The sequence below is a fragment of the Pandoraea sputorum genome (assembly GCF_000814845.2).
In the GTDB taxonomy this organism is placed as follows: Bacteria; Pseudomonadota; Gammaproteobacteria; order Burkholderiales; family Burkholderiaceae; genus Pandoraea; species Pandoraea sputorum.
Map to the genome: position 1 here is coordinate 4,029,756 of NZ_CP010431.2, position 227,762 is coordinate 4,257,517.

The 227,762-nt window shown below is 62.7% G+C and carries 206 protein-coding genes, 1 tRNA gene, 1 other RNA gene, 2 pseudogenes and 1 riboswitch (2 of these 211 cut by a window edge); of the genes and pseudogenes, 86 read left to right on the forward strand and 124 right to left on the reverse strand.

Features of this window, described 5'->3' with window-relative positions; translation table 11 throughout:
* Nucleotides 1-278: the 3' end of a cobalamin-binding protein gene (locus tag NA29_RS17680; RefSeq protein WP_039403927.1), read on the forward strand. Its footprint begins 649 nt before the window's first position; only the last 278 of its 927 coding nucleotides appear in the window; its start codon lies off the left edge, out of view; its stop codon occupies nucleotides 276-278.
* A gap of 39 nt (nucleotides 279-317) precedes the next feature.
* On the opposite strand, the gene cobC is transcribed toward NA29_RS17680, so the two are convergent.
* The 7 genes from cobC to NA29_RS17715 all read right to left on the reverse strand — a co-directional run bounded on the left by cobC (nucleotide 318) and on the right by NA29_RS17715 (nucleotide 7,355).
* Nucleotides 318-920, reverse strand: coding sequence for an alpha-ribazole phosphatase family protein (gene cobC, locus NA29_RS17685; RefSeq protein WP_039400027.1), 603 nt, complete (start codon nucleotides 918-920; stop codon nucleotides 318-320).
* The gene (locus NA29_RS17690) at nucleotides 911-1,762 is read right to left on the reverse strand and encodes an adenosylcobinamide-GDP ribazoletransferase (RefSeq protein WP_084103895.1); all 852 of its coding nucleotides are present in this window, start codon (nucleotides 1,760-1,762) and stop codon (nucleotides 911-913) included. Before NA29_RS17690 ends, cobC begins: the two co-directional genes overlap by 10 nt.
* Before the next feature lie 48 nt (nucleotides 1,763-1,810).
* Nucleotides 1,811-2,881 carry a nicotinate-nucleotide--dimethylbenzimidazole phosphoribosyltransferase gene (gene cobT, locus NA29_RS17695; protein ID WP_039400029.1) on the reverse strand — a complete coding sequence of 357 codons (1,071 nt, stop codon included), beginning with the start codon at nucleotides 2,879-2,881 and terminating at the stop codon, nucleotides 1,811-1,813.
* A gap of 38 nt (nucleotides 2,882-2,919) precedes the next feature.
* The gene (gene cobO, locus NA29_RS17700; protein WP_231965188.1) at nucleotides 2,920-3,489 is read right to left on the reverse strand and encodes a cob(I)yrinic acid a,c-diamide adenosyltransferase; all 570 of its coding nucleotides are present in this window, start codon (nucleotides 3,487-3,489) and stop codon (nucleotides 2,920-2,922) included.
* Nucleotides 3,490-3,645: 156 nt separating this feature from the next.
* On the reverse strand, nucleotides 3,646-4,458 hold the full coding sequence (locus tag NA29_RS17705; RefSeq protein ID WP_039403930.1) for an ABC transporter ATP-binding protein: 813 nt from the start codon (nucleotides 4,456-4,458) through the stop codon (nucleotides 3,646-3,648).
* A gap of 50 nt (nucleotides 4,459-4,508) precedes the next feature.
* Nucleotides 4,509-5,504 (reverse strand): FecCD family ABC transporter permease, encoded by a 996-nt coding sequence (locus NA29_RS17710; RefSeq protein ID WP_039400031.1) that lies wholly within the window; start codon nucleotides 5,502-5,504, stop codon nucleotides 4,509-4,511.
* A 27-nt stretch (nucleotides 5,505-5,531) separates the two neighbouring features.
* Complete coding sequence (locus NA29_RS17715) at nucleotides 5,532-7,355, reverse strand: TonB-dependent receptor plug domain-containing protein (RefSeq protein ID WP_052253296.1); 1,824 nt, start codon at nucleotides 7,353-7,355, stop codon at nucleotides 5,532-5,534.
* Between the two features lie 268 nt (nucleotides 7,356-7,623).
* A riboswitch (cobalamin riboswitch) is annotated at nucleotides 7,624-7,874 on the reverse strand.
* An 89-nt stretch (nucleotides 7,875-7,963) separates the two neighbouring features.
* Here NA29_RS17715 and NA29_RS17720 point away from each other — a divergent pair.
* From NA29_RS17720 to ssrS, 3 genes are all read left to right on the forward strand, one after another.
* Nucleotides 7,964-8,275, forward strand: a complete 312-nt coding sequence (locus tag NA29_RS17720; protein WP_039400036.1) for a hypothetical protein — start codon at nucleotides 7,964-7,966, stop codon at nucleotides 8,273-8,275.
* Nucleotides 8,272-8,583, forward strand: coding sequence for a cell division protein ZapA (locus NA29_RS17725; RefSeq protein WP_039400039.1), 312 nt, complete (start codon nucleotides 8,272-8,274; stop codon nucleotides 8,581-8,583). The genes NA29_RS17720 and NA29_RS17725 overlap by 4 nt, the downstream gene beginning before the upstream one ends.
* A gap of 34 nt (nucleotides 8,584-8,617) precedes the next feature.
* Nucleotides 8,618-8,798, forward strand: a non-coding RNA gene (ssrS, locus tag NA29_RS17730) — 6S RNA.
* 113 nt (nucleotides 8,799-8,911) lie between these two features.
* Here the strand turns inward: ssrS and NA29_RS17735 are convergent.
* The 3 genes from NA29_RS17735 to NA29_RS17745 all read right to left on the reverse strand — a co-directional run bounded on the left by NA29_RS17735 (nucleotide 8,912) and on the right by NA29_RS17745 (nucleotide 12,589).
* The gene (locus NA29_RS17735; RefSeq protein ID WP_039400043.1) at nucleotides 8,912-10,693 is read right to left on the reverse strand and encodes an acyl-CoA dehydrogenase; all 1,782 of its coding nucleotides are present in this window, start codon (nucleotides 10,691-10,693) and stop codon (nucleotides 8,912-8,914) included.
* 200 nt (nucleotides 10,694-10,893) lie between these two features.
* Nucleotides 10,894-11,826, reverse strand: a complete 933-nt coding sequence (locus tag NA29_RS17740) for an electron transfer flavoprotein subunit alpha/FixB family protein (protein ID WP_039400045.1) — start codon at nucleotides 11,824-11,826, stop codon at nucleotides 10,894-10,896.
* A 13-nt stretch (nucleotides 11,827-11,839) separates the two neighbouring features.
* Entirely contained in the window at nucleotides 11,840-12,589 is a 750-nt protein-coding gene (locus tag NA29_RS17745) for an electron transfer flavoprotein subunit beta/FixA family protein (protein ID WP_039399700.1), read from the reverse strand.
* A gap of 368 nt (nucleotides 12,590-12,957) precedes the next feature.
* On the opposite strand from NA29_RS17745, the gene NA29_RS17750 reads away from it, so the two are divergent.
* Nucleotides 12,958-13,923 carry an alpha/beta hydrolase gene (locus NA29_RS17750; protein WP_072633319.1) on the forward strand — a complete coding sequence of 322 codons (966 nt, stop codon included), beginning with the start codon at nucleotides 12,958-12,960 and terminating at the stop codon, nucleotides 13,921-13,923.
* Nucleotides 13,924-14,035: 112 nt separating this feature from the next.
* A complete protein-coding gene (locus NA29_RS17755) occupies nucleotides 14,036-14,818 on the forward strand; it encodes a ferredoxin--NADP reductase (RefSeq protein WP_039400048.1) in 783 nt (260 codons plus the stop codon).
* Nucleotides 14,819-14,859: 41 nt separating this feature from the next.
* Here NA29_RS17755 and NA29_RS17760 read toward each other — a convergent pair whose 3' ends face one another.
* On the reverse strand, nucleotides 14,860-15,681 hold the full coding sequence (locus NA29_RS17760; RefSeq protein WP_039400050.1) for an enoyl-CoA hydratase: 822 nt from the start codon (nucleotides 15,679-15,681) through the stop codon (nucleotides 14,860-14,862).
* A gap of 107 nt (nucleotides 15,682-15,788) precedes the next feature.
* On the reverse strand, nucleotides 15,789-16,712 hold the full coding sequence (locus tag NA29_RS17765; protein WP_039400053.1) for a histone deacetylase family protein: 924 nt from the start codon (nucleotides 16,710-16,712) through the stop codon (nucleotides 15,789-15,791).
* Between the two features lie 603 nt (nucleotides 16,713-17,315).
* On the opposite strand from NA29_RS17765, the gene mltB reads away from it, so the two are divergent.
* Nucleotides 17,316-18,446 carry a lytic murein transglycosylase B gene (mltB, locus tag NA29_RS17770; protein ID WP_371328941.1) on the forward strand — a complete coding sequence of 377 codons (1,131 nt, stop codon included), beginning with the start codon at nucleotides 17,316-17,318 and terminating at the stop codon, nucleotides 18,444-18,446.
* Nucleotides 18,447-18,553: 107 nt separating this feature from the next.
* Here mltB and cysM read toward each other — a convergent pair whose 3' ends face one another.
* From cysM to cmk, 10 genes are all read right to left on the reverse strand, one after another.
* Nucleotides 18,554-19,456, reverse strand: coding sequence for a cysteine synthase CysM (cysM, locus tag NA29_RS17775; protein WP_039400055.1), 903 nt, complete (start codon nucleotides 19,454-19,456; stop codon nucleotides 18,554-18,556).
* Nucleotides 19,457-19,573: 117 nt separating this feature from the next.
* Complete coding sequence (locus NA29_RS17780) at nucleotides 19,574-20,380, reverse strand: ComEA family DNA-binding protein (protein ID WP_039400058.1); 807 nt, start codon at nucleotides 20,378-20,380, stop codon at nucleotides 19,574-19,576.
* 191 nt (nucleotides 20,381-20,571) lie between these two features.
* Nucleotides 20,572-21,576, reverse strand: a complete 1,005-nt coding sequence (rfaD, locus tag NA29_RS17785) for an ADP-glyceromanno-heptose 6-epimerase (protein ID WP_039400061.1) — start codon at nucleotides 21,574-21,576, stop codon at nucleotides 20,572-20,574.
* On the reverse strand, nucleotides 21,573-22,562 hold the full coding sequence (gene rfaE1 / locus NA29_RS17790) for a D-glycero-beta-D-manno-heptose-7-phosphate kinase (RefSeq protein WP_072633320.1): 990 nt from the start codon (nucleotides 22,560-22,562) through the stop codon (nucleotides 21,573-21,575). The genes rfaD and rfaE1 overlap by 4 nt, the downstream gene beginning before the upstream one ends.
* 11 nt (nucleotides 22,563-22,573) lie before the next feature.
* Nucleotides 22,574-23,953, reverse strand: coding sequence for a UDP-glucose dehydrogenase family protein (locus tag NA29_RS17795; RefSeq protein ID WP_039400063.1), 1,380 nt, complete (start codon nucleotides 23,951-23,953; stop codon nucleotides 22,574-22,576).
* Between the two features lie 21 nt (nucleotides 23,954-23,974).
* Nucleotides 23,975-25,150: a lipopolysaccharide assembly protein LapB gene (lapB, locus tag NA29_RS17800; RefSeq protein ID WP_039400066.1), complete on the reverse strand. Its 1,176-nt coding sequence runs from the start codon at nucleotides 25,148-25,150 to the stop codon at nucleotides 23,975-23,977.
* A gap of 63 nt (nucleotides 25,151-25,213) precedes the next feature.
* A complete protein-coding gene (locus NA29_RS17805) occupies nucleotides 25,214-25,507 on the reverse strand; it encodes a LapA family protein (RefSeq protein WP_039400068.1) in 294 nt (97 codons plus the stop codon).
* Between the two features lie 269 nt (nucleotides 25,508-25,776).
* The gene (locus tag NA29_RS17810) at nucleotides 25,777-26,070 is read right to left on the reverse strand and encodes an integration host factor subunit beta (RefSeq protein WP_017232087.1); all 294 of its coding nucleotides are present in this window, start codon (nucleotides 26,068-26,070) and stop codon (nucleotides 25,777-25,779) included.
* A gap of 12 nt (nucleotides 26,071-26,082) precedes the next feature.
* Nucleotides 26,083-27,786 carry a 30S ribosomal protein S1 gene (gene rpsA / locus NA29_RS17815; protein WP_039400075.1) on the reverse strand — a complete coding sequence of 568 codons (1,704 nt, stop codon included), beginning with the start codon at nucleotides 27,784-27,786 and terminating at the stop codon, nucleotides 26,083-26,085.
* Nucleotides 27,787-27,898: 112 nt separating this feature from the next.
* On the reverse strand, nucleotides 27,899-28,594 hold the full coding sequence (cmk, locus tag NA29_RS17820) for a (d)CMP kinase (protein ID WP_218919675.1): 696 nt from the start codon (nucleotides 28,592-28,594) through the stop codon (nucleotides 27,899-27,901).
* A gap of 112 nt (nucleotides 28,595-28,706) precedes the next feature.
* Here cmk and NA29_RS17825 point away from each other — a divergent pair, with 112 nt between their 5' ends.
* Nucleotides 28,707-30,032 carry an Nramp family divalent metal transporter gene (locus NA29_RS17825; protein ID WP_052253032.1) on the forward strand — a complete coding sequence of 442 codons (1,326 nt, stop codon included), beginning with the start codon at nucleotides 28,707-28,709 and terminating at the stop codon, nucleotides 30,030-30,032.
* 86 nt (nucleotides 30,033-30,118) lie between these two features.
* Here the strand turns inward: NA29_RS17825 and aroA are convergent, their stop codons facing one another.
* The 6 genes from aroA to gyrA all read right to left on the reverse strand — a co-directional run bounded on the left by aroA (nucleotide 30,119) and on the right by gyrA (nucleotide 38,270).
* Nucleotides 30,119-31,441 (reverse strand): 3-phosphoshikimate 1-carboxyvinyltransferase, encoded by a 1,323-nt coding sequence (gene aroA / locus NA29_RS17830; RefSeq protein ID WP_039400078.1) that lies wholly within the window; start codon nucleotides 31,439-31,441, stop codon nucleotides 30,119-30,121.
* The gene (locus NA29_RS17835; RefSeq protein ID WP_039403936.1) at nucleotides 31,441-32,313 is read right to left on the reverse strand and encodes a prephenate dehydrogenase; all 873 of its coding nucleotides are present in this window, start codon (nucleotides 32,311-32,313) and stop codon (nucleotides 31,441-31,443) included. Before NA29_RS17835 ends, aroA begins: the two co-directional genes overlap by 1 nt.
* 17 nt (nucleotides 32,314-32,330) lie before the next feature.
* Nucleotides 32,331-33,413 carry a prephenate dehydratase gene (gene pheA, locus NA29_RS17840; protein ID WP_039400082.1) on the reverse strand — a complete coding sequence of 361 codons (1,083 nt, stop codon included), beginning with the start codon at nucleotides 33,411-33,413 and terminating at the stop codon, nucleotides 32,331-32,333.
* Between the two features lie 102 nt (nucleotides 33,414-33,515).
* The gene (gene serC, locus NA29_RS17845) at nucleotides 33,516-34,628 is read right to left on the reverse strand and encodes a 3-phosphoserine/phosphohydroxythreonine transaminase (protein WP_039400085.1); all 1,113 of its coding nucleotides are present in this window, start codon (nucleotides 34,626-34,628) and stop codon (nucleotides 33,516-33,518) included.
* A 291-nt stretch (nucleotides 34,629-34,919) separates the two neighbouring features.
* Entirely contained in the window at nucleotides 34,920-35,507 is a 588-nt protein-coding gene (locus tag NA29_RS17850; RefSeq protein WP_039400087.1) for a DUF2059 domain-containing protein, read from the reverse strand.
* Between the two features lie 141 nt (nucleotides 35,508-35,648).
* A complete protein-coding gene (gene gyrA / locus NA29_RS17855; protein WP_039400090.1) occupies nucleotides 35,649-38,270 on the reverse strand; it encodes a DNA gyrase subunit A in 2,622 nt (873 codons plus the stop codon).
* Between the two features lie 411 nt (nucleotides 38,271-38,681).
* Between gyrA and ompA the strand changes: the two genes are divergently transcribed.
* A complete protein-coding gene (gene ompA / locus NA29_RS17860) occupies nucleotides 38,682-39,350 on the forward strand; it encodes an outer membrane protein OmpA (RefSeq protein WP_039400094.1) in 669 nt (222 codons plus the stop codon).
* Between the two features lie 113 nt (nucleotides 39,351-39,463).
* Here ompA and NA29_RS17865 read toward each other — a convergent pair whose 3' ends face one another.
* Complete coding sequence (locus NA29_RS17865) at nucleotides 39,464-40,252, reverse strand: hypothetical protein (RefSeq protein WP_052253033.1); 789 nt, start codon at nucleotides 40,250-40,252, stop codon at nucleotides 39,464-39,466.
* A gap of 188 nt (nucleotides 40,253-40,440) precedes the next feature.
* Between NA29_RS17865 and NA29_RS17870 the strand changes: the two genes are divergently transcribed.
* On the forward strand, nucleotides 40,441-40,911 hold the full coding sequence (locus NA29_RS17870; RefSeq protein WP_039400097.1) for an EVE domain-containing protein: 471 nt from the start codon (nucleotides 40,441-40,443) through the stop codon (nucleotides 40,909-40,911).
* 161 nt (nucleotides 40,912-41,072) lie between these two features.
* On the forward strand, nucleotides 41,073-41,780 hold the full coding sequence (locus NA29_RS17875; protein WP_039400099.1) for an SIMPL domain-containing protein: 708 nt from the start codon (nucleotides 41,073-41,075) through the stop codon (nucleotides 41,778-41,780).
* A gap of 110 nt (nucleotides 41,781-41,890) precedes the next feature.
* Here the strand turns inward: NA29_RS17875 and NA29_RS17880 are convergent, their stop codons facing one another.
* The 3 genes from NA29_RS17880 to NA29_RS17890 all read right to left on the reverse strand — a co-directional run bounded on the left by NA29_RS17880 (nucleotide 41,891) and on the right by NA29_RS17890 (nucleotide 45,833).
* Nucleotides 41,891-43,423, reverse strand: coding sequence for a malonate--CoA ligase (locus tag NA29_RS17880; protein ID WP_039400101.1), 1,533 nt, complete (start codon nucleotides 43,421-43,423; stop codon nucleotides 41,891-41,893).
* A gap of 86 nt (nucleotides 43,424-43,509) precedes the next feature.
* Nucleotides 43,510-44,310 carry an enoyl-CoA hydratase/isomerase family protein gene (locus tag NA29_RS17885; protein ID WP_231965080.1) on the reverse strand — a complete coding sequence of 267 codons (801 nt, stop codon included), beginning with the start codon at nucleotides 44,308-44,310 and terminating at the stop codon, nucleotides 43,510-43,512.
* A gap of 26 nt (nucleotides 44,311-44,336) precedes the next feature.
* Nucleotides 44,337-45,833 carry a malonyl-CoA decarboxylase domain-containing protein gene (locus tag NA29_RS17890; protein WP_039400104.1) on the reverse strand — a complete coding sequence of 499 codons (1,497 nt, stop codon included), beginning with the start codon at nucleotides 45,831-45,833 and terminating at the stop codon, nucleotides 44,337-44,339.
* Here NA29_RS17890 and NA29_RS26375 point away from each other — a divergent pair.
* Nucleotides 45,808-46,041 (forward strand): hypothetical protein, encoded by a 234-nt coding sequence (locus NA29_RS26375; RefSeq protein WP_224786885.1) that lies wholly within the window; start codon nucleotides 45,808-45,810, stop codon nucleotides 46,039-46,041. The two genes, NA29_RS17890 and NA29_RS26375, sit on opposite strands and share 26 nt — an antisense overlap.
* Before the next feature lie 27 nt (nucleotides 46,042-46,068).
* On the opposite strand, the gene NA29_RS17895 is transcribed toward NA29_RS26375, so the two are convergent.
* The 3 genes and pseudogenes from NA29_RS17895 to dctP all read right to left on the reverse strand — a co-directional run bounded on the left by NA29_RS17895 (nucleotide 46,069) and on the right by dctP (nucleotide 48,984).
* Nucleotides 46,069-47,412 carry a TRAP transporter large permease gene (locus NA29_RS17895; RefSeq protein ID WP_039400107.1) on the reverse strand — a complete coding sequence of 448 codons (1,344 nt, stop codon included), beginning with the start codon at nucleotides 47,410-47,412 and terminating at the stop codon, nucleotides 46,069-46,071.
* Nucleotides 47,409-47,978 carry a TRAP transporter small permease gene (locus tag NA29_RS17900; protein WP_052253034.1) on the reverse strand — a complete coding sequence of 190 codons (570 nt, stop codon included), beginning with the start codon at nucleotides 47,976-47,978 and terminating at the stop codon, nucleotides 47,409-47,411. The genes NA29_RS17895 and NA29_RS17900 overlap by 4 nt, the downstream gene beginning before the upstream one ends.
* Nucleotides 47,975-48,984 (reverse strand): annotated as a pseudogene (gene dctP / locus NA29_RS17905) (TRAP transporter substrate-binding protein DctP). Before dctP ends, NA29_RS17900 begins: the two are co-directional and overlap by 4 nt.
* A 386-nt stretch (nucleotides 48,985-49,370) precedes the next feature.
* On the opposite strand from dctP, the gene NA29_RS17910 reads away from it, so the two are divergent.
* A complete protein-coding gene (locus tag NA29_RS17910) occupies nucleotides 49,371-50,042 on the forward strand; it encodes a GntR family transcriptional regulator (RefSeq protein WP_039400112.1) in 672 nt (223 codons plus the stop codon).
* A gap of 155 nt (nucleotides 50,043-50,197) precedes the next feature.
* Here the strand turns inward: NA29_RS17910 and lgt are convergent, their stop codons facing one another.
* The gene (gene lgt, locus NA29_RS17915) at nucleotides 50,198-51,088 is read right to left on the reverse strand and encodes a prolipoprotein diacylglyceryl transferase (protein WP_039400114.1); all 891 of its coding nucleotides are present in this window, start codon (nucleotides 51,086-51,088) and stop codon (nucleotides 50,198-50,200) included.
* Nucleotides 51,089-51,334: 246 nt separating this feature from the next.
* Entirely contained in the window at nucleotides 51,335-52,315 is a 981-nt protein-coding gene (locus NA29_RS17920) for a LysR family transcriptional regulator (protein ID WP_039400116.1), read from the reverse strand.
* A 113-nt stretch (nucleotides 52,316-52,428) separates the two neighbouring features.
* On the opposite strand from NA29_RS17920, the gene ilvD (NA29_RS17925) reads away from it, so the two are divergent.
* From ilvD (NA29_RS17925) to NA29_RS17935, 3 genes are all read left to right on the forward strand, one after another.
* Nucleotides 52,429-54,297 (forward strand): dihydroxy-acid dehydratase, encoded by a 1,869-nt coding sequence (ilvD, locus tag NA29_RS17925; RefSeq protein ID WP_039400118.1) that lies wholly within the window; start codon nucleotides 52,429-52,431, stop codon nucleotides 54,295-54,297.
* A 203-nt stretch (nucleotides 54,298-54,500) separates the two neighbouring features.
* Nucleotides 54,501-56,174 (forward strand): dihydroxy-acid dehydratase, encoded by a 1,674-nt coding sequence (ilvD, locus tag NA29_RS17930; RefSeq protein WP_039400121.1) that lies wholly within the window; start codon nucleotides 54,501-54,503, stop codon nucleotides 56,172-56,174.
* A 230-nt stretch (nucleotides 56,175-56,404) separates the two neighbouring features.
* Complete coding sequence (locus tag NA29_RS17935) at nucleotides 56,405-56,791, forward strand: c-type cytochrome (protein ID WP_224786886.1); 387 nt, start codon at nucleotides 56,405-56,407, stop codon at nucleotides 56,789-56,791.
* A gap of 37 nt (nucleotides 56,792-56,828) precedes the next feature.
* Here the strand turns inward: NA29_RS17935 and NA29_RS17940 are convergent, their stop codons facing one another.
* The 3 genes from NA29_RS17940 to NA29_RS17950 are packed head-to-tail and all read right to left on the reverse strand — an operon-like array spanning nucleotide 56,829 to nucleotide 59,133.
* Nucleotides 56,829-57,206: a DUF2486 family protein gene (locus NA29_RS17940; protein ID WP_157744783.1), complete on the reverse strand. Its 378-nt coding sequence runs from the start codon at nucleotides 57,204-57,206 to the stop codon at nucleotides 56,829-56,831.
* Between the two features lie 2 nt (nucleotides 57,207-57,208).
* A complete protein-coding gene (locus tag NA29_RS17945; RefSeq protein ID WP_039400124.1) occupies nucleotides 57,209-57,625 on the reverse strand; it encodes a DNA polymerase III subunit chi in 417 nt (138 codons plus the stop codon).
* The gene (locus NA29_RS17950; protein WP_039400126.1) at nucleotides 57,622-59,133 is read right to left on the reverse strand and encodes a leucyl aminopeptidase; all 1,512 of its coding nucleotides are present in this window, start codon (nucleotides 59,131-59,133) and stop codon (nucleotides 57,622-57,624) included. Before NA29_RS17950 ends, NA29_RS17945 begins: the two co-directional genes overlap by 4 nt.
* Nucleotides 59,134-59,223: 90 nt before the next feature.
* Here NA29_RS17950 and lptF point away from each other — a divergent pair, with 90 nt between their 5' ends.
* From lptF to NA29_RS17970, 4 genes are all read left to right on the forward strand, one after another.
* Nucleotides 59,224-60,351, forward strand: a complete 1,128-nt coding sequence (lptF, locus tag NA29_RS17955) for an LPS export ABC transporter permease LptF (RefSeq protein WP_039400129.1) — start codon at nucleotides 59,224-59,226, stop codon at nucleotides 60,349-60,351.
* Nucleotides 60,351-61,490 (forward strand): LPS export ABC transporter permease LptG, encoded by a 1,140-nt coding sequence (gene lptG, locus NA29_RS17960; protein ID WP_039400132.1) that lies wholly within the window; start codon nucleotides 60,351-60,353, stop codon nucleotides 61,488-61,490. Before lptF ends, lptG begins: the two co-directional genes overlap by 1 nt.
* Nucleotides 61,491-61,501: 11 nt before the next feature.
* Nucleotides 61,502-61,882: a sirohydrochlorin chelatase gene (locus NA29_RS17965; protein WP_039400134.1), complete on the forward strand. Its 381-nt coding sequence runs from the start codon at nucleotides 61,502-61,504 to the stop codon at nucleotides 61,880-61,882.
* Between the two features lie 242 nt (nucleotides 61,883-62,124).
* Nucleotides 62,125-66,630 (forward strand): dermonecrotic toxin domain-containing protein, encoded by a 4,506-nt coding sequence (locus tag NA29_RS17970; RefSeq protein WP_150777551.1) that lies wholly within the window; start codon nucleotides 62,125-62,127, stop codon nucleotides 66,628-66,630.
* Between the two features lie 331 nt (nucleotides 66,631-66,961).
* Here the strand turns inward: NA29_RS17970 and NA29_RS25840 are convergent, their stop codons facing one another.
* Nucleotides 66,962-67,378, reverse strand: a complete 417-nt coding sequence (locus NA29_RS25840; protein WP_150777552.1) for a hypothetical protein — start codon at nucleotides 67,376-67,378, stop codon at nucleotides 66,962-66,964.
* A gap of 105 nt (nucleotides 67,379-67,483) precedes the next feature.
* Between NA29_RS25840 and NA29_RS17980 the strand changes: the two genes are divergently transcribed.
* The 3 genes from NA29_RS17980 (at nucleotide 67,484) to NA29_RS17990 (ending at nucleotide 72,123) form a co-directional block, all read left to right on the forward strand.
* Nucleotides 67,484-69,334: a hypothetical protein gene (locus NA29_RS17980; protein ID WP_150777553.1), complete on the forward strand. Its 1,851-nt coding sequence runs from the start codon at nucleotides 67,484-67,486 to the stop codon at nucleotides 69,332-69,334.
* A 210-nt stretch (nucleotides 69,335-69,544) separates the two neighbouring features.
* Nucleotides 69,545-70,078: a hypothetical protein gene (locus NA29_RS17985; RefSeq protein ID WP_157127423.1), complete on the forward strand. Its 534-nt coding sequence runs from the start codon at nucleotides 69,545-69,547 to the stop codon at nucleotides 70,076-70,078.
* Nucleotides 70,075-72,123, forward strand: coding sequence for a dermonecrotic toxin domain-containing protein (locus NA29_RS17990; protein WP_072633322.1), 2,049 nt, complete (start codon nucleotides 70,075-70,077; stop codon nucleotides 72,121-72,123). Before NA29_RS17985 ends, NA29_RS17990 begins: the two co-directional genes overlap by 4 nt.
* Before the next feature lie 30 nt (nucleotides 72,124-72,153).
* On the opposite strand, the gene cobA is transcribed toward NA29_RS17990, so the two are convergent.
* From cobA to NA29_RS18015, 5 genes are all read right to left on the reverse strand, one after another.
* Nucleotides 72,154-72,960, reverse strand: coding sequence for a uroporphyrinogen-III C-methyltransferase (gene cobA, locus NA29_RS17995; RefSeq protein ID WP_052253300.1), 807 nt, complete (start codon nucleotides 72,958-72,960; stop codon nucleotides 72,154-72,156).
* A 104-nt stretch (nucleotides 72,961-73,064) separates the two neighbouring features.
* Nucleotides 73,065-74,366, reverse strand: a complete 1,302-nt coding sequence (locus tag NA29_RS18000; protein WP_039400148.1) for a sulfate adenylyltransferase subunit 1 — start codon at nucleotides 74,364-74,366, stop codon at nucleotides 73,065-73,067.
* Nucleotides 74,367-74,490: 124 nt separating this feature from the next.
* Nucleotides 74,491-75,438, reverse strand: a complete 948-nt coding sequence (gene cysD / locus NA29_RS18005; protein ID WP_052253036.1) for a sulfate adenylyltransferase subunit CysD — start codon at nucleotides 75,436-75,438, stop codon at nucleotides 74,491-74,493.
* A 130-nt stretch (nucleotides 75,439-75,568) separates the two neighbouring features.
* The gene (locus NA29_RS18010; RefSeq protein WP_052253301.1) at nucleotides 75,569-76,285 is read right to left on the reverse strand and encodes a phosphoadenylyl-sulfate reductase; all 717 of its coding nucleotides are present in this window, start codon (nucleotides 76,283-76,285) and stop codon (nucleotides 75,569-75,571) included.
* 104 nt (nucleotides 76,286-76,389) lie between these two features.
* Nucleotides 76,390-77,166 (reverse strand): sulfite exporter TauE/SafE family protein, encoded by a 777-nt coding sequence (locus tag NA29_RS18015; protein ID WP_039400152.1) that lies wholly within the window; start codon nucleotides 77,164-77,166, stop codon nucleotides 76,390-76,392.
* A 133-nt stretch (nucleotides 77,167-77,299) separates the two neighbouring features.
* On the opposite strand from NA29_RS18015, the gene NA29_RS18020 reads away from it, so the two are divergent.
* From NA29_RS18020 to NA29_RS18030, 3 genes are all read left to right on the forward strand, one after another.
* Entirely contained in the window at nucleotides 77,300-78,241 is a 942-nt protein-coding gene (locus NA29_RS18020; RefSeq protein WP_039400154.1) for a CysB family HTH-type transcriptional regulator, read from the forward strand.
* A gap of 140 nt (nucleotides 78,242-78,381) precedes the next feature.
* Nucleotides 78,382-79,551, forward strand: a complete 1,170-nt coding sequence (locus NA29_RS18025; RefSeq protein WP_039400156.1) for an ABC transporter substrate-binding protein — start codon at nucleotides 78,382-78,384, stop codon at nucleotides 79,549-79,551.
* Between the two features lie 183 nt (nucleotides 79,552-79,734).
* Nucleotides 79,735-79,819 (forward strand) — tRNA-Leu (locus tag NA29_RS18030).
* A 66-nt stretch (nucleotides 79,820-79,885) separates the two neighbouring features.
* On the opposite strand, the gene NA29_RS18035 is transcribed toward NA29_RS18030, so the two are convergent.
* The 11 genes from NA29_RS18035 to NA29_RS25845 all read right to left on the reverse strand — a co-directional run bounded on the left by NA29_RS18035 (nucleotide 79,886) and on the right by NA29_RS25845 (nucleotide 91,722).
* Nucleotides 79,886-80,965, reverse strand: a complete 1,080-nt coding sequence (locus NA29_RS18035) for a tyrosine-type recombinase/integrase (RefSeq protein ID WP_039400159.1) — start codon at nucleotides 80,963-80,965, stop codon at nucleotides 79,886-79,888.
* Nucleotides 80,966-81,172, reverse strand: a complete 207-nt coding sequence (locus tag NA29_RS18040; RefSeq protein ID WP_039403944.1) for a DUF4224 domain-containing protein — start codon at nucleotides 81,170-81,172, stop codon at nucleotides 80,966-80,968.
* A 2-nt stretch (nucleotides 81,173-81,174) separates the two neighbouring features.
* The gene (locus NA29_RS18045; protein ID WP_039400161.1) at nucleotides 81,175-81,951 is read right to left on the reverse strand and encodes a rolling circle replication-associated protein; all 777 of its coding nucleotides are present in this window, start codon (nucleotides 81,949-81,951) and stop codon (nucleotides 81,175-81,177) included.
* 126 nt (nucleotides 81,952-82,077) lie between these two features.
* A complete protein-coding gene (locus NA29_RS18050) occupies nucleotides 82,078-83,772 on the reverse strand; it encodes a type II secretion system protein GspD (protein WP_072633324.1) in 1,695 nt (564 codons plus the stop codon).
* Complete coding sequence (locus tag NA29_RS18055) at nucleotides 83,769-84,818, reverse strand: zonular occludens toxin domain-containing protein (protein WP_039400164.1); 1,050 nt, start codon at nucleotides 84,816-84,818, stop codon at nucleotides 83,769-83,771. Before NA29_RS18055 ends, NA29_RS18050 begins: the two co-directional genes overlap by 4 nt.
* A gap of 3 nt (nucleotides 84,819-84,821) precedes the next feature.
* Complete coding sequence (locus NA29_RS18060) at nucleotides 84,822-85,124, reverse strand: DUF2523 family protein (RefSeq protein ID WP_095178469.1); 303 nt, start codon at nucleotides 85,122-85,124, stop codon at nucleotides 84,822-84,824.
* A gap of 7 nt (nucleotides 85,125-85,131) precedes the next feature.
* Complete coding sequence (locus NA29_RS18065; RefSeq protein ID WP_157127425.1) at nucleotides 85,132-86,877, reverse strand: hypothetical protein; 1,746 nt, start codon at nucleotides 86,875-86,877, stop codon at nucleotides 85,132-85,134.
* Between the two features lie 568 nt (nucleotides 86,878-87,445).
* Nucleotides 87,446-87,697 carry a major capsid protein gene (locus NA29_RS18070; RefSeq protein WP_039400169.1) on the reverse strand — a complete coding sequence of 84 codons (252 nt, stop codon included), beginning with the start codon at nucleotides 87,695-87,697 and terminating at the stop codon, nucleotides 87,446-87,448.
* 310 nt (nucleotides 87,698-88,007) lie between these two features.
* Nucleotides 88,008-88,271 carry a hypothetical protein gene (locus tag NA29_RS18080; protein ID WP_039400175.1) on the reverse strand — a complete coding sequence of 88 codons (264 nt, stop codon included), beginning with the start codon at nucleotides 88,269-88,271 and terminating at the stop codon, nucleotides 88,008-88,010.
* Between the two features lie 438 nt (nucleotides 88,272-88,709).
* The gene (locus NA29_RS26510) at nucleotides 88,710-89,318 is read right to left on the reverse strand and encodes a hypothetical protein (protein WP_306592130.1); all 609 of its coding nucleotides are present in this window, start codon (nucleotides 89,316-89,318) and stop codon (nucleotides 88,710-88,712) included.
* 568 nt (nucleotides 89,319-89,886) lie between these two features.
* Nucleotides 89,887-91,722: a hypothetical protein gene (locus NA29_RS25845; RefSeq protein WP_157127427.1), complete on the reverse strand. Its 1,836-nt coding sequence runs from the start codon at nucleotides 91,720-91,722 to the stop codon at nucleotides 89,887-89,889.
* Between the two features lie 717 nt (nucleotides 91,723-92,439).
* Between NA29_RS25845 and NA29_RS18105 the strand changes: the two genes are divergently transcribed.
* Together NA29_RS18105 and NA29_RS18110 are read left to right on the forward strand one after the other, a co-directional pair.
* On the forward strand, nucleotides 92,440-92,697 hold the full coding sequence (locus NA29_RS18105) for a type II toxin-antitoxin system ParD family antitoxin (protein ID WP_039400181.1): 258 nt from the start codon (nucleotides 92,440-92,442) through the stop codon (nucleotides 92,695-92,697).
* Entirely contained in the window at nucleotides 92,694-92,993 is a 300-nt protein-coding gene (locus tag NA29_RS18110) for a type II toxin-antitoxin system RelE/ParE family toxin (protein ID WP_039400184.1), read from the forward strand. The genes NA29_RS18105 and NA29_RS18110 overlap by 4 nt, the downstream gene beginning before the upstream one ends.
* A 502-nt stretch (nucleotides 92,994-93,495) precedes the next feature.
* On the opposite strand, the gene NA29_RS18115 is transcribed toward NA29_RS18110, so the two are convergent.
* Nucleotides 93,496-95,241, reverse strand: coding sequence for a glutaminase (locus tag NA29_RS18115; protein WP_084103897.1), 1,746 nt, complete (start codon nucleotides 95,239-95,241; stop codon nucleotides 93,496-93,498).
* Between the two features lie 365 nt (nucleotides 95,242-95,606).
* Between NA29_RS18115 and NA29_RS26105 the strand changes: the two genes are divergently transcribed.
* Complete coding sequence (locus NA29_RS26105) at nucleotides 95,607-95,999, forward strand: hypothetical protein (protein ID WP_174555912.1); 393 nt, start codon at nucleotides 95,607-95,609, stop codon at nucleotides 95,997-95,999.
* Between the two features lie 144 nt (nucleotides 96,000-96,143).
* On the opposite strand, the gene NA29_RS18125 is transcribed toward NA29_RS26105, so the two are convergent.
* The 3 genes from NA29_RS18125 to NA29_RS18135 all read right to left on the reverse strand — a co-directional run bounded on the left by NA29_RS18125 (nucleotide 96,144) and on the right by NA29_RS18135 (nucleotide 98,914).
* Nucleotides 96,144-96,713 (reverse strand): hypothetical protein, encoded by a 570-nt coding sequence (locus NA29_RS18125; RefSeq protein WP_150777557.1) that lies wholly within the window; start codon nucleotides 96,711-96,713, stop codon nucleotides 96,144-96,146.
* A 180-nt stretch (nucleotides 96,714-96,893) separates the two neighbouring features.
* Complete coding sequence (locus NA29_RS18130) at nucleotides 96,894-98,021, reverse strand: ArsO family NAD(P)H-dependent flavin-containing monooxygenase (protein WP_084103899.1); 1,128 nt, start codon at nucleotides 98,019-98,021, stop codon at nucleotides 96,894-96,896.
* Nucleotides 98,018-98,914 (reverse strand): AraC family transcriptional regulator, encoded by an 897-nt coding sequence (locus NA29_RS18135; RefSeq protein WP_084103901.1) that lies wholly within the window; start codon nucleotides 98,912-98,914, stop codon nucleotides 98,018-98,020. The genes NA29_RS18130 and NA29_RS18135 overlap by 4 nt, the downstream gene beginning before the upstream one ends.
* A 116-nt stretch (nucleotides 98,915-99,030) precedes the next feature.
* On the opposite strand from NA29_RS18135, the gene NA29_RS18140 reads away from it, so the two are divergent.
* Both NA29_RS18140 and NA29_RS18145 read left to right on the forward strand, forming a co-directional pair.
* Nucleotides 99,031-100,386 (forward strand): FAD-dependent oxidoreductase, encoded by a 1,356-nt coding sequence (locus NA29_RS18140; protein WP_052253037.1) that lies wholly within the window; start codon nucleotides 99,031-99,033, stop codon nucleotides 100,384-100,386.
* Nucleotides 100,387-100,443: 57 nt separating this feature from the next.
* Nucleotides 100,444-101,307, forward strand: a complete 864-nt coding sequence (locus NA29_RS18145; RefSeq protein ID WP_039400196.1) for an NmrA family NAD(P)-binding protein — start codon at nucleotides 100,444-100,446, stop codon at nucleotides 101,305-101,307.
* A 55-nt stretch (nucleotides 101,308-101,362) separates the two neighbouring features.
* On the opposite strand, the gene NA29_RS18150 is transcribed toward NA29_RS18145, so the two are convergent.
* From NA29_RS18150 to NA29_RS18165, 5 genes and pseudogenes are all read right to left on the reverse strand, one after another.
* On the reverse strand, nucleotides 101,363-102,208 hold the full coding sequence (locus NA29_RS18150; protein ID WP_039400199.1) for an esterase: 846 nt from the start codon (nucleotides 102,206-102,208) through the stop codon (nucleotides 101,363-101,365).
* Nucleotides 102,198-103,397: a glycosyl transferase family 8 gene (locus NA29_RS26590; protein ID WP_371328978.1), complete on the reverse strand. Its 1,200-nt coding sequence runs from the start codon at nucleotides 103,395-103,397 to the stop codon at nucleotides 102,198-102,200. The genes NA29_RS18150 and NA29_RS26590 overlap by 11 nt, the downstream gene beginning before the upstream one ends.
* Before the next feature lie 246 nt (nucleotides 103,398-103,643).
* Nucleotides 103,644-104,372 (reverse strand): annotated as a pseudogene (locus NA29_RS26595) (tetratricopeptide repeat protein); the annotation flags it as partial.
* 278 nt (nucleotides 104,373-104,650) lie between these two features.
* Nucleotides 104,651-105,550, reverse strand: a complete 900-nt coding sequence (locus NA29_RS18160) for an ABC transporter substrate-binding protein (RefSeq protein ID WP_167370904.1) — start codon at nucleotides 105,548-105,550, stop codon at nucleotides 104,651-104,653.
* Nucleotides 105,551-105,803: 253 nt separating this feature from the next.
* Complete coding sequence (locus NA29_RS18165) at nucleotides 105,804-107,111, reverse strand: aromatic ring-hydroxylating oxygenase subunit alpha (RefSeq protein WP_039400202.1); 1,308 nt, start codon at nucleotides 107,109-107,111, stop codon at nucleotides 105,804-105,806.
* Between the two features lie 165 nt (nucleotides 107,112-107,276).
* Here NA29_RS18165 and NA29_RS18170 point away from each other — a divergent pair, with 165 nt between their 5' ends.
* Both NA29_RS18170 and NA29_RS18175 read left to right on the forward strand, forming a co-directional pair.
* Nucleotides 107,277-108,233 (forward strand): AraC family transcriptional regulator, encoded by a 957-nt coding sequence (locus NA29_RS18170; protein ID WP_039400205.1) that lies wholly within the window; start codon nucleotides 107,277-107,279, stop codon nucleotides 108,231-108,233.
* 109 nt (nucleotides 108,234-108,342) lie between these two features.
* The gene (locus tag NA29_RS18175; RefSeq protein ID WP_039400208.1) at nucleotides 108,343-108,888 is read left to right on the forward strand and encodes a glutathione peroxidase; all 546 of its coding nucleotides are present in this window, start codon (nucleotides 108,343-108,345) and stop codon (nucleotides 108,886-108,888) included.
* 108 nt (nucleotides 108,889-108,996) lie between these two features.
* Here the strand turns inward: NA29_RS18175 and NA29_RS18180 are convergent, their stop codons facing one another.
* The 18 genes from NA29_RS18180 to NA29_RS18265 all read right to left on the reverse strand — a co-directional run bounded on the left by NA29_RS18180 (nucleotide 108,997) and on the right by NA29_RS18265 (nucleotide 125,529).
* On the reverse strand, nucleotides 108,997-109,968 hold the full coding sequence (locus tag NA29_RS18180; protein ID WP_039400212.1) for a VOC family protein: 972 nt from the start codon (nucleotides 109,966-109,968) through the stop codon (nucleotides 108,997-108,999).
* Nucleotides 109,969-110,008: 40 nt separating this feature from the next.
* Nucleotides 110,009-110,974, reverse strand: coding sequence for a PDR/VanB family oxidoreductase (locus NA29_RS18185; protein WP_039400215.1), 966 nt, complete (start codon nucleotides 110,972-110,974; stop codon nucleotides 110,009-110,011).
* Nucleotides 110,975-111,018: 44 nt separating this feature from the next.
* Complete coding sequence (locus tag NA29_RS18190) at nucleotides 111,019-111,465, reverse strand: RidA family protein (RefSeq protein WP_039400217.1); 447 nt, start codon at nucleotides 111,463-111,465, stop codon at nucleotides 111,019-111,021.
* Between the two features lie 22 nt (nucleotides 111,466-111,487).
* Complete coding sequence (locus tag NA29_RS18195) at nucleotides 111,488-112,519, reverse strand: Rieske 2Fe-2S domain-containing protein (RefSeq protein ID WP_039400220.1); 1,032 nt, start codon at nucleotides 112,517-112,519, stop codon at nucleotides 111,488-111,490.
* A 54-nt stretch (nucleotides 112,520-112,573) separates the two neighbouring features.
* Complete coding sequence (locus NA29_RS18200) at nucleotides 112,574-112,792, reverse strand: recombinase-like helix-turn-helix domain-containing protein (protein ID WP_039400222.1); 219 nt, start codon at nucleotides 112,790-112,792, stop codon at nucleotides 112,574-112,576.
* Nucleotides 112,792-113,136, reverse strand: a complete 345-nt coding sequence (locus tag NA29_RS18205) for a hypothetical protein (protein ID WP_039403955.1) — start codon at nucleotides 113,134-113,136, stop codon at nucleotides 112,792-112,794. The genes NA29_RS18200 and NA29_RS18205 overlap by 1 nt, the downstream gene beginning before the upstream one ends.
* Nucleotides 113,137-113,159: 23 nt before the next feature.
* Entirely contained in the window at nucleotides 113,160-114,173 is a 1,014-nt protein-coding gene (locus NA29_RS18210; protein ID WP_052253039.1) for an ABC transporter substrate-binding protein, read from the reverse strand.
* A 100-nt stretch (nucleotides 114,174-114,273) separates the two neighbouring features.
* The gene (locus tag NA29_RS18215; RefSeq protein ID WP_039400225.1) at nucleotides 114,274-115,770 is read right to left on the reverse strand and encodes an aldehyde dehydrogenase; all 1,497 of its coding nucleotides are present in this window, start codon (nucleotides 115,768-115,770) and stop codon (nucleotides 114,274-114,276) included.
* A gap of 13 nt (nucleotides 115,771-115,783) precedes the next feature.
* On the reverse strand, nucleotides 115,784-116,602 hold the full coding sequence (locus tag NA29_RS18220) for an aspartate dehydrogenase (protein WP_039400228.1): 819 nt from the start codon (nucleotides 116,600-116,602) through the stop codon (nucleotides 115,784-115,786).
* A complete protein-coding gene (locus tag NA29_RS18225; protein WP_039400230.1) occupies nucleotides 116,595-118,247 on the reverse strand; it encodes a thiamine pyrophosphate-binding protein in 1,653 nt (550 codons plus the stop codon). Before NA29_RS18225 ends, NA29_RS18220 begins: the two co-directional genes overlap by 8 nt.
* Entirely contained in the window at nucleotides 118,240-119,055 is an 816-nt protein-coding gene (locus tag NA29_RS18230) for an SDR family oxidoreductase (protein ID WP_039400233.1), read from the reverse strand. Before NA29_RS18230 ends, NA29_RS18225 begins: the two co-directional genes overlap by 8 nt.
* Nucleotides 119,052-119,930: an IclR family transcriptional regulator gene (locus tag NA29_RS18235; RefSeq protein ID WP_052253304.1), complete on the reverse strand. Its 879-nt coding sequence runs from the start codon at nucleotides 119,928-119,930 to the stop codon at nucleotides 119,052-119,054. Before NA29_RS18235 ends, NA29_RS18230 begins: the two co-directional genes overlap by 4 nt.
* Nucleotides 119,931-119,979: 49 nt before the next feature.
* Nucleotides 119,980-120,888 carry an alpha/beta fold hydrolase gene (locus NA29_RS18240; protein WP_084103905.1) on the reverse strand — a complete coding sequence of 303 codons (909 nt, stop codon included), beginning with the start codon at nucleotides 120,886-120,888 and terminating at the stop codon, nucleotides 119,980-119,982.
* A 111-nt stretch (nucleotides 120,889-120,999) separates the two neighbouring features.
* Nucleotides 121,000-121,557: a cupin domain-containing protein gene (locus NA29_RS18245; protein ID WP_039400236.1), complete on the reverse strand. Its 558-nt coding sequence runs from the start codon at nucleotides 121,555-121,557 to the stop codon at nucleotides 121,000-121,002.
* A gap of 40 nt (nucleotides 121,558-121,597) precedes the next feature.
* Nucleotides 121,598-122,371, reverse strand: coding sequence for an SDR family oxidoreductase (locus NA29_RS18250; protein ID WP_039403959.1), 774 nt, complete (start codon nucleotides 122,369-122,371; stop codon nucleotides 121,598-121,600).
* A 54-nt stretch (nucleotides 122,372-122,425) separates the two neighbouring features.
* Nucleotides 122,426-123,208: an ABC transporter permease gene (locus NA29_RS18255; RefSeq protein WP_039400238.1), complete on the reverse strand. Its 783-nt coding sequence runs from the start codon at nucleotides 123,206-123,208 to the stop codon at nucleotides 122,426-122,428.
* A 63-nt stretch (nucleotides 123,209-123,271) separates the two neighbouring features.
* Complete coding sequence (locus NA29_RS18260) at nucleotides 123,272-124,141, reverse strand: ABC transporter ATP-binding protein (protein WP_095178470.1); 870 nt, start codon at nucleotides 124,139-124,141, stop codon at nucleotides 123,272-123,274.
* A 311-nt stretch (nucleotides 124,142-124,452) separates the two neighbouring features.
* A complete protein-coding gene (locus tag NA29_RS18265; protein WP_039403961.1) occupies nucleotides 124,453-125,529 on the reverse strand; it encodes a porin in 1,077 nt (358 codons plus the stop codon).
* Nucleotides 125,530-126,026: 497 nt separating this feature from the next.
* Here NA29_RS18265 and NA29_RS18270 point away from each other — a divergent pair, with 497 nt between their 5' ends.
* From NA29_RS18270 to NA29_RS18280, 3 genes are all read left to right on the forward strand, one after another.
* A complete protein-coding gene (locus NA29_RS18270) occupies nucleotides 126,027-127,184 on the forward strand; it encodes an FAD-dependent monooxygenase (RefSeq protein ID WP_039400241.1) in 1,158 nt (385 codons plus the stop codon).
* A gap of 55 nt (nucleotides 127,185-127,239) precedes the next feature.
* Complete coding sequence (locus NA29_RS18275) at nucleotides 127,240-128,100, forward strand: IclR family transcriptional regulator (protein WP_052253305.1); 861 nt, start codon at nucleotides 127,240-127,242, stop codon at nucleotides 128,098-128,100.
* Between the two features lie 369 nt (nucleotides 128,101-128,469).
* On the forward strand, nucleotides 128,470-128,772 hold the full coding sequence (locus NA29_RS18280) for a DUF4148 domain-containing protein (RefSeq protein ID WP_084103907.1): 303 nt from the start codon (nucleotides 128,470-128,472) through the stop codon (nucleotides 128,770-128,772).
* A 125-nt stretch (nucleotides 128,773-128,897) separates the two neighbouring features.
* On the opposite strand, the gene NA29_RS18285 is transcribed toward NA29_RS18280, so the two are convergent.
* Nucleotides 128,898-129,599: an ArsR/SmtB family transcription factor gene (locus NA29_RS18285; RefSeq protein ID WP_039400246.1), complete on the reverse strand. Its 702-nt coding sequence runs from the start codon at nucleotides 129,597-129,599 to the stop codon at nucleotides 128,898-128,900.
* A 75-nt stretch (nucleotides 129,600-129,674) separates the two neighbouring features.
* Between NA29_RS18285 and NA29_RS18290 the strand changes: the two genes are divergently transcribed.
* From NA29_RS18290 to NA29_RS18300, 3 genes are all read left to right on the forward strand, one after another.
* Nucleotides 129,675-130,943 (forward strand): cytochrome P450 family protein, encoded by a 1,269-nt coding sequence (locus NA29_RS18290; protein WP_052253040.1) that lies wholly within the window; start codon nucleotides 129,675-129,677, stop codon nucleotides 130,941-130,943.
* A 257-nt stretch (nucleotides 130,944-131,200) separates the two neighbouring features.
* Nucleotides 131,201-132,577 (forward strand): MFS transporter, encoded by a 1,377-nt coding sequence (locus tag NA29_RS18295; protein WP_039400249.1) that lies wholly within the window; start codon nucleotides 131,201-131,203, stop codon nucleotides 132,575-132,577.
* A gap of 124 nt (nucleotides 132,578-132,701) precedes the next feature.
* Nucleotides 132,702-133,955: an Hsp70 family protein gene (locus tag NA29_RS18300; protein ID WP_039400252.1), complete on the forward strand. Its 1,254-nt coding sequence runs from the start codon at nucleotides 132,702-132,704 to the stop codon at nucleotides 133,953-133,955.
* Between the two features lie 95 nt (nucleotides 133,956-134,050).
* Here NA29_RS18300 and NA29_RS18305 read toward each other — a convergent pair whose 3' ends face one another.
* The 7 genes from NA29_RS18305 to zwf form a co-directional block, all read right to left on the reverse strand.
* Nucleotides 134,051-135,427 carry a GntT/GntP/DsdX family permease gene (locus NA29_RS18305; protein WP_039400254.1) on the reverse strand — a complete coding sequence of 459 codons (1,377 nt, stop codon included), beginning with the start codon at nucleotides 135,425-135,427 and terminating at the stop codon, nucleotides 134,051-134,053.
* A gap of 178 nt (nucleotides 135,428-135,605) precedes the next feature.
* Entirely contained in the window at nucleotides 135,606-137,105 is a 1,500-nt protein-coding gene (locus NA29_RS18310; RefSeq protein ID WP_052253041.1) for an AMP nucleosidase, read from the reverse strand.
* A 250-nt stretch (nucleotides 137,106-137,355) separates the two neighbouring features.
* Nucleotides 137,356-137,565, reverse strand: coding sequence for a dodecin (locus NA29_RS18315; protein WP_039400259.1), 210 nt, complete (start codon nucleotides 137,563-137,565; stop codon nucleotides 137,356-137,358).
* Nucleotides 137,566-137,610: 45 nt separating this feature from the next.
* Nucleotides 137,611-138,198 carry a MarR family winged helix-turn-helix transcriptional regulator gene (locus NA29_RS18320; protein ID WP_052253042.1) on the reverse strand — a complete coding sequence of 196 codons (588 nt, stop codon included), beginning with the start codon at nucleotides 138,196-138,198 and terminating at the stop codon, nucleotides 137,611-137,613.
* A gap of 133 nt (nucleotides 138,199-138,331) precedes the next feature.
* Nucleotides 138,332-140,203 (reverse strand): bifunctional transcriptional regulator/glucokinase, encoded by a 1,872-nt coding sequence (locus tag NA29_RS18325; RefSeq protein ID WP_039400262.1) that lies wholly within the window; start codon nucleotides 140,201-140,203, stop codon nucleotides 138,332-138,334.
* Nucleotides 140,181-140,858: a 6-phosphogluconolactonase gene (pgl, locus tag NA29_RS18330; protein ID WP_039400264.1), complete on the reverse strand. Its 678-nt coding sequence runs from the start codon at nucleotides 140,856-140,858 to the stop codon at nucleotides 140,181-140,183. Before pgl ends, NA29_RS18325 begins: the two co-directional genes overlap by 23 nt.
* 11 nt (nucleotides 140,859-140,869) lie before the next feature.
* Nucleotides 140,870-142,366 carry a glucose-6-phosphate dehydrogenase gene (zwf, locus tag NA29_RS18335; protein WP_039400267.1) on the reverse strand — a complete coding sequence of 499 codons (1,497 nt, stop codon included), beginning with the start codon at nucleotides 142,364-142,366 and terminating at the stop codon, nucleotides 140,870-140,872.
* Nucleotides 142,367-142,545: 179 nt separating this feature from the next.
* Between zwf and edd the strand changes: the two genes are divergently transcribed.
* The 5 genes from edd (at nucleotide 142,546) to NA29_RS18360 (ending at nucleotide 147,096) form a co-directional block, all read left to right on the forward strand.
* On the forward strand, nucleotides 142,546-144,393 hold the full coding sequence (gene edd / locus NA29_RS18340; protein WP_174555913.1) for a phosphogluconate dehydratase: 1,848 nt from the start codon (nucleotides 142,546-142,548) through the stop codon (nucleotides 144,391-144,393).
* A 123-nt stretch (nucleotides 144,394-144,516) separates the two neighbouring features.
* Nucleotides 144,517-145,005, forward strand: coding sequence for a hypothetical protein (locus tag NA29_RS18345; RefSeq protein WP_039400270.1), 489 nt, complete (start codon nucleotides 144,517-144,519; stop codon nucleotides 145,003-145,005).
* Nucleotides 145,006-145,046: 41 nt separating this feature from the next.
* Nucleotides 145,047-145,928 carry a 4-hydroxy-tetrahydrodipicolinate synthase gene (gene dapA, locus NA29_RS18350; protein ID WP_039400272.1) on the forward strand — a complete coding sequence of 294 codons (882 nt, stop codon included), beginning with the start codon at nucleotides 145,047-145,049 and terminating at the stop codon, nucleotides 145,926-145,928.
* Between the two features lie 58 nt (nucleotides 145,929-145,986).
* A complete protein-coding gene (locus tag NA29_RS18355; RefSeq protein WP_039400275.1) occupies nucleotides 145,987-146,514 on the forward strand; it encodes a helix-turn-helix domain-containing protein in 528 nt (175 codons plus the stop codon).
* A gap of 78 nt (nucleotides 146,515-146,592) precedes the next feature.
* The gene (locus tag NA29_RS18360) at nucleotides 146,593-147,096 is read left to right on the forward strand and encodes a hypothetical protein (RefSeq protein ID WP_039400278.1); all 504 of its coding nucleotides are present in this window, start codon (nucleotides 146,593-146,595) and stop codon (nucleotides 147,094-147,096) included.
* 107 nt (nucleotides 147,097-147,203) lie between these two features.
* Here NA29_RS18360 and mgtA read toward each other — a convergent pair whose 3' ends face one another.
* Together mgtA and NA29_RS18370 are read right to left on the reverse strand one after the other, a co-directional pair.
* Nucleotides 147,204-149,963 carry a magnesium-translocating P-type ATPase gene (gene mgtA, locus NA29_RS18365; RefSeq protein WP_039400281.1) on the reverse strand — a complete coding sequence of 920 codons (2,760 nt, stop codon included), beginning with the start codon at nucleotides 149,961-149,963 and terminating at the stop codon, nucleotides 147,204-147,206.
* A gap of 76 nt (nucleotides 149,964-150,039) precedes the next feature.
* Nucleotides 150,040-150,246, reverse strand: a complete 207-nt coding sequence (locus NA29_RS18370) for a hypothetical protein (RefSeq protein ID WP_150777565.1) — start codon at nucleotides 150,244-150,246, stop codon at nucleotides 150,040-150,042.
* Between the two features lie 581 nt (nucleotides 150,247-150,827).
* Here NA29_RS18370 and NA29_RS18375 point away from each other — a divergent pair.
* Entirely contained in the window at nucleotides 150,828-151,430 is a 603-nt protein-coding gene (locus NA29_RS18375) for a phosphatase PAP2 family protein (RefSeq protein ID WP_039400285.1), read from the forward strand.
* A gap of 92 nt (nucleotides 151,431-151,522) precedes the next feature.
* Here NA29_RS18375 and rnk read toward each other — a convergent pair whose 3' ends face one another.
* Nucleotides 151,523-151,948 carry a nucleoside diphosphate kinase regulator gene (rnk, locus tag NA29_RS18380; RefSeq protein ID WP_039400288.1) on the reverse strand — a complete coding sequence of 142 codons (426 nt, stop codon included), beginning with the start codon at nucleotides 151,946-151,948 and terminating at the stop codon, nucleotides 151,523-151,525.
* 148 nt (nucleotides 151,949-152,096) lie between these two features.
* Here rnk and hemL point away from each other — a divergent pair, with 148 nt between their 5' ends.
* The 5 genes from hemL to ribD all read left to right on the forward strand — a co-directional run bounded on the left by hemL (nucleotide 152,097) and on the right by ribD (nucleotide 156,695).
* Nucleotides 152,097-153,401 (forward strand): glutamate-1-semialdehyde 2,1-aminomutase, encoded by a 1,305-nt coding sequence (hemL, locus tag NA29_RS18385; protein WP_039403966.1) that lies wholly within the window; start codon nucleotides 152,097-152,099, stop codon nucleotides 153,399-153,401.
* A gap of 98 nt (nucleotides 153,402-153,499) precedes the next feature.
* Nucleotides 153,500-154,114, forward strand: coding sequence for a LemA family protein (locus NA29_RS18390; protein ID WP_039400290.1), 615 nt, complete (start codon nucleotides 153,500-153,502; stop codon nucleotides 154,112-154,114).
* A gap of 10 nt (nucleotides 154,115-154,124) precedes the next feature.
* Nucleotides 154,125-155,207, forward strand: a complete 1,083-nt coding sequence (locus tag NA29_RS18395; RefSeq protein WP_257125704.1) for a TPM domain-containing protein — start codon at nucleotides 154,125-154,127, stop codon at nucleotides 155,205-155,207.
* Nucleotides 155,098-155,583 (forward strand): TPM domain-containing protein, encoded by a 486-nt coding sequence (locus NA29_RS18400; RefSeq protein ID WP_257125727.1) that lies wholly within the window; start codon nucleotides 155,098-155,100, stop codon nucleotides 155,581-155,583. The genes NA29_RS18395 and NA29_RS18400 overlap by 110 nt, the downstream gene beginning before the upstream one ends.
* A 14-nt stretch (nucleotides 155,584-155,597) precedes the next feature.
* Entirely contained in the window at nucleotides 155,598-156,695 is a 1,098-nt protein-coding gene (gene ribD / locus NA29_RS18405; RefSeq protein WP_039400293.1) for a bifunctional diaminohydroxyphosphoribosylaminopyrimidine deaminase/5-amino-6-(5-phosphoribosylamino)uracil reductase RibD, read from the forward strand.
* Nucleotides 156,696-156,814: 119 nt separating this feature from the next.
* On the opposite strand, the gene NA29_RS18410 is transcribed toward ribD, so the two are convergent.
* Genes NA29_RS18410 through NA29_RS18420 form a run of 3 tightly spaced genes read right to left on the reverse strand, consistent with a single transcriptional unit; the run spans nucleotide 156,815 to nucleotide 158,612 of the window.
* The gene (locus NA29_RS18410; RefSeq protein WP_039400294.1) at nucleotides 156,815-157,576 is read right to left on the reverse strand and encodes a 2-keto-4-pentenoate hydratase; all 762 of its coding nucleotides are present in this window, start codon (nucleotides 157,574-157,576) and stop codon (nucleotides 156,815-156,817) included.
* Nucleotides 157,573-158,403 carry a 2-keto-4-pentenoate hydratase gene (locus NA29_RS18415; RefSeq protein WP_052253044.1) on the reverse strand — a complete coding sequence of 277 codons (831 nt, stop codon included), beginning with the start codon at nucleotides 158,401-158,403 and terminating at the stop codon, nucleotides 157,573-157,575. The genes NA29_RS18410 and NA29_RS18415 overlap by 4 nt, the downstream gene beginning before the upstream one ends.
* Nucleotides 158,403-158,612, reverse strand: a complete 210-nt coding sequence (locus NA29_RS18420; protein ID WP_039400297.1) for a tautomerase family protein — start codon at nucleotides 158,610-158,612, stop codon at nucleotides 158,403-158,405. The genes NA29_RS18415 and NA29_RS18420 overlap by 1 nt, the downstream gene beginning before the upstream one ends.
* Before the next feature lie 128 nt (nucleotides 158,613-158,740).
* On the opposite strand from NA29_RS18420, the gene NA29_RS18425 reads away from it, so the two are divergent.
* From NA29_RS18425 to NA29_RS18450, 6 genes are all read left to right on the forward strand, one after another.
* The gene (locus NA29_RS18425) at nucleotides 158,741-159,646 is read left to right on the forward strand and encodes a LysR family transcriptional regulator (protein WP_039400300.1); all 906 of its coding nucleotides are present in this window, start codon (nucleotides 158,741-158,743) and stop codon (nucleotides 159,644-159,646) included.
* A gap of 470 nt (nucleotides 159,647-160,116) precedes the next feature.
* Nucleotides 160,117-161,229 carry a branched-chain amino acid ABC transporter substrate-binding protein gene (locus tag NA29_RS18430; RefSeq protein ID WP_095178473.1) on the forward strand — a complete coding sequence of 371 codons (1,113 nt, stop codon included), beginning with the start codon at nucleotides 160,117-160,119 and terminating at the stop codon, nucleotides 161,227-161,229.
* Nucleotides 161,230-161,333: 104 nt separating this feature from the next.
* Entirely contained in the window at nucleotides 161,334-162,257 is a 924-nt protein-coding gene (gene livH / locus NA29_RS18435) for a high-affinity branched-chain amino acid ABC transporter permease LivH (RefSeq protein ID WP_039400307.1), read from the forward strand.
* A gap of 8 nt (nucleotides 162,258-162,265) precedes the next feature.
* Nucleotides 162,266-163,540 carry a high-affinity branched-chain amino acid ABC transporter permease LivM gene (locus NA29_RS18440; RefSeq protein ID WP_039400309.1) on the forward strand — a complete coding sequence of 425 codons (1,275 nt, stop codon included), beginning with the start codon at nucleotides 162,266-162,268 and terminating at the stop codon, nucleotides 163,538-163,540.
* Nucleotides 163,537-164,304 (forward strand): high-affinity branched-chain amino acid ABC transporter ATP-binding protein LivG, encoded by a 768-nt coding sequence (livG, locus tag NA29_RS18445; protein WP_039400312.1) that lies wholly within the window; start codon nucleotides 163,537-163,539, stop codon nucleotides 164,302-164,304. The genes NA29_RS18440 and livG overlap by 4 nt, the downstream gene beginning before the upstream one ends.
* Entirely contained in the window at nucleotides 164,304-165,005 is a 702-nt protein-coding gene (locus NA29_RS18450) for an ABC transporter ATP-binding protein (protein WP_039400315.1), read from the forward strand. The genes livG and NA29_RS18450 overlap by 1 nt, the downstream gene beginning before the upstream one ends.
* A gap of 114 nt (nucleotides 165,006-165,119) precedes the next feature.
* Here NA29_RS18450 and NA29_RS18455 read toward each other — a convergent pair whose 3' ends face one another.
* Nucleotides 165,120-165,617, reverse strand: coding sequence for an SRPBCC family protein (locus tag NA29_RS18455; RefSeq protein WP_039400318.1), 498 nt, complete (start codon nucleotides 165,615-165,617; stop codon nucleotides 165,120-165,122).
* Nucleotides 165,618-165,619: 2 nt separating this feature from the next.
* On the reverse strand, nucleotides 165,620-165,952 hold the full coding sequence (locus NA29_RS18460; protein WP_039400320.1) for an ArsR/SmtB family transcription factor: 333 nt from the start codon (nucleotides 165,950-165,952) through the stop codon (nucleotides 165,620-165,622).
* Between the two features lie 145 nt (nucleotides 165,953-166,097).
* Between NA29_RS18460 and ribBA the strand changes: the two genes are divergently transcribed.
* The 4 genes from ribBA to NA29_RS18480 all read left to right on the forward strand — a co-directional run bounded on the left by ribBA (nucleotide 166,098) and on the right by NA29_RS18480 (nucleotide 169,551).
* A complete protein-coding gene (gene ribBA, locus NA29_RS18465; protein WP_039400322.1) occupies nucleotides 166,098-167,219 on the forward strand; it encodes a bifunctional 3,4-dihydroxy-2-butanone-4-phosphate synthase/GTP cyclohydrolase II in 1,122 nt (373 codons plus the stop codon).
* A 123-nt stretch (nucleotides 167,220-167,342) separates the two neighbouring features.
* Nucleotides 167,343-167,858, forward strand: a complete 516-nt coding sequence (gene ribH, locus NA29_RS18470; protein ID WP_039400325.1) for a 6,7-dimethyl-8-ribityllumazine synthase — start codon at nucleotides 167,343-167,345, stop codon at nucleotides 167,856-167,858.
* Nucleotides 167,858-168,310 carry a transcription antitermination factor NusB gene (gene nusB, locus NA29_RS18475; protein WP_039400328.1) on the forward strand — a complete coding sequence of 151 codons (453 nt, stop codon included), beginning with the start codon at nucleotides 167,858-167,860 and terminating at the stop codon, nucleotides 168,308-168,310. The genes ribH and nusB overlap by 1 nt, the downstream gene beginning before the upstream one ends.
* Before the next feature lie 38 nt (nucleotides 168,311-168,348).
* Nucleotides 168,349-169,551 carry a pyridoxal phosphate-dependent aminotransferase gene (locus NA29_RS18480; protein ID WP_174555914.1) on the forward strand — a complete coding sequence of 401 codons (1,203 nt, stop codon included), beginning with the start codon at nucleotides 168,349-168,351 and terminating at the stop codon, nucleotides 169,549-169,551.
* 152 nt (nucleotides 169,552-169,703) lie between these two features.
* Here NA29_RS18480 and NA29_RS18485 read toward each other — a convergent pair whose 3' ends face one another.
* On the reverse strand, nucleotides 169,704-170,759 hold the full coding sequence (locus NA29_RS18485) for a lytic transglycosylase domain-containing protein (RefSeq protein ID WP_084103913.1): 1,056 nt from the start codon (nucleotides 170,757-170,759) through the stop codon (nucleotides 169,704-169,706).
* Nucleotides 170,760-171,327: 568 nt separating this feature from the next.
* On the opposite strand from NA29_RS18485, the gene NA29_RS18490 reads away from it, so the two are divergent.
* The 3 genes from NA29_RS18490 (at nucleotide 171,328) to NA29_RS18500 (ending at nucleotide 176,626) form a co-directional block, all read left to right on the forward strand.
* Nucleotides 171,328-172,878 (forward strand): UbiD family decarboxylase, encoded by a 1,551-nt coding sequence (locus NA29_RS18490; protein WP_039400330.1) that lies wholly within the window; start codon nucleotides 171,328-171,330, stop codon nucleotides 172,876-172,878.
* Nucleotides 172,879-173,091: 213 nt separating this feature from the next.
* Nucleotides 173,092-174,600, forward strand: coding sequence for an NAD-dependent succinate-semialdehyde dehydrogenase (locus NA29_RS18495; RefSeq protein ID WP_039400331.1), 1,509 nt, complete (start codon nucleotides 173,092-173,094; stop codon nucleotides 174,598-174,600).
* Between the two features lie 409 nt (nucleotides 174,601-175,009).
* Complete coding sequence (locus NA29_RS18500) at nucleotides 175,010-176,626, forward strand: APC family permease (protein WP_039400333.1); 1,617 nt, start codon at nucleotides 175,010-175,012, stop codon at nucleotides 176,624-176,626.
* A 74-nt stretch (nucleotides 176,627-176,700) separates the two neighbouring features.
* Here NA29_RS18500 and NA29_RS18505 read toward each other — a convergent pair whose 3' ends face one another.
* The 9 genes from NA29_RS18505 to NA29_RS18545 form a co-directional block, all read right to left on the reverse strand.
* Nucleotides 176,701-178,617 (reverse strand): GGDEF domain-containing protein, encoded by a 1,917-nt coding sequence (locus NA29_RS18505; protein WP_039400335.1) that lies wholly within the window; start codon nucleotides 178,615-178,617, stop codon nucleotides 176,701-176,703.
* 434 nt (nucleotides 178,618-179,051) lie between these two features.
* On the reverse strand, nucleotides 179,052-179,864 hold the full coding sequence (locus NA29_RS18510) for a MetQ/NlpA family ABC transporter substrate-binding protein (protein ID WP_039400338.1): 813 nt from the start codon (nucleotides 179,862-179,864) through the stop codon (nucleotides 179,052-179,054).
* Between the two features lie 61 nt (nucleotides 179,865-179,925).
* On the reverse strand, nucleotides 179,926-180,579 hold the full coding sequence (locus tag NA29_RS18515) for a methionine ABC transporter permease (RefSeq protein ID WP_039400341.1): 654 nt from the start codon (nucleotides 180,577-180,579) through the stop codon (nucleotides 179,926-179,928).
* Entirely contained in the window at nucleotides 180,569-181,603 is a 1,035-nt protein-coding gene (locus tag NA29_RS18520) for a methionine ABC transporter ATP-binding protein (RefSeq protein WP_039400344.1), read from the reverse strand. The genes NA29_RS18515 and NA29_RS18520 overlap by 11 nt, the downstream gene beginning before the upstream one ends.
* 160 nt (nucleotides 181,604-181,763) lie before the next feature.
* Complete coding sequence (locus tag NA29_RS18525; protein WP_039400346.1) at nucleotides 181,764-182,186, reverse strand: response regulator; 423 nt, start codon at nucleotides 182,184-182,186, stop codon at nucleotides 181,764-181,766.
* A 12-nt stretch (nucleotides 182,187-182,198) separates the two neighbouring features.
* The gene (locus NA29_RS18530; RefSeq protein ID WP_039400349.1) at nucleotides 182,199-182,840 is read right to left on the reverse strand and encodes a response regulator; all 642 of its coding nucleotides are present in this window, start codon (nucleotides 182,838-182,840) and stop codon (nucleotides 182,199-182,201) included.
* A 72-nt stretch (nucleotides 182,841-182,912) separates the two neighbouring features.
* Nucleotides 182,913-183,470, reverse strand: coding sequence for a ferritin-like domain-containing protein (locus NA29_RS18535; RefSeq protein WP_039403973.1), 558 nt, complete (start codon nucleotides 183,468-183,470; stop codon nucleotides 182,913-182,915).
* 177 nt (nucleotides 183,471-183,647) lie between these two features.
* Complete coding sequence (locus NA29_RS18540) at nucleotides 183,648-183,809, reverse strand: DUF1328 domain-containing protein (RefSeq protein WP_039374862.1); 162 nt, start codon at nucleotides 183,807-183,809, stop codon at nucleotides 183,648-183,650.
* Nucleotides 183,810-183,922: 113 nt separating this feature from the next.
* Entirely contained in the window at nucleotides 183,923-184,099 is a 177-nt protein-coding gene (locus NA29_RS18545; protein WP_039400351.1) for a DUF1328 family protein, read from the reverse strand.
* Between the two features lie 437 nt (nucleotides 184,100-184,536).
* Here NA29_RS18545 and NA29_RS18550 point away from each other — a divergent pair, with 437 nt between their 5' ends.
* The 5 genes from NA29_RS18550 (at nucleotide 184,537) to NA29_RS18570 (ending at nucleotide 188,264) form a co-directional block, all read left to right on the forward strand.
* Nucleotides 184,537-186,042 carry a sensor histidine kinase gene (locus tag NA29_RS18550; RefSeq protein WP_072633326.1) on the forward strand — a complete coding sequence of 502 codons (1,506 nt, stop codon included), beginning with the start codon at nucleotides 184,537-184,539 and terminating at the stop codon, nucleotides 186,040-186,042.
* A 219-nt stretch (nucleotides 186,043-186,261) separates the two neighbouring features.
* Nucleotides 186,262-186,468 (forward strand): CsbD family protein, encoded by a 207-nt coding sequence (locus tag NA29_RS18555; RefSeq protein ID WP_039400354.1) that lies wholly within the window; start codon nucleotides 186,262-186,264, stop codon nucleotides 186,466-186,468.
* Nucleotides 186,469-186,577: 109 nt separating this feature from the next.
* Nucleotides 186,578-186,715, forward strand: a complete 138-nt coding sequence (locus tag NA29_RS18560) for an entericidin A/B family lipoprotein (protein WP_039374867.1) — start codon at nucleotides 186,578-186,580, stop codon at nucleotides 186,713-186,715.
* Between the two features lie 158 nt (nucleotides 186,716-186,873).
* Nucleotides 186,874-187,458, forward strand: coding sequence for a hypothetical protein (locus NA29_RS18565; protein WP_224786889.1), 585 nt, complete (start codon nucleotides 186,874-186,876; stop codon nucleotides 187,456-187,458).
* Nucleotides 187,459-187,955: 497 nt separating this feature from the next.
* Complete coding sequence (locus NA29_RS18570) at nucleotides 187,956-188,264, forward strand: hypothetical protein (RefSeq protein ID WP_039400360.1); 309 nt, start codon at nucleotides 187,956-187,958, stop codon at nucleotides 188,262-188,264.
* 99 nt (nucleotides 188,265-188,363) lie between these two features.
* Here NA29_RS18570 and NA29_RS18575 read toward each other — a convergent pair whose 3' ends face one another.
* Both NA29_RS18575 and NA29_RS18580 read right to left on the reverse strand, forming a co-directional pair.
* A complete protein-coding gene (locus NA29_RS18575; protein WP_039400363.1) occupies nucleotides 188,364-189,776 on the reverse strand; it encodes a methyl-accepting chemotaxis protein in 1,413 nt (470 codons plus the stop codon).
* A gap of 328 nt (nucleotides 189,777-190,104) precedes the next feature.
* Nucleotides 190,105-191,001: a LysR substrate-binding domain-containing protein gene (locus NA29_RS18580; protein ID WP_039400365.1), complete on the reverse strand. Its 897-nt coding sequence runs from the start codon at nucleotides 190,999-191,001 to the stop codon at nucleotides 190,105-190,107.
* Nucleotides 191,002-191,141: 140 nt separating this feature from the next.
* Between NA29_RS18580 and NA29_RS18585 the strand changes: the two genes are divergently transcribed.
* From NA29_RS18585 to NA29_RS18595, 3 genes are all read left to right on the forward strand, one after another.
* Nucleotides 191,142-191,933, forward strand: coding sequence for a sulfite exporter TauE/SafE family protein (locus NA29_RS18585; protein WP_084103917.1), 792 nt, complete (start codon nucleotides 191,142-191,144; stop codon nucleotides 191,931-191,933).
* 55 nt (nucleotides 191,934-191,988) lie between these two features.
* Entirely contained in the window at nucleotides 191,989-192,906 is a 918-nt protein-coding gene (locus tag NA29_RS18590) for a carbohydrate kinase family protein (protein WP_039400368.1), read from the forward strand.
* A gap of 84 nt (nucleotides 192,907-192,990) precedes the next feature.
* Complete coding sequence (locus NA29_RS18595) at nucleotides 192,991-193,899, forward strand: LysR family transcriptional regulator (RefSeq protein WP_039400370.1); 909 nt, start codon at nucleotides 192,991-192,993, stop codon at nucleotides 193,897-193,899.
* A gap of 79 nt (nucleotides 193,900-193,978) precedes the next feature.
* Here the strand turns inward: NA29_RS18595 and NA29_RS18600 are convergent, their stop codons facing one another.
* Complete coding sequence (locus tag NA29_RS18600) at nucleotides 193,979-195,085, reverse strand: SDR family oxidoreductase (protein ID WP_052253047.1); 1,107 nt, start codon at nucleotides 195,083-195,085, stop codon at nucleotides 193,979-193,981.
* 52 nt (nucleotides 195,086-195,137) lie between these two features.
* The gene (locus tag NA29_RS25555; RefSeq protein ID WP_157744787.1) at nucleotides 195,138-196,043 is read right to left on the reverse strand and encodes a MipA/OmpV family protein; all 906 of its coding nucleotides are present in this window, start codon (nucleotides 196,041-196,043) and stop codon (nucleotides 195,138-195,140) included.
* A gap of 289 nt (nucleotides 196,044-196,332) precedes the next feature.
* Between NA29_RS25555 and NA29_RS18610 the strand changes: the two genes are divergently transcribed.
* The 6 genes from NA29_RS18610 to NA29_RS18635 all read left to right on the forward strand — a co-directional run bounded on the left by NA29_RS18610 (nucleotide 196,333) and on the right by NA29_RS18635 (nucleotide 203,039).
* On the forward strand, nucleotides 196,333-197,055 hold the full coding sequence (locus NA29_RS18610) for a response regulator (protein ID WP_371328942.1): 723 nt from the start codon (nucleotides 196,333-196,335) through the stop codon (nucleotides 197,053-197,055).
* Nucleotides 197,056-197,110: 55 nt separating this feature from the next.
* Nucleotides 197,111-198,409, forward strand: coding sequence for an ATP-binding protein (locus NA29_RS18615; protein ID WP_039400378.1), 1,299 nt, complete (start codon nucleotides 197,111-197,113; stop codon nucleotides 198,407-198,409).
* Nucleotides 198,410-198,562: 153 nt separating this feature from the next.
* Nucleotides 198,563-199,699, forward strand: coding sequence for a porin (locus tag NA29_RS18620; protein WP_039400381.1), 1,137 nt, complete (start codon nucleotides 198,563-198,565; stop codon nucleotides 199,697-199,699).
* Complete coding sequence (locus NA29_RS18625) at nucleotides 199,699-200,397, forward strand: ABC transporter ATP-binding protein (RefSeq protein WP_039400385.1); 699 nt, start codon at nucleotides 199,699-199,701, stop codon at nucleotides 200,395-200,397. Before NA29_RS18620 ends, NA29_RS18625 begins: the two co-directional genes overlap by 1 nt.
* A gap of 39 nt (nucleotides 200,398-200,436) precedes the next feature.
* A complete protein-coding gene (locus NA29_RS18630) occupies nucleotides 200,437-201,375 on the forward strand; it encodes an ABC transporter substrate-binding protein (protein WP_224786890.1) in 939 nt (312 codons plus the stop codon).
* A 2-nt stretch (nucleotides 201,376-201,377) separates the two neighbouring features.
* On the forward strand, nucleotides 201,378-203,039 hold the full coding sequence (locus NA29_RS18635; RefSeq protein WP_039400390.1) for an ABC transporter permease: 1,662 nt from the start codon (nucleotides 201,378-201,380) through the stop codon (nucleotides 203,037-203,039).
* A gap of 86 nt (nucleotides 203,040-203,125) precedes the next feature.
* Here the strand turns inward: NA29_RS18635 and NA29_RS18640 are convergent, their stop codons facing one another.
* From NA29_RS18640 to sauS, 3 genes are all read right to left on the reverse strand, one after another.
* The gene (locus NA29_RS18640; protein ID WP_039400393.1) at nucleotides 203,126-204,520 is read right to left on the reverse strand and encodes an MFS transporter; all 1,395 of its coding nucleotides are present in this window, start codon (nucleotides 204,518-204,520) and stop codon (nucleotides 203,126-203,128) included.
* An 83-nt stretch (nucleotides 204,521-204,603) separates the two neighbouring features.
* Nucleotides 204,604-206,217, reverse strand: coding sequence for an AMP-binding protein (locus NA29_RS18645; RefSeq protein WP_039403980.1), 1,614 nt, complete (start codon nucleotides 206,215-206,217; stop codon nucleotides 204,604-204,606).
* A gap of 8 nt (nucleotides 206,218-206,225) precedes the next feature.
* A complete protein-coding gene (gene sauS, locus NA29_RS18650; RefSeq protein ID WP_039400394.1) occupies nucleotides 206,226-207,701 on the reverse strand; it encodes an acylating sulfoacetaldehyde dehydrogenase in 1,476 nt (491 codons plus the stop codon).
* 268 nt (nucleotides 207,702-207,969) lie between these two features.
* On the opposite strand from sauS, the gene NA29_RS18655 reads away from it, so the two are divergent.
* The 6 genes from NA29_RS18655 to NA29_RS18680 all read left to right on the forward strand — a co-directional run bounded on the left by NA29_RS18655 (nucleotide 207,970) and on the right by NA29_RS18680 (nucleotide 216,547).
* The gene (locus NA29_RS18655; RefSeq protein ID WP_039400397.1) at nucleotides 207,970-208,734 is read left to right on the forward strand and encodes an IclR family transcriptional regulator; all 765 of its coding nucleotides are present in this window, start codon (nucleotides 207,970-207,972) and stop codon (nucleotides 208,732-208,734) included.
* Nucleotides 208,735-209,034: 300 nt separating this feature from the next.
* Nucleotides 209,035-209,820, forward strand: coding sequence for a DUF3050 domain-containing protein (locus tag NA29_RS18660; RefSeq protein WP_039403981.1), 786 nt, complete (start codon nucleotides 209,035-209,037; stop codon nucleotides 209,818-209,820).
* A gap of 233 nt (nucleotides 209,821-210,053) precedes the next feature.
* Nucleotides 210,054-210,977 carry a diiron oxygenase gene (locus NA29_RS18665; RefSeq protein WP_039400399.1) on the forward strand — a complete coding sequence of 308 codons (924 nt, stop codon included), beginning with the start codon at nucleotides 210,054-210,056 and terminating at the stop codon, nucleotides 210,975-210,977.
* 10 nt (nucleotides 210,978-210,987) lie between these two features.
* Complete coding sequence (locus NA29_RS18670; RefSeq protein WP_039400402.1) at nucleotides 210,988-214,641, forward strand: amino acid adenylation domain-containing protein; 3,654 nt, start codon at nucleotides 210,988-210,990, stop codon at nucleotides 214,639-214,641.
* 75 nt (nucleotides 214,642-214,716) lie between these two features.
* Nucleotides 214,717-215,208 carry an SRPBCC family protein gene (locus NA29_RS18675; RefSeq protein ID WP_039400405.1) on the forward strand — a complete coding sequence of 164 codons (492 nt, stop codon included), beginning with the start codon at nucleotides 214,717-214,719 and terminating at the stop codon, nucleotides 215,206-215,208.
* Nucleotides 215,209-215,311: 103 nt separating this feature from the next.
* Complete coding sequence (locus NA29_RS18680) at nucleotides 215,312-216,547, forward strand: aminotransferase-like domain-containing protein (RefSeq protein WP_052253049.1); 1,236 nt, start codon at nucleotides 215,312-215,314, stop codon at nucleotides 216,545-216,547.
* 25 nt (nucleotides 216,548-216,572) lie between these two features.
* Here the strand turns inward: NA29_RS18680 and NA29_RS18685 are convergent, their stop codons facing one another.
* Nucleotides 216,573-217,487 (reverse strand): LysR family transcriptional regulator, encoded by a 915-nt coding sequence (locus NA29_RS18685; RefSeq protein ID WP_039400407.1) that lies wholly within the window; start codon nucleotides 217,485-217,487, stop codon nucleotides 216,573-216,575.
* 301 nt (nucleotides 217,488-217,788) lie between these two features.
* On the opposite strand from NA29_RS18685, the gene NA29_RS18690 reads away from it, so the two are divergent.
* Nucleotides 217,789-218,805, forward strand: a complete 1,017-nt coding sequence (locus NA29_RS18690; protein WP_231965082.1) for a sigma-54-dependent Fis family transcriptional regulator — start codon at nucleotides 217,789-217,791, stop codon at nucleotides 218,803-218,805.
* Between the two features lie 114 nt (nucleotides 218,806-218,919).
* On the opposite strand, the gene NA29_RS18695 is transcribed toward NA29_RS18690, so the two are convergent.
* A complete protein-coding gene (locus NA29_RS18695; protein WP_039400412.1) occupies nucleotides 218,920-219,918 on the reverse strand; it encodes an aldo/keto reductase in 999 nt (332 codons plus the stop codon).
* Between the two features lie 416 nt (nucleotides 219,919-220,334).
* Between NA29_RS18695 and NA29_RS18700 the strand changes: the two genes are divergently transcribed.
* Entirely contained in the window at nucleotides 220,335-221,090 is a 756-nt protein-coding gene (locus tag NA29_RS18700; protein WP_052253050.1) for a 4'-phosphopantetheinyl transferase family protein, read from the forward strand.
* Between the two features lie 82 nt (nucleotides 221,091-221,172).
* Here the strand turns inward: NA29_RS18700 and ahpF are convergent, their stop codons facing one another.
* The 4 genes from ahpF to NA29_RS18720 form a co-directional block, all read right to left on the reverse strand.
* Complete coding sequence (ahpF, locus tag NA29_RS18705; RefSeq protein WP_039400414.1) at nucleotides 221,173-222,765, reverse strand: alkyl hydroperoxide reductase subunit F; 1,593 nt, start codon at nucleotides 222,763-222,765, stop codon at nucleotides 221,173-221,175.
* A 194-nt stretch (nucleotides 222,766-222,959) separates the two neighbouring features.
* Nucleotides 222,960-223,523, reverse strand: coding sequence for an alkyl hydroperoxide reductase subunit C (gene ahpC / locus NA29_RS18710; protein WP_039400416.1), 564 nt, complete (start codon nucleotides 223,521-223,523; stop codon nucleotides 222,960-222,962).
* A 166-nt stretch (nucleotides 223,524-223,689) separates the two neighbouring features.
* The gene (locus NA29_RS18715; protein WP_052253051.1) at nucleotides 223,690-224,370 is read right to left on the reverse strand and encodes a Vgb family protein; all 681 of its coding nucleotides are present in this window, start codon (nucleotides 224,368-224,370) and stop codon (nucleotides 223,690-223,692) included.
* Between the two features lie 44 nt (nucleotides 224,371-224,414).
* The gene (locus NA29_RS18720; RefSeq protein WP_039400418.1) at nucleotides 224,415-225,695 is read right to left on the reverse strand and encodes a hypothetical protein; all 1,281 of its coding nucleotides are present in this window, start codon (nucleotides 225,693-225,695) and stop codon (nucleotides 224,415-224,417) included.
* A gap of 124 nt (nucleotides 225,696-225,819) precedes the next feature.
* Here NA29_RS18720 and NA29_RS18725 point away from each other — a divergent pair, with 124 nt between their 5' ends.
* Entirely contained in the window at nucleotides 225,820-227,268 is a 1,449-nt protein-coding gene (locus tag NA29_RS18725) for a DEAD/DEAH box helicase (RefSeq protein WP_039400422.1), read from the forward strand.
* On the opposite strand, the gene NA29_RS18730 is transcribed toward NA29_RS18725, so the two are convergent.
* Nucleotides 227,225-227,762, reverse strand: partial view of a hypothetical protein gene (locus tag NA29_RS18730; RefSeq protein WP_167370905.1) — the 3' portion only. 125 nt of this gene lie beyond the right edge of the window; the window shows 538 of its 663 coding nt (coding positions 126-663); its start codon lies off the right edge, out of view; the stop codon is at nucleotides 227,225-227,227. The two genes, NA29_RS18725 and NA29_RS18730, sit on opposite strands and share 44 nt — an antisense overlap.

A 227,762-nucleotide genomic window follows, 5' to 3' on the forward strand; every position in this document is an offset into this window, starting at 1 on the left:
CGGCGCTGGTGCCGCGCGTGTCCATCGAAGCGGTGTTGGCCAAAGCGCCGGAAGCGATGTTCACCGCGACGCCCGGGGCAACGAAGTCCGACAAGCCGCTGGCTACGCTGGATAACTGGCGCAAGTGGCCGCAACTCCCCGCCGTCGCGCGCAACAATCTATTCGGTATCGACGGCGACCTCATCAACCGTCCCAGCCCGCGCATTCTCGATGGCGCACGCACTATGTGCGAAGACCTCGATATCGCACGCTCGCGTCGCACGGCAGTTGCGAAGTAAAGGGAGCAGCGGTGAAGTAATGCGAGCAGCAGCGTGCGGTTACACGTTCGTTTGCACGTTCCAGTGAATCAGGCGCGCGTTGCCGTCGTCTGCAATATGCAGATGACAGATGCCGCCGAAGTCGAGTGCCCAGGATAGACATGTGGCCGTCGGCAGACGCAATGCCGTGGCGATGTGCAGACGGATCGGCCCGGCGTGGCCGATCACAACGTGCACCTCGTCTTTGTCCGATGCTTGCGAGCGCAACTCGCGCGCCCACGCGTCCACGCGCAGCACAACGTCGCGGGCCGACTCACCGCCGGGCGGCGCAAAGCCACCGACGTTTTGTGCCCATGCATCGAGCACACTGCGATCGATCTCGTCCCACGCACGCATTTCCCACTCGCCGAAGTGCATTTCGGCGAGGCGGGTGTCCACGTAATGCGGCGCATGGAACATCGACGACAACCAACGTGCCGGGATTCGCGCGCGCGCCAGATGACTGCTGTGCACTGCGCTCAGCGGCCGGTCGCCGATGGCACTGCGAATTCGCGCGACCAGCGTCCCATGCTGGATGGGTTCGATCAGCGGCACATCCGTCTGACCGTAGCAGACACCAGACGCCACATCCGGCTGCGGATGACGCACCAGAATCAAATCCATGCGCACACCGTGAGATAGAGCGCCAGCTCGCCGAGTTGCTGTGCGAAGCCGAGCGTGTCGCCGGTGTAGCCACCGAGGCGGCGGCGCAGATAGCGGATGAACGCCGCGCGCAATGCGATCAGGACCACCACGCCCGTCACACCGGCGCGCCAGTCCGGCCACACCCACCAAGGCGCGCTGCAAAGTACGCCGAACATCAGTCCTGAGAGACTCAGCCGTTGCGCCACCGGCTTCGCCTTGCCTTCGGGACGCACGTAGTCGAGTGCCCGCAACAGACTGATCGCCATGCTGCGACTCGCCGCATGCGCGCCGATCAGCACCACGGCAAAGCCACTCCATCCGTGCGACGCCTGAATGTCGACGAGCGCCTGCCACTTGAGCGCCAGCGCCAGCCACAACGCCACAGCACCGTAAGTCCCGATGCGCGAATCGTGCATGATCTCCAGCAAGCGCTCGCGCTCGAACGCCCCGCCGAAAGCGTCGACGGAATCGGCCAGACCGTCTTCGTGAAATGCGCCCGTGAGCAGTACGCTCACGCCAAGCCCCAGCGCAATGGCGAGATGCGGTGACCAGACGTGTCCCATCGCCACCGTCAGCGTTGCCACCAGCGCGCCGACGAACACGCCGACGAGCGGGAAATAACGCGTCGCGGCGTTCAGTTGCTCAGGCGAGTAACCGACCCACTGTGGGATCGGCACACGCGTGAAGAATCCGAGCGCGGTCAGGAACAGACGCAACTGCCCCTGGAATCCGCCGAACGACACCCGTGCGGGATCCTGCACCACAGGCACATGCGTGCGCGGTACGGTGTCGTCGGAGGGATCAGGGGCGGAGGTCGTCATTCGTTGGTTGTCTCGTACTCAATCGATGTCAATTGCGATCGCTCGCGATCACTCACGATCACTCACGCCCGCGCCTTCGAACGTCGCCATCTCGCGCAGGAACGCCGCAGCCGCCTGAATCAACGGCATCGCGAGCGCCGCGCCCGTGCCTTCTCCGAGACGCAGCCCCAATTGCAGCAGTGGCTCAGCACCCAGTGCGTCGAGCATGGCGCGATGCCCGGTTTCGTCCGACGCGTGCGCGAACACGCAGTAATCGAGCACCGCAGGTGCAACGCGCGCGGCGACCAGCAGTGCCGATGTGCTGATGAAGCCGTCCACCACGATCACAAGGCCGAGCTTCGCGGCAGCGAGATACGCGCCGGTCATCATCGCAATTTCGAAGCCGCCGAAGGTCGCAAGCGTGTCGAGCGGGTCAGGCGTGTCACCGGTTGCCGGATGCGTCGCCAGCGCGCGCTCGAGCACGGCCGTCTTGCGGGCGAGCCCAGCGTCGTCGACACCTGTGCCACGACCGACGCAGTCCGCGAGCGGCAACCCCGTCAGACGCTGCATCAGACAGGCTGCGGCCGACGTGTTACCAATGCCCATCTCGCCGAAGCCGATCATGCGCGTGCCGCGCGACGCATGCGCCACCACACGCGCGGCCCCGGCGGCAAGCGCCGTCTCCAGTTGCTCGCGCGTCATCGCGGGCATGTCGACGAAGTTCTGCGTGCCGCGCGCGACGGGAATGTCCACGAGCGACGCATGGGCCGGAAAGTCCGCCGCCACGCCCGCATTGATCACTTCCATCTCGATGCCGCCAGCGCGGCAGAAGACATTGATGGCTGCGCCGCCGCGCAGGAAGTTGAGCACCATCTGCGCCGTCACGGCCTGCGGATAGGGGCTCACGCCAGCGGCCACAACGCCGTGATCGCCTGCGAACACCAGCATGGCGGGACGCGTGAGTTCCGGCGTCGCGCTCTGCTGAATGCGACCGATCCGGTGCGCCACGCGCTCCAGTGCGCCGAGACTGCCGGGCGGCTTCGTCTTGATGTCGATGGCATGCTGGAGCGCGGCATCCATGGCCGTGGATGACGCAGCGATGTCGAAGAGTTCTGCCAGCAAGGGGCTGAATGCGGTCATACGGGAACGTCCTGAAACGATGAGCAGTGAGACTGGAATTACATTTCGACGCCAGGCTGCGCGCGGATGCCGTCGGCAAACGCATGCTTTACGGGCGTCATGTCGGTCACGGTGTTGGCCGCATCGATGAGCGCCTGCGGCGCGCCACGCCCGGTGATCACCACGTGCTGCATGTCGGGACGCGCCTGCAAGTCCGCGATCACAGTGTTCACGTCGAGATAGCCGAGTTTGAGGGCGATGTTCAACTCGTCGAACAACACCAGACCGAAGGACGCATCCTGCAACATGCGGCGCGCCTGCTCCCACGCCGCTTCGGCCTTGGCGATATCGCGCGCGCGATCCTGCGTCTCCCACGTGTAGCCTTCGCCCATCACGTGAAACTCGCATTCTTCGGGGAAGCGACGCAGGAATTTCTCCTCGCCCGTGGGGATAGCGCCCTTGATGAACTGCACGACGCCGGTCTTCATGCCGTGCCCCATCGCCCGCACGACCATGCCGAAGCCCGAACTGGATTTACCCTTCCCGTTGCCGGTCGTAATGACGATCACGCCGCAGTCGCGCTGCGCTTTCTCGATCTTCTCGTCGATGACCGCTTTCTTGCGCACCATGCGCGTGCGATGGCGTTCATTGCGGCCATCGTCGGCATTTGCATCGACGCCGGTGTCAGCGCAAAGCGCGTCGGATTTCGGAGTTTCCTGGGTCATGGACAGCACCTGTCAATCAAGTCGAATACGGAAATGAGGGGACGTGCCCCACTACGTCAATCATGTGCGCCGCACCGGCACGAGCGCCTCGTCGTCGCCATCGCGAATCAAACGCAGCGCATAGCCGAACGCGTCGCTGCAATACTCAGCCGATAGCACTTCCTGCACCGGACCGGCACGCCAGCCGCCACGGCCGTCGAGCAAGAGAGCATGCGTGGCAAAGCGACGCGCGAGGTTGAGATCGTGACACGAAAAAACCACGGCGCAATCGTCACGCTGCGCATGGCGAGCGAGCAGTTCGAGCGCGTCGATCTGATGATGCAGATCGAGATGCGATACGGGTTCGTCGAGCAACAGCAACGGCGTGGCCTGCGCAATCACCGCAGCGAGCGAGACACGCTGACGCTCGCCGCCCGAGAGCGTCGTGACGTCGCGCGACGCGAAGTCTTCCAGCCCAACCTGCGCGAGTGCTTCGATGGCCAGCGCGACGTCGTCGTCGGACTCCCATGCGCCCCAGCGGCCCTGTGCGAGATACGGATGACGGCCCGCCAGCACGACCTCCAGCGCGGTCGCGCCGAACGCGTCGCGACTCTGCTGAGGCATGAGCGCGCGCACTTTCGCCAGCGGCGCCGGACGCCATTGCGCGAGCGACTTGCCTGCGATGTCCACACGTCCGCTGGCGGTGATGGTGGCGTCACGCTGTGGCTTGTCGTCAATGGGACGCAGCCCCGCCAGCGTGCCGAGCAGCGTCGTCTTGCCCGCGCCGTTCGGTCCGGCCAGACACCAGCACTCGCCCGGCGCAATCGCCAGATCCAGCCAGTCGACGAGCACGCGCTCGCCCGCACGCAGCGTCAGCGCGTGCGTTTGCAACATCGCTGCGTTCGCCGTTGGGTTCGTTATCGGGTTCGCTGTCGGCATGGATGTCATCGAATCACCCGTCGCGAGAGCAGCCACAGGAACACGGGCACGCCGATCATCGCCGTGATGACGCCGACCGGGAGTTGCGTCGGTGCGATTACGGTGCGTGCGACCAGATCGGCGAGCATCAGCAACGCGCCGCCGCCGAGCGCGGCCGCCGGAATCAACATGCGCTGATCGTTGCCGAAGCGCAGTCGCAGAATGTGCGGCACCACAAGCCCGACAAAGCCGATGCTGCCTGCGGTCGTCACAGCGACAGCCGTCGCAAGCGACGCTGCCAGATAGATGCGTGCGCGCAACGGGCCGACGGCGACACCGACGGCCTGAGCCACGGCCTCGCCGCGCAGCAGCACGTTCAGCCGATGGGCGACCGGGCACACGATGAGCAAGGTCACGGCCAGTGCGATTAGCGGCAGCGACGCGCGATCCACGCCATTCAGATCGCCCGTCAGCCAGAACAGCATGCCGCGCAGACTCGCGTCGGGCGCGAGCGTGAGAATCAGGGTGGAAAGTGCGCCGAAACCGGCGGCCATCATCACGCCGGTGAGCAACAGTTTGGTACTGCTGTCCTGATCGCCAGGGTGCAAAAAACTGCGGTGCGAGAGGCCCATCACAATCGCGATGGCGGCGAGTGCACCGAGGAACGCGCTCGTCTGCACCCAGAAAAACGGCAGCATGAGCGCCAGCGACGCCAGCGCCGCGACACCTGCGCCACCGGAGATACCGAGCACGTACGGGTCGGCGAGCGGGTTGCGCAGCAGCGTTTGCATGAGCGTGCCAGCCACCGCCAGCGAGCCACCGCAGGCGAATGCGGCGAGCGCGCGCGGCAGACGCAGCCGCCAGACCACGTCGCCAGCGAGACCGGCGTCGTGGCCGAGCGCGAGCGCACCGATCTCACGCAACGAAACCGGCACGCTCCCGAGCATGAGCGACGCAACGAGCGCGGCCAGCGCGATGCCCGCCAGTCCCGTCCAGATGGCGAGGGCGCGACGCAGCGTCATGCGGCGTCACGTCCCGCCGGGACGTCGTCAGAACTGCTTCCAGCCAAGCGAGACGTAAATTGCGCGTCCGAGGGTGTTGTAGCCATAGACCGTCTGGTAGTTCTTGTTGAAAACGTTGTCCAGATGCGCCGAGACGTACCAGGATTTGTCGATATCGTAGCGTGCCTGCAAGTTCACGAGCGTGTATGCGCCGAGATGCTGGCCGCCCGTATCGTAACGCTCGCCACTGTAATAGACATCGCCACCGACCGAGTACTTGCCGAGGAATTTCTGCGTCACACCGAACGACGCGTATTGCCTTGCGCGGCGGGCAAGCACCTTGTTGGCATCGAGATCGGTCGGGTTCTGACGCGTGAACGATGCGCGAACGTCGGTGCCCGTCCACTGAATCTTGCCCTGATAGGTCAGCTCAAGCCCTTCGACGCGCGCGTTCGCCACGTTCGCAGCCGTGTACGGGAATACGGACAGCGACTGGATCAGGTTCGTGTAGCTCGTGCGGAACAGCGCCAGTTTCGCGAGACCGAAGGCCGGGTCGTAGAACTGGACGGCGAGTTCCTTCGAGATCGAACGCTCCGGTTGCAGGTTCGGATTGCCGTAGCCCGGGTAGAACAGTTCGTTGAAGGTCGGCGCACGGAAACCGTCCGACGCGTTGGCCATCAGCCTCCACTGCTCGGTCAGCTTGTAGCCGTAACCGACCCAGTAGCTGTTCGCCCCGCCGAAGTCCGAATAGATGTCGCGGCGCACGGTGGCCTGCACTTCGTGCTTCTGCGCGAAGACCCCTTCATAACCGACGTAGAACGAGTCGAGATGGCGATTGTTGTGGTTGTAGGTCGTGCTGCCTTCGACCGTCTGTTCCTGACGCGTATAACCGGCGATCAGCTTGTGATCCGGCATGAAGGCATATTCGTTGGCCCAGTCGATCTGGTTGTTCGACGTATGGAAGTTGCCGTTGCCCTTGCCGTTCAGGTAGTTGTAGCTGTAGTCGTCGCCCTGCGTGACGGTGAAACGCGTGTTCCACTTGTCCGTGATGTTGCCCTTGGCATACGCCGAGATCTGACGCACGCGTGCGTCGGTGTCGTTCAGATCGGAGGGCTTGCCGAAGGCGTTGTCGTAGCTGCTGCTGCCGTCGCTCTGGAACAGGCGCGCACCGACTTCCCATGTGTCGCCGAACTTGCGCGAGAGCGAGGCCGTCACGCTGGTGTTGTCGTCGCCGTTGCGGTTCGGGTTGACCTTCGGTGCGAAGCGCGGATCCTGTGCCGAGATGCCGTTGGTGTGAAAACGGGACACATCCAGCGAGAAGCGCGTCTTGCCGTCTTCGAACGACCCGGCGATACCGGCGTTGGCCTGTGTGGTGTTATTCGTGCCGTAGCCGACTTCGGCGTAAGCCTTGGGCTGGCCGCCGTCGCCCTTACGGGTGAAGATCTGGATCACGCCGCCAACGGCTTGCGAGCCGTACAGGGCCGACACGTTGCCGCGCACGATTTCGATGTGGTCGATTTGCGACACCGGAATCTGGGCGATGTTGGTCACACCGGTCGTGGCTGAGTTGACGGGCACGCCGTCGATCAGCACCAGCGACGAGTTCGAGTTCGCACCACGCATGAAGATGCTGGCCGACGTGCCGAAGCCGCCGTTCTGCGTAATTTCCACGCCTGCCTGACCGCGCAGCAGCGACGGGAGGTCCTGCGCCTGGCTTTGCTCGATCTGCTCGCGCGTGATGACCGAGGTGGAGGCGAGCGTGTCCGCCAGCTTTTGCTCGGTGCGCGAAGCCGTCACGACGGTCGTGTTGAGCGACGCATCGCTCGACTGCGCGTGTGCACCAAGGCTTGCGGCCAGCAAGGCGGCAGCCATGGCGAGACGATGTGGAGCGGGAATGCTAGTGGAAATGCGGGCGGCGGGCGCCGAAGCGAGACGTGCAAAAGCAGGCGCGTGCGGCGCCATCGCGCGAACGTGGGTGCGCATGGTCGGGTGTGACTTCCGTAGTTTTCTTATAGCCTAGACCCGTTCCCCCGCGGGCCGCCGGCGCAAGGGGAGCGCCGGTGACACGTCACGGATGCGAAGCATCGACACATGAAAACGACGTCAGGCCGCTTGCGGCTCGAGGCCGGGCGGCATGGATGATTCCCCACTCACTTGGGCCGGTATCCGGGCTGGTCATCATGGCGCCTGACCGGCCTTCCCGCATGCGGATAGCACACAGTGGCAATGGAGGCGAGGCGCGTTTTCGGAAACCTTTCGGGCCGAAAGAATGACTTACCGTTGCGGGGGCAGCACAGGTTGGCCAGCCCGTGTGGGGACGCGGCTCCCTGTTTCCCGTTTAACTGCGCATGCCGGGGGGCGTGCGCGAGCACCGAAGTGCCGCAAGTGTAGGGGCCATTGGAACGAGCGTCAATGCTCGTTCGTCGGGCACTGGCCGCCGATTCCGTTAGAATGTAGGGCAATCAAGAGGACGCAGCCCGATGCTCACCGATCTCGACAATCTCACCGACAAAATGGAACAGCTGGTTGTTATCAGCCAGCGTTTTCACCAACACAATCAAGCGCTGCTCGCGGAACTCGACCGCGCGCGTGCCGAATGCGACGAAACCCGCGCTGCCATTGAGCAATTGCGCACGGAGCGCGACGCCTTGCGTCTGCAACGCGATCAGCTTGCCGCCAAGATCGACGAGGCACAGGTTCGCCTGAACGCCATCCTTGAAAAGCTTCCCACGCAGAACCCCGCTGAGGGTCAGATGGATCTGCTCGGTGCCCCCGGTGGAGAAAACGCATGACGATCAAGCAGCTCGAAGTTCATATCCTGGAACAGTCGTACCGGCTCGCCTGCCCGCCGGAACACGAAGCCGACCTGCTCGCTTCGGTGTCGCGCGTCGATGCCGAAATGAGCAAAGTCCGCGCGCAAAGCAGCGTGCGCGGAACCGACCGGATTGCCGTCATGGCAGCGTTGAGCCTGGCATCCGAATTGCTTGCACTGGAAAAAAGTATTGCTGCTGGACAAGCATTCCCCGCCGAAGAAATTCAGCGTAGAATGCAGCTCATGGACGAACGACTGAGCGCAGTGATCGATCAGTATCAGAACTGAAAGACACCCGCAAACGTCCGGTCCGAAAGGTTAGTTTTCCCTGCCTGGTTCGCGAAAGTCATAGATTCCTTGAACCAATGATCTGTTGCAGGTTGCGGAAGTTTGTAGTGCTGGCGTGAGCGTCACTCTGTCTGATGAACCCAAAGCGCTACTAACCGCGACCACCTTGAACCTTCGGTTCAGGATGCCGGCTTAGCGGCTGAGGCGGGGACCCAATGCAAGGCACTGCGTGATTCACGCAGTGCCTTTTTTTTCGTCCAACGATGTTTGTGCACAAAAGAAAAGGCGACCCGCAGGCCGCCTTTTCTTTTGTGCACGACGCTGCGCGTCAGAACTGCGCGTCGCTCAGTGACAAGGCCGAGTCAGCCCCTTCAGTGATCGACTGCGCCAGACCTGGCGCCTGCGTCAGAATGTGATCCGCGAAGAAGCGTGCGGTGCCGATCTTGGCATCGAAGAACGACGGATCCTGATCGCGCAGCTTCTGCGCTGCCAGCAACGCACGTCCCATCTGCCAGCCGCCCAGCACGATGCCCGCAAGCTTCAGATACGGCACGCTGCCAGCGAACACGGCGTTGGCGTTGTCTTGCGTGTTCGCCACGATATAGTCGATCACGATCGACAGCGCTTCACGTCCCTTGGCGAGTCGCTCCGCCACCGATGCCGCCACACCGCCCGCTGCGCGCAGCTCGTTCTCAGTTGCTTCGACCATCTCGCACAGCGTGCGCGCCACCGCACCGCCGTCGCGCAGCGTCTTGCGACCGATCAGATCGTTCGCCTGAATCGCGGTCGTGCCTTCGTAGATCGGGAGAATGCGTGCGTCGCGATAGTACTGCGCAGCACCGGTTTCTTCGATGAAGCCCATGCCGCCGTGCACCTGTACGCCAAGGCTCGTGACCTCCAGCGACATCTCCGTGCTCCAGCCCTTCACGATCGGCACGAGGAATTCGTAGATCGCCTGCGCGCGCTTGCGCTCGGCAGCGTCTGCGGCGTGATGGCCGATATCGGCCTGCGCCGCCGCCACGTAGGCGAGCGTGCGAGCGCCTTCGGTCAGCGCGCGCATCGTCATCAGCATGCGCTTGACGTCGGGGTGATGAATGATCGTGACGGCGTCGCGCGACGAGCCATCCACCGGACGGCTTTGCAGACGATCGCGCGCATACGCCACCGCGTGCTGATAGGCACGCTCGGCGACGGCCACGCCCTGCATGCCGACGGCGAAACGCGCGGCGTTCATCATGATGAACATGTACTCGAGACCGCGGTTTTCTTCGCCGACGAGATACCCCGTCGCACCACCGTTGTCACCGAATTGCAGCACGGCCGTCGGGCTCGCTTTGATGCCGAGCTTGTGCTCGATGGACACGCAGTGCACATCGTTACGCGCGCCGAGCTTGCCCTCGGCGTCGACGTTGAACTTCGGCACGATGAACAGCGAGATGCCCTTCACGCCCGGGGGCGCATCGGGTGTGCGCGCGAGCACGAGGTGGACGATGTTCTGCGCCATGTCGTGTTCGCCGAACGTGATGAAAATCTTGGTGCCGAAAATGCGATAGGTACCGTCCCCTTCCCGCTCTGCGCGCGTGCGCACCATCGCGAGATCGGAACCCGCTTGCGGCTCGGTCAGATTCATCGTGCCGGTCCACTCGCCCGAGAGCAACTTCGGGACGTAGAGGGCACGCTGTGCATCGGTACCCGCCGTAAGCAACGCTTCGACGGCGCCATCGGTCAGCAGCGGGCACAGAGCGAACGACAGGTTCGCTGCATTGAGCATTTCCGTGCACGGCGTGGCGACGAGTTTGGGCAACCCCTGACCGCCGAACTCCTGCGGATGCACCACGCCCTGCCAGCCCGCTTCGGAAAACTGACGGAACGCTTCCTTGAAGCCGGGCGTGGTCGTGACAACGCCATCCTTCCACGTGCTCGGCTGTTGATCGCCGATCACGTTTAGCGGTGCGAGCACTTCCTGATTGAAGCGGGCCGCTTCTTCGAGCACGGCCTGTGCGAGTTCGGGCGAGGCGTCCTCATAACCCGGCAGCGCAGCGATGCGGTTCAGGTCCGCCAGTTCGTTCATCACGAACTGCATGTCCTTGATCGGGGCCTGATAACTCATGTCGTTCCTCCAAGGGATTCCGATTGCCTTCGGTTGGTGGCGATTACCGGGATGCTTATTGTTTTGTTCGTTCTGTTTTCACTGCAGATGATGCTCGACCGATTCGCATGAAGACGCACTTGCACGCCTCCCCATGCGAATCGGCTGCGAGAGATGAATCTCGCAGCCGCACAACTTCACTTCGATGCTACGTCAGACGCTTACAGCGCGCCCGTCAGTTCCGGTACGACGGTGAACAGATCGCCCACCAGACCGTAGTCCGCCACCGAGAAGATCGGTGCTTCCGGATCCTTGTTGATCGCCACGATCACCTTCGAATCCTTCATGCCCGCCAAGTGCTGGATCGCACCCGAGATACCCACAGCCACATACAGCTGGGGCGCGACGATCTTGCCCGTCTGACCGACCTGATAGTCGTTCGGCACGTAACCGGCATCGACCGCTGCGCGCGATGCGCCCAGCGCTGCACCCAGCTTGTCCGCCAGCGGCTCCAGCACCTTCGTGTAGTTCTCGCCGCTACCCAGGCCCCGACCACCCGAGACGATGATCTTCGCCGAGGTCAGTTCCGGACGGTCCAGCTTCGTCACTTCACGGCCCACAAACTGCGACACACCGGCGTCCGGCGTGGCTGCCACGCTTTCCACTGCGGCGCTGCCACCGGTCGCGGCCGCCGGATCGAAGCCCGTCGAGCGCACCGTGATCACCTTCACCTTATCGGCGCTTTGCACCGTCGCAATCGCATTACCTGCGTAGATCGGGCGCTCGAACGTGTCCGCGCTGTCGACCTTCGTGATGTCCGAGATCTGCGCCACGTCGAGCAACGCCGCGACGCGCGGGGCGATGTTCTTGCCGTACGCCGTGGCCGGGGCCAGGATGTGCGAGTAGTTGCCCGCAATCGACACCACTTCGTCGGCGATGTTCTCAGCCAGACCGTCGCCGAAGTACGCCGCGTCGGCGAGCAGCACCTTCTTCACGCCAGCGATCTGCGCAGCCGCGTCAGCCGCTGCCTTCGCGTTGCTGCCTGCGACCAGCACGTGCACGTCGTCGCCGCATTGCAGCGCTGCCGTCACCGTATTGAGGGTGGCCGATTTGATGGTTTGGTTGTCGTGTTCTGCAATGACCAGAATGCTCATCTCGTCGTCTCCCTTAGATAACCTTGGCTTCGGTCTTGAGCTTGTCGACGAGCGCTGCTACGTCCGCCACCTTCACCCCTGCGCTGCGCTTGGGCGGCTCCGCCACCTTCAGCGTCTTCAGACGCGGGCTCACATCCACGCCCAGATCCGCAGGCTTCACGGTCTCCAGCGGCTTCTTCTTCGCCTTCATGATGTTGGGCAGCGTCACGTAACGCGGCTCGTTCAGGCGCAGGTCCGTCGTGATCACCGCCGGCAGCGACAGCGATACGGTCTCAAGACCCCCGTCCACTTCGCGCGTCACTTGTGCACGGTTATCCGCCACCGACACCTTCGAGGCGAACGTCGCCTGCGGCAACTTGGCGAGTGCCGCGAGCATCTGACCCGTTTGGTTGGAATCGTCGTCGATCGCTTGCTTGCCGAGGATCACCAGTTGCGGTTGCTCCTTGTCCACCAGCGCCTTGAGCAGCTTGGCCACAGCCAGCGGCTGCAACTCTTCGTCAGACTCGATCAGGATCGCGCGATCCGCACCGATCGCCAGCGCCGTGCGCAGCGTCTCCTGCGACTGGGCCACGCCCGCCGACACCGCGATCACTTCCGTCGCCACGCCCGCTTCCTTCAGACGCACCGCCTCTTCCACTGCGATTTCGTCGAACGGATTCATCGACATCTTCACGTTCGCAATGTCGACGCCACTGCCGTCGCTCTTCACGCGAACCTTTACGTTGTAATCCACTACCCGTTTGACCGGTACCAGGATCTTCATGAACTCGCTCCAAAGTTACGTTTACGTCAATCCGCTGCCATTATAACCACTCGGCCAATGACGCATTATGTGCATATTTGCGGCATTTTGTTGCGATCGTTCATGTGTCGCTTTCAATAAGCCACGGATACACGATCCTTACGATCACGGCGTCGGAGGCAGGCCGGGCGCGCTTACCCAGCGTCCCGCCAGCCCGAACGATCGTGCTATTTTTATGCAAATCGTGACGCACAGCCAGTTTCCTCGTGGTGCGTTTCCTCTAGAGAATTCCCCCCGGCGCAGGACGGCCTATGATCGAATGGCGCACCCGATCATCAATGTGCCGTCGCACGTACGACGGTCACCCGGCCAACGCGCCAGGAGGAGACATGACAACGCATTCGGAATCGCGCCTGCAAGCCAGTGACGGACTGATGCTCCACGTCCATAGCTGGTACCCGGACACCGACGGCGACACGGACACTCCGCTGCGCGCCGTGGTCGCCATCGTGCACGGTATGGGGGAACACGGCGGACGGTACGCGCGTCTGGCGGCGCATTTCGCGTCGCTCGGTATCGCGACCGTCACCTACGATCTGCGCGGTCATGGACGCTCGGAAGGCTCGCGTGTCTACGTCAATCATTTCGACGAATACCTTAACGACACCGAGATCTTCCTCACACACGTGCGCACGACCTTTGGGCCGACGCCGCTCTTTCTGCTCGGGCATAGCATGGGGGGCGCCATCGCGGCGCTCTACACGATCACGCGCGCGCCCGCGAACGTGAGCGGCCTGATGCTCAGCAGCCCCGCCCTCGCCCCGGGCGAACCGGTCGCGCCGTGGATGGTGAAGGCCGGTCGCTGGGTATCGCGCTGGCTACCTAAGGTGCCGGTCTTCAAGATCGATCCCGCTGCCATCGCCCGCGACAAGACCGTGGTCGATGCAGCGAAGAAAGACCCGCTTAACGCGTATCGCGGCACCCCGGCACGCACCGCCGCCGAATTGCTCGACGCCATGGCGCGCATTCACGCCAACGCCGACGCGCTGCATTTACCGCTCTACATCTTCCACGGCACCGCCGACCGGCTCACCGCGCCGTGGGCGAGCGAGCAGTTTCACGGCAACGCCGGGTCGCAGGACAAGACGCTTCGGCTGTATCCCGGTCACTTTCATGAAACGCTCAACGACCTCGACCGCGAGAAGGTTATCGACGAGTTGACTTATTGGTTGCTGGCGCACGTGCCGGAGACTGCCGCCGCCAAGCGCAAGCGCCCCCAGCCCATGACGCATGAAACGCTCATGGGCGAGAAATCGCCGGTCAAGCCCGTGCTCGGGACGCACCACAGCCACTGACAAACGCCTTCGCGCGGCGGCCCCGGAACCCGCCTCGCGAACAGGGTCTCGTCACGCAATACCTCGCTGCGCGTTACACTGAAGCTGTGTGGAATTGCGAGGAGCCTCCGGCATGCAAGCGCAGACGACGCATACGAAATACTCGCCGCAAACGGTCACCGGCATGCATTTCTGGACGCCGACGATCTTCAGCATCAAGACCACGCGCCCGCCTGGCCTGCAATTCACCGCCGGGCAGTTCGTGCGTCTCGGATTACCGGGCGACGATGGCGAACTCATCTGGCGCGCCTATTCCTTCGTAAACTCGCCCGCCGAAGATACATTGGAGTTCTACGTAATTACGATCCCCGAGGGCCAGCTCACGCCCCGGCTGTCGGAACTCAAAGTCGGCGACGAACTATTCGTCGATCACACCGCGTACGGCTTCCTCACGCTCGACCGTTTCACAGGCGGCGACGACCTGTGGCTGCTCGCCACCGGCACCGGCTTAGCACCCTTTGTATCGATTCTCCGAGACCCGGAAGTCTGGCACCGCTTCAAACGCATCTTCGTCGTGCACAGTGTGCGATGGGAGCGCGACCTCGCTTATTACGAGCAACTCCGTCACTTCTCGCATCCGGACATCGATCCGGCGCTCGTCGACAAGCTGCACTTCGCGGTGAGCGTCACGCGCGAGCAAACTCCCGGCGCGCTCTATGGACGCATCACGTCGTTGCTGGCTTCAGGGGAACTGGAAAAGGCGGTCGGCGCGACGCTCGATCCCGCCACGTCGCGCATCATGGTCTGCGGCAATCCTGACATGATCAAGGAACTGCGCGCCTGGTTCACCGGCAATGGTTATGCGGTGAGCCGCACGGCGACACCCGGGCCGCTCGTGCTGGAAAAGCAGTGGTGACGATTGCTGGCATGCGCAGGTCTATCGACGGCTGAGCTCGCTCAGTCCTTCGGATTCGTCCACTCCGGCGGACGCTTCTCGATGAATGCCTGCACGCCTTCGAGCGCGCACGCGTCCATCATGTTGCAAGCCATCGTCTGCCCCGCCATCTGATAAGCCGCTTCGATACCCGTCTCCGCCTGACGGTAGAACAGCCCTTTGCCCGCCGCCACGGCAGCCGCAGGCTTGGCAAGAATCGAGCGGCACAGCGCCGCCACTTCGCCGTCGAGACGCTCCATCGGCGCGACACGATTGACGAGACCGCGCTCGCAAGCCGTCTGCGCATCGATGAAATCGCCCGTCAGCAACATCTCCATCGCCTGCTTGCGCGTGAGATTGCGCGAGAGTGCCACACCCGGCGTTGCGCAAAACAGACCGACGTTGATGCCCGACACCGCGAAGCGTGCCGCCGACGCCGCGACCGCGAGATCGCACATCGCCACCAACTGACACCCTGCCGCCGTCGCGATACCGTGCACGCGAGCGATGACCGGCTGCGGCATGCGCTGGATCGTCAGCATCACACGCGTGCATTGGTTGAACAGCGTGCGGTAGTAGTCAAGCGACGGCTCGGCGCGCATCTCCTTGAGATCGTGACCGGCGCAAAATGCCGCCCCCGCAGCGCCGAGCACCACGACGCGCGCCGTGGCGTCGCGTGCGACGTCGTCCAGCGCATGTTGCAGCGCATCGAGCATCGCTTCGGAGAGGGCATTGAACTGACGCGGGCGATTCAGCGTGAGCGTGACCACACCAGCCAGATCGCCTTCCCCACGCGTGACGAGTACCAGCGGCCCGTTGGCCACAGTCGCTTCTGATGACGTCATGTCGTCTCCTGTGCCGCCTCTAGGCCGCCGCTAACCCTTAGCCCGATAGATCGGGAGACGGGCGGCATCTCGCATTCGTCGCACACGTGCCTCGCACCGCCCTGCCGTCAGACGTCGGCAAGCACCTTCAGATGGGCCACAACGCTGCGCCCGAGCGCCGAGAGGTTGTAGCCGCCTTCGAGACAGCTCACGATGCGTCCCTTTGCGTGACGATCGGCAATGGCCTTGACCTCCTTCGTGATCCACGCGAAGTCCGCTTCGGTCAGCCCGAGGCCGCCGAGATCGTCTTCGCGATGCGCGTCGAAGCCTGCCGAGAAGAAGATCATTTCCGGGCGGAACGCATTGAGGCGTCCCAACCAGCCGTACTCGATGGCTTCGCGTGCGGCCATGCCGGACGTGCGCGCTTCGAGCGGAATGTTGAGCATGTTCGGCGCAGGATCGTTCGCCCCGGAGAACGGATAGAACGGGTGCTGGAAGATGCCGCACATCAACACGCGCTCGTCGTTGCCGAACGCGGCTTCGGTGCCGTTGCCGTGGTGCACGTCGAAGTCGACGATCGCCACACGCGACAGCCCATGCACTTCGAGCGCGTGTGCCGCCGCAATCGCCACGCTGTTAAACAGGCAGAAGCCCATCGCACGTGTGGGCGTGGCGTGGTGACCAGGCGGGCGCACGCTGCAAAAGGCGTTGTCGAGTTCGCCACGAATGACCGCATCCGTCGCCGCAATCGCCGCGCCCGCCGCGCGCGTTGCCGCGCGCCACGAGTACGGGTTGAGCAGCGTATCGGGATCGATGGGGAAGTACCCGGATTCGGGAATGTTGTCGCGAATGAAGTCGATATGGTCTTGCGTGTGCACGAGCCGCAGACTGGCTTCGTCGGCCGCCGGGGCTTCACGGCGTTCGAGCAGGCCGTCGATGCGTCCCGCGATCAACTGGTCTTCGATGGCGCGCAGTCGTTCGGGGCATTCCGGATGCCACTCGCCCATTTCGTGACGCACGCAATCGGGGTGCGTATAAAACCCGGTAGCCATTCGTTGTGTCGCCTATCGCTTCGAATCGTTATATTGGGACGGGCGGGGGATGCCCGCCTCGCCGTGGTCTCCACGTCCGGTAGCGGCCGGGCGCAAAGCCTGGCTCGCGTCGCGAAAATGTGCCGCAACATCACACGACATCACCTGCAAACGCGTGCCGATAGCCGGCATCCCCCATGAACACTGTCACGGACAGTGCACAGGCCTTAAGGTATCACAGGTGCACTCGGTTATACTGCCAAGCAGTCTCCCAGCAGACCCGTGTCAGCCGGTAAGGGCCGATCTCCCGAAATTCGGGACGGCAGGAACTGGCATGAATGGTTGACGCTCTAGATGGCATCTCGCTTTGAGTGAGCACTTTGCGTCACTCGAAAGTGCGCCCATCGGCATCGATCGCTATCGATGAGAGCGCCAACGCGACTAACGTGATTGCGGCCCAACCGTCGCATCGCATTCGGACTTCATACAGGCCTGACAGACAGCATGACATCACCGGTACGGATGTACGATTCTCTCCCGTTGGCGCAAGTGCGCCACGCTCGACCGGACACTGCGCGCCCTCTCACTGCGGCGTCGCTCCGGCAATTTTCCCGTTCGTCTCGCGTGGCTCGCTCATTCGGCTCGCTCGGCATCGCGCTGTGCCTGAGTGCATCGTTCGCGATGACGGCGCTCACGAGTGTCGACGCACATGCGCAGGCACGCCCCAAAGCGCTCGCGCAGTCGTCGCAGTCGTCGCAGACGGAGTTCGAGGAAGAAGTGGTACCGCAACGCTACGCGGCGAACCCGGAAGTCGACGCGTTCATCAACGACCTCGTCGCGCGCAACGGCTTCAATCGTGGCGAGCTTCAGAAGATCTTCTCGCGCGTCGTGTTCTCGCAGACGGCCGCCCGCCTTGTCGCGCCGCCCGCCACACCGGGCCAGAAGAACTGGACGAAGTACGAAAAGAACTTCCTCGACAACACCCGCATCAACGGCGGCGTGCGCTTCTGGAATCAGAATGCTGCAGCACTCTCCCGCGCTGCACGCGAGTATGGTGTGCCTGAAGAGATCATCGTCTCCATCATCGGCGTCGAGACGATCTACGGGCGCAACATGGGCAACTTCCGCACCATCGACGCACTCACCACGCTGGCGTTCGATTACCCGCCCGCCCGCAACCGTTCCGAGCGCATGGCGCTGTTCCGCAAGGAGCTCGAGAACCTGCTGCTGTACGCACGCGAGCGCAGCGTCGATCCGTTCAGCATCTACGGATCGTATGCCGGCGCCATCGGCATTCCGCAATTCATGCCGTCGTCGATCCGCAACTACGCAGTGGATTACAGCGGCGACGGCAAGATCAATCTGACGACCGACGTGGCGGACGCCATCGGTAGCGTCGCCAACTTCCTCAAGCAGCACGGATGGCAGGCGGGTCAGCCAGTGGTCTGGAACATTGCCGGGGATCGCGGCAGTCAGGGGCTCGCCGAAGCCGGTGCCGACGGACAACCCGAACCGCATTGGAAGCTCGGCGACTTCATCAAGGCTGGCATGCTGATGAACGAGCCGAAGCTCGATGTGGGCGGGGCGCTGGACACGCCGGTGCTGATCGTCGATCTGCCGACACCGGGGCAAGCCACCCAGTACCGCATGGGCCTCACGAATTTCTACGTGCTCACGCGCTACAACCGAAGCTTCTTCTACGCCATGGCGGTGTACGATCTGGCCGACGCGATCAAGGCGGCGCGCGCGCCGTAATCTCGGCCACGTCGCAGGTTGCGGCGACTTGGCGTCAGCACGAAAAACGGGACCCTCGGGTCCCGTTTTCGTTGGCTGTGCCGCGGTTCGACGGCGGCCGCGACGACTCAAGCCGGGAACACGCCCGTCGACAGGTAGCGGTCGCCCCGGTCGCAGACGACGAACACGATGGTCGCATTCTCGACCTCATGCGCGAGATTCAGCGCGATCTGGCAAGCGCCCGCTGCCGAGATGCCGCAGAAGATGCCCTCCTCCGCCGCGAGACGGCGCGCCATGATTTCGGCTTCGGCTTGCGTCACGGAGACGGTACGGTCCACACGCGCGCGGTCGAATATCTTCGGCAGATACGCTTCCGGCCACTTACGAATGCCCGGAATGCGCGACCCTTCAGCCGGCTCGGCACCGATGATCTGCACAGCCTCGCTCTGCTCTTTCAGATATTGCGAGACGCCCATGATGGTGCCCGTCGTCCCCATCGCGGAGACGAAGTGCGTGATGCGTCCTTCGGTGTCGCGCCAGATTTCCGGACCGGTGGTTTCGTAATGCGCCAGCGGGTTGTCCGGATTAGCGAACTGATCGAGGATGATGCCGCGTCCGTCGCGTTGCATCTGTTCGGCGAGGTCGCGCGCGTATTCCATGCCGCCCTTGACCGGCGTCAGGATGATCTCGGCACCGTAGGCGCCCATGCTCTGACGACGCTCGATGGAGAGATCTTCCGGCATGATCAGTACCATCTTGTAGCCACGGATGGCGGCAGCCATGGCCAGCGCGATACCGGTGTTGCCCGACGTGGCTTCGATCAGCGTATCGCCCGGCTTGATGCGCCCGCGCAGTTCCGCGTGTTTGATCATCGACAGCGCCGGACGATCCTTCACCGATCCCGCCGGGTTGTTGCCCTCGAGCTTGCCGAGAATCACGTTGTTGCGGCGGCGGATTTCGTCGTCGGGCAAACGCACCAGTTGCACCAGCGGTGTATTGCCGATGGTGTCTTCGATAGTCTTGTAGGCCATTGCGCTAAGCTTTTTCGGTCGGGAATCGAAACATTCTAATCCACCGGCCATGACCGCGCTCAGGGTAAGGTCTCGCGGCCGGGTGACGCGTCAACGCGCACCCGGCCATTGGCAACGTCAGAGCTTTGGTGCGCTTGCCGGTGCCGGTGCCTTGGCCTTCTTCGACTTGGACGGCTTGGCCGTGCTGGCGTCACCGCTTGCAGCGGCCGAGCCCGATGCCGGGGACGGTGCGGTGGCCGCCGTGCCCTTGGCGCTGTCAGCCTTCGCATCCTTCGATTTCTTCGACTTGCTGGCCTTGGTGTCCGCCTTGATGTCCGCCTTGGAGCCGGATGCGCCCGTAGTCCCCGCCGCGGCTGCCGCACCGGTTGCTGCCGGAAGCGGTGCCCCCGGCGACGCAGGCTTCATCGTCGTACCGGCGGCCGGGGTCGGCGTCGGTGTCTTTTGCGTGGCGGTGGCAGGCACCGGCGTTGCAGGGGTCACGGGCTTGGCGGGCGTGGCCGGTGCCGGGGCAGCAGGCTGAGCGGCGGACGGAGCGGGTTTGGCAGGCGGCTGTGCTACGGACGGTGCAGGCTTTGCCGGTGTGGGCGTCGGTGCAGCGGTCGCAGGGGCTTGCGCGACCGGCTTGGCCGGTGCGGCTGCCGGTGCAGCACCACCACCGCCCTGTCCGTTGATCGTCATACCCTCGGATTGCAGCGATGTCACCGACTTGGTGCCGAGGCCCTTGACCCGCTTGGCCACATCAGCCGCATCCTTGTAGGGCCCGTGGGCGTTGCGCTCGTCAATGATCGCCTTGGACTTGACCGGTCCGATGCCCTTGAGCGTCTCAAGCTGCGATTGGTCGGCGGTGTTGATGTCGACGGCCGCCATTGCCAGGCCGCACAGGGTGAAGAAGGTAACAACCGCCAGCAAGAGTTTGCGAAGCATGATCTGTTCCTTGTAAGGTCACTCGGGCCAATGCCGTGGCGCACCAACACATCGGACATCCCAGGCATCCCCGATACCCAATTAACGCCTCAGCGCCCGCGCGGATGACACGGGAGCATCAAACGACAACGGGGAGCCGTCTGGCTCCCCGTCGGTGCTGCTTAATTACCTGTCGGCGCTTAGGTTGGCACTTACTGCGCCAGCAACCACCGCACGTAGCGCGAAACACCTTCACCCACCGTATAGAACGGCTGCTGATAGCCACCAGCCTGACGCAGATGGTCGATGTTCGCCTGCGTGAAGCACTGATACTTGCCGCGCAGGGCATCCGGGAACGGGATGTACTCCACGAGGCCCTGCTTGACCATGTCCTCAAGCGACAGCGCCGCTTCGCCGGTTTCCGCGCGCAGCGTGTTGATCACGGCGACCGCAATGTCGTTGAACGGCTGCGCCCGGCCCGTGCCGAGGTTGAAGATACCGCTGCGCTCCGGGTGATCGAAGAAGTGCAGGTTGACCTTCACGACGTCCTCGACCGAGACGAAGTCGCGGCTTTGCGTACCGGCGGCATAGCCGTTGTACTCGCCGAAGAGCTTCACACGGCCGTTTGCGCGGAATTCGTTGAAGTTGTGGAACGCCACCGAGGCCATGCGCCCCTTGTGCGCTTCACGTGCCCCGTAGACGTTGAAGTACCGGAAGCCCGCCACCTGGCTCGGCAGCTTGCCACCCGCATCGCGCATGGCACGGCGCACGATCTGGTCGAACAGGAACTTCGAATAGCCGTAGACGTTGAGCGGCTTCTCGTACTCGCGCGTCTCCACGAAGGTTTCGGACGCACCGTACGTTGCCGCCGACGAGGCGTAAAGGAACGGCACGGTCTGCGCCTGGCACGCCTCGAACAGCGCCCGCGTATAGCGGAAGTTGTTCTCCATCATGTAGCGGCCGTCCGACTCCATCGTGTCGGAACAGGCCCCTTCATGGAAGATCGCGCGCACACGGCCGAATTCGCGGCGCTGAAAGCGCGCGACGAAATCCGTCTTATCGAGGTAATCGCTGATTTCGCAATCGACCAGATTACGGAATTTGTCGGCACGCGTGAGATTGTCGACCGCCACGATGTCGGTCTCTCCGCGCTCATTGAGGGCTTTGACAATGTTGGCGCCGATGAAGCCCGCGGCGCCCGTCACGATGATGGTCATGTCAGTTCGGAAAAAAGTTCGTTGTAATCGACGGTCGCCGTCCCCAGCTTGCCGACGACGATGCTGCCCGCACGGTTTGCGAGCACCACCGCCTGCGGCAGCGGCAGCCCGGCCGACAGCGACGTGGCCAGCGTGGCGATCACGGTGTCGCCCGCGCCCGAGACGTCGTACACCTCGCGCGCCTGCGCCGGCACGTGGAGCGCACCGCTTTCGGTAAAGAGCGTCATGCCCTCTTCCGAGCGCGTGAGCAGCAGCGCTTCGAGGCCGAGCGATTCGCGCAGATTCTGAGCGCGCGACGTCAGATCGTCCTCCGAATGCCAGACGCCGACAACCTGCTGCAATTCGGCGCGGTTCGGCGTGAGGATCGTCGCACCGCGATAGCGTTCGTAATCGCTGCCCTTCGGGTCGACGAGCACCGCCTTGCCAGCCGCACGCGCGGCTTCGATCATCGGCTGTACATGCGTCAGACCGCCCTTGGCGTAGTCCGAGAGCAGCACGACATCGTAGCTGGCGAGCAGTTGACGATACTGATCGAGCACCGCCAGCAACACTTCGTGCGCGGGCTGATTCTCGAAGTCGATGCGCAGCAGTTGTTGCTGACGTGAGACGATGCGCAGCTTGATGGTCGTAGCGAGATCGGCGTCGCGCGTGACGAATGCCGTCACGCCGCTGGCGTCCAGCATATCGACGATGCGCTCGGCAGGTTCGTCCTCACCGAGCACGCACAGCAGCCCGGCTTGTGCGCCAAGTGACGTTGCACCCAGCGCCACGTTCGCTGCGCCACCCAGGCGCTCTTCGTTGCGCTTGACATGCACCACCGGCACTGGTGCTTCCGGCGAAATGCGATTGACGTCGCCGAACCAGTAGCGATCGAGCATCACGTCACCCACGATCAGCACGCGTGCGCGACTGAAGGCCTCGCGTGGCACGTTGGGTGCACCCGGCGCCTGAATCGTGCGCGTGAGCAAAGTTGCCGTCGAAGTCATCCTTTGTTCCTTCAAATTGAGGCCGACTGGCCCAGGCCACGACCGATGGCGTGGTACTCAATGCCCAGCTCTTCCATCGCCTCCGGCGCGTACAGATTACGACCGTCGAAGATCAGTGGCAGCGAGAGTGCTGTCTTCACCTTCGTGAAGTCCGGGCTGCGGAACGCCTTCCACTCGGTGACGATCACGAGCGCGTCCGAACCGGTCAGCGCGTCGTTTTGCGTCGCACAGAATTCGATGCGGGCATGCGCGTCGGCATCGTCGGCAAAATCCAGCGCAATCACACGGCGTGCCTCATCGAGCGCCACCGGGTCGTACGCCCGCACCCGTGCGCCTCGACGCACCAGCTCGGAAATCACGCGACGGCTCGGGGCCTCGCGCATATCGTCCGTGTTCGGCTTGAACGCCAGGCCCCACAGCGCGAACGTCTTGTCCTTCAGATCGTCGCCGAAGCGGGTCACGATCTTGTCGATCAGCACCGTCTTCTGCGTTTCGTTGACGGCTTCCACCGCGTTCAGAATGCGCAGCGGCAGACCGTAGTCTTCGGCGGTGCGCACGAGCGCCTGCACGTCCTTCGGGAAGCAAGAACCGCCGTAGCCGCAGCCGGCGTAGAGGAAGTGATAACCGATACGCGGGTCGGAGCCGATACCCTGACGCACGTCTTCGATATCCACACCGACGCGATCGGCCAGATTGGCCAGCTCGTTCATGAACGAGATGCGTGTGGCCAGCATGGCGTTGGCGGCGTACTTGGTGAACTCGGCGGAGCGCACATCCATGTACAGCGTGCGTTCGTGGTTGCGATTGAACGGCGAATACAGGCGCTTCATCATCGCACGCGCCTGCTGGCCGTCGGCATCGTCGTCCACACCGATCACGATACGGTCCGGACGCATGAAATCGTCCACTGCCGCGCCTTCTTTCAGGAATTCCGGATTCGAGACGACGGAGAACTTCACGTCGGCGTTGCGCTTGGCAAGTTCTTCCGCGACCGCCGCGCGCACCTTGTCCGCCGTGCCGACGGGCACCGTCGATTTGTCGACGATCACCTTGAAGCTCTTGGCGTAGCGGCCGATGTTGCGCGCTGCTGCCACGACGTATTGCAGGTCGGCCGAGCCGTCTTCATCGGGGGGCGTACCCACGGCGATGAATTGCACGTCGCCGTGCGCGACGGACGCCTCGACGTCCGTTGAAAACTGCAGACGACCGGCTTCGCGGTTACGCGCGATGACTTCTTGCAAGCCCGGCTCGTGAATCGGTACGCCGCCGTTGTTCAGGATCTCGATCTTGCGGGGATCGACATCGAGACAGAACACGTCATTGCCGACGTCAGCCAGACAAGCACCCGTGACTAAGCCGACGTAGCCGGAACCGATGATGGTGATCTTCATGATATTGGGGTGTGATAAATCTTACGAAGCCGCCGGCACGTCGGCGCGGCGCGGCGTATAGGTCTCCCAGCCGTTACAGCCGGGGCATTGCCAATAGAAAAGGCGTGCACGGAATCCACACTGGTCGCAGACGTAGCGTGGCAACGACTTGGTGCGTTGCGTGATGAGCTTGCCCATCAGTTGCAGGTCGGACTGCGTGTCGCCATGCGCAGTGGCGGCGTGCGCTTCGAGCAGGCGTGCCATGCCAGGTGCGCTCGGGGCGCGATGCATTTGCTCGCGCATCAGGGTGAGCGCGGCCTCCGGACCTTCTAGCGAAACCGTCTTTTCATAGACGATTTCCAGCAGGTCGTCCGACGGATTCTTGCGCAGCGCCTCGCGCAACATGGCCAACCCTTCTGGGGCGCGTCCCAGCGCTTCATACGCCTTCATCACGCGCTTGGCGGCCAGACCGAGATACATCGGGTTCTGTTCTTCGATGGTGCGCAGCACGCGCAACGCGCCTTCTGCGTCACCGGCGGCGAGCAACATGTCGCCGCGCAACAACGGGGCACGCACATTCGCCGGGTTGACCGCCAGCGCGGCGTCCAGCTCGTGGCCGACGGCGTCGACATCCTTGCGTTGCAGCGCTTCTTGCGCCAATTCGCAATGGAATTGCGCAATTTCCTTGCGATACGAGACGGCCGGATCGAGATCGCTCAGCGTCTCGGCCTCCGCCAGCGCTTTGCGCCACTCCTTCTCGATCTGATAGATCGTCAGCTTCGCGTGTTGTGCCGCTTTCGCGTATGCGCCGGTGTGCAGACGGCTGAACGCGTCTTCGGCGCGGTCGAGCAGACCGGCCTTGAGGAAGTCGTGACCGAGCTCGTAAAGCGCGTGCTCCTGATCGGCTTGCGGCAGATCGTCTCGCGAAAGCAAATTCTGATGCACGCGAATGGCGCGCTCCGTCTCACCGCGACGGCGGAACAGACTACCCAGCGCGAAGTGCAGTTCGGTCGTCTCGGGATCGAGCTTGGCGACTTCGATGAAAGCGTCGATCGCCTTGTCCGGCTGTTCGTTCAGCAGAAAATTCAGACCGCGGAAATAGGATGCCGGGAGATTGCGGCTTTCCGAGAGCAGGCTGCGCAAATCCAGTCGCGCGGCGACCCAGCCACAGCCGAAGATCACGGGGATGGCAAGTAGCCACCAGACCTCGAATTCCATGAATACGTGTTGTCGTTGAAACAGTCGATGAGGATGGCGAGCGTCGCCTGCCGCGGCTTCGCCTTAGACAGGCGGCAGCATTGGCGGCTGATCGCTCGCTTCGGGTTCCCGCTGAGCACGGGCCAGATCGCGTCGCGTGCGGCGTAACTCGAGGCGCTGACGCATCAGACTCGGCAACGTGGCGAGCACACCGATCACGCCACCGACCACGAAAAACGCCAGGCCGATCATGATGAGCGGCGCCGTCCACGTATGACCCAGGAACAGGTTCAACGTGACCTCGCCCGTGTTGGCGAGCGCGAGACACAGCAACACCACGAATACGATCAGGCGAACGATCCAAACAATCAGCTTCATGCCGAAAGGCTCCTGCGGCAGGATTGCCGTATGTTTTGCGACTTGGGCCGGCCAAACGTAACAAGGCGAAACGACGACAGCGTCGAGCCTCTCCTCGCGTACCGGGCCGGCACGTGGGCGTATTGTACCGGATGTGCCCTGTGAGGCGTCGTTCCTGCAAATGCCTTCACATTTCCGGCGCTTGTCCGCACTCGCGGAGCATCGCCGAACGCCGGAGACAAAAAAAGCGCCCGAAGGCGCTTTTTTTGCGTAGTAGATCCCAAAGGGCCTTATTGGTCCGACGCCTTGTGATCAACCCGCTCTCGCAACTCCTTGCCCGGCTTGAAGTGCGGCACGAATTTCTCCGGCACCATCACCTTCTCGCCCGACTTCGGGTTGCGGCCGACGCGCGGTGGCCGACGGTTGAGCCCAAAACTACCAAATCCGCGGATTTCGATTCGATGACCGCGCGCTAGCGCATCGGCCATCGCGTCGAGAATCGTCTTCACCGCGAAATCGGCATCCTTGAGCACCAACTGGGGAAACCGCGCCGCCAACTGGTTGACCAATTCAGACTTGGTCATAGGCCTTGGACCTTACTGATTCTGGCTGTCCAGCTTGGCCTTGAGCAGGGCACCGAGATTCGTGGTGCCGCTCGCTGCCGAGCTATCCGACGACATCTTGCTGATCGCTTCTTGCTGCTCGGCCGAATCCTTGGCCTTGATCGACAGGTTGATGTTGCGCGACTTGCGATCGATGTTGACGATCATTGCGTTGACGGCTTCGCCTTCCTTCAGCACGTTACGGGCATCTTCCACACGGTCGTGCGAGATTTCCGATGCGCGCAGGTAGCCTTCGACGTCGTCGCCCAGCGAAACGACAGCACCCTTCGGATCGACAGCCTTGATGGTGCCGTCAACGATCGAGCCCTTGTCGTGGATCGCCACGAACGTGTTGAACGGGTCGCCTTCGAGCTGCTTGATACCCAGCGAGATGCGTTCCTTCTCGACGTCGATGCCCAGAACCACGGCTTCGACTTCGTCGCCCTTCTTGTACTTGCGAACGGCTTCTTCGCCGGCTTCGCTCCACGACAGATCCGAAAGGTGGACCAGGCCGTCGATGCCGCCAGGCAGACCGATGAACACGCCGAAGTCGGTGATCGACTTGATTGCGCCCTTGATCTTGTCGCCCTTCTTGAAGTTGCGCGAGAAGTCATCCCACGGGTTCGGCTTGCACTGCTTCATGCCGAGGCTGATACGACGACGGTCTTCGTCGATCTCGAGCACCATGACTTCGACTTCGTCGCCCAGCTGGACAACCTTGGTCGGCGCAACGTTCTTGTTGGTCCAGTCCATTTCCGACACGTGAACCAGGCCTTCGATGCCCGATTCCACTTCGACGAATGCGCCGTAGTCGGTGATGTTGGTGACCTTGCCGAACAGGCGGGTGCCTTGCGGGTAACGGCGAGCAATGCCTTCCCACGGATCTTCGCCGAGCTGCTTAACGCCCAGCGAGACGCGGCCCTTCTCTTGATCGAACTTGAGGATCTTGGCGGTGACTTCCTGGCCAACCGACAGAACTTCGCTCGGGTGACGCACACGACGCCATGCGATGTCGGTGATGTGCAGCAGGCCATCGATGCCGCCGAGGTCGACGAATGCGCCGTAGTCGGTGATGTTCTTGACCACGCCCTTGACGATCGCGCCTTCCTTGAGCGTTTCGAGCAGCTTGGCGCGCTCTTCACCCTGGGTGGCTTCGATCACGGCGCGGCGCGACAGCACGACGTTGTTACGCTTGCGGTCGAGCTTGATAACCTTGAATTCGAGGGTCTTGCCTTCGTACGGGGTCGTGTCCTTGACCGGACGCGTGTCAACCAGCGAACCCGGCAGGAATGCACGGATGCCGTTGACCATCACGGTCAGGCCGCCCTTGACCTTGCCGGTAATCGTACCGGTCACGAGGTCGCCCGATTCGAGGGCCTTTTCCAGTTGCAGCCACGAGGCCAGACGCTTGGCCTTGTCGCGCGACAGCACGGTGTCGCCGTAGCCGTTTTCCAGGGCGTCGATCGCCACGGAAACGAAATCGCCGGCCTGAACTTCGACCTCGCCCTGATCATTCAGGAATTCTTCGATGGGGATGTACGCTTCGGACTTGAGGCCGGCGTTGACGACCACGAAGTTGTGGTCAACCCGAACGACTTCTGCGCTGATGACTTCACCAGCACGCATGTCTTGACGGGAGAGCGACTCTTCGAAAAGCGCCGCGAAAGATTCGTTGGTCGAGGTTTGCAGGTCGGACATAAAAGTGGATTACGCCGCTGACGTCCGTCTACCGAGGGGGTTGACGCTAACGTACAACGGTTGGGTTAAAGGTTAGACAAAGCCAGGCCAGATGACTGCATGAAACATCCGGTCAGGCGCCTTGCGGGTACTGCACTTGCGCGAACCATTCGAGCACCTGAGCCACCGCCTGATCGACGTTGAGCCCCGATGTGTCGAGTACCCGCGCACCCTCTGCCGGCCTTAGTGGCGCTTCCGCACGGGTACGATCCCGCGCATCACGCGCCTCAAGATCCAGCATGAGACTGTCTATGTTAGCAGAAAATCCTTTTTCTATCAATTGCTTATACCGCCTCTCGGCACGAGCCTGTGACGTTGCGGTCAAAAACACCTTCAGATCGGCTTCCGGGAAGATCACCGTGCCCATGTCGCGGCCGTCTGCCACAAGACCCGGCGCGGTCTTGAAGCCCCGCTGGAGCGCCATGAGCGCCTGGCGCACCGCCTTGTGCACCGCAATACTCGACGCCCGATTGCCGATCGCCTCCGCACGAATCGCGTCGGTCACGTCCTCGCCGGCCAGCCAGATCCGCTGATCGCGAAAACGCACGTCGAGTGTCTCGGCGAGCACCGCCAACGCGCTGACGTCGTCCGGATCGATCCCGTGGCGCGCGCTCGCCAGCGCAGTCAGCCGGTAAAGCGCCCCACTGTCGAGGTAATGAAAGCCCAGCTCGTCGGCCACACGGTGTGCCACCGTGCCCTTGCCGGATGCCGTCGGGCCATCCACCGTAATGACCGGAATCGAGTCGTCCACCACCGTCAAATCAGGCATCCCTTCGTCTCTATCTATTCAACACATTAAAAAATAATACTTCCCATCCAAATAATAATGATTATCATTTAGATATAGGCGCTATTTTGCGCCGCCGGAAGACGTCACTGCCATGCAAAGCCGCGATTATCCCTTAGCTGGACCCGAATGGGTGCCGCCGCCCGATCAGCAAAATCGTACGCCGCGTCGCGCGCAGCGGTGGATGGGGTTTGCCGGGGCGGGAACACTGATCGCCGTCGGCTATATGGATCCGGGTAACTGGGCCACGGCCATCGCCGGTGGCGCTCGCTATGGCTACACGCTGCTGAGCGTAGTGTTGCTCTCGAGCGTCATGGCATTGTTGTTGCAGTGGCTGGCCGCGCGCGTCGGTCTGGTGACCGGACGCGATCTCGCGCAACTCTCACGTAGCCAGTATAGCCGTCGCACCTCGCTGGCGTTATGGGGGCTTTGCGAGATCGCGATCATCGCCTGCGATCTTGCCGAGATCATCGGCAGCGCGGTGGCGCTGCAACTGCTGTTCGGCCTGTCGCTGCCGGTGGGCGTAGTGCTCGCCGGGGCTCTCGCTTTCGCGATGCTCGGGTTGCAAGGCTTTGGGCAGCGACGCCTCGAAGGCGTCGTCGCCGCATTGATTCTGCTGACGGCGGGTTGTTTCGCTGCGCAACTCGCCCTCGCGAATCCCGACTGGGGCGCGGCCGCTGCGGGCCTGCGTCCGCGCAGCGAGATCGTGGCGCAGGCTGGCATGCTCTGGCTCGCCACCGGCATTCTCGGCGCGACCGTCATGCCCCACAACCTCTACCTGCACTCGGCGCTGCTTCGCATGCGAGGCGAGGCCATGCCAGAACGCACGCCTGCGGCCATGCAGCGTGCGCTACGGACGACTCAATGGGACACCACACTCTCGCTCGGTTTCGCGTTCCTGATTAACGCCGCGCTGCTGATCCTGGCCGCAGCCGTCTTTCATGCTAGCGGGAACACGTCGGTGGAGTCCCTCGGTGACGCGCACAAGTTGCTCGCGCCGCTGCTCGGCAACCAATGGGCCGGAGTGATGTTCGCGGTCGCGTTGCTCGCCTGCGGCCTGAATTCGACCGTGACGGCAACGCTCGCCGGTCAGGTCACGATGGAGGGCTTTCTGAATCTGCGCATGAAGCCGTGGCAACGCGCGCTCATCACGCGGGCGCTGGCCCTTGTTCCTGCCCTGTTGATCGTCGGCCAAGGCGGAGACGCGCAGACGACGAACCTGCTGATCTTCAGTCAGGTCGTTCTGAGTCTGCAATTGCCGTTCGCCGTCATCCCACTTGTGCGGTTCGCAGGGAACCCAAAGCTCATGGGGCAATGGCGAGTGCGCGGGGCGCTACTTGCGACGGCCTGGCTGATCGCCGGCGCGATCGTCGCCCTCAATGGCGTACTGCTCTGGCAGACGGTGACGGGTCAAGGGTGAGGGAACGAATGAAGCAAACATCGCTGAAGCGATCACATCTCAGCGATGATTCAACGCTCGACCGTCGTTGACGCCCCACACGACTTTCAGGACGCGACTCGTGCAAACTCGGCGAAATACGTCGGGAATGTCTTGGCGACGCATTTCGGATCGTTGATGGTGACCGGCACACCCCCCAGGCTCACAAGCGAGAAGCACATCGCCATCCGGTGATCGTCGTAGGTGTCGATCGCGGCATTAGCAATGAGCGTAGCTGGTGGCGTTACGCGCAGATAATCGGCCCCTTCTTCCACCGTCGCACCGACTTTGCGAAGCTCGATCGCCATCGCTGCCAGCCGATCCGTTTCCTTCACTCGCCAACTCGCCACATTGCGCAGCGTCGTCGTACCGTCGGCGAACAAGGCCGCGACGGCAATCGTCATGGCGGCATCGGGAATGTGGTTGAAGTCCATGTCCACGGCGCGCAGCTTGCCGGAGGGTGTATCGATGCCGTGCACCTCAATGGCGTCGTCGAACATCTTGACGCGTGCGCCCATTGCCGCCAGCGCGTCGACGAAACGCACGTCGCCCTGCATGCTGTCGCGCCCCACACCTTCGACGCGCAACGGCCCGCCACCGATAGCGCCGGCGGCGAGGAAGTACGACGCCGACGACGCATCGCCCTCAACTCGCACCTCCCCCGGACTCCGATACTTCGCACCATCGGCATCCGCAGCAGGCAGCGTGAATCGCGACCAGCCATCCTGACGCACGTCAATACCGAATCGACGCAGCAGACGCAACGTGATGTCGATATACGGTTTCGAAATCAGCTCGCCCTCGACCTCCACAACGATCTCCCCCGTCGCGGACGGCAACAGTGGCAACGTCAGCAGCAGCGCCGTCAGAAACTGGCTGGACACGTCGCCGCGCACGCGAATCGGTGCGGCAGGCGCAATCACCTCACCCGGCTTGATATGCAGCGGCGGGTACCCGGCATTACCGAGGTAATCGATCTGCGCGCCCAGCTGACGCAACCCGTCCACCAGATCGCCAATGGGACGCTCGTGCATCCGCGCCACCCCCGAGACATCATAGTCGCCGTGGCTCAGCGACAACGCAGCCGTCAACGGACGAATCGCCGTACCCGCATTCCCCATGAAGAGCTTTGCGGCCTTCACCGGGAACACGCCGCCGCAACCCTCGACGATGAAATCTCGCGAGTCGCCAACCTGCGTCCACTTGACGCCCAGCGCGGCCAGCGCGTCGAGCATGACCTGCGTGTCGTCCGACGCCAACAGCTCACGCACGTGCGTCGTACCGCGCGAGAGCGCCGCGAGCAGCAGTACGCGGTTCGAGATACTTTTCGAGCCGGGCAAGCGAAGCGTGCCTTCGGCATGGCCGTAAGGGCCGAGATCGAGCGTTTCCATTACTTTTCCTGTTGCTTGGCCCAATCCGTTCGCGCCTGACTGGTGCGAGCGAACACGGCCTCGAGACCGGCACCGTCCCCGGCATCGATCAATTGACGCAATGAGCCGAGCGTGGCGAGATACCCGTCCAGTTCGGCGAGCAGCGCGTCGCGGTTGGCGACACAGATGTCGCGCCACATTTCCGGGTTCGACGCCGCAATACGCGTGAAATCCCGAAAACCACCGCCGGCGAATCCGAACTTCAGCGCAGCATCCGGCGCGTCGAGAATCTGCGCGATCAACGCGTACGACAGCACGTGCGGCAAATGGCTGACCGACGCGAACACGCGATCGTGCTGTCGCTCCGTCATCTCCGAGACACGCGCTCCGGTCGCTTCCCACATCCCCCGCACGCGTGCGACATCTTCGGCACGATTGGCCGGTTGCGGGCACAACACGACCCGACGGTCGCGGTAGAGATCGACCTTCGCAGCGTCGACACCGGACAGTTCCGCGCCGGCAATCGGATGCCCGGGCACGAAACGCCAGGCTTCGTCGCCCAGCGCTTCGTGCGCAGCAGCGACGGCATCCGTCTTGGTGCTGCCAGCATCGGTCACGATTGTCTCGCCGCTCAAATGCGGACGAATGGTCGCCAGCAGCGCGGGCGTCTGCGCGACGGGTGCGGCGAGCAGCACAATGTCCGCCCCCGAGACCGCGTCTGCAATCGACGTAGCAGCCCGATCGATCACACCAAGTTCGCAAGCCCGGGCGAGCGAGGCTTCGGTCCGGCCAACGCCCACGACTTCGTTCACCGCGCCAGCGGCTTTAAGCGCACGTGCCAGCGAACCGCCGATCAATCCGACGCCGCAGATAACGAGTTTATTAAGACGCATGGTGGCCCGCCCGTCGTTCACGCGGAACGCGGGTACGACCCGAGCACCTTGCAGTAAGCCGCATTCTGGCGAAGCGCTTCGAGCGCCTTCGCCACGTTCTCGTCGTCGCGATGCCCTTCGAAGTCGACGTAGAAGTAATACTCCCACGTACCACTTTTCGCGGGACGCGATTCGAAACGCGTCATCGACACGCCGTTGTTCGCCAGCGGTTCGAGCAACGCCACCACTGCGCCCGCACGATTTGGCACGGAGAGAATCAGCGACGTCTGATCGCGACCGCTCGGTGCGGGGTCCTGCGTACCGACGACGACGAAGCGCGTGCGATTATGCGGGTCGTCCTGCACGTGCGAGAAAGCGATTTGCAGTCCGTACTGCGTCGCCGCCGACTCGCCGGCAATCGCCGCGATAGTCGGGTCGGCTGCGGCCATGCGGGCGGCTTCGGCATTGCTCGACACGGCCTGACGCTCAAGCTGAGGAAAGTGCGCCGTGAGCCAATGCTGGCATTGCGCCAGCGACTGCGCATGCGAGCAAATACGCGTCACGCCGTCGAGCGTGCCGGTGCGCGACATCAGGTTGTGATGAATTGGCAGCGCCACTTCACCCCCGATGGTGAGGGGACTTTGCAGCAGCAGGTCCAGCGTGCGCGACACGACGCCTTCGGTCGAGTTCTCGACGGGGACGACACCGAAATCGGCACTGCCCGCCTCGACAGCACGGAACACCTCGTCGAGCGACGGGCACGGCAGGCCCTTCACGCTCTGGCCGAAATAGGACAAGGCCGCTTGCTCACTGTAGGTTCCCGCCGGGCCGAGATAGGCCACGGTCATCACCTTTTCCAGCGCACGGCTGGCCGACATGATTTCGCGCCAGATAGACGCGAGATTGTCGCCATAAAGCGGGCCGTCGTTAGCTTGTTGCAGACGCGAAATCACCTGCAGTTCGCGCTCGGGCCGAAACACCGCTGCGCCGAAACGCTTTTTGACCTCACCCACTTCCAGGGCGACGGCCGCACGTTGATTCAACAGCTTGAGCAGCTGCGCGTCGATAGCATCGATTTTCTCGCGCAAGGGGCGCAGCGATGCGTTCAGATCGTCTTCCATGGAGCGTATTGTCTTCTTGCTATGTGACATGGTCAGGCAACTCCCAGCGCGACACTCCCAATCAAGTTGAGGAACACGCGTCGCACTGGCGATGTGCCCTCGTCAGCCGTGGCTGCGCTCGAATTCGCGCAGGTAGTCGACCAGTGCCTCGACGCCGGCAAGCGGCATTGCGTTATAGATCGAGGCGCGCATGCCTCCCACGGACTTGTGGCCCTTGAGCTGCAGCAGGCCGCGCTCGCGAGCGCCGGCCAGGAAAGTTTCGTTCAGTGCGTCGTCGTTCAGGAAGAACGGCACGTTCATACGCGAGCGGCAATCCGGCGCGACCGACGTGCGATAGAAGCCGCTGCCGTCGAGATACCCATACAGCAATTCGGCTTTCGCCTTGTTCGCCGCCTCCATTGCCGCCAGACCGCCCTGACGCTTGAGCCACTGGAACACCAGACCAGCGATATAGATGGCATACGTCGGAGGCGTGTTGAACATCGAATCGTTCTCGGCCACGATCTTCCAGTCGAAAGCGCTCGGTGTGAACGGCAGCGCGCGGCCCAGCAGATCGTCACGAACGATGACGACCGTCAGCCCCGACGGGCCGATATTCTTCTGGGCACCGCCGTACATCACACCAAACTTCGACACGTCCATCGGACGCGAAAGAATGTGCGAGGAAACATCGGCAACCAGCGGCACGTCCGGCAAACCGGCAGCCGCCAGATCGGGCGTCCAGAAATACTCGACGCCGTGAATGGTCTCATTCGTACAGATGTGCACATACGTCGGATCTTTCGAAAGCTTCCACTCGTCGACTTTCGGCAAGCGAGTGAACTTCTCGGCCTCGGTACTCACGGCAATGTTGACGTCGCAATACTTGCGCGCTTCCTTCTCCGATTTGACGGACCATGAGCCGGTCACCACGTAATCGGCTGTGCGGCGCTCATTGGCACGCGCACCGCCCAGCAAATTCATCGGGACGATGGCGTTCTCGGCGAGCGCGCCACCCTGCATGAACAGAATGCGGTAATTGTCCGGGACGGCCAGCAGCTCGCGCAGATCGGCTTGCGCCTGCGCCAGAATGCTCATGAACTCACGACCGCGATGGCTCATCTCCATCACGCCCATACCGGCACCGTGCCAGTCGAGCATCTCCTCGGCCGCCTGGGTGAGGACCTCGGCCGGCAATGCAGCCGGGCCGGCGGAAAAATTGAAAGCGCGCGTCATATTGAATTTGCTGCTGTAAAAGTGAAACGCAAGCCGGCGGAATTTGACCCGTGCGGCTTGCGTTTCACGTCTTGATTCGTTTAGCGGCTGCGGCAAAGACTCACTATACCGCCAGTTAGCCATTAGGTGCGGGCACCCGCCCCAATTCAGACGCCAACCGACCGCCTTTCGGAATGATCCGATCAGACGTCTGCGTTGGCCGCGGCATTGCATCCTCCAACGCAAAATGGCCGTTTGCGATCTCTCGCAAACGGCCATTATCCGGCAATCCCCGAGGGGACTCGCCGAAATTTACTTCTTGGCCGGAGCCTTCGGTGCCGACTTGGCAGCCGCTGCGATTTCGGCGTCAGCTTGCTTGCTGGTCGCGTCGATCGATTGCGGCATGTACTTCTGCATCAGACCGCCAACGACTTCCTGGCCAACCTGATCCTGCACCTTGATGTACTTCTGGCCGACTGCGCTCTTGTAGAAAGCGGTCAGACCCTTGATTTCGTCGGTGGTGTAGAACTTGCCGTAAGCGTTGTACTGCGCTTGCACAGCGTCGTTCTTGAAGGCGTCGGTCGTGAAGACCTTACCAGCGCCGTCAACCAGCTTTTGCACCGAGTTTTGTTGCAGCGTCGGCACGATGGCCTGCTTCTGCGCGTCGCTCAACGTCTTGTTCTCGACCAGTTGGCGCTCGAGCACTTGCGGGGCCAGTTGCTTGGCTTGACCTTGTGCACCTTCGCCGATAGCGCTGACGAGCTTGTTCGAGTCGATGGCCTCAAGCAGTTCCTTGATGGCTGCCTTCTTGTCCGCGTCAAGCGGAGCGCTCTGCTGAGCCATTGCCATTGCCGGTGCTGCGAGCAGCAGCCACATCCACTTCTTGACGTTGTGTTGCATAGTAATAGTCACTCCAAAGTTCGTCCGCCTTCGCTGACGATAAATAGATGCATCCTCGCCTGGGCACTTCACTGCATCGGGCCAGATTTTACTGACTTTTCGGGGCAATGCACCCCTAAATTACATCGAGTTACGCCGGAATTACTCCGTGACATCCGCTTCGGGCGCCTCGTCGTCGCCTTGCGCGTCGCCATTTTCGGCAACTTCAGCGTCGGTCTCAACGATGCGTTGCAGACCAGAGAGCGTCGTACCTTCGTCCAGGCTGATCAGCGTCACCCCTTGCGTCGCACGACCCATTTCGCGAATCTCCGAGACGCGCGTACGGATCAGCACCCCGCCGGTCGTGATCAGCATGATCTCGTCATCCGGCTCGACCAGCGTCGCCGCAACCACACGGCCGTTTCGCTCGCTCGTCTGGATCGCAATCATACCCTTAGTGCCACGGCCATGGCGGGTATATTCCGTGATCGACGTGCGCTTGCCGTACCCGTTCACAGTAGCCGTCAGCACCGACTGCTGCTCGTTCTCGGCGACCAGCAGCGCAATGACAGTCTGACCGTCTTCGAGCTGCATCCCGCGAACGCCACGCGCCTCGCGCCCCATCGGACGCACATCGTTCTCGTCAAAGCGCACGGCCTTGCCTGCGTCGGAGAACAACATGACGTCGTGGGCGCCGTCGGTAATCGCTGCGCCGATCAGCACGTCGCCGTCGTCAAGATTCACGGCGATGATGCCCTTCTTGAGCGGACGGCTGAAGGCCGCGAGCGGCGTCTTCTTGACCGTGCCCAAGCTCGTTGCCATGAACACGAAGCGATCTTCCGTGTACTCCTTGACCGGCAGCACCACGTTGATCTTCTCGCCATCCTGCAACGGGAACATATTGACGATCGGACGGCCACGAGAGTTCCGCGAACCCTGCGGCACTTCATAAACCTTGATCCAGTAGACACGGCCACGGTTCGAGAAGCACAGGATCGTGTCGTGCGTGTTCGCAATGAACAGCGTGTCGATCCAGTCGTCGTCCTTCGTGGCTGCCGCCTGCTTGCCGCGACCACCCCGCTTCTGCGCACGATATTCGGACAGCGGCATCGACTTGATGTAACCCGAATGCGACAGTGTCACGACCATGTCCTGCGGCGTGATGAGGTCTTCGGTATCGAGTTCGGTCGCGTTGTGTTCGATGGTCGAGCGGCGTGCGTCGCCAAACTCGGCGCGCACGGCCGTCAGCTCTTCGCTGATGATGGCCGTCACACGCGGCGGGCTGGCCAGAATGTCGAGCAGGTCGGCGATCTGCGCCATCACTTCCTTGTACTCGGAAACGATCTTGTCCTGTTCCAGACCGGTCAGGCGTTGCAGACGCATCTGCAGAATTTCCTGCGCCTGCGTTTCCGACAAACGGTACAACCCGTCCGGCTGCACCCCCACGGCAACGTCGAGCCCTTCCGGACGGTAGGCCGCCAGGCCACCCTGCGTCTCGGTCTCGGCCCGCGCCAGCATCTCGCGCACGACCGACGAATCCCACGACTTCTCCATCAACGCCGCCTTCGCAATCGGCGGCGTCGGCGCTGCCTTGATGATCGCGATGAAGTCGTCGATGTTAGCGAGTGCTACCGCCAGACCTTCGAGCACGTGGCCGCGCTCGCGGGCACGACGCAGCTCATAGACAGTGCGGCGAGTAATCACTTCGCGGCGGTGCGCCAGGAAGTGCACCAGCATTTCGCGCAGATTGAGCAGCTTAGGCTGGCCGTCGACCAGCGCCACCATGTTCATGCCGAACGTGTCTTGCAGCTGCGTGTGCTTATACAGGTTGTTCAGGACAACCTCAGGCACTTCGCCGCGCTTGAGTTCGATCACGACACGCATGCCGCTCTTGTCCGACTCGTCGCGAATGTCGGAAATACCTTCCAGACGCTTTTCGTTGACGAGTTCGGCAATCCGCTCGAGCAGTGAGCGCTTGTTAACCTGGTAGGGCAGTTCGTCGACGATGATCGCTACGCGCTGGCCGCGATCGATGTCTTCGAAGTGCGTCTTCGCACGCATCACTACACGGCCACGGCCGGTGCGATAACCTTCGCGCACGCCGGAGATGCCATAGATGATGCCGGCGGTCGGGAAGTCCGGCGCAGGAATGATCTCGATCAGTTCGTCGACGGTCGCTTCCGGGTTCTTCAATACATACAGGCAACCCTCGACGACTTCGTTGAGGTTGTGCGGCGGGATATTGGTCGCCATGCCCACGGCGATGCCCGACGAACCGTTGAGCAGCAGGTTCGGGATACGCGCGGGCAGGATCAGCGGTTCCTTTTCGCTGCCGTCGTAGTTCGGTCCGAAGTCGACGGTTTCCTTGTCGATGTCGGCAAGCAGCTCGTGGCCGATCTTGGCCATGCGAACTTCGGTGTACCGCATGGCGGCGGCGTTGTCGCCGTCGACCGAACCGAAGTTGCCCTGGCCGTCGACCAGCATGTAGCGCAGCGAGAACGGCTGCGCCATGCGAACGATGGTGTCGTATACGGAGGCGTCGCCGTGCGGGTGGTACTTACCGATGACGTCACCGACGATACGCGCGGACTTCTTGTAAGCGCGGTTCCAGTCGTTGTTCAGTTCGTGCATGGCGAACAACGCGCGGCGGTGAACTGGCTTCAGGCCGTCACGCACATCCGGCAAAGCGCGGCCGACGATTACGCTCATGGCGTAATCGAGGTACGACCGCCGCATTTCTTCTTCGAGCGAAATCGGGAGAGTTTCTTTGGCGAACTGATCCATTATCCGTGTCTATCAAGCCCTAATCGCGATAGGCGGCTGCCGGCGATATGATCGTACGATTCTAACATGCCCGTCATAGGCATCCGAAACGAGCGTGATGCGATGCACAAGAGACGTCTGGCACGCCAAAACGTCAAACAAGGGAAAGAAATGAAACGGTTGGCGAGGGGCCTCAAAAGGTGTTGCGCTCAAACCACAACTGCGCCACGACGGGCGGCAAAGCTGGGGTTTTTCTCGCGAGCGTCCGAATCGCTATGGCAAAATGCCGTGGCATAAGTTAGACATTATTCGAAGTGCATGGGCCATGCTTTCGCGCATTTGCCGATGTTATACTTCGAGCGATGTAAGACTTTGGTTCCGTCGTCTAGGCTCGCAGTAAACCTGCGGTAATCTCATTTCGAGAGGAGAAATATGAATAAATTCGCTAAGCTCGCGATCGTTGCAGCTACCGCAGTGATGGCTGCTTCGGCTATGGCCCAAAACTACGTCCAGACCGCTCCGGGCCCGATCGCGGCCTCGAAGCAAGCCGTCAACGACAACTGGGTGAACGGCAGCGGCGAGTGGGTTTGGAAGAACGGCTCGGACGAACTGTGCTGGCGCGATGCGTACTGGACCCCGGCCACGGCCAACGCCAAGTGCGACGGTTCGATCATCGCTCAAGTCGCAGCTCCGGCACCGACCCCGGTCGCTCCGGTCGCTCCGGTTTCGCAAAAGGTCACGTACCAGGCTGACGCACTGTTCGACTTCGACAAGGCTGTCCTGAAGCCGGCCGGCAAGCAGAAGCTGGACGACCTGGCTGGCAAGGTTCAGGCTCTGAACCTGGAAGTCGTGGTTGCTACGGGCTACACGGACCGCATCGGTTCGGACAAGTACAACGACCGTCTGTCGCTGCGCCGTGCTCAAGCTGTGAAGGCTTACCTGGTCAGCAAGGGCGTCGAAGCCAACCGCGTGTACACGGAAGGCAAGGGCAAGCGTAACCCGGTTACGACCGATTGCAAGGGCCCGGTTAACGCCAAGCTCAAGGCTTGCCTCGCCCCGGATCGTCGCGTGGAAGTCGAAGTCGTCGGCACGAGCAAGTAATACGCTCTACCGGCAACGAAAAAACCCCGCCTCGGCGGGGTTTTTTTTCGTCCATCGACAATGATCAGGTGGCCGGATCAAACGATTCGCCGCGCGCCGGTGCGCCAACGACATCAGGCCTCGCTTCCCAACTGTGGGTATTGGCGCCTGACCATGAAAGCCATCAGCGCCTTGACCGGACGGTCGCGCCACCACGATCCGGTCTCCAGCGGCTTGAACATCATGCGCGTGGCGGCCTCCACCGGCATGTATTGCTTCATGACGTCGCCCGACATCTCCAGGAAGGCATCCCATGTCATCGTCTCGAACGGCGGCGGCGTGCGCCAGAATCGGTTGAGCGGCTCGAAGGCAAACGCGATGTCTTCGTCGCGCACCAGTTCGCTGCGCGCTACCATCGTGCGCAAACGGCTGATGACCCCGTGCTGCTCCACCGCGTTGTACCGGTCGAAGGTCTTGCGGAAATAGCGGTAATGGCCGACTTCTTCACTGCTCAGCTTATGCATCATCTGCTTGAGCTCGTCGACCGGCATATATGATTCGAGGCAGCGGTAGATCATGGCCGTCTGCGTCTCAGTGACGCACCGCGACAGCGCTTCGAGTGCCAGCGACGGACGCATGTACTGCACGTCGCAGCGTGGCTTGTAACGCGCCAGAAACGCCTCGTAAGCCTCGGACCAGTCGAATTCCGGCCACACACGGGCGATATAGTCTTTGGCGAGCCGCCCGTGCTCGACTTCCTCGGGTAGCCAGGTATCTTGCAGCCATGTGCGCATCTCGTCGTCGTCGCCATACATCTGGTTGAGCGTGGAGACAAACTCGGGGACACTGGTCTCGATGAACGACACCGTGGCAAGGGAATAGAAGATGAACGCGTTGCTACGAACAGACGGCTCTGCTGCCATGACTCACGCTCCTATCGGCATAGGCGGTTGAACATGTACATGAAACGTCACGCAAAGGTCACAAAAGCATAGTATAGGAATTGGCCCAATATCGCAGTGCGGCAAACATTCGATGACAGATGCATCGTCTTCGTGCGCGATGTCCTCACAATGCCCACCGTACCGCACCACCCCAACACCGACACCTCATGACCCAACGCTACTGGTTGATGAAGTCAGAACCCGAAGAGGCGAGCATCGACGATCTCGCCAACGCCCGGCAGCAGACCCTTCCTTGGACCGGTGTACGCAACTATCAGGCGCGCAACTTCATGCGCGACGACATGCAAGTGGGCGACGGCGTGCTCTTCTACCATTCGAGCTGCGCAGTACCTGGCATTGCCGGACTCGCCACGGTCGCCTCGAAAGCGTATCCCGATCCCACGCAATTCGACCCAAAGAGCCCCTACTTCGATCCCAAATCACAGCCCGACGCACCGCGCTGGCTACTTGTCGACGTCAAGCTCGATCGCAAGACACGGCTCGTGCCGCTGACGGAAATGCGTGAGACGCCTGAACTCGACGGCATGCTCGTGCTCGCACGCGGCAACCGTCTCTCGATCACCCCCGTGTCACCCGAGCATTGGAAATACATTAGCAAGCACTTACTTAGAGCATGATTTGGGAAAAGTATCCCAAGGGAACCAAAATTGTTGCGATAGCGTCTGTATAACGTTGCCGCCACACGCATAGTGCGTACCCACTTGCTAGCGTTGTGGCATCAACCGGTCAAACGTTCGCCGCCAAGATGCGAACTCACATTCGAAAAAGGACAACAACTATGCGCAAGTCTCTCGCTGCCGCTCTTCTGATTGCGACTGCCGCCAACGCCGCGTATGCCCAGTCGGGCGACGAATCCGCGCGTCAGGTTTCCGGCGTGCTGGGTCTGGAAGCGAACGCCACGAAGGAAGTCGAACAGGACACCGTGCACATCACCATGTCGGCGCAGGAGCAAGGTCCCGACGCGGCCACCGTCTCGCGCAACCTCACTCAGAAGGCAAACAAGGCGATGTCCGTCGCCAAGAGCCAGAGCGCTGTCGACGTGCAAACCGGCAACGTCTCGTTGTATCCGACGACCAACCGCGACGGCAAGATCACGGCCTGGCGCGGTCGCACCGAACTGCAAATGACGTCGAAGGATTTCGGCGCGGCGTCGCGTCTCGCGAGCCAGATTTCGGACCAGATGCAGATGGACGGCGTATCGTTCTCGCTCTCGCGAGAAGCGCAGGAGAAGACGCAGGCTGAGCTGACGAATCAGGCGATTCAGGCGTTCCGTAATCAGGCGCAGAACAACGTGAAGGCGTTCGGTTACAGCGGCTACACGATCCGTCAGGTGCAGGTCGGCTCGAACGCGCCGATGATGCCGCGCCCGTACGCGATGAAGGCGATGGCCGTGAGCGCCAGCGCCGACGCGGCCCCGCCGATGCAATTCGAAGGCGGTAAGACGCAAGTGACCGTCACGGTCTCGGGTACGGTGCAGATGAAGTAAGTGCGCCGTCCCGCAGACCTGCGGACAGTGCAAAAGACAATGCCGCCTCTGAAGATCAGAGGCGGCATTTTTTTCTACGAATGTGTCCGTTCACAACGTCACATCGCAACTCACTTGAAGCGCTCGCGCAGCAGATTCTTTTGCACCTTGCCCATCGTATTGCGCGGCAACTCCGCGACGACGTGCACGCGTTTGGGCACCTTGAAGTTGGCAATACGCTGCTTGAGGGCATCGATCACAGCGCGCTCATCGGGTGCCTGCGCGCCGGCGCGCGGCACGATCACCGCGACCACCGCCTCACCGAAATCCGGGTGCGGCACGCCGATCACGGCCGACTCGGCCACCCCATCCATCTCGTCGATGAAACCCTCGATTTCCTTCGGGTAGACGTTGTATCCGCCGGAGATGATGAGATCCTTCGAGCGACCGACGATGTGCACGTAGCCGTCCTCATCGAACTTACCCACATCGCCTGTCTTGAAGAAGCCGTCACCGGTGAATTCCTCGGCCGTCTTCTCCGGCATGCGCCAGTAGCCAGCGAAGACGTTCGGCCCCTTCACCTGAATATGCCCGATGTCGCCCTGCGCACTGGGCTGGCCGTCGTCGCCGACCACACGCACACTCACGTCCGGCAGCGGCACGCCGACGGTGCCTGCACGGCGCACCTTCGCAGCGTCGCCGTGATACGGATTCGAGACGAGCATTACTGTCTCCGACATGCCGTAACGCTCCAGAATCGTGTGCCCCGTGCGCTCGCTGAACGCATCGAACGTCTCACGCAGCAGCGGCGCCGAGCCCGAGACGAACAAGCGCATATGGCGACACACTTCCCGATTCAGTCCCGGCTCGGCAAGCAGACGCACGTAATACGTCGGCACGCCCATGAACACAGTGGCCCTCGGCAGTTGATGCAACACTTCGCGCGCGTCGAACTTCGACAGCCAGATCATCTTGCTGCCGGAATAGAGCGCCGCGTGACTGGCGACGAACAATCCGTGCACGTGGAAGATCGGTAACGCGTGCAACAGAACGTCTCCACCTTCGCGCTCCCCCCAACCCCAGAACGCATGCAGCACCCGCGTGTTGCTCGCGAGGTTGCCGTGCGAGAGCATCGCGCCCTTGCTGCGCCCTGTTGTCCCCGAGGTATAGAGAATGGCGGCCAGATCATCCGGTGCACGCGGCACCGTCTCGAACGTGTCGCCAAACCAGGCCGCGCGCTCAAGCAGCGAGCCGGTCCGGTCGTCACCCAGCGTGAAGACGTGTTTCGCGCCGTTCGTGAAGGCAATCTTCGAAACCCAGCCAAAGTTCGACGGACTGCACACCACCACATCCGGCTCGGCATTCTCGACGAAATAGGCGATCTCACCCTCGCGATAGGCCGTATTGAGCGGCAGATAGACGTACCCGGCACGCAGCGTGGCGAGATACAGCAACAGCGCTTCGGGAGACTTCTCGACCTGCACGGCAACGCGCGCCCCCGGCGTCAGATCCAGACTCGCGAGCAGGTTCGCGATACGTGCGCTGGCGTGCTCAAGGTCGCCCCAACTGTAGTAAAGCCCTTCGGGAGTCTCGATGGCGCACGCCGATTTGTCCGCAGGGAAGCGTTCGGCGAAGAGTCGATAGAGGTTGGCGTCTTGCGTCATAAACAGAACCGGAAATCAATCAGAACGGGAAATGCGTCGATAAACATTGCACAAAGAAGGCGAAGCGCAAACGGCACACAAGGCGCTCAACGGCCTCGGAAATCGGGCGGTCGCTTTTCGAGAAACGCGGCCACGCCTTCGCGGTGATCGTGAGAGTCCCAGTAGGAGAATGCCCGTTGCCACTCCGCTTCGGACAGCGGCGGCACGGGCGGCGCGAGCCGGGCGATCAGCCACTTATTCAACTGCGCGGCGAGGGGCGCGCCGGCCGCGATGCGCCGAGCGCAAGTGTAGCCTGCCTCCTCGAGCGCCTCGTCGTCGACTACGCGGGTCAGCAGGCCTTTCTCGCGCGCCTCACTCGCGCCGAACACCCGCCCTTCGAGCAGGATTTCGAGCGTCGCCGCACGACCGGCCAATGCCAGCACGCCGCGCAACTCGCCCGGCGCCATCGGGAACCCAAGTTTGTTGATGGGCACGCCGAATCGCGCGCCCTGCGCCGCAATGCGCAAATCGCAGTGCGTGGCGATCTCCATACCGCCGCCCACACAAACGCCCTCGATCAAAGCGACGCTCGGGTGACGGCAACGCGCCAGCGCATCGAGCGTCGGCCCGATGATCTCGCCGTGATAGCGACGCAACGTGTCATAGCTGCCGCGCTCGACCGGAAACTCCTCGATATCCGCCCCGGCGGCAAAGTTACCCTGCGCCCCGCGAACGACGATGGCACGCACGCGCGAGTCCTCGTCGAGCGCCTGCACATGCCCGCGCAGCGCGCGCCACATCGCCACCGAGATGGCGTTGAGTTTGGTGGGATTGGAGAGCGTAAGCGTCACCAATCCTTCGTCGAGCAGACTGTCGTCGCGCAGCACTTCGCCCACTACTTCGTTCACACGAGTCTCCATGAGGTTATCCGTCGTCACAGAAGACGCGACACCGCGCGCCCCAGCGCAGGCTCGCCATCGATGAGCCGTTGCAGGTTCGCGTCGAGTTCATCGGGTTCGTAAAGATAATTCACCATCATCCCGCATGACTGCTTCGCGCCTTTCTTCGAGAGATCGGCATGCCAGTTGATACGCTCCACACGCGCGCCATTCCCGAGATGGAACCGCGCGACAGGGTCTCGCGGCTGCCCGTGCACGGTCTCTCTAGCGAGATAGTGCGCCGCCAGCGCTTCGCCCAGCGCGCGCTGCAACGCCTGCCCGCTCTTGCGATCGGGAGACGCCTGCAACCACGCCATCATTTGCGTCCCCGACGCTTGCTTCGCCAGCGACGGCTCCTGCGCAAGCAACTTCACGCGCTTAGGCCCGAGGGCCTCGGCAAGCGCTTGCGCCGAGAGCTGCCGCAGCCAGTCGTTGAAGCCGGGAATCGGTGAGAGCGTTGCGAAGTTGCGCAGCTTCGGGAAGTCGACATGCAACTCGTCGATCACACGCTTGAGCAGGAAGTTGCCGAAGCTCACGCCGCGAAGGCCCGGCTGCGTGTTCGAGATCGAATAGAAGATGGCCCATCGCACGCGTCGCAGGTCTTCGAGCGGTGCTTTTTCGTCGAGCAGCGAATGGACGTCCGCCGCCATCTCCGGCACGAATGCCACTTCGACGAAGATCAACGGCTCGCGCGACATACGGGGATGGAAGAACGCGTAGCAGCGGCGGTCGGAATCGAGCCGGTTGCGCAAATCGGCCCACGACGAAATCTCGTGCACGGCCTCGTAGCGCATGAGCTTTTCGAGCAGCGACGCAGGCGAATCCCACGTGATCGGATGCAGCTCCAGCAGACCCACGTCGAACCAGGTCGAGAACAGGCTGCCCAGATCTTCTTCGAGCGCCGCCAATCCGGGCAGCGCCGCGCGATGACGCAGCATGTCGGCGCGCCAGCCGACGAGGAACGGGAGACCGTCCGGCAGCGCGTTGAAGCGCTTGAGGAACCGCACGCGCGCGCTCCCCAACGCCCCGGCAAGACCGGTCGCCGCGTTGACAGCGCGACGAGCGTCCTTCGCAGCGTCCTTCGCAGCGTCCTTAGCGGCGTCCTTAGCGGCGTCCTTGCTGCTGTCCTTGATCGCGCCCTTGCCTTCGCCCCCAACCTCGCCATCGCTCGCGCAGATGTCAGCCACAACGGTGAGCAACGCCAGTTGTTCTTCGGCGGACGCCGCGCCGTAGCGCGCCATGAACTCACGCGCAGCCTCGTTGGCGGAAGAGTCCGTCAGACGCGCCGAAAAGCACTGGGCCAACTGTCGGCGCAACGCGTTCTCCGCCCGCGCCGACAGCGGTGCGGCAACGACCTTGCCGTCGCCCTTACCGTCCCTGCCGTCCTTGCCGTCTTTCGGCGCACCGCCCTGCCCGCCCGATTTACCGCGCCCGAACCACTGCCCGAGCCGCTCCCCGAGCGTCGGCTTGGGCGACGGCACCGGTGCGCTCACTTCCGGCGCACTCTCCGACGCACCGCGACCAGGCCCGGATGACGAGGCCAGCGAAGACGAAGACGACGAAGACGATGAGGGCGATGAGGGCGATGAGGGCGATGAAGACGCCGCCGCCATCGACGGACTCAGCGCTACGGGCACAGACATTGCGGACATGATCGGCTCATCCTTCATGGTTTCCTCTCAAGGCACGGGGCTCGGTTAGGCTGCCGCCATTTCACGTGATCTCACGTCATCCCATCAGCCGGTCCGGCAGCCACAACGACAGACCGGGCATCAGACAGATGAGCACGACAGCCACCACCATCAACACGACGAAAGGCATCACACCCCAGACGATGTCGCGCAGTGCGATATCGGGCGCGGTGTTCTTGATCACAAAGATGTTGAGTCCGACCGGCGGGTGAATCAATCCCAGTTCCATGACAATTGTCATGACCACCCCGAACCACACCAGATCGAACCCGGCTGCGCGCAGCGGCGGCAAAATGATCGGCGCGGTCATGAGGATGATGCTCACCGGCGGCAGAAAAAAGCCTAGCACGACCACCATCACCAGAATGGCGGCGAGCAGTACCCAGCGCGACAGTTGCAGCCCCACGATCCATTGCGCGGCCGACTGGCTGATGTGCAGATAGCTCATGACGTACGAGTAGAGCAGCGACATGCCGATGATGAACATGAGCATGGTCGACTCGCGCAACGTCCCTGTGAGAATCGGTGCGAGCTGACGCGGCTTCCACATCCGGTAGATCACGGCGATAAGCGCGAGCGCCAGCAGCCCGCCCAGCCCAGCCGTCTCCGATGGCGTTGCGTACCCGCCGTAGAGCGCCGCCATCACACCGATGAGCAGCGTGACGAACGGCAGCACGCGCGGCAGCAGCGCCAGCTTCTCGCGCATCGTGGCGGGCGGCTCGCTCGGGAACGGCGACGGCGTGCCGTCGCGTGCGAGCGCCAACTGCGCGTTGGCGTATTCCTTTCGATAGCGCCATGCCGCGTAGCACGAGAACAGCCCCACGAGCAGCAGCGCAGGCACGATGCCCGCGAGGAACAGACGTCCGAGCGATTGCTCGGCGGCTACGGCATAGAGAATCATCGTGATCGACGGCGGCAGCAGAATCCCCAGCGTGCCGCCCGCCGCGATGATGCCCGCCGCAAACCCCGGCGAGTAACCGCGCTGACGCATCTCCGGAATCCCTGCGCTGCCGATGGCAGAACACGTCGCCGGACTCGACCCTGCCATGGCGGCAAATAACCCGCACGCAAAGACGTTAGCGATGCCGAGTCCGCCCGGAATGCGTCGCATCCATGCGTGCAGCGCAAGGTACAGATCCTGCCCCGCGCGCGACTTGCCGATGGCCGCGCCCTTGAGGATGAACAACGGAATCGACAGCAACGTGATGCTCGCCATCTCCTCGTAGACGTTCTGCGTCACCGTATCGAGCGACGACGCTGGCATGAAGCCGAACATGAACGCCACCGCGACAGCCCCCAGCGCGAACGCGATGGGCATCCCCGAAAACATGACGACGAGCGTTGTGCCGCCATAAAGCAATCCGATCGTGAGCTCGCTCATGCGTGCCCTCCCGTGCCGTGCTGCGTAGTGCCTCTCATCTCACACGCCCCGATGGCCACTTGCAACAGCAACTGAACGGTGAGCAACGTCATGCCGAACGCCATCAGGCCGTAGGGAATCGCCAGCGGGGGCCCCCATGTCGAGCTGCTGGTCTGGCCGTCGACGTAAGCCTCCCAGAAAAGCGTCCACGACTTCCACGCGAAGAAGGCGCAGAACAGGAGCGTCAGGATGTCGACGAACCAACGTCGCACGCGATTCACGCGCGGCGAGAGCAGCGTCGTGATCGCCTCGATGCCGATGTGCCCGCGCAGATGCTGGACGTGCGCGGCCGACACGAAGGTCGCGCCGACCAGCAGGAACACAGCGGCCTCGTCCTGCCAGTCGGTCGCGAGCTTGAGCACGTGCCGCGCGAACACGCTGTAGCTGAGCACCAGCGCGGCCCCCACGAGCGCGAACATGCACACGACCATGAGCAGACGGCTCACGCCCTGCAAGAGGGCGTCGAGCCGTCGCAACGCACGCGAACGGGCGACTGCCGGCTCCGCGCTCGCGACGGCCCCGCTCATGCAGGCACCTTCTCGGCCAGCGCGAGCAGCTTCGCGCACGTATCCGACTTGCTCGCGTAATCCTTCCACGCGGTGCGCCGGGCAATGTCGCGCCACTTCATCACGGTCGCCTCGTCGAGGTCATAGACCTTCGCGCCCGCCTTCGTGTAGACGCTCGCGATCTGCGCGTCGTCGGCCTTCGCCGCTTCCGTGCCGAACGCTTCAAGATCGGCCCCGACTTGCAGAATGACCTGTTGCTGATCTTTGGGCAGCTTGTCGAAGACCTGCTTCGACATGAGCAGCGGTTCCAGCATGAACCAGTACGACTTGTTGCGCCCGGTGGTCAGATGCTTCGAGACTTCTTCAAGACGGAACGACATCAGGCTGGTCGAGGACGTCATCGCGGCATCCATCGCGCCGGTCTGCATGGCCGCATACAACTCGTTCGACGGCAGCGAGATGACCGCAGCCCCCGCCTCCTTGAGCATCATGTCCATCTCGCGGCTGCCGCCGCGCATCTTCAGGCCCTTGGCATCCTCAGGCGCAACAAGCGGCTTAGACCGGCTGGCCACCCCCCGGCCTGCCAGACCCAACTCACGATCACGATGTCTTTCGCGGCGAGCACGTCGGTCAGCACCTTGCCGATCTCGCCGTTGCGCCAGGCGTTGCCCTGCGCGTACGAGGTCACGAGACCCGGCATCAACCCGATGTTCAGTTCCCGGACTTCGCCGCCCGCGTACGGCAGCGGATACAGAGAGAGGTCGAGCGCCCCGCGACGCAACGCCGAGAACTGCGCGTTAGTCTTCATGAGCGAGCTGCCCGGATAGATCTGGAACTTCAGCGCGCCGTTGGTCCGCTTTTCGACTTCCTGAGCGAACTTGCGGCACAAACGGTCGCGAAAATCGCCTTCGGTCAGCGTGCCGCCGGGGAATTGATGGGAAATCTTGAGTGGGCCGGTCTGCGCGAATGCGCCGCCCCAAGGGCTGGCCAGACCACCGGTGACCAGCGCCGATGCGGCACCGAGCATGAGTTGCCGCCGCAGCGGGGAAGGTGTTGTCTCCATGGCGTCTCCTGTCACTTTTGTCAGCGATGAACCTGCGAAGTCCGGTGCGTGACATCGCCCGAAGCCCGCTTCGCCAACCGCCGAAGACGGACGCCGGGTGCACCACCGGATCGCCGGCACTGCATGTACGGATGACTGCTTTGTTTTTGAAGTTTCGAGTGCGCGAGTTGCCGCTCTCGGAATGAAATCGTATAGTTAAACAATCACGGTGTATACAAATCGACCCATTAAAAAATACACTTTTGGCGTTTACCCCGATCTTCAATGGGGAATTCGCGCGCTACTTTGGTAACCATGAATCCCCTACGACCCCCGATCACGGGATCGAAACCCGACCGAGCGAGAGCGTCATGACCGTAAAACCGAAACGATCGGAAGCGCTGCGACAGGCCATCGAGGAAAAGATTGCTGTGGGCGAGTACCCGCCCGGCATGCGACTCGACGAGGTCGAGCTGGCCACTGCGTTCGGTGTGTCGCGCACGCCATTGCGTGAAGCGCTGATTCAGTTGGCGTCGTCAGGTGTGATCGAGATCCGGCCGCGCCGGGGCGCGGTCGTCGCGCAAATCGACCCGCAGCGGCTGTGCGAGATGTTCGAAGTGATGGCGGAGCTGGAGTCGATGTGCGGACGGCTGGCGGCGCGCCGCATTACCGAAGATGAACTGGCCGAGCTGCGGCAGACGCACGAAGCCAGCCGCGCGGCGGCCGAGGCCCGCGACATCGACACATATTACGAAGTCAACGCGCACTTCCACGCGCTCATCTATCAGGCGAGTCACAACGCCTATCTTCAGGAGACGGCGCTGCAACTACACCGGCGTTTGCGTGTGTACCGCCGTTTGCAACTGCGCGTGCGCGACCGGCCGCATCAGTCGTTCTCGGAACACGACGCCGTTTTTCGTGCGATCGAGGCAGGCGACGCGGACGCCGCGTCGGAGCATCTGCGCGGCCACGTCACGGTGCAAGGCGAGCGATTTGCAGACCTGATGGCGTCGCTGCATGCGCTGTCGCGCAAGGCAGGCTGAGTGCGGCGTACGTGGAGATTGTGGAAATCGACCGAGGCTAAGCCGGACCTTCACTGCCTCGACAGACGAAAAAACGGGCCGCCGACGCAATGTCCGGTGGCCCGTTTTGATTCGAAAAACCGATGGGCGCGAGCGCGCCGCAAGTCACTACGCGCTTACGCCGCCGACGTCACCTGCGCCCGACGATACGACCACACCAGCATGATCACGCCAGCGACGATCATCGGCAGCGACAGCCACTGCCCCATCGACAGACCGAACGACAGCAAGCCCAGGAAAGCATCCGGTTCGCGCGTGAATTCGGCGAGGAAGCGGAACAGCCCGTAGCCCACGAGGAACATACCCGACACCGCCCCTACCGGACGCGCACGCCGCGCGAAGAACCACAGCAGCAGGAACAGCGCCACGCCTTCCAGCGCAAATTCGAACAACTGCGACGGGTAACGCGGCAGGCCGTGGAACTGCGCGAACACCGTCGCCAGCGCCTGATCGGCCATCGCTTGCGGATGCGAGAGCATCCACTGCGCGTCTTCCCCGGCCGCTTGCGGGAACAGCATCGCGAAGCGCGAATCGGGCGACGTCACACGGCCCCACAACTCACCGTTGATGAAGTTGCCCAGACGCCCGGCAGCCAGCCCCAACGGGATCATCGGTGCGATGAGATCGGTGCCTTCGAGCAGCGAATGTCCGCGACGGCGCGTGAACAACCACATCGCCACCAGCACTCCGAGGAAGCCACCGTGGAACGACATACCGCCTTCCCACACCTTGAAGATGTCGAGCGGATTGGCCAGATAGAACGACAGCTTGTAGAAGATCACATAGCCCAGACGTCCGCCAAAAATCACGCCGAGCACGCCGTAAAACAGCATGTCGTCGAGATCCTGCGCCTTCCAGCCTTGCGCCGCGATGGACGGCTGGCGCACGCGCAAGCGTCCTACCAGCAGGAAGAGAATGAAGCCGACCAGATACATCAGGCCGTACCAGCGGATAGCGAGCGGGCCGAGATGAATCGCGACCGGGTCGAATTGAGGATGAATCAGCATGGATCAGAAGAATCGATTCGTGAACAAAAGTTCCGCAAGGGGGCGCGGGGACTGCCTTCGCAAAGCGGCTGCCGTCTCCTGCGTCTCCTTGTTAGCACCATGCGCTGTGCCGCTCGGTGAAACGGCCCACCGGCACGCCGCAGGATGGGCTGCACGATACCACGAGCGCACGGCTGCGCGACACGTGCGCGCGCCCGCACGTGCCACTTCCATGGTCCAGAGAACCCGAAAGACGGGAAAGACGGCTCAGGTCGAGAGCGTCGCACCCGGCGGGGTATGCGCCACGCCGCGCGCCGTCTCCAGAAACCCTTCGAGCACAGGCGTGACTTCGGCCGTGCGCCACAGCAGTCCGGTCTCGATCAGCGCACTTGTCTCGCGCAGCGCCCGGTAGGTCACGCCTGTGCGTCGCAAGTGGCACAGCGATTGCGGCACTAGCGCCACGCCCATGCCCGCCGACACCAGACTGACAATCGTCTGCATCTGAATCGCTTCCTGTCCCACGCGCGGCGTGAGGCCGAGCGCGGCGTAGCATCCCATGATGATGTCGTAGAACGCCGGGGCCACGCGGCGGGGGAAGATGACGAGCGGCTCATCGGCGAAATCCGCCAGACTCACCGGCGCGCCGGGCTGGCCGTCGTTGCGCGACGCTGGCGCATTGTCGGCATCGTCCACACCGTCCACATTGCCTGCGCCGCCGTGGCGTCCCGCAGGCAGCGCCAGCATCAGCGGCTCTCGCACGATGGGCAGATAGGACAGTTCGTTGGCATAGCGCGCAGGTACCGGCGGAATGAAGAGACCGGCGTCGATACGCCCGTCCATCAGCGCCTCGACCTGCACGTCGCTGGTCGCTTCGAGTAATTGCAGTCGCACGCGCGGATAGCGCTCGCCGAACTCGCGCAACAGCGGGGGCAGGATGCCGTAGTCCGCCGTCGACACGAAGCCCAGCGAGAGCGTGCCGACCTCGCCATGCGCCAGCCCTTGCGCGAGGGCAGGCAGCGCGTCGGCATCGGCAAGAATGCGGCGCACTTCCGGCAGCAGTTGCCGCCCCACCGCCGTCAGCTCGACGGAGCGGTTGGTGCGCACAAACAGCGGTGCGCCCAGCGACGCCTCCAGCGCCCGGATTTGCTGCGAAAGCGGTGGCTGGGTCATCGAGAGCCGCTGTGCGGCGCGGCCGAAATGCCGTTCTTCGGCTACGGCGACGAAGTATCGAAACTGACGCAGATCCATGATATGTTTTTCGACTCAATCCGAGTCAAATAATATATTTGACAAGCATCCAAGGAAAGACGAATCTTGACGTCCTCCCCATAAGACAAGCTGTAGTTTCACGGAAGACGACCATGCCTCATTACCGTTCCCGCACCTCCACGCACGGCCGCAACATGGCCGGCGCCCGCGCCCTGTGGCGCGCCACAGGCATGACCGACAACGACTTCGGCAAGCCGATCATCGCCGTGGTGAACTCCTTCACGCAGTTCGTGCCGGGTCACGTGCACCTGCGCGATCTGGGCGCCATCGTCGCCAAGGAAATCGAGGCGGCGGGCGGTGTGGCCAAGGAATTCAACACCATCGCCGTGGACGACGGCATCGCCATGGGTCACGGCGGCATGCTGTACTCGTTGCCGTCGCGCGAACTGATCGCCGACTCCGTGGAATACATGGTCAACGCGCACTGCGCCGACGCCATGGTCTGCATCTCCAACTGCGACAAGATCACCCCGGGCATGCTCATGGCCGCTATGCGCCTGAACATTCCGGTCGTGTTCGTCTCGGGTGGCCCGATGGAAGCGGGCAAGGTCAAGTCGGGCGACGGCCAGGTCATCGCCAAGATCGACCTGATCGACGCCATGATCAAGGCAGCCGACCCGAAGATCAGCGACGCCGAAGTCGCCGAAGTCGAGCGCAGCGCCTGCCCGACGTGCGGTTCGTGCTCGGGCATGTTCACCGCGAATTCGATGAACTGTCTGACGGAAGCCATCGGCCTTGCCCTGCCGGGTAACGGCACCATCGTGGCCACGCACGCCTGGCGTCGCGGGCTGTTCGAGCAGGCCGGCCGTCTCGTGGTCGATCTGTGCCGCCGCTACTATCAGGAAGAGGACGCCTCGGTCCTGCCGCGCAACATCGCCACCAAGGCCGCGTTCGAAAACGCCATGACGCTCGACGTCGCCATGGGCGGCTCGACCAACACCGTGCTGCACTTGCTCGCCGCAGCACAAGAAGCGGGCGTCGACTTCAAGATGGCCGACATCGACCGCATTTCGCGCAACGTGCCGTGCCTGTGCAAGGCCGCCCCGGCGACTGACAAGTACCACATCGAAGACGTGCACCGTGCTGGCGGCATTATCGGCATTCTGGGCGAACTCGCCCGTGGCGGCCTGCTCGACACGTCGTGCGGCAATGTCCACAGCGGCACGCTTGGCAACGCAATTGCACAGTGGGACGTGACGAACAGCGCCAACGACAAGGCGCAAACGTTCTACAGCGCCGCCCCGGGTGGCGTGCCCACGACCATCGCCTTCAGCCAGTCGTCGACGTATCCGTCGCTCGACCTGAACCGCGAAGTGGGCTGCATCCGCGACAAGGAACACGCTTACACGAAGGATGGCGGTCTGGCTGTGCTGTACGGCAACCTCGCCGACAAGGGCTGCATCGTGAAGACGGCTGGCGTCGACGAATCGCAATGGGTCTTCACCGGCCGCGCACGCGTGTTCGAAAGCCAGGACGACGCCGTGGATGCGATTCTCGGCGACAAGGTGCAGGCGGGCGACGTGGTCGTGATTCGCTACGAAGGTCCGAAGGGCGGCCCGGGCATGCAGGAAATGCTGTACCCGACGTCGTACCTGAAGTCCAAGGGTCTGGGCAAGACTTGCGCCCTGTTCACGGACGGTCGTTTCTCGGGCGGCTCGTCGGGTCTCGTGATCGGCCACGCCTCGCCGGAAGCGGCCGAAGGCGGCACCATCGGTCTGGTGGAAGACGGTGACGTGATCGAGATCGACATCACCCAGCGCAAGATGCATCTGGCCGTGTCGGACGAAGAACTCGCCCGCCGTCGCGCCGCGATGGAAGCGCGTGGCGACGACGCATGGCAACCGGTCGGCCGTGAGCGTGTCGTCTCGCAAGCCCTGCAAGCCTATGCAGCACTCGCCACCTCCGCCGACCGTGGCGCAGTGCGCGATCTGTCGCAATTGAAGCTGGCAAAGCGCGGCTAATCGCGTGAACGGTTGAAACGTGAGCGGCGGCGGCCTCGGTGGACAAAGGCGCCCCGCTCACGCGCAGTAGCACAGCAACATCGCATCAAGTGGCGTTCCGTACCTAACGGGATGCCATCGTCAGCACAGCGTGATACAACAACGCCTATGTGCGACGCTGCGACGGCTCGTGGCGTGGCGCATCCCCTCAGGAGAGAGACGTCATGGCATTCAACCGTCGTTCGCGCAATGTCACGCAAGGCGTGGCACGCTCGCCTAACCGCTCGATGTACTACGCGCTGGGCTACAAGGAAGAAGACTTCGACAATCCGATGATCGGCGTGGCCAACGGCCATTCGACGATCACCCCGTGCAACGCGGGGTTGCAGCGTCTGACGGACGCTGCAGTGGAAGCGATCAAAACCCATCAGGCCAACCCCCAGACCTTCGGCACCCCCACCATCTCCGACGGCATGTCGATGGGCACCGAGGGCATGAAGTATTCGCTCGTCTCGCGTGAAGTCATCGCCGATTGTATCGAGACAGCCGTGCAGGGCCAGTGGATGGACGGCGTGGTCGTCATCGGCGGCTGCGACAAGAACATGCCGGGCGGCATGATCGCGCTCGCACGCATCAATGTGCCCGGCATTTACGTCTATGGCGGCACGATCAAGCCGGGCAACTGGAAGGGCAAGGATCTCACCATCGTCTCCTCGTTCGAAGCCGTGGGCGAATTCACCGCCGGGCGCATGACCGAGGCCGATTTCAAGGGCATCGAAAAGAACGCATGTCCGACGACCGGCTCCTGTGGCGGCATGTACACCGCCAATACGATGAGCTCGTCGTTCGAAGCGCTGGGTATGTCGTTGCTCTACTCCTCGACGATGGCCAACCCCGATCAGGAGAAGGTCGACTCGGCCGCTGAATCGGCACGGGTTCTGATCGAAGCGGTCAAGCAAGACCTCAAGCCGCGCGACATCATCACGCGCAAATCCATCGAGAATGCCGTTGCGCTGATCATGGCCACGGGCGGCTCGACCAACGCCGTGCTGCACTATCTGGCGATTGCCCACGCCGCGGATGTCGAGTGGAGCATCGAGGACTTCGAACGCATTCGTGCACGCGTGCCGGTCATCTGCGATTTGAAGCCGTCGGGCAAGTACGTGGCAACCGATCTGCACAAAGCCGGCGGCATTCCGCAAGTCCTCAAGATTCTGCTCGACGCCGGCCTGCTGCACGGCGACTGCATGACGATCACCGGCCGCACTATTGCGGAAGAACTGAAGGACGTGCCGTCGGTGCCGCGCGCCGATCAGCATGTGATCTTCCCCGTCGATCAGGCACTTTACAAAGAGGGGCACCTCGCCATCCTCAAGGGCAATCTGGCCGAAGACGGCGCCGTCGCCAAGATCACCGGCCTGAAGAACCCGGTAATCACCGGCCCGGCGCGCGTGTTCGACGACGAACAGAGCGCCATGGAGGCGATACTGAGCGACAAGATTCAGGCGGGCGACATTCTGGTGCTGCGCTATCTCGGACCGAAGGGCGGACCGGGGATGCCGGAGATGCTGGCACCGACTTCGGCGATCATCGGCAAGGGGCTCGGCGAGTCGGTCGGCTTCATCACCGACGGCCGGTTCTCGGGCGGCACCTGGGGCATGGTGGTCGGACACGTGGCACCGGAGGCGTTCGTGGGCGGCACCATCGCGCTCGTGCAGGAAGGCGATTCGATCACCATCGACGCACACAAACTGCTCCTCCAGTTGAACGTGACCGACGAAGAACTCGCCAAGCGCCGCGCCGTGTGGAAAGCCCCTGCCCCGCGCTACACACGCGGTGTGCTCGCCAAGTACGCCGCGCTGGCACAACCGGCGAACAAGGGCGGTGCGACGGGCTGATCCGCAGGGATTGCGCGTCGCAGTTGCGACGAAGCACATCGGCCTGAAGCAACGGCACGTTCCGCTACATGGCGGGCGTGCCGTTTTTCATGCGTCGTCGTGCCGCGCAGGATGGCGCGATTGCCGCCGTATAATGGCGCGTCGATGCATCTGCCCAAAGTCGTCGCCCACAGACGTCCCTGGCATGCAGCCTCGCATCGGATTCCGTCAACACGGTCGGGGAGTATCGAATGAAGGGATTTGCCGGCGCTCGCGCCGGGACGATGATGAGCTTGTGGCTGATGGCCGCCGCTACCGCCTATGCACAGTCAGGCGCGAGCGCTGCACCGCAGTCCGATGTGCCCGACCACCGCGCCATGGAGAAACTGGCCAGGGCACGGAACTGTATGACGTGTCACGCCACCGACCGCACGCTGCTCGCGCCGTCCTATCGCGACATCGCAAAACGTTATGCCGGGCAACCCGGTGCCACGGACGAACTGACGCGCTCCATCGCGGACGGGAGTCAGGGGAAGTGGGGCAAAATTCCGATGCCCGCGGGCTTGCAACTCGCGCCGGGCGAGGCGAACGATCTCGCACGCTGGATTCTCGGGATGACGCCGGGGTATCGCCCCTGATCGAAACGCAGGCCTCCCGCGTCACCCGTCTATTCGATCATCCCTGCGAGCGCACCTGCTTCGCCACCTCTTCGATGACGGCCTGCCGGATACGATCCGGCAGTTGCGCCTGCAAGGCGTCCGCCACCTGTTTGCCGATCAGTTGCACCAGCCAGGACGTCTGATCGATCAGCGCGTCGTGACAGCGCCGCTCCACCATCGTCGTGATCTCGTCGGCCAGTTGCAGCGTGAGCCGCGCGCTCACACGCTCGGCAAACACCGCGACATCGGCCGGGACGCCCTGCTCCGCCACCGGCGCGGCAGCCAACGCGTCGCCCGCAGCGCCTGCAGCGCCCGAAGGCACCGTTTCACCCTCAGCAAGCACTTCGGTCAGCGTGGGAATGCCGGGGTCGTTGCGCTCGGGCTCGTTCGTCACGGTCAACCTCGCTGGTCGTAGTTGTTCAGGGTGTAGCCACGATCACGGTAGAAGCGATAGCGCTCGCGCGCACCGGACAGGTCGTCGGGCGTGTCGCCGATGATTTCCACCACCCGTTCGAAGCGCGCGAAGTGCGTAGGCACGCGATTCGCCAGATTGAGCATGACCTGATGATGCTGCGCTTGCTCGTCAGGTCCGGCCAGCACGACCGGCGTCTGGGCCGCGACGGGGTCGGCCGTGAAGCAATGCGGGACGAACTCCAGCGGCGAGAACGTCCACAAGGTCTGATCGAACGCCCGCAGCACGTCGGGCTCACCGACGACCACGAGCGTCTGCCCGGCCCCGTAGACCTTGCGCGCGAACCGGCACGCGTATTCGAGCCGGTCCGCCACGTGCGTGTGAAAGTCGACGCGGGTCACCGGGCTTCGCGATCGAGCAGGAACTGCGTGAGCAACGGCACCGGACGGCCCGTCGCCCCCTTCGCCGCGCCGCTCTTCCAGGCCGTACCGGCGATGTCCAGGTGCGCCCACTCGTACTTTTCAGTGAAGCGCGCCAGGAAGCAGGCCGCCGTCACGCTACCGGCCGGACGCCCGCCGATGTTCGCCACGTCGGCGAAGTTCGACTTGAGCTGCTCCTGATATTCGTCTTCGACCGGCAGACGCCAGGCCGTGTCGCCCGTCGTGCGGCCAGCGGCCAGCAGTTCGTCGGCGAGCGCGTCGCTCTTCGAGAAGAGGCCCGAATTCACATGGCCCAGCGCAATGATGCAGGCGCCCGTGAGCGTGGCGACGTCGATCACCGCCGCCGGGTTGAAGCGTTCCGCGTAGGTGAGTGCATCGCACAGAATCAGACGGCCTTCGGCGTCGGTATTGAGCACTTCGATGGTCTGACCGGACATGCTGGTGACCACGTCGCCCGGCTTCGTCGCCTGACCGCTCGGCATATTCTCCGTGGCGGGCACGATGGCGATGACGTTGAGCTTGAGGCCCATCTCGGCGACCGCGCGGATCGTACCGAGCACGGAACCCGCGCCACACATGTCGTACTTCATCTCGTCCATGCTCTCACCCGGCTTGAGCGAGATGCCACCCGTGTCGAACGTCACGCCCTTGCCGACCAGAACGATCGGGGCCTGCTTGGCGCTACCGCCTTCATATTTAAGGACGATGAACTGCGGCGGTTCGACCGAACCACGGGCGACCGACAGGAACGACCCCATCTTGAGCGCCTCGATCTGCTTCGGTCCGAGGATTTCCGACTTGAGCTTGAACTCGCGCGCGAGCTTGCGGGCGGTATCGGCCAAATACGTCGGCGTGCACACATTGCCCGGCAGATTGCCGAGGTCCTTGGTGAGCGCCATGCCGTTGGCGATGGCCTCGCCTTGCTTGGCGGCCAGCTTGGCGGCCTTCAGATCGTCCGGGGCGACCGAGAACACAACCTTGCGCAGCACGGTGTTGGCGGCTTCGACCTTGCTCTTCATGCGCGTGAAGCGATAGGTCGCCTCGCGCAGGGCGAGCACCGAGGCGCGCACGGCCCAGGCGGTATCCTGACCCACGACCTTGGCCTGCGGCAACGTCCAGAGGGCGTCCGTGGCGCGCGAGGCGAGCACGGCACGCACGGCGGCACGCGTGGCTTCGTTGAAACCTTTCTGCGAGAGCTGGTCTTCGCGGCCCAGACCGACGAACAGCACACGCGCCGGGCTCCAGCCGGCGACTTCGTGCAGCATCAGCGTGCTGCCGAGCTTGCCGTCGATTTCGGCACGCTTGACCATGCGGGCGAGCAAACCTTTGCTCGCGGCGTCGAGCGCCTTGGCCAGCCCTGCGAGCGGCTGCTGCTCGAACACGCCAACCACCAGACATTCGGTCTTTGCATTGGCGAGACCGGCTTGGCCCGCCTTGGTCGAATCGAAGGCTTTTGTGCTAAAGTCCATCGCGCTTTCCTCGGGTAAAATTCGTACGAGCCGCAATTATCCGCTTTTTTCCGCGCTCGCCCAACCGCGAGAGCACCCAACCGTCATCACATGATTTTTCAGCGTTCCCTGCAGCGCGAGCTGAACTACACCGCCGGGGCCGTCTTCATGGTGCTGATCACCGTCATGCTAACGACGATGATGATCCGCATCCTGGGCTTCGCCGCGTCCGGGAAAGCCGATCCGCGCGACGTTCTCGTGCTTATCGGTCTGGCCGTCATCGGCTACCTCGCCGTCATTCTGATCGTGACGCTCTTCGTCTCGATCCTGTTCGTCCTGACCCGGTGGTACCGCGACTCCGAAATGGTCGTGTGGTTTGCTTCCGGATTGTCCATCACCGACTTCATCAAGCCGGTGCTGCGCTTTGCCACGCCCTATCTGGCCGTCATCACCTTCTGCGCGCTGGTTGCCTGGCCCTGGGCAAACCAGCAGATCTCTGCGCTCGAAGCCCGCTTCGCCCAGCGCGACGATGTCTCCATGATCTCGCCGGGCCAGTTCCGCGAGAGCGCAGCGAGCCATCGCGTGTTCTTCGTCGAGACGGTCTCGCCGGACGCCACCAAAGTCCACAACGTCTTCGTCTCGGGCACGGAAAACGGCAAGGTGAACGTCGTGGTGTCGAAAGACGGTCACATCGAGACGGCCAAGGACGGCAATCGCTACATCGTGCTGGAAAAGGGCCGTCGCTACGACGGCGTGCCCGGTCAGCCCGACTACCGCGTGATGGAGTTCGAGCGCTACGGCGTGAAGATCGACAACCCGGCAAGCGCGAGCACCGACAACACGCCGACCAAGGGCGTGCCGACCGCGCGCCTGTTCCGTGAAATCCAGAATCCGATCTTCCGTGGCGAAATCGTCTGGCGCGTGGGTTTGCCGTTGCTCGCACTGGCGCTCGTGCTGCTCGCCGTGCCGCTGGCCTATCAGAACCCGCGTCACGGGCGCACCGTCAACCTCGTCATGGCCGTGCTGATCTATCTGGGCTATACCAACCTGCTGAGCCTGTCGCAGGCGTGGGTCGCGCAGGAACGTCTGCCGCTGGCCATCGGCGTGTGGCTGCTGCATGTCCTGGCATTGGGTGTCATCGTGCTGCTTTACGTGCGACGCGTGCGTTTTCGCGGGCTGTTGGGCCGACGCCGTAACAACGGCGCCAGCGCAGTGCGTGCATCGGGAGGGGCTCGCTGATGCGCGTCTATGAGAAATATTTCGCGCGCCAGATCTATCTGGCGTTCCTGTTCGTGCTGCTCGCGTTCGTCGGCCTGTTCGTCTTCTTCGATCTGGTGAGCGAACTGGGCGACGTGGGCCGGGGCGGCTATCGCTTCCAGCACGCGCTGGCCTACGTGCTGCTGTTCGCGCCGCAGCGCATGTACGAAATCATTCCGGTCGCGTCGCTGATCGCGGCCATTTACGTGTGCGCCCAACTGGCCGGGAACTCGGAGTTCACGATCTTCCGTGTCTCGGGTCTGTCCACGGGACAGGCGCTGCGCTCGCTGCTGAAGATCGGTTTCCCGATTGTGCTGATCACGTTCGTCATCGGCGAGTACATCGCCCCGAGCGCCGAACAGCTTGCGCAGAAGATCCGCCTCGAAGCCCTCGGCAGTTCGGTCTCGGCAGGCTTTCGATCTGGCGTATGGGTGAAGGACACCGTCGATCAGGACGGCAACCGCGTCACCCGCTTCATCAACGTCGGCACGCTCAACCCGGATAACACCATTGCCGACGTTCGCATCTACGAGTTCGACGCGAAGCTGCACCTCGACAGCGTACGGCTGGCCAAGCTCGGAGAGTTCGCGGCTCCCAACTTCTGGAAGCTCACGGACGTGTCGGAAACGGTCTTTAGCGCCGTCGGCGACACCCCGGGCGACAACGATCCGTTGCGTGCGCTGGTGCAGAGCAAGCAGGTGCACATCGACTCGGTGCAGATGCGCTCGGAACTCACCCCGCAAATTCTGTCCGTGCTGATGGTCTCGCCCGACAACATGGCGATCGGCAGCCTGTACAAGTACATCGGCCACCTGAAGGAAAACCAGCAGAACACCGACCGCTACAACCTCGCGCTCTGGCAAAAGCTGCTGTATCCGTTCGCCGTCTTCGTGATGATGGCCCTGGCCCTGCCGTTCGCCTATCTGCACGCCCGCGCCGGGGCCATCGGCCTGAAAGTGTTCGGCGGCATCATGCTCGGCATGAGCTTCCAGTTGCTCAACAATCTGTTCTCGCATCTGGGCCTGCTCAACACCTGGCCGGCGTGGTTCACGGCGGCGTTACCGTCCCTGCTCTATCTGGTGCTCGCCATCGGGGCGTTGCGCTGGGTGGACAAGCACTGAGGACGTAATCGATGTACGGCAAACCCGGTGTCGTTCTCTTTGCTCACGGCTCGCGCGACCCGCGCTGGGCCGAACCGTTCGAGCGTCTGCGCGACAAGTTGGTCGCGCAGCGCCCGGACGCCAGCGTCCGGCTCGCGTTTCTCGAGTTGATGACGCCGAACCTGGCCGACGCCGTCGCCGATCTCGTCTCGCAAGGCTGTCAGGATGTCACCGTCGTTCCGGTGTTTCTGGGCCAGGGCGGTCACGTCCGGCGCGATCTCCCGGTGCTCGCCGACGCCTGTCGCAGCGCGCACCCCGGTGTCGCTTTACGTCTGAGCGCCGCCGTGGGCGAAGACGATGCGGTGCTTCAGGCACTCGCCGCGTACTGCGCCAACGAAGTGCCGCACGCCTGAGCGTCAGCCTCGCCTTCCCCCCGCCTCACCTCCCCCGCACGCCGTTCCGGCTGCTTCCGACTTCGGGGCTTTGAACGCAATCTGCAAGCCGTTGCAGGCGCTGTGCCGCCAAACTGATGTCTCGTGACTGGTGCGCCGCGTCAATCTGATTTCAGTCTCATTTCGATCTCACCCTAAGCTTTCACGCCTGGCGCCGGTTCCCTATCACTGCACGGTAGTCCCTATTCGACGGGAGTCCTGGCATGTATTCAAGAGCCGCCGACACATCGGGCGCATCGGTTGTCCTTCCCTGTCGGGACCACGCGATAGTCGGCGCTGCGCATGCCAACGTCCTGAGAAGCGTCACCCACTTCGACAGTCTGGCGACCGGCGCCCGGACAATTCTCGACGAATCCCCGGAGGCACAACCGGCGCTCGGTTTTATGCTCCGGCTTGCGCAAGAAGCTGTCTGCCGGGCCGATCTGGCGGCACTGACGGACGGCCTCCTCGACCGCTTTGCGCACGCGTTCGACACGCGTCCGTGGCTCACGACCTACCTGCTGGACACGTTGCCGGGTCGACTTGCACGGCGCGCCCCGTGGGAAAGTGTCGAAGACGTCTGCCATTCGCTCCTCGGTGCGCCTGCCTTACGCGACCTCGAACGGTCGGTGGCGCGCTCGGAGGGTGACGGGGCATTACCTGAGACGTGTCGTTACGGCAGTGCATGGCACCGACACTTTTGCCAGTGGCGTCAGTCGATTGTCGACGCATGGCAGGACTTCCTGTTACTCGGCAGCGGCGCGCGTGCGCCGGACGACAGCGTTCGGATGACGCTCACCTCGCCACCACCCGCCGGCGTGCTCACATTGGATTTCGGCTGCGCCGGGGCAACCGGATACGCGTTGGGAATTCTCTATGCCTCGTCGGTTTGCCATGCCATCTGTCCCGACTTGCCGCCCTCGCTACCCTTTCAGCGCCGATATCGTTCGCCGACGCTCGATATCGACGTTGCACACCCGGCAGCGAGGACATGCGCGTTTGAACCCAACGTTTGCGTCGCGCAACCGCCGCAGCCAATCCTCAGTCGGTTGGAAGACATCGTCGGCAAGGTCGAACACTTCGTCATGGAGACGGCCGTCCCCGTCATCGGGCATCTTCCCTACGCGCTTGATCGGCTCCTGTTCCCGCCTCCGCTGATGTTCCCGACGGCCGCTGCCGACTTGCCCGCGACGTCCGTACCGAATCGAGTGAGAAGCGCGGCACTCACGCCGCCATCGGCGTTCCCCGCCATGTCGGCCTCCCCCGAATTGGAACGCCTGATCAACACAGCGCAATTCTGGCGACATCGCACAGCGACACACCACGCGCTTTACGACGTATTTTCTCCGTTGTTGATGTTTTCACCCTCGCCAAGCGAAGCAGAATTGCTGCGCAGGCAACTTGCCAACGTCACGGAGTTCGTCGGCTTCGAGCTGAATGACCTTCGGCTAAGACGCCACGCACCGGCGGATCACTGGCGAATCAAGCAGGTGACATATTGGTCGCTCCATGACGGCGCCGAGCGCGTTCGCGATCGCCGACTGAACATCGGGCAGCCGCCTGAGGGGGTGAGTTTCGACATCAGCCCGCAGACCCGCCCGGGTGCGGTGTACGAATCTCCCACAGTCATGACGGCAGACCGGTTCGAGCGCATCGTTGCACTTTGGGACTCGGCATGCCGCGCACGGGCCGCCCGGACATGGCAACCACCTGCCGATTTCGAAACGATCGCGACGTCTCACCTCACTAACGTCACAGTCACCACGCTTGCCCTCAGCGATCTGGCGCTGACCTACATCAACGGGCAGATCTCGAACGAGGCGTTTTATCTCGCGCACGCGGCGCTCTCCAACACAACGCTCTCGAAAGATCCGTCGGCGCCGACATTTCTGGCGCGCCGACTCGAATTGACGATTCGCAGGGACGGTCGGGAATACGTCGCCGCCCCCGCCGGGACGTGCGTGATCGGCAAGCCGTCCGAAAACGACATCACATTGCTGTACCTCCAGGGCGACGCACCGGCATGGCGCGCTTACTCGTCGCATAAGGCCTTTATCGACGCTATCGACAGCGACACGCTGGCGTTGCGCACCACGCTCAGCGAAAGACTGCCGATGCCGTTGCGCGAACAGGCGGCGAAAGGCGTAGCACGGGTGACGTTGCGCGAAACGAAAATCGAACAGCCACTTCAGATCGCAACCCAGGCGACCCTCGACACCATCAAAGCAGACGGTGCACTCCAGGCCATAAGCCCTGACACCGCGCCCCGCATTGCGCAATACGACAAATGGTTGTCCGGGGCGAGCTCGGACGGCATGGAACAGGGACTGCACACATTTCGACACGACTGTCACCAAGCCGGTATCGCGCTACCGGGCCGTCCGATCGACATCACGCTCGACGATGTCAGGAGAATTGCGCGTTTGGAGGCATTGCGATTCAACCTGTCGATGGCCGTCCCGCAGATGAAGCGGATCACGCGGCGCCATCTTATGGACCGACTCGGGCGAGCAGGCTTCCAGCCCGACGATCCCGATCAGATCTACGTCAAACTGGCCCATCGCGAAGCCGTGCCCCTCACCGATGCTGTATTGCGCTCGACTTCGTTCGACGCGCTCTGGTGGGAATTGCCACTGCTCGTGCGCGATGCCGGAGGACGATACAGAACGATCGTCCCGCTGAACTCGCCGCAGGCTTCGCCGACCATGGCGAGCGACGTGATCGACAACACACTGACAGAAGGTCTGCACCGCTCGTTCAACGACGCCGCCGCCCAGTTCTGGGAGACATCGCGCGCCAACGTGCGCAAGGTGCTCAAGTCGGAGTTCATTGCGCAGGTGTGGCTATTGCGTGCGCTGCGCAAGATGCCCGTCGATCAGGTACATATCGCAGCGCGAGTCGCGGGGCCGATTGAACTCGCTCGTCTCGATGGCGATGAACTTGCACATGAGATCGTCGACCCGAAAGTCGAGCGGGAATGGCTGAGCATCAACGGCATGACGACGAGCCTGATGCGAGTCTCCATCGCCGGTCGCTCTCCATGCCTGCTGATCGCGCCCTTCGAAGAGGGCTTGCGTGTCTACGGCTTCGACGATCGCGGTCGAATGGCGTCCTGGGTTCGCGAGCAATTGCGCAACGAGACCTCGCGTGCGCGCTTCGTTGGCACGTTCGTCGGTCAACGCCCGGTCTCCTCCTCATGGCATGAGAAGGTCGAGCTCGGCGCGCAGCGCGTGAGCGATGCGCGGTCCGTCGACACGTTCACCGTCGTGGCGTCGGCCTACGAGGCGCGCCAACAACAAGCCAACGCAACACCCGGCGCCCCCCCTACCCCACACCCCTTGTTAGCCTTCATGGACACGTTCTCGAAAGTCGATATCGCTTTCGGTCTGGGTACGTGGTTTCTCCCGTTTGCTCGCCCGGCAAGCACGGTCTACTCCATGACGGACGCCGGTTTCGGCCTCATCGGCATCGGTGTCGGCGCAGTCCTCCACGACAAGGACCTTTTCTGGCAGGGGTGGCAGTGCATTTTGTCTGCGATCGGTGCACAGGGTCTGTCCGCCGCGAATTTCAGGGCCAAGCTGCTGATCACCGGAGACCAGCGCTACAAGTACTTCGTCTCGGACGCACCGGTCGCGGCGCAAGCGACGATTGCCGGACTGCATCGGGTGGGCGACAGATTCTATGCCGCCATCGACACGGAGACCCGGGCCTATGTCGGGTTCGATGAGGCAACGGGCTTCTTCCGCATGACGCGGGGTGCATCGTCGGACGTCGAGGATGCAGATGCTCCACTGATGCGCATGTCTGCGTCGGGGAAATGGCACCTCGTCTCGCCATCCGAATCTGCCGCGCCTGTTCTCGACGATCCGCATACCGCCTGGCGGATCGACCAGGCGTTTCGCTCGCGCTACGCCAGGTTGCGCGACGCCCGCACCGCGGACTTCGACATCGCCCGTCGCTCGGTGACTGTCGTGGACACGTCGAAGACCACCATGCCGTTGTCGTGGCAATTGCGCTTGCTCAAGCTCGACTTTCTGAACCCTGCGCAGTCCAACCCCGAGGTGCTGGGCAGGCTCGCCGGGCGCATCGCCTATTTGCAAAACGCCGTGGACGCGGCAGAGACGGTCGCGCTTAGCCCAATGGCCGAGGACGCACGTCGCCTGGGTGCCACCTACCTCGGCGTCACACAAAGTCCCCGCATGTACGTGGGACATGTTCGCATGGGCCTGCTACGCGCCTGTGCGCTCGTTCCCTACCGATATTCGATCGAGTCGATGGTGATGCTGTTCAATCAGCAGGCACGACTGGTTCCGGAGATGTCGGCGTGGCTGGTGGCTGATCTGAGCCAATTGGGACGACTCGAAATCCAATATCTGGATCCGCCACCGACGGGCCCAGACGTCTGGACGCTCGACACCGTCTTTGCGGAGCAGCAGGACACCTCACGTGCTTTCGAAGTGAGGGCGGACGCACGAACGCTATTGCTGGGCCGCCATATTGGCCGTGGAGGTGTCGCCGCCTACTACTTTTTCGATCCGGCGAGTGCCATCGTGATACACCCCGATCCTGCCGTGGTGCTTGGCCTGATGCGCGACCACCTGAGCGCCATCTTCGAAGGTGTCACGCCTGCCGTCTCCCTCCGGGAAATCGATCTGGAATGGCTGGCCGACGTTCGCGTAGTCCGCCCATTCACCGGCCCCGTTCCCATCCGCATCGCACTTCACATTTGAGGGGTGCATTTTCATAGGAGTCGCTTGCATGTTGTCCACAGCATTGACTGTCCCGACGTCCGCCAATATGTGCAGCCCCATCGATCAACTGCCGCCGCACCCAATGTGTCCGATGCGCACGGAAATGTCGCAGGATTTCTCAGCACTTCAACAAACCGTGAGCAGCGCACTGCAACCTTGGGAACCGACTCAATCGATTTGTACGTGCGCGTGGTTCACCGACCGCATTACGCAAATGCGGAAGAACGAGGCCGCATTTCACGCCGCAACCAGTGAGCTGACGCGCAAAGACGACGCCAGGGCGCTCAGGGCGCGTGATTTGCGGGAATTCTTACTGGTGCATCTCGTCTCGATGCCCACCGATGCCGAAGTCGACCGCGCACTTCGCGGACTCATTCACGACATCAATCACCGCTCCTCCGCGGCATCGGTCGATGACGTTTGCGAACGTCATTTCGGCCGATCGCTGATGCGGGACATCCAGCAGTGGCTCGCGCGCAACGAACAGATCTGCGAGGAACGACGTCAGCGCGAAACGACGAGGCAATTTGTGGCGGGCCTGGTCGCCGTGGTCGTCCTTGGGCGCGAACGCGTCGCCGCAGCGATCCGATTCACCGTGGGGGCACTCCAGGCCTTCCGGTGGGCTGGCACCGGTCGCGATCCGCAAAACGCGATTGCACGGCACGACCCGGGCGCGCCACGTCCGGGGGCTGGCGACTGAGTGCCCTGAACACTCGACGTATGCCATTGCGCGGTCGCCTGAACCGGTGGCTGCGCTCTCTTCCCCCTTCGTCCCCCTTCGCCCACAGGCCCCACTGGCCGCACTGACGTTACGCGCGGGAGTGCCCGACACATGTATTCGATCTCTGCTAGCCCCTCTTCAGTGCCGGGCGCGGCTGCGCAACCCGAGTTGCCTGCCGCGTCGGACCTCCCACCGGACACCTTCGTACGCCTCTCGGAATTCCAGCAAATCGCCGATGTCACGCCCGACTGGCTAGGCGAATCGCCGGAATCCGCACCGGCGCTCGGCCTGCTTTTCTCGCTCGCCAATCAGCGTGTGTCGTTCGACGATCTGAGCGCGCTTGACGACGACATCGTCAACCGGTTCGCCCACCTCTTCGACGACCACCCCCTGCTCGGCAGTTGCATGCTGGCCTGTCTGCCCAAGCAAATCCGGGACCGTCCCCCCTGGGAGTCCGTGGAAGCGGTCGCCGAACGCGCGCTGAGCGAATCGTCGCTGCGCAGCCTGTCCCGATCGCTGAATCGCGCAGACGTCGGAACCCCGGAGCATGCGCGACACGGCAGCGCATGGGGCAAGTACTTCACCCTATGGCGCGACCAGATCATCGGCTGGGCACATGCGTTCCGCTGGGCAGGCTCGGGACATACCTGCGCAGCACCGGGTGCCCGAACGGAGGTGCGAGCGATGCAAGCGTACGCAACGGCGCCCTCCCCCCGAACGCTCGACATGAACTTTGGGCGAAGCGGCTGGACCGGCTACGCAATCGCGATGCTTTATGGCTCGGCCATTGGCCACTCGCTCAGTGGCATCCCGCCTATCGGACCGAGGTCCATTCGCGACATGCCGATCATGCCCTTCGTTCCGGCAGCACGCATCGGTTCGTGCGCGAGTCGGGCCCCAAATGCTGCCGCGGCGTGCAACAACCTCGACATCTCTGCCTCGGATGCCTTCGGTGTCAACGGCCTGAGCCGCGCCGTTCAAGAGATATGGCAATGGCTGTCGCTCACGACGATGGACGTGACCGAGCGTTCGTTCAACGCATTCAACACGCTCGAGGCACGGATGCCCCGCGATCCGCTCCGCTTTACCGGTGCCCTCGCAGCGCCACTCGATCCGCCCGAACTATTAGTCACGACAGATCCTCCGGCGCCAGCCGATCGCTTAGCGGAGTTTTCCATTGCGACGTGGCGCGCACCGCAGCCTGCCGCTTCGACTCAACACCGCGATTTATTTTCCACGTCACCGGGACTCGACCAGCTCACCATTGCGGCCAATAGCTGGCACACCCGCGGTTCGGAGCATCGGGCGTTACACGTCAAGTTCGATCGATTGATGCGCTTCTCTGCGCCGCCGACCGAGGCTGAATTGTTCAACGCCACAATGTCGGCCGAACCGGATTTCGCGAGCCTCGATCAGCCCGATATCGTGCTCAGACGCCACAAGCCGGTACCGGGAAGTACTCGCTTTCTGGATGTGACTTACTGGAAGCTTTTCGATGCTGCGCGAAGCATACGTGCGGGATTACTCGACATCGTTAACCCGCCCGAGGGCGTGTATTTCGATGTGTGCCGGCGAACCCCGCACGGCGCGATACAAGGAAATCCCACGCTCGTGAGCGCGCAACGCTTTCGGGCGGTCGTCACCCGCTGGATCGAGAAATGCGATACACAGGCAAAGCAGACCTGGTCGATTCCCGAAGCCTTGCCGGGTCAGCTCTACGCCACAACGACGGTCGAGTCGCAAGGCGCACTGGCGTTGAGCGATCTGACACTCGGCTATCGACAAGGGCTGATTTCGTATCGCGCGCTTGCTCTGGCGCAAGACGTTATTTCCCATCCGGACGCATTCCACCTCGTCGGGTCGCAGCCGACATCACACCGGCTTGTCGTCAAACTCACGCACGGCGGCCGCGAACAGACATGGGTCCCCGCCGGAACTTTCGTCATTTTCGAGCGGCCATAGAGCGGCCTGGCCCTGCTCTATCTGATGGGCGACGCTCAAGCATGGCGTGCCTTTGCATCGCCGGAGAAGTTGACGGAGGCCATCGAAGAAAACGCGGGAGGGCTGCGAGACATGCTTCTCGAACGGCTGCCACAATCCGTCGTCGGAGCGGGACCGGCAGACGCCCCTCCCGTGGTGTTAAGCCCCATCGGTGACGACAATCCTATTCGGATGGCAAACCTCGCCACGCTTGACGTCATGCGCGCCGATAGCCTGCTGATAGCCGAGGTTGACGAAACCACCCACAGGGTGAGGCAGTACACAAACTGGTTGAGTGGTGCTTCGGCCTCGGCCGTGGAAGAGGCACTCGAAACGGCGAGACGCGAGCGTGTCGACGCAGGCCTGTCGGCGTCGCGGCACAGTGCCGTGATCTCACTGACCCAGATCGACAGCATCCGCCACATTCAGACGCTTCGCGCGCAACTGTCGACGGCCATGCCCGACGTCCATCGCATGGCGCAGGATTTCGCAAGAAGCGTGCTGGCTCGCTCCGGTCTCAGCAACACCGATCCCGACACGTTGTACGTGCGCATGGAAGACTCACCCGCCCCGATTCCACTGACGGACGCCATGCTCTACAAAATGCGGGTGCCCGACGCCGTCGCTACAGGCCCACTGCTACGACGCTCCCCGAAGGGACACTGCGCCCCGAAACGCAGGACTGGACTTCGCACAGACAATTTCCCAACGCTGCAGCCATCGTGAACGAACTCGCCGATGGCCCCCCGGAGAAGACCATTCACGATGTCCTTAGCCAATTCTGGTCGACATCGCGCAACACGGTGCGTCAAGTGCTCAAAAGTGAGTTCATCGCGCAGATCTGGCTGCAACACTCAAGCGGCGCGCTCTCGGTCGACGTGCGGCATTTGGCCTCGCGCATCGCGGGCCCGATCGACCTGAATCGCTTCTACGAAACACAGCTGTCTCATGAAATCGTTTCTCCGAAAGTCAAACGAGAATGGCTGCTGGTGAAGGGCCACAATTCCACGCTGATGGCCGTCACCGCCGAAGGTCATTCATCGGTACTGCTGATTGCCGCTTACCCCGACGGACCGCGCGTTCACGGTTTTGAAAGCCGGGCGAAGCTTGAGGACTGGTTTGAGCGCCAAACCACCGACGACGGGGCACGTCGCCAGCTTGCCAGCGGCTTCAGTCCGCCGTCGCTCGACGACGAATGGCTTGTTGGCGCGAAGCTCGCCCCGATAGGACTCGCGGTGCCGAGCGAGCCCGACACCTTCACCGTGCTCACCTCCGCGTACGAGGCGCAATCGCCGCATGGGGCGTGGACGCCCGAGAGTGCCTCCCGTCATCGGACATTTCTCAAGATGATGGACTACCTGTCGAAACTGGATCTGGCGGTGGGCTTTGCATCGTGGGCATTTCCACGCACTCAACCGGTCGGCGCCGCGATTTCCATGGTCGACTTGAGTGTCGGCGTCGTCGGCGAGGGCGTAGCACTTCTGACAGGAGATCGAAAGCTGCACTCGCAGGCCTGGCAATCCATGGTCTCCGCAGTCGTGGCACAAGGCGCGGTGGCTTCACGTTTTCCGGCGCTCGCCTTCATCACGGGCTCACCCCGATTCAACTACTACGTGTCGCAGGCGCCCGTCGTCGGTGAAGAACTTATCCTGGGGTTGCATCGCACCAACGGACGTCTGTACGCGGCCATCGATTCGGCCACGCGCGCTTACGTCGAGTTCGACACCACGGTCGGACACTTTCGCCTGATTCCGTCCGGCGGCTCGTCTGCTGCTGCGTCAGCCGCCACGTCTGACGCTCCCATTATGCGGCTGGGATCCGAGGGACGGTGGCACGTGGCGACATCGGCCGACTTGCTGCAACCGGCGCTGGAGGAGCCGACAGTTGCATGGCGTATCGATCAAAATTTTCTCGAGCGTTACGACGTCTGGCGCAATCAAAACGACCCTCTGTTCGAGAACGCGCTACGTGCGTATTCGGACGCCGCGCTGCAGCGTAAAAGCCCCATTGAGGCTACCGTTTCGGACCTCCGTCTGCTCAAGCTCCAATTCATCGATCGCGCGACACGAACGCCAGAAGCGTTGGGCACACTTGCCGGTCGGATCAACGAACTGCAGAATGCCGTCGATGCCGCGACGACGATCACCCTCGCCCGGCTGCCGGCACAGGCAAGAGAGTTCGGCGCTCTCTATGTACCGATCACACAGCGCTTTCGCCACTATCTCAGCCATCTGCGCACCGGTCTGCTGCGAGCATCCGCAGTTGCGTCCTATTACGGTCGCGCCGAATACGTCACCGATCAATTCAATGCGTATGCGCAACTGTCCCCGGCGGCTTCCGAAGTCTTCGCCGAGGATCTCGCCGTCCTGGGTATGGGCGAGATTCCATACCTTCCCGGGCCACGCTATCCCGTCAGGGGTGCAGGCATCGAGACCCTGCTCGAAGGGGCACAGGACACCACGCGCCTGTTCGAGATCACGGCGGGGACCCGCACGCTTTTGCTTGGCCGGAGACTGCCATCTGCCGACAATCCCGAGTACCTATTTATGGATCCGGCCGCAGGACTGGTGAGCCACTCGAACCGTGAAGAAATCACAAGTCTGGTGAACGCCCACCTGCGTGATGTGGCGTCGGAATACGGAATACCGCTGGAGGACACCGGCCACTACGCGATAGACGTCGCTGAGATCGATGCCCGGACGTTAGGCGACATGCCGTTGTTCCGAGACATCGATCACTATGTCACAGTGCGCCAGGCGTTCAGGATCTAGCCACAACACCCGGCCGTTGCTCGCGTGGACTCAGGCGGCTTCGCGCGAAGCGACCGCCGACGGCGACAGATGAATTGGTGCGGTAAGGGATTCGGCATTGGCATCGGCAAACACCTCGCCGACGAGCAGCACACTGGGTTGGGAAGCGTCGAACCACGCCGCAGCAAGGCCCTGCGCCAACGCATCGAGACGGAGTACCACACGACGCTCGCGCACCGTGGTTGCGGCTTCGACGATGGCCACAGGCGTAGTGGCGGGTTTGCCTGCTGCGATCAGCTCCGCTGCGATGCGTTGTGCGGCGTCGCGGCCCATGTAATACACGAGCGAATCGGCCGACGCCTGTGTCGCAATCTCGGCCGAATCGGGCGCACGGCTTTGCGTGACGAACGCCACACTGCGCGAGACACCGCGCAACGTGAGCGAGCGGCCGAGCGTCGCGGCACTCGCAAGCGCCGCCGTAATACCCGGCACCACTTCCACGTCGATCCCCGCCGCTTCAAGCGCGCGCAGTTCTTCGTCCGCGCGACCGAACAGCATCGGGTCGCCGCCCTTCAGGCGGACAACCAGCCCATGCGCACGTGCGTGATCGATCAGCTGCTTGTTGATGAATTGCTGGGCGCTGGAGAGTTTTCCGCAGCGTTTGCCCACCGCGACGAGCTTCGCCTGCGGGCACAGCGCGAGCATGTCCGGCTCGACCAGCGCGTCGTGAAGCACCACATCTGCCTGAGCCAGCAGACGAGCACCGCGCACGGTGATCAGGTCCGCAGCGCCAGGACCGGCACCGACCAGATACACCTTGCCCGGGCGCTGGGCGGATTTCGATTGCGTCGTCGTCATGATGCTGCCGTTGTTCAGTGGGCCGGCACCGGCGCGGTCTGCGCGCGCCATGTGCCTGCAATGCGAGAAAGAGTGTGAGACGTGTGTTGTCGAGCGTCTGCGCGTCAGGCCGCCAGTGCGCGAATCATGCCTGCCGCAACGGTGTGATGCGTCGCCTCGTCGATCAGCACGAACGCGCCCGTCGCCGGGTTAGCGTCGTATGTGTCGGCAGCCACCGGCTTTTGCAGACTCAGTTGCACGCGCCCGATGTCGTTCATGGCAAGCGTCGTCTTGTCCGTGCCGTGCGAGAGTGTGCTCACGTCGAGCACTGTGTCCACGCTACCGACCTTCACATACACCGTGCTGGTCGCTTGCTTGAGCAGATACTTGCGCTGCGGCGCGAGTGCGTCTTCGTCGAACCAGCAGATGTCGGCCGCCAGCTTGCGCGACGGTTCCAGCGCCGAATCCGCGCTCACAAACGTATCGCCACGCGACACGTCCACGTCTTCCGTCAGACGAATCGTGACGCACTGACCGGCAAATGCTTCTTCGAGCAGCCCACGCGGGCCGACGATCTCGGCAACCGTCGCACTACGACCTGTGGGCAACACGCGCAGCGTCTGCCCCAGACGCACCACGCCCGATTCCACGCGGCCCATATAGCCACGGAAGTCGTCGGCATGCGAGCCGTCCTGACGCGCCACCAGTTGCACCGGGAAGCGCAGTTCGCCCCCCGTTTGTGCGACCGGCAGCGATTCGAGCACGTCGAGCAGCGGCTCGTCCTGATACCACGGCATGCGCTCGCTCGCGTAGACGATGTTGTCGCCCTTGAGCGCCGATACCGGCACGAAGCGCACGTCCTGCAACCCGAGACGCTGCGCCAGTTCCAGATAGGCCGCGCGAATCGCGTTGAACGCCGTTTCGCTGTAGTCGATCAGATCCATCTTGTTGATGGCGACGATCACATGCTGCAAACCCAGCAGCTTCACGATGGCGCTGTGACGCTTGGTTTGCGCGAGCAGTTCGGTCTTGCCGTCGACCTCGCTCACACGCGTGGCGTCGACCAGAATGATGGCGGCGTGCGCCGTCGATGCGCCCGTGACCATGTTGCGGGTGTACTGCTCGTGGCCCGGCGTGTCGGCGATGATGAATTTGCGGCGCGCGGTCGTGAAATAGCGATAGGCGACGTCGATGGTGATGCCCTGCTCACGTTCGGCTTCGAGGCCGTCAGTCAACAGCGAGAAATCGATGTCTTCGCCTGCGGTGCGCTTGTGCTTGGCGCGGGCGAGCGCGGAGAGCTGGTCGGTCAGCACCGATTTGCTGTCGTACAGCAGGCGGCCAATCAGCGTGCTCTTGCCGTCGTCGACGCTGCCCGCGGTGATGAAACGCAGCACGCCGAGGTCTTCCTGATGCGGGGTGAGGCTCATGATCTCTTCAACTCGATTGCTTGGCCCCTGAGCGACACGTAGGTCGAGGTTCGCTCAGGTGGGCCGGTGTTCTTTCGATAGGGTCTGATAAGGTCTGACGGTCGCGACAACCAATGCGTGCGCCTTAGAAATAACCCTGCTTCTTGCGTTGCTCCATGGCCGCTTCCGATGCCTGATCGTCCATGCGCGTGGCGCCACGCTCGGTGATGTCGGTCACGGCCGTCTCGGCGATGATCTCCACCGGGCTCGACGCGACGCTCGCCACCGGGCACGTGCAGCTGATGTCGCCGACCGTGCGGAAGCGCACCGACGCCAGTTCGCTCGACTCGCCGTCCTGCTTCGGCGTGAGCGGCGTGACTGGCACGAGCAGGCCGTTGCGGCGCACGATCTCGCGCTCGTGCGAGTAGTAGATCGACGGCAGATCGAGGTTTTCGCGGGCGATGTATTGCCACACGTCCAGTTCCGTCCAGTTCGAAATCGGGAACACGCGCAGATGTTCGCCCTTGTGCAGACGGGCATTGAACAGGTGCCACAGTTCCGGACGCTGAGCCTTCGGGTCCCACTGACCGAACTCGTCGCGGAACGAGAAGATGCGCTCCTTCGCACGGGCCTTCTCTTCGTCACGGCGCGCACCACCAATCATGGCGTCGTAACCGTACTCGTCGATGGTCTCGAGCAGCGTGACCGCCTGGGCGGCGTTGCGCGAATCCGTTTCGCGACGCAGACGCACCGTGCCACGCGCAATCGAATCTTCCACATGACCGACGACCAGCTCAGCGCCGAGCGCCTTGGCGTGGCGATCGCGGAATTCGATCACTTCCGGAAAGTTGTGGCCGGTGTCGATGTGCACGAGCGGGAACGGCAGTTGCGTCTTGCGTCCCGGGCCGAGGCCGAAGGCCTTGAGCGCGAGATGCAGCACCACGACCGAATCCTTGCCGCCCGAGAACAGCAGCGCGGGCTTGCGGCACTCCGCCACGACCTCACGCAGGATGTACATCGATTCGGCTTCGAGCCAGTCCAGATGATCCATTCGCGAGCCATTGGCCTGCGCGACTTCGTGCATCGCACCCATAGTGTTTCCTTCCTTGACGATTCCGAGTTTTCCGAGATTCGGTCTATTCCAGTGTTCCGCTGCGCCCGTTGGCGTTTTTACTTGATCGCGTCGCACCGTCTTCATTCTTGCTGTCTGATGGCCCTGCCGATCAGTTCGACTGCACCGACACCGGGATCTTGCTCAGGTTGCCCGCATGCAGCCCGCATTCCTTGCTGTCGCGCGACTCCCACCACCAGCGCCCTGCCCGGCTGTCTTCGCCCGGGCGGATGGCGCGCGTACACGGCTCGCAACCGATGCTCGGGTAACCGCGTGCGTGCAGCGGGTTGACCGGCACGTCGCGCGCGGTGAGGTAGGCCCACACCTGCGCTTCCGTCCAGTCGAACAACGGGTTGTACTTGGCGATGCCGCGAGCGTCGTCCTGTTCCGCGAAGGCCAGTTCGCCACGCGTCACCGACTGTTCGCGACGCTGACCGGTGAGCCATGCATCGGCGTCGGCGAGCGCACGGCCGAGCGGTTCGACCTTGCGGATCTGGCAGCAGGCTTTACGCAAGTCCACGCTTTCGTAAAAGGCGTTCGCGCCATGATCGGCGACGTACTTTTCGACCGCTTCGGCTTGCGGCGCGTACTGCGCAACGTCATAGCCGTAACGTGCCTTGATCTTGTCGATCATGCCGACGGTCTCGTCGTGCAAGCGTCCGGTATTGAGCGTGAAGACGGTGATCGGCAGTTGCTGACGCAGAATCACGTGCGTGATGAGCATATCTTCGGCGGCAAGGCTGCTCGCGAACTTCACGTTGCGATGCGCGCTTGCAATGCGGGCGAGGCGCTCGGCCAGCACGGCTTCCATTTCGTCGAGCAGCGCCATGTCCTGATGCTCCGCATCGGACACTGTCGACGGCACTGCAGCCGGGGCCGGTTCCCAGCGGGATTCGTTTCGCATATCGCGAACTCCTTGTTTTGTGTGGGGTGTCAGCCGACCAGCTTCACTGCCGCGAGCGTGAGCGTCGCCGCCAGCGCCCCGCGCACAATGCGCTCGGGCAGATGACGGGTCAGCTTCGCGCCGAGCCAGATCCCGGGCAGGGAGCCGATCAACAGACTGCCGAGCAGTGCCCAGTGCACCGTCTCGAGCCAGATATGGCCCAGCGCGGCGATGGCCGTGAGCGGCACCGCATAGGCGATATCCGTACCGGCGACTTCGGCCGGTTCCAACTGCGGGTACAGCATCAGGATCAGCGTCGCGCCAACCGCGCCCGCGCCAATCGAGGAAATCGTCACAAGTATTCCGAGCGCCGCGCCCACAGCGACGGTGGCGACCGCTTGCGTGCGGCCCGTCAGTTGCCAGTTGGGGTGCGCGCGCAGTGCAGCCAGCAATTTGGCGCGGAACAGCAGCGAGAGCACGGTCAGCAGCACCGAGGCGGCAATCGTCAGCTTGATGACGTGCAGCGTGGACTCGTCGATGCCGCCAAGGCGTTTGAGGAACAGGATCGTGACCAGCGCCGCAGGCAACGCGCCCAGTGTGAGCCGGCGCACGATATGCCACTTCACATGGCCGTGCGACCGGTGCGCCACCGTCCCGAAGCTCTTGGTGATGGCGGCAAACGCGAGGTCCGTGCCCACGGCGACGGGGGCCGCGTAACCCAGCAGCAACGTCAGCAACGGCGTCATCAGCGAACCGCCGCCTACACCGGTCAGGCCGACCAGCAGGCCGACGCCAAATCCGGAAAGGGGTTCGAGCCACAGCGACATGGATGACGTTCCTGGTGGGTCCTAAATGCCTGTAGGGAATAACGTTATCGAAACAGTGGCACCCACTGTAATGAAAAGGCTATATACTTCAAACGAATTAAAAATTGTTTGTATATTTTCTAAAGTTATACAAATGAACCTGCATCAGTTCCGTTTCGTGCGCGAAGCCGTCCGCCAGAATTTCAACCTGACGGAAGCCGCCAAAGCACTATTTACCTCCCAGCCGGGCGTCTCCAAAGCCATCATCGAGCTTGAAGAAGAGCTCGGTGTGGACATCTTTGCCCGTCATGGGAAGCGCATCCGTAACCTGACCGAGCCCGGTCGCATCATCTTCGAGTCTGTCGAGCGGATCCTGATGGAGGTGGAGAGCCTCAAGCGCATCGGCAAGGACTACGCCGCTCAGGATCAGGGCAGCCTGACCATCGCCACGACCCACACGCAGGCGCGCTACTCGCTGCCGCACGCCGTGGCAGAGTTCAAGCGGCGCTATCCGAAGGTGCGTCTGTCGATCCTGCAAGGCAGCCCGACGCAGATCGCCGAAATGGTGCTGCACGATCAGGCCGATCTGGCCATCGCCACGGAAGCCATCGCAGGTTATAAGGATCTGGTGTCGCTGCCGTGCTATCAGTGGCAGCACGTGGCCGTCGTGCCGCCCGATCACCCGTTGTTGCAACTGCCGTCGGTGGGCATCGAGGATCTGGCGAAATACCCGCTGATTACTTATGACCCCCAATTCGCCGGTCGCGCCAAGATCGACCAGGCGTTTGCGCTGCGGCACGTAGAGCCGGACATCGTGCTCGAAGCCATCGACGCCGACGTCATCAAGACATACGTCGAACTCGGACTGGGCGTGGGGATTCTGGCGGGTGTGGCGTTCGACCCCGAGCGCGACCGCAATCTCCGGGCGATTCAGGTCGGGCATCTGTTCGGGACGAACGTGACGCGTGTTGCCCTCAAGCAAGGCGCTTATCTGCGCGGATATGTTTTCACGATGGTTGAGCTTCTTTCACCGATTCTGACCCGCAAGCTGGTCGAACAGGCGCTGCGCGGCGAGCACGAAAGCTACGAGCTTTAATGGCTCAGAGGGCTTCGTTGATCTGAAAGCGTGCGCCGTGCTTCGAGCAGCGCACGACACAAATCGTGGGAGTATTTTTCCTTGCTGGTCTGACGCGGACGGTGCGGTATGCTTACGCGATTCGACCAAAAGGAGACCTCATGCGCTCACCTCTTCGCGGCATCCGCCTGTCGGGTGTTTTGCTTGCTCTGACGTTGTCCGGCGTGGTGACGGCGGCCCGAGCCGACCTGACCGTTGGCATCGACCTGTCATCGACGGGGCCGGCGGCCGCTATCGGTATTGCCAGCAAGAACGCCATGCAGCTTTGGCCTGATCAGATTGGCGGCCAGAAGGTGCATTACATCTTCCTGGACGACGCCTCCGATCCCGGCACGGCGGTGAAAAACGCACGCAAGCTCATTAGCGAAAACAAGGTGGACGTGATCGTCGGCCCGAACATCACGCCGAGCGCGCTGGCCATGCTCGACCCGATCTCCGAAGCGGAAACGCCGATGATCACGTTGATCGGTTCGGCAGTGGCGGTCGAGCCGCAGGACGCCAAACGTCGCTGGGCCTTCAAGATGGCCGCCAACGATTCGGCCATGGCTGACGTGATGACGCGTTATATGGCCAACCATGGCGTGAAGACGGTCGGATTCATCGGCTTTGCAGACGCTTACGGCGATAGCTGGCTGAAGGAATTCTCGAAGTTCGCCGCACTGCGCAAGTTGCAGATCGTAGCGCAGGAACGCTTTAACCGGACCGACACGAGCGTCACCGGGCAGGCGCTGAAGCTGATGTCGGCGAAGCCGGACGCCATTCTGGTGGCAGGTTCGGGCACACCCGCTGCACTGCCGCAGCGCACGCTCCAGGAGCGCGGCTACACCGGCAAGATTTATCAGACGCACGGCATTGCGACGTACGACTTCGTTCGTGTCGGCGGCAAGGATGTCGAGGGCACCTTGTTCCCGACGCAACCGGGCGTCGTCGCCAAGACACTCCCGGACGGGCATCCCGCCCGGAAGGCGGCACTCGCGTTCACGAAGAAGTACGAAGCGAAGTACGGCGCGGACACGGTGACCCAGTTCGCAGCGGATGCTTACGGCGTATGGGATCTGCTCAACGACGCCGTGCCGCGCGCCGCCAAGGTCGCGGCACCGGGTACGCCCGCGTTCCGTGTGGCTTTGCGCGATGCGCTTGAGTCGACGCATAACCTTGCGATTCCCAACGGCATCATGAATCTGAGCCCGCAGGACCACGTCGGTCTGGATCAGCGCGCAGGGGTGATGGGACAGATCAAGAACGGCAAGTTCGTCTACGTCTCCGACTGATATCGGGCAACAGCATGATCGTCGGCGGTGCCAAGCCTGAGGTTTGGCACCGCCAGAGACGCAAAGCTGTCGAAGCGGGCTTGTGGCGGGAGAAAATTTCGGTCATAATCTCGCCTTCGTCCGGTGAGCCATCAGGTTTGTCGAACGACTCACACTGCGACACCGTTCGGTGCCCGCACACCCGCCCAGGTGGTGAAATTGGTAGACGCAGGGGACTCAAAATCCCCCGCCGCAAGGCGTGCCGGTTCGATTCCGGCCCTGGGCACCACAGCTTTTCCAAGCCATCTGGCGATTCCGCCACGCTCCGCAAATCATTTTTTGCTCCGCAATTCGGTTATTTCGTCGGCTCGACTTTGTCGCCGAGGCGGTCGCGCACGTAATGCTCGGTCATTACCAAAGAGCGATGGCCAAGTTGCTTTTGGGCTTTGCGAATATCACCGGTTGCCTCGGCTTTGTCCGTACCGGCTTTGGCCCGAAGATCGCGAAACTGGAATGCATCCTTAGCAATCCCGGCTGCTTCGCGAGCCGCGTCGAATCGAGTTCGCAATCCTCGTTGCGTCAACCTCCGCCCCGACGCGTCAAAGACTAACGCCGACGTGATCGTTGCTTGCCGCTTGCGACGCGAGCGAATTCGCTCAAGTACTTCCCCAAGCTTCCCCTGTATCGAAATGCGAATGCGCATGCCCGTCTTACCTTGCTGGATACACAATAGGCCGTCGCGGATGTTCTTCTCGTCAAACCGCAGCGTATCGGCAGGCCGCTGCCCTGTGAGATAAGCCAGATCCATCGCGTCGCGCAAAGCCTCATCTCCGGCGCGCCACACCGCGTCATATGCCGAGTCCTCCACGTAGGTATTGCGTCCCCTCTCCCGATACTTCGAGACGCCTGCACAAGGATTCGCGTGATCCGTCATCCCCCACTCTCTCGCCTTATTGAAAATGTGTGAAAACAACGCGAGTTCGCGATTAGCGCGCGTTTGTCCAGCGCCTACGGTGATGGCCAGCCCCTTCGCGGTTGCTAGACGTTTGGACTCGTCCACACGCCACTGAAGGTATTGCCGAATGTTCATTGGTTTGATTTCGGACAGCGGCGCAGGTGGGTTGTCGAAGAACTGATACAAGCGCTCCAACTCCCTGAGGTTTCCGCGTTGCGTCTGAGGTGCTTTCAATGGAAGAACCTCGCGCAGATATCGCTGCGCTGCATGTCGAAAGGTAATCAGCGGAGCCACCGATTCCGGTGGGGCCATCTCCAGTTCCGCCCATTTCTGAACAGCAGAGACGAAATCCGGACCGAGCGGAATTTCTCGCCTCGGCTTACCGCCCGTATCGAAGTAGTAGTAGCACTTCCCGCTTCTCTGCACCCGTGCCCGCATACCTGGCGGAAGATTCAGGTTCTTCGTCGGCTTCCGTCCCATTCAGCCACCCATTACCTTCGGCTTCCAGCCTTTGACGACCGGCAGCGGTGCGGCACGCCCTTCGATCGCGGCCCGGGCGACAATCGCAGCGCCACGGGCGTTCACGAAAAATGGGATACCCATTTTTCGGAGAGCATCCACCTGCTTCGCCTTCAGCTGCCGCCCCGTGAGGTAGCTAACCTCCTCCGGCGATAAAAACGTGTCCATCTTCAGTTCTCCCTTGTCGCTAACCATAAACACCCAAGATCCTGATTCCAGTACACCTGACAGTGATCAAGGCTTGCGCCTGCGGTCTCAGCCGCTTCGAAAGCGGTCACGATGGCTTTCACAGGGTCATCGCTCAGGATGTGAGCGATGGGTTGGCGCTCCGGCACCGTGATGCCCTTGCTGGTCCAGTAGCGCTTCTCGTTCATCTCGTGCTCGGCAAAGTCCTTCGTGATGTACTTGCTCAGATAGCCCGCAAGCTTGTGGCGAAGCCCCTTCTGGCGAAACGGGTTGCGTACGTCGACGTTGCCGTTATCCGCGCCGACGATGGAATGCCAGATCGCGCGAAGTATCCGATAGTTCTGCCGCCCCCTCACGGCGATGTGTATATGCCACGCGCCGCGCTTTTGCCGTTCGGGGACGGCAATGTACTTGAAGTCCAGAAACCTTCCCAAACGGCGACGTAGGGCGTCGAAATCGCGCTTAAGGCGACCCTTGTCCTCCATGTTCTCGCGGTATGTCAGCGTGATCATCCGGTCTGCCTGCATGGCTTTGCAACGCAATCTGACTTGCCGACGGGCGCGCTTGGCTGACGAAAGCCGGTTGTCCTCCTTCTTCTCGGATTCCCCACGCTTTGCTTTCGGTATGCGGTGGAGCGATTGGGCACGCATATAGCGGTCGAATCGGGTCGCGTTGATCTCATGCAGGCCTTCCCCAAAGTCCCTGCCACCAATGACCCATTCGCGGCGAAAGGGATAGTCGTCTACACTGTTCTCAAGCATGGCAACTCCTCATTGTCGTGTTGATGCACTGGCCCCGTTCGTTGCAGCGTTCGGGGCCTTCTCTTTTTCGGGGGGAGTGTTCTTGCCTTTGCTGGCGGGCCTTGCCGTGTGTTTGTACGTTAAGTGTTACTGATATAAATCTAGGGGCGCGCTTCGCGCGCCCCCGCCGTCCTCGCCCCTCCGGGCGGCGGGGGCGGCGCGACGCATCGCCCTTTCTGGCATCAGTGCCACTTCACGCATCGGGCTGACGGCAAGGCGGTTTTCAGTGAGGGGATGTGTGGTCGACGTTGGCGCTTCGGCGGACGTCGGCAGTGCTACCCGCTGCTCGGTCGCGCGGGTCGCGCTGGGCCGCGCGTCATCGGCCCCGACTTCGCGGCTCGGCTTGTGGGCACCCTCAGCTTCGGCATCGGCGCCGACACTCCCGACGCTAGTCATCCTCACGCGCTCGACCTGGAGCATGAGGAGGATTTCGGTGTTGGACGAAGCGTCGCTATGGCTGTCGAGAAAGCGAGGTAGGAAGGCTAGTCCTGTGCGGTTGTCGGTGCTCTTGTTCGTCGTCAGACCGCCCATGAGGATCACGTCACCGTCACGCAGGCTGATTTCGGTGCTGACCTCTCGCGTATTCAACGTCGGAGAGTTGTTGACGCCGGTTGTTGTCTTCACGAAGTCGCTGATTTGCTGCGTGACGCTCAAGTCGATAATTCGGTCTTTTACAGTTGGCGCAAGCTCGAAGATGACACCGGACGAGTGATATTCGACAGATTGCACTGGATCACCGCCGCCACGTGGGTAGCTCACAGACTTCAGGACAGGCACCTTCTGGCCGACCGTGAGTCGACCTTTCGCCCCCGAGCGTATGCGCAGGTTTGGGCTGTTGATCACCTGAAAGCGCGAGTCCTTTGCCAAGGCCGAGACGACGGCGGAGAAGTCTCCCGCTTTCAGGCGGATGGAGTTGCCAAATTTGTCGCCGTCTATCGCTACCTCAATCCCAAGTCCCTTTGAAAGCAGATCTAGCGCAAGCTGGAAAGCTGAGCCTCGTTCTGTGCTATTGACGACTTCGTAGGCGGCAGCGCGCACGCTGACTTCGCCCACGGGTGTGTCAATCTGTGGGAGGAGGCGCGCGAGCGCCGCTACCTCGTCGGACGTTCCGTGAAAGAGTAGCGTGTCTCCTCGCTGGTCAATCAGAGAGGCTGCAGAGCCTTCCGGTACTTTGCCGCCTACGCGCGCTTCTGGCGGGGCCGAAACAGGTCGGTTGACGGTGAATCTTCCTTGAAACAGCGGACTTACAAGACGTGCGAGATAGGCTGTGTCGCGATAGCGGGGGCGATAAATGAACGCATCTCGACTCGGCAGTTCCTGTTCTTCCGGTTCTCGACGCTTGAATACGAAATCGACGCCAGCTCGTTGCTCAACCCCAAAGCCGAGAGAGTCGAGAAACAGCACAAGAAACGCTTTCAATTCCCCGTGCTTGGTGTTGTATCTGAAGGAAACCCGTCGCTGGTCGTCCAACACCTCTGGCGCGATCACGTAAGGTGTCTTGACCGCCTCTCCGTACATTAGCGTCACTAGTTGCGAGACGGTGACCAGTTGAAAGTCAAAGGCCCCGTTACTCGGCTTTTTCAGTCGTGCAGTTGTGTGTTTTTCAGCAGACTTGCCTCGCAACTCGGCTTCAAGCATTGGGTGACTTGAGTGGTCCAGTGGTGAGTACTCTTCTTGCGGGACGAATCCATTGAAGTCTATAGGCGCGGGAGTTTGCTTCACATCGTTGGCAAATACCGCAAAGCTCGCACTCCATAGGAGAAGCGGAAGAAAGCGGTTCATGGTGCGTCTCCGATGAAACCGCCGCTAGACCTACTGCCAGTCCATGCGGTAACTCTCTGCCCGTCGATTGTGCCGACGGCGGCTATGCCGACGTTTTGAAACATCGATGGAGACTCCACACGAAGTCGCCCCGCGTTATCCATGACTACAACGAAATGCTCGTTACCCACGTTGTAGCGACCAGCTATGCGCCAGTCGTTGCTCAGGGCTGGATCGACTCGGGGGAGTGGATCTTGCGAGGTCAATGAGGCTTGCGCGGAGGGGGGCGGCTGCTTGTTCGCCTTTAAGTGATCCCCTCGAAAGAAGCCAGTGATGTACCAACCACTAACGCCCACAATGACGAGCATGAAAAGAAAGATGAACCAGATGCGCAAGTTCGTAAGCTTGTTTTGCCGTTTGTCGATGGCACGCTCGTTCCCCTTGGCACCTGCATAGGATTGATACAAGGGGAAAATCGCCTTGCTGTACATTTTTGAAAAGGTGTCGATGCGATTCGCTTTCGTTACCTTGCCTCCTTCGTACATCTCCACCCGGTAGCTTCGATTGAGGCCGAGTTCTTTCAGCTTCTTCGTCACAAAGGTCATTTCTACGACCGAACGCAATTGCCGGTGCAAGTCGCCAATTGATTGGATCATCAAAGCAACGTCGCAGGCCACACCGGTCTCAGGATGCACGTAATGCCGGTGCATACGGAAGAATCGCATATGCTCCGGTGAAAGTTTGTTGCCGATGGACCAGAAATTCCATGCCTCATCGATAGCGACAAGATCGCCAGCGAGCACGATTGACTTTGCTTCGGGCTTGGTTTCGTCTGGGAAGAAGCCTTCGCGCGTCACATCGTCGTTGGTGACGGGGACCACGCTACCTAGCGCCTCCAGATTCGCCTTCTTTACGTCGACGCAGTAGTCGCGAATGGCGTCGGGTTGGATGCCATCAATGTTCGTGATGACTCTGCGGCCTGCGATGACTGCGGGCACGATGACGCTGCTAACGACTTCATAACTCTTGCCCGATCCCATCAAGCCTGTGTATGCATTGATCGCCATTCGTCACCCCATCATCGGGATGCGGCGCAACACGAATCGGTTCGCCATCGCCGCTAGCACAATCGGCATTCCTTCAGGGAACGCCAGAAGTTCAAGCCAGTACCAGACCGACGCAGGAATGCCGGTGAACGCGCTCGACAGCGATTCCGCATTTGGTAAGATGCCCGCCGTTTTGAGTACTTCAACGAAGCCAGTGGTGATGTACCACAGCGAAAAAAAAGTACCGAACTTGATGACGATGGAGCGAAAGACAAACTGAAGCGCCCCTCTTATTGCAAAGGTGAATACGTCGAATATCGAGTACATCGTGACCTCACGCTGCGAGAAGGATCGTTAGTGCGATCAGGGCAAAGACTGCGAGCATTACCATGTGGATTGTCTTGCGATGGCGTTCCGCGATTTCGCACATCGCGTCCATCGTGATGCGTTTGTCGAATACGTCGAATACCGGCTTGGGACATGTCGCCGTATGCCGGGGCGTTTTCCATTTCTTGAAATCGGGAAGCAAGTTCAGGATTGGCGAAAGGATTGCGCTGGGCGTAGGTGGAGATTCGAGGCTTGGTTCTCCTATGGCGCTGGCTTGACCTGCATCGACTTGCACGGGATTCACTACGTGAACGCCTGGCGTATTGACGACATTGACGTCTTTTGACAGTGGGTCACGAGGGCGTTCGCGATCAGGGTCAACGGGGCGGTTCCTGTCGTTCGGGTCTGGACGATCCTCTGGCCGCCTGCGATCAGGGACAATCAAAACGTTGATCGGAACAACGCGCTCGTAATCTCCCAAGGGCCGAGAGAATACATCTACTACTGCAGGCATCGCACCACGCCCTTTCTCGTCCGACCACGCTTTAACATCCTGCGGTGTAATCGGTGACGTCATGCGATGTGGCACGCCTCTGTACCCCTCTAGCTGGCTTGCCTTGGCGAAAAGCGAATTGGTGACGTCTGCGACAAACTTTGGGGCTAGTTCGAGTTTGAGTTCGTCATCTGATAAGGCGTCATAAGCCTTATCCAGTGAGTCGAAAGTTCTATGGCGAACTTGTCGGCCGTAATTGTCCTTATTGAAGGGGGGCACTACCTTGTGGTTAACGAACGGTGCACCCAAACTGAATCCACTTGCTTCCACCGATTTCCATGTGCAAATCTCCTTCTCGATCTCCTTTGTGCACTTACCCGACCAATGGGCAGCGGACGCGACATTCTCGGCGGGACAACCCGGCAATGTGACGTCTATCACCTTTTCTTTCTTGATCTCGCACGTTTCTTTCTCATACGTTCCCGATGTCTCGAATCCTGCGCTCTCCCCGCTAACTCTAAATTCCTCCTCGATCCGAATGCGCAGGTTGCGCGCTTTTACGTTGGCTAACTTGAAACCCTCCTCAACGTAAGCTTGGATATAGCTTTTAATCTGCGCGAGACTACGCCCAAGTACGATCACGCCGTCCTTATCGGCGGCGTACCATCCTTGGGGACCCCATACGTCGTCCCAGGGAACAGGCGGGAAATGCGCACAGACCCAGCCTTGTCTGCACTGCGATTGGCGATAGACTTGACCTCCCATCGCCGCGATGGCGTCCCATGGACTATCTGAGCGTCCGACTGTATGCCGCGGGTAACGGGGCGGGACATACGGTTTCAGGTCATCTGGTATAGGAACGTACCTCTCAGACTTCGCTTCTATTTCGCCAGACGGAAGCGCGCTGATCGTGATATCTGTATCCCCGATTTTTCCGACGGCCAACTCCCCCAGTTGTTCGCCGAGCAACACCGCCGCAAGTCCAAACCATGTGGGGCCGTTGGCAGCCATTAGATATCGTTCGTTAAGGCTAAGCCGCGCATGCTCCGTTGCGACCAATGACATCGCTTTTTGGGTTTCTTCGATTCGTGGGTCGTCAGGCTTTACGCCATCGCGTTGAATCGTCTTTTGAGTAACAAGGGCGACGACCTGATTTATTACAAAAGTTGTGAAAGCACGTGCGAGGGGATTGGCGTACGCGTCATTTGTGCTGCTCGTCACGAGAGAGAGGCAAAGCGCGATGAAAAGGAGCCTCTTCATCACATGCTCCGTAGACCTTGCACGACGGCCCATCCGCAAGCGATTCCCCACACGAAACACATCAGATTCCAAAATTCTTGCGATGGCATGGCGTGTCCTTTTCACACGAGAAATTGGGCAAATTCGATAAGCTGAGGGTCGAATCGAAAACTAGCCGACGTCTTCTCTTGTAGGTTGCTTTCGCTGTTTGTCGGAATAGCTCTTAAGCACGTCGACAAGCGTGGCGCCAACCATTGCGCCGCCAATGGAGCCAGCCAAGCACAACACGCCGAATGTCCATATCAATTGGCTAAGGTTTGCAAATTCCACCTGCATAGGAGCCTCCAGAAGTGATTGATCTTTCTCCGATCGTAGATAGCGCCCGCATTGTGTTCTTTGCGGTGATGGCCGCCATTTGCTGTGTGACCTGCTTAATCGGATGGTTCTACCGTCCGGGTAGCTGGTTTCTGCCAATGGCTGCTGTAGTGTTTGCGTTGATCGGCATTGCCGTTGCGTCGCAGGCTAAGACGACCGGTTCGGAGTTCGTTGCCGGGAAGCGTCCGGATCGCCTCCCGGAGTCACATCAGGCTCAGGCTCCGCGAATCATCCCGAGAATCACCTTGGCGCTTTTGATTGCGACATAAACACCCGCAAGCAGGCCTGCGATAGCAATTACGCCTGCTGCGACGCTCGCGAAGCTGATTTGCCCCGTAATGGCAGACACATCGAAACTCGTAGCGGTGCTGGCCTCTGCAAAGGCCAGTGCGGGTGCGGTAACAAGCGCCAGACCGGCGACAGCACGAGTGCCAATGCGCTTAAGTCGTGCAAATTTCGTATTCATACGATTTCCTCACTTGATGAATACCGGAGTGCGTCCGGCGCGCTGGCTTATCCCCGACGTATGAAGCCGAGGATTGCGCCTACATGGGCACTCACGACGTACAGCCCAACGACCGTCGTGAATGCCAATGTCCAGAAACTCGCCATCTGTTGGACGTCGAGCAGTGATTCGGATGCTGTGGGAGCGAGAGCAACAACCGCGAATTGTTGGCCGTCCTCGGTCGGGCACAATTGACGATCCATTGGTGTGGACGGCATCGCGTTCGGAACGGGCTTGCAGGTCAACACGCGCATCGCTGGATTCACCACCGTTAGCCCCCGCGATTGATGTTCTTCAGAATCTGCCACGCAAACTTCGAGCAGGCCGGTTGCGCCAGTTCGTGCGCCTCGTAGGCGAGATCAAGTGCACCAGCAAGCACCTGCACGGTTTCGTACAGCAGCGCGGATGCTTCGAGCATGCGGGCGAAGCGTTCGGTATCCGGGACGTTGAGTCCACCGACGCGCGCAATGCACATGCACGTTCCGTCAGTGGCGGTCACGGTGCGGTTAATGAGTTCGGTCGTGGGGGCTGTCATATCGGGACCTATGCGGTTGCGGCAATCACCGGCACGTGCGCGACTTGTTCATCGCAGCGCGGATGCTTGCGGGGATCAAATGGCCGTCGTAATCCATGATTCGCGCGATGAGCGAGCGCAAGGTTTTGCATACGAATTGGATGCCGTCGGGACGCGTCCAGATGAAGCCCTTACTGGCTTTGATGAGACGCCGCAGGTGCAGCTTGAGACGGAGTTGTCTCCACGGGCGTTGTGGAGCTAGGAGAGGGCGCGGGATACGCCGTTGCTTAGTTCGTGCGGGGCAAAAGCCGCCGAACAGATCAAGAGACAGTTGGTGAAGCATCGCAACCCCCAATCCCATCACGGCATTCCTGCGGTGACGGTGCAAAGAATCTGGCGGGGGGCCGGATTTAACTACAGGTGGTCGTCGCTCAAGTGGACAACGTGAGATGACGCAAATTACACGGCAGCAGCGGCCGCAGCTTTCGGTGTGGCCGTCGGACGTGTATTAGTTACGTAGGGCTGCAACGCTACAATGCGCGGGACTAGAGCGCCGTCCATCGATTGCGCCATGGCCATCTCTGCGAAGTACTCGCCTTTGCCGGTTTCTTTAGCGATTTCAGGCAGTGGGACGGTGCCAACAACGGCGCGGTCGCCGTCGGGCGTCGCTTGCCAGAGGACGCATTGTGCGGTGCGCATGTCGTAGGGGCGACCCGTCTTGCTGGAGATGCCTTCACGACGGACGACGCTAAGGATGGTGAGCTTCTGCTTCTTGACCGGTGCGGACGGGCGGGTGCCGTCGCCGTATGGCTGCAATGCGACGATGCGGGGAACAAGCTGACCCTCCATCGACCGAGTGAGGATGAAGTCCGCAAGGTATTCGCCTTTGCCTGCATCTTTGACTGCATCGGGAAGGGTGATGGTGCCGACTACGGCGTCTTCACCTTCACTCGTGTTCTGCCAGAGGACGCATTCCGCGATGCGCATGTCGTAGTGACGTCCGGTCTTGCTGGATATGCCCTCGCGTCGGGTGACGTCGAGGATTGTGAGCTTTTGTTTGCTGGACATTCGCCAAACTCCTAGTGGAAACGGACGTGTCGGTCGGCAGACAAAGTACGGATTACATATCAATGTGCCGACGACTAAATGTTAGTCGACAGCGCAAAATTTGGGATTGGGATGAGTCCGAAATGCGAGGGCGAATTAAGGAGTTAGCAGACGTCGAGCTTGACCCCCGACGACCGTGGGTCGACATGGAGGCTCGCACGGGGATCAACGGACGACGTTGGCAAAACGTGGTTCGGGGGCAGCAGCGAGCGAGCGACGACATGCTTGAAGCCTTAGGCAGCGTGTGGCCTCAGTATGCCTATTGGCTGATGACCGGGAAAACCGATGAAGCGAACGGCCACACATCGCCCACGCTGGCACGCATAGCTCGGGACTTGCAGACACTAAGGAAGGCTGGATAAAAGCAGGGAAGGTCTGCAGAAGATGGTGGGGGCGCGTGAAAAACTACTCTGATTAAAAAAAGGTTAATCGGAAATCCGCTGTTTTTAATTTTCGATATTGATTATTTTTTAATAAAAAATGGGCGAGATGCTTCATCTCGCCTCGAGTTCTGTAATATCGATTCGGATTATAGCCAATCAATAAGTTTGTTTTTTCGCAAGATTCCCGCCACGAATGTGAAGGCAAAGCAGATTGCCGTCGCGATTCCAGAAAGTATTGTTGCTTTAATTGCTGTGTCAATTCTTTCCCATCTTGTCATGTTTAGGCGCGCTTGACCTCGATATGCTGTTTTTGCATTGCCATAAATGTGAATTTGCCCATTTTGGGCAAAAGAGCCTTTTATGGAGCCGCCGGCAATGGTGATTGATTCTAGTGGAAATAACTCAATTTTTTCATTGTTAATTCGAATTGATTTTATTCCGTCTTGAGTGATCCTCGCGCCATCGATTTCTCCATTTTTTGACGATTTCAACAAATTCCGATAGGAAATTTTGTCGAAATATATATTCCCTCCGGAATTTATTACTTCTATTGCATTTTTACCGTCGACATAATAAATGTTAGGGCTCGTCTCCGGAGTGATAGAAATAAGAATATCGGAAATGCTCAGCGGGTTGTCAACGCGATAGTTTTGGGGGGTGGAAATTTTAGTAAGTCTGGCGGGGGTGCATGATTTTAATTCTCCTTTTTTTGCTGAGGACGTTAGATCGAAGTTGTACGTCTCTCCATTTATGACGAATGCGATTTTCTTGCTCTCGGACTGATAATTTCCTGCATCGTTTGCATTTAGTAGTATTGATCGAAGAATGAAATCGATTCTATCCTTGGTGTCCGTTAGAGTCAGTCTTGATCCGTCAGGAGCTCCAATTGTCAAGGATGTTGTTTCTCTGTCCTCTTCATTGTTCTTGAGCCATGCCAAAATTCCATCTTTTCCCGGAGATATCTTTATGTTATTTGATTCATCTTTCGAGAAGTAGATGCTAGACCATTTCTCAATGGGATGAATTTTCAGAGATTCTATGTTTTTTACTGTAAATGAATTCTTGTTTGATGACTGTTTTTTTGCTTTTTCCGTGTCATCGCAACCCATAAGGAATGTTAGGGATAGATTGTAGTTTTCTTGGCGATCCTGTTTGTTCCAAACTATTAATGGATTGGTGTCGTACAGCGTCGAAGAGATTCGACCCTCTGTAGATGCGGGATCGAGTAGAAAACCAAATGATTCCGCATTACCATCAATTTCTGATTTCTTGTTTTCGGTGTTTTCTTTTTGCCAATAAAAAAGCGAAACCTTTCCGTCAGCTACGATGTCGATTTTTGTGTAAGTAGGTTTGTAAAAAATTGTTAGTGCATAAGATACAATCGCAACGGACGATGCTCCAAATGCGCATGGAACCATCAGTGCAATCGCACTCATTGCGGTTTTCCAATTTTCGCTGAAATTTTTTACGGAAGATTGAATCTGAAGGATTATGATTATGCACCCGGATAGGGCAACTGATCCTACTAAATTGGCTACGAGACACTCAAGCAAGTTGGTGTTTTTGTGGCTGGAGAAATTTATCGAATAAAGAAAAATATCAATAGCCATTAACAGGGTGAAAAAATAAACGCTAGAGGAAATAAATATCTCTCTTGCATTGTTATTTTTTCTCGCGAACAAAAAATACACTATCGATGCGATAAAAAATACTGAAATTAGGCTTGTTGGGATCCAATCTGCGATGTCTGGGATTTTGGCGATGTCATCGCCGTAGATAGACGAGTAGATGGATGCTTCTCCACTGTTGAGAAGCCCAAATGAATAGGTTTGAAGAAGTGGTCCGTTGCATAGGATGAGGCTTATTCCTATGGCAAGGGATGCTGCATTGAGTGTGGTTTTTATTAATTGTTTGTTTTTTATCGTATCGAGAATAATATTTTTTAATTTTATAAAAAAATATTTATTGATTATTCTGGTCATCAGTTTTTGGGGATTGTTTGCGTGTTTTCTGATTTTAGCAGATGGTGCGCGTCGAGGGTGTGGATTTGTTTGGTGATACTAACGTCATTCACAGGGCAGTAAAAATTGCTGACCGACCTGTGAATGATTCAAAATTTTATGTGCGATGTTAGTGGGGATTATCGAACTAATTTAGGTCTGTCGTCCGCCTTCGAGGAGTGCAAAATGTGAAAGGGATCGTTCAATGGTTCCGTAGCCACAATTGCCTCGGCAAATGTGGCGAAGTAGATCGCATGATGTGGGTCAACCACAATTGCTCGCCTTATTTCTCTCCTTTCTTCGTCCCATGCATAGCCCAGAAACTGGTTGTGTATGTGGAGCCACACGACGTAGCCTTTGCGGGGTAATGACAGGGGCGGTGTGGGCTGAAATCCTTCACCTCCGCTTTGTCCGCAACCTCCTGTTCTGCTGCCACCCTGTGGTCGAACGCGCTCCTCATTTGTCTTTCGCATATCTCGTCCATGAAACCGTTAAGTTGGGGGGGGGCACATCCATCATGGCAGCCGCTCTGGCACCTGCGTATCAGATACTTCCGAGAAATTTCTCGTCTGACGGGCCGCAGCGCTGGAACTCCAAAAGTGGAGACTCGTTTCGTAAGGTCTGGCGCCTTTTTTGATAACTATTGATAAACGTGCTAGAGTGACCGCCAACCCAGCCAACTCCAACCGGAGGAAAACCATGATCAGTGCTGAACTCGGCCGCTCGCTTGAGGAGTACGTCGCCGAACTCGTGAAGAGGGGCCGTTATGGATCGAAGAGTGAGGTGTTGCGTGAGGGGGTCCGTCTGATTCAGGATCGCGAGTCGCAGCTTGCTGCGCTCGATGCGATGGTTGAGAAGGGCATCGCAGATGCAGCAGCAGGAAAGGGCCAACCGGCCGCCGATGTGTTCGACCGCCTTGAGAAGAAGTATCAGGCAAAGGTGGACGAAGAGGGATGATCGTTCACTTATTACCCGAAGCCATCGTAGACCTCGAGAACGTCGGTGATTACATCGCGCTGGACAATCCGCGTCGTGCCGTAACATTCATTCAGGAACTGCGGGACAAGTGTTTGAGCCTCGCAGACATGCCGTACGCGTTCCCCATCGTGCCGCGCTATGAGCGATTCGGCATTCGCCATCGCATCTACGGCAACTACCAAATTTTCTATCGCGTGGTCGAGTCGGACGAGCGCATCGACATCGTTCACATCCTGCACAGTGCACGAAATTACGCGGCGATTCTGTTTCCCTGATGGCATTCGTTGGAGTGCCGAGGACGGCTAAGTGGCGCGGCGAGTGCCTTCAACCGCTCCCTAAACATTCCCCAACAATCCGTCTGAATCACACCGCCCCGAGCCGCATTCCCACGTAAATCTGCACGCGGACGACGATTAGGGCGCTGACGTCCGGGAGCCTAGTCAATCAAGGCTCCGGACCCGACCTCAAACGATGATTTAGGATCAGGGAATCGCGGGTGTGTCATGCTAAAACACTGGTTACACCGCTCCGCAAACGGGCTCGTCACCTAGAAACCATAAGGGTTCCCGAGGGATGGTTAGTTACCGTTTGCGAAGCGCCACGAGATCGTAACTTTCTGATTTTTAGACAGTTCGTCGCATCCTCAAAATCCCCCGCCGCAAGGCGTGCCGGTTCGATTCCGGCCCTGGGCACCACAAGACTTGTCTCCAGCGGTGCTTTCCCTCGGTTTGGCGTAATTCTGGCGTAATGGCGCAGTCATTCGGCCCGTCTGACGGCTCAGTCCCGTTCCCGCGCTACATTCACCGAACCCGACATCTCGTCGACCACGACAATCTTCTCCAGCGCATGCCGGTCCCGGGACATGTGGTAGTACCGCTTCATCCTGCCGTGAATGTCGCGAGCCGACAGAACGTGCGTTCCGTCGATGGCGACGTCCTTTGCTTTGCGGATGTCCGGTGCTTTTGCATAGAAGTCCCGTCTCACCCCATCGATGACCGGCATGGCATTTGTGAGTACGCGACGCGTTTCCGGCGTCATCTCCGATTGCAACGTCGTATCCACTTCACGGGGAGAGGGGCCGAGCGCGTGAGACGGCAATTGTCCGGCCGTCGGACGCGCGCGCATCAGCCCGCTTGCCATCCCCAAGGTTGCGCGTCGCGCTGACGGCAGTACCAGATTCAGCTTGTTCAGCGTACTGATCCATTTTTGCCCTTCACCGGAATTCCCCGCGGGGTTTAAGTCGGCGTGGTGCGTCGCCACGACAAGATTCGCATGCCGGTAAAGACTGCCGAAAATGCCTCCGTCGACGCCCGTCTTTCCACCGAACGCGTTTTTCCTGAACTGCGCCTCCGACTCTTCGTAACTGCCGCTGATGTCGTTCGAGCATCGAACATAGTCTGCGACTAAGGCAGGCAAGATTTGCTTGCGTGTACCGTGGATCGCATCCACCTGCAGGCCACCGCTGCGAAACACTGCAGCAACATTCGCCATGTCCTCCGTGTTCACCATCACCGCGCAGGCCCTGCAATAGCTAAGAAAGGCGTCCTCGGAAAGCGCTCGCCTGCATGACACGGAGAACTCGGGCGTCAGTCCACCGGCACGTGTCGAGTTGGCATCGACGACGGCCTTGCCGTGTTTGCGCATCGCATAGGTCGTCAGACTATCGTCATCCACAAAGCCCGAGGCATCCAGCGTCGCCAGCAATCGCCGGTTGCAACTCTGCGCCTGGTCAGGCGGACAGAAGTCGAACTCTCCGATAGCCATGGCTTCATTGACGGTCAGCCCCGGATTTCTCGTCAACGACTTCATCATCTCCAGGAAACCATCGAACGGATCGCTGCCCGGCGGTGTGTGAATCTCAATCAGCATCCACGTTGCCAACGCGCCGATGTTCACACTCGAATTGAACGGACGGCCGTCAGGTGCAAGCGTGGCATCGTTATAGGGAAGCGCCGATGCTTGCATACCGACGTATCGACCGTAGCGCTCAGGCTGACCGCCCATCAACTGAATCGCCAGCGCCATCGCCACCGGCTTCGACATGCTCTGCTGCGAAAATCGGTGATGCATATCGCCAACACTGACGATCTTTCCGGTGCGCGTGTCCATCACAGAAATAGCGCGCTTCTCGGTGCGCGGATTCGTGCCGGGAATACCCTGAACGGGACGCCCTTTGCCGACGGGCGAAGCGCGCGAACGAATGACTTCGCCCAGCAGCGCGGCATCCACGACATACGGTTTCCGATAGACCGCCGAAGGCGAGATGCCCTTTCGCGCCCCCTCACTCACGTTCCGAATGTGCAACAGGTCAGCGGCCATCACGCGACCGACAGCATCCGCCTGACAGGGTTGAGGATGCGCAGAAACAACTTCATCCACGGAAATACGTGGGGAAAAAGACAGAATTTTCATGATGCGACGACTTTCGTGAACTCGGAGATATCTGGTCTCAACCTGTTCGATGACCCTATTTCTCTCAGAGCTTCGCCTTGCGGCAAGATCGCCGTGTGTCCCCGCCGTCATTGCAACGGCTTCGGCATTTCGAGAAGAGCATCCCTAAACGATGTTTTATTTCCTCTAGGCTATACGCACAACGAGGAAAGCCGATTCTATGATTCGCTCATTGCACACCTCAGGTGACACCTCATCGGGTCCGTTCGTTACGGCTCGGCAATCAGACCGCGATCTCCTTAACATCGCGTAATTTCCGAATCGGTTGATGCCGCAGAAAACTCGCGTCGAACTCTGCTCAGTGCCCGTCGGATCCCTCGCGCCGCGCGGAATACCGCGTAGCACATGGATCGACGCGCTCACTACGTTTTCACATTCAATTGGGAAAAGCGCCGAAGTCCTACGCGTGACAGCGATCGGGCAGAAGGATTCGGACGATGCTGAAACTCACGTCACTTCACGCCTGCCATCATGAAAACACCCTAACCGTACATTTATGGGAGACCTTCATGAACGCTTCTAAAGACGCGAAGACCGAGAAGAGCTGCGACGTCGTTAAGAAGAATCGCAAGCGCTGCAAAACACTGAGCGTGCCGAAATCGTTAGCTCGGCAAGGTTACGTAGTTTGGTTTTACGAGCACGGGGAATACTTGGGATTGGCGTGGAACGAAACGGCTTCGGAAATTGAAAAAGCGCACGTCACCGACGACGATCACGCGATCTACTTCGAAACGTTCGCGCAAGCCGCAGTGGCGTGCGACAAGTTCGTCAGTCCCTGCCGCGTGCTCCATTCGCTCGGCCCCGGCAAGCGGCCGAAACTCATGGGTTAATCGCCGCGGACGGCCCACCGTTCGTGGCGGGCCGCCCGAGTCGGCAGACGATCTGAAAAACGTTGCGCGGACGACCGCCTCAGCATCGGCGAGCACACCGTTTCGGCGACAATCTCGCTGTTTGGGTGCGCGTCCGCTCGGCGACTACGTAGGGCTGATCTTCGAGAGAAAGTGCGTCGCAGCGACAAGCGCTGTGCCGACCGTCACGATGGTGCCGATCAGTCGCCAGGTGAGCGCGTGTAGTTCGCGGTGTAACCCGGCGCCCAGCGCATGCATGTCCGATCTGACCGACGCGATCTCACCTGCAATTTCGCTGCGCACTTTGCCGAACTCCTGATGCATCTCTCGGCGCAATTCCCCAAACCCCTGATGCATCTCCTGACGCACCTTTCCGAACTCCTGACGCACATTTCCGAACTCCTGATGCATCTCCTGACGCACATTTCCGAACTCCTGATGCATCTCCTGACGCACCTTTCCGAACTCCTGATGCATCTCACTTCTGAGCCCGCCAACTTCACGATGCGTTTCGGCACGAACCGTGCCGAACTCCCTCGCGAGATCTTCCTTGGTTGCCAAGGTCGGTAGCACCGCCTCGACAGACGCAATTCTTTCATGCAACCGCATCTCATCGTGCTTATGCCGGGCATCCGCGTGCCCTACTTTGAACCGTGTAATACGTGAATCAATTTTCCGGAGTGTTCCCATCTTCATCTGCACCCTCTGCCGCATCGACGCCCTCACCTCGCAGGCGTCGACACGTTGGATAAACGATGTGCAGTGAAGGCGCTTTCGTGCGAAATATGCGGCTTTTTTGCGATCGTCCGGCTTCGCTGCGCTCGCGCCCGTCACTGCATGAGAACCACTCTATCCCGCAGCGCTGTGCTTTCGGTTCTACGTAGTCTCCGACACAGGTGCAGCGAGATGAGCGACGATCTCCTGCGCCGTCGCCCGCGCGCTGCGCATGACGCCGATTAGCGTCGCCGACGCATACCCCGTCCACTCGCCGTAGCCAACCAGCCATAGTCTGGGTTCATCGACGCTCCTCGTCCCGGCGACGCGAATCCGCCCGTCAGCCTGCGCAATGCCCAAGCCGCGCAAATGACCCAGCGAAGGCCGAAATCCGGTGCACCAGATGACGACATCGACCGGCGTATGCGTCCCATCTTCCCAGACGACACCGTCCTCGACGAATCTTGCGAACGGACGCACGGCGCGCAGCACCCCACGCGAGCGCGCCTCAAGCACCGACGGGACCATGACGATGTGTCCGAGCCCGCTATCGGGATACGGGTCCGGCAAGCCTTGCTGCACAGCCTGCCAGCGTGCCGTTGCGCGTTCGAACAGCACGCGTCCGTCGACGTCGTCCGGCAAGTAAGACGGCGGACTTAGCGTGACCCAGGTCGCGTCGCTCACCCGCGACACTTCGGCATAGATCTGCGCGCCCGAATTGCCACCACCGACGACCAGCACGCGCCGCCCGTGCAGCCCCTGCGCCCCCGCGTATTCGGCCGAATGCATCTGAAGCCCGCCGAACGCATCCTGCCCCGGATAGGACGGCACGTACGGCGAACGCCACGACCCCGTCGCGCTGATGACCGTACGGGCCAGCCAGTCGCCGCGATCGGTACTCACCCGCAATCCGTCTGCCTGTGCGACAACGTCCTTCACACTTACGGGACGCATCACCGGCACCTCATAACGCGCTTCGTACTCACGTAAATACGTCACGACCGCGTCGCGCGACGGGTAATGCGTCTCGCCGCCGCGCATCGGCCACCCCGGCAATGATGACCATTGTGCAGGCGAAAAAAGTTGCAGCGACGGCCACGCCCGTTGCCATGCGCCACCCGCAGTCGGCTGATCGTCCAGCACCTGATAGTTCACGCGCCATCGACGCAGGAAATACGCCGTCGCCAGCGCCGATTGCCCGCCACCGATCACAAGCGTATCGACGTGTCTCGTTGAGGATGACGAAGGCAAGGACGACGAAGGCGGCGATGCCGTGTCTTGCACGCTCATGCCCCCTCCTCGTCGTCCGCCTGCACACGCGGCCCCACCTGACGGAAGTAGCGTCCTGGCGATTCTCCGAAGGCGCGCCGGAACATGGCGATGAAATTGCTGGGGGTCGAGTACCCGAGCGAGTCGGCAATCGTACCGACGGGCTCACCGTTTGCCAGTCGCTCCAGCGCACTCACCAGACGCGCCTGTTGCCGCCACTGCGTGAATCCCATCCCCGTTTCGGCCACGAACAGACGCCGCGCCGTGCGCGAAGACACACCGGCACGCTGGGCCAGCGCCTCCAGCGAGGCCTGCCCGCCAAGATCGTCAAGCACGGCACGCGCCACGCGCACCACGCGTGCGTCAGTCGGCATCGGTAGCCCGAGAGGCTCGGCAGGCGCGCGCGCGATCTCGTCGACCAGCACCTGCGCCAGGCGCGTTTCCTCCTCCGTCAACACCTCGCGAGTCGCCCACGACACCGCACGCTTGACGAGCGCCGCCAGCAATTCCGACACGCCCACGACACAGGGCGTAGACGGCAACGCCGTGGCAGCCGATGGTGCGACCAGCACGATCCACCCGCTCACGACACCGGATAACGACACGCGGTGCGTCACGCTGGGGGGAATCCAGCCTGCACGGTAGGGTGGCAACACCCATGCACCGAATGGCGTATGCGCCTGGACCAGTCCCGAGTGAATACAGAACAGTTGACCCCGGACATGCGAATGCCAGTCCAGCTCCCGCGTGCCGATCCTGAACAGGCTCCGATCCTGATCGCTCCCACCGAAGGCCCACACGGGCGGGCCGTCGGGCCGGTCGTTCGGCTTGTAGCGCGCGAGCGGGGAGTCGTCGAGCCGCAGCAGCGCCTCATCAGGTCTTGCCCGAGACAGGTCGGAATAGTGACTGCCCATACGTTTGTCCGATTCGCATTATTTAATGACCAAACGATGTTATCAGGTCACAGTGCAGCGCGCAGACAATGAGCGAAGTGCCACTGTCGGCCGTCTCATGACGGCCCATCGAAATCATGTCAGTCTTGCATGTCAACATCATCGGCGCGGGTCTGGGCGGCCTGTGCCTGGCGCAGGGCCTGCGCCGCGCGGGCATTTCGTTCGATGTCTACGAGCGAGATCCCGCCCCCGACGCCCGCTTCCAGGGTTATCGCCTGCGCATCGACGCCAACGGCCTCGATGCTCTGACCGAATGCCTGCCTGACGGCGGGATCGACCGCGTTCGCGAGCGAGCGGCCGTCGCGCGTGTCGGCGGGCGATTCGTGACCCCGCAACTCGAAGACGCCAAGGTCGTCTTGCCGCCTAGCTGGCACGACGCGCACACGGATTCGGCCGTGACCGACCATCGCCAGCGCACCACGACCGCCGCCGCACGCCCGACACCGCATGCCCCCGACATCCCGGGCGACGTCAGCGTCCATCGCCAGACGCTTCGCGAAATTCTGCTCGACGGCATTCTCGATCGCGTGCATTTCGGCAAATCGTTCTCGCGCACGACCACGATTGCCGACGGCCGGCGTGTTGCCCATTTCGACGACGGCACCCACAGTTTGCCGGGGCTCGTGATCGCGGCAGACGGCACCCAATCCCGTGTTCGCGAATACCTGTTGCCGGGCATGACCCCTCGGGAGACGGGCGACATCTGCATCTACGGCCTCACGCCGCTGTCGACCGCCCTGCTCGTGCTGATGGACGCCCACGGCGAGGCGACCATGATGGAAGGCAGCACCGTCGTGTTTGCCGACGGGTTTGCCGTCATTGTCGAGGCGATGCTGTTTCGCCGCCCGCCGCGTGGCGACATGGCACCGGTGGCACAGGCGTCGCCATCGACAGCGGGTACGCCCGGCGCAATGCCGCTCACTCCGGTCTCCGATTACTTGTACTGGGCGTTCATCGGTCCGTCGCAAACACTGCTCGGCCCTGCGTACACGTGCGCAGAAATGCCGGACGCCATGCCGCTCGCGCGCATCGAGTCGATGACACAGTCATGGCACCCGCATCTCGGTTCGCTGTTCTCGCACGCGGTCCCCGAGACGGTCCGCGTATCGCCCGTGCGCAGCACCGCCAGCCCGCTACCCTGGCAGATCGACGGGGTGACCGGGCTGGGCGATGCGGTCCACGCGATGAGCCCCGCCGGGGGACTTGGCGCAAACACAGCGTTGCGCGACGCCGCGCAATTGACCCGGCATCTGCGCACGGTCGCCGATGGCCACGTGCCCCTCTGGCAAGCCATCACCGCCTATGAGCGCGACATGTGCGAGCGCGCACGCGAGGCCGTTCGTCTGGCGGATGCCGGTGCAGCGCTGCTCAATGCACGTCGCAGCACATCGCCCGCGTCGACGCGAGAATCCGCCGACCTGATGCATTTGTGAGACGATCGCAATCCCGTGTTACTTTTACGGCAACGTTACTGCGCGTGAGGAGTGACTATGTACACCGTAATGGGTATCACGGGTCGCGTTGGCGGCGTGATCGGACACGATCTGCTCACGGCTGGCCTGCCACTGCGGGCCATCGTTCAGGACCCCGTCAAGTCGAGCCGATGGGCCACGCTCGGCGGCGAGATTGCCGTTGCAGAGAATGGTGATACCGACGCGCTGACCAACGCCTTTCGCGGCAGCGAAGCTGTCTTCGTCATGCTTCCGCCGAACGCCGACCCGGAACTCGACTTCTCGCACGCCCGGCACCTGATCGACGCCATCGTCAAAGCGCTGAACGCCACGAACCCCAAACGCGTGGTGTGCTTGTCGAGCATCGGCGCCGATTGCGACACCCCCAGCCTGATCACTGCGCTGCGTCTGTTCGAAGAGGCGGTGCGCGGCGTCCATGCATCGGTGACCTTCCTGCGCCCCGCATGGCTGATGGAGAACTTTGCGTGGGACATTGCGCCCACCCGTGAGCGCGGCGAGCTGCCGAGTTATCTGGCACCGGTGGACCGGGCCATTCCGATGGTGTCGACAAACGACGTGGGCCATTTCGCCGCACGTGCGATGCAGGAGGATTTCGACGGCGAACGTATTTGGGAAATCGAGGGCCCGGAGCGTTACTCGCCGGACGACATCGCCGCTGCGTTGGCGCGCGCTCTGGTGCGAGACGTGCGCGCAGAGGCCGTACCGCCCGCAGGGTGGGACCCGCTGTTTCGGGCGCAAGGCATGCGCAACCCGCTGCCGCGCATCCAGATGCTCGACGGGTTCAACGACGGCACGTTCAAATTTCGCGACAACGGCCAGCATGTCATGCGCGGAGACGTCACGCTGCTCGACGCGATTACCGCACTGGTTCGGGAAACCTGAAGTCGAAAGCGAGCGGCTACGGCTTCATGGTCTGCACCTGACACTTTCAGCCTGCTCACTGCGCCGCGTCACACGCGGGCGTCTGTGCGAGCAACGCAGGCCATCGTGCGGCCCACTCGCCGTCGTGCGAGAGACCGGTGACCACAACCGTCTTTACGCACTTCCCACCGACAGCCGCCGCATAGCGCTTCTCGACGTCCGGCGGCACCACAGTGTCTTGTTCGCTGCTGAAGTGAATCTGAGGTATCGTCGCGACGCGCGTTGCGGCGTCGATGGGATTAAGCGACGCTGGCATCGCCGACACGTTATGCATGCGGTTCACATACTCGACATCGAGATTACCGGCGACCGTCCGAAGCGACGCGACGTCCTGTCGTCGGGCTGCAATCAGCGCGGCAATCGCACCACCGCCTGAGTAACCGACGAGCGCCAACCGCTGCCCGGGAACGCGCGCCCCAATCTTTCCAACGGCCTCGTTCATTGCGTCGACGACGTCGGGCGCGAAGCGCTTGCCGGTCCAATACTGCACCCCACATGCCGGATTCTGTGCCATTGGCGTGAACTGGCAGGGACGCGCGAGATATACCACGTTGGGCGACTTATCGGCCGCCGCAAGGGCGAGCCCCGTCGCGGCGACGGGCGTCGGATCGAGCGACGGCTCCGTTCGCGACAGCCACGCCAATCCGTCGCCTTCGACGTAGACATTCACCGGCGCATCGGTCTTTGTGATGCGAGAGAACACCGTCAGCACGAACGGCCCACCCGTCACCGTCTCACGACGCAAACCCGCCGGGTCGGCCAACGCCTGAGCGTGAGCGTCGCGATCAAGGCTCGCGCAGCCGGACGTCAGCACGGTAGCAACCGAATACGCGAACGCACCGAGCAGGGCTTTAAGTTGCATGCTGCGACTCCACCCCACGTCGTTCCGCGACGAAGGCGGCGAGCGCCTTCCCCATCCTATCGATCACGGGTCCCCACGCCGCACGCTCGGATTGACGGAAAAGCCGCATCCCCGGATACCAGGGCGAATCGTCGCGACCGAGCAACCAACGCCAGTCCGGAACGAACGGCAGCAGCACCCAGACCGGGCGCCCCATTCCACCGGCCAGATGCACGGGAGACGAATCGACCGAAATCAGCAAGTCTGCGAGGTGCAAAATGGCCGCGGTGTCCTCGAAGTCACGGATTTCGTCGCTCAGCGACACCATCTTCATGCCTTGCGGCGGCGTTGTCGCCTGCGACGAAGCGGGTCCCTTCTGGATCGAGAGGAACGTTGCGCCGCTCGCACCGAGCGGCGCAAGCTGCTCGAGCGACACAGACCGGTTGCTGTCGTTCACATGCTCCGGGCGTCCTGCCCATACCGTAGCGACCCACGGGCGGGGAACGTCGGCCAGTCGAGCACGCCAGTGGGCGACTCGCTCGGGATCTGCGCTGAGATATCCGACATCGCCCGGCAAGTCGGCGACTTTGAGGCCCATCGCCATCGGCAAGCTCATCAGTTCGCAATGCTGGTCGAAGGTGACGGGCAGCGTGCCGCGTCCGACGATGTCCGCATCGCCCCACATCCGGCGGGCAATCGACAACGTTTCGGGATTCACTTCGAAGATCACACGCGCCTGACTGCGCTCGCGCGCCCACCGAGCCATACGCATGAACTGGAACGTATCGCCATAGCCTTGCTCGTCGTGAATCAGTAACGTTTGCCCCGGAATCGGCTGACCGTCCCAACGCGGGCGCTGGACTTTGCGCTCAATCGATTGCGTATGTTCGAGGCTGTAGCGATAGCGGTATTCCTGCCAGCCCCGCTCGAAATCGCCCAGCAGAAGCAGCGATTCGGCCAGATCGAACCGGTTGGACAAATCGCCGGGGACCTGACGCGCGAGCATTGCCAGTACGTCGCGACCAGCCTCGGCTTTACCCTGTGCACGCAGGGCCATCGCGAGCAGACGCCACATCGACATGGGTGCGGCGCCTGCCGCCACGGCATCGCGCAGCAGCGCCTCTGCACCTTCGAAATCCCGCGCCGCAATGCGCTCGGATGCCGCTTGATGCACGGATGCGTGATCGTGCGACGCACTTGACTGCGACACCTGCGACACCTGCGCGCCAGTTGCACCGACGGCGTCACGCCTCGCAATATCCGATTCCACGGCTACCAGCGCCGCCTGCACGTTGGCGCTTTGTGGCAGTTGCTCTGCAGCGGCTCGCGCGCTGACGAGCGCTTCGTCGAGGCGTCCGACCAGACGCAGCACGCTGGCGCGCGCCACCAATGTCGATGGGTGCTGCGCAGCGAATGCCGACATCACTTCCACAACTTGCAACGCCGCCGCGACATTGCCGCGCGAGAGTTCGATATCAGCCAGATTCCGATAGGCGTCGACAAATTCGGGTGCCAGATCAATGGCCCGACGTGCCAGTTCTCCGGCTTCGTCGAAACGTTTCCGCAAGCTCAACAGCGACGCCAGATTGCTATGGGTATCGGCACGCCGAGGATCGATGTCCAACGCGCGGCGATAGTGCGCTTCGGACACCTCGAATCGCCCCAGCAGTCGTGCGGTATTGCCCAGATTATTCTGCGCATCCGCCGATCCCGGCTGAAGCTCCCCCACGCGCGTAAGACACGTCATGCTCTGTTCGAGCTGACCGGATTCCTGCAACGCGATGCCCAGATTGTTCCATCCGGGCGCGAACGCCGGATCGATCTCGACGGCACGACGCCCCGCCGCTACGGCATCCGTCAGCCGCCCCGCCTGGCGGTACATCTCCGCGAGATCGGACCAGCACGCCGCATGCGCCCCCGGCGCCCGGCAAGTGGCTCGCAAATGCTCGATCGCCATCTCGCGCTTGCCGTAGGCGTGCGCCATCAGGCCAAGCAGATAGTGCGCGTCGGGGTGTTCGGGAGAGGCATCCAGGACACGTCGGCACAGCATTTCGGCCTGTGCCGCCTGTCCGGCCTGCCAATGGGAATTCGCCAGCGCGACCGCTTGCGCAAAAGTGAGCGTCCCGGCGACACCGGGCGACGACGAAGCACCGCCAGGCGACGGGGAGGAGGGAGCGGAGGACATCGAGTGACGTTCGGGAAATTCGGTAAGCCGTGGACACTGCGCGATACTTCCACGGCGGTCGCAGCTATGTCAATAACTGCGACCGCCGATCCCGTCTGAAGGGGCAGACGAGCGCGCCCCGGTTCGCTACGCGCCGAACTGCTGCCTGCACTGCCAAACGACAAGGCCGCACCGTTGCCACCCGCTTCAGTGTAGCCGCGCTGACTCAGATGGCGGCATGTGGTGCCCGCCACAATTCCACACATTAGCTTCGCATACCGATTTACCTTACATACGGCTTACATCTTCCCCGGAATAAACTGATTTGTATAAAGCGACTCTATCGGTTGTGCGGCGCGCACCACCTTTTTATCGACGTACGAATTCTGAACGTGGGACACAATCGCCGGATCGAACTCGCCCGGCCTCAATCGACTGGGGAACACATATTTGGCGTAGTAAGTCAGCACCTTCGTCACGAAATCGAGCTTATCGGCATACGACGGCACAGCCACCACATACGCTTTGGAGGCGGCCACCGGATCGGCCTCGATCTCCGTCATCGCCTTCATCGTTGCTCTGACGAATTTTGCGATAGTCTCGGGATCCGACGCGATTTTCTTGTCCGATGCAATGATCGCCTGCCCCATCCCCGGCGTCAGTTGATCCGTCGGTCGATAGTGCACCTTCACGCCCGCCGCCTCAACGCGAGCGCCCCACTCGGGCGTACCGACGAGGCCGTCGGACCGACCGTTGGCCACGTCCTGCCAGACACCGTTCGGCCCGCCGGCGTATATCGTCACATCGCTCTTCGTAAGCTTTCCCGCCGCGAGGATGCCGAGCGTGACGTAATACGACGTATCCTCGTACGACATGACGGACAGCGTCTTGCCCTTGAGATCGCTGGCCTGCGCGATATTGCGGTCGGCACGCGTGATGAACTGATGCAGCGGGTGGCCGCCCAGCAACGCAACCGCTTTGACGTTCACGCCGTTGTTGCGCAACAGGATGGGCGTGTCCCCGAGCGCATCTCCAATGTCACCGTTACCCGCCGCAAGTTGCTTGCCGACCGCCGCACCGCCATGCACGGCAATCCAGCGGATCTTCAACCCCTCCTGCGCGTAATATCCCTTGCTCTGTGCAAGCATGAACGGCGCAAAGGCGAGCTCGCCCGGCGGTGCGGCCAGCAAGAATGTCACCTCTTTTTCCGGCGCACCGGCCTGCGCGTGCGCCGAACACACCATCCCCCAACGATCCCCGCTGCGGCTATTTTGCGCAGTGCCCGAAAGGCACTGACCGTCCAAACGTTTCGTTTCACGTTCACCTTTTCCTCACATTGTTGAAGTCTTGTTTCGGATGAACCACATCAGACACATCAACCGCAGCGATATCGACGCGCACTACGCTTGCCGCACGTCGCTACTTCGCATCTACTTCGCCTCAGCCTCACCGCTATGACGTCTCGGCCTCTCCGGCCCCGTGGACCGTAAAGAATTTCGCCCCGCGCATCTTCTGGCCGACGGCTTGCTCATACGCTTCACGAACCTCGTCGGGCTGCCCCGCCTGTCCAAAGAAGTCATGCAAGTAGGGGCCCAATAGCGGATGCGCGGTGAGTGCCTCGCGCGTCAATCCTGTGAGCATTTCCTCCCGGCAAGCCGAGGGCAGAAACACGCGCTCATTCTTCGCAGGATCCGTAATCAAGCCCTTCGGCACGGCACCACCGGCAACGGCTTCGAGTTCTTCGAAGAATTTCCGACGCATCATCACGATGCCGCGATCGCTCGCGCCCAACGTCTCCTTCGAGCGGTCCGTAATGCGCCCTTGCCCCACCCATGCGGCGAAGTCCTGATTCGCAACGTGCGACGTGATCCAGTCGCCGTTCTCGTCGTATAGCGGGCCGTACCACGTCGGGATACGTGGCTGGACATACGGCTCCTGCTCCTTAGGCACACGATTGAAAACCCAGAACACCGACAGCGTGTTTTCGTCGTCGATGGGCACACGCCACTCGAAGTGGTGGCCGAGATAGAAGCCGTTCGGCCACAGCGTGACGCGTCCGACGGTCCACATCACGTTCTCCTCGGTCTCCGCCGCGCGCAAACGCTTGTAGACGAAGCCGTGCTCGAACTCCTCATACGCGGCCTTCAAGTGCGTGGGCACATAGGCGGCCCCGGCGTCTTGCTGACGCGCCGTCCAGTTGTTATGCGTCCACTCGAAATGCACCGGATCGATGGAGTTTTCCTGACACTGGAACCAGTTGCAGGGAATCTCGGCCATGACCACCTGCGCAAAACCGTGCTCGTAGCTGAACGGCTCCCAATCGGGCAACTGCGGGGCGGGAAGCGGCCCCATGTAGGCCCACAACAGTCCGGCCTTCGCGCGCACTTCATACGCAGTGATCCGCGTCTTCTGACGCAGGCGGGCCTGCGGATCGACGATTTCTTCAAACGGTTGATGCGTGCACGCGCCGTCGCGTCCGAACTCCCAGCCGTGATACGCGCAGCGCAAGCCGCATTGCTCCACGATGCCGAATGCCAGATCGGCGTTGCGATGCGGGCAGCGTCGCTGCACCAGTCCGTAGTGGCCGGACAAGTCCTTGTAAAGGACCAGGTCCTCACCGAACAGACGAATCGGGCGCACCGCCTTGTCGTCGAATTCCGAGACACCGGCGACCGGATGCCAGTAACGGCGCAGATAGTCGCCCATCGCGGTACCGGGGCCGACTTCGGTGAGAAGTTTGTTCTTTTCTGGACTAAGCATGATCGAGTCGCAAGTAGCGGGAGATGCAATGATTTTTGATCGCAAGACGCGCGCAAGGAACTACCGCAAAATCCAATTGAGTTGCCGTTCGTCTCAACCGTACGAATTCCCGTCGATTCGGTCCCGACGCGCATGGCCGCCCCACAAAAAGATAAGCGAGACGTCATGGATCAACTGAGCGAAGTTCTGGCAGATGTACACGCCACCGCCGTCGTGACCGGCCATTTCACATTGCATGCCCCCTGGGCGTTCGATAAGGAGCCTGTACAGGGCATCCCGTTCCGGATCTGCCGCGGGGAGTCGTGCTGGCTTCACGTCGACGGCGAAAGCCCGGTGCTGGTTCGCGAAGGCGACGTCGTGTTGCTGCCCCAAGGCAGCGCGCACCGTATGTCGAGCACGCCGGACGTCCCTGCCGTGCCGTTCAACGATCTGCTTGCCGAGCGCGGCATTACGCCACGCTCCGATACACCGCTGGCAATGGTCGTCGGCGCCGAGGGCCCCGCGTGTGAGTTGCACACGGCCATCGTTGGATTCGCCTCAGCACACCGGCATCCGATCTTCGCCATCCTTCCGCCCGTGATTCATATCCGGCACGACGACCCGGCCGTCGCCCCGTGGTTGAAAGCGACGCTGCAGAACTTCATCGAAGAGTCGATGGCGTGCAAGCCGGGCTGGATGATCGCGGCGGCACGGCTGTCCGACGTGCTGTGCGTGCAGATGGTGCGCGCGCATGTCCTGCAGAATGAACGGGTGGGTGCTCACTGGCTCAAGGGTTTGCTGGACAAGCAGGTCGGCCGCGCGGTGCTGGCCATCCACCGCGAGCCGTCGGTGCACTGGGATGTGCGCAAGCTGGCCGAACTGGCCGGTATGTCGCGCTCCCGCTTCGTGGCACGCTTTACCGCCCTTGTCGGCACGGCGCCAATGGCGCATCTGACCGGGGTGCGCATGCATCTCGCCGCCGAGGCGCTTGCCACGCGCACGCTGCGCGTGGCTGAGGTTGCCGACAAGGTCGGCTACATCTCCGAGAAGGCATTCTCGCGCGCGTTCAAGCGCTGGGCGGGCGACACACCGCGCGCGTTCGGTCAACGCACACGAGACTTGCTCGACAACAAGATCCATTAACGTCGGCGCGACGCTCAGCGCGCCGACCGGGCTTACGCTACACTCGGCAAATTGCCCCGAAAGCCATTCACGGGTCGCATATGCACCACTCAAAGGACAGAAAATTCTCATGAGCACGAACATCGAAACCATCGCCGTCAGTCGCAACGACGGTGCCGCCGCCTCGCTGGGCGATTACGCAGGCAAGGTGCGTCTGGTTGTGAACGTCGCATCGAAGTGCGGCCTGACGCCGCAATACGAAGGGCTGGAGCGTCTGTACGAAGACAAACGCGCCGCAGGTCTGGAAGTGCTGGCGTTCCCCGCCAACAATTTCAAGGGTCAGGAACCGGGCACCGACGCCGAGATCCTCGACTTCTGCACCACGCAATACAACGTCACGTTCCCGCTGTTCGCCAAGATCTCTGTGCTGGGCGACGACCGTCACCCGCTGTACAGCGCGCTGGTCGAAGCAAAACCGGAAGCCACCGGCGAAGGCCCGTTCCGCGAGCGTCTGAAAGGCTTCGGTGTCGAGCGCGACAACCCCGCCGACGTCCTGTGGAACTTCGAGAAGTTCCTGATCGGCCGCAACGGTCAGGTCGTGGGCCGCTTCTCGCCGGACGTCAAGGCCGACGACCCGCGTCTGGTCGCCGCCATCGACGCCGAACTCGCGAAGTAACTGCGAATCGGCTGAAAATGCAAAAGGGGGCGATGCGTTGTGCATGCCCCCTCGTGCCGCGTCGTTTCCCCCCGGATTCGACGCGCTGCTACAACACTGTGCCCGTACTCAGCGCTTGGCCGTATCAGTCATGAACTTGCCGGTCGGCGCGTCACCGCCCTTCTTCTGACGACGCGTATTTCCGTCCAGTCCGCCATCCACCGCCCACTCTGCGAACACCGTCGGCCCCGGCTCGAAATCCCGCGGTTGCCATTCCGGCGTCAGGATGTCCTCGTCCGCGTAATACTCGATGAGCGCCCCGCACGGATTTTTGAAGTACCAGAAATACGCCGACGAAATCGGATGACGGCCCGGCCCCAACTGCGTTTCCCAGCCGCAACGATCGATGTGCATGCCGCCGCCGAATACCTCGTGGATGTCGCGCACCGTGAACGCCACGTGATTCAGTCCGCGCTTGCCGTTCGGTAGCGCCAGCAGGAACAGGTCGTGGTGTCCGCCGTGCGGTGCACAACGCATGAACGCGCCGCGATCCGGGTAGCGGTCGGACAATTCAAAACCGAGCTTGTCTTCGTAGAACTTCTGTGTGGCCGCCAGCGCGTTCGTAAAGAACACGACATGGCCGACCTCGATCGGCTGTGCGCGCTCGTACACCGGGCTCGGTGTATTGACTCGCTGCGCAGGCAGTCCCCACGGATTGGTCGGCGCGCCCTGCACATCCAGCGCACGCTTGGCCGTCACTTCAACGCGCACTGCCAGACCGTTCGGGTCGATGCAACCTGCCGCGCCGTCCTTGAAGAAATAGCCCGGCTGATCTGCGAGACGGTCTGCGATGGCCGCGACCTCATCGGCCGTTGCCACGCCCCAGGTCACTTCGCGCAACGTCGGCCCGTCTTCCATTGCGGGCGGCAGCGACGGATCGTCGTGACGCACGGCCAGCACGCGGCAACCGTTGAGCGTCTCAAAACGCGCGCCGCTGGCGTCGGCGGCGACTTCGCTCAGGCCCCAATCGGCCAGAAACCGGCGACAGGTATCGAGGTCGGTGACCCCGTAGGTAATTTGTTCGATGCCAAGAATCGTCATGACAGTCTCGGAGTATGTTCTGAATCAGGGGATGGGAGATTCACAGATCCAGCGTCAGACGGTCGCCCTTGCAACCCGACACGCAGATCATCATGACCTTGTTCGATGCGCGCTCGGATGCACTCAGCACCGAGTCGCGATGGTCGGGGCAGCCGTCGAGCACGCGCGTCTCGCAAGCCCCGCAAACGCCTTCCATGCAGCTATGTTCGGCGTCGATACCTGCGGCAATCAGCGTGTCGAGCAACGTCGCGCCCGCCGGGACGGTGACTTCCTTGCCTGACTTCGCAAGCGTCACGACGTAACCCTGCGACGTTGCAGGCGGCGGCGCATCCGGTGCAGCGGCGAAGCGCTCGATGTGAACGTTGGCGATACCGGCTTCGGCGCACGCCGCCTCGAAGGCGTCGAGCATCACGCCCGGGCCGCAGCAGTAGGCATGTGTGCCCGCCGGTTGGTCCGCCAGATACGCCGCGAGCGACGCAGGTTTGCCGTCGTTCTGGTCGTCGAAGTGATACGTCACGTCACCCCCCAGTGCGCGCAATTCTTCGACGAATGCGGCCTGCGGCGCCGTGCGGGCGCAATACATCAGCTTGACGCTGCGACCGAGCGAGCGCAGGCGGCGGTACATGCACAGAATCGGGGTCACACCGATACCGCCCGCCACCAACACCGTATGACCGGCCGTCTCGTCCAGCTCGAAGTGATTACGTGGCGCCGAAATATCCAGCGTCATGCCGACGCGGAAATTGTCGTGGATGAAGCGCGAGCCGCCCCGGCTCTTCGGGTCGGCCAGAATACCGAGCACGTAGCGGTTTTCTTCCCCGGGCGCATTGACGAGCGAATAGCTGCGCACGAGCCCGCTCGGCAGATGCAGATCGATGTGCGCGCCCGGCGTGAAGCCCGGAAACGTATCGTTGCTGCCCGCTGCGGGCACGAGTTCGATGCTCATGATGCCCGCCGCCTCGTAACGAAGCGTGCGCACCATCGCCGACAGGTTTGACTTGCTCATGATGCCGTTCTCTGATGTTGCTGATGACTCGGTGTCTGCGCGGGTCAGCCCGCCACGGACAAATCGATGTCGAGGCGCGCGAACGCCTCGATCTCCACGCGTAGCTCCGGAAACACCAAAGCGCTGACCTGCACGAGCGTGGAACACGGATACGCACCGCCGTCGGCCGCCACATGTGCGAAGAATTCGCGTCGCGCACGACCGACTTCATCCTTGTCGGCAATGTCGGTCACGTAGACCACGAGCTTGTAGACGTTGGCGAGACTGCCCCCGCCTGCCTCGACCAGCGCACGGATCTTGCCCAGTACGACGAGCGTCTGCTCGTAGGCACTCAGCGGCTTCGCCGCATCGCGCGTGGCCGGATGCGCGGTCATGCCCGACATCAGGATTTCGTTGCCGAAGCGAATGCCGTTGCTCCACGTCGCCGTGCCCTGGTCGGGCACAGCGACGGCGCGAATGCGTTCGGCCTTGAGGGGTTGATCGATCTGCATCGGATATTCCGTCTCGCGCGGCTTACGCCTTGCCCTGTTGCATACGTTCGAGCTCCGCCTTCGCCAGATTCTTCAGGTGACGGCGCAGACGCACGATGCCCATGTCGTGCTGATACAGATGTTCGTTCTGGTTGGCGTCAGGCTCCATGTCTTCGAGCATCACACGATCCTGCTCCAGCACGTTCCAGTGACGCGCTTCCAGACGATTGCGATACAGGAAGCGCCACGTGTCGCGCTGCCATCCGTCGAGCTTACGGCAGCGCCAGTGGAACACGGCGGCCAGCGTCGGGGAGATCGGCGTGTAGCTGCCCACGATCACGAAGTTGCCGCCGGGGCCGCCCGTCTTCGGGTACGGAATCTCCAGACGCATCCAGTGCGTGCCGGTGTCGGCCCACTCGGTCCAGTCGAAATTCACGTCGCGCTGGCCTTCCTTCTCGAACACGAAGCCACGGTCGGTATCGCGAATGCGGAACGCCGCCGTGTTGTCGCCCTCGGCCATCGAGTGCGACTGCTTGTGCAGATACGTGCCGTGCATCGGGTCCATCACGTTATCGAGCACGTAACGGTAATCGCCCTTCCATTCGGTGTAGCAGAGGAACGACGAGAATGCGCCGTCGGCGTCGAGTTCTTCCGGCAGTACCAGCGGCGGCGGCGTCTCGATGTTTTCGGTGGCGTTGTACAACCAGATCGCGTCGTTGCGCTCGACGATGTGATACGCCTGCGTCGGACGCGAGCCTTCGAGCTTGCAGCCCGGGCTGCCCGGCACACGCATGACGGTGCCGTCGCAGCGCACCTGCACGCCGTGATAGCCGCAGGCGATGCGGTCGCCCATCACGATGCCCTTCGAGAGGGGCGCGCCGCGATGCGGGCAGTGATCGTCAAGGGCATGCACCTTGTTGTCCTGATCGCGCCAGAACACGAGCTTCTTGCCCAGACGGCGCAGCGAGACCGGCTCGCGGCCGACCATGTGCGCCGGACAAATCGGGTACCAGAGATTCTTCAGGCCGCGCTCGAGCAAAGCGTCGGCGGTGAGGATAGGTTGTTGCGTAGTCATGGGGGACCTCCATCGCGAGCGCCGCCCGAGCGGCCATCGCGCTATGTGATGTTTTTACTCTTCGGCCAGTCGTGCGATCTGCGCTTTGTAGACGTCTTCCGTCCACACGTCACCTTCCTGCGGGCCGGGGCCAGTGCGATTCAGGTAGGCCACGAGACCCGCCAGATCGTGCGTGCCCGACGCGTAGGCGCGCTCGATGGCGTCTCCCAGCAGGCTTTCGTATTGCGTCGGCTCATGGCGACGCGCTTGATGCGGTTCCAGATAACGGTCCATCACTTCCCTCCATTGCGCACCCGCTCGCGAATACGCGCGTGCACGGGTACAAAGTCATACGTCGGATAGCATTCGGTGCGAAACACACCCCAGGCCGAGCGCTCCAGTTCCACATTCACGACCGGTAACAAATGCGGCGGCAGTTCCAGCGTGACGATCTGGCCGAAGCCCATCGCCACCGTCCACGACACCACCTTGACGCCAGCGGGCGGGAATCGCTCCCACCATTCGGCGGCTTTCAAACGCTCCTGAAAATCGTCGAGATTGTTCGACTGATCGTGACGCAGGAACACCGTCAGCATCATGGTCTCGGGTTGGGCTGCGCCCGGTGCGGTTTCGCTCATCACTTTCTCGCCTGTCGCGTCGCTCACTGCACGAACTGGTTGGTGAACAGGTCTTCCGGCTTGGACTTCTCGCGGATGACCTTCTCTTGCGCGTAGAAGTCCTGCAACTTCGTCACACGCGCCGGATCGAACGCGCCCAGACGTTGCTGACCCGGATACACATTGCGGGCGTAGTACGTGAGGATCTTTTCGATCTCGGCTTCCTTGCCCTTGTAAGCTGGCACGGCAACGCAGTATTCCTTCGCAGCACCCGCCGGATCGCGCATGATTTCCGCGACCGACTTGATCGTCGCGCGCACGAACTTGCGAATCATCTCCGGCTTCTCGGCGATGGTCTTGTCCGACGCCAGAATCGCCTGCGCCATGCCCGGGAAATACTTGTCGGTCGACGTCATCGTGATCTTCACGCCAGCGTCTTCGATGTTCTGCGCCCACTCGGGCGTGCCGACCATCACTTCCGCCTTGCCCGTCGCGACCTGCTGCCAGACGCCCGCCGGACCTGCGCCCTGAATGCGTGCATCGTTACGCGTGAGACCGGCCGAGGCGAGCAGACCGAGCGTCGCGTAGAAGCCGGTGTCCTGATAGGCCAGCACGGTGATCGTCTTGCCCTTCAGATCGGCGGGCGACTTGATGTTGGCATCGTCGCGCACCACCAACTGGTGCAGCGTGCGGCCGCCGAGCAGCGCCACGCCCTTGATGGGGATGCCGTTCGGACGCAGCACAATCGGCGTGTCGCCCAGACCACCGCCCAGATCGCCGTTACCGGACGCAAGCTGCTTGCCCACGTCTGCACCGCCCTGTACGGTCAGCCAGCGCACCGACAATCCTTCTGCCGCGTAGTAGCCCTTCTTCTCGGCCAGCATCAACGGCGCGAAGGCTGGCAGGTTCGCCGGGGCCGGGAGCAGATAGGTGATCTGCTGCGTCGCAGGCTGCTGCGCCATCACCGGTGCGGCCACGCCGCTGAGTCCCGCCACGGCACACAGACCCGCCGTCAGAAAGGCGCGACGCGCCAACGATGCACGGAAAATCGACAACATATCTTTGCCTCGCTCAAGTTTCGAATGTCCGCGATGCCCCGTGCATCGCGGCTTGCCACTGTCCACTGTCATTACTCGCTGCCCACTTCTGCCACCGACGTCAGACCCGGCCCGCCCAGGCGAGCGGGTTCTCGTTCAGGCCCCAGTAAAGGCTCTTCTGATTCGTGTACTCAAGCAGTCCCAGACGCCCCTTCTCGCGGCCCATGCCGCTCTCCTTCCAGCCGCCGAACGGCGTCGAGATGGAGAACTGCTTGTAGGTATTGATCCAGACGGTGCCCGTCTCCAGCGCCCGGCCCACGCGCCAGGCGCGCTTGAAGTCGCGCGTCCAGATACCGGCGGCCAGTCCGTAGACGCTGTCGTTGGCCTCGGCCAGCAGATCGGCTTCGTTCTCGAACGGCAGCACGGCCAGCACCGGCCCGAAGATCTCTTCCTGCACCATGCGTGCCTGATTCGTCAGGCCCGCGATGATCGTCGGCTGATAGAAGTAGCCCTTCTCCCGACCGTCGCCCGCAGGACGCTCGCCGCCGCACAGCAGTCGACCGCCCTCTTCCAGCCCGATGGCGACGTAGCGCTCGATGGAGTCACGATGCGACGACGTCACGAGCGGCCCCATCTGCGTGTCCTCGCGCAGCGGATCCCCCACGCGCAATTGCTTCGCACCGGCGACCAGACGCTCGACGAACGTGTCGAAGATCGCTTTATGGACGAACAGGCGCGAGCCTGCGATACACGACTCGCCCGACGAACTGAAGATGCCGTAGAGCACACCGGCCACGGCGTGATCGATGTCGGCGTCTTCGAACACGATGGTCGGCGACTTGCCGCCGAGTTCGAGCGATACCGGCATCAGCTTTTCTGCGGCGAGTCGCGCAATGCCGCGACCGACTTCCGTACCGCCGGTGAACGCCACCTTCTTGACCTTCGGATGACGCACGAGAATGTCGCCGATGACCGAACCCTTGCCCGGCAGCACCGACAGCACCCCGCGCGGCACGCCTGCGGCTTCGCAGATGCGGCCGAGTTCGAGCGATGCGAGCGGCGTGACTTCCGCCGGTTTGAGCACCACGGCGTTGCCTGCGGCGAGTGCCGGGGCGAGCTTCTGGGCGTCCGACGCAATCGGCGAGTTCCACGGCGTGATGGCAGCCACCACACCCAACGGCTCATGCACGCTCATCGTCAGATAGTCGCCGCGCGACGGCGTGAGCGTCTCTTCGAGCGTCTCCAGGCAGGAGGCGAAGTAGCGGAACGTACCCGCCGCACTCGCGACGAGCGCGCGCGTCTCGCTGATCGGCTTGCCGTTATCGCGTCGTTGCAGGTGCGCGAGCGCTTCGGCGCGTTGCGTGATGCCGTCGGCTACGCGATGCAGCACGGCAGCACGCTGATGCGGCTTCAGGCCCGCCCAATCGGCGCGACGCCATGCGGCGTCTGCGGCTTCGACCGCTTCAACAGCATCGTCCGCACCCGCAGCGGCGATCTCGGCATTCACGCTTTCGTCGGCCGGGTACAGGCTTTGATAGCGTTTGCCGGTTCCGGCACGCCATTCGCCGCCGACCAGAATGTCGCTCGAAAACCCTTGCAGCAAATCTTGATGGCTCATGACTCTCTTCCTGCTAGATCACACAGTTCGCGACGCGATTGCGCAGTGCGCGAATGGCCGAGTACGCGGTAAGTGCCGACGTCTTGGGATTGTCCGGCAACGGCTTGCCGCACATCTCCAGCGACATTTCGCCGAACGCACCGCGCGCCGCGATGTGATGCACGTTGCGCGTGCTCGTCGGGTCGGCGATCAGACGCACACGCGTCGCATCGAGCCCCAACCCGGCAATGGCGACAGTCGCCGCGACGTTAGCGTTCTTCGGGTACAGACGCGCAGCATCCCGGGCGCTGCCTTCGAAGATCACGGTCGCCGTGGTGAGCGTGGCGAGATCGCAGACCTGCTCGGCGGGCGTGCCGTGCCAGCCCATGGGCGGTTTGCGACCCGTATACAGCACCTCGTCCAGCCCGCCTTCACGGGCGGCAGAGATGGCATCGATGCCGCCAATCGCACCGGAGAGCAACGTGACGGTCGATGCGCCATCCTTCGCGGCCTGTTCCAGCGCTGCGAGCAGATCGGTATCGGAGAGCGCACCAATGGAGGCCACCGCGCAGTCGACACCCGACTTGAGCAGCGGCACGACGTGCCCCGAGAGTGCACTGTGTCCGGCGCACTCCAGAACGAAGTCCGGACGGCTCGAGAGCGCCTGCGCCGACGAAACCACTTCGGTACCCGCACGCACGCTGCCGCGCACACGCTCGGCGGCGTCTTCCGGCACGATCACATGGCCTACGCGCAGATACGGGTCGCTCGCGCACGCTTCGTACACTTTCGAGCCGATCGCGCCGAAGCCGATGAGTGCGACGTCAACGGGACGATGATTCAATTCATGCATTCGCAGGCTCCCGGACCGGCGGACCGGCGAAGTGCGACGCGAAGTTACCGACCGACAGCATGTCTACTTCGAGCAGCACCGGACCGTCGTAAGCGACGGCGCGGGCCACAGCCCCCTCCGCCTGATCGATAGACGTAATGCGCTCGTGCTTGAGTTGCAGGCTCGCGCAGAACGCGGCGAAGTCCGGTTGATGCAGTTGTACGTAGTGACGACGGCCACCGTACTGCGCATCCTGAATATTGCGGATCACGCCATAGCACTGATCGTTCATCAGCAGAATCACGACGGGCGCCTTTTCCTGCACGGCAGTCGCGAGTTCGCCGACGTTCACCATCAGGCCACCGTCGCCGCAGAGTGCGACCGTCTTCTTCGCATTACCCGCGAGCGCCGCGCCAATGCCCATCTGCATGCCCTGACCGATGCCGCCACCGAGCGCGTGCACCCCTGCGCGCGGCGAGAAGATCTTCAGCAGACGGTTGCCCCACGTGCTGTTCGAGATCGTGACGTCGCGCACCCAGTTGAAGTCGCGACCGAGCGCGCCTTGCAGCGCCGCCACGAGTTGACGATACGGACCGAGGCCTTCGGCAACTTGCTTCACAGCAGCATCGCGCGCGGCAGCGAGGTCGGCGTGGAATGCCGGATCGACCGAGAGACGACCTTGCAGGCGGTCGGCGAGTGCGTTCAGCACGCTGGCGGCATCGCCCTGAATGAACAGGTCGTTGCGATAGCCACGGTTGTCGGCCAGTCCGTCGGCATCGACGCGATACAGCGGACGCGGCAGCGCCAGCTTGTACTTGAGCGTTTCGTTGCCGCGCAGACGCGAGCCGACCACGAGGACCGCGTCACACGTCTTGTAGAACTTCTCGACCGTCGGGTGGATGTTGAATGCGCCCAGCGTCGCGGCGTGGTCTTCCGGCACGATGCCGCGACCCTGCACGCTCGTCACCACGCCGAAGCCCATGTCGACCAGACGCTTGACGGCAGCTTCTGCGCCGCGTGCACCACCACCGAGCCACAGCAGCGGACGATGCGCCGACGCCAGCTTGTCGGCCAGCGCGGCGACGCGTGCCTCGTCGTGCGTCGGCACCGGAATGTGCGGTGCGGACAGATCGCTCGGCCATTCGATTTCAGCCGCCTGAATGTCGATGGGGATCTCGACGCTCACCGGCCCGGTCGGTGCGCTGAGCGCAGCGCGCACCGCTTCGCGCACCGTCGCGAGCGCCGTGTCGACGCAACGCACGCGGTAAGCCGCCTTCGAGATCGAGTTGAGCATGCTCAGCTGATCCGGGGCTTCGTGGATGTAGGCGAGATCGCGGTCGAGGAATTCGGTTTCGATCTGGCCAGTGATGTGGAGCACCGGCGTGCCTGCCGTGAGCGCTTCGACCATCGCACCGGCCGCGTTACCGGCGGCCGTGCCCGTGCTGGTGAAGGCCACGCCCAGTCCGCCGGACACGCGCGACAGGCCGTCGGCCATGTTCAGGGCACCGGCTTCGCCGCGTGCGCCGACGTAACGGATCTTTTCGCGACGCGCGATGGCGTCGAGGATCGGCATGTTGTGAATCGAGATAACGCCGAATGCGGTCTGCACGCCGCACTGTTCGAGAAACGCCGCGATGACTTCGCCGACGGTGGTTTTGTTAGACATGTCTTGCCAAGCCTCCGGAAACATCGATGTGGCTGCCCGTCGTATAGGACGACTGCGGGCTAGCCAGGAAAAAGATCGCTGCGGCCGCCTCTTCAGGCTTGCCCAGACGTTGCAACTGGATTTGCTTCTTGCGCGCGAGTTCACCGGTCCACTCCGACCAGGTCTTGCTGTCGCCTGCCTCTTGCGCAGCGGCGTAACGACGACGCCACTGTCCCGACTCGACCAGCCCGATCAGAATCGAGTTGACGCGCACGCCGTCGGGGGCGAATTCGCCCGCCATCGAACGCACGAGGTTCTGCACCCCTGCGCGCGCCGACGACGTCGCCACCATGTGCGGCTCCGGTTGCAGCGCGAGCAGCGAGTTGACGCAGACGATGGCAGCGTCCCCCGTCTCGCGTGCGGCGTCGCGCAGCATCGGCAAGCAGGCGCGCGTGGTGCGGATCACGCTGAAGTACTTCAGTTCGAGTTCTTCGCGCCAGGCGTCGTCGGTCGTGTCGGCAAACGTCGACACACGACCCTGTCCCGCGTTGTTCACGAGCATGTCGAGACGACCGAATTCGCCACGGACGCGCTCGACCAGTGCAGTGACGTCGCCCTCGTCGAGCACGTTGCACTGCGCGGCGATGAGACGCGCCTGAGGATGGCGCTCGCGCAGATGCGCTTCGGCTTGCGCCAGCCGCTCGGGGTTGCGCCCGCAGATGGCGACGGCGGCCCCGGCGTCGAGCAGGCGCTCGGCGGTTGCCAGCCCGATGCCGGACGTGCCGCCCGTGACCAGCGCTGCGCGCGAGGAAAGGTCGATCTTGATCATTTGAGTCCCAGTGACTTCATGTAGGGGGTGGACTTGCCGTCGCTGCCAGGGCGGTAGTTCAGACGGTGCGAGAGCGCATCGGCGGCTTCGCGCACCTGACCGATCAGGCCCGCGTCGAGCATCGATGCGTCGATGTTCGCGCGCGGAATCGTGACCGTGATGGCGGCGCAGATGCGACCCACGTCGTTGCGCACCGGCGCGCTCACCACGCTGATGCCGCGCTCGAACGACGAGGCCGACACGGCATAGCCGCGTTCGGCGTCTTCGCGCACACGCTCGAACAGTTCGGTGAGCGACTCTGGCGTCTGCGGCGTGAATTTCTCCAGCGTCTTCTCGGGATACAGCGCGCGCAGTTCGGTGAGCGTCAGATCGCCCATCAGCACGTGACCGTGCACCGTGGCGTGCGCGGGCAGACGCGTGCCGACGTTGACCTTGATCGAGTTGAAGACGCCGGCGACGCTTTGCGCCTTCGCGACGAACACGATGTCGCGGCCGTCGCGAATCACGATGTGCGACGTCAGTTGCGTGGCGTCGCGCAGGCGCTCGATGATCGGAATGCCCAGGTCGGTCAGTTCCAGCGAGCTGAGGTATTCGAAGCCCAGACGCAGCACGGCCACGCCCAGACGGAAGTTCTTTTCGCTTCCCGCACGCTCAAGAAAGCCCATGGCTTCGAGCGTCTGCAGCAGACGGAAGACGGTCGTGCGCGGAATGCCCAGCCGTTGCGACAGTTCCGGTGCACTGAACACCGGTTCGCGCGGCGAGAATTGGGTGAGGATGCGCAGGCCGCGCTCTAGGCCCGGCACGAGATAGCGGGACTCGGCAGGGCCCTCGACGACAGCGTCGCCGTCGGGCGAGACGTTTCGATCGTCCTGCATATTGTCGTCTTCGGTGAGCGCTTCGCGCTTCGGTGTGGCCGGTGCCATCTCAGCGCTCCCCTGCCGCGACACGTTCGAGCCACGCGGCGAGCGCAGCATTCAGAACGTCCGGCGTTTCGATGTACGACGCGTGGCCTGCGCCGTCGATGATTTGCAGTGGCACGCCCGCCACTTTCGCGATGACCTCGCACGCAGCAGGCGGCGTGATGCCGTCCTGCGCGCCCACGGCGACCGCAACGGGACCGGCCTTGGCACTCACGTACTGTGCAAGGTCGCCCGCGACATCGCCATTCGAGAGCAGGTGCGTCGCCTGACGGTAACCGACCGGCAGCACCCGCGACATGTTCCATTTCACCCACGCGCGTGGCAGATCGGCGGCGCCGGGCGCAACGAGGTTGTCGCTGCGCTCACGCGCCATGCCCGCAGGGCCGAGCTTGTCGAGCATCGCCAGACGGCTGTCGCGCTTGGACACGCGCACCTCGGCATCGGCGCGGCCATAGCCGTTGGCGGGAGAGCACAGAAAGAGACCGCGTACGCGTTGCGGCGCGCGGCTCGCAAACCTCGTTGCCATGATTGCGCCCAGCGAATGACCGGCCAGCGCCACACGATCCAGACCGAGGGCATCGAGCCACGCTTCGAGAGCGTCGGCATAGGCGTCGGGATGAGGTTGCGCAGCAGCGACATTCGACGTCTCGCCGTAGCCGGGCGCATCCCATGCGTAAAGCTTCGCGTCGAGGCCCGTGGCCTCGAACTGCGCCAGCCAGGACGCTGCGCCGGAGCCGATGCCGTGCAGCATCACGACCGGCACGCCGACGTCGTTCCCGGTGCCCGAACAGCGATAGCCGACAGTGCCCGCACGCGTTGCGACGGTGCGGTACGGAAAGGCGTCCAGCCGTGCGCGCAAGGGCGCAACGACATCGTCTTCTGGCACTTCGTGTTGATGGGCTTCGGCTTGCATGGCGGCTTTCGTCTAACTGTTGCGGACTTGATGCAGACTTCCGACTGCGTGAATTTCTGCCGATGCCGTGTGCGCATTCGACACACGGGCACCGGACTTTTCCTTGCCGACTTACTTCATTTCGCGCTTGATCTTCGCAAGCGGCGAATCCGGCGGATACGTCGGCGTGACCGGCTTTTGCGAGCCGAGCATCACGCACATCAGTGCGTCTTCGTCGCCGATGTTGATTTCCGTGCGGTACACGCCCGGCGGCACCGAGATCAGATCGCGCTCGCCGAGAATCGCTTCCCACGTTTCACCGTCGCGCTCGCAGATCACCTTCATCTTTCCGCGCATGACGAAGAAGATTTCCTCGACGTCCATGTGGATGTGGCTCGGGCCGATGTTGCCGGCCGGAATCACCATCGTGGAGAACGTGAAGTGACCGGCAGGCACAGTGTTGACGTCCTTGGCCACACCGGTGCCGCCCGTGCCGACATAGCGCATCTGTGCGCGGCGGTACTTCGGGTCGTAGTCGGCCTGGAACTTGAGGGCGTCCCAGTCGTATTTTCGCGTCGAGAAACGGGCAACGCGGGTCTCCAGCCAATCGCCGAATGCCTGACCTTCGGTCTGCGTCCAGCTCTCGACGGCCTGCGGCGTCGCGGTGTTTTTAGCGTCGGCTTGCGCCATGATCTAACTCCTGAAAGGCGTTGCGAATGAGAGTGGCTCGTCAGGGCATGACGAAGCCGCCGTTGACCGGCAGAACCTGCCCGGTCACGAAACGGGAAGCGTCGGAGAGCAGGAACAGCACCGGGCCGACGACGTCGTCCGGCACTTGCGCGCGCGGTAGCGCACGTCCCTCCAGATAGTGGCGATGGCGCGCCGCCGGCACATACGCCGTGGCTTCGACTTCGACGAGCCCCGGTGCGATCGCGTTGACGGTGATGCCGTCCGGACCCAGTTCGCGCGCGAGCGAGCGCGTCATCGACATGACCGCGCCCTTGCTGGCCGTGTAGGCGAGCAAGCGCGGGGCGCCCCACAGCGCCGTGTCGGACGCGATGTTCACGACGCGGCCCTGCCCCGAGGCGCGCAGGAACGGCAGCGCAGCCATCGTCATGAGCCACGTGCCGCGCACATTGACGTTCATCACGGCGTCCCACGTCTCGACGCTCAGCTCGGTAGCCATCTTGCCGCCCGAGTTGGTGATCGCGCCGTTGTTGACGAGTCCGTCGATGCCGCCCATCTGCTGGCCAGCCGCTTGCGCAGCCGCTTCCACCGATGCGGGGTCCGACAGATCGACACGGACGAACGACACCGCGTGTCCAGCGTCCTGCAATTCGGCAGCCAGCGCTTCACCGGCATGTGCGGCGATGTCGGCAATCGTCACTTGTGCGCCACGTGCTACGGCGGCACGCACGAAGCCTTCGCCAAGGCCACGCGCGCCGCCGGTGATCAGCAGCTTCTTGCCGTCGAGCGGCGGCAGTGCGTCGATATCGAGCGGCATCACCGGGAGGGTCGACAGTTCGTTCACGATTCGATTCCTTGTGAAGTCCGGCGCTCAGGCGATGTTCATGGCCGCACGCGGCACGTAGTGCAGTGCACGACGCTCCAGCCACACCACCGCCGCGTAGGCTGCGATACCGATGACGGTCAGCCCGGCAATCGCAACGAACACCATCGCGGTATTGCCCTGCCCTTCGCCGTACACCAGCAGATAGCCCAGACCACGGTCGCCACCGACCAGTTCGCCGACAGTCACGCCGATCACGGCCAGCGTCGACGCGATGCGCAGCCCCGCGAACAACGCCTGCATGGCCGACGGGAATTCCACGAAGCGGAAGATCTGCCAGCGGCGGCCACACAGCGCGCGCACCAGATTGACCATGTCGGGATCGACCGAGCGCACCGCGCCCAGCACGTTGATCATCACCGGGAAGAAGACGATCAGCACCGCGACGAGAATCTTCGGGTAGATCGTGTAGCCCATCCACATCACGAACAGCGGCGCGAAGGCGACCTTCGGTGCGATCTGCAACGCGAGGATGTACGGCGAGAGCATGGCTTCGGTCGACGGCGACAAACCGAGGATCACGCCGATCAGCACGCCCAGCGCCGAGCCGATCACGAAACCGGCGATCACTTCGAGCGCCGTCACACCGATGTGCAGCCACAGGTTTTCCACCTGGAACATGCGCACGCCTTCGACCAGCGTCGACGACAGCTTGGGCAACACGAATTCGGGCACGCCGAACGCGCTCGGGCCCCATTGCCACACGGCCGCGAAGATCAGCAGCAGCACAAAGCTACCGGCGGTCAGTTGCGTTTTGGAAAGGGATTTCATAGCGGAGATTCCAGTGTCTTGTGCGAGGGCGAACCGTTTCGGATCGATGCGGATCGATGGCGATCAACCGAGGTGATCGTCGCGACCGACCTTGAGCAGTTCCATCAGATGCGCGACGTACTCGTTCATGCCCGCTTGCTTGCGGCGCTCGATGGGGTTGTCGCGATGCGGCAGATCGACGGTGATCTCTTCGATGATCGTGCCGGGACGCTCGCTCATCACGAACACGCGGTCCGACAGCGCAATCGCTTCTGCGAGATCGTGGGTGATCATCAGCGCCGTCTTGCCTTCGCTGGCAAGCATCTGCGCGAGATCCTGCTGAAGCACCATCTTGGTTTGCGCATCGAGTGCCGAGAACGGCTCGTCCATGAGCAGCACATCCGGCTCCACAGCCAGCGTGCGGGCGAGTGCCGCACGTTGACGCATGCCGCCCGAGAGCTGATGCGGGTAGTGATTCTCGAATCCCTTGAGGTGGCAGCGCGCGAGCAGCGCCTTCGCGACTTCTGCGCGCTCGGCCTTGCTACGGCCGCGAATCTGCATGCCGAGTTCGACGTTCTTCTGAATCGAACGCCACGGCATGAGCAAGTCCTTTTGCAGCATGAACGCGACTTGTTGCGACGGGCCGCGCACTGGCTTACCCGCCAGCGTCACCTGTCCTTCGCTGGGCGCGTACAGACCGGCGCCCATGTTGAGCAGCGTGCTCTTGCCGCAGCCGCTCGGGCCGATCAGCGAGACGAACTCACCGGCCTTGATGCCGATGGATACGTCCGAGACGGCAGTCATCTCGCCCTTGCCCTGGCGATTTTTGAAACGACGCGTGACGCCGCGATATTCGATAGCGAACGGCAACGGCGCCGCTGCCGGCTGCGCGTGGCGCGCGTCGGCATACGCCTCGGCTACGTTTGCGTCCTTCAACTGAATCGACCTGAGCATGGGAAACCACCGTGTTTCGGGATGTTCAACTTGCCTTGGGCAGCCTGCGGCGACTGTTCGCGTGCATGGCCTGCCAGCCTGTCTTTCACTTTCACGTCACGTTTCATATGTGAAACGTTGATTTACTTATGGATCAATTATAGGGAGTGATGGCCGCAGTCAAAATTGTTTTTTGACTAGGGGAAACCCGAATTCATGGGCTTTTCGGGGCGGCATGCGATGTATTGGGCAAAAAAAGCGCCGACGGGCAAGAGCCGGCCGGCGCATCAAGAGAGACCACTGGGTGAAAAAGATAAAACCGCCGGGAAGCGTCAGAACGAGTGGTGCACGCCCGACATGATCACGAGCTGGTTCGACGTCGACGACGGGCTGATCGTATTGATCGCCGTCACCGCACCATTGCCGCTCGCGTGTTGGTACGCACCGCTCACGTAGACCTGCGTACGCTTGGAGAACGCGTAGACATCACCAAGGCTGACCTGTGTCCAGCGCTTGCCCGACATATTGGTCGTGGCCGCGCCGAAGGTGATCGTGTTCGGCACGCTCGTCGCGAAGTTCACACCGGCGTCGAACGATTGATAGGTGTCGTTGTAGCCCGGGGACTGAAGCTTCACGCGCGTGTAGAGCGCGTGCAGCAGCCACGGCCCGAAGCCATAGGACACGCCCGCGCCCATGTTCTCGACGTTCGATGCCGCGTAGGTCGCCACCGGCTGGCCCTGGAACGTGGCGCCGCCGAGCGCCGCGACGTTCGGCGTGCGGTTGTTCTCGTTCGAGTAGACGGCCGATGCCTTGAAGCCGCCGTTCGTATAGTTCGCGGCAGCGCTCCACTTGCGACCGTTCGCGAAGTTCGAGTTGTTGCCGAACGAGAGCATCGCGCCCGCCTTGAAGCCCATGTAATCCGGCGTGACGTAGCGCACCGAGTTATCCACTTGCACGACGGACGTGTTGGCGAGTTCGTCAAGGTTGCCCGGGTGGAACATGTACCAGTTCATGCCCAGATAGGCGGTGCTGAACGGGCCCAGCCAGTCGAAGTTGAACGTGGTCATGTGGCCGATGGTGAGCGTACCCATCTTGTCCGACTGCAAGCCGACCCACGACTGACGGTTGAACATTGAACCCGCCTTGATCGTGTTGCCCGTGAGTGTCGAGAAGCCGTTTTCCAGCAGGAAGATGGCGCGATTGCCGCCGCCCAGATCTTCCACGCCACGCAGACCCCAGCGGTCCGGCTGCGAGCCGCCCTGCTGCGCAATCCAGTTCGAACTGCCGCCCTGGTTATTCACGAATGCCACCCCGGCATCCATGCTGCCGTACAGCGTGACGTTGCTCTGTGCGTGTGCTGCGACCGGCACACCGAGCGCCAGCAGCGTTGCCGCCGCGACCGTCGTCATGCCCGGGATCCGCCCCATCGGAAACCGCTTCATCTGTGAACTCCTGTCGTTCGATGATTCGAGAACGATGGATACGTCCGCCAAATGCGCAGCCAGGCACGGATCAGCCCGCACCCAGTACGCTCGCTTTGCGACGTTCCACCTGTGAAACGTTGGATTACTTATGAAACCAACTGAGCGAAGCTTAGGCCAGGAGACTCTCGGCGCTTGCAGCGGAGATGCACGAATTGATGGCGGCAAATTGGCGTGATAACGCGCGTGTGTAGAGCGAGGAATGCCCGCTGTATGAGGCGATTGTTATGTCACCGAACGTCCCGCCAGCGTTGCCGGAAGTCCCGTTAGGACGGTGCTCGATGTCAACGCGCAAACTCAGGATTTACCCGAGGAAGGCTTGCGGTCGATCGAATCAAAAACAATAATATTTGAACATCATGTTCATATTTGAACGTTTTATTTTTTCCGAATCATCGAGACACTCGTCAAAAAGGATGTCCCCCATGCAAGCTCCCCTCATTGGCATCAACGGTGCCGGCATCGGCGGTCTGGCCGCCGCCATCGGATTGCTCCGCGCAGGTTTTCGGGTGCGTGTGTATGAGCAGGCCTCGCAGTTCGCGCGCGTCGGTGCGGACATCAACCTGACGCCGAATGCGGTGCGCGCACTCGACGGGCTGGGCGTGGGCGACCAACTTCGCAAGACCGCCGCACAGCCAAGCCATCGCATCAGCCGCATGTGGGACTCGGGTGAAACGACGTCGAGTCTGGAAATGGCACAGACCGCGCAGACGAAGTACGGTGCGCCGCAACTCACGATGCATCGCGCCGATTTGCTGCAAGCGCTGGAGCAAGCCGTTCCGGCGCAAGCGCTTGCACTCGGCAAAAAGCTCGTATCGTTCGAAGCGCCGGACGCAGGACAAACGGGCAGCATCCGCCTGACGTTCGCCGATGGCACGCATGACGACGTCGACGTGCTTATCGGCGCCGACGGCATCCACTCGGTCGTGCGCCGCGGCCTGTTCGGGCAGGAGTCGCCGGAGTTCACCGGCGTGGTGGCGTACCGTGCCGTCGTCCCCGCAGAGAAGCTCAGCGGCGTGCCGAATCTCGGTGCGTTCACCAAGTGGTGGGGACCGAATCCGTCGAGCCAGATCGTGACGTTCCCGCTCAACCTCGGCCGTGACATCTTCGTGTTCGCCACGACCCCGCAAGACAGCTGGACGCTCGAATCCTGGACCGCACCGGGCGACGTGCACGAGCTGCGCGCCATGTACGCCGACTATCACAGCGAAGCGCGCGCCCTGCTCGACGCATGCGACAGCGTGCTCAAGTCGGCGCTCTACGTACGCGATCCGCTGCCGCAATGGTCACGTGATCGTGTGTCGCTGCTGGGCGATGCGAGCCATCCGATGATGCCGTTCATGGCGCAAGGCGCAGGTATGGCCATCGAAGACGCTGTGGTACTGTCTCGCCACCTCGCGGACGCCGGTACGGGCGCCGATGCGGCTACGCTGGCGAATGCACTGGCACGATACGAAGCCGCGCGTCGCGAGCGCACCGCACGCGTGCAGATCGGCTCGCGCGGCAATCAGTGGCTCAAGGAGGGCGGCAACGCCGACTGGGTCTACGAATACGACGCCTGGCAAGTGCCGCTCGCCGCCTGAGTCCGCCAGGATTTCCGAGCATCGCCGTCCGATTTTGACGAAGGGATTCGAACGCATGACGAAAGCAACGTCCGCCAACACGCCAGCCGCAGGCGCTCCTGAGACTGAGGCACACGACACCGCGCAAACGGGTCTCGTGACGCCGGTCATGCGCGCACTCAAGCTGCTGCGCTACGTGGCGGACGGCGGCTCGACGGCGAACCTCAGCGACGTCGGACGTCGCATCGGCGTGAACCGGGTGACGGTCATGCGTCTGGTGGAGACGTTGCAATACGAGGGCGTGCTGGAACCGCTGCCGCACGGTGGACATCGGCTCGGTCTCGGGTTTCTGACGTTGGCCGCCAGCGCCCTCGCGGGCGAAGACCATCTCGCCACGGCACGACGCGTACTCACCCGCGTGACGAGCGAGACCGGGCTGTCGAGCTATCTCACGGTGCTCGACGGCGCGCAGGTGCGCTACCTCCTGTGTGAAACACCTGCCCTGCCGCTGGTGAGCAACATCCGTGCAGGCAGTCGCGTCACCGCGCATCTGACGGCACCGGGCCGGTCGTTGTTGGCGCATCTGAACACCGAGCGCCGCCGGGCCTTGCTCGGACCTGAGCCGTTGGCGGCCGCGACGGCACAGAGCGCGCGGACATACGCGGCGCTCGATGCGCAGTTGTCCCGAGACCGCGAAGCCGGTTGCGCATGGAGTCAGGACGGGTTCGAAGCGGGTATCGACGCCTGCGCCGCCGCTGTGCTCGACGCTCATGGTCGGCCGTTGGCAGCCCTGAGCGTTGCCGGTCCCCGGGCACTCGTCGGCACCGATGCCGTCACACGCGAGCGTACGGCTCGCGTCGTGAAGTCGGGCGCTGCCGATCTCGCCGTATTACTGTCAGACGCGCCAGCGTTCCTCGCAGCGGCGGAACGGGCCTGATACGTCGGTTGTAGTGTGATTTTGAACTCAGCCGGGCACATCTTGTAGCGCCGTGCCGTCATCGGCAATGACCGCGACGGCTTTCTGGCGTGTGTCGGATACAAATTCCGACTCGCTGCGACATCCTGTCGCACTCCTTTTAATTAACATCTTCATTAGAGTCTTCGCTCGACATGATCTTTGAATGTCGGGTGCCTTGAAATCCTTATATGACGGGGGTTTCGAGGCGATTCGTTCTTCGCAATTCATTGTTGCGCCGCATGCGGTTACTCCTGCGACGTGGTCGTCCTACCTTAGAGGCGTAGGCGGTGCCGGACTCGAAAGCGAGCTGGCCGACCACCCAAGAAAAGCAATGACAGGAGAATAATCATGACCCGCACTCTTTCTCATCTGATGATCGCCGCAACCGTCGCTGTAGCCGCTGCCCCGGCAGCGTTCGCAGGCACCGGCGGCAATGGTTATCCGAACGAAAACTTCTTCTGGCAATCGAGCGTGTATAGCGAACAACTCGCCGTGCCTCGCGCCCAGGTCAAGCAAGAACTGATCGACGCACAAGGCTCGCTGACCCAGACCGATAGCCAGTACCCGGTCCTCAAGACCTACGGCAACCCGGTAGGCGCTCACGTGCAAGGCTCGACCGCGCTGATGAACTCGACTTATCGGGGGAATTGATCGGCCCTGGTGAGCTAAGCGTTGGAGGTATCTCGATTGAATCTGCGAAGATGCCCGACGGTTAGCTCAGTTGAAAAGAAACACCCCGCGCAATTTGGCGGGGTGTTTCTTTTTGTCCACGAGCATCAGACGGCAATGGCCGACAGTTTGCGTTCGCCGAGCGGCGTGACGCGCAGCGCCCGCGCCTCGCGCGTGGGTTCGAGCCACTTGGCATCGAGATAAGTGCTGAGCAGTGCAGCCCCCAAAGCGCCGCCGAGATGCGGCTTGCGCTCGCTCCAGTCCGGGCAGGTACAAGCGAAGCGACGGCGTCGCGCATGCGCCTGAGTGAGATCGACGCCGAGGGCGGTCAGTCCTTCGGTGCCTGCATCGGTAAGTGACACGTCGCTGCCATCGATACGAATCCACCGACGCGCGTGCATCCGCGCAAACAGATCGACAGCGATCTCCCCGGCGAGATGGTCGTAGCAGGTTCGAGCGTGACGAAGCGGGATGGGTGTCGCACGACTAACCGGCACCGGACGCGGCCGAAGTTCGCGCGTGGCAAGGACAGCACTAGCAAGCGCCTCGATGGCCGCTGCCGTCTCCGGTGTGGCGATGCGGAAATACCGATGCCGTCCCCGCGCTTCCTGCGCAAGCACGCCACCGTCGACAAGTCGGGCAAGGTGCCCGCTTGCGCTGGAGGGCGATAACCCCGCCACCAACGCCAACTCGCCCGCAGGACGGGCAGAGCCATCCATCAACGCCCAAAGCATGGTCATGCGGCCGGCGTCGGCGAGGAGCGCGGCGAGGGAACTGACGCCCGGTGCGGCATCTCGTGCGGTGTCCATGTCAGGACTCCTTTGAAGAATATGTCCGCAGTATAGGTCCGACGGTGCGTTCAACAGTTCAGGACAGGATGAAACATGGCAGACGTTTCATGGCGCATCCTTGACACCATCGAGACACGTTTTCTGAGGCTCTTCGCCATGTCAGTCGCCACGCTTGTATCGCCCACGCAGCCGCACAACCGCTTTCCCGCGAGTGCGACGGAAGCCGTCACGCACCCCGATCCCTATCCGTACTACGCGTCGCTGGCCACGCGACGCCCCTTTGGCTTCGACGCCGCGCTCGGCCTGTGGGTCGCTGCCGGACCGCAAGCGCTGGCGGAGGTATTGGGACATCCTGCTTGCGGGGTGCGCCCGGCGGGGGCTGTGGTGCCTGCCGCGTTGGCGGACGGCCCTGCGGGTGAGTGGTTCGGGGCGCTCGTTCGAATGAACGACGGGCCCGCTCACACGGCGATGAAGCGCTGGCTCAACGCTCAGCTTGCGACGTTGCATGCCGACCGGGACACACTGGTTCGTCTGCACGATGCCAGTCAGGCCGCCTGCGCCGACGCCTACCTCGCGCGTGGCGACGCGCCCGCCGCCCGCCTGGACGACTTCGTCTTTCGTCAGCCCATCTATGGCCTCGCGGCATGGCTGGGCGTTCCCGCAGCGCAATGGACCGAAGTCCATGAAGATGTCCGGTCGTTGGTCGCGGCAATGGCGGAAGCTGGCAAACCATCGCCACGCGCCGATGTGCTGGCTCATGGACACAGCGCCGCTGCGGCACTGCGTCAGCGTGCCGTTCGCTGGCTCGACAACGACGCCGCCTCCGACACCTGGCTGCGAGACGTCGCCCGACGCGCAGCAGGCAACGACAGTGTGGACTTCGACGCCCTTACGGCGAACGTCGTCGGCCTCTTCACGCAAACCCACGACGCCTGCGCCGGTCTCGTCGCCAACAGTATCCGACGGCTTGCACGAAGTGCCGATGTCACCCCTGCGTCGGCAAATCCGGCAGACCTCAGTGTCGCCATCAAGGCCGTCAGCGACGTCATCCGATTCGATCCGCCGGTACAGAACACGCGACGCTTTCTGCACGCGCCCGCTGTCATCTGCGAACAGGCGCTAGCGCCGGGCGACGCTATTCTTGCCGTGCTGGCGTCTGCGCCACCGAGCGCAACGCCGGACGGCGTGGCATGGACCTTCGGGACCGGCGCTCACGCCTGTCCGGGACGCTCCCCCGCCAGCACGATTGCCGCCGTCGGCGTTCACGCGATACGCCAAGGGGGCGAAGACCTGGCGTCGCTGGCGAGCGGCACCGCGTACCACCCGCTCGGCAATATCCGCATCGCCCGGTTTTCCGTGTAGGCGTGGTGTTTTGAGACGGCTGACGCCGATCCTCCGTCATCGTTTTGTCTGACGAAATACGAATTTCATCTGATAAAACACGGTTCCTTGACAGAGCCTCCTTTACCCACAAGGCTTTGCGCGACGTCCCGCCGTCCGAGCGGGAATTCAGGCAGCATGACACTTTCCTCTTCGCCACCTTCGTCCATCATCCTCTCCGGTCGCGGCACCCCTGCGCGACGGACCGCGGACAGGCGATCGATGTTCCTGCTGCTCTCATGTCCAACACACTTTCCGACGGCATGCCCATGCCTGCACGGCTCTGGGCCGTGGCGACCGTCATGCTCGCAATCGCGTTGTCGGTGCTCGACAGCGCCATCGCCAACGTGGCACTGCCGACCATCGCACGCGATCTGAACGCCAGCCCTGCCACCTCGATCTGGATCGTCAACGCGTATCAGCTCGCCATCACCATTTCGCTGCTGCCGCTCGCCGCGCTCGGCGAAATCGTGAGCTACCGGCGCGTCTACACGGTGGGGCTCGCGCTCTTCACGGTTGCATCTCTCGCCTGCGCACTCTCCGACTCGCTCATCACGCTGACGCTCGCACGCGTGGCGCAAGGCTTCGGGGCGGCCGGGATCATGAGCGTGAACACGGCGCTCGTGAAGACGATCTACCCGTCGCGCTGGCTCGGACGCGGCGTCGCCCTCAACTCGCTGATCGTAGCCGTCTCCTCAGCTGCGGGGCCGACGATTGCTGCGGGCGTGCTGTCTATCGCCCACTGGCCGTGGCTCTTCGCGATCAACGTGCCGCTGGGCATCATCGCGTTCGCCATCGCCGTGCGCTCGCTACCGGACAGCACGCGCTCGTCGCATCCGTTCGACTGGACGGGCGCGCTGTTGAGTGCGCTGACGTTCGGGCTGCTGATCTCCGGCATCGATTCGTTCGGCCACGGTCAGGAGCGCTGGCTTGTCGCCGTCGAGATCGCGGCGGCCGTCGTCATTGGGACGGTCTTCGAACGCCGCCAACGCAGTCAGCCAGTGCCGCTGCTCCCCGTCGATCTGCTGCGCATCCCGATTTTCGGACTGTCGATCTGCACGTCGATGGCGTCGTTCTGCGCGCAGATGCTCGCGTTCGTCTCGCTGCCCTTCTTCCTTCAGGACACCCTTGGCTTCGATCATGTGCAAACGGGCCTGCTGATGACGGCGTGGCCGCTCACCATCGTGGTTGTCGCCCCCTTGGCGGGACGGCTGCTGGAGTACTACAAGCCGTGTCTGCTCGGCGCGATCGGGCTGGCCGCATTCGCCCTCGGGCTGCTCGCGCTCGGCTTGCTGCCCGATCAGCCAGGCATGCTCGATATCGTGTGGCGCATGGCGTTGTGCGGCTTCGGTTTCGGGCTGTTCCAGTCGCCCAACAATTACGCGATGCTGATGTCCGCCCCGAGCCATCGCAGCGGCGGCGCAAGCGGCATGCTGGGCACCGCGCGGCTGACCGGACAGACGACCGGCGCAGCGCTCGTGGCGCTTGTCTTCAGCGTCGCGCCGCAGGGCTACGGTACGCGGGCGTCGCTTTACGTGGCGGCCGCATTCGCGGCGGTGGCAGCGGTCGTGAGCAGTCTGCGCACGCTGCCGTCCGCGCAACCGGCAGTGAAATGACGACACGTCAGACGCCGCGGCCGACATCCCTTCCCGGGCCGCGCAAGCGGGTTCACCCGGCCGACCGTCCGGCCGTGCTACACTGCCGACCTTTTACGGCTCGCCAGCGCGGGCCGCAAATGCCATGAGTTTCTGCGCCATCGATTTCGGCACTTCGAATTCTGCCGTCGCCGTGAAAGGCGACAGCGCCATGCGTCTGGTCGAACTTGAGGCCGGGTACGGCACGCTGCCTACCGCCGTGTTCTTCAACGCCGACGAAGGCGGCCGCGCCTCGTTCGGGCGTCAGGCCGTCGCCGATTACGTCGATGGCTACGACGGGCGCCTCATGCGCTCGCTCAAAAGCCTGCTCGGCTCCTCCCTGATCGAAAGCACCACCGACCTCGGTAACGGCTCGGCGATGCGCTACATCGACATCATCGCCACGTTCCTGCGTCACCTTCGCACTCATGCGCTGAAGGCCGATGGCGGCGATCTGCGCCAGGTGGTCATGGGGCGTCCGGTGTTCTTCGTCGACGACGATCCGAAGGCGGACGCTGCCGCCCAGCGCTCGCTCGAACAATGCGCACGCGACGTCGGCTTCAAGGACGTGCATTTCCAGTTCGAACCGATCGCCGCCGCATTCGATTACGAATCGCGCCTGACGGAAGAACAGCAAGTGCTGGTCGTCGACATCGGTGGCGGTACGTCCGACTTCTCGCTCGTGCGTGTCGGCCCGGATCGCGCCCGTCATCTGGATCGTAAGGACGACGTGCTCGCGCACCACGGCGTGCATATCGCCGGGACCGACTTCGACCGCCGCATCGAGCTGGCGACCATCCTGCGCGAACTCGGCTACAAGGCACTCGGCCCGGACGGCAAGGAAGTCCCCAACCGGATCTACTTCGATCTGGCGACGTGGCACCTGATCAACACCGTCTACACGCCCAAGCGCGTGGGCGAACTGGCGCTCACGGCACATCTGTATGCCGACGCCGCCCATCACCGTCGCCTCATGCGCACGGTCGAGCAACGCCTCGGTCACGCGCTGGTCGGTCATGCGGAAGAGGCCAAGATCGACGTGTCCGCTGGCGGCGAAACACGCATCGACCTCTCGGTCATCGAACGAGAACTGGGCGTGGCCTTCTCGGAAGCCGGTCTGGTGGAAGCCGTGAGTGACGAAATCGCCAGCATCACGGCGGGCGCCGTGCATACGGCGTCGCTCGCCGGGCTGCGCGCCGAGGATGTCGACGCGCTGTACTTTACCGGTGGCTCGACGGGCCTGCGTTGTCTGTCCAGCGCAATGTGCGCCGCCTTCCCGAAAGCGACGCCGGTCTTCGGCGACCGCCTCGCCAGCGTGGCACTGGGTCTGGGCATTCACGCAAAGCGGGTGTTTTCCTGATCGCACCCAGACGTCCGCCCCACCACGAAAAAAGCGCGCGACCGAAAGGTCAGCGCGCTTTTTTTATGCCGACGGACGAAGCGAGTCGAAACGGATCACACGAGGAATTGCCAGAGCAGCAACGTCATCACCAGTCCGACCAGCGACACGATGGTCTGCAACACCGACCACACCCACAGCGTCTCCTTGAGCTTGAGGCCGAAGTACTCACGCACCATCCAGAAGCCCGCGTCATTGACGTGGCAGAAGAACACCGACCCCGCCCCGATCGCCAGCGCGATAAGCGAGCCCTGCACCGGCGGCAGATGCATCACGAGCGGCGCGACGATACCGGCCGTCGTCGTCGTGGCGACCGTTGCCGAGCCCGTCGCCTGACGCAACGCCACAGCGATCAGCCACGCCAGCAGAATCAGCGGCATATGCGTGCCGACCGCTACCTTGCCGATGGTCGTCGCAATGCCCGCCGTTACCAGCGCCTGCTTCAGCCCGCCGCCCGCACCGATGGTGAGCAACAGCCCGGCAATCGGCGGAAGCGCGCGACGCAGTGTCTCGCCCACGCGAGCGCGCGGCAGCCCGCGTCCCCACCCGAGCACGACGATGGCGACGATAACCGTCAGCGCCAGCGCGATGATTGGCTCGCCGAGAAAGTTGAGCGCGTCGAACAGCGGTGTTTCCGGCGTAAGCGCCACCTTCGCAAGCGTGCGGCCCAGCATCAGCACGACCGGCAGCAGAATCACCAGCAGCGCCGCTGCGAATGGCGGCTGCGAAGCGTCGTCGTCACGCTTGGTGAATAGCTCGCCCATTTGCTGCGGCGCCTGTACCTGCAAACGCGGCGCAAGCCACATGCCGTACAGCGGCCCTGCGAGAATCACGGCCGGGATCGCGATGAGCAGCCCGAGCCCCATCGTCATGCCCAGATCCGCGTGCAGCGCCGACACAGCGATGAGCGGTCCCGGGTGCGGCGGCACGAGCGCATGCAGCGTCGTCATGCCCGCAAGCGCCGGGATCGCCACGCGCAAAATCGGCGTGTTCGCACGACGCGCCATCACGAAGATGATCGGCACCATCATGACCAGACCGACTTCGAAGAACAGCGGCAGGCCGATGATCATGGCGACGAGCGCCATCATCCACGGCAACGCCGCGCCTTTCGCGAACTTCAGCAGCACCGTGACGATACGGTCGGCCGCCCCAGTGTCGGCCATCAACGCCCCGAGCATGGCCCCGAGCGCGATGATCATGCCAGCGTCGCCCAGCAGACTGCCTGCGCCCTTGCTGAACGAACTGGCGACCGCCTCGAGCGGTAGCCCTGCGCCCAGACCCGCGATGAACGTGCCGATGAGAATCGACAGGAACGGCGATAGCTTGAGTGCGCTGATGAAAACGATGATGGCCACTAGGCCGACGAGACAGGACAGCAGAAGGCGAGTGTCGTGCGCTGCCCAAGGCACGACGTGGTTGACTATCTCCACGATGATCCTTGATGACGAGAAACGAAAACACCGGCGCGCAGCGCGCAGCCGGTGTGTGCAGGGATTGTGCTACTGGAGACGGCGGCATGCACGCATGGGCCGCAACGCCCCGTGATACGGGGCAGGCGGGAGGCAGCGGCAAGTTTCGATCGACAAAACATCGCCGCTGCAGGGCGCGTTACTGGAACGCGACTTCGTTGAAACTGCGCAGCTTGCGACTGTGCAGACGGTCCAGACCGTTGTCGCGCAGCAGCTCCATGGCCTTCACGCCGATCTTCAGGTGCTGGTCGACGCGCTCGCGATAGAAGCGGTCCGCCATGCCCGGCAACTTCAGTTCGCCATGCAGCGGCTTGTCGCTCACGCACAGCAAGGTGCCGTACGGCACGCGGAAACGGAAACCGTTGGCGGCAATCGTCGCACTCTCCATATCGAGCGCAATCGCCCGGCTCTGACTCATGCGCTGCACCGGCTCACGATGGTCGCGCAATTCCCAGTTCCGGTTATCGACCGTCACCACCGTGCCCGTGCGCATTACACGCTTGAGCTCGAAGTCGTCCAGTTGCGTGACATCGGCCACCGCACGCTCCAGCGCCACCTGCACCTCGGCCAGCGGCGGCACCGGCACCCACAGCGGCAAGTCGTCGTCGAGCACGTGGTCTTCACGCACGTAACCATGCGCGAGGCAGTAATCGCCCAACCGTTGCGAATTGCGCAAGCCCGCGCAGTGTCCCAGCATGATCCACGCGTGCGGACGCAGCACGGCAATGTGATCGGTGATGGTCTTGGCGTTCGACGGCCCCACGCCGATGTTCACCATCGTGATGCCGGTGTTGTCCGGGCGCACAAGGTGATACGCGGGCATCTGCGGCAGGCGCGGGGGCGACGTACCCTCCTCGCTGCGCGATTCGATGTTCTGGTTCCAGTGGGTAACGTTGCCCGGCTCGACGAACGCCGTGTACTGGCTGCGGTACTCGCGCAGCGCGGGGTCGTCCGTCGCGCTCATCAACTCGCGTCCCAGCTCGACGAACTCGTCGATGTAGAACTGGTAGTTGGTGAACAGCACGTAGTTCTGGAAGTTCTCGGGCGACGTCGCCGTGTAGTGACGCAACCGGTGCAGCGAATAGTCGACGCGCGGCGCAGTGAACAGCGCCAGCGGCAGAATCTCGCCCGGCAGCGGATCGCGCGTGCCATTGACGATGCTGTCGTCCATCTTCGCAAGGTCGGGCACGTCGAACACGGTGCGCATGGCGCGCAGGTGCGTCTGATCGAGATCGCCTTCGAGGTACACGCCGTCCTGATAGGCGAAGTGCACGGGTATCGGTTCGTCCGAGACGCCGACTTCGAACGCAGCGCCGTGGTTGTGCGCCAGTCGACGTAACTGCTCGATGTAGTAGTTCTCGAACAGATCGGGACGGGTGACGGTGGTCTGATAGCTGCCCGGGCCCGAGACAAAACCGTAGGACAGGCGCTTGTCGAGCTGGGTGATGTCTTCCGTGGTGATACGGATGAACGGGTAGTGGGCGCTTACGCGGCGCGCCTGATCTTTCTGCTTCGAGAAGCGCTCGAATGCCGCGCGCAGATAGGCCGTATTGGCGTCGTAAATCGTCTTCAGATAGGCGACGGCTTCCACCGGATCTGCGATCGATCGGGTGGCATGGACCGGTTCTTGTTCGGACATGCGCAAACCTCTTCTGTCTTCTTCGTGATCTCGAATATGCGCCTATTGTGACACGACTGTACGACATCTGCGGGACAGTGAAGCCAGTCGATTCCCATTCGGCAAAAGGGGCGGACAGCAGGGTTTCGAGGGGATTCAGCGGGGATTCAGCAGGGATGTGGAGGAGATTTGGTGCGACGTCGGCCGGGGACGTTCATCCCCGGCCGAGCGTGTTCTTGCGGATGCTACCGGATGATGCCGGATGGTGCGCTCAGTCTTCGAGCCGCATGCCGACCTTGAGCGTGACTTGCCAGTGCGCGACCTTGCCGTCTTCGATGTGGCCGCGTGTTTCGATGATCTCGAACCAGTTCAGATTCCGCAGCGTCTTGCTCGCGCGTTCGATGGCGCATTTGACCGCGTCCTCGATGGACTTGGTTGACGAGCCGGTCAGCTCGATTTGCTTGTACACGTGATTCGTCATGTCAGCCTCCGGGTGGGTTTGGAGACTTCCCATGCTAGGCGTGTGCTACTGAGGCCGCAAGTCGGTGCATTCCGACAGGTCGTCGCCAGCATCGTCTAGCAAGTCGACGGTCGCCGCGTGCTCGCTGACGTTCGCCGCATTTTCCGCCTGCGCACGGCGCAGCACAGCGGGCACGACGGTGTCGAGCGGCGTGGGAACGACGTGCGTGAGATTCCGACGCACTTTTTGCAGCAACTGCGTGAGCTGCACCGCTTCGAACGCGGTCAGGCCGTGCAGCGCTTCATCGCGCACTTCGTCGGAAAGGCGGCGCGCGACCTGCAATTGCGCAACCGCCGCCCGGGTGACGAACAGGCGTTCGATGCGAGGATCGCGCGCGTCGGGTCGGCGTCGCACCCAACCCGCCTCTTCCATGCGCTCCAGCGTGCCGGCGAGCGTCTGTACCGGCGTTTCCAGAATGTCGGCCAGCACCGTCGGACTCACGCCGCGATTGACGCTGAGATAGGCGAGCAAGCGGCATTGCGCGCGCGTCATCGGCAGCGTGCGCTGTGCAAACTGCTCGAAGCGGCGCCCGAAGAGACGTTGGATGTCTGCGACGAGAAAGCCGAAACGTTGGGCGGAATCGGTTACTTTCATATGCCGCATTATGCTAAACATGTTTAGGGATATCAAGCCGACGACACTTCGGCGTCCGGTGCATCTCCGGCCAACGGCCCGACGTTCCCCGCACGACGCCGCCCAGCGCCGCCTGATGCCGCATCAAGTCACTTCAGGCCGCCGCTGGTGTGCCGTCGCCCTGTCCGCTACCGTGCCCCAACCAGTCGAGCGCGCCCTCGCCTGCGGTTTCGCCTCCCGGACCGGCACGCCGAATCGCCACGCCCACGGCCAGCACGTCGATGGCGGCGAGATGCAATATCCGCGCAATCATCGTGACGTGTGCGCCCATCGTCTCCACATGATCGTTGGGCAGCACCAGCGTCGCCTTGCGGGCGAGCGGTGAATTGCGCGCGGTAAGCGCAATGACCTTGGCACCGCGCGTGAGTGCGATATCGACGGCGCGGTTCAGGTCCGTCGAGCGTCCCGATGCGGAAATCGCGACGACCACATCGCCATCCCCCAACAACCCGGCCGACGCCTGCAACAGGTACGGATCGCCATACGCGATAGTCGGCTTGCCGAAACGGAAAAACTTGTAGTGCGCGTCCTGCGCGATCACGCCTGAATTGCCCAGACCGTAGAACTCGATGCGACGCGCGCCGTCGAGCAGCGTCACGGCCGCCTCGACGGTGCGGGCATCGAGATGCTCTCGCATTTGCAGAATCGACGACACCGTGTTGTCGAGCACCTTGGCGCTGAACTCGGCGGCCGTGTCGCCCACGTGCACCTGCCCGTGACGCACCGGCAACGTGCCCGTCAGTGCGCTCGCCAGCTTGAGCTTGAAATCCGACAACCCCTGACAGCCGAGCTTGCGGCAGAAGCGAATCACCGTCGGCTGACTCACACGCGCCAGACGCGCGATCTCCGCCACCGGCTCGGCCAGCAGCGCACGCGGTTGCTTCAACGTGAGTTCCGCGACGCGCTGCTCGGCAGGACTCAGACGATCACGCAGACGATGCAGACGGTCGATGAGCGCTCCCGCCCCGGCCGCGTGCGTGCCCAACTGCTCAGCGAGAATTGCGGATGTGCCCAGAAACGCCGGATGATCGGCCGTGATGACGTAGGTCGGGATCTTCTTCAGATACGCTTCGAAGCGTCCCTTCGCCTCGAAGCGCTGACGAAATGGCGACGCTTCGAACAGCTTGCCGAGCTTCGGAATCACCCCTCCGCCAAGGTACACGCCCCCGACCGCGCCGAGCGACACCGCCACGTTGCCTGCGAGCGTGCCCAGCATCGCGCAGAAGCAATCGACGGTCTCGCGCGCGAGCGCGTCGCCCGATTCCGCGAGCTTGACGATGACCGGGGTCTCAAGCGATTCCACACGACGTCCCGCCCGCTCCGCCAGCGCCTGATAAACCAGCGCCATGCCTGGGCCCGCGACCAGCCGCTCGAACGACACGTGCGGGAAGTGCTTCCACGCATAGCGCAGCACGTCGATCTCACGCTCGTCCGCCGGAGAAAACGTCGTGTGGCCGCCCTCGCTGCCCAGCGCGATCCATCGGTCTCCCGCTGGAATGAGGCCCGACACGCCCACGCCGGTACCCGGCCCAAGCAAACCCAGCACACCATTCGGACGTGGTTCGCCACCGCCGATCTTGTGCTTCTGCGCGTCCGTCAGATACGGCAACGCCATCGCCAGCGCGGTGAAATCGTTGACGACCAACAGCGTCTCGAAACGCAGCGCACGGCGCGTCGCTTCGATGGAAAAGTGCCAGTCGCGGTTGGTCATCTGAATCTCATCGCCTTCGATGGGATTGGCGATGGCGATGGCCGCGTGCTGCACCGGCTCGGCGTGATCCGCCTCGTCGAGATAAGCGCGAATGACTTCGGGCACCCCCGCGTAGTCGTCGCAGGCGTAGTCGCGGATTTCAACGAGATCGCCCGGCGAGATCTCCAGCGCAAAGCGGGCGTTGGTGCCACCGATGTCGGCCAGCAGTCGCGGGCCGCTCAGGTGGGGCGGGTTATTCCTCACTCCAGAAGACATCGAGCTTGACTCCTTCACGGTGGATCAGCCGGGAGATGGCGTTGTCCTGTTCGTTCGCCTGCGCGGCTTCGAGCACGGCGCGTTTGGCCGGGCCCTGTATTTGCAGGATGAGCCGGTCGCTGGCGGCGAGTGCGGCGAGCGACCACGACACGCGCTGATACGGCGCGTGCTGCGGCTGCACGAAGACGAACTTGTCGTGGGTGGTGGCGGCGTAGGGCCATTGCGGGGCGTCGGCGAAGAGCGATGCGGTGTGCCCGTCCTCGCCCATGCCCAGTACGCAGACTTGCGGCACGCCGTGCGTCCACGTGTCGTTGAGCGTGCGCACGTGCAACGCCGTGGCCGTCGCGGTGTCGACGATCGGCAGCCAGCGCGCGCCGGTCGCACCGGGCAACAGCGTCTCGGTCACGAGTCGCGCATTGCTGTCGGCGTGATCGGGCGGCAGCCAGCGATCGTCCACCAAGGTGATATCGACGTCGCGCCACGCCACGGGCAGTCGCGCAAGCTGTGTGAGAAACGCCCGGGGGCTGGTGCCGCCGGAGACGGCCAGCAACGCACGCTTGCGAATCGTCAGCGCTTCGTCGATGCCCGCTACGACGGCGTTAGCCAGCGCATGTGCCTGCGCGTCGCGCGTGGGAAAGGTTCGCCAATGGATCATGCGGTCCGCCGTCAGTTGTCTTCTTCCATCCAGCTCGATCCGTACTGCGTGAGCAGCGCGCTGGCGGCGGGCGGTCCCCACGTGCCAGCGGCGTAACGTTTCGGGCCCTTGTGCTGGCGCGACCAGTACGCCTGAATCGGTGCGACCCAGCGCCACGCCTGCTCCTGCTCGTCGCGTCGGACGAACAGCGCCAGCCGACCATTGATGACGTCGAGCAACAGACGCTCGTACGCATCCATCCGGTGTCCCTTGAAGAACTGGTCGAACGCCAGATCGAGGTGAACGGATTGCAGATTCATGCCCTCGCCCGGCTGCTTCGCGAGACAGTACAGACGAATCGATTCGTTCGGCTGAAGGCGAATGACGAGACGGTTGACACCCGGTTGTGCAGTCGCGTCGCCCAGCAGCGGATACGGCGTCGCGCGGTAATTGACGACGATCTCCGCCACGCGCTCGCCGAGCCGCTTGCCCGTGCGCAGGAAGAACGGCACACCGGCCCAGCGCCAGTTGTCGATGTCGGCCTTGAGCGCGACGAAGGTCTCCGTCTGGCTGTCCGGCGGCACGCCCGGCTCGTCGGTGTACCCGGGTACCGCCGAATTGCGGATGGCCCCGCCGCCGTACTGCCCGCGCACGACGTTGCGCGACACACTCTCGTCGTCCAGTTGACGCAGCGAGCGCAGCACGCGCAGTTTTTCGTCGCGCACGGCGTCAGCATCCATCGACAGCGGCGGCTCCATCGCGACGATGGCCAGCAGTTGCAGCAAATGGTTCTGCACCATGTCTCGTAGCGCGCCGGTCTGCTCGTAGAACTCGCCGCGCCCCTCGACGCCGATTTCCTCGGCAATCGTGATCTGGATGTTGTCGATCAGCTCGCGCCGCCACAGCGGCTCGAAGATCGCGTTGCCGAAGCGCAGGGCCAGCAGGTTCTGCACCGCCTCTTTTCCAAGGTAGTGGTCGATGCGGTAAATCTGGTCTTCTCGGAAGATCGCGCCGACAGCGTCGTTGATTGCCTCCGACGACGCCAGATCGTGACCCAGCGGCTTTTCGAGCACGATGCGGCTGTTCTCGTTGAGCTTCGCGCTGCGAAGCCCTTCGCAAATGGGGATGAACAACGACGGCCCGGTCGCCAGATAGAAGATGCGCACGCCGGGGCGCTTCGACAGTCGCTCGGCCAGTACGCCGAACTCGTCTTCGCGGCCCAGATCGAGCGGCATGTAGTCGATGGTATCGAGAAAGCGCTTCCAGGCGCTCTCGTCCCACACGTCGGGCTTGATGTGTCCGCGCACATGCTGCTCGCACCACGCGTGGTACGCGGGCGCGTCCATCGGTTTTCGGGCGATGGCGAGGATGCGGCCCGCATCGGTGGCACCTGCCCCGCTGTCCTTCGCATCGTCCGCGCCGAGTTGGCCAGTGCGGAACGCGCGGAACAGCGCGGGAAGGACTTTGCGCAGCGACAAATCGCCGGTAGCGCCGAACAACACAAAGGTATAGGGTGAAGGCGTGTTCATGACAAGACGTCCACGTGTCACTGGGAAAGCGCAACTTTTGACACTGCATTGTAGTTTAACTACACTGCAATTCAACAAAATATCGTGCTTTAACTACACGCCTTCGTGGCGTGGGTTATGAAAGTTTGCACGCATTACGCGCCGCCTCCCGCCCCACAACGTCCGTCCCGGGATCCCCCATGACCCAGTCTTCGCATAACGTGTCGCTGCATCCGGTGGTACAACGCGTGACCGAGCGCCTGATCGAGCGCAGCCGGTCGTCCCGTCAGGCCTATCTCGACGGCGTCGCGCGCGCCACGCAGGGGCAACCCGGGCGTGAGAAGATCGGATGCGCGAATCTGGCCCACGCACTGGCCGCCGCCCCCGCCGACGACCGTTTGAAAATCCGCTCCGAGCGAACGCCAAACATCGGCATCGTCACCGCATACAACGACATGCTCTCGGCGCACGCGCCCTTCGCCGAATTCCCCGACATCATCAAATCTGCCGCACGCGCGCACGGCGCGAGCGCACAGGTCGCCGGTGGCGTACCCGCCATGTGCGATGGCGTGACGCAAGGCTATGCGGGCATGGAGCTGTCGCTGTTCTCGCGCGACGTGATCGCGCTGGCCTCCATCGTCGCGCTCTCGCATCAGATGTTCGACGCCGCCATGTTCCTCGGCGTGTGTGACAAGATCGTGCCGGGGCTGGTGATCGCCGCGCAGGCGTTTGGCCATCTGCCCGCCGTGTTCAGTCCCGCAGGCCCGATGCCCTCGGGGTTGCCGAACGACGAGAAGTCTCGCATCCGACAGGAATATGCAGCGGGCCGCGTCACGCGCACCGCTCTGCTCGACGCCGAACTCGCCGCCTATCACGCCGAAGGCACGTGCACGTTCTACGGCACGGCGAACAGCAACCAGATGCTCATGGAATTCATGGGCCTGCATCTGCCCGGGTCGTCGTTCGTCAATCCGCATACGCCGTTGCGACACGCGCTCACGCAAGCCGCCACGGCGCGTGCGGTAGCGCTCGCGAAGTCGGGCATCAATACGTCGCAGATTCTGGACGAGCGCGCGTTCATCAACGGCGTCGTCGGTCTGCTCGCCACCGGCGGGTCGACGAATCACACGTTGCATCTGGTCGCAATGGCCCACGCAGGCGGCATTCTGCTCGACTGGCAGGACTTCGCCGAGCTGTCGGACGTCACGCCGCTGCTCGCGCACGTCTATCCGAGCGGCAAGGCCGACGTGAACCAGTTCCATGCGGCCGGTGGCCTGAGCTTTCTCATTCGCGAACTGCTCGATGCGGGCTTCTTGCACAATGACGTGACGACCGTCATGGGGCACGGTCTGCGGGCCTACACGCAGGAGGCCTTTCTGCGCGACGACGTGCTGTCGTGGCAGGAAGCGCCGACCGAAAGCCTCGACGAGAACATCGTGCGCCCGGCGTCGCGACCGTTTGCGCCCGAAGGCGGCCTGCGCATGCTCGCAGGCAATCTGGGGCGCGCCGTCATCAAGTCGTCCGCCGTCAAGCCCGAACACCAGAAGGTACGTGCACCGGCGCGCGTGTTCTCCGATCAGGAGTCGGCACAAGCGGCCTTCAAGGCAGGCGAGCTGACGCGCGACGTGATCGTCGTGGTGCGCTTCCAGGGGCCACGTGCCAACGGCATGCCCGAACTGCACAAGCTCATGCCGATGCTGGGACTCTTGCAGGATGAGGGGCACCACGTCGCGCTGGTCACGGACGGTCGCATGTCCGGGGCATCGGGCAAGGTGCCTGCCGCCATCCATCTGTCACCGGAAGCGGAGGAAGGCGGCATGCTCGCGCGCGTGCAGGACGGCGACATCATCGAGATCGATTGCGAGACGAATACCCTGCACTGCGAAGTCGATGACGCCACACTCGCCGCGCGCACGCCCGAGCCGGTGCCGCAACGGCCGTTCGACCCGTGGCGCAACATGTTCGCGCTGTTCCGCAACAATGTCGGCACCGCGCCGCACGGCGCAAGCGTACTGTTTAACGACGCGCAGTACCCAAAGCACGACTGATGCAAGACTGATCTCACCGCTCAACGTCAGGCAAGCAAGGCGTCAAAATCTTGACGCCTTTTTTACCTGCGCCTCCCTAGACTGGCCTCGTTGTCACTTCAGTCGTTAAAACGACACGTCGCCATGCCCTCAATCGCCCAACGCGTCAGCCTTGAACCCCCTGGTGCGAACGCCACCCCGGCCGATGCCTCGCGCGCGCTCAGCGCAACACCGGCCGCCGCCCGCGCATCACTCAGATCACTCAGCTCTGCGCAGTCGGCCAACAGTGCCGTCGCCGCAACGCCTGCCAGCACGCTGACGACGCCAGGCACGCCGCCCGCCGAGACCGTCCCGGTGGCGCGTCAACGCAATCGATACAACCCACGCGCCCGCCTTGACGCGACGCTCGACATCACCCTCAGCCGCGCCGCGGTCTCCTCGCTGGCCGTCACGCTGGCGATGAGCTTGCCGCTGCCGTGGCGTGTCGAGACGATTCGTCCGATCCGGCGCGATACGGCGGCTGTCGTGTCGATTGCCTTGCCGCGCGTCGAAGCGGCGCGTGCGATGGACGTCGTCATGCAATCGCTGCCGGAAGCCGAGTTCGGCGCACTGCGCCTGCGTCCGGCCGTCTGAGACTCTCCCGGCGATCTTCGCCAATACCGATGCTTCAGGTTATGAACACAGCCATCTTCGAAGGCGTGTGGGTTCCGCTCGTCACGCCCATGTCAGGCGCCAATGGCGCCCAGATCGACTACAACGCGTTTGCACGTCTGGTCGACTATTACCTCGCGGCGGGCGTGAACGGCCTCGTAGTCGCGGGTACTACCGGCGAGGGCACGCTGCTCACCGATGAGGAGCGCCGCCGGCTCGCCGAGACCGCCTGTTACCTCGCCCACGGACACGCGCCGGTGCTCGCCGGTGTCGGTGCGGCCGACACGACGAATGCCGCACGTCAGATCCGCAGTCTCGACGACCTGCCGCTCGCCGGTTATCTCGTCCCGCCGCCGTACTACCTGCGTCCCTCGCAGGAAGGCATTCTCTGGCACTACCGCACGCTTGCCGCCGGTACGCGCAAGCCGCTCGTGCTCTATAACGTGCCGCTGCGCACCGGTGTCACGCTCGGCGTGGAGACGATCCGCGAGCTGGCATCGCACGAGTCGTTCGCCGCCATCAAGGAGTGTGACGCGCACCCGCTCACGCATCTGCCCTCGCAAGTGACGATGCGCGTGCTGTGCGGTGACGACATGCAGATCCTTCCCGCGCTGCGCGCCGGAGCCGTCGGATGTATCTCGGCGGCAGCGCATGTGCGCCCGGACCTCTACCTCAAGCTGATGCGCTACGTGCGCGAAGGCGACATGGATCACGCGAACACACTGTTCAACGGCATGAAGCCGCTGATCCGACGACTGTTCTCCGAGCCGAATCCAGTAGCGATCAAAGCCGCACTTGCGTCGCTGGGCTTCTGTCAGGACACGGTGCGCCGCCCGCTCATGCCCTGCACCGCCGCGCTTCGCAAGGACATCGACACACAACTGGAAGTCACGATGGCGTTCTGATATCGACAGCATGCCGCCCCCGACGTGGTCCATGACCGCACCTGACAGGACACTCGCAATGGATGAAATCGAACGGCGTCACCGCACCGTCGCCCGTCTGCTGATCAAGCTCTCGGGCACCACGCAGGCAAGGCTCGCTTACGCGACCGGCATCACCGGCAACACGATATCGCGCTGGGTGCATGGCGATCCCTGCGCGCTCGGCACACAGGGAAGAGACAAGCTGTTCGCCGCATTAGGCGTGCGCAGCGATGGCGTGAACATCCGCTTTGCGTCTCGCTCGACAGGCGCGGCGCAACCGGTCTTCCAGATCAGCGGTCTGGTGCAGGCCGAGCGATTCGCCACGCTCGCCGCGCTCACGTCGACGCAATTCGTCGCTGCACGCGAGACGTCTCAGGGGAAAACGCTGGTGAGCGTCGTCACGGACATCAGCGGACAGACGACGGCGTTGCTCATCGGCACCCGCGAAGCGTTCGATGAGCTGTACGCCGAGCTTGGCATCGCGCTCTCGCCCAATCGCCGTTTGGAGGCGGGCCTCCGTCCTTATGGGGTGACGGACAAGGCGATGCGTCTACACTCGAACTGACAGCAGATTGCGTAGCAAAGCGCCGATGCCCCCGTCGGCGATCCATTCTTGGCCCCCCGTCAACTATGGAGCGTTGTCATGACGACAGATCGCATCAACAAGCGCATGAAGGTGTACGCCACCGAGGGCTGGCAGGACACGGGATACAAGATCGGAGCGCAGAGCGCGCCGAAGGTCATTCTGCGAGCGTCCGGTGAATGGTGCACGCGCACGGACGACCGCAAGTTCGGCCGCCGCGACGCCAACGGCCGCACCCCGAATTCCGGTGCGACGTATCTGCACAAAGTCTCCGGCGACGACGAGTATCCCTATCACGGTCACGACGCCCTGATGGGCCAACTCATCGGGCGCTTCGGCGAGAGCGGCGAACCGTTCCTCGTCGGCAATCACAAGTCGTTCCGCGTCGAAGGCATGCCCAAGGATGTGTCGCTGTGGCTATGCTGCAACGATCCTCTCGGCAGCGCGAAGAAGGACAACGATGGCGCGCTCGACGTCACCCTCGAACTCGACGACGCACGCGACGTCTTCGCACCGCGTCCGCAGCACTTCGACCGGCCGTCGGGCACCTGGGTCGACGACTGAGCGTCGGACTGAGCCTCGGGTTCAACCTCATACCGAAGCCCCATGAAAAAAGCCAGCGGTGAACGACTCGCCGCTGGCTTTTGGTTTGGACGGCTACCGCAGCCGCGTTACTGCCACCCGAACCGTCGCGCGAACACGCCCTTCATCAACTGCGTGAGCACGGCGTACGCCAGCAAAATTGCGGCGAGCATCGGGAAGTACGCCAGCGGCAGCGCCTGCATCTTAAAGGTCTCGGCGAACGGCGACAGCGGCAGCATGATGCCGATCAGCATCACCGCGCCCGTCATCAGCAGCAGCGGCCATGCGGCGCGGCTCTGAATGAATGGCAGACGGCGCGTGCGGATCAGGTGCACGATCAGCGTCTGCGACAGCAGACCTTCGACGAACCAGCCAGACTGGAACAACGTCTGATGCTCGGCACTGTTCGCACCGAACAGATGCCACATGGCGACGAACGTCAGCACGTCGAAAATCGAACTGATCGGGCCGAAGAACACCATGAAACGCGACAGATCCGACGGATTCCACTGCTGTGGCTTCGTCAGTTGTTCGGCGTCGACGTTATCGAACGGAATCGTCGTCTGCGACAGATCGTAGAGCAGATTCTGCGTGAGCAACTGCAACGGCAGCATGGGCAGGAACGGCAGGAAGGCGCTCGCAATCAGCACCGAGAAGACATTGCCGAAATTCGAGCTGGCCGTCATCTTGATGTACTTGAGCATGTTCGCGAACGTACGACGCCCCTCCATCACGCCCTGCTCCAGCACCATCAGGCTCTTTTCCAGCAGGATCAGATCGGCCGCCTCCTTGGCGATGTCGACCGCCGTATCCACCGAAATGCCGACGTCGGCCGCGCGCAGTGCCGGGGCGTCGTTGATGCCGTCGCCCATGAAACCCACGACGTGACCGTTCGCGCGCAGCATGCGCACGAGACGCTCCTTGTGCGCTGGCGTGAGCTTCGCAAAGACGTTGGCGCGCTCGACGGTCCGGGCAAGTTCGGCGTCGCTCATCGTTTCGATGTCGTCGCCCAGCACGCAGGCCGTCACCGGCAAGCCGACTTCGCGACAGACTTTCGCCGTCACGAGATCGTTGTCGCCCGTGAGCACCTTCACGTCCACGCCTGCGGCCGCCAACGCTTTGAGGGCCGGGGCTGTCGACTCCTTGGGCGGATCGAGGAAAGCGATGTAGCCAACGAGCACGAGTTCGCTTTCATCCGCGATGCTGTAGCTCTCGCGTACGGGCGGCAGATGACGCGTCGCCACCGCCACCACACGCAGCCCTTCGGCGTTCAGGTGGGCCGTGACGCGACGCAGTTGGGCGAGCACGTCCGGCGTGAGCGGTTCGACGTTTGCGCCGTGCTGCACGCGGTTGCACACCGCCATCACTTCTTCCACTGCCCCCTTGCAGATCAGTTCGTGGTGATCGCCGTTTTCACTCACGACCACCGACATGCGACGGCGCTGGAAATCGAACGGGATTTCGTCAATCTTGCGATAACGATTGACCACGTCCAGCCGCTGATGCAACTCGGCGTGATTGAGCACAGCGACATCGAGCAGGTTCTTCAGACCGGTCTGATAGAAGCTGTTGAGATACGCGTATTCGAGGACGTCTTCGGAGAAATTGCCCCACACGTCGGTGTGACGTTCCAGACATATCTTGTCCTGCGTGAGCGTGCCCGTCTTGTCGGTGCAGAGCACGTCCATCGCGCCGAAGTTCTGGATCGCGTCGAGCCGTTTGACGATCACCTTCTTGCGCGAGAGCACGACCGCGCCCTTTGCAAGCGTGGCCGTCACGATCATCGGCAGCATTTCAGGCGTGAGGCCGACGGCCACCGACAGCGCGAAGAGCGACGCTTCGAGCCAGTCGTGCTTCGTGAAACCGTTGATGAGCAGGACGATAGGCGTCATGACCAGCATGAAGCGGATGAGCACCCACGACACACGGTTCACGCCTTGCTGGAATGACGTGACGGTCGGTTGCTGCGCGCTCACGCGCTGCGCAAGCGAGCCGAAGAAGGTGCGACCGCCCGTAGCAACGACGACGGCCGTGGCCGAGCCGCTCACTACGTTCGTGCCCATGAACGCGAGGTTGTCGTAAGCGAGCGGGTTGCTGCCGCCACTACCACCGCTACCACCTGTCTGGCACGGATGCGCAAACTTCTCGACGGGCAACGCTTCTCCCGTGAGCGCGGACTGCGAGACGAACAAGTCCTTGGCGACGAGGATGCGCACGTCGGCCGGAATCATATCACCCGCGGCGAGCAGCACGATATCGCCCGGCACGAGGTCGGCGAGGGCGATTTCACGGCCCATGCGTCCGAGGCGGCGCACGTTCTCCGGCTCGGTAGCGCCATCGATCAGCGGCTCACGGCGCAGCACGGTGGCCGTAGTGCTCACCATCGCCTTGAGCTTCTCCGCTGCCTTGTTGGAGCGGGCCTCCTGCACAAATCGCAACACCGTGGAAATGATCACCATCGACGCGATGATGATCGTTCCCTCGGTGTCGTCGGTCGCGTAAGACACAGCGGCCAGTGCAGTGAGCAGCAGGTTGAACGGGTTGCGGTAGCAGTTAAAGAGATGACGCCACCAGGGCAGCGGCTTTTCGTGTTCGACCTCGTTGGGGCCGACATGCGCGCGCACGGTGGCGGCTTCGTCGTCGGACAGCCCGTCGCGGGTGGTGCGCAGACGCGCAAGCAGGTCCGGCCCGGCGTCGCGAGCAGCTTCGAGCAGACCCGGTGGTGCCTCGTGGCCATGCGCTGGCGCGTCGAGGGTTTCGAGCATGTCGCGGCGCCGGAAGAAGCGCAGGCCGAGGCGCGCGCCAAGCACCGCAATCAGTCGCTCGCTAAGCGTGAGAGCTTGTTGCATGGATACATCCTGAAATGGCTTGTGAGGCGCCGGAGAATCCCCGGCGCCTCACGTAACAACGGAAAGACGCGGGGGGTCAGCCTTGCTTGACGCTCTCGCGATGGCGTACGAACGAGGCCAGCCATTGCCCGGCACGCGTCAGCACACCGGAACGCGCCACATCATGGGTGACATCATGGGGGACGTCGGGGTGCGGATCGACGTGATAGTGATGCAGGCACTGGGACGGCAGCATCAGGGCTTGCGGATTGCCTCCGCGCAGGGTCATGGAATAACGGAACACGATGAATCTCCCGGCCGCACGGCATCCGTCCGGCGTGGGAAGCGGGTTCGCGTTTCATGCAAAACACGCGAACGCACGCGCACGACGGGACAGCCCGAACGGCAGACGTAAAACTTAATAAGGGAGCGTGCTACGAGAGACGGACGCTATCGGTACGACCCAGCAAAACCCTTCGTCGCGCGAGTGCTGCGGCTAAAGGGTGAAGGTATTCGACAGGTACATCTGAGGTGCGCGCCAACCCGACTATGCGAGTTAGCGGCTGGGAAGATCCCGGGGACTAACTCGCGGTGATGGTGTCGACTTCGGTCGACCGGCAACTACCACTAGAACTACTGTCCACGGAAGGACCTCCTGAGAGCTATGACGGCGCGATTCTACCTCCGAGAGCGTCGAAAGAAAAGTGACAATTCAAGGTGTTACAAAATGATGACAAATGGCACTTTCCTCGCGGCGACGGGTCATTCAGAATCTGTCACGCAATCGTCACAAACCGTCGGCCGGCGGCCGTTGAGGCGCCGGCACCGCTAAAGCGCCCCGGTCGCACGTTCAACCTCCGGCAGGCATTCGTCCCCCCGGAGTTCATGGATTCGCTCAACCGCGCCCTCTTTCTCGCGATCAACGCCTCGCCCAATGTTAGCGATGGCGAACTGGCCATCGCCGTCTTCATTGCCAAATACCTGATCCTGCTGCTGCCGGTGGGCCTCGTCACGTTGTGGCTTGCAGGCGGACGCGACCGCGAAGGCGCGGTGCACGGCCTGCTAGGCGTGGGGCTCGTGCTGCTGATCAACTTCGTCATCGGATTCGCCTGGTTCGAGCCGCGACCGTTCGTCGTCGGCCTTGGTACGAATCTGCTCGCCCACGCGCCGACGAGCGCCTTCCCGAGCAACCATGGCTCGATCATGTTCACGTCGGCGTTCGTGCTGATGGGTACGGTGGCCCGCACGCCGCGTCTGCTCGGCAAGCTCCTTCTGATTTGCGCGCTGCCGGTGTGCTGGGCGCGCATCTACCTCGGCGTGCACTGGCCGGTCGACATGCTCGGCGCGCTGGTGGTGTCGCTGGTCGTCGCGCTCATCATGCGCACGGCGAGCGCACGCGAGACGAGCCGTATCCTCGCGGCGATTCTCGAAGGCATCTATCGTCGCCTGCTGGCATGGCCGATTTCGCGCGGCTGGCTACGTCGTTGAGCGGGGAGTTGCGGGAATTACAGGAATTGCAGGGGAGATGACTGGGAGACTCGGGAGATCCGAATCTCCCATTGGTGCTGCGGAGAAGGGAATTAACGGTGGTATTCGCCAGCGGCTTCCGGCTGGTAGTCGAGGCCGAGCAATTCCAGCTCGATGAGATGACCGCCCGGCACTTGCCAGTGAATCGACTGGCCTACGCGCAGACCCAGCAGCGCGCTACCCACCGGCGCCAATACCGAAATGCCGTTTTCCGTGGTGGCGAGATGCTGCGGATACACGAGCGTCACGCGGTGCTCCTGCTGCGTGCTCAGGTCGCGATAGCGCACCACCGAATTCATCGTGGCGACATCGGCCGGCATTTGCTCCGGCTCGACGACGCTCGCCCGGGCGAGCTCTGTTTCGAGTGCCTCCACATACGGCAGGGCCGTGCGCGGCGCATTCTCGATGACCGAATAAAGACGATCGAGGTCGAGAGACGAGACAGTGATCGAAGGACGTTGTGCGTTGACGGTGGACATGTCGAAGGGCCTTGAATTTCCTTAGCGTTGAGAAAGTTGCCTTCAATCTAACAGAAGCCCCCGGCCGCGAGAAGTCCCGGACTTTGACGCCATCCGCTAGAATCGACGCATTAAGGTGAATAGGCCTATGCGCCGCAAAGCTGAAGTCATGTCCGAAAACACTACGAATGTCGCGCTGTTCGAGCGCGCCCAGCAAACCATTCCCGGCGGTGTGAACTCGCCCGTGCGTGCCTTCCGCTCGGTCGGCGGCACGCCGCGCTTCATCGCCCGCGCACAAGGCCCCTACATGTGGGACGCCGAAGGCGTTCGCTACATCGACTACATCGGCTCATGGGGCCCGATGATCGTCGGCCACCTGCATCCGGAAGTCGTCGCCGCCGTGCAAACGGCCATGTCGCAAGGCTTCAGCTTCGGCGCACCGACGCAAGCCGAAGTCCTGATGGCCGAAGAAATCTGCCGGCTCGTTCCGTCCATCGAGCAAGTGCGTCTGGTGTCCTCGGGCACCGAAGCGACGATGAGCGCATTGCGTCTGGCGCGCGGCTTTACGGGTCGCAACAAGATCGTCAAGTTCGAAGGCTGCTACCACGGTCACGCCGACAGCCTGCTGGTGAAGGCCGGTTCGGGTCTGCTGACGTTTGCCGACTCGACGCGCAACGCGCCCTCCTCGGCCGGCGTGCCGCCCGAAGTCACGCGCGACACGCTGGTTCTCGAATACAACAACGTCGAACAACTGCGCGAACTGTTCGCCGGTCAGGGCAGCGAGATCGCGGCCGTGATCGTCGAGCCGGTCGCGGGCAACATGAATCTCGTGCGCGGCTCGCGTCACTTTCTCCAGACGCTGCGCGAGCTGTGCACCGCGCACGGCGCCGTGCTGATCTTTGACGAAGTGATGTGCGGTTTTCGCGTCGGTCTGGGCGGCGCGCAGGCGCTTTACGGCATTACGGCCGACCTGACGTGTCTGGGCAAGGTGATCGGCGGCGGCATGCCCGCTGCAGCATTTGGCGGACGCCGCGACATCATGTCGCATCTCGCACCGCTCGGTGGCGTCTATCAGGCGGGCACGCTCTCGGGTAACCCGCTGGCTGTTGCCGCCGGGCTCGCCACGCTCAAGTTGATTCAGGCGCCCGGCTTCTACGAAGATCTTGCCAAACGCACGTCGAAGCTCGTGAGCGGTCTTGTCGATGCCGCGCAGGCCGCCGGTGTGCCGTTCTCCGGCGACAGCGTCGGCGGCATGTTCGGTTTGTACTTCCGCGCCAACGTGCCGCAGAGCTTTGCCGAAGTGACGACGTCGGACGTCGCTCGCTTCAACAAGTTCTTCCACGCCATGCTCGATCGCGGCGTCTACCTCGCCCCGAGCGCGTTCGAGGCCGGGTTCGTGTCGGCCACGCACGACGACACGATCATCGATGCAACGATCGACGCGGCGCGCGACGCGTTTGGGACGATTGCATGATCGCGTCCGAAAGCCCGCCTACCATTTGCACTGTGGTTCGTGCCACGTTTTGCGCAGTCTGCCGGATGTCCGTCCGGTCATAACAAGGGGAAAACGTCATGCAAATGCTACTGCCGATCCTTCGTCGTCAATCCTGGGTGCGATGGCTCGCGCTGGGACTTCTCGCGTCGTTACTGTCCTCCTGCGGATACAACGAAATTCAGGTCAAGGACGAAGCGGTCAAGGCGTCCTGGAGCGAGGTCGTCAACCAGTACCAGCGACGTGCCGATCTGGTGCCGAACCTGGTGAACACGGTCAAGGGCTACGCGTCGCACGAGCAGGCCACGCTCACCGAGGTGATCAACGCGCGCGCCAAGGCGACGAGCATCACCGTCACGCCGGAGACGCTCAACGATCCGGAAGCGTTCAAGCGCTTCCAGCAAGCGCAGGGTGAGCTGTCGGGCGCACTCTCGCGCCTGATGGCCGTCTCGGAGAACTATCCGAACCTGAAGGCCGACGGCCTGTTCCGCGACCTGCAATCGCAGCTCGAAGGCACGGAAAACCGCATCACGGTCGCGCGCAATCGTTACATCCAGTCCGTGCAGGACTACAACGTGTATGTGCGTCAGTTCCCGAACAATCTGACGGCCAAGATGTTCGGCTACGGTACGAAGCCGAACTTCACCGTGGATAACGAGAAGGCTATCTCCACGGCGCCGGCCGTCAAGTTCTGAGGCCGCGGCAATGACAGCGCTCATGCAACCGAAGCGCTTTTTGAGGGCGTTGTCGGCGTTGTTGGCGCTGTGGGCACTCGCGCTGGCCAGTCTGTGCTGGCTGGCGCTGCCCGCGAGCGCGCAAGCGCTGGTGGCGGTGCCCGCACTGACGGCGCGCGTGACCGATCTGACCGGCACGCTCACCACCGAGCAGCGCAACGCCCTTGAGGCGCAGCTCGCGCAATACGAGCAGCAACGCGGCAGCCAGATCTTCGTGCTGATGCTGCCGAGCACCGCGCCCGAGACCATCGATCAGTACAGCATCCGTGTCGCCGACGCCTGGAAGGCAGGCCGCAAGGGCGTGGACGATGGCGTCATCATGCTGATCGCGAAGGACAACCCGAACGACTTGCGCAAGATGCGCATCGAGGTCGGACGTGGTGTGCAAGGCTCGCTCACCGACGCCATTTCGGGCCGCATTCTGCGCGACGTCATGGCACCGTACTTCCGCAATGGCGACTTCTTCGGCGGCATCGCGGCGGGAACGGCGGCCGTGCAGGCGGCCATGAACAACGAGGCGTTGCCCGCACCGAATCTGCCGTCCACGCGCGCGCCGCACTCCGATTTGTCCGATTTTCTGCCGCTGCTCTTCATCGTCTTCATCATCGCGATGGTGGTGATCATGGAAGGCCGCCGGCGCTTCAGCGGTCCCGGCTTGCCGAGCGATCCCAACGACCCGCGCTCGCGCGTGCTCACCGGTCAGCGCGGACGCATCGGCCCGGGGGGTTCGGCGGGATCGGTGGTATTGGCGGAGGCATCGGGGGCGGACTCGGCGGTGGCTGGGGACGTAACGACGGCGGTGGTGGCGGTGGTGGTGGCTTTGGCGGCGGAGGCGGCGGCGGTTTCGACGGCGGCGGCTCGTCCGGCAACTGGTGAAGACGATGACGACAGCACACGAACCGGCAGTTGCAATGCAACCGAAACCGCACGACGTGTCCCGCTGGTTGCGTCACGCGGGCACGTGGCGGGCGCATGCCCGCTGGCTATTCCCCGACAACGCACTCGACACGCTGGAAGCCTCGATCCGCGAATCCGAATCGGAGCATCGTTGTGAAATCCGGCTGGTGATCGAAGCGGCCATGCCGCTCGCCAATGTGTGGCGCGGGCAAACGTGCCGTCAACGCGCCGTTCAACTGTTTCACCATCTGGGTGTCGCGCACACCAGCGAGCGCACAGGCATACTGCTGTACATCAACATCGCCGATCACGATATCGAGCTGATCGCAGACAAAGGCATCAATGCGCTGGTGGACGATGTCAGGTGGGAAGCCGTCGTGAAGCAGATGAGCGCCGGGTTTCGCGATGAACGCTACGTCCAGAGCGTGCTCGACGCACTGAACACCCTGCGCGGCATTGCGCGCGAATCCCTGCCAGCCCATGCTGGCGCAGCCCCGGACAATGCGTTGACCGACCGGCCGCTGATGCTCTGACGATCTTACGTCTCATGTTTTCCGATCAGGATTTTGACTACATGCGCCGCGCGCTGGCATTGGCCGAGCGCGCGATGTTTACTACGACGCCGAACCCGCGCGTGGGCTGCGTCATCGTGCAGGACGGCCGTGTCATCGGCGAAGGCTTCACCCAGCCCGCCGGGCAGGATCACGCCGAAGTGCAGGCCATGAAGGACGCGCGCGTGCGCGGCGAATCGGTGCGCGGCGCAACGGCCTACGTCACATTGGAACCGTGTAGCCATTACGGCCGCACGCCGCCGTGCGCCAAAGGGCTCATCGAAGCGGGCGTGAAGCGCGTGATCGCCGCGATGGAAGATCCCAACCCGCTCGTCGCAGGGCGCGGTCTGAGCATGCTGCGTGATGCCGGTATCGAGGTGCGCTGCGGTTTGCTGGAAAACGAAGCGCGCGAGATGAACATCGGCTTCATCGCCCGCATGACGCGCGGCACGCCGTGGGTGCGCATGAAAGTGGCGGCGAGTCTCGACGGCAAGACGGCGCTGCACAACGGCGTGAGTCAGTGGCTGACCGGCCCGGCGGCACGCGCCGACGGCCATGCATGGCGCGCGCGCGCCTGCGCGATTCTCACGGGCATCGGCACCGTGCGCGAAGACGATCCGTCGCTGACAGTGCGCGAGGTGGAAACGACGCGCCAGCCGCTGCGTATCGTCGTCGACTCTCGCCTGGACATCGCCCCGACGGCAAAGGTGCTTGCAGGCGGCAATGCGCTCATTGTCTGCGCCAACGGCGATGCGGATCGCGTGGCCCGACTGCGCGATCTGGGCGTCGACGTGCTCGATCTGCCGAACCCCAACGGCAAGGTCGAATTGCCTGCGCTACTGCGTGCGCTGGGCGAGCGTCAATTCAACGAAATCCACGTGGAAGCCGGTTACAAGCTCAACGGTTCGCTGCTGCGCGAAGGCTGCGTGGACGAACTGCTGACGTACTTCGCGCCGAGCATCGTCGGCGATGCGCAAGGCATGTTCAACCTGCCCGCCCTCACTTCGCTCGACGACAAGCTCGCACTGACGTTCACCGACGTGCGCATGATCGAGACCGATCTGCGTGTGATGGCCCGGGTGAAGCGGGACTGACGTGCCGCCGAAACTCGCCGGGTAGTAAAAACAAAAACGGGGCGTGCCGTGTGGCGCGCCCCGTTTTGCATGGCCCGGCGAGACGATGAAACGGCCTGCCGTGCCCGTCGTTCTGTGTCCTACACGTGGAAACCCACGCGACCGAGCGATTCCATCTCGACCGACACGTACTGGCCCGGCTGGATGTACTCGGCCGGTGTCGCGCCGCCCGCCATCACGATCCAGCCCGCCTGCAACGGCTCGCCCGCCGCCGCCGACAGACGCGCCGCCGCCACGAGCGAGCGCAGCGGATGACCCAGCAGCGCCGCCGTCGAACCCACTTGCACGGTGCGGCCATTGATCGACATCGCCAGCCCCAGATTCGAGAAGTCGACGTGCGGGCTATGCCACGCACCGATCACGAAACCGCTGGACGACGCGTTGTCGGCAATCACTTCCGGCAACGTGAACTTGAAGTCCTTGTAGCGCGAGTCGATGATCTCGATAGCCGGTGCGATTGCCTCGACCGCCGCCAGCGCCTGCGGCCCGGTGACGTTGCCTTCGAGCGGCTTCTTCAGAATGAAGGCGATTTCCGGCTCGACACGAGGATGCACGTAACGCTTGAAGTCGATGGACGTGCCCTCTTCGATCTGCATGCCGGACGTCAAACGCCCCCAGATCACATCGGACAGCCCCATCTGAATCATCTTCGCGCGGCTGGTGAAGCCCATCTTCACGCCGACGCGCGTCTCGCCACGCTCGGCACGGCGCGCCAGCGAGGCGGCCTGAATGGCGTAGGCGTCGTCGAGCGACAGGCGGTTATCAGTGTCGAACTGTTCGACTTCGTGGGCGAAATGCGCTGCGTCGTCGAGCAGCTTGGCGTAATCGTGGATGTGGCTCATCGTGCAGCCTCGCTGGCAGGTTCAAAGACGGCGCGGACCGAGCCCAGGCCATTGATGCGGGTCTCGAAGATGTCGCCCGGGGTGACGGCGGCCATCGGACCAAGAGCGCCCGAAAGCACCAGATCGCCCGCCTTGAGCGGCGTGCCCACCGCAGCCATCGTGCGCGCGAGCCACACCACGGCGTTGATCGGGCTGCCCAGACAGGCCGCGCCTGCGCCGACCGAGACCGGCTCGCCGCGACGCTCGAGCACCATGCCGCACATGCGGACGTCGAATTCCGAGAGCTTCTTCGGCGTGTTGCCGATCACATAAGCCGATGACGAAGCGTTATCGGCAATCGTGTCGGTGATACGGATATTCCAGTCGGCCACGCGGCTGCCGACGATTTCCAGCGCAGGCAACGCGTACTCGATGGCATTCAGAACATCCAGCTGGCCCGGATGCTCGACGTTCAGATCGCGGCCGATCACGAACGCAATCTCGGCTTCGATCTTCGGTTGCGTGAGGATCGAGGCAGGAATCGGTTCGCCGTCGCCATAGCCCATGTCGTCGAACAACAGGCCGAAGTCAGGCTGATCGACGCCGAGCTGCTTCTGCACGGCGACCGACGTCAGACCGATCTTGCAGCCCACGATACGGCGACCGGCCGCGAGGCGTCGCTCGGTGTTGATGCGCTGAATGGCGTAAGCGTCGTCGATGGTGAGCGGTGCGAACGTGTCGCGCAGCGGGGCGATGAAACGGTGCGAGCGTTCGGCTTCGAGCAGCGCATCGGCAGCCTGCTGGAGACGCGCCTGTGTGGCCGCGTCGCGTTGGATGGCGTTGCTCATTACGCGCCCGCCTTGGCCGGCGCTGCCGGCTCGTCCTTCGTGCGCTCGCCCACGGCCCAGTGGGCGGCCGGCACTTGCGTCGCGAAAACGCGAATCGATTCGAGCGGCGCGCCGAGCGTTTCGTGTACGGTGCGCGCCACGGCCTTCACACAGGCCTTGACGGCAGCGTCATCGCGGCCCTCGATCAGATTGATATGTACGATTGGCATGATGCGGTCTCCTGAAATGCTCGATAGAGCGGCTTCGTGCAGGCATGATGCGCGCGCGCAAAGATACCGTCCAATACCAAATTTCCAGATTCCGATACTATTTCGGTATTGAGTTGAAACACTGAATCATGGATATCAAGCAAATGCGGTACTTCCTCGCGGTGGCGCAGGAAGGCCATTTCGGGCGCGCCGCCGAACGGCTGAACATGGCGCAGCCGCCACTCACCCGTCACATCCACGCACTGGAGGCGCAACTCGGCACGGCGCTCTTCGTGCGCACGCCCAAAGGCGCGACACTGACCGCCGCCGGGCAGACGCTGCTCTCCGAGGTGCCGAACATCCTGTCGCTCACGCGCCGCGCGGAAGAGCAAACCCGGCTCGCAGGCGACGGTTACATCGGGCGGCTCGACGTCGGCATTTTCAGTTCCGGCATTCTCAATGTGATTCCGCGACTGCTCGCGGACTTCCATACCGAACGTCCCGAAGTGAAGATCGGCCTGCATAACCTGTCGAAGACGGAACAGATCGCGGCGCTGCGCGAGCGGCGTATCGCCATCGGCTTCAACCGTCTGATTCCGGACGAACCGGATCTGGTCGTCGACTGGATTCACCGCGAGCCGTTTCTCGTCGCGCTGTACGAAGGGCACCCGCTATGCAAGCGCGCGTCGCTCACGCTCGCCGATCTCGATAACGAGCGGATGATTCTCTACCCGAACGCACCGGTGCCCGGACTCGCAGAAGAGGTGGCCGCCGCGTTTCGCGCCGAAGGTGTGACGCTGCGTGTGGAGCAGGAGGTGGAAGACGTGGTGACGTCGATTGCGCTCGTGGCGAGTCGCTTCGGCGTGTGTGTCACGACCGAATCGGCCGCGAATCTGCGATTGCCCGGTGTGGTGTATCGGCCGTTGAGATCGCAGCGACTGCGCTCCATCGAACTGAACTGCATGTACCGGCGCGACGACGATTCGCCGATTCTCGCCGCGTTTCTTGCGCTGATCCGCGCATCGCGCACCCGGCGTCACCCACTGCCGATGTAAGGCTGACGCCTATTCATCGATGTATGCGCACGGATACGACAACACAGATGTCGTCATGGATGCGATCCGGTGCATCGCTGCGACTGAATGCAAAGCACCCACGATTGGATTTCAATTAGCCACGGATTGTATCCAAAATGTCCTGATGCCTATTTCGTCGCATCCATTCAACATGGCCCTCATTTGCCGATTCAAGTGATATTCGCCGATTTTCCAATCTGCGTAGTACTACGGAGAATCGCTGTGACGACTCTTATTTTTTTCTTATGACCCTTTTGAAACCCTTTATCCATGCGGGTTTCCGGGGGACTCAGGATACCTGTTTCTATTAAAGAGCGTATTACGCTACTATGGCGCATCGTTCAGGCCGCCAGCGGTTTGAAGGATCCAATACCGACCAGGTTTAGCAGTCGATTAAGGCTACCGCACCACGAGGTAGTCAAAAAATACAAATCAAGGAGATGTCCACAATGCAGTTTCGTCACAAATCCCTGTTCGTTGCCGCTGCTCTCGCCCTCCTCGGAACGGCTGCCAATGCAGAGACCGTCAAGATCGCCATCGCCGGCCCGTTCAGCGGCTCGGTTGCCCAGTACGGCGACATGGTCAAGGCCGGTGCGCTGACCGCAATCGAAGAAGTCAACGCAGCTGGCGGCGCGAACGGTAACAAGCTCGAAGCCGTGTTCATGGATGACGCATGCGAGCCGAAGCAGGCTGTCGCCGTCGCCAACAAGATCGTCAGCCAGAAGATCAAGTATGTGATCGGTCACGTGTGCTCGGGCTCGACGATCCCGGCATCGGACATCTACGAAAACGAAGGCGTCGTGATGATCACGCCGTCGGCCACCGCACCGCAACTGACCGAAGGCAAGAAGCGCCACTTCATCTTCCGTACGATCGGCCGTGACGACCAGCAAGGTCCGGCAGCCGCTCAATACATCATCAACAAGGTCAAGCCGAAGAAGGTTGCCGTGCTGCACGACAAGCAGTCGTACGGTCAGGGTATCGCCACCTCGGTGAAGAAGGACCTCGACGCCGCCAAGGTGCCGGTCGTGCTGTTCGAAGGCATCAACGCTGGCGATTCGGACTACTCGGCTGTCATTACCAAGCTCAAGGCGCAAGGCGTGGACTTCGTCTACTTCGGCGGCTACCACCCGGAAATGGGTCTGCTGCTGCGTCAGGCACGTGAGCAAGGCGTGAAGGCCACGTTCATGGGACCGGAAGGCGTGGGTAACAAGGACGTGACGGCTATCGCCGGCCCGGCTTCGGAAGGCATGCTCGTGACGCTGCCGGCCGACTTCGCTGCCGACCCGGCCAACGCCAAGCTGGTGAAGGCCTTCGCCGACGCCAAGCGCGATCCGAACGGTCCGTTCCAGATGCCGGCCTACACGGGCGTGCAACTGATCGCCAAGAGCATCGCTGGCGCGAAGAGCACCGACTCGGAAAAGGTGGCGAAGTACCTCCACGCCAACACGTTCGACACGCCGATCGGCAAGGTGGCGTATGACGCCGCCGGCGATCTGAAGTCGTTCAAGTTCGTGGTCTTCACCTGGCACAAGGACGCCACCAAGACCGCAGCCAACTGATTCCCTGACGCTTTACCGGCCAGCGAATCACCCCCAGCCGCCCGCCGACCCCGGCGGGCGGCTCGCATTCGCGCTCGGCCCCCGCTAGTCGCGAGGCTTCCCGCATGAACGAATTTTTCCCACAGCTTGCCCAGCAACTGGTCAATGGCCTGACGCTGGGCGCGATCTACGCGCTGATTGCCATTGGCTACACAATGGTCTACGGCATCATCGGCATGATCAACTTTGCCCACGGCGAGATCTACATGATCGGCGCCTATGTCGGGCTTGTCACACTGACTGCAATCGGAACGGCGGCGGGCTACCCCTTGCCGCTCGTGCTGGGTGCAGCGCTGCTGGTATCGGTGCTGGTCACGGGCCTTTATGGCTTCGCGATCGAGCGGGTGGCGTATCGCCCGCTGCGCGGCGGACCTCGTCTCGGACCGCTGATCTCCGCGATCGGTATGTCCATCTTCCTGCAGAACTACGTGCAGATCGGTCAGGGCGCACGCGATGTTTCCGTGCCGATGCTGATCTCCGGCGCCATCGATGTTCCGATGGGCGACTTCACCGTGACGATTCCCTACGCTCGCATGCTGATCGTCGGCGTGACGGTGGCCCTGATGATTCTGCTCACGCTGTTCATCGCTAACTCGCGCATGGGCCGCGCCTGCCGTGCCTGCGCCGAGGACATGCGCATGGCCAACCTGCTCGGCATCGATACGAATCGCGTGATCTCTTTCACGTTCATTCTCGGTGCCATGCTCGCGGCTGTGGGCGGCGTACTGATCGGCCTGACCATCGGCAAGCTCAATCCGTACATCGGCTTCATCGCAGGCATCAAGGCCTTCACGGCAGCGGTGCTGGGCGGTATCGGCAGCATTCCCGGCGCCATGCTGGGCGGCGTGCTGCTGGGCCTGGCGGAGACGCTCGCCTCGGGCTACATGCCCTCCGAGTACAAAGACATCGTGGCGTTCTGCCTGCTGGTGCTGGTGCTGCTGTTCCGCCCGACCGGCCTGCTGGGCAAGCCCGACGTCGAGAAAGTCTGAGGTCGACCATGACACAACAACTCACCATGAAGTCCGGCGCCGCCAACCGCGCGCCGGCAGGAGAGACGCTCAAGGGTGCGGTCATCGCCGCAATCGTGACGATCATCCTTACGGCCCCCATCCTGGGCCTGCAACTGAAGCTCGACGGCTACAAGGTTGTGCTGGAACAGCATTGGCGTCCGGTCTGGATCGCGACGGCCATCGTGTTCGTGTTCCAACTGATCAAGCCGTTCCTGTTGCGCACCAAGCGCGCGGTGAAGCTGCCGACGATGCCCACGATGGGACGCCGTCAGCAACTGACCGCCATGTGGGTGCTGCTCGCCGTCGGTCTCGTGTGGCCGTTCGTCGGCTCGCGCGGCGCAGTGGACGTGGCAACGCTCGCACTCATCTACTGCGTGCTGGGTCTCGGCCTGAACATCGTCGTGGGCTTCGCCGGTCTGCTCGATCTGGGCTACGTCGGCTTCTATGCCGTCGGCGGGTACACGTACGCGCTGCTCAATCAGTACTTCGGCCTGACCTTCTGGGAATGCCTGCCGCTCGCCGCGCTGATGTCGGCAACGTTCGGCTTCCTGCTGGGCTTCCCGGTGCTGCGTCTGCGCGGCGACTATCTCGCGATCGTGACGTTGGGCTTCGGCGAAATCATTCGTCTGCTGCTCAACAACCTGACGAGCCTGACGGGCGGCCCGGACGGCGTGTCCGGCATTCCGAAGCCCAGCGTGTTCGGCTTTGAAATGGCCCGCTCGTCGAGTGTGGAAGGCGCGAAGACATTCCATGAACTGATCGGGCTGGATTACAGCGGCGGTCACATGGTGATCTGGCTGTATCTGCTCGCGTTCGCGCTGGTCGGCTTCACGCTTTTCGTCACGAGCCGCCTGATTCGCATGCCGATCGGTCGCGCATGGGAAGCCCTGCGCGAAGACGAAATCGCCTGCCGCTCGCTCGGGCTGAACCCCACGCGCATCAAGCTCTCGGCATTCACGCTGGGCGCATCGTTCGCGGGTCTGGCCGGGGCGTTCTTCGCTGCGCGTCAGGGGCTGGTCACGCCGGAGTCGTTCACGTTCATCGAGTCGGCGCTGATTCTCGCCGTGGTGGTGCTCGGCGGCATGGGCTCGCAGATCGGTGTGATTCTCGCGGCCATCCTGCTGACGATTCTGCCAGAAGTGGCACGCGACTTTGCCGAGTACCGCATGCTGATCTTCGGTCTGGTGATGGTGCTGATGATGATGTGGCGTCCGCAAGGTCTGCTGCCCGCCACCCGCCCGCATGTGGAGTTGCCGCAATGAGTGCAGAACTGTTGAAACTCTCTGGCCTTCAGATGCGCTTCGGCGGTCTGCTGGCTGTCGACGGCGTCGAGTTCGACGTCCGCAAGAACGAAGTCTTCGCGATCATCGGGCCGAACGGCGCAGGCAAGACGACCGTCTTCAATTGCGTGGGCGGCTTCTACCGTCCCACGGGCGGATCGATCGTGCTCGACGGCAACGACATCACCGGCTTGCCGAGCCATATGGTGGCGCGTCGCGGTCTGGTGCGCACGTTCCAGAACATCCGTCTGTTCCGTCAGTTGACGGTGGTGGAGAACCTGCTCGTCGCGCAGCACATGACCGTGCACACCGGCTTTCTGCAAGGGCTGCTCTCGACGGGCGCGTTCCGTTGCTCGGAGCGCACGGCGCTCGAGCGCGCAAAGATGTGGCTCGATCGTCTGGGTCTCACGCCGGTCGCTAACCGTGAAGCCGGCACGCTGTCATATGGCCACCAGCGCCGCCTCGAGATCGCGCGATGCATGATCACCGAGCCGCGTCTGCTGATGCTCGACGAACCGGCTGCCGGTCTGAACCCGCAAGAGAAGGTCGAGTTGCAGCAACTCGTGGACAACCTGCGTAACGAGTTCGGCATTTCGGTGCTGCTCATCGAGCACGACATGAGTCTCGTAATGGGGGTCTCCGACCGGATTCTCGTGATGGAACACGGCAAGCCGATCATGACCGGCAAGCCCGACGAGGTGCGCAACGATCCGCGCGTCATCAAGGCCTACCTCGGGGAGGAATAATGCTCAAGCTGGAACAGATCCACACCCACTACGGGGCCGTCGAGGCGCTCTCGGGCGTGTCTATCGAAGTGAACAAAGGCGAGATTGTCACGCTCATCGGCAGTAACGGCGCAGGCAAGACCACGCTGATGATGACCGTGTGTGGCACGCCCCGCGCATCGAGCGGTCGCGTGATGTTCGAGGGCAACGACATCACCAACCGCCCGACGCACGAAATCATGCGCATGGGCATGGCGATTTCACCGGAAGGCCGTCGCGTGTTTCCGAGCCTGACCGTCATCGAGAACCTGAAGATGGGCGGCTTCTTCGCGTCCAAAGACGAAATCGATGCCGGCATGGATCACGTCTTCAAGTTGTTCCCCCGGCTCGCACAGCGTGGCAAACAGCGCGCAGGCACGATGTCCGGCGGCGAACAGCAGATGCTCGCTATCGGTCGTGCGTTGATGAGCCGTCCGCGTCTGTTGCTGCTCGATGAACCGACGCTCGGCCTCGCACCGCTCGTGATCGCGCAGATCTTCGACATCATTCGTGCGATTCGCGAAGAAGGCGTGACGGTGTTTCTGGTGGAGCAAAACGCGAACAAGGCGCTGCATGTGGCCGACCGCGGTTATGTGCTCGAAACCGGGCGCGTCGTGCTCGCCGATTCGGCTGACAACCTGCTCGCAAACGACGACATCAAGCGCGCTTATCTGGGCGCTTGAGTCTGTGGTCACGCGGCCATCGATCAGGCCGACATGACGGGAAACGGAAAAGGGGATGTGCTTTCGGGCACATCCCCTTTTTTCATACATCTGCGGCCAATGACTTCGGCTGAGTTACTTCATCAGATCGACCAGTTGATCCAGTGCCTTGCCCCAACCGTCGTGGAAGCCCATGGCTTCGTGCTGCGCGCGCGTGGCTTCGTTGCCGTGCATGGCGATCGCCGTGTAGCGCGTGCCCTTACCTTGCGTCTCCATCAGCACGGCGGCTGTGAACTGAAAGCCCCCGTGTTCGGCCACCGGCGCAGGCGCAGGACGAAAGCCGGGCAGCACCGCGTTCGTCCACACGAGTCGCGAATTCTCGACCACCTCCAGATAGCAGCCGACGTTCGGAAACTGCTGGCCTTCCGGCGAACGCATGACAGTGTGAAACAGACCGCCCGGGCGCAGATCGATTTCGCACTCGACCGTTTGCCAGGGCGCCGGCGTGAACCACTTCTTGAGATGCTCAGGCTGCGTCCACGCAGCCCAGACACGCTCGCACGGCACGTCGACATAGCGCTCCAGCACCAGGTCCAGCTTCGGATCCACCGAAAACAGGTTGGGTCGGCTCATCTTCACGTCTCCTTCATCTGCCATAGATAGTTGTCGAGTTGGTCGAGGCGGCGCGTCCACTTGTCGCGCTGCAACTGGAGCCAATCCTGTGCGCCCGCCAGCGTTTCGGTCTCCAGCGCGTAGGTCCGCACACGCCCAGTTTTACGCGAGACGACCAGCCCGCTCTCCTCCAGCACGCTCAGATGCTGCGAGAAGGACGGCAACGCCATTGAAAACGGACGCGCGAGTTCACTCACCGACGCCGGGCCCAACGTCAGGCGTTCGACGACCGCACGACGTGTCGGATCGGATAACGCCTGAAAGATTCGATCGAGAGGGATGGATTGGTTAGCCATGTGCCTAACTATAGTCATCGCAGTTACTTAGGTCAAGACCTTTGTATTGACGCTTTTCCGTTGTCCGATGTGCCAGATCGGACGCAGCCGCGCACCGGCTTGGCGTAGAATAGAGCCTTTCCAAATCGAGCCCCGCGTTGCCGCTATGCCGTTGGCCACTACAGAAGAAATCATTGCCGAGCTCAAGGCCGGCCGCATGGTTGTCCTCGTTGACGAGGAAGATCGTGAAAACGAAGGCGACCTGGTCATGGCAGCCGAATTCGCAACGCCCGAAGCCATCAACTTCATGGCGAAGTACGGTCGCGGCCTGATCTGCCTCACGCTCACGCAAGCGCGCTGCAAGCAACTCAACCTGCCGCTGATGACGTATCGCAACGGCACGCAATACGGCACGGCGTTCACGCTGTCGATCGAAGCGGCCGAAGGCGTGACCACGGGCATCTCCGCCGCCGACCGCGCCCATACGGTGCAGACGGCGATTTCGCGCGACGCCCGTCCCGAAGATATCGTCCAGCCGGGTCACGTGTTCCCGATCATGGCGCAACCTGGCGGCGTGCTGGTGCGCGCCGGTCACACCGAAGCCGGTTGCGACCTGACGGCGATGGCCGGTCTCACGCCTGCGGCCGTCATCTGCGAAATCATGAATGACGACGGCACGATGGCGCGTCTGCCGCAGTTGCTGGAGTTCGCCGAGCAGCACAACATCAAGATCGGCACCATCGTCGATCTCATCCACTATCGCAGCCGTACCGAATCGATGATCGAGACGGTGTCGTCGCGCGAGATGCAGACGGCATGGGGCCCCTTCCAGGCCACGCTCTATCGCGACAAACCGAGCGGCAATCCGCATCTGGCGCTGGTGCGCGGCGTGCCATCGCCCGACGAAGAGACGCTGGTGCGCGTGCACGAGCCGCTGTCGGTGATGGACCTGCTGGAGACCGGCGTGTCGACCCACTCGTGGACGCTGGCCGGTGCGATGAAGGCAATTGCCGAAGAGGGCAAAGGCGTGGTCGTGCTGCTGAACTGCGTCGAGACGCCCGAGCATCTCTTCAATCAATTCGAAGCGCTCGACGAAACCGAGAAGGCGGCACGCGCTAAGCGCCGCCCGGTGGACTTCCGTACGCACGGCGTCGGCGCGCAGATCCTGCGTGAGCTGGGTGTCGGTAAAATGCGAGTCCTGTCGAGCCCGCGCAAGATTCCCAACATGGCAGGTTATGGCCTTGAGGTCACCGGTTTCCAACCGATGCCCGGCGCCGTGACTGCCTGAGTTACCTTGTATCGGCGTCCTGTCTTTGGCGGGACGTCATCTTGCCGAGCCTTGCCTGTCTCGGGCATGCCGGCATAACGTTGGCCGCACCGCCTGGACGGTACTTTTTTGAGGAAGCCCATTATGGAAATCGGACAATACCAGCCGGAACTCGACGGTGAAGGCCTGCGCGTGGGCATCGTGCAAGCACGATTCAATGACGCGGTCTGCACCGCACTGCGCACCGCAGCCGTGGCCGAACTCGACCGCCTGGGCGTCGACGGCGAAGACGTGCTGCTTGTGACCGTGCCCGGCGCGCTGGAAATTCCGCTGGCATTGCAGAAGATGGCCGAAAGCGGCCAGTTCGACGCGCTTATCGCGCTTGGCGCGGTGATCCGCGGCGAGACGTATCACTTTGAGCTGGTGTCGAACGAAAGCGGCGCCGGCATTACGCGCATCGGTCTCGATTTCGGTATTCCCATCGCTAACGCGGTGCTGACGACCGAGAACGACGAACAGGCCGAAGTGCGCGCCGCCGAGAAGGGCCGCGATGCGGCTCGCGTGGCGGTGGAAATGGCCAATCTGCTCGAAGCCATCGACATGTTGAGTGGCGACGATGCAGAGGATGAAGACGAAGACGAAGAAGAGGAAGATCGGTAATGAAGAGTGCACGGCGCCGCGCGCGCGAATTTGCGCTGCAAGGAGTGTATCAATGGCTGATTTCGCGCGGCCACGCGAGTGAGATCGATGCTCACCTGCGCTCCACCCCTGGCTACGACAAGGCGGATCAGGCCCTGCTGGAAGCTGTCCTGTATGGCAGCATCCGCGAGGCCGACGCCCTGTCGGAGCAACTCCAGCCGCATCTGGACCGTCCGGCAGCGCAACTGTCGCCGATCGAACATGCCGCGCTCATCGCGGGTGCGTACGAACTGATTCATCTTCAGGACGTGCCGTACCGTGTGGTGATCAACGAGGCGGTCGAAGTCGTGAAGACCTTCGGCGGACCGGACGGTCACCGTTTCGTGAACGGCGTACTCGACAAGTTCGCCGCCGAGGTTCGCCCGGCGGAAGTCGCGGCGAACCGCAATGGCGGTCGCGGCAAGAGCGCCTGACGTTCCAACGTAAGTAAGCCCCCCGTCCTCCCCCCGATATGGACCGCATGCCCAACCTTGCCTCCGCGCTGACACTGGCGCAACGTGTCGACGACATCGCCCCTTTTCACGTGATGGAGTTGGCCAAGCAGGCCGCGTTGCGTGAGAAGGCGGGGCACCATGTGATCCACATGGGCATCGGGGAGCCGGATTTCACGGCCCCCGAAGCGGTCATCGAGGCTGCGGCGAAAGCCATGCGCGACGGCCGGACGCAATACACCAGCGCGATGGGCGTTCCCGCGCTGCGCGAAGCCATCTCCGGCTACTACCGTAGGTTTTACGGGGTGGACGTCGATCCGTCGCGCATCGTCGTGACGGCCGGCGCATCGGCTGCGCTGGTCCTGGCCTGTGCAGCGCTCGTAGGTGTGGGCGACGAAGTGCTGATGCCGGATCCCTGCTATCCGTGCAACCGTCACTTCGTCTCAACGTTCGACGGCAAGCCGGTGCTGATTCCGTCGGGTCCGGCGGAGCGTTTCCAGCTTACGGCAGAGCGCATCGAATCCCATTGGGGGCCGAAGACGAAGGGCGTACTGCTCGCGTCGCCGTCGAACCCGACGGGCACATCCATCGAGACCGACGAACTTGCACGCATTGTGAAGACGGTGCGCGCGCGTGGCGGCTTCACGCTCGTCGACGAGATTTATCAGGGCCTGTCGTACGACGGCAAGCCGACGACCGCGCTGAGCTTCGGCGACGACGTGCTGGTCGTGAGCAGCTTCTCGAAGTACTTCAACATGACGGGCTGGCGTCTTGGCTGGCTGGTGGTGCCACCGTCTCTCGTGCCGACGTTCGAGAAGCTTTCGCAGAATCTGTTCATCTGCCCGTCGGCGGTGGCGCAGCATGCTGCAACGGCATGTTTCCTCCCCGAAACGCTGGCGATTTACGAAACTCGCAAGGAAGCGTTCCGCCAACGGCGCGATTACGTTGTGCCCGCGCTGGAGCGTCTGGGCTTCAAGGTACCGGTGATGCCGGACGGCGCGTTCTACGTCTACGCCGACTGCACGGGTGTCCCGCACGCGGATGCTGGCGATAGCGACCGTCTCACGCAGGCGCTGCTTCAGCAGGCCGACGTCGTGCTGGTGCCCGGCCTCGACTTCGGGTTTGCCGAGCCGCGTCAGTACATCCGCTTGTCGTACGCGACGTCGCTTGAACAGTTGCACGAGGCGATGGACCGGATCGGCAGAGTCTTCGCATCAGGCTGAACGGTTTTCCTCACGCCAAAACAAAAAACCCATCGAAGCGATTCGATGGGTTTTTTGTTGGCTGCGCAATGCGTCTCTATATAGATAGCCTTGCTGGCCGATGGATGCGCCGGCCGTGGCGCATCGCGAGGTCGTCGGCAGGTGCCGATCGTTCAGGCTGCCGTGCTGTCGTCCGCTTCGAGCGGCTTGGCAGCCGCGGCCGCCTTGCCGTTCGAGTTCGACGCTGCGGGCGCGGGGGCCGATTCCGTCGTGTCGGCCGACTTGCCGGTCGAAACCGGCTTCGCGACCGGCTTGGCCGAGCTGACGATCACCGGCGCTTGCGGCTCGTTCGGCGAGACCTTGCGTCCCATGGTCACGCCACGGAGGCGATCGCGCTCGGCGAGCACCTTGGCACCGTAGCCACCGTCACCGGCGCTGGTCGATCCGACATACAGACGCAGACCGCCTGTCAGCGAACCGCCGCGTGCGATGCATTCCTTCAGGATCAAGGCACCGACCTTGATATTGGCCAGCGGATGCAGCGCAGCTTCCGGACCGCCGAAGTATTCGAGCTTGTCCTGATGCACTTTCGACATGACCTGCATGAGGCCCTGTGCGCCGACAGTGCTCTCGGCGTACGGGTTGAAACCCGATTCGATGGCCATCACGGCGAGCAGCAGCAGCGGATCGAGTCCGACTTCCTTGCCCGTCGAGTAAGCCGCGCGCACGAGGTTACCCGTCACGTCGCCCGCCACGCGATAGCGGCGTGCGAGATAGTCGGCAACGGCGATCTGCTCGCGCGTATCGAGCACCTTGGTGGCGCGCGCGTCGGCTGCCACTCGCTGGTTCGGAATATACGCTGCGAGGACAGCGGCCGACGGCACGTGCTGCGCCGCTTGCGCCATCATCGTCGAATCCGACGCCGTACCTTGTGCAACGATGCCGCCATTGGCGCCCTGGCCGGCCGCGTTGGCCGTACCGGTGGCTGCCTCAAGCAGCGGACCCACGCGCGACGCCATATCGGCGCGCCACGTCGGTCTGACCCACAGCGCCAACGTGCCAACCACGGCAACCAGACCGACCGCGCTGGACGTATACAGTCCAACACGACCGCCGTGCCAGGCAAGGCGACGCCAATCGCGGCGAGCCACGGCTACCGTTGCCGCGCCGCGCGCACGAAGCGCACCGAACACGGCCAGTAGCCAGGGTGATAAACCAGACTTCTTCATACTACGTACTCCGGTTACGCCGTCACCACGGGGTGGCCCCGGGGCGTAAGGAAGTAAGCCAGTATGCCCGCCAGGCATCCCGTTAAGCGCTTACTTACGGCATATGGAAAGAGGCGGTGCATCGTGTTGTCATGGACGATGCCGCTACCGCCGCAGCGCGCCGACCTGTTCAGGTCTCTGGCGCTGACGAGCTATCGCTCGCGCTGCTTCCTAAAACACTGGTTTCCCGACCTCGGTGAGAAAACCAGCCACTGAAAATCCACGTCGATGTTGTAGTTGTCGCTAAGCTCGAGCGGGTCGGCCTACCCGTCATCGAAGCCGCCTTTCTGGATTCAACGGGCGGATTGTAGCAGTGATATATAAACCGTCAATACTATTAATAGCCAAAATCATTACCAAAAGTAATTTGTAACACCTGTTTTGCCGTGACGTTTTACTGCCTTGGCCGGTAAAATGCCCTGCCCCACCCCGCGTTTACAAGGGTGTCACCCCGACTTTCGCGTGATTCAAACGCCCGTTCGATCCGGACGTATGAATTTCGTAAAAATTTTTGGTAACCGTTTGTTTCATGAAATATCTCGATCTTCGTGACTTCACCGCGCAACTGGAGCGATCCGGCCAGCTTCGTCGCGTAGACGTGCCGGTCTCGCCGGTGCTTGAGATGACAGCGCTGGCCGATCGCGTGCTCAAAGCCGGCGGCCCGGCCCTGTGGTTCGAGCGGCCGACCGGCCATGACATGCCCGTGCTTGCCAACTTGTTTGGCACCCCTGAACGAGTGGCACTGGGGATGGGTGTCGAGAACGGCGAGAACGCGCTCGGCTCGCTGCGCGATATCGGCCGTCTTCTCTCGACGCTCAAGGAACCCGAGCCGCCGCGCGGGCTGAAGGACGCAGGCAAGTTGCTCGGCATGGCCAAGGCCGTGTGGGACATGGCCCCGAAAGAAGTCGGCAGTCCGGTGTGTCAGGAGATCGTCTGGGAGGGCGACGACGTCGACCTCTCGCGTCTGCCGATCCAGACCTGCTGGCCCGGCGATGCAGCGCCGCTGATTACGTGGGGACTGGTCATCACCAAAGGCCCGCATCGCAAACGCCAGAACCTCGGCATCTATCGTCAGCAGGTCATCAGCCGCAACGAAGTCATCATGCGCTGGCTTGCGCATCGCGGCGGCGCGCTGGATTTCCGCGAGTTCGCGCAGGCGAATCCGGGCAAGCCGTTCCCGATTGCCGTTGCCCTCGGCGCCGATCCGGCGACCATGCTCGGCGCGGTCACCCCCGTTCCCGACACGCTCTCCGAGTATCAGTTTGCTGGTTTGCTGCGCGGCAGCCGCACGGAATTGGCCAAGTGCGTGACGCCCGGACTGGAGTCGCTACGCGTGCCCGCCCGCGCCGAGATCGTGCTGGAAGGCTTTATTTACCCGTCCGAACAACCGCCTGTCGTGCCCGAAGGCGCACCGCCGCCGCCCTCGCGGGGTGCGACCGCCGGTTACGAACACGCGCTCGAAGGCCCCTACGGCGATCACACCGGCTACTACAACGAGCAGGAATGGTTCCCCGTGTTCAAGATCGAGCGTATTACGATGCGCCGCAACGCCGTCTATCACTCGACCTACACGGGCAAACCGCCCGACGAGCCGGCTGTCCTCGGTGTGGCCTTGAATGAAGTCTTCGTGCCGCTGCTGCAAAAGCAATTCCCGGAAATCACCGACTTCTACCTGCCGCCCGAGGGTTGCAGCTACCGGATGGCCATCGTCCAGATGAAGAAGGCTTATCCGGGGCATGCCAAGCGCGTGATGTTCGGCGTGTGGAGCTTCCTGCGCCAGTTCATGTATACGAAGTTCATCGTCGTGGTGGACGAAGACGTCGATATCCGCGACTGGAAAGAGGTCATCTGGGCGATCACGACACGCGTCGACCCGACACGCGACACGACGCTCGTCGACCAGACCCCCATCGACTATCTCGATTTCGCCTCGCCCAAGGCTGGGCTGGGCTCGAAGATGGGGATCGACGCGACCAACAAGTGGCCGGGTGAAACTTCGCGCGAGTGGGGGCGTCCGATCGAAATGACCGCCGACGTCGACGCGCGCATGGCTGCTCTATATAAGGATCTCGGCCTGTAAAACGGGCCACCGATCCTGCGTCATGCCCAACGCCGGCGGCCATCAGGCTGTCGGCGTTTGTGTTTGCGCGCAATGCACGCTGCGCGCCACGAGCCTTCTCCATCAATAGAGTAAGCTGGCACCCGAAAGACAGATAAGCCGTATCCATTTCCATCCCCCGGGTCGGCGCGACCTCCCCCGAGCGCACCGGCCGGTCATCGAAAGGAGCTAATCGTGTCCTCGTCCCGCAATTCGCATGCCGCCCACGCATCAGCCAGGTCGCATCCCGCGCTGGCCCGCCTCAAAGATCCCGACCTGCTCAAGACCAGCGCCTATATCGACGGCGACTGGACGCAAGCCGACTCCCACGCCACCTTCGCAGTCAACGATCCGGCCACCGATGCCGAAATTGCGCAAGTCGCCGATCTCGGCGCGAAGGAAACCGAGCGCGCGCTCGTCGCCGCCGAGACCGCGCTGCCCGAGTGGCGCGGCAAGACGGGCAAGGAACGCGCCCGCATCATGCGTCACTGGTTCGATCTGATCATGGCGGCGCAGGACGACCTCGGCGCCATCATGACGGCCGAACAAGGCAAGCCGCTGGCCGAAGCCAAGGGTGAGGTGGCGTATGGCGCGTCGTTCATCGAGTGGTTCGCCGAGGAAGCCAAACGTATCGACGGCGACGTGCTCGCCTCGCCCGAAGGCGGCAAGCGCCTGCTGGTGCTCAAACAACCCATCGGCGTCTGTGCGTCGATCACGCCGTGGAACTTCCCCATCGCGATGATCACGCGCAAGATCGCGCCAGCCATCGCCGCGGGCTGCACCATCGTGGTCAAACCGGCCCGTCTCACTCCGCTATCTGCGTTGGCTCTGGCCGAACTGGCCGACCGCGCCGGTCTGCCCAAGGGCGTGTTCAATGTCGTGACGTCGAAAAACTCGTCGGACGTGGGCAACGTGCTGACGTCCAGCCCGCGCGTGCGCCATCTCTCCTTCACTGGCTCGACGCCGGTCGGTGCGAAGTTGATGGAGCAATGCGCGTCCACCATCAAGAAGGTGGCGCTCGAACTCGGCGGCCTCGCGCCGTTTCTTGTGTTCGACGACGCCGACGTCGACGCCGCCGTCGAAGGCTGCATCGCATCCAAATTCCGCAATGCAGGGCAAACGTGCGTCTGCGCCAACCGCATCTACGCGCAAGACGGAATTTACGACGCCTTCGTCGAAAAGCTCACTGCTGCGGTGAGCCGCCTGCGCGTGGGCAATGGCTTTGAGCCAGGCGTGGCGATCGGCCCGCTCATCGAGGATGCCGCCATCACCAAGGTCGAGCGTCACGTCGAGGACGCTGTGGCCAAGGGCGGACGCGTCACCGTCGGCGGCAAGGTGCTGCACGGCCGCTTCTTCGAGCCGACCGTCGTGGCCGACGCCAGCGCCGATATGCTCGTAGCCCAGGAGGAGACGTTCGGCCCGGTCGCGCCCGTCTTCCGCTTCAAGGACGAAGCCGACGGCATCCGGCTGGCGAACGCGTCCGACTTCGGACTGGCGTCGTATTTCTTCGCTCGCGACGTAGGCCGCGTATGGCGCGTAGCCGAAGGCATCGAGGCCGGTATGGTCGGTATCAACACCGGCCTCATCTCGAACGAAGTCGCACCATTCGGTGGGGTCAAGCAATCTGGACTGGGCCGCGAAGGGTCGAAATACGGCATCGACGAGTACCTTGAGATGAAGTATCTCTGTCTCGCCGGGATGTGAAACTCATCTGACCCTTTAACAATTTGTAATAGTGGCTTTCCCACAGCGTGAGCCGCGCCGCGACTGGGTTGCGCGCATTTCGACCTAACGTCGCCGAACCGGGTGCCATCGTGGAAGCGTTACAAAGTCCCACAGAGGCGGCACGGCTCGGGTAGAATCGCGCTTTTTTTCGCGAACCACGACTCCGACCCCAATTCGACCGGCACAAAGGCGAATTGCGGTGTGACGTCGGAAGTCGGTGCGGTGTCGCGAAGCCGATCAACAGAAGTCGCGTCCGTCAGCGCCGCCCCCGCGCCGTCATGCTCCTTGTGATGGCGACGGCCTGACTGCCGTGTCCGCCCTCGCGCAATGCGTCGCCCGCTCCCTGCGGGCGTCCGCTTGTCACCCCCCGGGCGTGGAGTAGACATCTATGGATAACAATCAATCCCTCATGCGCAACATCGGGCCGTTCGCCCTGATGTTGACCGGTCTCGGCTCGATCATCGGCTCCGGCTGGCTGTTCGGCGCCTGGAAAGCCGCCAAGATCGCCGGACCGGCGGCCCTTTTCGCCTGGCTTATCGGCGCTGTCGTGATTCTCGCCATTGCCCTGACGTACGCCGAACTCGGCGCGATGTTCCCCGAATCGGGCGGCATGGTGCGCTACTCCCGTTACTCGCATGGCAGTCTCGTCGGCTTCATCGCCGCCTGGGCCAACTGGATCGCCATCGTGTCGGTCATTCCGATCGAAGCCGAAGCGTCGATCCAGTACATGAGCACGTGGCCGTACGACTGGGCGCACGCCTTGTTCGTGGACGGCACGCTCACAACGAGCGGGTTAGTGCTGTCCGCCTTGCTCGTGATCGTCTACTTCATGCTGAACTACTGGGGCGTGAAGCTGTTCGCACGCGCCAACACGGCGATCACGCTCTTCAAGTTCGCGATTCCCGCGCTGACCATCGCCGGTCTGATGATTGCCGGTTTCCATCCCGGCAACTTCAACATCGCCGAGCATGGCGGCTTCGCGCCGAACGGCATGTCGGCGGTGCTGACCGCCGTCGCCACCTCCGGCATCGTGTTCGCCTTCAATGGCTTCCAAAGCCCCGTGAATCTCGCGGGTGAAGCGCGTGATCCGGGCCGCAGCATTCCGTTTGCAGTCGTCGGCTCGATCCTGCTTGCGACCGTCATCTACCTGTTGCTGCAAGTCGCGTACATCGGCGCGCTCTCGCCTGAGCAGCTCGCGGGCGGCTGGCACATGGTGAGCTTCAGTTCGCCGTTCGCCGAACTGGCGATTGCGCTGGGCCTGAACTGGCTGGCGATCGTGCTGTACTTCGACGCGTTCCTGAGCCCGAGCGGCACGGGCACGACGTACATGGCCACCACGAGCCGCATGATTTACGCGATGGAGCGCAACCGCACGTTGCCCGCCATCTTCGGTCGTGTGCACCCGCTGTACGGTGTGCCGCGTCAGGCGATGTGGTTCAACCTCGCGATCTCGTTCATCTTCATGTTCTTCTTCCGCGGCTGGGATTCGCTGGCCGCCGTGATCTCGGTGGCGACCGTGATTTCGTACCTCACCGGCCCGATCAGCGTGATGTCGCTGCGTCGTTCGGCGCCGGAGATGCACCGGCCGCTGCGCCTGCCGGGTCTATCGCTGATCGCGCCGTTTGCTTTCGTTTGCGCCTCGCTGATCCTGTACTGGGCCCGTTGGCCGCTGACCGGCCAGATAATCGTGCTGGTGGTCGTGGCGCTGCCGGTGTACTTCTACTACCAGGCAAAGGACAACTGGCAAGGGTTCGGTCGCGACCTCAAGGCCTCGTGGTGGCTGATCGGTTACCTGCCGTGCATGGCGCTTTGCTCGTACATCGGCAGCAAGGAGTTCGGCGGGCTCGGCGTGCTGCCTTATGGCTGGGACATGGTCATCGTAGCGGTGCTGTCGCTCGCGTTCTATCACTGGGGCGTGAAGGCTGGCTGGCGCACCCCGTACCTGTCGGAAGAGCGTGAAAACGACGCCGCGAGCATGGAAGGTATGCCAGCGCTGTCGCACTGAGTCTTAATCTGATTCAAAGGAAAAGCCCGCCGATTGGCGGGCTTTTTCTATGTGACGAAGCACCGCCGAGCGGCTCACCGATGCGCCCGACGCCGCTCGATGAACAGACTGTTACCGAGCGCGCGCTTGGCCATCTTCTTGGCATCGGCAGCCGCCGCCGAGACTTCCACGTGTGACGGAAAGCTCTCCGGCGTCACCGCGACCACACCAATCGACAGACTCGTGATCGGATGGAAGATGACCATGCCGCGACGATCCTCGGCCTCGAACCCGCCAGCAGCGATCTGATCCGGGTGGAAGTACTCCGTCACCGCTTCCCCGAAACGCGTGAGCGCTTCGCGGCACCGTGCCTCCCAATCGGGGCTACGGAATAGAATCAGGAAGTCGTCGCCGCCGATGTGTCCGAGGAAATCGCGCTCGGGATTGCGTACCGCCATCAGCACGCGCGCGACCAGTTGAATCAGGTCGTCGCCACGGCGATAGCCAAACACGTCGTTAAACGGCTTAAAGTTGTCCAGATCGACGTAACAGGCGTGGAACGACTGACGCTCCCCGATCATGCGATCCATGTAGTCGTCGATGGGCACGTTGCCCGGCAGTAGCGTCAGCGGGTTGGCATAGCGCGCCGCATCCAGTTGCATATCGGTGATGTGACGCATCAGCGCGTGTCCCTGCGCCACACCGAAGTAACGCCCCTGATCCGTGACGATGAAACCGGCCGCGATCTGACGGCTCGCCCCTTCGGCAATCATCCGGCTCAGATCCTCGACGCGTGCCGCCTTGTCGAACGTGAGCGGTCGCGGCTCCATCACGGCCGAGCATGGCTTGCGTCCGTACAACTCACGCGTGAACGGTCGTGCGAAGCGCCCGATCAGCGACGCCCGTCCAATCAGCCCGACGGCGCGCTCGCGCTCCACCACCGGTAGCACTTCCAGCGCGGGATCGCTCTCGAAGCGCGCCACCACATCCTCGCTGCGCGTGTCCGGCGAGACGGGCGCGACGTAGGAGGCAATGCGCTCGAGCGTCACGTTTCCCGCTCCCAACTGACTCGGTTGCTGGTGGACATAAGCACGGCGCTCGTTCACCACTTCCTGCACGTTCGCCGTGATGGCCCGCTGCGGCTGCGCTTCGGGTCGCGCAATGAAATACCCCTGCCCAAGAAAGATGCCCAGATCGCGCACGACCTGAAGCTCCTCGGCATGCTCGATGCCCTCGGCAATGACGCGCGTGCCGCTCGTCTCCGCAATTTGACGCATCGAGCGCACGAATTGAAGTTTGACGGTGTCGGTGTCGATACCGTCGACGAAATGCCGGTCGATCTTGACGTAATCGGGCCGCAGTTCCGACCAAAGGCGCAGACTCGCATAGCCCTCGCCCATGTCGTCGAGCGCCACTTCGAAGCCCAGCGCACGGTAGGCGGCAAGCGATGCGCGTGTGCTCGCCAGGTCCAGCGTGGGCGCTTGTTCGGTAAGCTCCAGCACGACGCGCTCAGGCGCGAGTCGGAACGACTGAAGCATGGCGAACGTCTCGTCCAGACCGAGCGATTCGCTCACGCCACCGCCGGGGTGCGCGCGCGTGACCGGACCGATGTTCAGGAACAGACGTTCAGGCAAGTCCTGCTCGACGAAGCCGCGCAGCACCGTGCGACGACAGGCGAGTTCGAGCGGTCCGCTCACGCCGTGACGCCGCGCCGCCGCGAACAACGCCATCGGCGAATGAATCGATGTCCCGGCAGGCCCGCGCACAAGGCCTTCGTAGCCCGCGATCTCAGAAGTGCGGAAATCGACGATGGGCTGGAACACACAGGTCAGGCCGATGCCTTCACAAAGATCGGCGAGCAGCGACGCTTCGTCGGGTTCGACGTACGGGCTGGCAGCGGGGGGCGAAGTAGAGAGAGCGGAAGCTGGCTGCGCATCGCGCGCTGTCGCGGGAGCGCCAAAGCGATCCTGCGGACGTATCCCGGCAACTGCGGCAGGCGGGAGAGGGTTCAACTGAGACTCCGTAAGTCGGTGCGGCGCGCCGGCATCATGCAAACAGCTGTACGTTATACGGACATGTGGCGGGCACACTCATGCGCACCGGGGGCATCTTGACTTCGATGTGCCCCGATCAAGTCTCACCCATTCCCCGTGTTTCACGTGCGGTCGTTGCTCTTTGGCCCATACCCGCGTCTTGTGACGGTGCCCGTGGGCACCCTCTTTTACTTGGCACTCAGGCTATCGCTGTTATTTGACAAAACCGTGACAGCACCGGAATTGCAACAAACGTCGACGCAGCGCCCGCCCCGTCTCCCGCCACGCGGGAATCCTTAGCCCAATGGAGAGATTCGCCTCGCACACGGACGAAAAAAAACGGCAACGCCGCAAAGCGTTGCCGTCTTTCGTCAGGTGTATCCGAGCGGTACCCCGCCGAATAATCCCGAAACTTACCAGGCCGTTACGACCGAGCCGCCGAACTTCTGCTCGATGAATGCCTTCACTTCCGGCGAGTGGTAGGCCTTGATCAGCTTGGCGACCCACGGCTTGTTCTTATCGGCCGAACGGATGACCAGCACGTTGGCGTACGGACCGTTCGCGTCTTCGATGGCGATCGAATCCTTCTTCGGGTTCAGACCGGCTTCCATCGCGAAGTTGGTGTTGATGACGGCCACGGCCACGTCGTCGAGCGAGCGCGGCAGTTGCGCGGCGTCCAGTTCCACGAACTTCAGCTTCTTCGGGTTCTCAGCCACGTCGATGGGCGTTGCCTTCAGTCCGGCGTCGGCGCGCAGCTTGATCAGGCCCTGCTTTTGCAGCAACAGCAGCGCACGGCCGCCATTGGTCGGATCGTTCGGCAGCGAAACCTTGTCGCCCGTCTTCAGATCGGCCAGCGACTTGATCTTCTTCGAGTAGATACCCATCGGGAAGATCACCGTCTTGGCGATCGATTCGAGCTTGTAGCCACGGTCCTTCACCTGCGCGTCGAGGTACGGCTGATGCTGGTAGCTGTTCACGTCGAGATCGCCCGACGACAAGGCGGCGTTCGGCTGCACGTAATCGCTGAACTCGATGACCTTGAGGTTCAGGCCGTCCTTGGCTGCGACCTTCTTCACTTCGTCGAAGATCTGCGCGTGCGGACCGCCCGTCACGCCGACCTTCAGGTTGATGGCGTCAGCGGCTACCGCAGGAGCCGAGAATTGCGTGGCGAAAACCGTGGCGGCGCCAACACCGGCCAGCAGCTTGAAAATCGTACGACGTTGCATGAAAAACCTCGCGTGTGTGAGTGAAGTGCCGGTTCGACCGGCAACCGTTGTTATGTGGGAATTACTTGTGGCTCAGACGCCGCACCAGCCAATCGCCGAACGTCTGCACCAGTTGCACGAAAACGATCAGAATCAGCACCACGGTGATCATGACTTCCGGCAGGAAGCGCTGATAGCCGTAGCGGATGCCGAGGTCGCCCAGCCCGCCGCCGCCAATCGCACCGGCCATGGCCGAGTAACCGACCAGGCTCACGAACGTGATCGTCAGACCGGCGACGATGCCGGGCAACGCCTCGGGCAGCAGCACCTTCATGACGATCTGACCGGTCGTCGCGCCCATCGACTGGGCGGCCTCGATCAGGCCACGGTCCACTTCACGCAACGCGGTCTCCACCAGACGCGCTACGAACGGTGCAGCAGCGATGGTAAGCGGGACCACGGCGGCCATCGTGCCGATGGACGACCCGACGATCAGTCGCGTGAACGGAATCACCGCGACGAGCAGAATGATGAACGGCGTCGAGCGCACAGCGTTGACGAGAATGCCGACGATCCGGTTGGTCGGCAGGTTCTGCAAGACGCCGTTGCGGTCCGTCAGGTACAGCAGTACGCCCAGCGGCACACCGACGACTGCGCCGATCAGGCCGGAGATGCCAACCATGATCAGCGTCTCCCAGAACGACGAGACGAACAGATCGAACATTTCACTCCACATGGCTCAGCTCCTCAACGACAACGCCTTGACTGGCGAGGAACGCCATGGCTTCGGCCACGCGGGCCGGGGTGCCGCCCGCCATCACGGCGAGCGATCCGAACGCCTGCCCCTGGATCTCGTCGATCTGGCCATGCAGGATGTTGAAATCGAGTTCGTAGCGGCGAATGGCCTCGGAGAGCAGCGGCTGGTCCACGCCCGCCCCGGAAAACGCGAGACGATACAGATGGTCGTGGCCATTGCCGATGCGCGACGCCACACGCTGGCGCACGCCCTCAGGGAGTTCCTGCGCAATCACGTCGCCGATCAGCGCGCGGGTGACTTCGTGGCGCGGACGCAGGAACACGTCGATCACGGCGCCCTGCTCGACCACGCGGCCAGCGTCGAGCACTGCCACACGGTCGCAGACCTGCTTGATGACTTCCATCTGGTGCGTGATGAGCACGACCGTCAGACCGAGTTCGCGATTAATACGCTTGAGCAGTTCGAGAATCGAGCGCGTGGTTTCGGGGTCGAGCGCCGAGGTGGCTTCGTCCGAGAGCAGCACTTGCGGCTCGCTTGCGAGCGCCCGGGCGATGCCCACGCGCTGCTTCTGACCGCCGGAAATCTGCGACGGATAGCGATCCTTCTGTGCGGTGAGGCCCACGAGTTCGAGCAGCGGCAGCACCTTCGCGCGAATGTCTGCGGCCGTCATACCCGCGAGTTCCAGCGGCAGCGCCACGTTCTGGTAGACGGTGCGCGAGCTGAGCAGGTTGAAGTGCTGGAAGATCATGCCGATGCGACGGCGCGCCTGACGCAGTTCGTCGGACGACAGCGAGGTCAGATCCTGACCGTCGACCCGCACCGAGCCGTCGCTGGGACGGTTAAGCAGGTTGATCACACGCACGAGCGTGCTCTTACCGGCGCCGCTTCGGCCGATGATGCCGAAAACTTCGCCGCGCTCGATCGACAGGCTGATATTGGAAAGCGCGTCGATCGGCCCCTTGGGTCCAGCGAAGCGCTGGGTAATGTTCTGGAGTTCGATCATGCAAAAAAATAGCAGCCCCACTGCCGAAACTTCCCGGACAGTGCCGCCGCCAACACTCTATTTAGCGCAAAGGCAATATTCTAGCCCATGCGCCTAAATAGTTGAAAATAATAAAATTTGATCTCTTTATACTGAATTTCGCAGATAGAGAGCGCAGGCCTCAGGCCTGCCGCTCGTTGGCAAAATCGTCGAGCACTCTGATGACTTCGTCGAACTCCAGCGACTTGTCGAAAAAGTGTCGCACGCCCAGTTGCTGGCAGCGCTTGCGGTAGGTCGCGAGCGCATAGTTGGTCAGCACGATCGCCATCAGCTTTTCCAGCATGCCTCTGCTGTGCAGGTACGACAGCACGTCCATGCCAGAGCCGCGCCGCAACTGGATATCGACGATGACCGCGTCGAAGGAATCGTTTTCAAGGGTACGGACCGCGTCGTCGGCCGTCTCCGCCACGCCTGTCACTTCCAGCATGCCACTCGAGCCGAGCGCTTCGGACAGGCTCTCGCGAATCACCGCCGAATCTTCGATCAGCAGCACCTTGAGGGGCGCACGCGTCCCTGTAAGCGTGGCTGAGTTCCCAGTTGACATGAAAAGCCTCTCTCAACTGATCAGGCCGTTCTTGAGCGCGTAAAGCGTCAGGTCGGCATTGGTTTTCAAATGCATCTTTTCCAGCACACGCGCGCGATAGGTGCTGACGGTCTTCACCGACAGATGCAGCTCGTCGGCGATCTCGGTCGGCGTGCGGCCCTGCGCCAGCTTGCAGAAGACCTGAAATTCACGCTCCGAGAGTTGTTCGTGCATGGGCTCATCGACCGGCTTGTCGAGCTTCTGCGCCAGCAAATCCGCCGTCACCTCGCTCACGTAGCGATGCCCCCGCGCCACCGTACGGATCGCCCGAATGATCTCTTCGGGTGCGGCGTCCTTCATCAGATAACCGTCGGCACCGGCGCGCAGCAGATTGACCGCGTATTGCGCTTCGGGATACGTGGACAGGAACAGCACCCCCTGCTCGGGTCGCAACTGCTTGATCACGCGCAGAGTGTCGATGCCGTTCTTGTCAGGCATGGCGATATCCAGCAGCACGACATCGAATTCGGTTTCGCGCACGGCACGAATCACCTCGTCGCCGCTCGCCGCCTCGCCCAGCACCTCCATGTCCGACTCGTCGGCAATGAATTGCTTGAAGCCGGTACGAACGATGGCGTGGTCGTCGGCAATGAGGATTTTTATTGTCAGTGACATCTAAGCTCCAGAGACTGTCCCCGTCGGCCTCCTGGCCGCGCTTGAGTGAATTCGATGCGCGCGCCATGGCCGTCACTCCCGGTCGAGCAGATCCCGCATATCGTCGGCATGCTCTTCCTCGACGGCGAGGATTTCTTCGAGCAAGCGACGGGTTGTGGTATCCCGGTCGCCCAAATAATGAATCATCTCGCGGTAACTCTCAATCGCAATACGCTCGGCGACGAGGTTTTCGCGAATCATGTCGCGCAGGGTCTTACATGTAACGTACTCGGCGTGGCTGCGTGAGGAAAGGCTGTCCGGCGAGAAATCCGGCTCGCCGCCCAGTTGCACGATACGCGCCGCGATGCGATCCGCATGATCCTGCTCCTGCGCAGCGTGTTCGGCGAATTCGGCGGCCACCGGCTCGGCATGAATCCCCGTGGCCATGAAATGGTGGCGCTTGTAACGCAGCACGCAGACCAATTCGGTGGCGAGCGCATCGTTGAGCATGTGCACGACCGCGTCGCGATCGGCCCGGTAGTCTTCCGTGACGGCACCTTCGTCGAGGTGCTCTCGGGCACGCTCGCGCAGGGCGCGAACGTCGATCTCGAAATCCTCTCCCGCGTGCTGGCTATGACCATTACCGGTCATCGCGTGCTTGGCCTGCTTGGCGTGCTGTTTAGCTTGCTTGGCGGTATGCATCTGCGAATTCTCCTGTAGCGGTTTGGCGAGTTTGCCGGGGTTGGGGAATGTCATTGCGTCATTGCCCCATCTGACGCCAGATAGGGCGAAGGGCGGCTCAGGCCGCCCCGCGTTCCCTGACGGTATCTATCGTCGGACCACCCCGAAGAGCAGCGTGACCAGAAAGATCACCAGGAAGATGAAGAACAGAATCTTCGCGATTTCAGCCGCACCGGCGGCGATTCCCGTGAAACCGAAAACCGCGGCGATCAACGCGATCACGAAGAAAACAACGGCATAGTGAAGCATCGCAACCTCCTTGAATGTCGATGGCCCGTTAGCGCATGTGTCAAGCGCTGCGCGAACCGCTTGCCGCGAGCCACATGGCTATGCTGCGGCGCAAAACGCGCCGCAGCGCACTTCTAGTCGACGATTTTCTTGGCGACGGTCAGGCCAAGCAGCAAGAAAACCACGAACAGCACCAGGAACAGAACGAAGAGAATCTTCGCAATCCCGGCCGCGCCGGCGGCAATCCCGGTAAAGCCCAACAGGCCTGCCACGATCGATATCAGCGCGAACAACAAAGCCCACTTCAGCATGGCGTTCTCCTTGGTTTCATATCTAATTTCCCGGAGACTTTCTGGCTCCCTGCGGCTGGCGCCTGCCTTGTCAGACGGCACGCCAACCCGAGGGCGCTGAATGAATAGTAGAAAAACGCCGCTCGCGGGACTGCCCGCGCGGCGCTGGTTTTTGCGTAGGAATTTGCTGACAATTTCGCGGATGTGGCGATTTTCGCCGTATGATCAAAGCACTCCCCGCTATCAACGGCCACCTGGCGGCCCGGTATCGGCGCGTTTTTGGGTCGCTTTTGGGCTGTTTCAGCGCTGTTTTAGCGCTGTTTTCGCAGTCATCGCCGCGGCCACGCGCCTTTCCAGGCCGCTGCCACGCCACTCACAACTTTCACGCCATTCACGGCTCACAACGCCCAATGCCCCGATTTACGTCCTGGTTGCGTCGCCGAAGCTGGATCATCGCCATGATCGCTGCGATCGTCATCACGGTCGGCAGTCTGATCGGACTCGAATCGGCACACCGTCGTCTCGCCTCCACCTACGAAGCGGCGCTGCAAAACATGACCGCCGCCAATGAACTCAACGAGATCATTGCGCGCACCTCGACGGTGGTGGCAAGCCAGCGCGGCTATCTGCTCACAAACGATGTGGGCTATCTGGATCCCTATCTGTCGGCCGTGCGACGCATTCGCGATCTCTCAGCGCTCGTCATCCAGCACTACAAGGACGTGGGCGACGATCAGGCCACGCGCGATTTCGCGCGCGTCATGACCCTGTTCTCTGAGCGCATCACGGCGATGGACACGGCGCGATCTGCTGTAACGCAGGGGCAAATGACGATGGAGGAAGCGTTGTCCCCGGCCCATCTCGGCCTCGGGACGATGGAGCCGGTGCAGACCGGCATTACCGATCTCTATAACCGCGAGCTGGCCCGCGCCCGCACAGCGCAGGACAACGGTCGCTTCGATCAGGCGATCTCGGCGGTCAGCGCTGGCGCACTGTCGGTGCTGACAATTCTGCTCTTCATCTTGTTATTCCGCGTGCTCGGCAAGCAGATGCGACAGGAACAACTCGCCCGCGACCAGTTGCACGAGCAGCAGGCTCACCTCGACAGGCTCGTGCGTGAGCGCACCGAACAGCTCGACGAACTGGCCACCCACTTGCAAAACGTGAGCGAAGACGAAAAGACGCGTCTGTCGCGCGAACTGCACGACGAACTCGGCGCGATTCTCACGGCGTGCAAGATGGATGTCACGTGGGCACATCACAAGCTGCGCAACGTCGAGCCGGTGATTTCCGAGAAACTCGCGCGTGCGCAACGCAATCTCGACTCCGGCATTCAGACCAAGCGCCGCATCATCGAGAACCTGCGCCCGACCGTGCTGATCAACTTCGGCCTCGTCACCGCGCTGCGCTCGCTCGCGGAAGAAACGGCCGACCAGCAACACTGGCAGCTCGATCTCGATCTGCCTGAGGAAGACTTCGCATTGCCCGAGTCGACCGCCATCGTGCTGTTCCGGGTGGCGCAGGAAGCGTTGACGAACGCAGGCAAGTACGCGCGCGCCACGACTGTGCGCATCGCCCTCGCCTGCGACGACCAGCGCGTGCGCCTCGAAGTGATCGACAACGGCATCGGCCTCACGCAGGATCAGTTCAACAAGCCCAAAACGCACGGCCTGTTCGGCATGCGTCAGCGCGTCTCGGCCAAGGGCGGCCGCATCGACATCCACTCGTTGCCGCAGCGCCTGGGAACTGAGATTCAGGTGGTACTCCCCTTGTGCAATCCGGCCGACGCGCTGGATATCGCGACCGAAGTCACGGAAAGCACCGTCTCCGCGCAATCGGGTGAAGCGTCTTCCGACGGCAAGGTCACCGAATCGCCGAACGCGACACCTTCGCGCGACGGCGCCGACACCACCGGCACGACAGACGCCACGCAGCCTCCCCGCCCCCCGGTCGGAATGCACTGACAGCGCAACCCGACTCCGCCTACACCGCGTTGACGTCGCGGCTGACAGCACAAACACTTCGCACTCCCTACCATGGAATCACCTGCCGACGCCCTGACGGGCGCGGAAAATGGTTTCCGTGCGCACGCCGCGCTATGTGCGTCCCATGTGCGCCAAATGACGGAATCGCGGACTCCCCCGCAGAAGCACCTGAACTAACCCAACACTGAGGAGTGATTTATGAACTCGGATCTGATCAAGGGCAAGTGGAACCAGCTCAAGGGCGAAGCGAAGAAGCAGTGGGGCAATCTGACCGACGACGATCTGCTGAAGATCGAAGGCAATCGCGACAAGTTCGTCGGTGTGATTCAGGAACGTTACGGCAAGGCCAAGGCCGACGCCGAGAAGGAAGTCGACACCTGGAACAACCAGCACAAGCTCTGGTAAGCCAGCGTCACTCGCGTGAGCCATGTCAGCCGGGAGGCTGGCGTGGCCCTTCTCCCCTCGCGCGTCCTATGCGCTTCGGACGACATCATCTCTCCAAGGAGAAATCAAAATGAAACGATTGATCGCCATCGCACTGCTTTCGGGCTTCGCACTGGGCCTGGCCGGATGCAACACCATCCACGGCGCAGGCAAGGACGTTGAAAAGGGCGGCGAAGCCATTCAGGGCGCGGCCGACCGCAACAAGTAACGCGGCATCGACCGGTGTCTGACCACGCCGGAGCGCAGCACCCGAAGCATCGACATTCCCCAGATTCGCGACGCACGGCGCATGATGCATTCCCATGTCGTCCGGGCGTCGCCCCGCCCCCCATGCTCGCCCAATCCCCAGACTAGGAGGACTCCAAGATGTCACATCGAATCGCTATGAACGTCCTGACCTGCGCCTGCATCGCGGCGGCAGGCATGCTCGGCACCACGGCGGCCAGCGCTGCAGATGCCGCAGCCAAAGACCGTTACGAAGCGGCCCAGAAATCGGCCGAAGCCGACTACAAGGCCTCCGCTGCGCGTTGCGATGACATGAAGGACAACGCGAAGAAGATTTGTGTGGAAGACGCGAAGGGTAAGGAGAAGATCGCCAAGGCCAACGCGGAAGCCGACTACAAGCAAACGCCGAAGGCCCGCTACGATGCCGCCGTCGCTAAGGCAGACGCCGACTACAGCGTTGCCAAGCTGCGTTGCGACGACAAGAAGGGCAACGACAAGGACGTCTGCGTGAAGGATGCCGACGCTGCCAAGACCAAGGCCTACGGCGACGCCAAGGTCATGCGTACGAGCCGCGAATCGTCCAAGGACACCATGGCGGCACGTCAGGACGCCAACGCCGATGCGAACAAGGCCCAATACAAGGCCGCGATGGAGCGCTGCGACAGCCTGACGGGCAGTAGCAAGGACAGCTGTGAGGCCGACGCCAAGTCGCGCTACCACCAGTAAGCGCAAGTGATCACCGCCTAGAACGACAGCAGGTTTAGCAGGGAGGAGAAGGCGTCACGGACCGCCACCATGGGTGAGCGCCGGACGTCGGCACCGGGCGAATGTTGCGCAAGCGGCATTCGCCCGGTGTTTTTGCGCCACAGGCCGGGCGCGCCATGTAAATGAATGTAACAAGTGTCGCGCGCCGCAGGCGGTGGCCCCCCCGCGGACTCGGAGGGGCGATGTCAACCGAAACGAGCGCAAAGCGTTGATTCTGAATAGAATAGAGGCCTGATTTTTACGTTTGGCGGCCGCTTTTCTACGCCCGAACGTTCCCCACACCGGATGGCTTCGCATACTTTGCAACAATTGCGTTGCGCCCGCGTTTCGGAACTTCAGTAAAGTAAAGCCAGGGAATCTGACGAACCAGGGTGCCGGCGGGCACCGGGCGCGTCGAACGGCATGGTGCCGTTCGGGTGCCGTCATCAGTACGCTGCCAAGTCCGCAGGAGAAATGTCATGAAAACCAAGTTTGCCGCCCTTGCCATCGCCGGGGTCGCGCTCACAGCGGGTGCGATCGGGACGGCGCAGGCACACGTCTCGGTCGGTATCGGTATTGGTGTACCGCTGATCGCACCGGCTCCGGTTTATGCGCCGGCACCGGTCTACGTTGCGCCGCCTCCGCCGGTCTATGTGGCGCCGCCGCCCGTCTATGTCGCCCCGGCCCCGGTCTACTATGGCCCGCCGCCGGCATACTACGGTCGTCCGTACGGTTACGGCGGCTACGGCCGCGGTTACTGGCGTCATGGCCGCTGGCACGGCTATTGATCGACGGCCGAACCGGCTGATCGCTGAAACGAAACGCGCCGCCGACTTCTCAGTTGGCGGCGCGTTTTGCTTATGAAAGAGGGAAATCTGCGGCGTTGCTCAGCGTGCCACCCGGTACGCAATGCGGAAGCCACCCCAGTGACGTCCGTTCACATAGATCGGGGCGGATGCGTCCTTCATCACCACGAACTCCCCGCCGCCCATATCTCGCCGATACGTTTGCAGCAACAGCGGCTTGGTGTTGCGCCCGGCTGCGGCCCCCGTGCGATCGTTGAACAAACGTCGATTGCGACAGTGCGCCGCGTTCCACACGGGATCGTTCGTCGGCGCTTGCGAGAACTTGCGGTTGTGCGTCGGCAGATAGCCGTTTTCGTCGACCGCCGCACAGAACGTGATGCGCTCGTTCATGCCGAGCAACGGTTCCTGAATCGCCGGCAGCGTCTCGTCCGTGAAGCGCGTAAAGCGCGCCATCAGTTGCTGCGGATTCGAGCCCGGAATCGGTTCGTAGCGGCGGTCGAACAATTCCTGCTCGCTGATCTTGCCCTTCGCAAGGGCCGCTTCGAAGCTTTCACCGACTTGCTTTGCCGCGCGACGCACGGCCCGAATGAACGGTGTGTCCTCTGTCTCGACATCCGCCTCGGCAATCAGACCGATCAGATGCTCTGACACCGACAGCAAACCATTGATCCGCTCGCGCGCACTCTCGACGTGATCGGCGGAATGCGTCACGCCATCGGCCATTTCGTCGACGTGTGCGGCGAGCGTGTTGCATTCGTTTTCGATGGCTTCGCTGGCTTGTGCGATCTGTCCGGCCTGACGGTCGAACGTATCGAGCGCTGTGCCAGCCGTCTCGATCACGCTGGCGATGGCGCGGGTGCCTTCGCGCGCGTCGTTGGCGCGCGCAACGTTGGCGTTGCTCTCGCGCATGAGACGCTCTGTGCGCTCGCTGAGCGCCGCCAGCGTGTGTTCGATCTGCTGCGTGGCCTCGGCCGTCTTGCTCGCAAGCAGCTTGACCTCGGTCGCCACGACGGCGAAGCTGCGTCCGGCAGCGCCGGCCCGCGCGGCTTCGATGGCGGCATTCAGGGCGAGCAGATTCGTCTGACGCGCGATGACAGAGATGCCTTCGGCGACCTTGCCGACGTGATCGAGCGCTTCGCGCAGGCCGGAGATTTCGTCCGCCATGCCGGAGACGCCTTCGACAAGCCCGTGAATCGACGCGAGCGACGCGTCGGCCGTGCTACGCGATGCTGAAATTTCCGCACTGGCCCGATCAGCCACGTCGCGGGCTTCGCGCGCCGCTTCGGCGATCCTCTGATTCCCTTCGCTGGTATCGGTCGCGGCGCGGCGAAGCTCCTGAAACACTTCGGCCTGACGCTTGATGCGAACGGCGATTTCATCGACGTTGCCCGCGATATCGCACAACTCCACACCGAGGGTACCGGCGTTGTCCGCCACCTCGTTCATGATGTTGACGCTCTGCCCCGCTCCCCTTGAGCGCGTGAATAGCCCCATCGTCAGTCTCCTCGCATCTCTGATCTGCTTGTTATGACGAGGGCGAGACGGTCGCCGGAACTGCCAAAAACGTAAAACGCCGGATAGACGTCTGCGCCACACGTATGGGTATCTTTTTTACCCGGTGTCGAAAAGTATAACGGGAGAAAAAACGGCGGACTTGAGGGGTTCTTCGCATGATTGGTCCCCGTTTTCTCTATTTTTCGACGTTTCTAAGGGCACCCTCTCACGCAAGGCTTACGCGGGACTTACTGTCGGGCCTGACGCCTCCGTCAAGGCCCCATTCGAGGCCCGCTCGAAGCGCGTTCAAAGCGCGTTCAAAGCGCATTCAAAGCCCTTTCAACGCCCCCGCCAGCGCATCGGCTAGCGCCACGACCAGCCCGCCCGCGTCGCGGCGTCGCAGCAACGCGACTTCGCTGTCGGCATTCGCGTCCTCGAGCGCCACCCGGCGTACGTCCGGCCCGGCGAGCGCGGCAAGGCTCTCCGGCACAATCGCCACACCAAAACCGGCTGCGACCAGATTGACGAGGGTCGCCTTGCGCGAAGTGGCGGCCGCCGCCGTTGGAAAGAAGCCGTGCTGCTGGCACAGCTGCGCGACCCGGTAGCTCAGTCCGCCGCGCTCACGGTGCGGCAACGACACGAACGGCTCGCCCGCCAGCGTCGCCACACTCACAGACGCCACGTCTGCCAGCGCATGATCGCTGGCCACCAGCAGCAACAAGCGCTCGCGGGCAATCGTCTCGCAAACGAGCGACGGCGCGGGGCGCAGCACCGGCAATCGCACCAACCCCAGGTCGATGCGCCCGGCTTCGATCTCGTCCTGTTGTTGTTCTGACGACAGCGTCGAGACATCGACGGTGACGCCCGGGTTCGCCTGCAGATGGGCACGCAACGCCACCGGCAGTCCCCCGGCGAACGGCACGGAACTGGAATGCGCGAGTCGCACGGTGCCTTGCTCGCCGCGCGCCACACTGCGCGTGAGCGCGACGGAGCCTTCGAGCTCGGTCAGCACGCGGCGCGCCTCGGCGACGAACGTCCGCCCGGCCGGGGTGAGCGTCACGCCTTTCGACGAGCGTTCGAGCAACACCGCCTGCAACTCCTTTTCAAGCTCGGAGATCTGGCGGCTCAACGCAGACTGCGCGACGAACAGACGCTCGGCCGCCGCGCTGAACCCGCCCGCATCGACCACTTCCAGGAAATAACGCAACTGCCGCAGCGACACCATGACTATGCCGTTTCGAGATCGAACATCGCCACATTCTATATTGGCGCGACGCCTGCACGCGGCCCTATGCTGACGCAAAACCCACGTGTTCTCAGGCCTATGCGCCAGCGCGCTTCGCATCGAATCCCAACGCCGTCACCATGCTCACAACGCCAGCCACCTCTGCGATCGACTCACTCGGCTCAATCACTGCCGCCCTTCCCACGCCCGGCCACTGGCTGCTGATGAGCGCAGCGCTCGTCGTCGCGTATGTGATTTTCGGCATCGCGGGCTTCGGCACGGCGCTCGTCGCCAGTCCCATCCTGGCTTACGCAATGCCTGTCGCGCAGATCGTGCCGATGCTTGCACTGCTCGACTTCAGCGCGGCATCGGGCAATGTCCTGCGCAATGCCCGCGCCGCCGACATGAGCGAGTTGCGACGTCTGCTGCCCGCCATCGTGCTCGGCAGCCTCGCGGGCGGGGCGCTGCTGTTGCGGCTGCAACCGGAAGTGCTGCTTAAGGCGCTGGCGTGGTTCGTGTGCGCGTATGCGGTGTTTTCGCTGATCGGGCCGCGTGCGAAATCGCGTCTGTCACAGGCCTGGGCGATTCCGTTCGGGGCGGTGGGCGGAATGTTCGGCGCCATGTTCGGCAGTGGGGGCTTCGTCTTCGCCATCTATCTGACGAGTCGTCTGGAGCGCGTGGAGGCGATGCGCGTGACGCAGGCGACGCTCATCGGCTTCAGCACGCTCGCACGCGCCGTGCTGTTCCTGCTGGCAGGTGTCTACGCCAACGTGTCGATGCTGGTGACGGCTGTCTCGCTGGTCCCCGCGATGATCGTCGGCATGTGGCTCGGCAAACACATCACGTTGCGTCTCTCGCGCCAGCAGTTCGTGCGTGCGGTGAATTTCGTGGTGTTGGCCGCAGGCATCGCATTGTTGATACGCAGCCGGTAAACATCGCGCCCGCAAGCGGGTATGCTGACGGCCATTCTTACGCGACGCGCCGCTCATGTCCCTGCCCGCCCTGCTCGTCTTTGGCGAAGCCCTCACCGATCTGATCCGTCAACCGCAGGGCGACGCCCGCCAATGGATCAGCCGTGCGGGCGGCGCGTGCTGGAACGTCGCCCGGGTAACGGCGGCCATGGGCGTGGCGACGGGCTATGGCGGCGCCATCAGCACGCATGCCCCGTTCGGCACCGAACTAATCACACTTTCCCGCGAGGCCGGACTGGACGAGCGCTACTGGCAAGCCGTCGATGCGCCACCGCTCGTGGCCGTCGTGCACCGACACGATCCGCCCGCCTACTTCTTTCTCGGTGAAGGCGCGGCCGATCTGGCATTCGATCCGGCGGCCTTGCCCGTCGGCTGGCAGGATGCCGCACGCGTTGCGCATTTCGGTTGCATCAGTCTCGTTCGGGAGCCGCTGGCGAGTACGCTGCTCACCATCGCGCAGACATTGCACGACGCCGGTGTCGCGATCAGCTTCGATCCGAATCTGCGCAATCTGATGGGGCCTGCGTACTTCGCCACGTTCAGTCACATGGCGAAACTCTCGACGTGGCTCAAACTCTCGGTGGAAGACTTGCGCGGCCTCTACCCGACACATACCGACGACGACGCCCTCGCCGACGTGCGCCGCCTCACCCCGCAAGCCCAGATTCTGTTGACGGATGGGGCGCGCGGCATGCGCTTGCTGCTGCCGAACGGCACTGTCCTTGTCCAACCGGCGTTCAACGTCGAAGTGGCAGACACCGTAGGCGCAGGCGACGCCGCTATCGGTGGCTGGCTGGCCAGCCTGTCCCGCATGCCGGACGCACCGCTCGCCGTCCATTTGCGCCGTGCCGCAGCCGCCGCCGCGCTGGCCTGTACCCGCACCGGCGCTCACGCGCCGGGCTGGGACGACGTTCAGGCGCTCGCTCAGACCTGATTTCCAACGTGATCGCCAGGCCAATCATCCGAATAATGGCTATGATGAGAGCCAATCATCACCACGGCCGATACATTCGACGATATGACCCCCGACCAATTGCTGACCTTCGCGACGGTGGCCGAACTGGGCAACATCAGCCATGCGGCGCAGGCGTTGCACCTGTCGCAGCCTGCCGTTTCCGGGCAATTGCGACTGTTGCAGGAGTCGTTCGGCGAGCCGCTCTACCGGCGTGACGGACGTGGCATCCGCCTGACCGCCGTCGGTGAGCAGGTGGCTGTCTACGCGAACAAGTTGCGTCAGGACTACCGTCAGGCGATGGCACTGCGCGACGGCTTGAGGGGAATGGAGACGGGCGCGCTGCGCATTGGCGCAAGTACGACGCCTGCGAGCTATTTGTTGCCCTACGTTATCGCCGAATTCCATCAGCGCTACCCGGCGGTCGCGCTGCATATCGTCGACGGCAACACGAGCGAGATCGTGGCGCAGCTCGACCGGCTTGACGTCGCCTTCATCGAGGGTGCGGTGCCGCCTGGGTTGTCGCCGGAGATTGCGGTGCGTCCGTGGCGCGACGACGAGATCGTGGCGATTGCGCGCGCCGATCATCCGCTCGCGCAGCATCCCGAGGGCGCGTCGTTGCAAAGCATCGCCGCCTATCCCCTGATCATGCGCGAACCCGGCTCCGGGGTGCGAGCGCTGGTGGCGCGTGCCTTCTCGGTATCGGGACTGGAGCCGCGCGTGGCGCTCGAACTCGCGGGGGTGGAAAGTATCAAGGAGGCCGTTCGCGCCGGTATGGGCGTGGGCTTCGTGTCGGCCATGTCGATGCGTCATGAAGACGCCGCGCTTGCCACGGTGCGCATCGATCCGCCGCACGGCCTCAAGCGTCTGCTCACCGCGCTCGTGCCCCATGCCGACGCATTGTCGCGTCCCACCGAGCGCTTTCTCGCCCAGTGTTTTGCTGGGGACGCCACCGATCCGGCCCCGATGCGGTGACACGTGACAACGACCCCATCGTGCGCCGCACGGCACTCGTCGCATCGCGAACCGGATCAGCGCGTCAGGCCCTACGGCCTTATTTGAAATCCCACGCCATTTGTTCCGCCACTGATGTCGCCTCGGACGACCGCACACACACGTCCAGATAGTCAGTCACGGCAGGCGGCGGAGGCGTGCCCTCGCCGAGCAGACGACGGTTGTCGAACACGTAGTCGAGCGCAGCGAACGCGCCGTAGCGACGCAACGCTTTCGCCATCAGACGGCTATTACCATGTCCCAACTGACGCGCCAGTGCGGGCGTCAGCCGGTCGATCTCCGCTTCGCCGATGTGACGGAAGCGCTCGCCAAGCGGTGCCACGCCGCGCGCTCTGGCCAGCGCCGCCTCGATTTCGCGAATCGTGCGCGCACTGCCCTCACCCGCCGACACGTGATACAGGTCGTGACGCAGTCGGGGCAGGAACGCGAGATCGATGAGCGCATCGGCACAGTAATCGACCGGCACGACGTCGAGACGGTCGTCCAGACCGCACGTGAACGCGCCCAGCAACTGCACCATCCGGAACATCCAGAAAATGCTGCCCGACGGCTCGCAGCCAAGGCGCGTATGCCCCACCACGATAGACGGCCGCGCGATCACCAGCGGCAGGCCCGGCCACTCGCTGCGCAAACGCCGTTCGGCCTCCGCCTTCGACGCCGTGTAGGCCACCACCTGATGGTCGGCAAGCGCCAGCTCGTGCGACTCCTTCACCAGGCCCGACATAGCGTCGCCGCATGCCATGGCGGTGCCGACGTGCACGAAGCGCTCCAGCACCGGCGACGCCGCGACTGCACGTGCCAGCGCCAACGTACCGGTCACGTTGACGGTATCGAGTTGCGGATGTGCCGAGAAGCTCGCAATCGCCCCGGCGTGAATCACATGCGTGACGCGACGCATGCGCGGGTCGTCGTCGAACGTCACCGGCTGCGCTAGATCGCCGCAAACGATGTTCGCTTCGGTGAGCGTCAGCCGATGCACCGGTGCCACGCGAAAACGGTCCATTGCGGCGCGGACACGGGCAAGACCGTCGCTGCTGGTGCGCGCACGCACGAGCAGCAATAACGACGGACCGAAGCCGTCCTTCAGGAGTTGGGCGACAACGGCGCCGCCCACAAAACCGGTACTGCCGGTGACGAGAATGCGCATGGCGATGGCCTCACAGAACGATATGCGTCGCAGATCGCCCGATCAAACGTGATCAGAACGTGTAATCGAGCGTTGCTGCGGCCTGATAGTTGGTCTTGTTAAAGACGATGGGGCTCTTGGCCGCGTTGCCGGTGTATCGCATCACGCCACCCGCGACCGTCGTGCTCCAGTGCTTCGTGAATTTGTGCGTCCAGTTCGCCGTCAGGCTCACGCCGTAAAGGCCGCCGCCGGGGGCGTACTGACCGAAGCCGGAGTTCAGGCTCTGGTTGGCCGTCACACCGAAATAGGTCTGGGCGTACTTGCCGCTGGCGAAGTGCGCGGTTGCGCCGATGCCGACGGAATCGGCCGCCGACTTGTAGACCACGCTGTCGACCGAGAAGCGATAGATGTTGCCGCGGTCGCGGTTGGTCAGCGGGATGTCAGTCGCGACACTCACAACGGCCAGATCGCTGATCGTGTAGCCAGCTTGCAGCGTGGTGAAGAGCGAGCCCTTGATGTTGCCCATGCCACGCAGCTTCTTCGAACCGGAGTCGAGCCCTTTGGGGTCGTCCTTACGGCCGCCGTCGTACGAAAGTGCGGCAGATACGAAGAAACCCGCGGGCAGCGAGAGACGATAGCCAATGCCGCTCAGGCCGATGAACACGCCGATAGGCGTTTGCAGCGCAAGGTTCAACGCGGGCGTCGCACGGTATTCGTCGCTCCCCATGTAGCGCGGCGAAACACCCACGCCACCGCCAAGGGTGAATTCGTAGCCGCTTTCAGGCGCGTTCGTGGGCAGGCTCTGGTCCTGCTGAATGCCGCTGTATCGCGCCGGTTCGACAGCGAACGCGGGCGAGGCAACGCCCGCGAAAAGCACGCTCGCCGCCCCTGCGGCCGCAAGGCGGTACAAATGGCGATTGCCGCAATGGCTTCGATTGGCGCGAAGGCGACGGAGGGGGCTGGCGAGACGGCTTTTCATGGCACTCCTACAAAATTCGATGAGTTTCGGTGGTGAGGAAATCCGGTCTTGGCAAAGACCTGGCATTGCGATCTGCGGATGGATCGCAAGTTGAACGCATGGTAAGCATGAAGCCTTCGCGTGGCTGTTATCCGATTTAGGAGAGTTGTGAACAAATGTTTTCATTTGTTCGCAGGTTTGAAACGCCCGCCGGGCGGGCCTTCGGGGCAGTAAAATGCGCCTCACGGGAGTGCTGCCGGCCGTCGGACGGCTGAGCGCCGGACGAGGAAAACCGGGTGGCACAGAAAAATTGACAGGAATAACGACCATGTATCGAGTCTTGCTGGTCGAAGACGATGCACGCCTTGCCGCGCTCGTTACCGAGTATCTGCATGCTTATCGCTTCGAAGTAATGGTCGTGGGCGACGGCTCGCGCGCGCTGGAGCGGTTTCGCGCGTTCTCGCCGGACATCGTGATCCTTGATCTGATGTTGCCGGGGATGGACGGCATGGAAATCTGCCGCCAGTTGCGCGCTGTGAGCACCACGCCGATCCTGATTCTCACTGCACGCGAAGACACCTACGATCAGGTGGCGGGGCTGGAAGTCGGGGCCGACGACTATGTCGTCAAGCCGGTCGAGCCGCGTTTGCTACTGGCGCGACTCCGGGCGCTGTTACGGCGTGTCGTGCCGAGTACCGAGCTGGAACCCGAGAACGACGACGGACTCGCGTTCGGTCAGTTGCGCATCGTGCCACGCGACCGCATGGTGTTCTGGCGCGGGGCAACCGTCGAGCTCAAGTCCAATGAGTTCAGCCTGCTCCTGATATTGGCGCGCGGCGCGGGGCGAGTGGTCACGCGCGACGAGATCCTTCAGCAGTTGCGCGGCATCGAATTCGACGGCATCGATCGCACGGTGGATGTGGGCATTTACCGGTTGCGCAAACGCTTCGAAGACACCGACGGAGAACCGCAGCGCATCAAGACCGTTTGGGGCCGGGGCTATCTGTTCAGTCCCTCGGCCTGGGAAGGCTGAAAGGCATTGAAGAGAATGAAAGGGACTTAAAGAGACTTAAGGGGGGAATCGGGACATGTTTCGCGTCCTATTGAAGCTGTATGCGCTGGTAGGCATCTCTATCGTTGCGTCGATTTTGCTCATCACCTACACGTTCGGCCATCTGTTTCTGGACACCATGAACCGGTCTGCGCAAACGCAACTCGGCGGTTATGCGTGGCTGATCAACGAGAAGCTTGGCGACATTCCGGAATCCGAGTGGCCGAAATTCGTGAGCGAATTCGCCTCGAAGACGCAGGACACCCTGACCCTCGAACCGCTCAAGGACTTCCCGGTAGAACGCGAATACCTTCGCAAAGATCTGGAAGCAGGGCTGCCGATCGTAAACGGCACCGACGGCGAGCACTACGCCATGCGCCTGCGAAATTCGCAGTGGGTTCTGACGTCGGCGAGCGGTACCGATCTGAGCATGAAGCAGATCAACTACCTTGCCTATGCCGTATTGGCCATCCTCATGCTGATCTCCGTATTGACCTGGGTGCGTTGGTACTGGTCCGATCTGAAATCGCTCAATCGTGCGGCAATTCGCTTCGGCGAAGGCGACTTCAGCTCACGTGCCAAGGTGTCGCGCTTTTCGAATCTGAGCGCGCTGGTGCGCGTATTCAACACCATGGCCGACCGTATCGAGCGCTCCATCAAAGCGCAGAAAGACATGATCAATGCCGTGTCGCACGAATTGCGCACGCCGATTGCGCGACTGGATTTCGGGCTGGAGATCTTGCAGCAACGGCGTCAGGAACCGGACGCAGACGACCGAATCAACGCGCTCAAGGGCGACATCCGCGAGCTGGACGAACTGGTGACGGAATTGCTTTCGCTGGCGCGACTCGACCAGATCACCGCACCACCGACGCGTCAGACAGTGTCGTTGCGCCTGATGTTCGACAGTCTTGCGGCGAATTGCACGGAGGTGCTGGCGACGCGCTCGATTGCGCTGGACATCGCGGCCGAGCCGGGCGCGGATCGTGTGGAGGTGGAACCGAAGCTGATGGCCCGCGCGGTACAGAACCTGCTCAACAATGCGATGCGGCACACGTCGCGACGCATCGTCTGCGGCGCTCGGGCATGCGAGAACGGCGAGGTGATGATTTACGTGGACGACGACGGCGAGGGGGTCCCGCCTGCCGAGCGGGCCCGCATCTTCGAGCCGTTCCACCGCCTGGACAGCAGCCGCAACCGCGCGACGGGCGGCTTCGGCCTGGGCCTGGCTATCGTGCGTCGCATCGCGCTGCTCCACGGCGGGCGCGTGCGCGTCGACACCTCGCCACTCGGCGGCGCCCGCTTCACGATCACGTTGCCAGCACCGCCCGCCTGAAAGCGCACAGCCCTCGTATCGCCAGCCTGCCCCCTCCTCCACCGTTGAGCATCTAGCAAGCCTCCCTCTTTCGGACGACGACGCATTGTCATGTTCGCGACATGTTGGCCGCTTACATTGGCGGCTCAATTTAATCCCAAAGAGGACCTTGAAATGAAACCCAACCTCCGCATCGCGGCGGCAGGGTGCTGTCTGGCGCTCGCCAGCAGCCTGCCCATGCCCGCTCTGGCCCAGTCAAACGTTCAGCTCTACGGCTTGATCGACTCGGGCGTCGAATTCCTCACCAACGCCGATAAGAACACCGCTGGCAGCGCCGTGAACCTCACGCGCGTCACGTCGGGCAATCTCGCCGGTTCGCGCTGGGGCCTGAAGGGCACCGAAGACCTCGGCGGCGGCAACAAGGCGTTGTTCCTGCTCGAAAACGGCTTCAACCTCGGTAACGGCCAATCGCTTCAGGGCGGCCGCGAGTTCGGTCGTCTGGCCTACGTCGGCCTGTCGAACAAGTCATTCGGCACCGTCACGATCGGCCGTCAGGGCGGTGTGTTCCTCGACTGGGTCAGCAAGTTCAACCCGCTCAACAACGCCGTGTACGCCATCAAGATGCAGGACACGGCGTTCTCCGACCGTCTCGACAACAGCCTTCGCTACAGCGCCAAGCTCGGCGACTTCGAGGCGATGGTCCAGTACTCGAAGGGCTACGACGACGTGAGCTTCGGCGCGGCCAGCACCACGCCGGGCGACAACCGTCGCGCGCAGGTCGTCGACGCCGGTGTGCGCTACGCCAACGGTCCGCTCTCCTTCGTGATCGCTTACGACCAGAAGAACGGCGGCTCGACCCTGCCCAACGCAGCCATGACATCGAAGGTCGGTGGCTATGAAGGCAACATGGACCGCCGTATCGCGGCGGCCGTGCAGTACTCGCTGCAAAGCGTCGATCTGTACGTAGGCTATCGTTACCTGAACGCCAAGGCCATCCACCTCTCGGCCCTGAACAAGAGCCCGGTGGAAGCGTCGAGCTACTACTGGATCGGCTCCACCTGGCACGCCACGCCGGCGCTCGACCTGTCGGCCACGGCCATGTATCAGGACTTCTACGGCACGAACCGCGACCCGCTGTCGTTCCAGGTCAGCGCCGACTACAGCTTCTCGAAACGTACCGACGTCTACGTCAACATGGGCTACGTCGTGAACCGCAACGGCTCCGACCTCGGTCTGAACGGCTTCGGCACCAACGTCATCGCTGGCAAGAACCAGTTCGGTACGATGGCCGGTATCAAGCACACGTTCTGATGACGCGCGACGTTCTGCCTGCGCCGCAAGGCGTCGCAGTGTCGCTGCGCGCGCTGCACCAGACTTTCGGTGCGGCGCGCGTGCTCGACGGCATCGACATCGATGTCCCGGCCGGCACCACGACCGCTTTGCTCGGCCCCTCCGGATGCGGCAAGAGCACGCTGCTCAAACTGCTCGCCGGTCTGCTCGCTCCAACTGGAGGCGAAATCCGTTTCGACGACACCGTTGTCGCCAGCGCGAGCGTCTGCCACGCCCCCGAGCTGCGCTCGCTCGGCATGGTCTTTCAGGACTACGCCCTGTGGCCGCACATGAGCGTGGCCGCCAACGTGGCGTTCCCGCTGGAGATGCGCGGGGTGAGACGCACGGAGCGCGCCGAGCGCGTAGAAGAGGCGCTCACGCTCGTCGGCCTGGCCGGTCTGGGCGCCCGCCGCCCGCAGGCGCTCTCCGGCGGCCAGCAGCAGCGCGTTGCGCTCGCGCGCGCCATCGTCTCGGCCCCGCGTCTGCTGCTGTTCGACGAACCGCTATCCAACCTCGACCGCGATCTGCGCACGCGTTTGTGCGCCGATATCGGCGCGCTGCTCTCGCGTCTTGGCACCACCGCCGTCTATGTCACCCATGACCGCGAAGAAGCCGAGGCGCTGGCCGACCAGATCGTGATCCTCGCCCACGGGCGCGTTGACAAACGTATTACGAGGTAGCCCATAATGCTCCACCGCAAAATTATCGCGACACTCACCATGGCCTTTGCTGCAAGCGTTGGCGTTCAACACGCGCACGCGCTGACCGTCTATACCGCCGGCCCCGGCAACCTCAGCAAGAAGCTCGCTGCAGGTTTCGAGAAGAAGACCGGCATCAAAGTCGATGTGTTTCAAGCCACGACCGGCAAGGTGATGGCGCGCATCGAAGCCGAACAGGCCAACCCGCGTGCCGACGTGCTCATCTCGGCCTCGTGGGACACCGCGCAGGATCTCGAAAAGCGCGGCTGGCTCGCCCCGTTCCAGAGTGCCAACGCCTCGCGCGTGCCTGCCCCGTTCAAGACGACGCATTACGTCGCGCAGGGCCTCTCCGCGCTCGGCATCGTCTGGAACGCCAAATCGGGCACGCCGGAACCGCACGACTGGCGCGATCTGACCAAGCCCGCCTATCGCAATCTCTTGACGATGCCTGACCCGGCCCTCTCGGGGGCGTCCGCCGACCTGTTGCTGGGTCTGCAAGCGCGTCTGGGCAGCGAAGCGTGGAAGCTCTTCGACGATCTGAAGCAAAACGGCATGGTCGTGTCCGGGCCGAACGCTCAGGCGCTCAACCCGGTGCTGCAAGGCGCGAAGGCCGCCGTGTTCGGCGCGGTCGACTATGTCGCTTATGCCGCCGCCGCACAGGGCGAAGCCGTGAAGGTGATTTTCCCGACGAGCGGCACGGTCATCGCACCGCGTCCGATGATGATTCTGAACACGTCGAAGCAGCAGAACGAAGCGCGTCAGTTCATCGATTACGTGCTCTCCGAAGAAGGCCAGCAACTGGTGGCTGAAGCCTGGTTGATTCCGGCGCGCGAAGACATCGCTATCAAGCGCGCGTCGTTCAAGGAGCTGCGTCTGTTGCCGCAAGGCGACGCGCAATCGTCGAGCACCTCGCGCGCCGACGTCCTGGCACGTTTCGCCAAACTCAACGGCCAGCACTAACGGTGAAATCGCTCCGACTACTGCCGACGGCGACCGTTGTAGCGCTCGCCGTCGTGGTGGCGTTGCCGGTCGCGTTCGTTCTGTTACAGGCTGTTTTTCCGCATCTCGCGCAGGGATCTTTCGCTGATCCCTTCTCCGCTGTCTGGCCAACGCTGTCACACGACAGCACGCTGCCGCTCGTCACCAATACGCTGAGACTCGGCGTGTCGGTGGCGCTCGGCACGGCGCTGGTCGGTGGGGCGCTCGGTGCGGTGCGCGGCCTGTTTCATGTACCGGGTGCGCGGCTCTGGGATCTGTGCTTCCTCCTGCCGTTTCTGGTGCCGCCGTATCTCGCGGCACTCGGCTGGATGTTGTTGCTGCAAACGGGCGGCTACGCTCAGCAGCTCACCGGCATGGACGCCGGACAGTTCCTGTTCTCGCTGCCGGGCCTCGTCTTCGTGATGACGCTCAACATCTTTCCTGTCGTCTACTTCGCGGTGTCCCGCGCGCTCGCGACCACCGGCTCGCGACTGGCAGACGTTGCCCGCGTGCATGGTGCGTCCGCGTGGCGCGCGTTCGCACGAGTGACGCTGCCGCTCGCACTGCCAGCGTTCGCGGCCAGCTTGCTGCTCGCGTTCACGATGGCCATCGAAGAATTCGGCGCACCCGCCGCCCTCGGCGCGCGCGCTGGTTTCTCCGTGCTCGTCACGTCCATCGAAGGCCGCTTCGCCGACTGGCCGATAGACTTGCCGGGCGCGTCGATTCTGTCGGTCGTGCTGGCGGTGCTCGCGCTCTTCGCCTTCGTGTTGCAACACCGGCTCGCGGCGGGCAAGGATTTCGAGACGCAGACGGGCAAGCCCATCGCATCGCCTCCACGCGAACTGGGCCGCTGGAAAGGTCTCGCGCTCTTCGGCTTCGCCTTCGTCGCGCTGCTGGCCACCGTGGCACCGCTGTTCTCGATTCTCGCCACAGCGTTCTCGGGCACGCTCTCGGGTGGCCTGTCGCTCGCCAACCTGACGACGGCGCACTTCTCGGCGTTGCTCGGTCAGGGCGCGGAAGGACTTGAGGCGTTGGCGACGAGTCTGTCGCTGGCACTGGGTACGTCGCTCGTCACGGGCGTGCTGGGATTGCTGTGCGCGTGGTGTGTCGTGAAGTCGACGATGCGAGGCCGCGTGCTGATCGACGGCCTGTCGCTGCTGCCGCATGCCTTGCCGGGTATCGTCGTCGGCGTGGGCCTGATCCTCGCGTGGAATCTGCCGTTCTGGCCCGTCACCCCGTACAACACCTGGGGCATTCTGCTGCTGTCATACAGCTGCCTGCTGCTGCCGTATCCGGTGCGCTACACGAGCGCTGCGCTGCGGCAGACGGCGGCGTCGCTTGAAGCCGCTGCGCGCGTGCACGGTGCACCGGCGGGCGTCGCGCTGCGACGCATCACGCTACCGCTGGTGATGCCCGCGCTCGGCGCGTCGTTGATGATCGTGTTTGCGATTGCGTCACGCGAACTCGTGACCTCGTTGTTGCTCGCGCCTAGCGGCGTGCAAACGGTCTCGATCTTCGTATGGCGTCAGTTCGAGCAGGGTTCCATCGGTCAGGGCATGGCGATGGGCGTCGTCTCGATGGCCGTGAGCGGTACGTTGCTCATGCTGGCGTCGCGTCTGGGGAGCAGGCGCGAGAGTACCGCCTGATCCTGACACGGCAGGGACGAAGGGCGCGCTACCGGTATCCGGTCAGCGCGCCCTTTTCACTTCACACGAAACAAGCCGCTATCGGCTTAACGACGCCAGCGCAGCGGCCGACGCAACGGGTGCCGTTGCGGCCCCGTCGCCATCCACACCTGCCCGGCGCCGACCATTGACGCAGGGGCCGCGGACATCGCGGCCGCCTCGTCCGCTTCGTCCGCTTCGTCCTTGTCGACGGTCTTACTCGTATCGATGAACAACGCCGCGATGACACCCGTACCCAACAGCGCCGCCGAGATGGCGAACGGCACGTTGTAGCTGCCGCTCGTCTCGATCAGATAGCCGAACGCCACCGGCGAGATCATGCCCGCCAGCCCGAAGCCGGTGTTCATCATGCCACCCGCCGTGCCCGCGTACTTGCCCGCGATATCGAGCGGCAAGGTCCAGAGCACCGGGTTCGTGATCTCGAGGAAGAAGAACGACGCCGAGAGCAGGAACACCGCCACCATCGGGTCGGACACCATCGTCATCGGCAACAAGAACGCCAGCGATCCGCCCATGCCGACGACCAGCACCGACACACGAGCGAAACGCAGGCGTCCCGTCGCCTTGTAGAGCTTGTCGGACACCACACCGCCCAACGTATCCCCGACCACCCCGGCGAGCAGCGGCAGCGCCGTGAACAAGGCCAGTTGCTTGAGATCGAAGCCCTGCGATTCACGCAGATATGACGGCATCCACGTCAGATACACCCACAGCAGCCAGCCGTAGCAGAAGTCGACGAACGTCACGAGCCACATGCGGCGAATGAGCTTGCGCCACGGCGTCGACGCACGCTTGGCCCGTTCGCAATCTCCCGGCCGATAGCCGATCTCTGCGGCCTCTTCGGGCGTCACGCGACGATGTTGCTCGGGCGTATTGGTGAACACCTTCATGTAGAGCGCAGTCCAGATCAGGCTCACCACACCCAGCACGATGAAGGCCTCGCGCCAGCCGAACGCCACCACGATGGCGAGCACGACCGGCGGCGTAATCGCCCCGCCCAGACGCGCGAAGCTGTGCGTAATGCCCTGCGCAAAGCCGCGCTCACCGACGGGCATCCAGTAGGTGAAAGCGCGCGTTGCCGTCGGGAACGCGCCGCCCTCCCCGATACCCAGCAGAAAGCGCAACGCAACGAGTGCCGCAATGCTGCCCGCAAAGCCTGTCGCTAGCGTCGCCACGCCCCAGATGAGCGAAAGCACCGTCAGTACGAGCTTGGGGCCGTACCGGTCCGCCAGCCATCCGCCGAAGATCTGCATCGCGGCGTACGGATAGGCGAAAGCGGAGAACACGAGTCCCAGTTGCACCGTCGTCAGCCCCATCTCCTGTCGGATGAAGGGACCTGCGACGGCAATATTGACGCGATCGATGTACGAGATGAAATACATCAGGCACATGACTGCAAGAATGATGTGGCGCGTTTTCACGCGACCGGTACGCTTGTCCATGTTGTCTCCTATGTATTTACGTCGCACACGTCATGCGCATGCGATCGTGTCCTGCCCCCGGGGAGCGACGGCCCCTCGGGTTTTTACTGTTGCAGCAGCTTGAGTCGTTGCACCTTGCCCGACGGGCCACGCGGCAATTCGCTCACGAAGCGGAACTCCTTCGGGGTCTTGTAGCGGCCCAGCGTTTGCAAACAGTGTTCGCGCAATGCCTGCATGTCGGCAGACGCGCGCTCGGGGTCGCCCGGATTGCCCGGCTCGCGCAGCACGACAAACGCCACGATCTCCTGTCCGTAAGCCGGGTCCGGCACGCCGACGGCAGCCGCCTCCAGTACATCGGGATGCCGCAGCAGCGCCTCGTCGATCTCGCGCGGCGCGATGTTCTCGCCGCCTTTGATGATGAGTTCCTTGGCTCGTCCGGTGATGTAGAAGTACCCGTCGCTGTCGCGGTGGCCGAGATCGCCGGTGCGCAACCAGCCATCGGCCGTGAAAGCGTCGGCGGTCTCGTCCGGGCGCTTGTAGTAGCCGCGCATGATCTGCGCGCCACGCAGCACCAGTTCGCCGGTCTCGCCTGCGTCGGCTTGCGAGCCGTCGCGGCGTATGACTCTCGCCTCGCCTCCCGAAGGCAACCCGACGCTGCCGATGCGGCGCATGTGCGCATCGAAAGGATTGCTGAAGACAGGTGCCGCGGTCTCCGTCATCCCCATCGTCTCGATGATGCCGATGCCGAAGCGCGCTTCGAACGCCCGGTGATGGTCGGCGGGTAACGCCGCCGATGCACTGCGGCAAAAGCGCAGCCCGGCCAGCGCTGCGCGCGCCGGGGCGTCGCCTTCGAGCAGGTAAGCAACGATGGTCGGCACGACGTTGATCCACGAGCACCGCGTTGCTGTCACGTCGCGCCAGAAGGTGCTCGCGGAGAAGCGCGGGGCCATCACGACCGAGCCGCCGTGAAACAGTGGCGTGAGCAACGTCACCACCAGGCCGTTGATGTGATAAAGCGGCAGCGAGGCCAACACACGATCCTCATGCGTGAGCCGATGCTCGGCGCTGATGAACGAGGCGTTCGCGAGCAGGCTCCCGTGCGTAAGCAACACGCCCTTGGGCACCCCCGTCGTTCCCGACGTGTACATGAGCAACGCCACGTCGGCGAACACTTGCGAGGCCAGCGACGGCACCGCCGCCATCGCCGGGATCTCGGGCAGTGCGGTGGCATCGGGCGACGTGCACACCAGCGCCACCGCGCGCGTCATCCCCTGTTCACGTGCGGCGTCCACCGCTTGCGTGAGCGCTGGCAACATCGCCTCGGAGACGAAGATCAGCCGCGTGTCCGAGTGCTCGACGATGTATTGCAGCTGTGTTGGCTGACAAAGCAAATTGATGGGATTGACGATCAGGCCGCTGTACATCGCAGCGAGGATCACTCGTGCCGACTGCGGACCGTTGCCCATGCACACGGACACGATATCGCCCGCTCGCAGTCCGGCTGCCGCAAATCGTCGCGACAGTTCCCGGCAATCGTCGCGCAACGCACGGAAGGTCAGCGCAACGGCATGGCCGCTTTCATCGTCATCGTTCAGTGCCAGCAGGTACGGACGCTCGCCATGCTTGTCCGCCTGCCGATCGATCAGATCTCGCAACGTACTCACGTTCGCAGCGAGCGATTCATGCGCTGCAGCAAGGGCGGCGGAGACCGGGTTCATGGGCGCGTTCATCGTCCGAATCTCCCGAAATAGTCGGCGAAGAGATCGTCCGCCTCGGGCACGTCGGCGGCGATGGGATAGGCCACGCGCGTGACGTTGAGGTACTGACGGTAGCCGAGGTTGTCGGTAAAGTTGTTCCGCCCCCACGTGCCGCAGCCCATCGACAGGGAGAACGGCAGACCGTTGTCGAAATTCCCGCCTGTCGCGAAGCAATGCGCCTGATTCACGATCACGCGCGCCACCGGCAACGTCTCGCCCAGTTGCAGGGCCTGTGCCTTGTCAGCGCCATGCAGACCGACCGAGTGACCGGCGCCCATGTAGTGATAGATGTTCGAGACAAGCGACACGGCGTCGTCGAAGTCGCGGGCACGATAGACCGTCAGAACTGGCGAGAGCTTTTCGCCCGAGAACGGGTAATCCGAGCCGGTGCCCGACTCCTCGACCATCAGGAATTTGGGATGCTGAGCCGCGATATCGTCGAGTCCGGCCAGACGCGCAATCCGCTGCGCCGACTTGGCCGTACAAGCGCCGGAGAGCTTGCCGTCCACCCACATCACTCGCGCCAGTGCCTGCTTCTGGTCGGCATTCAGCAAGACGCCACCGGCGACGTGCAACGCATCGATCATCGCGTCGTAGACCCGGCTCTCGATCACGACGCTGTTCTCCGACGAACAACTTGTCGCGTTGTCGAACGTCTTCGAACGGGCGATCTTTACGGCGGCATCCGGTAGATCGGCGCTGTGCGTGACGATCGACGCGACATTGCCCGCGCCGACGCCGAACGCGGGTGTGCCGCTTGTGTAAGCCATGCGCACGTTCGCCTGCGAGCCGGTCGCCACGATCAGATCTGCCTGACGCATGAGCGCCGCTGTAGCGGCCTTGCTGATCGGTTCCGGCAGCATTTGTACGAGATCCGGCGAGAGGCCCGCTTTGACGAGTTCCGCATGCACGAAGCGAAGCAACAAGGCGCACGCGCTGTAGCCCTTGGGCGACGGCGCAACAATCACCGCATTGCCGCACTTGAGGGCGTTGACGATCTTGTTCGCCGGCGTCGCCGCAGGATTGGTCGACGGTGTGATCGCAGCCACCACGCCCACCGGACGTGCGATCTCGACGATCCCCTTGCCCACATCTTCGGCAATCACGCCATGCGTCTTGCGGCCGTGCAGATCGCGCAGCAGGCCGAGCGTCTTGCGGAAGTTCTTCTGAATCTTGTCGTCGACATTGCCCAGCCCCGTGTCGTGCACCGCCAGTTCAGCGAGTTGACGGTTGCGTGCGGGTTCCATGATCGCCCACGCCGCTGCGCTCGCCGCCGTGTCCAGCGCCTGCTGTCCGGCAGCGGCGAAGTCGCGTTGCGCTGCCCTTGCCCGCGCGATGAGCTGCGCGACCTGTGCCTCGACGTCGGCCGTATCGTTGCTCGCGTGCGGCGCTAACGTGCGAGCGTCCGATGGCGCAACGACAGCTCCGAGAGCCCGTGAATTCATGAGACGCCTCCTGATGGTTTTCGAGTGAGTTCGCGTAACCAATCTAGCCAACACACGACGCGTCGCCGGTCTCAAATTCCCGGTCAAGCCGGACACCTTCGGAGGGTGTAAAGGGTGGGTCGAAATTCGGGACCGCTGAAGTCCGCAAAAGTAATCAAACCGATGCAGAATTGCGGTAACGGTCGAAGGAATAAGCGCGCAACGACAAAACTTCGCCACAGGCAACGTCAGATTGCCGAGGGGGACATAGCAACACTCAGGAGACGACATGGCCGCATCGAATCAATCGAACGCCGCCGCAGTGCGTGCGTTTCGCGTGCTCGAAACCCTCGCCGACGCCGGCGGTCCGCTATCGATGATGGATCTCGTGAACGCGCTTGGACTGCCCAAGCAAACCGTGCATCGCATCCTCACGCAGTTAAAGGATGCATGGCTGATCACCCGCAGCGACGACGACCGGCGCTACGAATGCTCGCCACGCGTGCGCGCGCTGGCCATCAATGTGTTGATGCAGACAGGCCCTGCTGCGGCGCGTCATGGCTTGCTGGAGCAACTCGTCGCGCGCATCGGCGAGACGTGCAACCTGACGATGCTCTCGGGCAACGATGTGATCTACGTGGACCGTGTCGAGACGGAGTGGCCGCTACGCATGCATTTGCAGCCCGGCTCGCATGTCCCGCTGCACTGTTCGGCGAGCGGCAAACTGCTGCTGAGTTTCCTGCCGAAGGAACGTCGCGAACATCTGATCGACACACTGCCGCTGCGCCGTTTTTCGGATCAGACGTTCACCGACCGCAGCGCCTTGCGCGTCGAGCTGCAACAGACGCGGCGCCGCAAGATGGGCATCAACAATCAGGAGCATTTGCAGGGGCTGATCGCGATCGCCGTGCCCGTCATGCTCAATCGCAACCGCGCGTGCGCCGCGATTGCCGTGCAAGCCCCCATCGGGCGGCTGACGCTCGACGACCTGCTGGCATTCGAGCCCGAACTGCGCTTCGCTGCCGAAGAAACCGCACGCACTTTCAAGCACTGAGCTGCCCTCGCCCATCGCTTGTCACCGCGTGTCACCACATGTCACCGCCCCGCCCTGCGCGGGGCGTGCTTCCCCCGCCCTTTCGCGACACCCGCGCGCACACCTGTCCATTATCTGAACAGGTGTCATGCCTGCAAACGCCCGTTCGCCCCCTGAAAAATCCCCTCAATCGTCTAGATTCTTGCGTTTCGAGACGCTGGCATCGAACTTGCTGATCCCTGTGGGCGACGACTTGAAAGTCGCGCCGCATTCCCCCTCGCACAGGTTGATTTCAACATCGTTATCACAAGGATGCCTATCGTGGACAAGATCGAACATCTCGAACGTCAGATCAAGGAACATCACGCGACGCTTGCACATCACCCGGTGTTCCACTCCATCGAATCGATGCAAGGTTTGCAGACGTTCATGGAGTGGCACGTGTTTGCCGTCTGGGACTTCATGTCGCTGGTCAAGCGCCTGCAGGCCGACCTCACGACGATCACGCTGCCGTGGATCGCACCGCGCAATATTCATGCCGCCCGTCTGATCAACGAGATCGTGCTCGGCGAGGAGTGCGACGAGACGCCGCAAGGCCCGATGAGCCACTTCGACCTGTACCTCGCCGCCATGCGCGACGTCGGCGCCGATACGCGCCAGATCGAGAAGCTGATCGACCTGCTCGTCAAGGGCCATAGCGTGAGCGCCGCGCTCGCCGCCGTCGACGCCCCCGCGCCGGTACTGCGCTTCGTCAACTCGACGTTTGCGACCTGCTACGAAGGCAAGACGCATCAGGTACTCGGCAACTTCTTCTACGGCCGCGAAAACGTGATTCCCGACATGTTCCGCACGCTGCTCGACGGCTGGCAGATCGATCCGAAGAGCGTGCCGCTGCTCACTTTCTACCTGGAGCGCCACATCGAAGTGGACTCCGGCGAACACGGCCCCGCCGCGCGCGCCATGATCGTCGAGGCCGCCAATAACGACGAACGCCTGATGGTCGAAGCGCTGGAAGCTGGCCTGCGCGCCATCGACGAACGCCTGCGTCTGTGGGACGGCCTGCACGAACACATCGTGGCGTCGCAGAAGGAAGCCGTCGCTGCCTGAGTCGTTTGCGTAAGTCGTTTGTGCGACTCGTTTGTGCGATTCGTTTGCGAGCACCGCGCTATTTGCGCCTTTTTCATGAGGCAGGACGGTCGGGGGACCGGAGGGGCGCGGCCGACAGCACACGCTGTTGGCCGCACACGCCCCGTTTCGCCCCTCGCCCGGTGCTGCATACGCTCCCATTCGAATTCTGAACCGCAGGTCCTCTGCCGTCCCCCATATTCCGAGGCAACGCCATGTCATTGCAGAGTTACGTCAGCCACGCTGACCAATGGGAACAACGCGCTACGATCCGTTCCCGTCCGCGCCGCATCGTCGAAGACGACGACCTGAGCTACTACCCCGTCGAGCGTCAGCCGCTGTACGCGCACCCCGCCGTGATCGACGCCGGCCGCGAGGTGCAGGACTACATCCTGCTGCAAAGCTTCTACAAGTACATCAACGACGTCATCATCTTCGAGACGGAAATCGTGAACCGCACGGCGCTGGCCATCGCCAAGTCGCGCTTCCCGTTCGAGTTTCCGTTCGCGTGCCGCAGCGACGCCATGTCGGTCGTCATCGACGAGAACTACCACGCCTACGTGGCGATGGACTACCTCGACCAGGTCGAGCGCAGCACCGGTATCGGCCCCATCGAGCAAAACCGCGAGATCGAACTCTCGCGCGCCATTCCCCGCGCCATGGAATACGTGCCGCCGCAATACGCCGCCGGTATGGAACTGCTCGGCGTCGCCATCTCGGAAAACACGGTAACAGCCGAGGTTGCCGCCTTCTCGCGCGACACCACGCTCAAGCGTTCGGTCAAGGGTGTCATGGCCGACCATCTGGCCGACGAAGGCCGCCACTCGGTCTTCTGGATCAATCTGGTCAAGCTGTACTGGTCGGAGATCGACGAGACGGCACGCATCGAACTCGGACGCGGTCTGCCGTTCTTCCTGCGCGAGTACCTCACGAACGAGTTGCAACTCGAATTCGACCGCCGCCTGATCGGCACGCTCGATCTGCCCGCCGCCACACGCGAACAGATTGCAAACGACATGGTGGGCGCGTACCCGATCACCAACCAGCACCCGATGATCGTCAACATCCGCAAGTTCTTGAAGATGGCGGGGCTGCTCGAGCACGAACCCACTCGCGCGGCCATCGCGCAATACCTGTGAGGAACGAGTCATGAGAGCGATTTCCTTCGCCATCGCGGGCAACAACCGCCTCGGCGCACGTCTGTTCGCCGCGCTCCACGACATGGGGCACGACGTGGTGCCGTTGTCGTACAGCAGCGGCCCGCTGACCGAAGCAGCGGTGCAGCTGGGCGCGAGCCTGCCTACGCCGGACAGTGGTCCTCAGCGCGTCGAGTGGCGTATCGACTGCGGCGATGCCGCTCCGGAAACCGCCTGCGCCGCCACGCACATCATGACGTTTCGCGCCAGCGCCCCGGCACTCCCGCCGGTCACGTCCACCCTCGCGTGGCAGTGGCATGGCCCGCGTGGCAACGTTGACGTCGCTACCACGGTCTGCGCGTTCGAGAGCCTGCGCTGCGGCGCGGACATGGTCGCGCAGATCGATGCTGAAGCCGAAGCTATGCTTGTCGACATCGTCAGCCAGCTCGGTCGCGACGTGCTGACCACCGATGGACTCGCATCGCGTCCCGTGGCAGAGGCCGCGCCAGGGAGCGTGGTGCTCGACTTGCAGCGCCTGTCCGGCTGGCATGCGACGAACGAGACGGCACGCGAGATGGCGTTGGAGCCGTCGCTGCCTGAAATGATTTCTCGGCGCGCGCTCGAGACTCCGTCGGCCGTCGCGCTGCGCGATGCCAACGGCGACGTCAACTACCGCACCTTCGTCGCCGCATCGATGAAGCTCGCCCTCGACATCGCCGCGATGCTGCCCGTGCAATCGCCCGACGATCGCACGCCGCAGGTCGTTGCGGTACGGCTGCCCAAGTCGCGACTGCTGTACACCGCGATCCTCGGTGCGATTGGCGCGGGTGCGGCCTATGCGCCGCTCGACCCGTCGTTTCCTGCGGAACGCGTGCGCCAGATCGTCGAACAGAGCCGTGCGACGTGCCTGATCACCGATGACGATTTCGACGCGAGCGCGCTTGACGGGCTGAACGTCAGAATCATTCGTCTGCGCTCGCTCAATGTGGCGGACGTGAACATCGGCGTGACGGCGTGGCCCGTGTCGCGACTTCCCGACCGCGCGAGCCGCTGCGCCATCACGATCTTCACCTCCGGTTCGACGGGCGTACCCAAGGGCGTCATGCTCACGCACCGCAACATCGTGCACTTCTGCCACTCGTATCGCGACTACATCGGGTTAGACGCCAGCTCGCGCGCATTGCAGTTCTGCACGGTGGCGTTCGACGTCTCGCTGCTCGACATTTTCCCGACGTTCCTCGCCGGAGCGATGCTGGTGATCCCGACCGAAGCCCAGCGACACGCGCTCGACGATCTGAGCGCGCTCATCGAGCGCGAAGCTGTCACGCACGCTTTCCTGCCGCCCGCGCTGCTCGGCGTGATGCCGGATGCGCAGTGGCCTGCGCTGCGGCATCTGCTGACCGGCGGTGACGTCTGTTTTCCCGAGACGATTGCCCGCTGGAGTCAGGGCCGTGAGTTTCACAACATCTTCGGCCCGGCGGAATGCACGGTATTCGTCACCGTCGCGCGCCTGAAGGCGGGCGACAGCAACCGGTTGATCGGGCGGCCGCTCGCGAACGTGCGCTGCTACGTGCTCACGGAGACCGGCGAGCCGGCGCGCACGGGTGAGGCGGGCGAACTGTGCGTGGCCGGTGCCGGTGTGGCGGATGGCTATCTGCATCGTCCCGATCTGACAGAGCGCAGCTTCGTCCCCAACCCGTTTGCCGATCCGGATGGTCAGTGGCCGTCGGCGCACGACGAACTGCTGTATCGCACGGGCGACATCGTACAGTGGGACGAGTACGGCGCACTGCACTTCGTCGGACGCCGTGACGCGCAGGTCAAGATTCGAGGCTTTCGCGTCGAACTCGGCGAGATCGAATCGGCCGCGCTCGCCACCGGCCAGTTCGGTCAGTGCGCATGCGTGGTCGACGACCGCAAGCGCATTCGTGGCTTCGTCGCCCGCCCACTGGCGGCATCCGTGACAGGCGACACGCTGCGCGACCTGCTCGTTGCCCGTCTGCCGGACTACATGGTGCCTTACGAAATCGTCGTGCTCGACGCGCTGCCTGCCACCAACAACGGCAAGATCGACCGCAACGCGCTTGGCCGCATTCCGGCGCAGCGCGCCCGCACGGAAGACGACACCGCGCAGGCACCGCTCACCGAGACGGAAACGAATCTGCGTGCCCTGTGGGCACGGCTGCTCGATCTAGAGCCGTTCGAAATCGGCCGCGACGATTCGTTCTTCAACCTGGGCGGCCACTCGCTGCTGGTCTCGCGGCTCATGCTGGCAGTCAAAAAGGAGTTCGGCGGCAATGCACCGCTCGCCCGCTTCATGGAGCGTCCGACCATCGGTGCGCTGGCGTCGCTGCTCTCGAACGACGACGTCAACAAGGGCGAACGCATTCCGCAGCGTGTCTTCGACGACATGGTGCTGCCCGACGACATTCGTCCGGTCGACGGTCTGCGCCCCATTGCAGACGGCGCAAGCGCGATTCTGCTCACGGGTGCGAACGGCTTCCTCGGCACCTTCATCGCGGCCGAGCTGATCGCGCAAACGTCCGCCACGATCCATTGCATGGTGCGCGCGGCGAGTCAGAAGGAAGGCGAAGCGCGTCTCGCGCAGGCATTGCAGGCCAATGGACTGGCTGCGCTCGCAGGCCATCCGCGTCTGAAAGTTGTGCTCGGCGATCTGGCGAAACCGCGACTCGGTGTATCGCCGGAAACGTGGCGAACGCTGGCGCACGACATCGATGCGATCTATCACAACGGAGCACACGTCAATCACGTCTACGACTATCCGTATCTGTACGACGCGAACGTCGGCGCAACGCTCGAACTGTTGCGCCTCGCCTGCGAGTTCCGCAACAAGTCGATGCACTTCGTCTCGACGTTGTCCGCCGCGAGTGCTGTGAACGCCGACGGTCACGTTCTTGAGGAGGGTCCTGCCCGCAACGCGCCCGCCTTCGTGAACAACGGCTACAACGTGACGAAATGGGTCGCGGAGCATCTGGTGTGGGAGGCCGCCGAGCGCGGCGTCGACGCCACCATTCTGCGCCCGGGCAACATCACCGGGGTGTCCGGCACGGGGCTGTGTCAGCCGACGCGTAACCGGATCCTGCTGCTCGTCAAAGGCTCGCTGCAACTGGGCGCAGCCCCTGCCGGGGATACGGATTTCGACTTCACCCCGGTCGACTTCCTGGCGCGCGCGATGGTCCGCTGCACGACCGACCCCCAGCGCGAGTTGCGCGTCTTCCACCTCCAGAACCCGCAACCGCTGACGTGGGAAGACTACCTCGGCGCACTCGCCCGATGCGGTTATTCGCTCGCCCTCGAAGAACCGGCGGACTGGCGCAATCGCCTGACCTCCATCGACGAGACCAACGCATTGTTCGATGTGGTCGCGTTCTATCTGGATGACAGTCAGGAGGACATCGGCGACATGGCGCGCATTGCGCACCAGCAGACGGCGCAAGCACTCGCGCGTCTGGGGCTGGCGTATCCGCGTAAGGACGACGCCCTGCTCATGCATCACTTCGGCTATCTGATCGAAAGCGGTTTCCTGCCCGAGCCGGGTGGCAGCAGTGCCCGGCGTACCGATCCTAAGGCGAGCAAGGCGAATCAGACGAGTCAGGCGGGTAAGTCGGGTAAGTCCGACGAGAAGGAGACGGCCTCCGTCGCCTGATCGGCGTGTGGAGTCTCTCAGTCATTTGTTGCACCTTTTTTCGCGCAGTCCATTTTCATCATCGAGGAGTTCATCATGCTGCAAAAAGTCCGCACCGAACTGCAACCCGACACGCTGATCCACAACCTCACGACGACTGTGCACGCCGGGGTGGCCGACCTGAATGCGTCTGCACGCGATGTGTGGAACATCGTTGGCCGCTTCGACGGCTACAACCGTTTCGTGACCGGTCTCGAATACATTCAGATGACCGGCACGGCGACCGGCCCGCGCTCGCTGCGTCACAAGCACTTCACGGGTGGCGATCTCGTCGTCGAGCAACTCAACACGCGCGACGACGACGCCATGACCATGAGCTGGACGCTGATTTACACGACGTTCGACATCGGCAACATGTGGGCGTCGATGGAAGTGGTGCCGCGTGGCGACAAGGCGTGTACGGCGACGTATCGCATCGTCGGTGAAGCGCGCTCCGGCAACCCGAAGGACCAGCCTGCGTTCGACGACTTCGCCGTCGGCTTCCTGAAGATGGCGATGGGTAACCTGCGCAAGATGTTCAACGAGTAAAGCACGCGTTGCCCGACATCGATGTCATCGATGGCATTGATGGCTTTGCGCCCTCGCGGCTTGCGTCGTGAGGGCGTCCCACTTCTTCGTTGCGGACCGCACAATGGACAGACATCTCCCGCCCGCCGGCCGCTGGCAACTCGCGGCGCGCGCGCAACGCATGCAGCCGTCGGCGCTGCGTGAACTGCTCAAGGTCGCCGAGCGGCCTGACATCATCTCGTTCGCGGGCGGCCTGCCCTCGCCCTATGCGTTGCCGGTCGAACGGCTTCAGGCGTCGGTCGACCGGATCTTGCGACGCGACGCCGTCGGGGCGCTGCAATACGGGCCGTCCGAGGGCTACCTGCCGCTACGTGAGGCCATCGCCGCACGGCTGACTCGGCAGGGCGCAGCAGTCAGTCCGTCTCAAGTGCTCATCACGACCGGCTCACAGCAGGCGCTCGACCTCGTCGCACGCGTGCTCGTCGATCCCGGCTCGCGTGTGCTGATCGAGACGCCGACCTATCTCGGCGCGGTGCAGGCGCTCGCGCAATACGAACCCGTGTTCGAAGAAGTCTCGACAGATGCTGCAGGTCTGTTGCCCGAACGGCTCAACGAGACGTCGATGCGCAATGCGCGCATGCTCTATACGCAACCGAACTTCCAGAATCCCACGGGACGCACGCTCCCCCTCGACCGGCGCATGGCCCTGGCGTCGCTGGCCATCCGCCATGGCTTACCGATCGTGGAGGACGACCCTTACGGCGAACTCGTCTACACCGGCGTGACTCCGCCTTCACTACTGTCGATGGCGCCCGACAATGTCGTGCATCTCGGCTCGTTCTCGAAGGTCATTGCACCGGGCCTGCGCGTGGGATATGTCGTCGCGCCGGAAGAACTCATGATCAAGCTGTTGCAGGCGAAGCAGGCGAGCGACCTGCACACGACCGGCATCACCCAGCGGCTGGCGCATGCCCTGCTCACCGACGGCGAGTACGACACGCACCTCGAAGCCATTCGTCTGCGGTATCGGGCGCAATGTGCGCTTATGCTCAAGTGCCTCTCCGAGCATATGCCCGAGGGCGTGAGCTGGACACGCCCGGCAGGCGGTATGTTTCTATGGGTGACGCTGCCGCCCGACATCGACGGCGCGAGTCTGTTCGAAGATGCGTTGGCGCGCGGCGTGGCGTTCGTTCCGGGCGCGTCGTTCCATGCCGTCTCGCCTAAAGCGAACACGATGCGCCTGACGTTCACGACCGCCACACCCTCACAGATCGAAACCGGGATTGCACGCCTGGCGCAGGCTATCGAGGCGCGGCTTCGCAAGACAGAAACCCGCGAAACCAGCCTCACCGTCTCCTAGGTTCAGCTACACCGACAGCGGCACTTCAGGCGCAGACCTGAAGTGCCGCGTCCGACGGCTCGAACAGTCCGATGTTCTGCGCCGTCTGCACAAAACGCTGTACGCACGGGTTACTGCTAGTCGCACTCCATACCAACGCCACATCGATATGCGGCGCGTGCAGCAACGGCACGAACTGAACGTTCTCTGCGCGCGTGCTGCGCATCGAGCTGTGCACCAGCGCGACCCCGAGGCGCTGTCCGACCAGATTCACGATCGTCTGCTGGAAGTTCGTCTCCAGTCGGACACGCGGTGAAAAGCCCGCCTGACGACAGTGGTCGGTGATGGTGTTGTGGATGAATGGCGACGCTTCGCGCGGCGAAATGATGAAGGGATCGTCACGCAGTTCGGCTACCGAAATGGCTGAGCGCGCTGCTAGCCGATGACCCGCAGGCAGCGCCGCCACCAGCGGTTCGCGGAAGATGGTTTCCGTGCATAGTTCGACCGACGCATCGGAGGAATACATGATGCCTACGTCCACCTTGCCGCAGCGAAGTTCGGCGGCGAGGTCTGTCGGAATCGATTCTTTGAGTTTGACCTCGATACGCGGAAACGCCGCAGCAAAAGCGCGCGTAAGCACGGGAAGCACGCTGCATGCGACCGCGAACATGAAACCGGCGCACAGCATGCCTGAGTCACCGACTTCAGCCGCGCGTGCGTGGGAGCGCGCCTGATCGAGCGTAGCAAGCACGGAGCGTGCGTCTCGATAGAAACGCTGTCCTGCCGCAGTGAGCGCCACGCTGCGCTGTGTGCGTTGAAACAACACGACCCCCAACTCCTCTTCGAGCATCGCGATCTGTCGCGACAAAGGCGGTTGTGAAATGTGCAGCAAATTCGCTGCGCGCCCGAAGTGGAGTGTTTCAGCCAGTACTACGAAATAGCGAAGTTGCCTCAGTTCCATGGAGCCTTCCCCCCTTAAAAGAACATCGGTTTCTATTCATAGCGAACCGGTATCAGTCATCGCATCATATGGTATTGGAGACCGCTCGCGAATCGAACTATGCTTGGTCTTGCTTTATGGAGCACCCCCCAACGGCATTCGCCATGATGCGATACCGCGCCGCCAAACGCAGCGCCCGCCAATTCCAATAAAGTCAATGAGAGACGCTATGTACGCCCACGATCCGCTGGACCGTTCAAACGCAAACTTTCAGTACTCCTCCCGGCCAACGCTTGACCGGCTCTGCGGCAGCGATCCCACCATGCTGGCCACCCTCGCGCGTGCCAGACTGCTCATCGATCGCCAGCTTCCCATTCTGATTCTCGGAGAAACCGGTACCGGAAAGGAGTACCTCTCACGCGCTCTGCATGACTACAGCGCACGCCGTCAGGCGAACATGGTGTCGGTCAACTGCGGCTCGATTCCCGAAAACCTCATCGAAAGCGAACTGTTCGGATACCAACGCGGCGCTTTCTCCGGCGCCCTCAACACCGGCATGAAGGGCAAGGTCGTACAGGCCGATGGCGGCACGTTGTTCCTCGACGAAATCGGCGATATGCCTTTCGCCCAGCAGACACGTTTGCTGCGCGTACTCTCCGAGCGGGAGGTCACGCCCATTGGCGCATCCGCCCCGGTTCCCGTCGACCTGCAACTCATTTGTGCGACGCACCAGAATCTCGAATCCCGCGTGCAGACGGGGGCGTTTCGCGAAGACCTCTATTACCGTGTGGCCGTCGGCATCGTGCATCTGCCGCCACTGCGTCTGCGCCAGGACCGCGCCTGGCTGCTCGATGCGATGATCGTCGCCGAGTCTCACGGCAATGCCAGTTTCGAATCGCTCGATCGCGAGACGCGTGAGCTACTGCTGTCGTATGCGTGGCCGGGCAATCTGCGTCAGATGCGTGCGGCCGTTCAGTACGCGTGTGCGGTCAGGAGCGGCGACACGATCCGTGTGTCCGACCTGCCTGCGAATCTGCTGCAAAGTGCAATGGCTCCCGCTATTGCACCGGCGATGCCAGCGGCCGTCTCGCCGGGCGCTTGCGTGGCGTCCGGGCCCGCAGGCAACATCCAGATCGCACCGCTCGCGTCGCTATCGGCCATCGCCAACGGCGAGCGCGAGATCATTATTCGAGTGCTATCGTCGCGACGCTGGAATATCTCCGCCGCGTCACGCGAACTCGGCATTTGCCGCACGTCGCTCTATCGCAAACTGCGTGAACTGCATATTCCTCATGTGCGCGATATGGGCAGCGACGTGCTGCTCGGACCGGATCGCTGATATCGACGCAAGAAGCGAACGATCGGACGATGGGGCATCGTACGCTTCGCGCCCTTCGTCCATCGTTCGCTTCAATTCACTTTAATCCCCTTACATCGCTACACCGCTACACCGCTACGCCGGATCCGCCAGCAACGCCATCATGGCGGTCGGCTTGTAGCGGTTCCCGGAAGTCGCGTTCGCGCCGAAATGCGCTTCGAGCACGCGCACCATGCCCGGGTCGAGATGCACATTCGCCGCCGCAAGGTTTTCCTCAAGACGGTTAATACGGCGCGTGCCCGGAATCGGCACGATGTCGTCGCCGCGAGAGAGCAGCCAGGCGAGTGCCAGTTGTGCGGGCGTCACGCCGATTTGCGCCGCATAGCCCGCGAGCGTCTGCGCCAGCTTCACGTTGGCGTCGAAATGCTCGCCTTGCAGACGCGGGTCCGACGTGCGACGCGAGTCGCCTTCCGGAAACTCTTCGGCGCGCCGCGCGGTCCCCGTCAAAAAGCCACGTCCGAGCGGTCCGAACGGCACGAGTCCGATGCCCAGCTCGCGCAGACAGGGCAGAATCGACGCTTCGATATCGCGATGCCAGAGCGAGTATTCGCTTTGCAACGCACTGACCGGATGCACGGCATGCGCGCGACGGATGGTACGCTCGCTGGCTTCCGAAAGCCCGAAGTAACGCACCTTGCCCGACTTGACGAGTTCGCCGACGGCGCCCGCCACGTCTTCGATCGGCACATTGGGATCGACGCGGTGCTGATACAGCAGATCGATGTAGTCCGTGCCGAGTCGCGACAGACTGGCGTCGACCACTTCCCGGATATGCTCGGGTCGGCTGTCGGCCCCCGTGACTGCTCCGTTTTCGAAGCGAAATCCGAACTTCGTCGCAATGATCGCCTTGTCGCGACGGCCCTTGAGGACACGACCGAGAAAACGCTCGTTTTCGAACGGGCCATACACTTCCGCCGTATCGAAGAAGTTGCAGCCGAGCGCTATCGCCCGTTCCAGCACGCGAACCGATTCAGCTTCGTCGGAAGGCCCATAGGCATAGTGCATGCCCATGCAACCCAGTCCAATGGCGGGGACTTCCAGCCCCCGTTTCCCCAACCGGCGTGTTGGCAGCATTGTCGAACTCCTGTGAAGTGGTCGTAGGCCCGGCGTCTGTCGGTCGACACCGGTAAGTCGTCTTCTCTATGCAAGTTTCGATCCATTGCTTTGTCTGCGACGTCGGCATTTCATTCAAATCGCCTCGCTGAGCTAAGCCCCCCTCACGTAACCCGCATGTCTGCTCGGAATACGACGGATGATCGTGCCCATGGCGACGCGCGACATGGCGGTCGGAACGCGTGTTCAACATCGCACACCTGCGCAAACAGCTGTCCGAAGCTGCGACACCTGTCGCAGCCTGCGACAGGTGTCTGCGCACGTGACGCAGCGCCAAAAGTAGCAGCGCATGGATGAAACACGTGGCTTTCGATATGGCATCCAAATTGCTTGGAGTCCGTCATTTGTCTTCGCCACCCACAGGCGCACGGCACACGATGAACAACGACAAGAACGACGTGCAAGCGGGCACGGGACTGGCGCTTTACGGGGCTTCGGCAGACGTATTGGCCCGCTTCAGGGGATGGGCCGCGCATCTGAGCCCGGACGAACGCAGGCGGGCGGACGCGTTTTCCCAACCGTCCGATCGGGAGGATTATGTTGCGGCGCACATTCTGGCGCGGGTCGCTGCGGCGCGCATTACCGGCCGTCCGGACACGCCCGGCCCCGCTGCGCGCACGTATGTGCTCGTGCAGCGTTGCGAGCAATGTGGCGGCGCGCATGGGCGCCCACGTCTGCCCGCGCATCCGGGCTTGCATGTAAGTCTGAGCCACACCCGGGGCGCGGTCGCTGCGGCGTGCGCGATCGCGCCTGTCGGCATCGACGTCGAACACTGGGACGAAGCACTTGCCCCGGACGCCGACCTCCCTGGTCTGAACGAGCGTGAGCGCAAGCGCCTCGGCGCGTTCGCCAGCTTTGCTTGCACGCATCATGCACCGTCGCCACGCGCACTGGCCTGGTTGCGTCTCTGGACGCGCAAAGAGAGCCTGATCAAAGTCGGCGGCACAACGCTGGACGAGATGAGCGGCATCGACCTGTCGGCCCTGCCGATGAGCGAAGCGCCTCTGCGTGCCTGGCAACGTCGCGTGGCGCATGGCGTCTGGGCGATGACCGACTGGCTGGACCCGGCGTTGCGCGTCACGGGCACCGTCTCCAGTGCGGGGGGAGTGAGCGTCGAGCGCATCGACGCATGACGTCGATCACGCGTGCGCCCCATAAAAATAAGCCGCCCGAGGGCGGCTTATTTCATGGCAACGGCATTGACGCGATGGGCGTTCAGGCCACAGCGGCTTCGTTCCGCTCGGCGTCCACTTCGTCGTCGACCGAGCTGAGCATCAGGTGTTCGAACGCGCCGAGCGACGCCTTCGCACCTTCTCCGACGGCGATCACGATTTGCTTGAACGGCACCGTCGTCACATCGCCTGCGGCGAACACGCCCGGCACCGAGGTCGTGCCCTTGGCATCGACTTCGATCTCTCCATGACGCGAGAGCGACACCGTGCCCTTGAGCCATTCGGTGTTCGGCACCAGACCGATCTGGACGAACACTCCTTCGAGCGCAATCGTCGAACGCTCGCCCGTGGCCCGGTTGAGGTAGGTCAGGCCGTTCACCTTCTGACCGTCACCGACGATCTCGGTCGTTTGCGCATTCATCAGCACACGTACGTTGGGCAGGCTGCGCAGCTTGCGCTGGAGCACCTCGTCGGCGCGCAACTGGGTACCGTATTCGATCAGCGTGACGTCCTTGACGATGCCCGCCAGATCGATGGCGGCTTCTACGCCCGAGTTACCACCGCCAACGACCGCAACGCGCTTGCCCTTGAAGAGCGGGCCGTCACAGTGCGGGCAGTAGGCCACGCCGCGATTGCGGTATTCGCGCTCGCCCGGCGCGCCGATTTCGCGCCAGCGTGCACCGGTGGCCAGCACCACGGCGCGCGCCTTGAGCACCGCGCCGCTGGCCAGATGCACTTCGTGAATCTTGCCCGGGATGAGCGCTTCGGCACGTTGCGTGTCGATCACGTCGACGTCGTACGTCTTCACGTGCTGTTCGAGCGCAGTGGCGAACTTCGGCCCTTCCGTGTGCGTGACGGAGACGAAGTTCTCGATGGCCATCGTGTCGAGCACCTGACCGCCGAAACGCTCAGCGACGACACCCGTCGCAATGCCCTTGCGAGCAGCGTAAATCGCGGCCGCCGCGCCTGCCGGGCCGCCGCCCACGATCAGCATGTCGTAGACCGGCTTGTTTTCCAGCGCCTTCGCTGCACGCGCCGTCGCGCCCGTGTCGAGCTTCGCCAGCAGTTCCTTCACGCTGGTACGGCCTTGCGTGAACGATTCACCGTTGAGGAACACCGTCGGCACAGCCATCACCTGACGCGCTTCCACTTCGCTCTGGAACAGCGCACCGTCAATGGTGACTTGCTGGATACGCGGGTTGATCAGCGCCATCACATTCAGCGCCTGCACGACCTCCGGGCAGTTCTGGCACGACAGCGAAATATACGTCTCGAAGCGGAAGTCGCCATCGAGCGCGCGAACCTGTTCGATGGTGTCGTCGTCGAGCTTGAGCGGGTGACCGCCGACTTGCAGCAATGCCAGCACCAGCGACGTGAACTCATGGCCCATCGGCAACCCGGCAAAACGAATACGCGGTGCCTCGCCCGGCGTGCCGATCGCGAACGACGGCCGACGCTCGTCGGCATCGGTGCGAGCTACGACGGCGATCTTGTCCGACAGCGGGGCGATCTCTTCGACCAGCGCCTTCATTTCTGCAGACTTGGGGCTATCGTCGAGCCACACGGCGATTTCGATGGGGCGCGTGACTTTCTGGAGATACGTTTGCAACTGGGCTTTGAGGTTCGCGTCCAACATGGCTGTTTTTCCGTCTCGATAGGGTGAGCGAGGTCCACCGCGTCGGCCGGGGGCTGGCGCAGGTAAGCGTCGGGAATTCGGGGTTGGGTGCCGGCGCAGCGGGCTTTAGGGGGACCCGCGCGCCGGCAGGTAACGCCGCTCCGTGACAAGAGCGGCGCTTGCTGCGGTACTACCGGTGAAACTCTGGGTGGTGCTTAGATCTTGCCGATCAGGTCGAGCGACGGGCTCAGCGTTTCTGCGCCCGGCGTCCACTTGGCGGGGCAGACTTCGCCCGGGTGCGCGGCGATGTACTGAGCGGCCTGCACCTTGCGCAGCAGTTCCTTGGCGTCGCGGCCAATGCCGTTGTCATGGATTTCGCACAGCTTGATCTCACCTTCGGGGTTGATCACGAACGTGCCACGCAGCGCCAGACCTTCTTCTTCGATCAGCACGTCGAAGTTGCGCGAGATCGCCAGCGTCGGGTCGGCCACCATCGGGTACTGGATCTTCTGGATCGTGTTCGACGTGTCGTGCCAGGCCTTGTGCGTGAAGTGGGTGTCGGTCGACACGCTGTAGATCTCAACGCCCAGCTTCTTGAATTCTTCGTAATGGTCGGCCAGATCGCCAAGTTCGGTCGGGCACACGAAGGTGAAGTCGGCCGGGTAGAACACCACCACCGACCACTTGCCCTTCAGGGTTTCGTCGGTCACGGTGATGAAGTCGCCGTTTTGGTAGGCGTTGGCTTTGAACGGCTTGATCTGGGTGTTGATGATCGGCATGTCGTAGTCTCTTGGACGGGGTGGAAAGTGTTGCCAGTATGCCGAATGCTATCGATAGATAGAAATTGATTATTGAAATCTATACGATTAAGCCAGGCTATCGGGGCCGATAGCCTGGCTGCTATGACGGCCGTCCCGTCCGGACGGCCACGGGATTCGGGCGTCCTTAGCGGTTCGAGCCCTTCGGGTAACGCACGGCGCGCACCTTACCGCTGGCAGCACCGCCACAGTAGAACGTGCCGTTACCGTCGTACTCCAGCCCGCTCACGACAAGACCGTCCGGCATCTGGACGCGCGTCAGGACTTCGCCGCTGACGGCATCGATCTGACGCAGCTCGCTCTCGTCGTTCTCCCACGTGCCGTGCCACAGTTCGTCGTTCGCCCACGTCACGCCGGTCACGAAGCGATCGGACTCGATGGTGCGCAGCACGCGTCCATCGGTCGGGTCGACTTGCAGAATGCGTCGGTCCCGATACTGTCCGACCCACAAACTGCCTTCGGCCCACGTCAAACCGGAATTACTGCCGCGATCTGCCGGTGCAGGAATCGAGTGCACCACGCGCCCGGTAGACGGTTCGATCTTATCGATGCGCGACTCTGCGATCTGGTACAGATGCTTGCCGTCGAAGGCGGTGCCTGCATCGCTAGGGGCATCGACGGTGCGGCTGACCTTGCCGTTCGCGGGGTCGAACGCGACGAGCGCCTCCCCTGTCGCGGCCCATACCTGCTGTCCGTCGAACGTCACGCCATGAATGCGCTCAATGCCAGGGAAAGGACCATATTCGCTGATGATGTCGGCTGCGCTCACGGCGGCCGTGCGGGAGTTTCGTTGCGGTGTGCTCGTCATGTCAGGCTCCGGTTGTTACGCCACGTTCGGCGTGCAAGTCCACTCTAGCCAAACGACCATCCGGCAGGGAGTAACAAAATTGTCGTGAATTCGGTGAGCGGCGGTGCGATCCAGCGCCGCGCCCGCGCGAGGCCCACGGCACGCACGCGCCCTTGCGCCTCGAGTTCGCCGAGTGCGCGCTGGACCGAGCGCTGGCTCGCGTTCAATGCGAGTGCGAGCGCCGACGTCGACCACGCCGCGCCGTCTGCGAGCAACGCGATGAGCGAGGCGCGCTCGCCGTCGATGGGCGGTAGCAGGACGGTGACGGCAGGTCTGGCGCTTTCAGGATCGGCGGCTGTCGTGGCTCGCTCGCTTGCGTGAGTGCCCAGATGAGCGTCGAGAGAGCGCAAGGCAAAGCCGCGCGATGTTGCATCGATCTCTGCGATACCTTTGAGCACAGTGCGCAAGCGTCCGATTTCGACACGCAGGCGCGCCCGATGCGTCTCGTCGGGGCGATGCAGGCGGAACGCCTCGGCAATCAACGTCTCTCTGTCGATATCCCCTGGCCACGCACGCGCCAGATGCAGCGCAAGCGTGAACAGCACCGGCCGTCTGGCCAGCGGACGCCACACGTTGCCTGTCCCGATGCCTCGACGGCAGGCATCGACCACGAGGGTGTCCGAGTGCAGCAGTGTGGCGGCCTCCGCGAGCGACAGCATCTGCTCGCCATCGCGATGCCACCGTCTCGCCGCCGGACGCCCCATCGTCTCGCGAAGACTCCGAACTTCGGCGCTCAGCGCCGGAACGTCGGCCGTTGCCGCCGCGGTCTGTGCCTGGTCGAGCGCGATCTGAGCGTCGGCGATGCGTAGCGTTCGTAAGGCAAGTTCTGCCGACGTCAATGCATGGACGGCCGTCAGTCGTGCGGGGACATGGGGCAACGGCGCCTCTTGGAGGGCCAGTGCTGCGGCATCGAGTTTGCCCAGCAGCAACAGACGCCGCGCGACGATCAGCCGCGCGAGCATAGCGTTGGGGAAATCGGCGCGTTCGGCAAGCAGCGATGCGGCGGCCTGGAGCGACCGGTGGGTGCCTCCGAGGTCTCTCATGGCGAGCGCGACCTCGGCATCCGCAACGACACACCGTGCGCGGGCGACCGACTCATGCGTGCCGAAGCCACGTGCAGCGCGTTTTAGCAGATCCCGGGCGCGAGCGAAATCCCCGAGCTGCGCCATCGCAATCCCACGCAGCGCGAGGGCCGGCGGGTCATCGCGAAGCGCCACACGACGCAGTGCGCCGAGCGGATCGCCCGACGCCAGCGCGCGGGCCGAAGCGGCAATGAGGGAGTCCATCGCGGGATATTACCGCGCGTGACAATGAAGTCCGGTATCGGGTCCCGTCGAACGGTCGCGCGACGGATGCAAAGTCCTGGGCCCGGTAACCGTTAAAATTGGGGTTTTCGTCCGGAATACGTCCATGTCTTTTGACTCGCTGGGTCTGATCGATCCGTTGCTGCGCAATTTGCAGGATCTCAACTACGAGACACCGACGCCGGTGCAGGCGAAGGCGATTCCTGCCGTCCTCGCGGGCAAGGACGTCATGGCGGCCGCGCAGACCGGTACGGGCAAGACGGCGGGTTTCGCACTGCCGCTGTTGCAGCGTCTCGTGCAACTCGGACCGCAAGTGGCCAGCAACCGGGCGCGCGTGCTGGTGCTGGTGCCCACGCGCGAACTGGCGGAACAAGTGCTGCAAAGCTTCGTCGCGTACGGCAAGGGGCTTGGCTTGCGATTTCTTGCAGCCTACGGCGGCGTGAGTATCAATCCGCAAATGATGAAACTGCGCAAGGGCGTGGATGTGCTGGTGGCAACACCGGGTCGTCTGCTGGACCTTAATCGTCAGAACGCCGTGCAGTTCGATCAGGTGCAGACACTGGTGCTCGACGAAGCCGATCGCATGTTGGATCTCGGCTTCGCACGCGAACTCAACGCGGTATTCGCGGCGCTCCCGGCCCAGCGTCAGACACTGTTGTTCTCCGCGACGTTTACCGACGACATTCGCACAATGGCCGCGAACATTCTGCGCGAGCCGGTCGATATCAGCGTGAGTCCGCGCAACGCCACGGCCAGCAAGATCAAGCAGTGGGTCATCCCGGTAGACAAGCGTAACAAGCCGGATCTCTTCATGCATCTGGTCGCCGAGAATGACTGGAAACATGCACTGGTGTTCGTGAAGACGCGCAATGGCGTGGACTATCTGGCGGGCGTTCTGGACGAAGCGGGCTATTCGGTCGACACCATCCACGGCGACAAGCCGCAGCCAGCACGACTGCGTGCGCTGGAGCGCTTCAAGACAGGGGAAGTGCAGATGCTGGTGGCGACCGACGTCGCCGCGCGCGGGCTGGACATCGACGACCTGCCGCTCGTCATCAACGTCGATCTGCCGATCGTGGCGCAGGACTACGTGCACCGAATCGGCCGCACCGGTCGCGCGGGGGCGAGCGGCGTGGCCGTATCGCTCGTGTGCGCCGACGAAGCGCCACAACTGGCCGCCATCGAAGCACTGATCCAGCAAACACTGCGTCGCGAGGAAGAACCCGGCTTCGAAGCCGAGCACCGTGTGCCGGAGACCAGCGCGACGGGGCAAATCATCAAGAAGCCGAAAAAGCCGAAGAAGCCGAAGGTGCAGAGCCTTCCGCAAGGCGAGCTCGGCAAGCAACCCGCGTCCGGCAAGAAGGCGGCGCCGCAACACGGCGAGAAGAAGCGCAAACCCGCGACACAACGCCCGGCGTCGACGGGCAACAGCCCGAAGCCCGCCAGCGGCAACCCGTTCAGCGGACAAAAGGCACGCAGCAAACCGGCAAAAGACTCCGTCGCGAATTTGCTTAGGCCCGCCGGTAAAACGGCAAGTGGTCGCGGCAAACGTTGATCCGGTTCTGCGCAGGAGCGACCATTCCGCGATCGGCCTTGCCCGGAATATCGTGCGTCTGACTGATTTCGCTTACGATTTTGCTTAGCACTTCAAACACGGTATCCGGGGACACCTGGGCAGGTAGTTCCTTGTTGGTGTTCCTGTGCGCGATCCAATCTCGGTATCTTTTGATCTGCTTCGCGCGACCGATCAGATTTGCGTCCAACTCCGGTTTGAATAGGTCGAGAATCTCGTCGAATCGCCAGTACTCGACTTCTGACTTGAACTTCTCGGCAAGCTTGCTCGAATATCCCGAGGGATGTCCAGATGCCAGCAATTCATTTGCCGTCTGCAACCGTTCGATGACGTATCGTTCAAACGTGGCGAAAAGCGCGAAAACCGCGAGATCAGCTGCTTGCTTTTCCGCGTCAACCAAGGCAGTTTCAACGTCATCGCGCGCAGCATTTAAGAGTCCAGCCCGCGGCATGAGTACCTCATCGAAATGCTCACGC

What these genes read in the sequence shown, in the direction of transcription:
- cobC (WP_039400027.1), bottom strand. Translation starts at nt 920, where the DNA reads ATGGATTTGATTCTGGTGCGTCATCCGCAGCCGGATGTGGCGTCTGGT.
- NA29_RS17690 (WP_084103895.1), bottom strand. Translation starts at nt 1,762, where the DNA reads ATGACGACCTCCGCCCCTGATCCCTCCGACGACACCGTACCGCGCACG.
- cobT (WP_039400029.1), bottom strand. Translation starts at nt 2,881, where the DNA reads ATGACCGCATTCAGCCCCTTGCTGGCAGAACTCTTCGACATCGCTGCG.
- cobO (WP_231965188.1), bottom strand. Translation starts at nt 3,489, where the DNA reads ATGGTGCGCAAGAAAGCGGTCATCGACGAGAAGATCGAGAAAGCGCAG.
- NA29_RS17705 (WP_039403930.1), bottom strand. Translation starts at nt 4,458, where the DNA reads ATGTTGCAAACGCACGCGCTGACGCTGCGTGCGGGCGAGCGCGTGCTC.
- NA29_RS17710 (WP_039400031.1), bottom strand. Translation starts at nt 5,504, where the DNA reads ATGACGCTGCGTCGCGCCCTCGCCATCTGGACGGGACTGGCGGGCATC.
- NA29_RS17715 (WP_052253296.1), bottom strand. Translation starts at nt 7,355, where the DNA reads ATGGCTGCCGCCTTGCTGGCCGCAAGCCTTGGTGCACACGCGCAGTCG.
- NA29_RS17720 (WP_039400036.1), top strand. Translation starts at nt 7,964, where the DNA reads ATGCTCACCGATCTCGACAATCTCACCGACAAAATGGAACAGCTGGTT.
- NA29_RS17725 (WP_039400039.1), top strand. Translation starts at nt 8,272, where the DNA reads ATGACGATCAAGCAGCTCGAAGTTCATATCCTGGAACAGTCGTACCGG.
- NA29_RS17735 (WP_039400043.1), bottom strand. Translation starts at nt 10,693, where the DNA reads ATGAGTTATCAGGCCCCGATCAAGGACATGCAGTTCGTGATGAACGAA.
- NA29_RS17740 (WP_039400045.1), bottom strand. Translation starts at nt 11,826, where the DNA reads ATGAGCATTCTGGTCATTGCAGAACACGACAACCAAACCATCAAATCG.
- NA29_RS17745 (WP_039399700.1), bottom strand. Translation starts at nt 12,589, where the DNA reads ATGAAGATCCTGGTACCGGTCAAACGGGTAGTGGATTACAACGTAAAG.
- NA29_RS17750 (WP_072633319.1), top strand. Translation starts at nt 12,958, where the DNA reads ATGACAACGCATTCGGAATCGCGCCTGCAAGCCAGTGACGGACTGATG.
- NA29_RS17755 (WP_039400048.1), top strand. Translation starts at nt 14,036, where the DNA reads ATGCAAGCGCAGACGACGCATACGAAATACTCGCCGCAAACGGTCACC.
- NA29_RS17760 (WP_039400050.1), bottom strand. Translation starts at nt 15,681, where the DNA reads ATGACGTCATCAGAAGCGACTGTGGCCAACGGGCCGCTGGTACTCGTC.
- NA29_RS17765 (WP_039400053.1), bottom strand. Translation starts at nt 16,712, where the DNA reads ATGGCTACCGGGTTTTATACGCACCCCGATTGCGTGCGTCACGAAATG.
- cysM (WP_039400055.1), bottom strand. Translation starts at nt 19,456, where the DNA reads ATGGCCTACAAGACTATCGAAGACACCATCGGCAATACACCGCTGGTG.
- NA29_RS17780 (WP_039400058.1), bottom strand. Translation starts at nt 20,380, where the DNA reads ATGCTTCGCAAACTCTTGCTGGCGGTTGTTACCTTCTTCACCCTGTGC.
- rfaD (WP_039400061.1), bottom strand. Translation starts at nt 21,576, where the DNA reads ATGACCATCATCGTGACGGGCGCCGCGGGCTTCATCGGCGCCAACATT.
- rfaE1 (WP_072633320.1), bottom strand. Translation starts at nt 22,562, where the DNA reads ATGACTTCGACGGCAACTTTGCTCACGCGCACGATTCAGGCGCCGGGT.
- NA29_RS17795 (WP_039400063.1), bottom strand. Translation starts at nt 23,953, where the DNA reads ATGAAGATCACCATCATCGGTTCCGGCTACGTCGGCTTAGTCACGGGT.
- lapB (WP_039400066.1), bottom strand. Translation starts at nt 25,150, where the DNA reads ATGGAATTCGAGGTCTGGTGGCTACTTGCCATCCCCGTGATCTTCGGC.
- NA29_RS17805 (WP_039400068.1), bottom strand. Translation starts at nt 25,507, where the DNA reads ATGAAGCTGATTGTTTGGATCGTTCGCCTGATCGTATTCGTGGTGTTG.
- NA29_RS17810 (WP_017232087.1), bottom strand. Translation starts at nt 26,070, where the DNA reads ATGACCAAGTCTGAATTGGTCAACCAGTTGGCGGCGCGGTTTCCCCAG.
- rpsA (WP_039400075.1), bottom strand. Translation starts at nt 27,786, where the DNA reads ATGTCCGACCTGCAAACCTCGACCAACGAATCTTTCGCGGCGCTTTTC.
- cmk (WP_218919675.1), bottom strand. Translation starts at nt 28,594, where the DNA reads ATGCCTGATTTGACGGTGGTGGACGACTCGATTCCGGTCATTACGGTG.
- NA29_RS17825 (WP_052253032.1), top strand. Translation starts at nt 28,707, where the DNA reads ATGCAAAGCCGCGATTATCCCTTAGCTGGACCCGAATGGGTGCCGCCG.
- aroA (WP_039400078.1), bottom strand. Translation starts at nt 31,441, where the DNA reads ATGGAAACGCTCGATCTCGGCCCTTACGGCCATGCCGAAGGCACGCTT.
- NA29_RS17835 (WP_039403936.1), bottom strand. Translation starts at nt 32,313, where the DNA reads ATGCGTCTTAATAAACTCGTTATCTGCGGCGTCGGATTGATCGGCGGT.
- pheA (WP_039400082.1), bottom strand. Translation starts at nt 33,413, where the DNA reads ATGGAAGACGATCTGAACGCATCGCTGCGCCCCTTGCGCGAGAAAATC.
- serC (WP_039400085.1), bottom strand. Translation starts at nt 34,628, where the DNA reads ATGACGCGCGCTTTCAATTTTTCCGCCGGCCCGGCTGCATTGCCGGCC.
- NA29_RS17850 (WP_039400087.1), bottom strand. Translation starts at nt 35,507, where the DNA reads ATGCAACACAACGTCAAGAAGTGGATGTGGCTGCTGCTCGCAGCACCG.
- gyrA (WP_039400090.1), bottom strand. Translation starts at nt 38,270, where the DNA reads ATGGATCAGTTCGCCAAAGAAACTCTCCCGATTTCGCTCGAAGAAGAA.
- ompA (WP_039400094.1), top strand. Translation starts at nt 38,682, where the DNA reads ATGAATAAATTCGCTAAGCTCGCGATCGTTGCAGCTACCGCAGTGATG.
- NA29_RS17865 (WP_052253033.1), bottom strand. Translation starts at nt 40,252, where the DNA reads ATGGCAGCAGAGCCGTCTGTTCGTAGCAACGCGTTCATCTTCTATTCC.
- NA29_RS17870 (WP_039400097.1), top strand. Translation starts at nt 40,441, where the DNA reads ATGACCCAACGCTACTGGTTGATGAAGTCAGAACCCGAAGAGGCGAGC.
- NA29_RS17875 (WP_039400099.1), top strand. Translation starts at nt 41,073, where the DNA reads ATGCGCAAGTCTCTCGCTGCCGCTCTTCTGATTGCGACTGCCGCCAAC.
- NA29_RS17880 (WP_039400101.1), bottom strand. Translation starts at nt 43,423, where the DNA reads ATGACGCAAGACGCCAACCTCTATCGACTCTTCGCCGAACGCTTCCCT.
- NA29_RS17895 (WP_039400107.1), bottom strand. Translation starts at nt 47,412, where the DNA reads ATGAGCGAGCTCACGATCGGATTGCTTTATGGCGGCACAACGCTCGTC.
- NA29_RS17900 (WP_052253034.1), bottom strand. Translation starts at nt 47,978, where the DNA reads ATGAGCGGGGCCGTCGCGAGCGCGGAGCCGGCAGTCGCCCGTTCGCGT.
- NA29_RS17910 (WP_039400112.1), top strand. Translation starts at nt 49,371, where the DNA reads ATGACCGTAAAACCGAAACGATCGGAAGCGCTGCGACAGGCCATCGAG.
- lgt (WP_039400114.1), bottom strand. Translation starts at nt 51,088, where the DNA reads ATGCTGATTCATCCTCAATTCGACCCGGTCGCGATTCATCTCGGCCCG.
- NA29_RS17920 (WP_039400116.1), bottom strand. Translation starts at nt 52,315, where the DNA reads ATGGATCTGCGTCAGTTTCGATACTTCGTCGCCGTAGCCGAAGAACGG.
- ilvD (WP_039400118.1), top strand. Translation starts at nt 52,429, where the DNA reads ATGCCTCATTACCGTTCCCGCACCTCCACGCACGGCCGCAACATGGCC.
- ilvD (WP_039400121.1), top strand. Translation starts at nt 54,501, where the DNA reads ATGGCATTCAACCGTCGTTCGCGCAATGTCACGCAAGGCGTGGCACGC.
- NA29_RS17935 (WP_224786886.1), top strand. Translation starts at nt 56,405, where the DNA reads ATGAAGGGATTTGCCGGCGCTCGCGCCGGGACGATGATGAGCTTGTGG.
- NA29_RS17950 (WP_039400126.1), bottom strand. Translation starts at nt 59,133, where the DNA reads ATGGACTTTAGCACAAAAGCCTTCGATTCGACCAAGGCGGGCCAAGCC.
- lptF (WP_039400129.1), top strand. Translation starts at nt 59,224, where the DNA reads ATGATTTTTCAGCGTTCCCTGCAGCGCGAGCTGAACTACACCGCCGGG.
- lptG (WP_039400132.1), top strand. Translation starts at nt 60,351, where the DNA reads ATGCGCGTCTATGAGAAATATTTCGCGCGCCAGATCTATCTGGCGTTC.
- NA29_RS17965 (WP_039400134.1), top strand. Translation starts at nt 61,502, where the DNA reads ATGTACGGCAAACCCGGTGTCGTTCTCTTTGCTCACGGCTCGCGCGAC.
- NA29_RS17970 (WP_150777551.1), top strand. Translation starts at nt 62,125, where the DNA reads ATGTATTCAAGAGCCGCCGACACATCGGGCGCATCGGTTGTCCTTCCC.
- NA29_RS25840 (WP_150777552.1), bottom strand. Translation starts at nt 67,378, where the DNA reads ATGGCATACGTCGAGTGTTCAGGGCACTCAGTCGCCAGCCCCCGGACG.
- NA29_RS17980 (WP_150777553.1), top strand. Translation starts at nt 67,484, where the DNA reads ATGTATTCGATCTCTGCTAGCCCCTCTTCAGTGCCGGGCGCGGCTGCG.
- NA29_RS17985 (WP_157127423.1), top strand. Translation starts at nt 69,545, where the DNA reads ATGGCAAACCTCGCCACGCTTGACGTCATGCGCGCCGATAGCCTGCTG.
- cobA (WP_052253300.1), bottom strand. Translation starts at nt 72,960, where the DNA reads ATGACGACGACGCAATCGAAATCCGCCCAGCGCCCGGGCAAGGTGTAT.
- NA29_RS18000 (WP_039400148.1), bottom strand. Translation starts at nt 74,366, where the DNA reads ATGAGCCTCACCCCGCATCAGGAAGACCTCGGCGTGCTGCGTTTCATC.
- cysD (WP_052253036.1), bottom strand. Translation starts at nt 75,438, where the DNA reads ATGGGTGCGATGCACGAAGTCGCGCAGGCCAATGGCTCGCGAATGGAT.
- NA29_RS18010 (WP_052253301.1), bottom strand. Translation starts at nt 76,285, where the DNA reads ATGGCGCTGCTCGACGAAATGGAAGCCGTGCTGGCCGAGCGCCTCGCC.
- NA29_RS18015 (WP_039400152.1), bottom strand. Translation starts at nt 77,166, where the DNA reads ATGTCGCTGTGGCTCGAACCCCTTTCCGGATTTGGCGTCGGCCTGCTG.
- NA29_RS18020 (WP_039400154.1), top strand. Translation starts at nt 77,300, where the DNA reads ATGAACCTGCATCAGTTCCGTTTCGTGCGCGAAGCCGTCCGCCAGAAT.
- NA29_RS18025 (WP_039400156.1), top strand. Translation starts at nt 78,382, where the DNA reads ATGCGCTCACCTCTTCGCGGCATCCGCCTGTCGGGTGTTTTGCTTGCT.
- NA29_RS18035 (WP_039400159.1), bottom strand. Translation starts at nt 80,965, where the DNA reads ATGGGACGGAAGCCGACGAAGAACCTGAATCTTCCGCCAGGTATGCGG.
- NA29_RS18040 (WP_039403944.1), bottom strand. Translation starts at nt 81,172, where the DNA reads ATGGACACGTTTTTATCGCCGGAGGAGGTTAGCTACCTCACGGGGCGG.
- NA29_RS18045 (WP_039400161.1), bottom strand. Translation starts at nt 81,951, where the DNA reads ATGCTTGAGAACAGTGTAGACGACTATCCCTTTCGCCGCGAATGGGTC.
- NA29_RS18050 (WP_072633324.1), bottom strand. Translation starts at nt 83,772, where the DNA reads ATGAACCGCTTTCTTCCGCTTCTCCTATGGAGTGCGAGCTTTGCGGTA.
- NA29_RS18055 (WP_039400164.1), bottom strand. Translation starts at nt 84,818, where the DNA reads ATGGCGATCAATGCATACACAGGCTTGATGGGATCGGGCAAGAGTTAT.
- NA29_RS18060 (WP_095178469.1), bottom strand. Translation starts at nt 85,124, where the DNA reads ATGTACTCGATATTCGACGTATTCACCTTTGCAATAAGAGGGGCGCTT.
- NA29_RS18065 (WP_157127425.1), bottom strand. Translation starts at nt 86,877, where the DNA reads ATGAAGAGGCTCCTTTTCATCGCGCTTTGCCTCTCTCTCGTGACGAGC.
- NA29_RS18070 (WP_039400169.1), bottom strand. Translation starts at nt 87,697, where the DNA reads ATGAATACGAAATTTGCACGACTTAAGCGCATTGGCACTCGTGCTGTC.
- NA29_RS18080 (WP_039400175.1), bottom strand. Translation starts at nt 88,271, where the DNA reads ATGACAGCCCCCACGACCGAACTCATTAACCGCACCGTGACCGCCACT.
- NA29_RS26510 (WP_306592130.1), bottom strand. Translation starts at nt 89,318, where the DNA reads ATGTCCAGCAAACAAAAGCTCACAATCCTCGACGTCACCCGACGCGAG.
- NA29_RS25845 (WP_157127427.1), bottom strand. Translation starts at nt 91,722, where the DNA reads ATGACCAGAATAATCAATAAATATTTTTTTATAAAATTAAAAAATATT.
- NA29_RS18105 (WP_039400181.1), top strand. Translation starts at nt 92,440, where the DNA reads ATGATCAGTGCTGAACTCGGCCGCTCGCTTGAGGAGTACGTCGCCGAA.
- NA29_RS18110 (WP_039400184.1), top strand. Translation starts at nt 92,694, where the DNA reads ATGATCGTTCACTTATTACCCGAAGCCATCGTAGACCTCGAGAACGTC.
- NA29_RS18115 (WP_084103897.1), bottom strand. Translation starts at nt 95,241, where the DNA reads ATGACGGCGGGGACACACGGCGATCTTGCCGCAAGGCGAAGCTCTGAG.
- NA29_RS26105 (WP_174555912.1), top strand. Translation starts at nt 95,607, where the DNA reads ATGCTGAAACTCACGTCACTTCACGCCTGCCATCATGAAAACACCCTA.
- NA29_RS18125 (WP_150777557.1), bottom strand. Translation starts at nt 96,713, where the DNA reads ATGAAGATGGGAACACTCCGGAAAATTGATTCACGTATTACACGGTTC.
- NA29_RS18130 (WP_084103899.1), bottom strand. Translation starts at nt 98,021, where the DNA reads ATGAGCGTGCAAGACACGGCATCGCCGCCTTCGTCGTCCTTGCCTTCG.
- NA29_RS18135 (WP_084103901.1), bottom strand. Translation starts at nt 98,914, where the DNA reads ATGGGCAGTCACTATTCCGACCTGTCTCGGGCAAGACCTGATGAGGCG.
- NA29_RS18140 (WP_052253037.1), top strand. Translation starts at nt 99,031, where the DNA reads ATGTCAGTCTTGCATGTCAACATCATCGGCGCGGGTCTGGGCGGCCTG.
- NA29_RS18145 (WP_039400196.1), top strand. Translation starts at nt 100,444, where the DNA reads ATGTACACCGTAATGGGTATCACGGGTCGCGTTGGCGGCGTGATCGGA.
- NA29_RS18150 (WP_039400199.1), bottom strand. Translation starts at nt 102,208, where the DNA reads ATGCAACTTAAAGCCCTGCTCGGTGCGTTCGCGTATTCGGTTGCTACC.
- NA29_RS18165 (WP_039400202.1), bottom strand. Translation starts at nt 107,111, where the DNA reads ATGCTTAGTCCAGAAAAGAACAAACTTCTCACCGAAGTCGGCCCCGGT.
- NA29_RS18170 (WP_039400205.1), top strand. Translation starts at nt 107,277, where the DNA reads ATGGATCAACTGAGCGAAGTTCTGGCAGATGTACACGCCACCGCCGTC.
- NA29_RS18175 (WP_039400208.1), top strand. Translation starts at nt 108,343, where the DNA reads ATGAGCACGAACATCGAAACCATCGCCGTCAGTCGCAACGACGGTGCC.
- NA29_RS18180 (WP_039400212.1), bottom strand. Translation starts at nt 109,968, where the DNA reads ATGACGATTCTTGGCATCGAACAAATTACCTACGGGGTCACCGACCTC.
- NA29_RS18185 (WP_039400215.1), bottom strand. Translation starts at nt 110,974, where the DNA reads ATGAGCAAGTCAAACCTGTCGGCGATGGTGCGCACGCTTCGTTACGAG.
- NA29_RS18190 (WP_039400217.1), bottom strand. Translation starts at nt 111,465, where the DNA reads ATGCAGATCGATCAACCCCTCAAGGCCGAACGCATTCGCGCCGTCGCT.
- NA29_RS18195 (WP_039400220.1), bottom strand. Translation starts at nt 112,519, where the DNA reads ATGACTACGCAACAACCTATCCTCACCGCCGACGCTTTGCTCGAGCGC.
- NA29_RS18200 (WP_039400222.1), bottom strand. Translation starts at nt 112,792, where the DNA reads ATGGACCGTTATCTGGAACCGCATCAAGCGCGTCGCCATGAGCCGACG.
- NA29_RS18205 (WP_039403955.1), bottom strand. Translation starts at nt 113,136, where the DNA reads ATGAGCGAAACCGCACCGGGCGCAGCCCAACCCGAGACCATGATGCTG.
- NA29_RS18210 (WP_052253039.1), bottom strand. Translation starts at nt 114,173, where the DNA reads ATGTTGTCGATTTTCCGTGCATCGTTGGCGCGTCGCGCCTTTCTGACG.
- NA29_RS18215 (WP_039400225.1), bottom strand. Translation starts at nt 115,770, where the DNA reads ATGAGCCATCAAGATTTGCTGCAAGGGTTTTCGAGCGACATTCTGGTC.
- NA29_RS18220 (WP_039400228.1), bottom strand. Translation starts at nt 116,602, where the DNA reads ATGCATGAATTGAATCATCGTCCCGTTGACGTCGCACTCATCGGCTTC.
- NA29_RS18225 (WP_039400230.1), bottom strand. Translation starts at nt 118,247, where the DNA reads ATGTCTAACAAAACCACCGTCGGCGAAGTCATCGCGGCGTTTCTCGAA.
- NA29_RS18230 (WP_039400233.1), bottom strand. Translation starts at nt 119,055, where the DNA reads ATGATCAAGATCGACCTTTCCTCGCGCGCAGCGCTGGTCACGGGCGGC.
- NA29_RS18235 (WP_052253304.1), bottom strand. Translation starts at nt 119,930, where the DNA reads ATGCAGGACGATCGAAACGTCTCGCCCGACGGCGACGCTGTCGTCGAG.
- NA29_RS18240 (WP_084103905.1), bottom strand. Translation starts at nt 120,888, where the DNA reads ATGCAAGCCGAAGCCCATCAACACGAAGTGCCAGAAGACGATGTCGTT.
- NA29_RS18245 (WP_039400236.1), bottom strand. Translation starts at nt 121,557, where the DNA reads ATGGCGCAAGCCGACGCTAAAAACACCGCGACGCCGCAGGCCGTCGAG.
- NA29_RS18250 (WP_039403959.1), bottom strand. Translation starts at nt 122,371, where the DNA reads ATGCCGCTCGATATCGACGCACTGCCGCCGCTCGACGGCAAGAAGCTG.
- NA29_RS18255 (WP_039400238.1), bottom strand. Translation starts at nt 123,208, where the DNA reads ATGAAATCCCTTTCCAAAACGCAACTGACCGCCGGTAGCTTTGTGCTG.
- NA29_RS18260 (WP_095178470.1), bottom strand. Translation starts at nt 124,141, where the DNA reads ATGCTCAGGTCGATTCAGTTGAAGGACGCAAACGTAGCCGAGGCGTAT.
- NA29_RS18265 (WP_039403961.1), bottom strand. Translation starts at nt 125,529, where the DNA reads ATGACGACGGTCGCGGCGGCAACGCTGCTGGCGCTCGGTGTGCCGGTC.
- NA29_RS18270 (WP_039400241.1), top strand. Translation starts at nt 126,027, where the DNA reads ATGCAAGCTCCCCTCATTGGCATCAACGGTGCCGGCATCGGCGGTCTG.
- NA29_RS18275 (WP_052253305.1), top strand. Translation starts at nt 127,240, where the DNA reads ATGACGAAAGCAACGTCCGCCAACACGCCAGCCGCAGGCGCTCCTGAG.
- NA29_RS18280 (WP_084103907.1), top strand. Translation starts at nt 128,470, where the DNA reads ATGACCCGCACTCTTTCTCATCTGATGATCGCCGCAACCGTCGCTGTA.
- NA29_RS18285 (WP_039400246.1), bottom strand. Translation starts at nt 129,599, where the DNA reads ATGGACACCGCACGAGATGCCGCACCGGGCGTCAGTTCCCTCGCCGCG.
- NA29_RS18290 (WP_052253040.1), top strand. Translation starts at nt 129,675, where the DNA reads ATGGCAGACGTTTCATGGCGCATCCTTGACACCATCGAGACACGTTTT.
- NA29_RS18295 (WP_039400249.1), top strand. Translation starts at nt 131,201, where the DNA reads ATGTCCAACACACTTTCCGACGGCATGCCCATGCCTGCACGGCTCTGG.
- NA29_RS18300 (WP_039400252.1), top strand. Translation starts at nt 132,702, where the DNA reads ATGAGTTTCTGCGCCATCGATTTCGGCACTTCGAATTCTGCCGTCGCC.
- NA29_RS18310 (WP_052253041.1), bottom strand. Translation starts at nt 137,105, where the DNA reads ATGTCCGAACAAGAACCGGTCCATGCCACCCGATCGATCGCAGATCCG.
- NA29_RS18315 (WP_039400259.1), bottom strand. Translation starts at nt 137,565, where the DNA reads ATGACGAATCACGTGTACAAGCAAATCGAGCTGACCGGCTCGTCAACC.
- NA29_RS18320 (WP_052253042.1), bottom strand. Translation starts at nt 138,198, where the DNA reads ATGAAAGTAACCGATTCCGCCCAACGTTTCGGCTTTCTCGTCGCAGAC.
- NA29_RS18325 (WP_039400262.1), bottom strand. Translation starts at nt 140,203, where the DNA reads ATGTCTTCTGGAGTGAGGAATAACCCGCCCCACCTGAGCGGCCCGCGA.
- pgl (WP_039400264.1), bottom strand. Translation starts at nt 140,858, where the DNA reads ATGATCCATTGGCGAACCTTTCCCACGCGCGACGCGCAGGCACATGCG.
- zwf (WP_039400267.1), bottom strand. Translation starts at nt 142,366, where the DNA reads ATGAACACGCCTTCACCCTATACCTTTGTGTTGTTCGGCGCTACCGGC.
- edd (WP_174555913.1), top strand. Translation starts at nt 142,546, where the DNA reads ATGACCCAGTCTTCGCATAACGTGTCGCTGCATCCGGTGGTACAACGC.
- NA29_RS18345 (WP_039400270.1), top strand. Translation starts at nt 144,517, where the DNA reads ATGCCCTCAATCGCCCAACGCGTCAGCCTTGAACCCCCTGGTGCGAAC.
- dapA (WP_039400272.1), top strand. Translation starts at nt 145,047, where the DNA reads ATGAACACAGCCATCTTCGAAGGCGTGTGGGTTCCGCTCGTCACGCCC.
- NA29_RS18355 (WP_039400275.1), top strand. Translation starts at nt 145,987, where the DNA reads ATGGATGAAATCGAACGGCGTCACCGCACCGTCGCCCGTCTGCTGATC.
- NA29_RS18360 (WP_039400278.1), top strand. Translation starts at nt 146,593, where the DNA reads ATGACGACAGATCGCATCAACAAGCGCATGAAGGTGTACGCCACCGAG.
- mgtA (WP_039400281.1), bottom strand. Translation starts at nt 149,963, where the DNA reads ATGCAACAAGCTCTCACGCTTAGCGAGCGACTGATTGCGGTGCTTGGC.
- NA29_RS18375 (WP_039400285.1), top strand. Translation starts at nt 150,828, where the DNA reads ATGGATTCGCTCAACCGCGCCCTCTTTCTCGCGATCAACGCCTCGCCC.
- rnk (WP_039400288.1), bottom strand. Translation starts at nt 151,948, where the DNA reads ATGTCCACCGTCAACGCACAACGTCCTTCGATCACTGTCTCGTCTCTC.
- hemL (WP_039403966.1), top strand. Translation starts at nt 152,097, where the DNA reads ATGTCCGAAAACACTACGAATGTCGCGCTGTTCGAGCGCGCCCAGCAA.
- NA29_RS18390 (WP_039400290.1), top strand. Translation starts at nt 153,500, where the DNA reads ATGCAAATGCTACTGCCGATCCTTCGTCGTCAATCCTGGGTGCGATGG.
- NA29_RS18395 (WP_257125704.1), top strand. Translation starts at nt 154,125, where the DNA reads ATGACAGCGCTCATGCAACCGAAGCGCTTTTTGAGGGCGTTGTCGGCG.
- ribD (WP_039400293.1), top strand. Translation starts at nt 155,598, where the DNA reads ATGTTTTCCGATCAGGATTTTGACTACATGCGCCGCGCGCTGGCATTG.
- NA29_RS18410 (WP_039400294.1), bottom strand. Translation starts at nt 157,576, where the DNA reads ATGAGCCACATCCACGATTACGCCAAGCTGCTCGACGACGCAGCGCAT.
- NA29_RS18415 (WP_052253044.1), bottom strand. Translation starts at nt 158,403, where the DNA reads ATGAGCAACGCCATCCAACGCGACGCGGCCACACAGGCGCGTCTCCAG.
- NA29_RS18420 (WP_039400297.1), bottom strand. Translation starts at nt 158,612, where the DNA reads ATGCCAATCGTACATATCAATCTGATCGAGGGCCGCGATGACGCTGCC.
- NA29_RS18425 (WP_039400300.1), top strand. Translation starts at nt 158,741, where the DNA reads ATGGATATCAAGCAAATGCGGTACTTCCTCGCGGTGGCGCAGGAAGGC.
- NA29_RS18430 (WP_095178473.1), top strand. Translation starts at nt 160,117, where the DNA reads ATGCAGTTTCGTCACAAATCCCTGTTCGTTGCCGCTGCTCTCGCCCTC.
- livH (WP_039400307.1), top strand. Translation starts at nt 161,334, where the DNA reads ATGAACGAATTTTTCCCACAGCTTGCCCAGCAACTGGTCAATGGCCTG.
- NA29_RS18440 (WP_039400309.1), top strand. Translation starts at nt 162,266, where the DNA reads ATGACACAACAACTCACCATGAAGTCCGGCGCCGCCAACCGCGCGCCG.
- livG (WP_039400312.1), top strand. Translation starts at nt 163,537, where the DNA reads ATGAGTGCAGAACTGTTGAAACTCTCTGGCCTTCAGATGCGCTTCGGC.
- NA29_RS18450 (WP_039400315.1), top strand. Translation starts at nt 164,304, where the DNA reads ATGCTCAAGCTGGAACAGATCCACACCCACTACGGGGCCGTCGAGGCG.
- NA29_RS18455 (WP_039400318.1), bottom strand. Translation starts at nt 165,617, where the DNA reads ATGAGCCGACCCAACCTGTTTTCGGTGGATCCGAAGCTGGACCTGGTG.
- NA29_RS18460 (WP_039400320.1), bottom strand. Translation starts at nt 165,952, where the DNA reads ATGGCTAACCAATCCATCCCTCTCGATCGAATCTTTCAGGCGTTATCC.
- ribBA (WP_039400322.1), top strand. Translation starts at nt 166,098, where the DNA reads ATGCCGTTGGCCACTACAGAAGAAATCATTGCCGAGCTCAAGGCCGGC.
- ribH (WP_039400325.1), top strand. Translation starts at nt 167,343, where the DNA reads ATGGAAATCGGACAATACCAGCCGGAACTCGACGGTGAAGGCCTGCGC.
- nusB (WP_039400328.1), top strand. Translation starts at nt 167,858, where the DNA reads ATGAAGAGTGCACGGCGCCGCGCGCGCGAATTTGCGCTGCAAGGAGTG.
- NA29_RS18480 (WP_174555914.1), top strand. Translation starts at nt 168,349, where the DNA reads ATGGACCGCATGCCCAACCTTGCCTCCGCGCTGACACTGGCGCAACGT.
- NA29_RS18485 (WP_084103913.1), bottom strand. Translation starts at nt 170,759, where the DNA reads ATGAAGAAGTCTGGTTTATCACCCTGGCTACTGGCCGTGTTCGGTGCG.
- NA29_RS18490 (WP_039400330.1), top strand. Translation starts at nt 171,328, where the DNA reads ATGAAATATCTCGATCTTCGTGACTTCACCGCGCAACTGGAGCGATCC.
- NA29_RS18500 (WP_039400333.1), top strand. Translation starts at nt 175,010, where the DNA reads ATGGATAACAATCAATCCCTCATGCGCAACATCGGGCCGTTCGCCCTG.
- NA29_RS18510 (WP_039400338.1), bottom strand. Translation starts at nt 179,864, where the DNA reads ATGCAACGTCGTACGATTTTCAAGCTGCTGGCCGGTGTTGGCGCCGCC.
- NA29_RS18515 (WP_039400341.1), bottom strand. Translation starts at nt 180,579, where the DNA reads ATGTGGAGTGAAATGTTCGATCTGTTCGTCTCGTCGTTCTGGGAGACG.
- NA29_RS18520 (WP_039400344.1), bottom strand. Translation starts at nt 181,603, where the DNA reads ATGATCGAACTCCAGAACATTACCCAGCGCTTCGCTGGACCCAAGGGG.
- NA29_RS18525 (WP_039400346.1), bottom strand. Translation starts at nt 182,186, where the DNA reads ATGTCAACTGGGAACTCAGCCACGCTTACAGGGACGCGTGCGCCCCTC.
- NA29_RS18530 (WP_039400349.1), bottom strand. Translation starts at nt 182,840, where the DNA reads ATGTCACTGACAATAAAAATCCTCATTGCCGACGACCACGCCATCGTT.
- NA29_RS18535 (WP_039403973.1), bottom strand. Translation starts at nt 183,470, where the DNA reads ATGACCGGTAATGGTCATAGCCAGCACGCGGGAGAGGATTTCGAGATC.
- NA29_RS18540 (WP_039374862.1), bottom strand. Translation starts at nt 183,809, where the DNA reads ATGCTTCACTATGCCGTTGTTTTCTTCGTGATCGCGTTGATCGCCGCG.
- NA29_RS18545 (WP_039400351.1), bottom strand. Translation starts at nt 184,099, where the DNA reads ATGCTGAAGTGGGCTTTGTTGTTCGCGCTGATATCGATCGTGGCAGGC.
- NA29_RS18550 (WP_072633326.1), top strand. Translation starts at nt 184,537, where the DNA reads ATGATCGCTGCGATCGTCATCACGGTCGGCAGTCTGATCGGACTCGAA.
- NA29_RS18555 (WP_039400354.1), top strand. Translation starts at nt 186,262, where the DNA reads ATGAACTCGGATCTGATCAAGGGCAAGTGGAACCAGCTCAAGGGCGAA.
- NA29_RS18560 (WP_039374867.1), top strand. Translation starts at nt 186,578, where the DNA reads ATGAAACGATTGATCGCCATCGCACTGCTTTCGGGCTTCGCACTGGGC.
- NA29_RS18565 (WP_224786889.1), top strand. Translation starts at nt 186,874, where the DNA reads ATGTCACATCGAATCGCTATGAACGTCCTGACCTGCGCCTGCATCGCG.
- NA29_RS18570 (WP_039400360.1), top strand. Translation starts at nt 187,956, where the DNA reads ATGAAAACCAAGTTTGCCGCCCTTGCCATCGCCGGGGTCGCGCTCACA.
- NA29_RS18575 (WP_039400363.1), bottom strand. Translation starts at nt 189,776, where the DNA reads ATGGGGCTATTCACGCGCTCAAGGGGAGCGGGGCAGAGCGTCAACATC.
- NA29_RS18580 (WP_039400365.1), bottom strand. Translation starts at nt 191,001, where the DNA reads ATGGTGTCGCTGCGGCAGTTGCGTTATTTCCTGGAAGTGGTCGATGCG.
- NA29_RS18585 (WP_084103917.1), top strand. Translation starts at nt 191,142, where the DNA reads ATGCTCACAACGCCAGCCACCTCTGCGATCGACTCACTCGGCTCAATC.
- NA29_RS18590 (WP_039400368.1), top strand. Translation starts at nt 191,989, where the DNA reads ATGTCCCTGCCCGCCCTGCTCGTCTTTGGCGAAGCCCTCACCGATCTG.
- NA29_RS18595 (WP_039400370.1), top strand. Translation starts at nt 192,991, where the DNA reads ATGACCCCCGACCAATTGCTGACCTTCGCGACGGTGGCCGAACTGGGC.
- NA29_RS18600 (WP_052253047.1), bottom strand. Translation starts at nt 195,085, where the DNA reads ATGCGCATTCTCGTCACCGGCAGTACCGGTTTTGTGGGCGGCGCCGTT.
- NA29_RS25555 (WP_157744787.1), bottom strand. Translation starts at nt 196,043, where the DNA reads ATGAAAAGCCGTCTCGCCAGCCCCCTCCGTCGCCTTCGCGCCAATCGA.
- NA29_RS18615 (WP_039400378.1), top strand. Translation starts at nt 197,111, where the DNA reads ATGTTTCGCGTCCTATTGAAGCTGTATGCGCTGGTAGGCATCTCTATC.
- NA29_RS18620 (WP_039400381.1), top strand. Translation starts at nt 198,563, where the DNA reads ATGAAACCCAACCTCCGCATCGCGGCGGCAGGGTGCTGTCTGGCGCTC.
- NA29_RS18625 (WP_039400385.1), top strand. Translation starts at nt 199,699, where the DNA reads ATGACGCGCGACGTTCTGCCTGCGCCGCAAGGCGTCGCAGTGTCGCTG.
- NA29_RS18630 (WP_224786890.1), top strand. Translation starts at nt 200,437, where the DNA reads ATGGCCTTTGCTGCAAGCGTTGGCGTTCAACACGCGCACGCGCTGACC.
- NA29_RS18640 (WP_039400393.1), bottom strand. Translation starts at nt 204,520, where the DNA reads ATGGACAAGCGTACCGGTCGCGTGAAAACGCGCCACATCATTCTTGCA.
- NA29_RS18645 (WP_039403980.1), bottom strand. Translation starts at nt 206,217, where the DNA reads ATGAACCCGGTCTCCGCCGCCCTTGCTGCAGCGCATGAATCGCTCGCT.
- sauS (WP_039400394.1), bottom strand. Translation starts at nt 207,701, where the DNA reads ATGAATTCACGGGCTCTCGGAGCTGTCGTTGCGCCATCGGACGCTCGC.
- NA29_RS18655 (WP_039400397.1), top strand. Translation starts at nt 207,970, where the DNA reads ATGGCCGCATCGAATCAATCGAACGCCGCCGCAGTGCGTGCGTTTCGC.
- NA29_RS18665 (WP_039400399.1), top strand. Translation starts at nt 210,054, where the DNA reads ATGTCATTGCAGAGTTACGTCAGCCACGCTGACCAATGGGAACAACGC.
- NA29_RS18670 (WP_039400402.1), top strand. Translation starts at nt 210,988, where the DNA reads ATGAGAGCGATTTCCTTCGCCATCGCGGGCAACAACCGCCTCGGCGCA.
- NA29_RS18675 (WP_039400405.1), top strand. Translation starts at nt 214,717, where the DNA reads ATGCTGCAAAAAGTCCGCACCGAACTGCAACCCGACACGCTGATCCAC.
- NA29_RS18680 (WP_052253049.1), top strand. Translation starts at nt 215,312, where the DNA reads ATGGACAGACATCTCCCGCCCGCCGGCCGCTGGCAACTCGCGGCGCGC.
- NA29_RS18685 (WP_039400407.1), bottom strand. Translation starts at nt 217,487, where the DNA reads ATGGAACTGAGGCAACTTCGCTATTTCGTAGTACTGGCTGAAACACTC.
- NA29_RS18690 (WP_231965082.1), top strand. Translation starts at nt 217,789, where the DNA reads ATGCTGGCCACCCTCGCGCGTGCCAGACTGCTCATCGATCGCCAGCTT.
- NA29_RS18695 (WP_039400412.1), bottom strand. Translation starts at nt 219,918, where the DNA reads ATGCTGCCAACACGCCGGTTGGGGAAACGGGGGCTGGAAGTCCCCGCC.
- NA29_RS18700 (WP_052253050.1), top strand. Translation starts at nt 220,335, where the DNA reads ATGAACAACGACAAGAACGACGTGCAAGCGGGCACGGGACTGGCGCTT.
- ahpF (WP_039400414.1), bottom strand. Translation starts at nt 222,765, where the DNA reads ATGTTGGACGCGAACCTCAAAGCCCAGTTGCAAACGTATCTCCAGAAA.
- ahpC (WP_039400416.1), bottom strand. Translation starts at nt 223,523, where the DNA reads ATGCCGATCATCAACACCCAGATCAAGCCGTTCAAAGCCAACGCCTAC.
- NA29_RS18715 (WP_052253051.1), bottom strand. Translation starts at nt 224,370, where the DNA reads ATGACGAGCACACCGCAACGAAACTCCCGCACGGCCGCCGTGAGCGCA.
- NA29_RS18720 (WP_039400418.1), bottom strand. Translation starts at nt 225,695, where the DNA reads ATGGACTCCCTCATTGCCGCTTCGGCCCGCGCGCTGGCGTCGGGCGAT.
- NA29_RS18725 (WP_039400422.1), top strand. Translation starts at nt 225,820, where the DNA reads ATGTCTTTTGACTCGCTGGGTCTGATCGATCCGTTGCTGCGCAATTTG.